The 225,851-nt window shown below is 70.9% G+C and carries 209 protein-coding genes, 2 tRNA genes and 5 pseudogenes (1 of these 216 running past the window's edge); 127 read left to right on the plus strand and 89 right to left on the minus strand.

The window, feature by feature from the left end; genetic code table 11:
* The 3 genes from ACWDZ7_RS18455 to ACWDZ7_RS18465 all read right to left on the minus strand — a co-directional run.
* On the minus strand, positions 1-1,070 hold a 1,070-nt coding region (locus tag ACWDZ7_RS18455; protein WP_451798120.1), incomplete at its 3' end, for a serine/threonine-protein kinase.
* A 79-nt stretch (positions 1,071-1,149) separates the two neighbouring features.
* Positions 1,150-1,632: a MarR family winged helix-turn-helix transcriptional regulator gene (locus ACWDZ7_RS18460; RefSeq protein WP_451798122.1), complete on the minus strand. Its 483-nt coding sequence runs from the start codon at positions 1,630-1,632 to the stop codon at positions 1,150-1,152.
* 14 nt (positions 1,633-1,646) lie between these two features.
* Positions 1,647-2,243: a DJ-1/PfpI family protein gene (locus ACWDZ7_RS18465; RefSeq protein ID WP_451798123.1), complete on the minus strand. Its 597-nt coding sequence runs from the start codon at positions 2,241-2,243 to the stop codon at positions 1,647-1,649.
* A 170-nt stretch (positions 2,244-2,413) separates the two neighbouring features.
* Between ACWDZ7_RS18465 and ACWDZ7_RS18470 the strand changes: the two genes are divergently transcribed.
* Together ACWDZ7_RS18470 and ACWDZ7_RS18475 are read left to right on the plus strand one after the other, a co-directional pair.
* A complete protein-coding gene (locus tag ACWDZ7_RS18470; RefSeq protein WP_451798124.1) occupies positions 2,414-3,100 on the plus strand; it encodes a DUF4956 domain-containing protein in 687 nt (228 codons plus the stop codon).
* Complete coding sequence (locus ACWDZ7_RS18475; RefSeq protein WP_451798125.1) at positions 3,097-3,903, plus strand: VTC domain-containing protein; 807 nt, start codon at positions 3,097-3,099, stop codon at positions 3,901-3,903. Before ACWDZ7_RS18470 ends, ACWDZ7_RS18475 begins: the two co-directional genes overlap by 4 nt.
* On the opposite strand, the gene ACWDZ7_RS18480 is transcribed toward ACWDZ7_RS18475, so the two are convergent.
* Positions 3,842-5,179, minus strand: a complete 1,338-nt coding sequence (locus ACWDZ7_RS18480) for a sensor histidine kinase (protein ID WP_451798127.1) — start codon at positions 5,177-5,179, stop codon at positions 3,842-3,844. The genes ACWDZ7_RS18475 and ACWDZ7_RS18480 overlap by 62 nt on opposite strands.
* Positions 5,179-5,868: a response regulator transcription factor gene (locus tag ACWDZ7_RS18485; protein WP_451798128.1), complete on the minus strand. Its 690-nt coding sequence runs from the start codon at positions 5,866-5,868 to the stop codon at positions 5,179-5,181. The genes ACWDZ7_RS18480 and ACWDZ7_RS18485 overlap by 1 nt, the downstream gene beginning before the upstream one ends.
* 94 nt (positions 5,869-5,962) lie before the next feature.
* On the opposite strand from ACWDZ7_RS18485, the gene ACWDZ7_RS18490 reads away from it, so the two are divergent.
* The 5 genes from ACWDZ7_RS18490 (at position 5,963) to ACWDZ7_RS18510 (ending at position 12,474) form a co-directional block, all read left to right on the plus strand.
* Entirely contained in the window at positions 5,963-6,571 is a 609-nt protein-coding gene (locus tag ACWDZ7_RS18490) for a hypothetical protein (RefSeq protein WP_451798130.1), read from the plus strand.
* Between the two features lie 158 nt (positions 6,572-6,729).
* Positions 6,730-8,088, plus strand: coding sequence for an aminotransferase class III-fold pyridoxal phosphate-dependent enzyme (locus tag ACWDZ7_RS18495; protein ID WP_451798132.1), 1,359 nt, complete (start codon positions 6,730-6,732; stop codon positions 8,086-8,088).
* 481 nt (positions 8,089-8,569) lie between these two features.
* On the plus strand, positions 8,570-9,268 hold the full coding sequence (locus tag ACWDZ7_RS18500) for a GntR family transcriptional regulator (RefSeq protein WP_451798133.1): 699 nt from the start codon (positions 8,570-8,572) through the stop codon (positions 9,266-9,268).
* On the plus strand, positions 9,265-11,724 hold the full coding sequence (locus tag ACWDZ7_RS18505; protein WP_451798135.1) for a dolichyl-phosphate beta-glucosyltransferase: 2,460 nt from the start codon (positions 9,265-9,267) through the stop codon (positions 11,722-11,724). Before ACWDZ7_RS18500 ends, ACWDZ7_RS18505 begins: the two co-directional genes overlap by 4 nt.
* A gap of 99 nt (positions 11,725-11,823) precedes the next feature.
* Positions 11,824-12,474: a hypothetical protein gene (locus tag ACWDZ7_RS18510; RefSeq protein WP_451518966.1), complete on the plus strand. Its 651-nt coding sequence runs from the start codon at positions 11,824-11,826 to the stop codon at positions 12,472-12,474.
* Between the two features lie 50 nt (positions 12,475-12,524).
* Here ACWDZ7_RS18510 and ACWDZ7_RS18515 read toward each other — a convergent pair whose 3' ends face one another.
* Positions 12,525-13,289 (minus strand): SLATT domain-containing protein, encoded by a 765-nt coding sequence (locus ACWDZ7_RS18515; RefSeq protein ID WP_451798136.1) that lies wholly within the window; start codon positions 13,287-13,289, stop codon positions 12,525-12,527.
* Between the two features lie 286 nt (positions 13,290-13,575).
* Here ACWDZ7_RS18515 and ACWDZ7_RS18520 point away from each other — a divergent pair, with 286 nt between their 5' ends.
* The 7 genes from ACWDZ7_RS18520 to ACWDZ7_RS18550 all read left to right on the plus strand — a co-directional run bounded on the left by ACWDZ7_RS18520 (position 13,576) and on the right by ACWDZ7_RS18550 (position 20,122).
* Entirely contained in the window at positions 13,576-13,917 is a 342-nt protein-coding gene (locus ACWDZ7_RS18520; protein ID WP_451798138.1) for a YbaB/EbfC family nucleoid-associated protein, read from the plus strand.
* A gap of 87 nt (positions 13,918-14,004) precedes the next feature.
* The gene (recR, locus tag ACWDZ7_RS18525) at positions 14,005-14,604 is read left to right on the plus strand and encodes a recombination mediator RecR (protein ID WP_125514107.1); all 600 of its coding nucleotides are present in this window, start codon (positions 14,005-14,007) and stop codon (positions 14,602-14,604) included.
* Positions 14,597-15,265 (plus strand): DUF5063 domain-containing protein, encoded by a 669-nt coding sequence (locus tag ACWDZ7_RS18530; RefSeq protein WP_451518963.1) that lies wholly within the window; start codon positions 14,597-14,599, stop codon positions 15,263-15,265. The genes recR and ACWDZ7_RS18530 overlap by 8 nt, the downstream gene beginning before the upstream one ends.
* Positions 15,266-15,496: 231 nt before the next feature.
* The gene (locus ACWDZ7_RS18535; RefSeq protein ID WP_451798139.1) at positions 15,497-16,777 is read left to right on the plus strand and encodes an aspartate kinase; all 1,281 of its coding nucleotides are present in this window, start codon (positions 15,497-15,499) and stop codon (positions 16,775-16,777) included.
* On the plus strand, positions 16,774-17,832 hold the full coding sequence (locus ACWDZ7_RS18540; RefSeq protein WP_451798141.1) for an aspartate-semialdehyde dehydrogenase: 1,059 nt from the start codon (positions 16,774-16,776) through the stop codon (positions 17,830-17,832). The genes ACWDZ7_RS18535 and ACWDZ7_RS18540 overlap by 4 nt, the downstream gene beginning before the upstream one ends.
* A gap of 362 nt (positions 17,833-18,194) precedes the next feature.
* The gene (locus ACWDZ7_RS18545; protein WP_451798142.1) at positions 18,195-18,863 is read left to right on the plus strand and encodes a SigE family RNA polymerase sigma factor; all 669 of its coding nucleotides are present in this window, start codon (positions 18,195-18,197) and stop codon (positions 18,861-18,863) included.
* 308 nt (positions 18,864-19,171) lie between these two features.
* Positions 19,172-20,122 carry a hypothetical protein gene (locus ACWDZ7_RS18550; protein WP_451798143.1) on the plus strand — a complete coding sequence of 317 codons (951 nt, stop codon included), beginning with the start codon at positions 19,172-19,174 and terminating at the stop codon, positions 20,120-20,122.
* Here ACWDZ7_RS18550 and ACWDZ7_RS18555 read toward each other — a convergent pair.
* Together ACWDZ7_RS18555 and ACWDZ7_RS18560 are read right to left on the minus strand one after the other, a co-directional pair.
* Positions 20,119-20,949 carry an SURF1 family protein gene (locus ACWDZ7_RS18555; RefSeq protein ID WP_451798144.1) on the minus strand — a complete coding sequence of 277 codons (831 nt, stop codon included), beginning with the start codon at positions 20,947-20,949 and terminating at the stop codon, positions 20,119-20,121. The two genes, ACWDZ7_RS18550 and ACWDZ7_RS18555, sit on opposite strands and share 4 nt — an antisense overlap.
* A gap of 249 nt (positions 20,950-21,198) precedes the next feature.
* On the minus strand, positions 21,199-23,043 hold the full coding sequence (locus tag ACWDZ7_RS18560; RefSeq protein ID WP_451798145.1) for a S9 family peptidase: 1,845 nt from the start codon (positions 23,041-23,043) through the stop codon (positions 21,199-21,201).
* 72 nt (positions 23,044-23,115) lie between these two features.
* On the opposite strand from ACWDZ7_RS18560, the gene ACWDZ7_RS18565 reads away from it, so the two are divergent.
* Positions 23,116-23,940: a class I SAM-dependent methyltransferase gene (locus ACWDZ7_RS18565; protein WP_451798147.1), complete on the plus strand. Its 825-nt coding sequence runs from the start codon at positions 23,116-23,118 to the stop codon at positions 23,938-23,940.
* Positions 23,941-23,959: 19 nt separating this feature from the next.
* Here ACWDZ7_RS18565 and ACWDZ7_RS18570 read toward each other — a convergent pair whose 3' ends face one another.
* The 4 genes from ACWDZ7_RS18570 to ACWDZ7_RS18585 form a co-directional block, all read right to left on the minus strand.
* Complete coding sequence (locus ACWDZ7_RS18570; RefSeq protein ID WP_451798148.1) at positions 23,960-24,493, minus strand: GNAT family N-acetyltransferase; 534 nt, start codon at positions 24,491-24,493, stop codon at positions 23,960-23,962.
* Positions 24,494-24,593: 100 nt separating this feature from the next.
* Entirely contained in the window at positions 24,594-25,145 is a 552-nt protein-coding gene (locus ACWDZ7_RS18575; protein ID WP_451798150.1) for a hypothetical protein, read from the minus strand.
* Positions 25,142-26,710, minus strand: coding sequence for an ATP-binding protein (locus ACWDZ7_RS18580; protein WP_451798151.1), 1,569 nt, complete (start codon positions 26,708-26,710; stop codon positions 25,142-25,144). The genes ACWDZ7_RS18575 and ACWDZ7_RS18580 overlap by 4 nt, the downstream gene beginning before the upstream one ends.
* Positions 26,707-27,417: a response regulator gene (locus ACWDZ7_RS18585; RefSeq protein ID WP_451798152.1), complete on the minus strand. Its 711-nt coding sequence runs from the start codon at positions 27,415-27,417 to the stop codon at positions 26,707-26,709. Before ACWDZ7_RS18585 ends, ACWDZ7_RS18580 begins: the two co-directional genes overlap by 4 nt.
* A gap of 295 nt (positions 27,418-27,712) precedes the next feature.
* On the opposite strand from ACWDZ7_RS18585, the gene ACWDZ7_RS18590 reads away from it, so the two are divergent.
* Both ACWDZ7_RS18590 and ACWDZ7_RS18595 read left to right on the plus strand, forming a co-directional pair.
* A complete protein-coding gene (locus tag ACWDZ7_RS18590) occupies positions 27,713-27,940 on the plus strand; it encodes a chaplin (RefSeq protein ID WP_451798442.1) in 228 nt (75 codons plus the stop codon).
* Positions 27,941-28,060: 120 nt separating this feature from the next.
* Complete coding sequence (locus ACWDZ7_RS18595) at positions 28,061-28,924, plus strand: chaplin (RefSeq protein ID WP_451798153.1); 864 nt, start codon at positions 28,061-28,063, stop codon at positions 28,922-28,924.
* 488 nt (positions 28,925-29,412) lie between these two features.
* Here ACWDZ7_RS18595 and ACWDZ7_RS18600 read toward each other — a convergent pair whose 3' ends face one another.
* Complete coding sequence (locus ACWDZ7_RS18600; protein ID WP_451798155.1) at positions 29,413-30,879, minus strand: carboxylate--amine ligase; 1,467 nt, start codon at positions 30,877-30,879, stop codon at positions 29,413-29,415.
* A gap of 107 nt (positions 30,880-30,986) precedes the next feature.
* On the opposite strand from ACWDZ7_RS18600, the gene ACWDZ7_RS18605 reads away from it, so the two are divergent.
* On the plus strand, positions 30,987-32,294 hold the full coding sequence (locus tag ACWDZ7_RS18605) for a glycoside hydrolase family 26 protein (RefSeq protein WP_451798156.1): 1,308 nt from the start codon (positions 30,987-30,989) through the stop codon (positions 32,292-32,294).
* 39 nt (positions 32,295-32,333) lie between these two features.
* Here ACWDZ7_RS18605 and ACWDZ7_RS18610 read toward each other — a convergent pair whose 3' ends face one another.
* The 8 genes from ACWDZ7_RS18610 to ACWDZ7_RS18645 are packed head-to-tail and all read right to left on the minus strand — an operon-like array spanning position 32,334 to position 41,904.
* The gene (locus tag ACWDZ7_RS18610; protein ID WP_451798158.1) at positions 32,334-33,491 is read right to left on the minus strand and encodes a GNAT family N-acetyltransferase; all 1,158 of its coding nucleotides are present in this window, start codon (positions 33,489-33,491) and stop codon (positions 32,334-32,336) included.
* On the minus strand, positions 33,488-34,231 hold the full coding sequence (locus tag ACWDZ7_RS18615) for a lipopolysaccharide biosynthesis protein (RefSeq protein ID WP_451798160.1): 744 nt from the start codon (positions 34,229-34,231) through the stop codon (positions 33,488-33,490). Before ACWDZ7_RS18615 ends, ACWDZ7_RS18610 begins: the two co-directional genes overlap by 4 nt.
* Entirely contained in the window at positions 34,228-35,373 is a 1,146-nt protein-coding gene (locus ACWDZ7_RS18620; RefSeq protein WP_451798161.1) for a glycosyltransferase, read from the minus strand. The genes ACWDZ7_RS18615 and ACWDZ7_RS18620 overlap by 4 nt, the downstream gene beginning before the upstream one ends.
* Positions 35,370-36,188: a polysaccharide deacetylase family protein gene (locus ACWDZ7_RS18625; RefSeq protein ID WP_451798163.1), complete on the minus strand. Its 819-nt coding sequence runs from the start codon at positions 36,186-36,188 to the stop codon at positions 35,370-35,372. The genes ACWDZ7_RS18620 and ACWDZ7_RS18625 overlap by 4 nt, the downstream gene beginning before the upstream one ends.
* Positions 36,178-37,851, minus strand: coding sequence for a murein biosynthesis integral membrane protein MurJ (gene murJ, locus ACWDZ7_RS18630; protein ID WP_451798165.1), 1,674 nt, complete (start codon positions 37,849-37,851; stop codon positions 36,178-36,180). Before murJ ends, ACWDZ7_RS18625 begins: the two co-directional genes overlap by 11 nt.
* Entirely contained in the window at positions 37,848-39,233 is a 1,386-nt protein-coding gene (locus tag ACWDZ7_RS18635) for an O-antigen ligase family protein (protein WP_451798167.1), read from the minus strand. Before ACWDZ7_RS18635 ends, murJ begins: the two co-directional genes overlap by 4 nt.
* Positions 39,234-39,238: 5 nt before the next feature.
* Complete coding sequence (locus ACWDZ7_RS18640; RefSeq protein WP_451798168.1) at positions 39,239-40,753, minus strand: exopolysaccharide biosynthesis polyprenyl glycosylphosphotransferase; 1,515 nt, start codon at positions 40,751-40,753, stop codon at positions 39,239-39,241.
* Complete coding sequence (locus ACWDZ7_RS18645; RefSeq protein WP_451798169.1) at positions 40,750-41,904, minus strand: glycosyltransferase; 1,155 nt, start codon at positions 41,902-41,904, stop codon at positions 40,750-40,752. The genes ACWDZ7_RS18640 and ACWDZ7_RS18645 overlap by 4 nt, the downstream gene beginning before the upstream one ends.
* Before the next feature lie 370 nt (positions 41,905-42,274).
* Between ACWDZ7_RS18645 and ACWDZ7_RS18650 the strand changes: the two genes are divergently transcribed.
* The 4 genes from ACWDZ7_RS18650 to ACWDZ7_RS18665 all read left to right on the plus strand — a co-directional run bounded on the left by ACWDZ7_RS18650 (position 42,275) and on the right by ACWDZ7_RS18665 (position 44,734).
* On the plus strand, positions 42,275-42,514 hold the full coding sequence (locus tag ACWDZ7_RS18650; protein ID WP_451798171.1) for a chaplin: 240 nt from the start codon (positions 42,275-42,277) through the stop codon (positions 42,512-42,514).
* A gap of 255 nt (positions 42,515-42,769) precedes the next feature.
* Positions 42,770-43,567, plus strand: coding sequence for a hypothetical protein (locus ACWDZ7_RS18655; RefSeq protein WP_451798173.1), 798 nt, complete (start codon positions 42,770-42,772; stop codon positions 43,565-43,567).
* 149 nt (positions 43,568-43,716) lie between these two features.
* Positions 43,717-43,992 (plus strand): hypothetical protein, encoded by a 276-nt coding sequence (locus ACWDZ7_RS18660; protein WP_451798174.1) that lies wholly within the window; start codon positions 43,717-43,719, stop codon positions 43,990-43,992.
* 112 nt (positions 43,993-44,104) lie between these two features.
* Entirely contained in the window at positions 44,105-44,734 is a 630-nt protein-coding gene (locus tag ACWDZ7_RS18665; RefSeq protein WP_451798176.1) for a vitamin K epoxide reductase family protein, read from the plus strand.
* Between the two features lie 67 nt (positions 44,735-44,801).
* On the opposite strand, the gene ACWDZ7_RS18670 is transcribed toward ACWDZ7_RS18665, so the two are convergent.
* The 3 genes from ACWDZ7_RS18670 to ACWDZ7_RS18680 all read right to left on the minus strand — a co-directional run bounded on the left by ACWDZ7_RS18670 (position 44,802) and on the right by ACWDZ7_RS18680 (position 46,102).
* Positions 44,802-45,080 (minus strand): chaplin, encoded by a 279-nt coding sequence (locus ACWDZ7_RS18670; RefSeq protein WP_451798178.1) that lies wholly within the window; start codon positions 45,078-45,080, stop codon positions 44,802-44,804.
* A gap of 91 nt (positions 45,081-45,171) precedes the next feature.
* On the minus strand, positions 45,172-45,807 hold the full coding sequence (locus tag ACWDZ7_RS18675) for a M23 family metallopeptidase (RefSeq protein WP_451798179.1): 636 nt from the start codon (positions 45,805-45,807) through the stop codon (positions 45,172-45,174).
* A gap of 109 nt (positions 45,808-45,916) precedes the next feature.
* The gene (locus tag ACWDZ7_RS18680) at positions 45,917-46,102 is read right to left on the minus strand and encodes a hypothetical protein (protein WP_451518937.1); all 186 of its coding nucleotides are present in this window, start codon (positions 46,100-46,102) and stop codon (positions 45,917-45,919) included.
* A gap of 191 nt (positions 46,103-46,293) precedes the next feature.
* Here ACWDZ7_RS18680 and ACWDZ7_RS18685 point away from each other — a divergent pair, with 191 nt between their 5' ends.
* Both ACWDZ7_RS18685 and ACWDZ7_RS18690 read left to right on the plus strand, forming a co-directional pair.
* Positions 46,294-47,508 carry an FAD-dependent monooxygenase gene (locus tag ACWDZ7_RS18685; protein WP_451798180.1) on the plus strand — a complete coding sequence of 405 codons (1,215 nt, stop codon included), beginning with the start codon at positions 46,294-46,296 and terminating at the stop codon, positions 47,506-47,508.
* 257 nt (positions 47,509-47,765) lie between these two features.
* The gene (locus ACWDZ7_RS18690) at positions 47,766-48,662 is read left to right on the plus strand and encodes a PRC and DUF2382 domain-containing protein (RefSeq protein ID WP_451798182.1); all 897 of its coding nucleotides are present in this window, start codon (positions 47,766-47,768) and stop codon (positions 48,660-48,662) included.
* A 155-nt stretch (positions 48,663-48,817) separates the two neighbouring features.
* On the opposite strand, the gene ACWDZ7_RS18695 is transcribed toward ACWDZ7_RS18690, so the two are convergent.
* From ACWDZ7_RS18695 to ACWDZ7_RS18760, 14 genes and pseudogenes are all read right to left on the minus strand, one after another.
* Positions 48,818-49,111, minus strand: coding sequence for a hypothetical protein (locus tag ACWDZ7_RS18695; RefSeq protein ID WP_451798183.1), 294 nt, complete (start codon positions 49,109-49,111; stop codon positions 48,818-48,820).
* Positions 49,112-49,192: 81 nt separating this feature from the next.
* Complete coding sequence (locus ACWDZ7_RS18700) at positions 49,193-49,642, minus strand: ATP-binding protein (RefSeq protein ID WP_451798184.1); 450 nt, start codon at positions 49,640-49,642, stop codon at positions 49,193-49,195.
* A 7-nt stretch (positions 49,643-49,649) separates the two neighbouring features.
* Complete coding sequence (locus tag ACWDZ7_RS18705) at positions 49,650-50,522, minus strand: MEDS domain-containing protein (RefSeq protein ID WP_451798186.1); 873 nt, start codon at positions 50,520-50,522, stop codon at positions 49,650-49,652.
* Positions 50,523-51,059: 537 nt separating this feature from the next.
* Positions 51,060-51,374: an SCO5918 family protein gene (locus ACWDZ7_RS18710; RefSeq protein ID WP_451798188.1), complete on the minus strand. Its 315-nt coding sequence runs from the start codon at positions 51,372-51,374 to the stop codon at positions 51,060-51,062.
* A 107-nt stretch (positions 51,375-51,481) separates the two neighbouring features.
* Positions 51,482-51,682: a CBS domain-containing protein gene (locus ACWDZ7_RS18715; RefSeq protein WP_451798443.1), complete on the minus strand. Its 201-nt coding sequence runs from the start codon at positions 51,680-51,682 to the stop codon at positions 51,482-51,484.
* 113 nt (positions 51,683-51,795) lie between these two features.
* On the minus strand, positions 51,796-53,259 hold the full coding sequence (locus ACWDZ7_RS18720) for a DEAD/DEAH box helicase (RefSeq protein ID WP_451798189.1): 1,464 nt from the start codon (positions 53,257-53,259) through the stop codon (positions 51,796-51,798).
* 373 nt (positions 53,260-53,632) lie between these two features.
* Positions 53,633-53,836 carry a cold-shock protein gene (locus ACWDZ7_RS18725; RefSeq protein ID WP_004986771.1) on the minus strand — a complete coding sequence of 68 codons (204 nt, stop codon included), beginning with the start codon at positions 53,834-53,836 and terminating at the stop codon, positions 53,633-53,635.
* Positions 53,837-54,126: 290 nt separating this feature from the next.
* A pseudogene (locus ACWDZ7_RS18730) lies at positions 54,127-54,788 on the minus strand (DUF2399 domain-containing protein).
* 269 nt (positions 54,789-55,057) lie between these two features.
* The gene (locus tag ACWDZ7_RS18735; protein WP_451798191.1) at positions 55,058-57,442 is read right to left on the minus strand and encodes a hypothetical protein; all 2,385 of its coding nucleotides are present in this window, start codon (positions 57,440-57,442) and stop codon (positions 55,058-55,060) included.
* Between the two features lie 969 nt (positions 57,443-58,411).
* Positions 58,412-58,750 (minus strand): hypothetical protein, encoded by a 339-nt coding sequence (locus ACWDZ7_RS18740; protein WP_451798193.1) that lies wholly within the window; start codon positions 58,748-58,750, stop codon positions 58,412-58,414.
* 785 nt (positions 58,751-59,535) lie between these two features.
* A pseudogene (locus tag ACWDZ7_RS18745) lies at positions 59,536-59,727 on the minus strand (YnfA family protein); the annotation flags it as partial.
* 98 nt (positions 59,728-59,825) lie between these two features.
* The gene (gene trxB / locus ACWDZ7_RS18750; protein WP_451798195.1) at positions 59,826-60,818 is read right to left on the minus strand and encodes a thioredoxin-disulfide reductase; all 993 of its coding nucleotides are present in this window, start codon (positions 60,816-60,818) and stop codon (positions 59,826-59,828) included.
* Positions 60,815-61,234 carry an arsenate reductase ArsC gene (locus tag ACWDZ7_RS18755; RefSeq protein WP_451798196.1) on the minus strand — a complete coding sequence of 140 codons (420 nt, stop codon included), beginning with the start codon at positions 61,232-61,234 and terminating at the stop codon, positions 60,815-60,817. Before ACWDZ7_RS18755 ends, trxB begins: the two co-directional genes overlap by 4 nt.
* 49 nt (positions 61,235-61,283) lie before the next feature.
* Positions 61,284-61,925 (minus strand): arsenate-mycothiol transferase ArsC, encoded by a 642-nt coding sequence (locus ACWDZ7_RS18760; protein WP_451798197.1) that lies wholly within the window; start codon positions 61,923-61,925, stop codon positions 61,284-61,286.
* Positions 61,926-61,999: 74 nt separating this feature from the next.
* Here ACWDZ7_RS18760 and ACWDZ7_RS18765 point away from each other — a divergent pair, with 74 nt between their 5' ends.
* From ACWDZ7_RS18765 to ACWDZ7_RS18780, 4 genes are all read left to right on the plus strand, one after another.
* Positions 62,000-62,308: an ArsR/SmtB family transcription factor gene (locus ACWDZ7_RS18765; RefSeq protein WP_451798199.1), complete on the plus strand. Its 309-nt coding sequence runs from the start codon at positions 62,000-62,002 to the stop codon at positions 62,306-62,308.
* The gene (gene arsB, locus ACWDZ7_RS18770; RefSeq protein WP_451798200.1) at positions 62,305-63,405 is read left to right on the plus strand and encodes an ACR3 family arsenite efflux transporter; all 1,101 of its coding nucleotides are present in this window, start codon (positions 62,305-62,307) and stop codon (positions 63,403-63,405) included. Before ACWDZ7_RS18765 ends, arsB begins: the two co-directional genes overlap by 4 nt.
* Positions 63,402-64,463, plus strand: coding sequence for an ArsO family NAD(P)H-dependent flavin-containing monooxygenase (locus tag ACWDZ7_RS18775; RefSeq protein WP_451798201.1), 1,062 nt, complete (start codon positions 63,402-63,404; stop codon positions 64,461-64,463). The genes arsB and ACWDZ7_RS18775 overlap by 4 nt, the downstream gene beginning before the upstream one ends.
* A 72-nt stretch (positions 64,464-64,535) precedes the next feature.
* The gene (locus tag ACWDZ7_RS18780; protein WP_451798203.1) at positions 64,536-65,360 is read left to right on the plus strand and encodes a sulfite exporter TauE/SafE family protein; all 825 of its coding nucleotides are present in this window, start codon (positions 64,536-64,538) and stop codon (positions 65,358-65,360) included.
* A gap of 29 nt (positions 65,361-65,389) precedes the next feature.
* On the opposite strand, the gene ACWDZ7_RS18785 is transcribed toward ACWDZ7_RS18780, so the two are convergent.
* Both ACWDZ7_RS18785 and ACWDZ7_RS18790 read right to left on the minus strand, forming a co-directional pair.
* Positions 65,390-65,758, minus strand: a complete 369-nt coding sequence (locus ACWDZ7_RS18785) for an ArsR/SmtB family transcription factor (protein ID WP_451798204.1) — start codon at positions 65,756-65,758, stop codon at positions 65,390-65,392.
* A 79-nt stretch (positions 65,759-65,837) separates the two neighbouring features.
* On the minus strand, positions 65,838-66,911 hold the full coding sequence (locus ACWDZ7_RS18790) for a flavin-containing monooxygenase (protein ID WP_451798205.1): 1,074 nt from the start codon (positions 66,909-66,911) through the stop codon (positions 65,838-65,840).
* Positions 66,912-67,018: 107 nt separating this feature from the next.
* On the opposite strand from ACWDZ7_RS18790, the gene ACWDZ7_RS18795 reads away from it, so the two are divergent.
* Complete coding sequence (locus tag ACWDZ7_RS18795) at positions 67,019-68,419, plus strand: NAD(P)-binding domain-containing protein (RefSeq protein ID WP_451798206.1); 1,401 nt, start codon at positions 67,019-67,021, stop codon at positions 68,417-68,419.
* Complete coding sequence (locus tag ACWDZ7_RS18800; RefSeq protein ID WP_451798208.1) at positions 68,416-69,648, plus strand: MFS transporter; 1,233 nt, start codon at positions 68,416-68,418, stop codon at positions 69,646-69,648. The genes ACWDZ7_RS18795 and ACWDZ7_RS18800 overlap by 4 nt, the downstream gene beginning before the upstream one ends.
* A gap of 13 nt (positions 69,649-69,661) precedes the next feature.
* On the opposite strand, the pseudogene ACWDZ7_RS18805 reads toward ACWDZ7_RS18800, so the two are convergent.
* Positions 69,662-70,018, minus strand: a pseudogene (locus ACWDZ7_RS18805) (serine hydrolase domain-containing protein); the annotation flags it as partial.
* On the opposite strand from ACWDZ7_RS18805, the pseudogene ACWDZ7_RS18810 reads away from it, so the two are divergent.
* Positions 70,018-71,025: pseudogene (locus tag ACWDZ7_RS18810) on the plus strand (LacI family DNA-binding transcriptional regulator); the annotation flags it as partial. The pseudogenes ACWDZ7_RS18805 and ACWDZ7_RS18810 sit on opposite strands and share 1 nt — an antisense overlap.
* A gap of 66 nt (positions 71,026-71,091) precedes the next feature.
* Here the strand turns inward: ACWDZ7_RS18810 and ACWDZ7_RS18815 are convergent.
* Both ACWDZ7_RS18815 and ACWDZ7_RS18820 read right to left on the minus strand, forming a co-directional pair.
* On the minus strand, positions 71,092-72,228 hold the full coding sequence (locus ACWDZ7_RS18815) for a hypothetical protein (RefSeq protein ID WP_451798209.1): 1,137 nt from the start codon (positions 72,226-72,228) through the stop codon (positions 71,092-71,094).
* Between the two features lies 1 nt (position 72,229).
* The gene (locus tag ACWDZ7_RS18820) at positions 72,230-72,733 is read right to left on the minus strand and encodes a DUF4365 domain-containing protein (protein ID WP_451798211.1); all 504 of its coding nucleotides are present in this window, start codon (positions 72,731-72,733) and stop codon (positions 72,230-72,232) included.
* Positions 72,734-73,449: 716 nt separating this feature from the next.
* On the opposite strand from ACWDZ7_RS18820, the gene ACWDZ7_RS18825 reads away from it, so the two are divergent.
* A complete protein-coding gene (locus tag ACWDZ7_RS18825; protein ID WP_451798213.1) occupies positions 73,450-73,902 on the plus strand; it encodes a GntR family transcriptional regulator in 453 nt (150 codons plus the stop codon).
* Positions 73,899-74,801 (plus strand): phosphotransferase enzyme family protein, encoded by a 903-nt coding sequence (locus tag ACWDZ7_RS18830; RefSeq protein ID WP_451798215.1) that lies wholly within the window; start codon positions 73,899-73,901, stop codon positions 74,799-74,801. The genes ACWDZ7_RS18825 and ACWDZ7_RS18830 overlap by 4 nt, the downstream gene beginning before the upstream one ends.
* Here the strand turns inward: ACWDZ7_RS18830 and ACWDZ7_RS18835 are convergent.
* Positions 74,798-76,012 carry a hypothetical protein gene (locus ACWDZ7_RS18835; protein WP_451798216.1) on the minus strand — a complete coding sequence of 405 codons (1,215 nt, stop codon included), beginning with the start codon at positions 76,010-76,012 and terminating at the stop codon, positions 74,798-74,800. The two genes, ACWDZ7_RS18830 and ACWDZ7_RS18835, sit on opposite strands and share 4 nt — an antisense overlap.
* 513 nt (positions 76,013-76,525) lie before the next feature.
* Here ACWDZ7_RS18835 and ACWDZ7_RS18840 point away from each other — a divergent pair.
* The 14 genes from ACWDZ7_RS18840 (at position 76,526) to ACWDZ7_RS18905 (ending at position 86,806) form a co-directional block, all read left to right on the plus strand.
* Positions 76,526-76,819 carry a hypothetical protein gene (locus ACWDZ7_RS18840; protein ID WP_451798218.1) on the plus strand — a complete coding sequence of 98 codons (294 nt, stop codon included), beginning with the start codon at positions 76,526-76,528 and terminating at the stop codon, positions 76,817-76,819.
* Positions 76,816-77,022 (plus strand): hypothetical protein, encoded by a 207-nt coding sequence (locus ACWDZ7_RS18845; protein WP_451798220.1) that lies wholly within the window; start codon positions 76,816-76,818, stop codon positions 77,020-77,022. The genes ACWDZ7_RS18840 and ACWDZ7_RS18845 overlap by 4 nt, the downstream gene beginning before the upstream one ends.
* Complete coding sequence (locus ACWDZ7_RS18850) at positions 77,019-77,999, plus strand: DUF2637 domain-containing protein (RefSeq protein WP_451798222.1); 981 nt, start codon at positions 77,019-77,021, stop codon at positions 77,997-77,999. The genes ACWDZ7_RS18845 and ACWDZ7_RS18850 overlap by 4 nt, the downstream gene beginning before the upstream one ends.
* Complete coding sequence (locus ACWDZ7_RS18855; protein ID WP_451798223.1) at positions 77,996-78,934, plus strand: hypothetical protein; 939 nt, start codon at positions 77,996-77,998, stop codon at positions 78,932-78,934. The genes ACWDZ7_RS18850 and ACWDZ7_RS18855 overlap by 4 nt, the downstream gene beginning before the upstream one ends.
* Entirely contained in the window at positions 78,931-79,263 is a 333-nt protein-coding gene (locus tag ACWDZ7_RS18860; protein ID WP_451798224.1) for a hypothetical protein, read from the plus strand. Before ACWDZ7_RS18855 ends, ACWDZ7_RS18860 begins: the two co-directional genes overlap by 4 nt.
* 75 nt (positions 79,264-79,338) lie before the next feature.
* Positions 79,339-81,567 carry an FtsK/SpoIIIE domain-containing protein gene (locus tag ACWDZ7_RS18865; RefSeq protein WP_451798226.1) on the plus strand — a complete coding sequence of 743 codons (2,229 nt, stop codon included), beginning with the start codon at positions 79,339-79,341 and terminating at the stop codon, positions 81,565-81,567.
* Positions 81,568-81,707: 140 nt separating this feature from the next.
* Complete coding sequence (locus ACWDZ7_RS18870; RefSeq protein ID WP_451798227.1) at positions 81,708-81,959, plus strand: hypothetical protein; 252 nt, start codon at positions 81,708-81,710, stop codon at positions 81,957-81,959.
* A 40-nt stretch (positions 81,960-81,999) separates the two neighbouring features.
* On the plus strand, positions 82,000-82,194 hold the full coding sequence (locus ACWDZ7_RS18875) for a hypothetical protein (RefSeq protein ID WP_451798229.1): 195 nt from the start codon (positions 82,000-82,002) through the stop codon (positions 82,192-82,194).
* Between the two features lie 10 nt (positions 82,195-82,204).
* A complete protein-coding gene (locus ACWDZ7_RS18880; RefSeq protein WP_451798231.1) occupies positions 82,205-82,813 on the plus strand; it encodes a hypothetical protein in 609 nt (202 codons plus the stop codon).
* 3 nt (positions 82,814-82,816) lie between these two features.
* Complete coding sequence (locus tag ACWDZ7_RS18885; RefSeq protein ID WP_451798232.1) at positions 82,817-83,272, plus strand: hypothetical protein; 456 nt, start codon at positions 82,817-82,819, stop codon at positions 83,270-83,272.
* Between the two features lie 90 nt (positions 83,273-83,362).
* Positions 83,363-84,262, plus strand: coding sequence for a bifunctional DNA primase/polymerase (locus ACWDZ7_RS18890; RefSeq protein WP_451798234.1), 900 nt, complete (start codon positions 83,363-83,365; stop codon positions 84,260-84,262).
* Entirely contained in the window at positions 84,259-85,425 is a 1,167-nt protein-coding gene (locus tag ACWDZ7_RS18895; RefSeq protein ID WP_451798236.1) for an AAA family ATPase, read from the plus strand. Before ACWDZ7_RS18890 ends, ACWDZ7_RS18895 begins: the two co-directional genes overlap by 4 nt.
* Entirely contained in the window at positions 85,422-85,640 is a 219-nt protein-coding gene (locus ACWDZ7_RS18900; RefSeq protein ID WP_451798237.1) for a helix-turn-helix domain-containing protein, read from the plus strand. The genes ACWDZ7_RS18895 and ACWDZ7_RS18900 overlap by 4 nt, the downstream gene beginning before the upstream one ends.
* A complete protein-coding gene (locus tag ACWDZ7_RS18905; protein ID WP_451798238.1) occupies positions 85,640-86,806 on the plus strand; it encodes a site-specific integrase in 1,167 nt (388 codons plus the stop codon). The genes ACWDZ7_RS18900 and ACWDZ7_RS18905 overlap by 1 nt, the downstream gene beginning before the upstream one ends.
* Before the next feature lie 77 nt (positions 86,807-86,883).
* Here ACWDZ7_RS18905 and ACWDZ7_RS18910 read toward each other — a convergent pair.
* From ACWDZ7_RS18910 to ACWDZ7_RS18920, 3 genes are all read right to left on the minus strand, one after another.
* Positions 86,884-86,957: transfer RNA gene (locus ACWDZ7_RS18910), tRNA-Pro, on the minus strand.
* Between the two features lie 51 nt (positions 86,958-87,008).
* On the minus strand, positions 87,009-87,704 hold the full coding sequence (locus ACWDZ7_RS18915) for a Pr6Pr family membrane protein (protein ID WP_451798240.1): 696 nt from the start codon (positions 87,702-87,704) through the stop codon (positions 87,009-87,011).
* A 356-nt stretch (positions 87,705-88,060) separates the two neighbouring features.
* Positions 88,061-89,020 carry a metallophosphoesterase gene (locus tag ACWDZ7_RS18920; protein WP_451798242.1) on the minus strand — a complete coding sequence of 320 codons (960 nt, stop codon included), beginning with the start codon at positions 89,018-89,020 and terminating at the stop codon, positions 88,061-88,063.
* A gap of 117 nt (positions 89,021-89,137) precedes the next feature.
* Between ACWDZ7_RS18920 and ACWDZ7_RS18925 the strand changes: the two genes are divergently transcribed.
* Positions 89,138-89,602 (plus strand): GatB/YqeY domain-containing protein, encoded by a 465-nt coding sequence (locus ACWDZ7_RS18925; protein ID WP_451798244.1) that lies wholly within the window; start codon positions 89,138-89,140, stop codon positions 89,600-89,602.
* A 144-nt stretch (positions 89,603-89,746) separates the two neighbouring features.
* Here ACWDZ7_RS18925 and ACWDZ7_RS18930 read toward each other — a convergent pair whose 3' ends face one another.
* Entirely contained in the window at positions 89,747-92,029 is a 2,283-nt protein-coding gene (locus ACWDZ7_RS18930; protein ID WP_451798245.1) for a transglycosylase domain-containing protein, read from the minus strand.
* A gap of 495 nt (positions 92,030-92,524) precedes the next feature.
* Between ACWDZ7_RS18930 and ACWDZ7_RS18935 the strand changes: the two genes are divergently transcribed.
* A complete protein-coding gene (locus ACWDZ7_RS18935; protein WP_030782081.1) occupies positions 92,525-92,869 on the plus strand; it encodes a WhiB family transcriptional regulator in 345 nt (114 codons plus the stop codon).
* A 138-nt stretch (positions 92,870-93,007) separates the two neighbouring features.
* Here the strand turns inward: ACWDZ7_RS18935 and ACWDZ7_RS18940 are convergent, their stop codons facing one another.
* Both ACWDZ7_RS18940 and ACWDZ7_RS18945 read right to left on the minus strand, forming a co-directional pair.
* The gene (locus tag ACWDZ7_RS18940) at positions 93,008-94,522 is read right to left on the minus strand and encodes an ArsA family ATPase (protein ID WP_451798247.1); all 1,515 of its coding nucleotides are present in this window, start codon (positions 94,520-94,522) and stop codon (positions 93,008-93,010) included.
* Complete coding sequence (locus ACWDZ7_RS18945; RefSeq protein WP_451798249.1) at positions 94,519-95,499, minus strand: ArsA-related P-loop ATPase; 981 nt, start codon at positions 95,497-95,499, stop codon at positions 94,519-94,521. The genes ACWDZ7_RS18940 and ACWDZ7_RS18945 overlap by 4 nt, the downstream gene beginning before the upstream one ends.
* A gap of 82 nt (positions 95,500-95,581) precedes the next feature.
* On the opposite strand from ACWDZ7_RS18945, the gene ACWDZ7_RS18950 reads away from it, so the two are divergent.
* The 4 genes from ACWDZ7_RS18950 to ACWDZ7_RS18965 all read left to right on the plus strand — a co-directional run bounded on the left by ACWDZ7_RS18950 (position 95,582) and on the right by ACWDZ7_RS18965 (position 98,186).
* The gene (locus tag ACWDZ7_RS18950; protein WP_003975360.1) at positions 95,582-95,743 is read left to right on the plus strand and encodes a DUF4177 domain-containing protein; all 162 of its coding nucleotides are present in this window, start codon (positions 95,582-95,584) and stop codon (positions 95,741-95,743) included.
* A complete protein-coding gene (locus ACWDZ7_RS18955) occupies positions 95,740-96,216 on the plus strand; it encodes a RidA family protein (RefSeq protein WP_451798251.1) in 477 nt (158 codons plus the stop codon). Before ACWDZ7_RS18950 ends, ACWDZ7_RS18955 begins: the two co-directional genes overlap by 4 nt.
* A 52-nt stretch (positions 96,217-96,268) precedes the next feature.
* The gene (locus tag ACWDZ7_RS18960) at positions 96,269-97,207 is read left to right on the plus strand and encodes an NUDIX hydrolase (protein ID WP_451798253.1); all 939 of its coding nucleotides are present in this window, start codon (positions 96,269-96,271) and stop codon (positions 97,205-97,207) included.
* A 148-nt stretch (positions 97,208-97,355) separates the two neighbouring features.
* On the plus strand, positions 97,356-98,186 hold the full coding sequence (locus tag ACWDZ7_RS18965; RefSeq protein ID WP_451798254.1) for an MBL fold metallo-hydrolase: 831 nt from the start codon (positions 97,356-97,358) through the stop codon (positions 98,184-98,186).
* A gap of 81 nt (positions 98,187-98,267) precedes the next feature.
* On the opposite strand, the gene ACWDZ7_RS18970 is transcribed toward ACWDZ7_RS18965, so the two are convergent.
* Complete coding sequence (locus ACWDZ7_RS18970; protein ID WP_016642758.1) at positions 98,268-98,942, minus strand: Crp/Fnr family transcriptional regulator; 675 nt, start codon at positions 98,940-98,942, stop codon at positions 98,268-98,270.
* Between the two features lie 349 nt (positions 98,943-99,291).
* Positions 99,292-99,948, minus strand: a complete 657-nt coding sequence (locus tag ACWDZ7_RS18975; RefSeq protein WP_451798255.1) for a hypothetical protein — start codon at positions 99,946-99,948, stop codon at positions 99,292-99,294.
* Between the two features lies 1 nt (position 99,949).
* On the opposite strand from ACWDZ7_RS18975, the gene nth reads away from it, so the two are divergent.
* The 3 genes from nth to ACWDZ7_RS18990 are packed head-to-tail and all read left to right on the plus strand — an operon-like array spanning position 99,950 to position 102,997.
* Positions 99,950-100,897, plus strand: a complete 948-nt coding sequence (nth, locus tag ACWDZ7_RS18980) for an endonuclease III (protein WP_451798256.1) — start codon at positions 99,950-99,952, stop codon at positions 100,895-100,897.
* Between the two features lie 59 nt (positions 100,898-100,956).
* Positions 100,957-101,742, plus strand: a complete 786-nt coding sequence (locus ACWDZ7_RS18985; protein WP_451798258.1) for an NUDIX hydrolase — start codon at positions 100,957-100,959, stop codon at positions 101,740-101,742.
* Positions 101,743-101,791: 49 nt separating this feature from the next.
* Positions 101,792-102,997 (plus strand): MarP family serine protease, encoded by a 1,206-nt coding sequence (locus tag ACWDZ7_RS18990; protein ID WP_451798259.1) that lies wholly within the window; start codon positions 101,792-101,794, stop codon positions 102,995-102,997.
* 51 nt (positions 102,998-103,048) lie between these two features.
* On the opposite strand, the gene ACWDZ7_RS18995 is transcribed toward ACWDZ7_RS18990, so the two are convergent.
* The 6 genes from ACWDZ7_RS18995 to ACWDZ7_RS19020 all read right to left on the minus strand — a co-directional run bounded on the left by ACWDZ7_RS18995 (position 103,049) and on the right by ACWDZ7_RS19020 (position 111,034).
* Positions 103,049-103,237, minus strand: a complete 189-nt coding sequence (locus ACWDZ7_RS18995) for a hypothetical protein (protein ID WP_451798261.1) — start codon at positions 103,235-103,237, stop codon at positions 103,049-103,051.
* Positions 103,238-103,358: 121 nt separating this feature from the next.
* Complete coding sequence (locus ACWDZ7_RS19000; RefSeq protein ID WP_451798263.1) at positions 103,359-104,384, minus strand: alpha/beta fold hydrolase; 1,026 nt, start codon at positions 104,382-104,384, stop codon at positions 103,359-103,361.
* A complete protein-coding gene (locus ACWDZ7_RS19005) occupies positions 104,381-104,878 on the minus strand; it encodes a phage holin family protein (RefSeq protein WP_451798264.1) in 498 nt (165 codons plus the stop codon). Before ACWDZ7_RS19005 ends, ACWDZ7_RS19000 begins: the two co-directional genes overlap by 4 nt.
* A 75-nt stretch (positions 104,879-104,953) precedes the next feature.
* Positions 104,954-106,354 (minus strand): Na+/H+ antiporter NhaA, encoded by a 1,401-nt coding sequence (gene nhaA, locus ACWDZ7_RS19010; protein ID WP_451798266.1) that lies wholly within the window; start codon positions 106,352-106,354, stop codon positions 104,954-104,956.
* 250 nt (positions 106,355-106,604) lie between these two features.
* Positions 106,605-108,563, minus strand: a complete 1,959-nt coding sequence (gene acs, locus ACWDZ7_RS19015; RefSeq protein ID WP_451798267.1) for an acetate--CoA ligase — start codon at positions 108,561-108,563, stop codon at positions 106,605-106,607.
* A gap of 128 nt (positions 108,564-108,691) precedes the next feature.
* Positions 108,692-111,034 (minus strand): bifunctional SulP family inorganic anion transporter/carbonic anhydrase, encoded by a 2,343-nt coding sequence (locus ACWDZ7_RS19020; protein ID WP_451798269.1) that lies wholly within the window; start codon positions 111,032-111,034, stop codon positions 108,692-108,694.
* Between the two features lie 309 nt (positions 111,035-111,343).
* Here ACWDZ7_RS19020 and ACWDZ7_RS19025 point away from each other — a divergent pair, with 309 nt between their 5' ends.
* On the plus strand, positions 111,344-112,627 hold the full coding sequence (locus tag ACWDZ7_RS19025) for a hypothetical protein (protein ID WP_451798270.1): 1,284 nt from the start codon (positions 111,344-111,346) through the stop codon (positions 112,625-112,627).
* A 68-nt stretch (positions 112,628-112,695) separates the two neighbouring features.
* Here ACWDZ7_RS19025 and ACWDZ7_RS19030 read toward each other — a convergent pair whose 3' ends face one another.
* Positions 112,696-113,676: an ATP-binding protein gene (locus ACWDZ7_RS19030; protein ID WP_451798272.1), complete on the minus strand. Its 981-nt coding sequence runs from the start codon at positions 113,674-113,676 to the stop codon at positions 112,696-112,698.
* Positions 113,677-113,777: 101 nt separating this feature from the next.
* On the opposite strand from ACWDZ7_RS19030, the gene ACWDZ7_RS19035 reads away from it, so the two are divergent.
* Entirely contained in the window at positions 113,778-114,593 is an 816-nt protein-coding gene (locus ACWDZ7_RS19035) for an oxidoreductase (RefSeq protein WP_451798274.1), read from the plus strand.
* Positions 114,594-115,026: 433 nt separating this feature from the next.
* On the opposite strand, the gene ACWDZ7_RS19040 is transcribed toward ACWDZ7_RS19035, so the two are convergent.
* Complete coding sequence (locus ACWDZ7_RS19040; RefSeq protein WP_451798275.1) at positions 115,027-115,851, minus strand: HAD family hydrolase; 825 nt, start codon at positions 115,849-115,851, stop codon at positions 115,027-115,029.
* 635 nt (positions 115,852-116,486) lie between these two features.
* Here ACWDZ7_RS19040 and ssd point away from each other — a divergent pair.
* From ssd to ACWDZ7_RS19075, 7 genes are all read left to right on the plus strand, one after another.
* Positions 116,487-117,617: a septum site-determining protein Ssd gene (gene ssd, locus ACWDZ7_RS19045; RefSeq protein WP_451798277.1), complete on the plus strand. Its 1,131-nt coding sequence runs from the start codon at positions 116,487-116,489 to the stop codon at positions 117,615-117,617.
* A complete protein-coding gene (locus ACWDZ7_RS19050) occupies positions 117,614-118,789 on the plus strand; it encodes a TadA family conjugal transfer-associated ATPase (RefSeq protein WP_451798278.1) in 1,176 nt (391 codons plus the stop codon). Before ssd ends, ACWDZ7_RS19050 begins: the two co-directional genes overlap by 4 nt.
* An 8-nt stretch (positions 118,790-118,797) precedes the next feature.
* Entirely contained in the window at positions 118,798-119,628 is an 831-nt protein-coding gene (locus ACWDZ7_RS19055; RefSeq protein ID WP_451798444.1) for a type II secretion system F family protein, read from the plus strand.
* A complete protein-coding gene (locus ACWDZ7_RS19060) occupies positions 119,625-120,410 on the plus strand; it encodes a type II secretion system F family protein (RefSeq protein ID WP_451798280.1) in 786 nt (261 codons plus the stop codon). The genes ACWDZ7_RS19055 and ACWDZ7_RS19060 overlap by 4 nt, the downstream gene beginning before the upstream one ends.
* A gap of 109 nt (positions 120,411-120,519) precedes the next feature.
* Positions 120,520-120,723 carry a DUF4244 domain-containing protein gene (locus ACWDZ7_RS19065; protein ID WP_451798282.1) on the plus strand — a complete coding sequence of 68 codons (204 nt, stop codon included), beginning with the start codon at positions 120,520-120,522 and terminating at the stop codon, positions 120,721-120,723.
* Positions 120,710-121,096 (plus strand): TadE family type IV pilus minor pilin, encoded by a 387-nt coding sequence (locus ACWDZ7_RS19070; protein ID WP_451798284.1) that lies wholly within the window; start codon positions 120,710-120,712, stop codon positions 121,094-121,096. The genes ACWDZ7_RS19065 and ACWDZ7_RS19070 overlap by 14 nt, the downstream gene beginning before the upstream one ends.
* Positions 121,093-121,452 (plus strand): Rv3654c family TadE-like protein, encoded by a 360-nt coding sequence (locus tag ACWDZ7_RS19075; RefSeq protein ID WP_451798285.1) that lies wholly within the window; start codon positions 121,093-121,095, stop codon positions 121,450-121,452. The genes ACWDZ7_RS19070 and ACWDZ7_RS19075 overlap by 4 nt, the downstream gene beginning before the upstream one ends.
* Before the next feature lie 27 nt (positions 121,453-121,479).
* On the opposite strand, the gene ACWDZ7_RS19080 is transcribed toward ACWDZ7_RS19075, so the two are convergent.
* Positions 121,480-123,957, minus strand: a complete 2,478-nt coding sequence (locus ACWDZ7_RS19080; protein WP_451798287.1) for a DEAD/DEAH box helicase — start codon at positions 123,955-123,957, stop codon at positions 121,480-121,482.
* Between the two features lie 80 nt (positions 123,958-124,037).
* Here ACWDZ7_RS19080 and bldG point away from each other — a divergent pair, with 80 nt between their 5' ends.
* The 11 genes from bldG to ACWDZ7_RS19135 all read left to right on the plus strand — a co-directional run bounded on the left by bldG (position 124,038) and on the right by ACWDZ7_RS19135 (position 140,448).
* On the plus strand, positions 124,038-124,379 hold the full coding sequence (bldG, locus tag ACWDZ7_RS19085; protein ID WP_003975386.1) for an anti-sigma factor antagonist BldG: 342 nt from the start codon (positions 124,038-124,040) through the stop codon (positions 124,377-124,379).
* 81 nt (positions 124,380-124,460) lie between these two features.
* Entirely contained in the window at positions 124,461-124,895 is a 435-nt protein-coding gene (locus tag ACWDZ7_RS19090; protein WP_451798288.1) for an ATP-binding protein, read from the plus strand.
* 324 nt (positions 124,896-125,219) lie between these two features.
* Complete coding sequence (locus ACWDZ7_RS19095; protein WP_451798289.1) at positions 125,220-127,622, plus strand: sodium-translocating pyrophosphatase; 2,403 nt, start codon at positions 125,220-125,222, stop codon at positions 127,620-127,622.
* 242 nt (positions 127,623-127,864) lie between these two features.
* Positions 127,865-128,452: a small secreted protein gene (locus ACWDZ7_RS19100; RefSeq protein ID WP_451798290.1), complete on the plus strand. Its 588-nt coding sequence runs from the start codon at positions 127,865-127,867 to the stop codon at positions 128,450-128,452.
* Between the two features lie 89 nt (positions 128,453-128,541).
* On the plus strand, positions 128,542-130,056 hold the full coding sequence (locus tag ACWDZ7_RS19105; protein ID WP_451798292.1) for a DUF7059 domain-containing protein: 1,515 nt from the start codon (positions 128,542-128,544) through the stop codon (positions 130,054-130,056).
* 201 nt (positions 130,057-130,257) lie between these two features.
* Positions 130,258-130,455, plus strand: coding sequence for a hypothetical protein (locus ACWDZ7_RS19110; RefSeq protein ID WP_451798294.1), 198 nt, complete (start codon positions 130,258-130,260; stop codon positions 130,453-130,455).
* 585 nt (positions 130,456-131,040) lie between these two features.
* Positions 131,041-133,866 carry a type I DNA topoisomerase gene (gene topA, locus ACWDZ7_RS19115; RefSeq protein ID WP_451798296.1) on the plus strand — a complete coding sequence of 942 codons (2,826 nt, stop codon included), beginning with the start codon at positions 131,041-131,043 and terminating at the stop codon, positions 133,864-133,866.
* Between the two features lie 118 nt (positions 133,867-133,984).
* The gene (gene tmk, locus ACWDZ7_RS19120; protein WP_451798298.1) at positions 133,985-137,176 is read left to right on the plus strand and encodes a dTMP kinase; all 3,192 of its coding nucleotides are present in this window, start codon (positions 133,985-133,987) and stop codon (positions 137,174-137,176) included.
* Positions 137,177-137,308: 132 nt separating this feature from the next.
* On the plus strand, positions 137,309-138,514 hold the full coding sequence (locus ACWDZ7_RS19125) for a DNA polymerase III subunit delta' (RefSeq protein ID WP_451798299.1): 1,206 nt from the start codon (positions 137,309-137,311) through the stop codon (positions 138,512-138,514).
* Positions 138,515-138,630: 116 nt separating this feature from the next.
* Entirely contained in the window at positions 138,631-140,232 is a 1,602-nt protein-coding gene (locus tag ACWDZ7_RS19130) for an alpha/beta hydrolase (protein WP_451798301.1), read from the plus strand.
* Between the two features lie 142 nt (positions 140,233-140,374).
* Positions 140,375-140,448 (plus strand) — tRNA-Thr (locus tag ACWDZ7_RS19135).
* A gap of 71 nt (positions 140,449-140,519) precedes the next feature.
* Here the strand turns inward: ACWDZ7_RS19135 and ACWDZ7_RS19140 are convergent.
* Both ACWDZ7_RS19140 and ACWDZ7_RS19145 read right to left on the minus strand, forming a co-directional pair.
* Positions 140,520-140,768: a ricin-type beta-trefoil lectin domain protein gene (locus ACWDZ7_RS19140; protein ID WP_451798303.1), complete on the minus strand. Its 249-nt coding sequence runs from the start codon at positions 140,766-140,768 to the stop codon at positions 140,520-140,522.
* Positions 140,765-142,402 carry a protein kinase domain-containing protein gene (locus ACWDZ7_RS19145; protein ID WP_451798304.1) on the minus strand — a complete coding sequence of 546 codons (1,638 nt, stop codon included), beginning with the start codon at positions 142,400-142,402 and terminating at the stop codon, positions 140,765-140,767. The genes ACWDZ7_RS19140 and ACWDZ7_RS19145 overlap by 4 nt, the downstream gene beginning before the upstream one ends.
* 179 nt (positions 142,403-142,581) lie before the next feature.
* On the opposite strand from ACWDZ7_RS19145, the gene ACWDZ7_RS19150 reads away from it, so the two are divergent.
* From ACWDZ7_RS19150 to ACWDZ7_RS19160, 3 genes are all read left to right on the plus strand, one after another.
* Positions 142,582-143,175 (plus strand): TetR/AcrR family transcriptional regulator, encoded by a 594-nt coding sequence (locus ACWDZ7_RS19150; protein ID WP_451798306.1) that lies wholly within the window; start codon positions 142,582-142,584, stop codon positions 143,173-143,175.
* Between the two features lie 89 nt (positions 143,176-143,264).
* Positions 143,265-143,882 (plus strand): cupin domain-containing protein, encoded by a 618-nt coding sequence (locus ACWDZ7_RS19155; protein ID WP_451798308.1) that lies wholly within the window; start codon positions 143,265-143,267, stop codon positions 143,880-143,882.
* 104 nt (positions 143,883-143,986) lie between these two features.
* Entirely contained in the window at positions 143,987-144,763 is a 777-nt protein-coding gene (locus ACWDZ7_RS19160) for an SDR family NAD(P)-dependent oxidoreductase (RefSeq protein ID WP_451798445.1), read from the plus strand.
* Between the two features lie 193 nt (positions 144,764-144,956).
* Here ACWDZ7_RS19160 and ACWDZ7_RS19165 read toward each other — a convergent pair whose 3' ends face one another.
* The gene (locus tag ACWDZ7_RS19165; RefSeq protein WP_451798310.1) at positions 144,957-145,790 is read right to left on the minus strand and encodes an alpha/beta fold hydrolase; all 834 of its coding nucleotides are present in this window, start codon (positions 145,788-145,790) and stop codon (positions 144,957-144,959) included.
* A 140-nt stretch (positions 145,791-145,930) separates the two neighbouring features.
* Between ACWDZ7_RS19165 and ACWDZ7_RS19170 the strand changes: the two are divergent.
* Together ACWDZ7_RS19170 and ACWDZ7_RS19175 are read left to right on the plus strand one after the other, a co-directional pair.
* Positions 145,931-146,188 (plus strand): annotated as a pseudogene (locus tag ACWDZ7_RS19170) (GntR family transcriptional regulator); the annotation flags it as partial.
* A gap of 171 nt (positions 146,189-146,359) precedes the next feature.
* Positions 146,360-147,895 (plus strand): aminotransferase-like domain-containing protein, encoded by a 1,536-nt coding sequence (locus ACWDZ7_RS19175; protein WP_451798447.1) that lies wholly within the window; start codon positions 146,360-146,362, stop codon positions 147,893-147,895.
* 24 nt (positions 147,896-147,919) lie between these two features.
* Here the strand turns inward: ACWDZ7_RS19175 and ACWDZ7_RS19180 are convergent, their stop codons facing one another.
* Positions 147,920-148,780 (minus strand): endonuclease/exonuclease/phosphatase family protein, encoded by an 861-nt coding sequence (locus tag ACWDZ7_RS19180; RefSeq protein WP_451798312.1) that lies wholly within the window; start codon positions 148,778-148,780, stop codon positions 147,920-147,922.
* 84 nt (positions 148,781-148,864) lie between these two features.
* A complete protein-coding gene (locus ACWDZ7_RS19185; protein WP_451798314.1) occupies positions 148,865-149,338 on the minus strand; it encodes a carboxymuconolactone decarboxylase family protein in 474 nt (157 codons plus the stop codon).
* A 249-nt stretch (positions 149,339-149,587) separates the two neighbouring features.
* On the opposite strand from ACWDZ7_RS19185, the gene sigJ reads away from it, so the two are divergent.
* Together sigJ and ACWDZ7_RS19195 are read left to right on the plus strand one after the other, a co-directional pair.
* Positions 149,588-150,562 carry an RNA polymerase sigma factor SigJ gene (gene sigJ / locus ACWDZ7_RS19190; RefSeq protein WP_451798316.1) on the plus strand — a complete coding sequence of 325 codons (975 nt, stop codon included), beginning with the start codon at positions 149,588-149,590 and terminating at the stop codon, positions 150,560-150,562.
* Between the two features lie 468 nt (positions 150,563-151,030).
* A complete protein-coding gene (locus ACWDZ7_RS19195) occupies positions 151,031-154,774 on the plus strand; it encodes a BTAD domain-containing putative transcriptional regulator (RefSeq protein ID WP_451798449.1) in 3,744 nt (1,247 codons plus the stop codon).
* A 58-nt stretch (positions 154,775-154,832) separates the two neighbouring features.
* Here the strand turns inward: ACWDZ7_RS19195 and ACWDZ7_RS19200 are convergent, their stop codons facing one another.
* From ACWDZ7_RS19200 to ACWDZ7_RS19210, 3 genes are all read right to left on the minus strand, one after another.
* The gene (locus ACWDZ7_RS19200) at positions 154,833-156,545 is read right to left on the minus strand and encodes a bifunctional 3'-5' exonuclease/DNA polymerase (RefSeq protein WP_451798318.1); all 1,713 of its coding nucleotides are present in this window, start codon (positions 156,543-156,545) and stop codon (positions 154,833-154,835) included.
* A 291-nt stretch (positions 156,546-156,836) separates the two neighbouring features.
* Entirely contained in the window at positions 156,837-159,062 is a 2,226-nt protein-coding gene (locus ACWDZ7_RS19205; protein ID WP_451798320.1) for an FtsX-like permease family protein, read from the minus strand.
* Entirely contained in the window at positions 159,059-159,862 is an 804-nt protein-coding gene (locus ACWDZ7_RS19210; RefSeq protein WP_451798322.1) for an ABC transporter ATP-binding protein, read from the minus strand. Before ACWDZ7_RS19210 ends, ACWDZ7_RS19205 begins: the two co-directional genes overlap by 4 nt.
* Before the next feature lie 420 nt (positions 159,863-160,282).
* Here ACWDZ7_RS19210 and ACWDZ7_RS19215 point away from each other — a divergent pair, with 420 nt between their 5' ends.
* On the plus strand, positions 160,283-161,440 hold the full coding sequence (locus tag ACWDZ7_RS19215; RefSeq protein WP_451798324.1) for a DUF2786 domain-containing protein: 1,158 nt from the start codon (positions 160,283-160,285) through the stop codon (positions 161,438-161,440).
* Positions 161,441-162,221: 781 nt separating this feature from the next.
* Positions 162,222-164,666: an FUSC family protein gene (locus ACWDZ7_RS19220; RefSeq protein ID WP_451798326.1), complete on the plus strand. Its 2,445-nt coding sequence runs from the start codon at positions 162,222-162,224 to the stop codon at positions 164,664-164,666.
* A 420-nt stretch (positions 164,667-165,086) separates the two neighbouring features.
* Here the strand turns inward: ACWDZ7_RS19220 and rpsN are convergent, their stop codons facing one another.
* Together rpsN and rpmB are read right to left on the minus strand one after the other, a co-directional pair.
* Positions 165,087-165,392, minus strand: coding sequence for a 30S ribosomal protein S14 (rpsN, locus tag ACWDZ7_RS19225; protein ID WP_451798328.1), 306 nt, complete (start codon positions 165,390-165,392; stop codon positions 165,087-165,089).
* Positions 165,393-165,395: 3 nt separating this feature from the next.
* Positions 165,396-165,632 (minus strand): 50S ribosomal protein L28, encoded by a 237-nt coding sequence (rpmB, locus tag ACWDZ7_RS19230; protein WP_451515301.1) that lies wholly within the window; start codon positions 165,630-165,632, stop codon positions 165,396-165,398.
* Between the two features lie 71 nt (positions 165,633-165,703).
* On the opposite strand from rpmB, the gene rpmG reads away from it, so the two are divergent.
* The 5 genes from rpmG (at position 165,704) to ACWDZ7_RS19255 (ending at position 168,023) form a co-directional block, all read left to right on the plus strand.
* Positions 165,704-165,868: a 50S ribosomal protein L33 gene (gene rpmG, locus ACWDZ7_RS19235; RefSeq protein WP_052836384.1), complete on the plus strand. Its 165-nt coding sequence runs from the start codon at positions 165,704-165,706 to the stop codon at positions 165,866-165,868.
* A 5-nt stretch (positions 165,869-165,873) separates the two neighbouring features.
* Entirely contained in the window at positions 165,874-166,119 is a 246-nt protein-coding gene (locus tag ACWDZ7_RS19240) for a type B 50S ribosomal protein L31 (protein ID WP_451798330.1), read from the plus strand.
* A complete protein-coding gene (locus ACWDZ7_RS19245; protein WP_451798332.1) occupies positions 166,119-167,288 on the plus strand; it encodes a CobW family GTP-binding protein in 1,170 nt (389 codons plus the stop codon). Before ACWDZ7_RS19240 ends, ACWDZ7_RS19245 begins: the two co-directional genes overlap by 1 nt.
* Before the next feature lie 2 nt (positions 167,289-167,290).
* Complete coding sequence (gene rpsR, locus ACWDZ7_RS19250; RefSeq protein WP_451798334.1) at positions 167,291-167,530, plus strand: 30S ribosomal protein S18; 240 nt, start codon at positions 167,291-167,293, stop codon at positions 167,528-167,530.
* A gap of 253 nt (positions 167,531-167,783) precedes the next feature.
* Positions 167,784-168,023 carry a DUF397 domain-containing protein gene (locus tag ACWDZ7_RS19255; RefSeq protein WP_223775964.1) on the plus strand — a complete coding sequence of 80 codons (240 nt, stop codon included), beginning with the start codon at positions 167,784-167,786 and terminating at the stop codon, positions 168,021-168,023.
* Positions 168,024-168,054: 31 nt separating this feature from the next.
* Here ACWDZ7_RS19255 and ACWDZ7_RS19260 read toward each other — a convergent pair whose 3' ends face one another.
* Positions 168,055-168,543, minus strand: a complete 489-nt coding sequence (locus ACWDZ7_RS19260; RefSeq protein ID WP_451798336.1) for an ATP-binding protein — start codon at positions 168,541-168,543, stop codon at positions 168,055-168,057.
* 314 nt (positions 168,544-168,857) lie between these two features.
* On the opposite strand from ACWDZ7_RS19260, the gene ACWDZ7_RS19265 reads away from it, so the two are divergent.
* The 8 genes from ACWDZ7_RS19265 to ACWDZ7_RS19300 all read left to right on the plus strand — a co-directional run bounded on the left by ACWDZ7_RS19265 (position 168,858) and on the right by ACWDZ7_RS19300 (position 176,285).
* Positions 168,858-169,721, plus strand: a complete 864-nt coding sequence (locus ACWDZ7_RS19265) for a helix-turn-helix domain-containing protein (RefSeq protein ID WP_451798338.1) — start codon at positions 168,858-168,860, stop codon at positions 169,719-169,721.
* Positions 169,722-169,826: 105 nt separating this feature from the next.
* Positions 169,827-171,284 (plus strand): aldehyde dehydrogenase family protein, encoded by a 1,458-nt coding sequence (locus tag ACWDZ7_RS19270; RefSeq protein WP_451798340.1) that lies wholly within the window; start codon positions 169,827-169,829, stop codon positions 171,282-171,284.
* 204 nt (positions 171,285-171,488) lie between these two features.
* Positions 171,489-172,040, plus strand: a complete 552-nt coding sequence (locus ACWDZ7_RS19275) for a DinB family protein (protein WP_451798341.1) — start codon at positions 171,489-171,491, stop codon at positions 172,038-172,040.
* Positions 172,041-172,071: 31 nt separating this feature from the next.
* Positions 172,072-172,713, plus strand: a complete 642-nt coding sequence (locus ACWDZ7_RS19280) for a PadR family transcriptional regulator (protein ID WP_451798343.1) — start codon at positions 172,072-172,074, stop codon at positions 172,711-172,713.
* Positions 172,714-172,862: 149 nt separating this feature from the next.
* On the plus strand, positions 172,863-173,804 hold the full coding sequence (locus ACWDZ7_RS19285; protein ID WP_451798345.1) for an ATP-binding cassette domain-containing protein: 942 nt from the start codon (positions 172,863-172,865) through the stop codon (positions 173,802-173,804).
* A complete protein-coding gene (locus tag ACWDZ7_RS19290; RefSeq protein ID WP_451798347.1) occupies positions 173,801-174,592 on the plus strand; it encodes an ABC transporter permease in 792 nt (263 codons plus the stop codon). The genes ACWDZ7_RS19285 and ACWDZ7_RS19290 overlap by 4 nt, the downstream gene beginning before the upstream one ends.
* A 98-nt stretch (positions 174,593-174,690) precedes the next feature.
* Positions 174,691-175,449: a MerR family transcriptional regulator gene (locus ACWDZ7_RS19295; RefSeq protein ID WP_451798349.1), complete on the plus strand. Its 759-nt coding sequence runs from the start codon at positions 174,691-174,693 to the stop codon at positions 175,447-175,449.
* A 146-nt stretch (positions 175,450-175,595) separates the two neighbouring features.
* Positions 175,596-176,285 (plus strand): DedA family protein, encoded by a 690-nt coding sequence (locus ACWDZ7_RS19300; protein ID WP_451798351.1) that lies wholly within the window; start codon positions 175,596-175,598, stop codon positions 176,283-176,285.
* Between the two features lie 100 nt (positions 176,286-176,385).
* Here ACWDZ7_RS19300 and ACWDZ7_RS19305 read toward each other — a convergent pair whose 3' ends face one another.
* Both ACWDZ7_RS19305 and ACWDZ7_RS19310 read right to left on the minus strand, forming a co-directional pair.
* Positions 176,386-178,062, minus strand: a complete 1,677-nt coding sequence (locus ACWDZ7_RS19305) for a threonine/serine ThrE exporter family protein (RefSeq protein WP_451798353.1) — start codon at positions 178,060-178,062, stop codon at positions 176,386-176,388.
* Between the two features lie 121 nt (positions 178,063-178,183).
* Complete coding sequence (locus ACWDZ7_RS19310; RefSeq protein ID WP_055549835.1) at positions 178,184-178,675, minus strand: inorganic diphosphatase; 492 nt, start codon at positions 178,673-178,675, stop codon at positions 178,184-178,186.
* A gap of 85 nt (positions 178,676-178,760) precedes the next feature.
* Between ACWDZ7_RS19310 and dacB the strand changes: the two genes are divergently transcribed.
* The 6 genes from dacB to folE all read left to right on the plus strand — a co-directional run bounded on the left by dacB (position 178,761) and on the right by folE (position 186,313).
* A complete protein-coding gene (dacB, locus tag ACWDZ7_RS19315; RefSeq protein ID WP_451798355.1) occupies positions 178,761-180,287 on the plus strand; it encodes a D-alanyl-D-alanine carboxypeptidase/D-alanyl-D-alanine endopeptidase in 1,527 nt (508 codons plus the stop codon).
* 78 nt (positions 180,288-180,365) lie between these two features.
* Entirely contained in the window at positions 180,366-181,487 is a 1,122-nt protein-coding gene (locus tag ACWDZ7_RS19320) for a zinc-dependent metalloprotease (RefSeq protein ID WP_451798357.1), read from the plus strand.
* A 238-nt stretch (positions 181,488-181,725) separates the two neighbouring features.
* Positions 181,726-182,772 (plus strand): tRNA lysidine(34) synthetase TilS, encoded by a 1,047-nt coding sequence (gene tilS / locus ACWDZ7_RS19325; RefSeq protein WP_451798358.1) that lies wholly within the window; start codon positions 181,726-181,728, stop codon positions 182,770-182,772.
* Between the two features lie 53 nt (positions 182,773-182,825).
* On the plus strand, positions 182,826-183,386 hold the full coding sequence (gene hpt / locus ACWDZ7_RS19330) for a hypoxanthine phosphoribosyltransferase (protein WP_055565725.1): 561 nt from the start codon (positions 182,826-182,828) through the stop codon (positions 183,384-183,386).
* Positions 183,387-183,567: 181 nt separating this feature from the next.
* A complete protein-coding gene (gene ftsH / locus ACWDZ7_RS19335; protein WP_451515284.1) occupies positions 183,568-185,598 on the plus strand; it encodes an ATP-dependent zinc metalloprotease FtsH in 2,031 nt (676 codons plus the stop codon).
* 109 nt (positions 185,599-185,707) lie between these two features.
* The gene (gene folE, locus ACWDZ7_RS19340; RefSeq protein WP_451515283.1) at positions 185,708-186,313 is read left to right on the plus strand and encodes a GTP cyclohydrolase I FolE; all 606 of its coding nucleotides are present in this window, start codon (positions 185,708-185,710) and stop codon (positions 186,311-186,313) included.
* A 90-nt stretch (positions 186,314-186,403) separates the two neighbouring features.
* Here folE and ACWDZ7_RS19345 read toward each other — a convergent pair whose 3' ends face one another.
* From ACWDZ7_RS19345 to ACWDZ7_RS19370, 6 genes are all read right to left on the minus strand, one after another.
* Positions 186,404-186,889 carry a DUF3180 domain-containing protein gene (locus ACWDZ7_RS19345; protein ID WP_451798451.1) on the minus strand — a complete coding sequence of 162 codons (486 nt, stop codon included), beginning with the start codon at positions 186,887-186,889 and terminating at the stop codon, positions 186,404-186,406.
* A 55-nt stretch (positions 186,890-186,944) separates the two neighbouring features.
* A complete protein-coding gene (gene folK, locus ACWDZ7_RS19350) occupies positions 186,945-187,556 on the minus strand; it encodes a 2-amino-4-hydroxy-6-hydroxymethyldihydropteridine diphosphokinase (protein WP_451798360.1) in 612 nt (203 codons plus the stop codon).
* On the minus strand, positions 187,553-187,912 hold the full coding sequence (gene folB / locus ACWDZ7_RS19355) for a dihydroneopterin aldolase (RefSeq protein WP_125514260.1): 360 nt from the start codon (positions 187,910-187,912) through the stop codon (positions 187,553-187,555). The genes folK and folB overlap by 4 nt, the downstream gene beginning before the upstream one ends.
* 143 nt (positions 187,913-188,055) lie before the next feature.
* Positions 188,056-188,571 carry a nuclear transport factor 2 family protein gene (locus ACWDZ7_RS19360; protein ID WP_451798362.1) on the minus strand — a complete coding sequence of 172 codons (516 nt, stop codon included), beginning with the start codon at positions 188,569-188,571 and terminating at the stop codon, positions 188,056-188,058.
* A complete protein-coding gene (gene folP / locus ACWDZ7_RS19365; protein ID WP_451798364.1) occupies positions 188,568-189,440 on the minus strand; it encodes a dihydropteroate synthase in 873 nt (290 codons plus the stop codon). Before folP ends, ACWDZ7_RS19360 begins: the two co-directional genes overlap by 4 nt.
* Positions 189,441-189,470: 30 nt before the next feature.
* Positions 189,471-191,291, minus strand: a complete 1,821-nt coding sequence (locus ACWDZ7_RS19370) for a phosphatidylglycerol lysyltransferase domain-containing protein (protein WP_451798366.1) — start codon at positions 191,289-191,291, stop codon at positions 189,471-189,473.
* Positions 191,292-191,609: 318 nt separating this feature from the next.
* On the opposite strand from ACWDZ7_RS19370, the gene ACWDZ7_RS19375 reads away from it, so the two are divergent.
* Entirely contained in the window at positions 191,610-192,731 is a 1,122-nt protein-coding gene (locus tag ACWDZ7_RS19375; RefSeq protein WP_451798367.1) for an alpha/beta hydrolase, read from the plus strand.
* A 27-nt stretch (positions 192,732-192,758) separates the two neighbouring features.
* Here the strand turns inward: ACWDZ7_RS19375 and ACWDZ7_RS19380 are convergent, their stop codons facing one another.
* A complete protein-coding gene (locus ACWDZ7_RS19380; RefSeq protein ID WP_451798369.1) occupies positions 192,759-193,916 on the minus strand; it encodes an ABC transporter ATP-binding protein in 1,158 nt (385 codons plus the stop codon).
* A 159-nt stretch (positions 193,917-194,075) separates the two neighbouring features.
* Here ACWDZ7_RS19380 and ACWDZ7_RS19385 point away from each other — a divergent pair, with 159 nt between their 5' ends.
* The 4 genes from ACWDZ7_RS19385 to ACWDZ7_RS19400 all read left to right on the plus strand — a co-directional run bounded on the left by ACWDZ7_RS19385 (position 194,076) and on the right by ACWDZ7_RS19400 (position 197,865).
* Positions 194,076-194,804, plus strand: a complete 729-nt coding sequence (locus ACWDZ7_RS19385) for an ABC transporter permease (RefSeq protein ID WP_451798370.1) — start codon at positions 194,076-194,078, stop codon at positions 194,802-194,804.
* Entirely contained in the window at positions 194,801-195,481 is a 681-nt protein-coding gene (locus ACWDZ7_RS19390) for an ABC transporter permease (RefSeq protein ID WP_451798371.1), read from the plus strand. The genes ACWDZ7_RS19385 and ACWDZ7_RS19390 overlap by 4 nt, the downstream gene beginning before the upstream one ends.
* 43 nt (positions 195,482-195,524) lie before the next feature.
* Entirely contained in the window at positions 195,525-196,502 is a 978-nt protein-coding gene (locus ACWDZ7_RS19395; protein ID WP_451798373.1) for an ABC transporter substrate-binding protein, read from the plus strand.
* 157 nt (positions 196,503-196,659) lie between these two features.
* Positions 196,660-197,865, plus strand: coding sequence for a hypothetical protein (locus ACWDZ7_RS19400; protein WP_451798375.1), 1,206 nt, complete (start codon positions 196,660-196,662; stop codon positions 197,863-197,865).
* An 86-nt stretch (positions 197,866-197,951) separates the two neighbouring features.
* On the opposite strand, the gene ACWDZ7_RS19405 is transcribed toward ACWDZ7_RS19400, so the two are convergent.
* Together ACWDZ7_RS19405 and ACWDZ7_RS19410 are read right to left on the minus strand one after the other, a co-directional pair.
* Positions 197,952-199,286, minus strand: coding sequence for a PH domain-containing protein (locus tag ACWDZ7_RS19405; RefSeq protein WP_451798376.1), 1,335 nt, complete (start codon positions 199,284-199,286; stop codon positions 197,952-197,954).
* Between the two features lie 14 nt (positions 199,287-199,300).
* Positions 199,301-199,831 carry a PH domain-containing protein gene (locus tag ACWDZ7_RS19410; RefSeq protein ID WP_451798377.1) on the minus strand — a complete coding sequence of 177 codons (531 nt, stop codon included), beginning with the start codon at positions 199,829-199,831 and terminating at the stop codon, positions 199,301-199,303.
* Positions 199,832-199,921: 90 nt separating this feature from the next.
* On the opposite strand from ACWDZ7_RS19410, the gene ACWDZ7_RS19415 reads away from it, so the two are divergent.
* Entirely contained in the window at positions 199,922-201,085 is a 1,164-nt protein-coding gene (locus ACWDZ7_RS19415; protein WP_451798379.1) for an NADH-quinone oxidoreductase subunit D, read from the plus strand.
* On the opposite strand, the gene ACWDZ7_RS19420 is transcribed toward ACWDZ7_RS19415, so the two are convergent.
* On the minus strand, positions 201,050-202,084 hold the full coding sequence (locus ACWDZ7_RS19420) for an SAM-dependent methyltransferase (RefSeq protein ID WP_451798381.1): 1,035 nt from the start codon (positions 202,082-202,084) through the stop codon (positions 201,050-201,052). The genes ACWDZ7_RS19415 and ACWDZ7_RS19420 overlap by 36 nt on opposite strands.
* A gap of 106 nt (positions 202,085-202,190) precedes the next feature.
* Between ACWDZ7_RS19420 and ACWDZ7_RS19425 the strand changes: the two genes are divergently transcribed.
* Both ACWDZ7_RS19425 and ACWDZ7_RS19430 read left to right on the plus strand, forming a co-directional pair.
* Positions 202,191-203,393, plus strand: coding sequence for a sensor histidine kinase (locus ACWDZ7_RS19425; protein ID WP_451798382.1), 1,203 nt, complete (start codon positions 202,191-202,193; stop codon positions 203,391-203,393).
* 66 nt (positions 203,394-203,459) lie between these two features.
* Positions 203,460-204,131 (plus strand): response regulator transcription factor, encoded by a 672-nt coding sequence (locus ACWDZ7_RS19430; RefSeq protein WP_451798384.1) that lies wholly within the window; start codon positions 203,460-203,462, stop codon positions 204,129-204,131.
* Between the two features lie 48 nt (positions 204,132-204,179).
* Here ACWDZ7_RS19430 and ACWDZ7_RS19435 read toward each other — a convergent pair whose 3' ends face one another.
* A complete protein-coding gene (locus ACWDZ7_RS19435; RefSeq protein ID WP_451798386.1) occupies positions 204,180-205,286 on the minus strand; it encodes a DUF5937 family protein in 1,107 nt (368 codons plus the stop codon).
* Between the two features lie 217 nt (positions 205,287-205,503).
* Here ACWDZ7_RS19435 and ACWDZ7_RS19440 point away from each other — a divergent pair, with 217 nt between their 5' ends.
* Positions 205,504-205,749 (plus strand): hypothetical protein, encoded by a 246-nt coding sequence (locus ACWDZ7_RS19440; protein ID WP_451798388.1) that lies wholly within the window; start codon positions 205,504-205,506, stop codon positions 205,747-205,749.
* On the opposite strand, the gene ACWDZ7_RS19445 is transcribed toward ACWDZ7_RS19440, so the two are convergent.
* Complete coding sequence (locus tag ACWDZ7_RS19445; protein WP_451798389.1) at positions 205,706-206,851, minus strand: threonine aldolase family protein; 1,146 nt, start codon at positions 206,849-206,851, stop codon at positions 205,706-205,708. The genes ACWDZ7_RS19440 and ACWDZ7_RS19445 overlap by 44 nt on opposite strands.
* Positions 206,852-206,997: 146 nt before the next feature.
* On the opposite strand from ACWDZ7_RS19445, the gene ACWDZ7_RS19450 reads away from it, so the two are divergent.
* The 10 genes from ACWDZ7_RS19450 to ACWDZ7_RS19495 all read left to right on the plus strand — a co-directional run bounded on the left by ACWDZ7_RS19450 (position 206,998) and on the right by ACWDZ7_RS19495 (position 215,244).
* Positions 206,998-207,945 (plus strand): Rossmann-like and DUF2520 domain-containing protein, encoded by a 948-nt coding sequence (locus tag ACWDZ7_RS19450; protein ID WP_451798391.1) that lies wholly within the window; start codon positions 206,998-207,000, stop codon positions 207,943-207,945.
* A complete protein-coding gene (gene panC / locus ACWDZ7_RS19455) occupies positions 207,942-208,949 on the plus strand; it encodes a pantoate--beta-alanine ligase (protein WP_451798392.1) in 1,008 nt (335 codons plus the stop codon). Before ACWDZ7_RS19450 ends, panC begins: the two co-directional genes overlap by 4 nt.
* Positions 208,946-210,661, plus strand: a complete 1,716-nt coding sequence (locus ACWDZ7_RS19460) for an L-aspartate oxidase (RefSeq protein WP_451798394.1) — start codon at positions 208,946-208,948, stop codon at positions 210,659-210,661. The genes panC and ACWDZ7_RS19460 overlap by 4 nt, the downstream gene beginning before the upstream one ends.
* A gap of 2 nt (positions 210,662-210,663) precedes the next feature.
* Complete coding sequence (gene nadC, locus ACWDZ7_RS19465) at positions 210,664-211,662, plus strand: carboxylating nicotinate-nucleotide diphosphorylase (RefSeq protein ID WP_451798395.1); 999 nt, start codon at positions 210,664-210,666, stop codon at positions 211,660-211,662.
* Positions 211,662-212,468 carry a type III pantothenate kinase gene (locus tag ACWDZ7_RS19470; protein ID WP_451798397.1) on the plus strand — a complete coding sequence of 269 codons (807 nt, stop codon included), beginning with the start codon at positions 211,662-211,664 and terminating at the stop codon, positions 212,466-212,468. Before nadC ends, ACWDZ7_RS19470 begins: the two co-directional genes overlap by 1 nt.
* A gap of 279 nt (positions 212,469-212,747) precedes the next feature.
* The gene (locus ACWDZ7_RS19475; RefSeq protein WP_451798452.1) at positions 212,748-213,368 is read left to right on the plus strand and encodes a hypothetical protein; all 621 of its coding nucleotides are present in this window, start codon (positions 212,748-212,750) and stop codon (positions 213,366-213,368) included.
* A 14-nt stretch (positions 213,369-213,382) separates the two neighbouring features.
* Positions 213,383-213,562 (plus strand): hypothetical protein, encoded by a 180-nt coding sequence (locus ACWDZ7_RS19480; protein WP_451798398.1) that lies wholly within the window; start codon positions 213,383-213,385, stop codon positions 213,560-213,562.
* 177 nt (positions 213,563-213,739) lie between these two features.
* Positions 213,740-214,126: a BlaI/MecI/CopY family transcriptional regulator gene (locus ACWDZ7_RS19485; RefSeq protein ID WP_451515393.1), complete on the plus strand. Its 387-nt coding sequence runs from the start codon at positions 213,740-213,742 to the stop codon at positions 214,124-214,126.
* A 9-nt stretch (positions 214,127-214,135) separates the two neighbouring features.
* The gene (locus tag ACWDZ7_RS19490) at positions 214,136-214,678 is read left to right on the plus strand and encodes an amino-acid N-acetyltransferase (RefSeq protein ID WP_451798399.1); all 543 of its coding nucleotides are present in this window, start codon (positions 214,136-214,138) and stop codon (positions 214,676-214,678) included.
* 227 nt (positions 214,679-214,905) lie between these two features.
* Entirely contained in the window at positions 214,906-215,244 is a 339-nt protein-coding gene (locus ACWDZ7_RS19495) for a histone-like nucleoid-structuring protein Lsr2 (RefSeq protein ID WP_451515256.1), read from the plus strand.
* Here the strand turns inward: ACWDZ7_RS19495 and ACWDZ7_RS19500 are convergent.
* Positions 215,223-215,813, minus strand: a complete 591-nt coding sequence (locus tag ACWDZ7_RS19500) for an SCO3374 family protein (protein ID WP_451798401.1) — start codon at positions 215,811-215,813, stop codon at positions 215,223-215,225. The two genes, ACWDZ7_RS19495 and ACWDZ7_RS19500, sit on opposite strands and share 22 nt — an antisense overlap.
* Positions 215,814-216,252: 439 nt before the next feature.
* Here ACWDZ7_RS19500 and ACWDZ7_RS19505 point away from each other — a divergent pair, with 439 nt between their 5' ends.
* Entirely contained in the window at positions 216,253-218,781 is a 2,529-nt protein-coding gene (locus tag ACWDZ7_RS19505) for an ATP-dependent Clp protease ATP-binding subunit (protein ID WP_451515254.1), read from the plus strand.
* 97 nt (positions 218,782-218,878) lie between these two features.
* Here the strand turns inward: ACWDZ7_RS19505 and ACWDZ7_RS19510 are convergent, their stop codons facing one another.
* On the minus strand, positions 218,879-221,935 hold the full coding sequence (locus tag ACWDZ7_RS19510) for an NACHT domain-containing protein (RefSeq protein WP_451798402.1): 3,057 nt from the start codon (positions 221,933-221,935) through the stop codon (positions 218,879-218,881).
* Positions 221,936-222,414: 479 nt separating this feature from the next.
* Between ACWDZ7_RS19510 and ACWDZ7_RS19515 the strand changes: the two genes are divergently transcribed.
* Positions 222,415-223,104 carry a M23 family metallopeptidase gene (locus ACWDZ7_RS19515; protein ID WP_451798403.1) on the plus strand — a complete coding sequence of 230 codons (690 nt, stop codon included), beginning with the start codon at positions 222,415-222,417 and terminating at the stop codon, positions 223,102-223,104.
* Positions 223,105-223,125: 21 nt separating this feature from the next.
* On the opposite strand, the gene ACWDZ7_RS19520 is transcribed toward ACWDZ7_RS19515, so the two are convergent.
* Positions 223,126-223,713, minus strand: coding sequence for a TetR/AcrR family transcriptional regulator (locus tag ACWDZ7_RS19520; RefSeq protein WP_451798405.1), 588 nt, complete (start codon positions 223,711-223,713; stop codon positions 223,126-223,128).
* Between the two features lie 152 nt (positions 223,714-223,865).
* Here ACWDZ7_RS19520 and ACWDZ7_RS19525 point away from each other — a divergent pair, with 152 nt between their 5' ends.
* Together ACWDZ7_RS19525 and ACWDZ7_RS19530 are read left to right on the plus strand one after the other, a co-directional pair.
* Positions 223,866-225,575, plus strand: a complete 1,710-nt coding sequence (locus ACWDZ7_RS19525; RefSeq protein WP_451798406.1) for an MDR family MFS transporter — start codon at positions 223,866-223,868, stop codon at positions 225,573-225,575.
* A 64-nt stretch (positions 225,576-225,639) separates the two neighbouring features.
* Positions 225,640-225,851: the 5' end (the start) of a VOC family protein gene (locus ACWDZ7_RS19530; protein WP_451798408.1), read on the plus strand. The gene runs 235 nt beyond the window's last position; 212 of the gene's 447 nt are visible here — the first part of the coding sequence; its start codon is at positions 225,640-225,642; its stop codon lies beyond the right edge, outside the window.

The raw sequence follows: 225,851 nt of genomic DNA on the forward strand, positions 1-225,851 counted from the left end.
TCCCCGCCGCCCCTCCGCTCTGAGCCCGCTGCTCCAGCGGCCCCAGCCCCCGCGGCCCCCGCAACACCAGCCCCCGCAGCCCCCGCCCCCGAGCCCCCAGCCCCAGCACCCGCCGCGGCATCGTCCCCCGAGCCACCCCCGGACTCATCCGGATCCTCCGCGTCCAGCAACTGCACGGCATGCCGCCCCAGCTGCGCGACCAGCGCCCCCGGCAGCCAGGGGTCAAGAGTGCGGCCCCCTTCGCTGAGGGTGTCCTGCGCGCCTGTCCGCTCCAGGACGTCGTCGAGGGTGGGCCGGGACGCCGGGTCCTTGCGCAGGCACAGGGCTATCAGTTCGGCGAGGTTCTCGGGGAGCCCTGTCAGGTCCGGCTCCTCCTGGGCGATGCGGAACATCAGGGCGTGCACCCCGCTGTTGGCCGTACCGAAGGGCAGCGCGCCCGACGCCGCGTACGCCAGGACGGAGCCGAGGCAGAACACGTCGCAGGCCGGCGTGATCCGGTCGCCGCGCACCTGCTCGGGCGCCATGAAGCCGGGCGAGCCGACGAGCGCGCCGGTGCGGGTCAGGCCGCCGTCGGTGACCGTCTCCAGGGCGCGGGCGATGCCGAAGTCGATGACGCGCGGGCCGTCGATCGTGACGAGCACGTTCGACGGCTTGAGGTCGCGGTGGACGATGCCCGCCGCGTGGATGTCCTTGAGGGCGTTGGCGAGCCCGGCGCCGAGGATGTGCACGGACCGCTCGGGCAGCGGCCCGTGGTCGCGCGAGACGACGCTCTGCAGCGAGGGCCCGGCCACATACCCCGTGGCGACCCACGGGATCGGCGCCTCGGTGTCCGCGTCCAGGACCGGCGCCGTCCACGCGCCGCCGACCCGCCGCGCGGCCTGCACCTCCTGCCGGAAGCGGTTCCTGAACTCGTCCTGTTCGGCGAGCTCCTGGCGGACCAGTTTGACCGCGACCGTGCGGCCCCTGCCGGACCGCGCGAGATACACCTGCCCCATGCCGCCCGCGCCGAGCCGCGCCAGCAGCCGATACGCGCCGATCCGCTGCGGATCTCCGGGCCCGAGCTTCTCCATCGCCGCACCGACCTCCCCCATTGGTGTGCAACAGGGTGAGGATAGTGCGGAGCTACGACAGCGGCAGCCACCCCGCCCTCTACGGTTCCGTAACGGGTTCCGTATCCGGTTCCGAGACCGCGTCGAGCACCTCGGACAGGCGTTCCAACACCCGTACCGTTTGCACGAATTCGTCCTCACCGAGCACCGCCGCCAGCCACCCGGCCAGCTCCGCGTGCCCCGGGCCGATCCTCGCCACGGCCGCCCTGCCCTCGTCCGTCGGCCGCAGCAGCTTGGCACGGCGGTGCGCCGGGTTCGGCACGTACTCGGCGAGGCCCTTGCCCACCAGCAGATCCGCCACGCGCTGCACGCTCTGCCGCGTGATCCCCATCGCGCGGGCGATCCCCGCCACCGGCAGGGGCTCGCGCAGCACGGCGCCGAGCACCTGCCACCAGGCGGCGGTAAGCCCGGCGGGGCGAGCCAACTCCTCGGAGCGTGCGAGTAGTTGGCCGTTCAGGCGGAATACAGCGAGGGCGGTGCGGCTGAGCAGCTCCTGCTGGGCGCGGCGCGCCGATTCCGTCATAGTCGTCTCCCCGTCTACGCGTTCAGCGTCTCGTACGCCGCCGGGTCCGAGTCGTGGAAGAGGCGGTACCACGCGTCGAGCTTCTCGCCCTCGAAGACATCACCGAGCCGCCCGAAGATCTCCCGTGCGAACGCGACCGGCTCGGTCGGGCCCGCCGTGATCAGGTCGCCGTCGGTGACCGCGTCCGCCTCGACGTACCGCTCACCGCCCTTGTAGCCGGCGGCCGCCAGATACATCGGCGCGGCGCTGGTGTGCGACCGGTCGTCGAGCAGCCCCTCGCGGGCGATCCCCGCCGTGGCCCCGCAGATCGCGCCGACGGGCACCCCGGCGTCGAGGAACGCGCGGGCCGTGCGGGCGAACGGCGCGAGGTCCTCGCTCGTGTCCCACAGGTCGGCTCCAGGCAGGATCAGCAACGAGCTGTTCTCGGGCCGCAGTTCGGCGAGTGTCAGGTCCGGCTGGACGCGCAGGCCGCCGATGGACGTGACGGGGGCGGCGGAGGCGGCGACCGTGCGGATGCCGTAGCCGACGCGGGCGAGCCACGCCGTGGTGTGGCCGGTCTCCCAGTCGGCGAAGGTGTCGTAGACGGCCAGGTGCACGGGCTTGCGGGACATGAGGGCCTCCGGGAGGTGAATGTCGTATCGCTGCGGCTCACTGCGCGTCGGGCCTGTGTGAGTATCCTGTCAAATGGACAGGGTGCTGTCAAAAAATCCGAGGGTAGGGAACCGCTTCGTTAACGTCCGGGAGGGGCGGCCTTAACCCGCCGCTCCCTAGCGTCCTGGTCATGGACAGCACACTGACCCTCAGCGCCCATCTGGGCCTCGACCTCGTCGCCGTCGCGCTGCTGACCTTCGGAGTCTTCTATCCGCGGCACCGCAGGCGCGAGCTGGTCCCGGCGTATCTCGCCCTGAACGTCGCCCTGTTCGCGGTCGTCGCCGGGCTCGGGACCGTCGGCGGCGACGGCGGGCTCGCGCTCGGCTTCGGGCTCTTCGGGGTGCTCTCGATCGTGCGGCTGCGCTCCGACGCGCTCCAGCACCAGGAAGTCGCGTACTACTTCATCACCCTGGTGCTCGGCCTGCTCTGCGGCCTTCCGGCGCTCAGCCTGCCGGTCGCCGCCGGGCTCTCGGGCGTGCTGCTCGTGGTCATGTACGGCGCCGACCACCCCCGCCTCTTCGCGTACGACCGGCGGGCCGTCATCACCCTGGACGCCGTGTTCCGCGAGGAGACCGCCCTGCGGGCGGAGCTGGCGCGGCGCCTCGGGGAGCCGCTCGGCTGGACCGTGCGGGAGGTCGACTACGTACGCGACCTCATGATTCTGGAAGTCCGCTTCCGGCAGCCGGAACCTTCGATACGGTCCGGGGAGTTCCTACGGAAGACGGCCCGACGCCCGCACCAGGAACCCGAGGGACAACGACGACGCACGACCCGGTCCCGCACGATCGCCCCCAGCCACCCGAAGGAGACCGTGTGAACCCCGCCGTACGCGCCATCGGCCGCGCCGCGCTCGCCGCGCACCCCATCACTCTCGACGAGGTGAACGCCCGCGCGGAGCTGCTCGCCCGCTACGACAACAGCTATCTCGTGCCCGTCGAGATCTTCGAGGACCTCGCGTCGCTGCTGACCGACCCCCGGCGGGCCGCCGGGCCCTTCCGGGCGCTCAGCATCGGCGGGAAGCGCTGGTTCCGCTACCACTCGACGTACTACGACACCCCTGAGCTGGGCACCTTCCACGACCACCGCCAGGGGCGGCGGCTGCGCTACCGCATTCGTGAGCGGGTCTACCAGGACAGCGGTGAGCGGCAGTTCGAGATCAAGCTGAAGAGCGGACGGGGCGAGACCGTCAAGCACCGGCAGCGGCTCGAAGGCGACGACCACGCCCTGGACGAGGCGCGGCGGGGATTCCTCGCCGGCGTGCTGAGGGGGTCGTACGGGATCGAGGCGCCGGAGTGCCTGACCGCCTCGCTCGTCACCGACTACCAGCGGGCCACGTTCGTCGCCGACGGGCAGCGCATCACCTGTGACGCGGGGCTGGTCGTGCGGGACACGGCGACGGGGCGGACGGCCGCCGCCGACAGCGGGCTCGTCCTCGTCGAGACCAAGACCAAGGGGCACCTGACCGACGCCGACCGGGTGCTGCACCGGTTCGGGGTGCGGGCCGCCGAGTTCACCAAGTACTGCGGGGGATACGCGGCGGTCCGGCCCGAGCTGGGGATCAACCGGTGGGCGCGGGCGGTGCGGACGGCGTTCCCTCGCGGGGTGCGGGCGGGAACGTGAGGGTGACGCGGGCGCCCTCCGGTGTGCTCGCCGTCTCGAAGCGGCCGCCGGCTTCCTCGGCGGTGCGGCGGGCGATGTCCAGGCCGAGGCCCGTCGAGCCCGCGCCGCTCGTGCCGCGGTCGGGTGCCGTGGTGTCGGGAAAGCCGGGGCCCTCGTCCGCGACGGTCAGCTCCGCCTCGTGGGCGGGGGTCTTGACGACCTCGATGGAGAACGCCGTGCCCTGAGGGGTGTGGTCCAGGACATTGCCGATCAACGCGTCCAGCGCGGCGGCGAGTTCGTCCTCCGGGACCGGGACCAGGACGGTGTGAGCGGGCGTCGTGGTGCTGGTAACGCGGTTCTGGTCCTCCGCCAACGGCTGCCAGAACGCGGCCCGTTCGCGCGCCACCGCCGCCAGGTCCGCGCGCGGCGCCTCACGCAGGGGGCGCCTCGCCTTGCGGATCACTTCGTCGACGCTGTGCTCCAGCGCGGTGACGTCCGCCGCGATCCGGACCGCCTCGTCCGGGTCCCGCAGGGTCTCCGCGTCCAGGCGCAGGGCGGCCACCGGGGTGCGCAGGCGGTGGGCCAGGTCGGCGGCGTTCTCCCGCTCGGCGGTGAGCAGTTCGTCGATGCGGGCGGCCAGGCGGTTCAGCTCGCCCGCGATCAGGCGGAGTTCGGGCGGGCCCTCCGGGGTCGCGCGGGCGGTCAGGTCACCGGCGGCCAGGCGGTCCGCCGTGCCTGCGAGGCGGCGAGTGGCACCGACAAGACGGGCGCCGAGGCGGTCGGCCAGGAGGAGACCGAGGAGTACGAGACCTACACCGATCCCGGCCAGGACGAGCCAGGAGGCGAGCGTACCCGCGTACAACTGGTTTTCGGCCAGGGTCACTTGGACCACCGCCGTGCCGCTCCTCGCGCCCTGCACGGGAACCAGGACCAGGCGGCCGCCGGACGCGGGCTCGTAGGTGAAGGCGCGGCCGGTGCGGGCCAGGCGGATCGGGGCGGTGGTGGCCGTCCCCCTCTGGACGGGCGGACCGATGACCGTGTTGTCCGCAAGGATCAGTGAAGTGGAGGGCAAGCCCTTGCCGTTGACGCTCTCCACCGTCTGCTCGGCGGTCTCCCGCTCGTCGGCGGTGGCCAGGGCGGGGCCCAGGGCGTGGGCCACCCACTGGGCCCGTGCGGTGGCCTCGGCCGTGGCGCGGTCGGCGGCGTGGGTGCGGGTCAGGAGCGTGAGGGGGACGAGCAGGGCGGTCAGTACGAGGGCGGTGGTCGCCGCCGTCAGGAGGAGCAGGCTGCGGCGCATCAGGCGGGCTCCTCCGGGGGCGTGAGCTTCACGCCCACCGTGCGGACCGTGTGGAGGTAGCGCGGGTGTTGGGCCGTCTCGCCCAGTTTGCGGCGGAGCCAGGAGAGGTGGACGTCCACCGTCTTGTCGGCGCCGCCCAGCGGCTGCTGCCAGACCTCGGCGAGGAGTTCGCGGCGCGATACGACCTGGCCGGGGCGGCGCGCGAGGAACGCGAGCAGGTCGAACTCGCGGGGCGTCAGATCGATGACCGTGCCGTCCAGGGTGACGTCGCGGGACGCCGGGTCGATGGAGAGACCGCCGACGCGCAGGGGTTCCTCGGTCCCGGTCACGCCCAGGCGGCGCAGGACCGCCTTGACGCGGGCGTCCAACTGCGCCGCCCCGAACGGCTTGACGATGTAGTCGTCCGCGCCGGCCTCGAGGACCGTGACCATCTCCGGCTCGTCGTCGCGGGCCGTCGCCACGATGACGGGCACGTCGCTGACCGCGCGCAGCATCCGCAGGACCTGCGCCCCGTCGACGTCCGGCAGGCCGAGGTCCAGGACGACCAGGTCGGGCCTGCTGGTGACGGCCGCGTCCAGGCCCGCCATGCCGCTCGGCGCGGTCGCCACCGCGTGGCCCTTGTCGCGCAGGGCCCGCACCAGCGCGCCGCGGAGCTGGGGGTCGTCCTCGACGACGAGAAGATGCGCCATACAACCACCGTAGTCAGGGGCGGGCGGGAGCTTCGACGGGGGCGTTGTCGGGGTCTTAACCGGGCGTTAGGAAACGATGCGGCACAGTGGCGGGATGAGGAAGTGGCGGAGCGCCGTCGGCACGGCGGCGTGGGTGGCCGTGGGTACGGCGGCGGGGGCGCTGGGCGCCTGGCAGCTGGCCGGTTCGGACAGCGGGGGCGACGCGGCGCACAGCCGGCCGCTGGATGAGGCGGCGGTACGGAAGGCGCTGGCCAAGGCGGCGGATTCGCCCGCCGCGGGGGCGGGGGGTTCCGCTTCGTCTCCGTCGGGTGGCGGGGCGGGGTCTACGGAGAAGCGTGGTGGCGGTGCCGCTTCTACGGAGAAGCCCGGTGGCGGTGCCGCTTCTACGGAGAAGCCCAGCGGGAAGCCGACCGGGGAGCCCACCGGGAAGGCGTCTCCGCCGTCCGCCGAGCGGTCCAGCGTGCGGTTCACCGGTGGGGCGGCGACCGTGGAGTGCCGTCCCGACGGCACCGTCTTCCTCGTCTCCTGGAGCCCCGCCGACGGGTTCCACATCGACGACGACGTGGAGCGGGGCCCCGCGGCCGTCGTACGCCTGGAGGCGGAGCCGGGCGACGACGACGAGCGGGACGACCTGCCGTACGAGATCCGGTGCACGGCGGACGGGCCGCGGGCGAAGGTCGTGGCGGACACGGACGACGACTGAGGCCGACCGGGGCTGGCGGGGCCGACGGGGTCGACCGAGACCGCCGAGGCCGATGAGGCTGCTCCCGGTGGTCATGCGACACAGTGTCGGGTTCCGCCACCGACGTCAGACAGGACGCCCATGTCGTGTCCACTCCGTGGACATTTACCCTCGGCCCCATGACCCCTCAGCCGAACCCGCAGGCCGGCGCCGCCGTGAAGGCCGCGGACCGCGCACACGTCTTCCACTCCTGGGCCGCACAGGAACTCATCGACCCACCGGCCGTCGCCGGTGCCGAAGGCTCGTACTTCTGGGACTACGACGGGAACCGCTACCTCGACTTCACCAGCGGCCTCGTCTACACCAACATCGGGTACCAGCACCCGAAGGTCGTCGCCGCGATCCAGGAGCAGGCGGCGACGATGACGACGTTCGCGCCCGCCTTCGCCATCGAGGCCCGCTCCGAGGCCGCACGCCTCATCGCCGAGCGGACCCCCGGCGACCTGGACAAGATCTTCTTCACCAACGGCGGCGCCGACGCCGTCGAGCACGCCGTCCGCATGGCCCGTCTGCACACGGGCCGCGCGAAGGTGCTCTCCGCGTACCGCTCGTACCACGGCGGCACCCAGCAGGCCATCAACATCACCGGTGACCCGCGCCGCTGGGCCTCCGACAGCGGCTCGGCGGGCGTCGTCCGCTTCTGGGCGCCGTTCCTGTACCGCTCGCGCTTCTACGCGGAGAACGAGCGGCAGGAGTGCGAGCGGGCCCTCCAGCACCTGGAGGACACCATCGTCTTCGAGGGCCCGCAGACGGTCGCCGCGATCATCCTGGAGACGATCCCCGGCACCGCGGGCATCATGACGCCGCCGCCGGGCTATCTCGCGGGCGTCCGCGAGATCTGCGACCGGTACGGCATCGTCTTCATCCTCGACGAGGTCATGGCGGGCTTCGGGCGGACCGGCAAGTGGTTCGCCGTGGACCACTTCGAGGGCGTCGTGCCGGACCTGCTGACCTTTGCCAAGGGCGTCAACTCCGGTTACGTGCCCCTGGGCGGCGTCGCCATATCCGGTGCCGTCGCCGAGACCTTCGCGCGGCGGCCCTACCCGGGCGGTCTCACGTACTCCGGGCACCCGCTGGCCTGCGCCGCGGCCGTCGCGACGATCCACGTCATGGAGGACGAGGGCGTCATCGACAACGCGGCCCGCCTCGGCGCCGAGCTGATCGGCCCGGGCCTCGCCGAGCTGGCCGAGCGGCATCCGAGCGTGGGCGAGGTGCGGGGCCTCGGCATGTTCTGGGCGCTGGAGCTGGTGAAGGACAGGGAGACGCGGGAGCCGCTGGTCCCCTACAACGCCACGGGCGAGGCGAACGCCCCGATGGCGGCGTTCGGCGCCGCCGCGAAGAAGCACGGCCTGTGGCCGTTCATCAACATGAACCGCACCCATGTGGTTCCGCCGTGCACCCTCACGGAGACGGAGGCGAAGGAGGGCCTCGCGGCGCTGGACGCGGCGCTCACAGAAGCGGACACCCACGTGGCCTAACGGCGCGGCGCCGGGCCCCTGGGCCTACCCCCGGCTCACACCCGGCCCCTCGGCTCCCCGGGCCGGACTCCCCACCCGCCCTTGTCCCCGCCCCTTGGTTCTCCAGCCGGAACTTCCCACCCACCCGCCCCCTGTCCCCGAGGACCGCCTCTGGGCGGTGGTCCTGGGCCTGGGCCGTGGCGGCTGGGGCAGGTGCGAGGGTCCCGCGTGGGTGGACCGGCCGGGGGCGGGGTGGGTTACCCGGGCGGGACTCCCCACCCACCCATGGCCCCCGCCCCTTCAACCCGGGGCAAACGAGTGGGTGGGTGGGAGACATCCGCCGCGCAGCGGCGGGCCAGGACCCCCCGAACAACCCCCGCGGGAAGAACCACCCCCGCCCCCCAGACCCCCCACCGCGTAGTCTGACCTCCCCGCGCTAGTAAGCGAGACCAGCAAGACGACCGCACCAGGCGACCACGCCAGACTCCGTGGGGGAACCCAGATGCCCGGCACCGACGGCCCCGCCGTCATCCGCAGCACTCTGCGCCAGCAGATCGCCGACGCCCTCCGCGACGAGGTCCTCGCGGGCCGGCTGGAGCCGGGCCAGGAGTTCACCGTCAAGGAGATCGCCGACCAGTACGGCGTCTCCGCGACCCCCGTCCGCGAGGCCCTGGTGAACCTGACGGCGCAGGGTCTCCTGGACGCCGACCAGCACCGCGGCTTCCGCGTGCACGAGCACACGCTGGCCGACTACCGCGGCATGCTGGAGGCCCGCAGCCTCATAGCCGACGGCATGTTCCGCGACCTCGCGGAGAACCCCGGGGCCCGCGACGACATGGCCGACGCGCTGACCTCCGTACGCCGCCGAGGCGAGGAGGCCGCCCGCGCGGCCTGCGCCGGTGACCTGAACGTCCTGATCGGCTACGACCTCCGGTTCTGGCGCGAGCTGAGCGCCCTCTTCGGCAACCCCTACCTCTCCGACTTCCTGCACCGCCTGCGCGTGAAGTCGTGGGTGTGCGCCGTCACCCATCTGCGCCGCTGGAGCGAGGGAGGCGGTGGCGACCTGCGCGGCGCGCTCTGGTCCGGGCACACCGAGCTGGTCGACGCCCTGGCGCGCCGCGATCCGACGGGCGCCCACGCGATCGTCGTGGAGTACAACGCCCACTCCCTGTCCCTCATAGAGCGCCTGGCCACCGCATGAGCGCAGACCTGACCGTCGTCGTCCCCGCGTACAACGAAGAACGCCGCCTCGGCCCCACCCTCGCCGCCATCCGCGAACACCTCGACTCGACGGACCAGGGCGCGTGGGAGCTGATCGTCGTGGACGACGGCTCCACCGACCGCACCGCGGAGATCGCCGCCGAAACGGCCGCCGACGACCCCCGCGTCCAGCTCGTCCGGAGCGACCGCAACCGCGGCAAGGGCCACGCCCTGCGCCTGGGCGTCCTGGCCTCCCGCGGCCGTCGCGTCCTGGTGACCGACGCCGACCTGGCCGCGCCCATAGAGGAGCTTGACCACCTCGACAAGGCGCTCGCCGACGGGCACACGGCCGCGATCGGCTCCCGGGCCCGCCCCGGCGCGACCATCGGCGCCCACCAGCACCGCCTGCGCGAGCTGCTCGGCCGGACCGGCAACTTCCTCATACGTTCGGTCGCCGTCCCCGGAGTCCGCGACACCCAGTGCGGCTTCAAGCTCTTCGACGGCGACCGCGCCCGTGAGGCCTTCGCCGCGTCCCGGCTGCGCGGCTGGGGCATAGACGTCGAGATACTCCAGTACTTCCGCCGGGCGGGCTGGCCGGTCGCCGAGGTGCCCGTGCGCTGGTCCCACCAGGAGGGCTCGAAGGTCAGGCCCCTGGACTACGTCAGGGTCCTCGCCGAACTGACCCTCCTCAAGGCCCGCGCGGTCCGCCGCACGATCCGCCGCGCCGACGTCCTCGTCGCCCTCCTCTTCCTGGCCCTGTCGGTCACCCTCTACGCGCAGCGCTGGACGTCCCCCGCCCACCGCTACATCCCCGACTCCATGCAGGACCAGAACCAGTGGGAGTGGTTCTTCGCGGTGACGGCGGAGAATGTCCGCCACTTCGACAACCCGCTCTTCACCACCCTCCAGAACTTCCCGGACGGCGTGAACCTCATGGCCAACACGGTCATGCTCGGCCTCTCCGTCCCGCTCGCCCCCGTGACCTGGCTCCTCGGCCCGGCGCTCGCCCTGAACGTGGCGATGACCGGCGGCCTGGCCGCCACCGCCGTCGCCTGGTACTGGCTGATCGTCGGGCGACTGGTCGCCCACCGGGGCGCCGCCGCCGTCGGCGCGGCGCTCGCCGCCTTCGCGCCCCCGATGATCAGCCACGCGAACGCCCACCCGAACTTCATCGTCCTGTTCATGATCCCGCTGATCATCGACAGGGCGCTGCGGCTGTGCGAGGGCACCCGGGTCGTACGCGACGGGGTCGTCCTCGGCCTCTTCACGACGTACCAGATCTTCCTGGGAGAGGAGCCGCTCCTGCTGGCGGCGCTCGGCATGCTGCTCTTCGCCCTCGCGTACGCGGTCGTACGCCGGGACGTGGCACGCGCGTCCTGGCGCCCGCTCGCCCGCGGCATCGGCATCGCCCTCGCGGTCACGCTCCCGCTGGTCGCCTACCCCCTCTACTGGCAGTTCTTCGGTGCCCAGAGCTACAAGAGCGTGCTGCACGGCGACAACGCGGGCAACAGCCCGCTCGCCTTCATCTCCTTCGCGGAGCGCTCGCTGGCGGGCGCCAAGGAGAGCGCCGACGCCCTCGCCCTGAACCCGACCGAGCAGAACGCCTTCTACGGCTGGCCGCTCACCGCGCTGGCCTTCGCGATCGTCGTACGACTGTGGGAGCGCGCGGTGGTCAAGGCGCTCGCCTGCACGGTGCTCGCGGCGGCGCTGCTCTCGCTCGGCCCGAAGTTCCGCATTCCGCTGACGGATGTCGTCCTGCCGGGTCCGTGGGCGATGATCCGCCACCGGCCGCTCTTCGAGTCCGTCATCGAGGGGCGTGTGGCGATGGTGTGCGCCCCGGCGCTCGGCATGCTCCTCGCGCTGGCCCTCGCCCGCCTGTCGGCGGCGGACCGGGGCGCCACCCGGTACGCGGGTCTGGCCGCCGTCGCCCTCGCCCTGCTGCCGATCGTGCCCGCGCCGCTCAAGGCCGTGGACCGGGTCGACGTACCGCCGTTCATCGCGCACGGCACCTGGCGCGCGTACCTGGGCGAGGACGAGACGCTCGTACCGATCCCCGTGCCCGACGCCGCCCATGCGGAGGCCCTGCACTGGCAGACCGTCGCCGGCCTGGGCTTCCGCCTCCCCGGCGGCTACTTCAACGGCCCCTGGGGCCCGGACCGCGTAGGCATCTACGGACCCGTGCCCCGCAACACCTCGAACCTGCTGCGCGACGTGAGCGAGTCGGGCCGCGTCCCGAAGATCAGCGCCGCCTGGCGACAGGCGGCCCGCGACGACCTGGCGTACTGGAAGGCGGGCGTCCTTGTGCTGCCCCCGCAGCCGCACGACGCCGCGCTGCGCACCACCGTGGACGCGCTCGTCGGGCGGCGGGCGCGGTGGGTGGACGGCGTGTGGGTATGGGACCTGTACGAACGCGGCGGCGACGGCCGGGACAACCGGGATGCGCACAAGGGCAGCTAGCGGACCCGGGGCGCGGTTACGCTGCCTGAACGCGAGGCAACGCACGGCTGCACAGCTACGAACGTCCCGTCCACCGACCCTGACCCGAGGAGTCTTCTTTTGGCCTGCGACCTGTGGCTGGTCCCGCTCGTCGATGTGTTGTGCCACAGCCCCGACAACCCCTTCGCGGAAGAGATCGCCGCCTACGACAAGGCGCTGCACGAGGCCGGGTTCCCGCCCGTCCCCGTCTTCTCGTACATGCCGGGCCTCTCCGGTGACGTCGCCCCGGTCGCGGGCTTCGACTACGACGCGCTGCACTTCCTGCGCCGCGCCTACCTCCTGCGGATCTGCGGCCTCGAAGTCACGCCGGTGGACGAACTGGGCGGGGACTACGAGCAGTTGCTGGAGATGTTCGACGCCACGGCCCAGCAGTCGCACCTGGTCTGGCACTACGACCACGCGGGTGCGTACGTCCCCGTGGACTTCCCGGCGCCGCTCTCCAACGACGAACTCCTCGCGGGCGGCGGCCCGCTGGGCTCCTCCCAGGCGCTTCTGCGGGAACTGGAGTTCGTCGCCCCGTCGATCGGCATAGATCCGTCGAACCCTCCCCAGGCCCCCCGGCCACCGGCGGCCCCGACGTCCCTGGAGGAACCGGCGGCCCCGGCCCCTCCGGACGAGAGCCCCTTCGCCAGGGAACGCCATGTCTGGCTGGGCCTCCACGCGGCGACGACACGCAGCCTCGCGCAAGGCTCGATGATCATCTACAGCTGAGGGAGACGAGCCCGCCCGAGGCATCAGAGCCCCGGCTCGGCTCCGGAGGTCTACCTCGGCTCCGGCGGCCGCTGCCGAGGCATGTTCGGCCGCGCCCCGGGCGGCAGCGGAGTCCGCCCGGGGGGAGCCGGAGCCTCCCGGGCGTGCCCGGGCACCATCGACTGCATGACCAGCGGCACGGGACCCGCCCGGAACTCCACCATCCAGTCCGACGTCTCCGCCCGCACCAGCTCCGTCACGTCCTCGGAGAACCTCCGCAGCACGCCGAGGCACCGCTCCGCCGCCTCCCCCGCGGTCCCCTCCGTGGGCCCGAGGACCTCCCGCACGCTCTCCGACGCCCAGTCGAACTGGAGCGCCTGCAGCCGCCGCTGCACGGCCTGCGCGGTCGCCACGTCCCGCATCCACCCGGACGTGAGCCCGAAGAACCGGTCGCATCCCACGCACGCCACCCCGGCGAGCAGCGAGACGAAGCCCCACGAGGCCACGGACTCCACGGCCCCGGCCAGATCGAGCAGCGGCAGCGCCCCCGCGCCCACGGCGCCCAGCGCGGCGCCCGCCCGCAGCAGCCGCGCCCCGCGCCGCTTCCAGCCGCGGTCGGTGAGATACCACTCGGCGGTGGTCAGCGCGCCCTGCTCCACCCACCGGTACAGCTCGTCGAGCCGCTCGGCGGGCTCGCCCCAGTCACCGAGCGGGAAGACCCGCCCGGTCAGGTCCCCCAGCCGCTGCCCGCCCGCACCGGCGGCCGCACCGGCACCCGCCCCCGCACCCTGCCCTTCGGGGGGCACCCCCTCGGGCTGCATCTCCGGCTGGCTCACCCGGCACTCCTCTACGAGATCCCTGACTGTTCCCGCTGTTCCCGCTGTTCCTGCTTCCTGCGGCGGCGCAACGTTCCGTGCCGATGCGGTGGCACAAGTCCTACCGCCCAATGGGTGGGCCCGAGCCCGGGTTCGCCGCTTTTCCGCCCGGAAGAGGTGCTTGATCAGGTATGGGAAGACGGTCCGCCTCACTCGAAAGAGTGCTGGGGCGTCGGCACCCCTGACCACGTAGGCTCGTTTCAGGCGGAAACCCCGCCACGTGGACCCGTAGGAAAGAGAGCTGATCGTGATCCCCGGTGGTGGCCAGCCCAACATGCAGCAGCTGCTCCAGCAGGCCCAGAAGATGCAGCAGGACCTCGCGACCGCGCAGGAGGAACTCGCGCGCACGGAGGTCGACGGCCAGGCGGGCGGCGGTCTCGTCAAGGCGACGGTCACGGGCTCCGGCGAGCTGCGCGGCCTGGTGATCGACCCGAAGGCCGTCGACCCCGAGGACACCGAGACGCTGGCGGACCTCGTGGTCGCGGCGGTCCAGGCGGCCAACGAGAACGCGCAGACGCTCCAGCAGCAGAAGCTCGGCCCGCTGGCCCAGGGCCTGGGCGGCGGAGGCATCCCGGGCCTTCCCTTCTAAGAAACCCCCCGGCCAACTACCGTACGTAGAGGGTCGGCAACCTTCTCAGGACCTCAGGGCCCCAGGATCTTCAGGAAAGGCGTTCCGTTGTACGAAGGCGTGGTTCAGGACCTCATCGACGAGTTGGGCAGGCTGCCCGGCGTCGGTCCCAAGAGCGCGCAGCGGATCGCCTTCCACATCCTCCAGACGGAGCCCACCGACGTGCGCCGCCTCGCGCACGCGCTCCTGGAGGTGAAGGACAAGGTCCGTTTCTGCGCCACCTGTGGGAACGTCGCGCAGGAGGAGCTCTGCAACATCTGCCGCGACCCGCGCCGCGACCTCTCGGTCATCTGCGTCGTCGAGGAGCCGAAGGACGTCGTGGCGATCGAGCGGACCCGCGAGTTCCGCGGGAAGTACCACGTCCTGGGCGGGGCGATCAGCCCGATCGAGGGCGTGGGCCCGGACGACCTGCGGATACGGGAACTCCTGGCGAGGCTCGCCGACGGCACGGTCACGGAACTGATCCTGGCGACCGACCCGAACCTGGAGGGCGAGGCCACGGCGACGTACCTCGCCCGCATGATCAAGCCCATGGGCCTGAAGGTCACCCGCCTGGCCAGCGGACTCCCTGTCGGGGGAGATCTGGAATACGCGGACGAGGTCACCCTGGGCCGCGCTTTCGAGGGGAGACGACTCCTAGATGTCTGACGCCACGCTGAACACCGCGATCGACAACCCGGACGACTTCGCGGTGCAGATCTCCGATCAGGTGGAGAGCTTCATCGTCTCGGTCAGGGAGGTCGCCAAGGGCGACGAGCCCGACTCGGCGGTCCCCTTCCTCCTCCTGGAGGTCTCCCAGCTCCTGCTGGCCGGCGGCCGTCTCGGCGCGCACGAGGACATCGTCCCCGAGGAGCGGTACGAACCGGACCTCGGCCCCGAGCAGGACGTGGACGACCTCCGCGAGCGCCTCGCGCTGCTCCTGGAGCCCATCGACGTCTACTCCGAGGTCTTCGACCCGTACGAGCCCCGCAAGGCCCCGGTGGCCGCCCGTATCTCGGACGACCTCGCGGACGTCGTCGCCGACCTCTCCCACGGCCTGGCGCACTACCGCGCGGGGCGCACGGTGGAGGCCCTGTGGTGGTGGCAGTTCTCGTACTTCTCGAACTGGGGCTCCACCGCGTCGGCCGCCCTGCGCGCGTTGCAGTCCCTGGTGGCCCACGTACGCCTGAACCAGCCCCTGGAAGACCTCGACGGCCTGGACACGGACGAGGATCTGGCCGAGGACGCGCTCGCCGAGGAGGCGGGCAGGGTGATGGCTGAGGAGATCGCGGGACCGCTGGGTCTGCACACGGTGAAGCCGTTGCAGTAGTACGGCGGTGCGGTAGTGCGGCTGTGACCCCTCCCACTTTCCGGAGTGCAGCGCTCCACAGCGGGCATGTGCCATGCCGAGCGGCCGGAACGTACGACCCGACAAGCGGGGACGTATGCCTGTGGTGATCACTCAGTGAGCGGGACATCTCACGATGTGGTATCCGCGCGGCGAATTTCGGTCGCTCGTTAAACTGAGCCGACCGCACAACGGATTGAGCGAGGAGCGCACGTGGGCCTTGTCGTGCAGAAGTACGGAGGCTCCTCCGTAGCCGATGCCGAGGGCATCAAGCGGGTCGCCAAGAGAATCGTCGACGCCAAGAAGAACGGCCATCAGGTCGTTGTCGTGGTGTCGGCGATGGGCGACACGACGGATGAGTTGATCGATCTTGCCGGGCAGGTGTCGCCGATCCCCGCCGGGCGGGAATTCGACATGCTGCTGACCGCTGGTGAGCGGATCTCCATGGCGCTGCTCGCCATGGCGATCAAAAACCTGGGGCACGAGGCCCAGTCGTTCACCGGCAGCCAGGCCGGCGTCATCACCGACTCCGTCCACAACAAGGCGCGGATCATCGATGTCACCCCCGGGCGGATCAGGACCTCGATCGACGAGGGCAACATCGCCATCGTCGCCGGGTTCCAGGGCGTGAGCCAGGAGGGCAAGAACATCACCACGCTGGGCCGCGGCGGGTCGGACACGACCGCCGTCGCCCTCGCCGCCGCCCTCGACGCCGAGGTGTGCGAGATCTACACGGACGTGGACGGTGTCTTCACCGCCGACCCGCGTGTGGTGAAGAAGGCGCGGAAGATCGACTGGATCTCGTTCGAGGACATGCTGGAGCTCGCCAGCTCCGGGTCCAAGGTGCTCCTCCACCGCTGTGTGGAGTACGCACGCCGTTACAACATCCCGATCCACGTGCGCTCGTCCTTCAGCGGGCTCCAGGGCACGTGGGTCAGCAACGAATCACACGCCGAGCAAGGAGCCCGCAAGGTGGAGCAGGCCATCATCTCCGGTGTCGCGCACGACACCTCCGAGGCCAAGGTCACGGTCGTCGGCGTGCCGGACAAGCCGGGCGAGGCCGCCTCGATCTTCCGCGCGATCGCGGACGCCGAGGTCAACATCGACATGGTCGTGCAGAACGTGTCGGCCGCCTCGACGGGCCTGACCGACATCTCCTTCACCCTTCCGAAGGACGAGGGCCGCAAGGCCATCGACGCCCTGGAGAAGACGCGGTCGGCCATCGGCTTCGACTCCCTGCGCTACGACGACCAGATCGCGAAGATCTCCCTCGTCGGCGCCGGTATGAAGACCAACCCCGGTGTCACGGCGACCTTCTTCGAGGCGCTCAGCGACGCGGGCGTCAACATCGAGCTGATCTCGACCTCCGAGATCCGCATCTCGGTCGTCACGCGCGCCGATGACGTGAACGAGGCCGTGCGCGCCGTGCACACCGCCTTCGGCCTGGACTCCGACACGGACGAGGCCGTGGTCTATGGAGGCACCGGCCGATGAGCCGAAAGCCGACGCTCGCGGTCGTCGGAGCGACCGGGGCCGTCGGCACGGTCATGCTCCAGATCCTGTCGCAGCACGCCGACATCTGGGGCGAGATCCGACTCGTCGCCTCACCGCGCTCGGCCGGCCGCAAGCTGGCCGTGCGCGGTGCGCAGGTCGAGGTCCTCGCCCTGTCCGAGGAGGTCTTCGACGGCGTCGACGTCGCCCTGTTCGACGTGCCCGACGAGGTGGCCGCGCGATGGGCGCCGCTCGCCGCGTCCAAGGGCGTCGTCGTGGTCGACAACTCCGCGGCCTTCCGGATGGACCCGGACGTGCCGCTCGTCGTGCCCGAGGTCAATCCGCACGCCGCGCGCGTGCGGCCGCGCGGCATCGTCGCCAACCCCAACTGCACGACGCTCTCCATGATCGTGGCGGTCGGCGCGCTGCACGCCGAGTTCGGGCTGCGCGAGCTGATCGTCTCCTCGTACCAGGCCGTGAGCGGCGCCGGACGGGACGGCGTGGAGACGCTGCGCCGCCAGCTGAAGCTCGTGGCGGGCTCCGAGCTGGGCACCAGCCCCGGGGACGTACGCCGGGCCGTCGGCGACGACACGGGGCCCTTCCCGGAGCCCGTGGCGCTGAACGTCGTGCCGTGGGCCGGGACGCTGCGGGACGACGGCTGGTCGTCGGAGGAGATGAAGGTCCGGGACGAGTCGCGGAAGATCCTCGGACTGCCGGGGCTGCGCGTCGCCGCCACCTGCGTGCGCGTGCCCGTCATCACGACGCACTCCCTGACCGTCCACGCCCGCTTCGAGGACGAGGTCACGGTCGACCGCGCGCGCGAGATCCTCGCCACCGCGCCCGGCGTCGTGCTGTTCGACAACCCGGCCGCGGGGGAGTTCCCCACCCCCGCCGACGTGGTCGGGACCGATCCGACCTGGGTGGGCCGGGTGCGGCGCGCGCTGGACGACCCGACCGCGCTGGAGCTCTTCGTGTGCGGGGACAACCTGCGCAAGGGCGCCGCGCTGAACACCGCGCAGATCGCGGAGCTGGTGGCCGGGGAGTTCACCGCCGGCTGACTCGCGCCGGGCCCGACCGATCGGTATGCCGTCACGAACTGATCGGTATGCCGCCCCAGCGCGGGGGCGCCTGTGGGATCTGTGTAAGTTCTGTGTCCAACTCGGTGGCCAGGGCGCTTCGAACTGGATCATCTGCGCGTTCGAAGATTCGCGTCCGATCACTGCAACCGGCGACGGGGCGGGGGGCGTCTTTAGCGGTCGCCCTCTGGGCGGCCTGAGCGCCGCGAAAAACGGGGCATAGGGGAAGAGCTGGTACGCATGGGGGCATTTGATGCATCGTCACGAGCGGTGCCCGCGCGACTCGCCGCAAACGCGATGCCGGACGCGTACAACCCTGACGGGGGGAAGCGTGTCCAACAGGCGTGGCAGAGGTACTCGACTTCACAGCGGTACAGGCGAGAGGCGCGGCAGCGCTGCGTCCCCCTCGTCGTACCCGCGCGGCCGGTGGCATGCCGGTGATCGCGCCCATGCCCGCGGCGCGGCCCGCCCGCATTCCGTCGCAGCGTGAAGGCGCTGACGACACCATGACCATGACCGCGGGCACCACAGTCGACCATCTCACCGAGACCTACCGCGCCCACTACCGGTCGCTGCTCGGCCTCGCCGCGCTGCTCCTGGACGACACGGCGTCCTGCGAGGACGTGGTGCAGGAGGCGTTCATCCGCGTCCACTCCGCGCGCAAGCGGGTGCGGGACCCCGAGAAGACGCTCGCCTATCTGCGCCAGACCGTGGTGAACCTCTCGCGGTCCGCCCTTCGGCGGCGCATCCTCGGCCTGAAGCTGCTCTCCAAGCCGATGCCGGACATGGCGAGCGCGGAAGAGGGCGCGTACGACCTGCTGGAGCGCGACGAGCTGATCAAGGCGATGCGCGGCCTCCAGCGGCGCCAGCGCGAGGTCCTCGTGCTGCGCTACTTCGCCGACATGACCGAGGCGCAGGTAGCCGAGACCCTGGGCATATCGCTCGGTTCGGTGAAGGCGTACGGCTCGCGCGGCATCGCGGCCCTGAGGGTCGCCATGGGGGCGCCGGCATGAATGAGCGCAAGCGTGACGAGCAGGGCGGATCTGAGCGGCATGGCGGGAACGGAAACGTGAATCACGACCCCGAGGATGGACCGGATCGTGATCGTGGCGAGGGAATCGGCGCGGAGGGGGCTGGCGCCGGGGGGGTTGGTGCCGAGGGCGTCGATGCCGAAGGTGTCGGTGAGGGGGTAGCCGAGGGGGGCGCTTCTGGCGGTCCTGGTTCCGGCGATTCGGGCTCCGGCGGTTCGGGCTCTGGCGGTCTGGATTCCGGCGGCGTCGGTTCGGGCGGTCCGGATTCCGGTGAGCTCGCGCTGCGGCGGATGATGCGGCAGGCCGTTCAGGAGATCGAGCCGAGCGAGCGCTCCCTCGAACACCTGCGGCAGGCGGTGCCCGCCCGCAGGGCCCGCAAGCGGCAGGCCGTCGTCGGACTCGCCGCCGCCGCGCTCTTCATCGGCACCGCCGTCCCCGCCCTGGTGCACGTCACCAACTCCGGTGGCGGCTCGGACGACCGGCCCTCGATCGCGGGCAACAGCCAGGAGTCACAGGGCGGCTCCAGCCAGGGCAAGGGCCCCGACGAGCGACAGAAGGACTCCGACAAGAAGCCCGGCAAGTCCAAAGAGAAGGACAAGAAGGACAAGAAGGGCAAGAGGGGCGGCAAGGGGAAGGGTGGCACGGGCGGTGGCGGTACGGGATCACCCGACCCCGGCGCCTCCGAAGCCGCCACCTCGCCCGTCTGCTCCGCCGCCCAGCTCGGCGCCACCGGCAGCGCGGGCGCGCCGGACGTGGACAACAAGGTGTACGGCAGCTTCCGCGTCACCAACGTCTCCGACAGCAGCTGCACGGTCGAGGCCGCGGGCGCGGTCGGCGTCACGGCGCAGGGCGCGGCCGACCCCGTGAAGGTCACCGTGGTGGACCACACTGCGGGCGACGCCGCGGGTGCCCTGCCCGACCCCTCACTGGAGGCGAGCCCGCTCGTCCTGCAGCCCGGCGCGGCGTACGAGGTGCGGTTCGCCTGGGTGCCGTCGGAAGCGTGTCCGACGGACGGCGGCGAGCCCACGCCGAACCCCACGCCCACCGACGGCGGCGGCACCACGGAGGGCGGAACGCCCGACGGCACGGAGCCCCAGCTGGAGCGGACGGACGGTGGAGTGGCCGACGGCAGCGTCGTGGTGTCCCTGACCGCGGAGGCGGGCGCGCCCTCGGCGGGGGCGACGGTCACCAACGCGTGCGCGGGGACGGTCTACCGCACGGGGATCCTGCCGGCGTCTTAGGCGCCGGCCCCGGCGTCTGTTCTGGCTTCAGCTCCGGCTTCGGCTTCGGGCAGCAGGCCGAGGCGGGCGTCGCGGGCGAACTCCGCCTCGCGGCGGAAGAGGCGGAACCACATGAAGACCACGAAGCCCGCGAAGACGAACCACTCACCGGTGTAGCCGAGGTTCTGGAACGCCTTCAGGTCCAGGCCGGTGTTGCCCGGCGCGGTCGCCGGGACCGCCTTCATCCCGGAGTCGCCCTTGTCGAGGGTGACCCAGGCGTCGTACACGTCGTCGCGTACGAGATTGACGAGCGAGGCCGAGCTGATCGCGCCCAGCTGGCCCTGGGGGAGGCCGCCGGCGGCGCTGACCCCGTTGGAGCCGGGGCTCTCGGAGGCCTGTAGGGCGCCCGTGACCGTGACCTCGCCCGTGGGGGCGGCCGGGGCCTTCGCGGTGCTCGCGTCGCCGGGGAGCCAGCCGCGGACCACGGGCAGTGACTTGCCGGTGTCGGTGCGCAGCAGAGTCAGTACGTAGAAGCCGCGCTTCTCGTCCAACTCCCTGTCCGGGACAAGGAGTTGCTTGCCGTACCGGCCGGTGGCCGTGGTCTGCTCGCCCGAGGTCTCCTGGTCGACGGGCAGCAGCGAAGCGAGGGGCTTGGCCTTGGCCTGGCGGCCGTGGGCGCCGTGCTCCTCGGCCTGTTCCCTGGCCTGTTCCTTGGCGGACTCGTGGTCCTGTACGCGGTCCTCGAAGCGGCTGAGCTGCCAGGAGCCCATGAAGATGCAGAAGGGGATGGCCAGCGCGACGAAGACGTTGATCCCCCACCATCGGGGCGTCAGCAGAAACCGGTACACACCTCCACGGTACGGGGCCCCTGCGGGGTGCTGAGCCGTGGGGTGCCGCGAGCCCCCGTCGCTCCGCGACGGTCCACCCCCCTTCGCGCACCCCCCCGTCGCGCCGCGACGGTTCTTCCGCCCACCCGCCCTACCTCGCCCCTTCGACGCGGGGCAAACGGGTGGGTGGGTGAGAAAGATTCCGCCGCGAAGCGGCGGTCTGGGCCGCTCCAGAAGCCGCCCGCAGAGCCCGCCGGCAGGGCAACCCGCTCAAGCCCCGCCCCCGGGGAGATGCCGGGCCGCGAAGTCCAGCTCCAGGGCCACCTGCTTGATGCGCTCGTCCACGACGAGTGACCCATGGCCCGCGTCATAGCGGTAGACCTCGTGCGCCGCGCCCCGCGCGGCCAGTCGGTCCACGTAGTTGTCGACCTGGCGGATCGGGCAGCGCGGGTCGTTGACGCCTGCCGAGATGTAGACGGGAGCCTTGACCTGGTCGACGTACGTGAGGGGGGACGACGCGGTGAAGCGGTCTGGGACCTCCTCCGGCGTGCCGCCCAGCAGCGTGCGGTCCAGTGCCTTGAGGGCTTCCATCTCGTCGTGGTACGCCGTCACGTAGTCCGCGACGGGCACCGCCGCCAGGCCCACCGCCCAGGAGTCCGGCTGCGTGCCGAGGCCGAGGAGGGTGAGGTAGCCGCCCCAGGAGCCGCCCGCGAGGACCAGGCGGGCGGGGTCGGCGAGGCCCGATGTGACCGCCCATTCACGGACCGCCGCGATGTCCTCCAGTTCGATGAGGCCCACGCGGTGCTTGAGGGCGTCCGTCCACTCTCGGCCGTACCCGGTGGAGCCCCGGTAGTTGACCCGGACCACCGCGTACCCGTGGTCGACCCAGGCCGCCGGGCCCGCCGCGAAGGAGTCGCTGTCGTGCCAGGCGGGCCCGCCGTGCACCTCGAAGACGGTGGGAAGCGGCCCCCAGGCGCCCGCGGGCTTCTGCACGAGGGCGTGGATGCGGCCGCCCGGCCCGTCCACCCACACGTCCTGGACCGGGACGGACTTCGGCGCCTTCATGCCGGGCGGGTCCAGGACCACGCCGCCCGAGGTGGAGCGCACCACCGGCGGCTCGGCCGCCGACGACCACATGAACTCCACGGTGCCGTCGGGGCGGGCCGTGGCCCCCGACACAGATCCCGCGGGCGTCTCGATGCGGACCAGCTCCCGCGAGGCGAGGTCGTAGCGGAACAGCTCGCCCCGCGCCTCGAAGCCGTGCGCGATCAGCAGCGCGGAGCCGTCCGGATACCACTCGGCGCTCACGTCACCCGGCAGGCCGAGCGCGAGGTCGCTCTCCTCGCCGGACGCGACGTCCCACACCATCGGCTCCCAGCGGCCGCGCCGCTGGTGGGCGACGAGCAGACGCGTGTCCCCGTCGATCGGTGCGAAGCCGAGAACCTCAAGGCCCAGCTCGACCGTGCCGCCCTTGGTGTCGTCCAGCTCGGCGACCGTCGAGCCGTCGGGCCTGATCACGCGGAGCGCGGAGTGCATCGCGTCGCCCTGCTCCGTGTGCTCGACGGCGATCAGCGTGCCGTCGTGGGAGAGGTCGCCGACGCCCGCGGACTCCCGGTGGCGGTACACCTCCACCGGGTCGGAGGCATCGGGACGTACGACATGGATCGTCGAGCCGTCCTCGTCCGTGGAGCGGCCGACGACCACCGTCCCGCCGTCCCTGCCGAGCGCGAGCCCCGCCGGGTAGGAGCCCTCCAGGCCCGGCACCGCGGGCTCGTCCTCGCCCCCGGCGAAGGGCTGGCGTATCCATACGCCGAACTCGTCGCCGTCCTTGTCGTTGAACCACCAGATCCACTCGCCGTCGGGCGTCAGCACACCGTCCGTCGTGCCGTTCGGCCGGTCGGTGACCTGGCGCTGGGTGCCTGTCGTCCTGTCCCATGCGTACAGCTCGTACGTCCCCGTCGCGTTCGACACGAACAGGGAGCGCTGCGGCGCGTCCTCCGCCCAGTCCGGCAGCGACACCCGTGGTGCCCTGAACCGCTTCTCCCAGTCCGGCATCTCCGGCATCCCCGGCATGGACTTCGACCCCGTGGCCTTCTCGGCACCCGTCTCGCTCATGCCCCCCATAGTGCCCGCCGCCGCCGACAATCCGCTGGCGAGGGTCCCCACCCTGTGGATAACTTCTCGACCATGTACTCACCGACCCCCGCCGACTGGCGCGAGACCAACAGAAAGCGCTGGGACGAGCGCGTCCCGATCCACCTCGCCAGCGACTTCTACGACGTCGCCTCCTTCCGCGCGGGCAAGGACGCCCTGCGCGACTTCGAGCGCGCGGAAGTGGGCGACGTACGCGGAAAGTCTCTGCTGCACCTCCAGTGCCACGTCGGCATGGACACGCTCTCCTGGGCCCGGCACGGCGCCGCCCGCGTGGTCGGCCTCGACTTCTCCGAGCGCGCCGTCGAGGCGGCCCGAGAGCTCGCGGCCGAGCTGGGCCTCGCCCCGGAGCGGGCCGCCTTCGTGGCCGCCGACGTGTACGACGCGGCTCAGGCGGTGCCCGACACCGCGTACGACATCGTCTACACCGGAGTGGGCGCGCTCTGCTGGCTGCCCGACATCCAGCGCTGGGCCGAGACCGCCGCCTCGCTCGTGGCGCCCGGCGGTTTTCTCTACGTCGCCGAGTTCCATCCCCTCACCGACATCCTGGACGACGCCACGGGCAGCCGCCTGGAGCACGACTACTTCGCGCGCGACGCGTGGGTCGAGGAGGACTCCGGTGGATACGTGGACACCACCACGCCCACCGTCCACAACCGCTCCGTCGAGTGGCAGCACCCCATCGGCGAGGTCGTCTCCGCGCTCGCCGCGGCGGGCCTGCGCATCGACTTCCTGCGCGAGCACGACATGACCCTCTTCCCGCGCTTCGGCGCGCTGGAGGTCCGCGACGGCGCCTACCGCTTCCCTGCGGACCGCCCCCGCGTCCCGCTCATGTACTCCCTGAAGGCGACCAAGGTCTGACGGCTGTCCGCGGAGACGCTCAGGGCAGTGGTGAAGGTGGGCGCAGCCACCCCTCCCGGCCCGGGTCGAACTCGCCCAGCTTCGCCCAGTCCCAGGCCCGCAGCACGTCCCGCCCCTGATCGTCGTCCCGTTTGATGACGGCGACGACGACATCGGCGATGTGCCGGGTGAGGAGCAGCGTCCGCAGTCGGGTGGCGACGCCTGTCCTGCGGTGGGCGGGCACCACCATCAGCTCGCTCAGCAGGAACACCCGCCCCGAAACGGTCTGCTCCTCGATCCCGGCCGGCAGGATGCCGCGAAACCCCTCCCACCACTCACCGGTGGGCGCGGCGCGGTAGCCGTAGAGGCAGCCGGCCAGGCCCCCCGAGTCGGCGACGACCATGTCGAAGTCGGGCTGCTGGACGTCGTGTTCGAAGCGCCGCAGAAAGCCCTGCCGGTCGCGGTACTCGTCGCCGGCCATGCCCTGATAGGCCTCTACGTAGAGGTTGGCGACGGATTCCCGCTGCTGCTCCGCCTGCCAACGGCTCAGCCGCCGCAAGAACACCTCTGCCATGCACGCCTCCCACCCCGCCCCCACTGGGGACGACTCCCCCTGCATTCCGGACTCCGCATCGTGACAGTACGGAACGCCCAGCGGAACGGGGCGTCAAGGATCAGCGCGCGGGATAGGCGTTGCCCGTCCCGTCGCAGCGCAGATCCCACGTCCCCTTGCCCTTGCTCTCGCCGTCGAGGTCCGGTTCGTGCACGCGTACGAGGACGTCGGCCGGCGTCTTGCCGCCGGGGATCGCGTCGGCGTTGGCGGCCGTGCACGCCAACTGGCTCACCGCGGTGTGGTCCAACTGGGCGATGACCACGGGAAGGTGGAGATCGACGGCGCCCCGCGCGGGCAGCGCGGTCACCCGGCCGCGCAGCTCCTCCGGGACCAGACTGGCGAGCCCGCGCTCCCGCTCCGCGTCGGTCGGCCCCGCGAGGAGCAGGTCGACGGCCTGCTGCGGTCCGACCGGGGTGCCGGACCTGCGGGACACGAACTGCATGCCCCATGGGCCGAGGAAGTCCAGTCTGGCGTCGTACGCGCGCGTGCCGGGCCGCACCGCGCCGGTCGCCGCCGCGCCCGCCGGGACGGGGCCGGTCGCGGACACCCCACAGCCGCTGACCGCGAGCACCAGGGTGAGCAGGGCGGACAGGGAGAGCAGCAGCCTCTTCACGCGTCCTCCGTAGAGCGCTCCGCAGAGCACTCCGTGTCGATCTCTGTGTCGATCTCTGTGGGTAGCTCTGTGGCCTGCCGCAGCGGCACGCGCAGGGTGAACACGGCGCCCGTGCCGGACGGCGAGTCGGCGGCGGCGAGCGTGCCGTGATGCAGGCGTACGTTCTCCATGGCGATCGCGAGTCCGAGGCCGCTGCCCTCGGAGCGGGTGCGGGCCGCGTCGGCCTTGTAGAAGCGGTCGAAGACCTGGGGCAGGACATCGGCGGGGATGCCGGGGCCGCGGTCGGCGACCTCGACGACGAGGGTGCCCCCATCGTCGTACGCCCGTACGAGCACCGGTTCGCCACCGTGCCGCAGCGCGTTGCCGACGAGGTTGGCGACGATCACGTCGAAGCGGCGTGGGTCGAGCGACGCCCGCAGCGCGTCAGGGAGTTCGGTGGTGACGCGGTCCTGCCAGCCACGCAGCTGGAGCGTCTTGTGGACGGCCTCCGCGACATCGAGGCCGTCGAGATGGAGGGCGGCGGCGCCCGCGTCGAAGCGGGAGATCTCCATCAGGTCCTCGACCATGCGGGCGAGTTTGCGTGTCTCGCCGCTGATGAGGCGCACCGCGTCGGCCGTCTCCGGGGGCAGCTGTCCGGAGTCCGCGTCCTCGTCGAGGACTTCGGTGACGGCGGTCATCGCGGCCAGCGGTGTACGTAGTTCATGGGAGACGTCGGCGGCGAAGCGGCGTGCGTTCGCCTCCATGCGGCGCAGTTCGGCGTCGTCCTTCTCCAGGGCGCCCGCCATGGTGTTGAACGTACGGCTCAGATCGGCGAGTTCGTCGTGCCCGGTGACATCGAGGCGAGTGTCGAGGGCGCCGGAGGAGAGCCGTTCGGCGGCCGTACGCAGTTGGCGCACCGGTCGCAGGACTCGGCGGGCGGCGAAGAGCGCGGGCACGACGGCGAGGGCGAGCGCGGGAACGGCCCCCGCCTGCGCCGCGGTGACGAGCGCCGAGATGTCGGCCTTCTCGTCCTTGAGGGAGAAGGTGACGTAGACGGTGAGCCCGGAGGCCGTACCGCGCTCCTGGCCACTCCGCTCGTCGCTGAAGTCCAGGGGCAGGCCGATGGTCAGCCACGGCTCGCCACCCCGGTCCAGACGCTGATGGACGGCGGCGTTCCGCTCGCGTACGGCCTCGCGCAGCTCCCCGGGGACCCGCGGCGGCTCGTCGCCCTTGGCGGTCACCGGCGGCCCGTCCTTGTACGCGGCCGCGGCCCGCCAGCCGCGGGAGCCGCCCGCACGGTCGAGCTGCAGGGCGAGGTCGCGGAGGTTGCGCGAGGTGGGCGGGAAGGGCACGTCCGGCGCGAGCGAGTCGAGCTGCGCGCGCAGGTCGTGCACGGCGGAGTCCTGGGTGCGGTCCAGGATGGCGTCGCGGGCCTGGCGGAAGGTGAGGGCCGCGGTGATGAGGGCGCTGATCGCGGAGACGACGAGGAAGGCGACGAGCAGCCGGGTGCGCAGTCCGCCGCGCGGCCGCAGGGCTTTCGCGACAGGCCGCAGGGCTTTCGCGACACGCCGCGGGCCCGCTCTCACAGCGGCCCGAACCGGTAGCCGAAGCCCCGCACCGTCTGGACGTACACAGGATGGCGCGGGTCGTCCTCGACCTTGCCGCGCAACCGCATCACGCACGCGTCGACCAGCCGCGCGTCACCGTAGAAGCTGTGCTCCCAGACCTGTTCGAGGAGCTGCTGGCGGCTGAAGACCTGCCCGGGGGCCGCGCAGAGGAACAGCAGGAGTTTCAGCTCGCTCGGTGCGAGAACGAGTTCGCGGTCTTCCTTGAAGACGCGCAACGCCACCCGGTCGACGGTGAGCGCCCCGTGGGCCTCGGTCCGAGCGGCCTCGGTGATCTCGGCGCCGCCCCCTTCAGAGGCCTCGCGCGGTACGACGCGCCGCAGCACCGCCCGCATCCGCGCTTCGAGCACCTCGCCGCTCGCGGGCTTGACCACGTAGTCGTCGGCGCCCGCCTCCAGACCTACGACCATGTCGACGTCGTCGCCGCGCGCGGAGAGGATGATGATCGGGACCTGCCGGGTCTCCCGGATGCGACGGCACACCTCAAGACCGCTCATCCCGGGCAGCATCAGGTCGAGCAGCACGAGGTCGGGCCGGAAGCGCTCCATGGCGAAGAGCCCGGACTCGCCGCTGCCGGCGGCCTCGATCTCGTGCCCGCGCCGCCGCAGCGCCAGGGTCACGCCCTTCTGCACGGCCGGGTCGTCCTCGATGAGCAGTACGCGAGTCACGTACGAGAGGCTACGTCTGCTTTGTGATGAATCGATGACCGTCGGCCCGAAGATCATTCCCAGTTCCGGATACGCGCGGAAGATATTCCGCCATGACGGCTCCGTTTCGTTGCCGACAACTCCCGTCCTACTCGCATTCGAGTGAACTTCCCCGGGAGGCCAATGCCTTGGTTTCCTCCTCTCCCGTCACTCGTTGAGCAGGGCTCAGGTCACGGTGCGGGAACAGGAACTCCCCGCTCGGCCGCGGCCGCGGCCGTCGTTCAGGCGTGGCACGAAGAAGGGAAAAGCTGTGAAGCTGAAGAAGAGCGCGACCCTCGTCACCGGTGCTGTCATGGTCCTGGGCATGGGCTCTCCGGCGTTCGCGGACGCCGGGGCGAAAGGCGCGTCCGTCGGCTCCGAGGGCGTCGCCTCCGGCAACGTCGTCCAGGTTCCCGTCCACGTTCCGGTAAACGTCTGCGGCAACACCGTGAACGTCGTCGCTCTCCTGAACCCGGCGGCCGGCAACAAGTGCGTCAACGCCTGATGTAGGACCCGGCTGTTCCGGCGTCTTCGCCGGCCCGGCAGCCTTCCGGCTGTGGGGGCCGGTTCCCATCGCATCGCACAGAGAAAGACCAGTAGATTGCGACAGGTCCTAAGCAAAGGAATGCTCTCCGCCGCGGCCGCCACGAGCATCCTGTCCCTGTCCAGTGTCTCCGCGTTCGCCACTTCCGAGGCGAATGGGCAGACCCAGGACTCGTCCGGCATCCTGTCGGGCAACACCGTGCAAGCGCCGGTGGAAGTACCGGTCAACGTCTGCGGCAACTCGGTGAACGCCGTCGGAGCCGCCAACCCGGCGGCCGACAACAGCTGCGGCAACTCCTCCGCACCCGCCGAGCACCACCCCGGCCCCTCGCACCGGCCGTCGGGTCCGGCGGCGACGGAGCGAGCCGAACACCGCACCACCGGTACCACCCGCACCAGCGGTGCCAGTGCGCACGGTGAAGCGGTCCGCTCGTCAGGGGCGCTGTCCGGCAACAACGTGATGGCCCCCGTCAAGGTCCCGGTCAACGTCTGCGGCAACCACGTGGGCGTCGTGTCCATCGCCTCGGGCGCCATGGGCGGCGACTGCGTCAATGGGGACCAGCGGTACGCCGATACCCCGCCGGGCCACGCCACCAAGCCGGGCCCGGGCCCCGGGCCCCGGCCGCGGCCCCGGACCGAGTCCGGCCCCCATGCCGCCCACGAGGTGTCGACGTCCAAGGCGTCCAAGGCGTCCAAGGCGTCCGCGGATTCCAAGGCGTCCGAGGCGTTCAAGGCGTCCAAGGCGTCCAAGACGCCCGAGCCGCCGAAGCACGAGCCGCAGACGACCCGGTCCGACGACCCGGTCGGCGAGGCCGCTCCCGGGGCGCAGTTGGCCGCCACGGGCATGGACGCGGCGCTGCTGGGAGCGGCGGCCGGGAGCGCCGGGCTGCTGCTCGGCGGCGCGATCCTCTACCGCCGGAGGTTCGCCACGTCGCCCCGCCGCTAGGTCGTCCCGCCGCCCCGCCGCCAGGCCGGCCTGTCACGAGGCCGGCCCGACGCCGGCGGCACATCCCCGCGAGCACCATCAGTCGAGCCCCGCTGCCTGCCAGGCAGCGGGGCTCGACATGGCAGACGCCGGCAGGGAAGTCTGGACGCGAGCGCTTCCCTGCCGACGCGCGAGGTGGGGCGGCCGGCCCGTTGGGGGTGTCGCTCGCCCACGGCATGGATGCCGACGGCTGGAAGGGAGGCGACCCGGCCTGTCCCGTGCAGCACCTCCAGTGCACCACCTGACGGCTCGCGCGGAACGTGACCTTCACCCGTTCGCCCGCCGCGTCACTCAGAAGAGCGGCCGGGGATTGGTGGCCCGGCTTCGGTGGACCATCGCATACACGGAAGCCGGGCCCGGTGCCGTCTCCGCGTCACCTGAGGCGAGCGTAGGGGCCGAGGGCCGCGGGCAGGCGTGCCACGCCTCGCGGGGGCCGCGGTTCCACCCGATCAGCGCGGTCGTACGTCGGTGACGGCTCGCTCCCTGGACGCCTGGCCGGGGACCACGGCGGGGGTGCGCTCCTGCGGCCGACTGCTGAAGCTGAAGGGGAAGGCCATCAGGACCTTCCGGGCCCGCCGTCTGAGGGTGAAGGCCATCAGGACCTTCCGCGCCCGCCGCCCGAGGGTGAAGGCCATCAGGGCCCGCCGCGCCCGGCGCCTGAAGGCGAAGACCGCCAGGGCCCTCCGCGCCCGGCGGGCCATGCCGTCCCACAGCCGCCGCGTCACACGGCGGAGCCACAGGCGGCGCAGGGCCGCCCCGGGGCCGGGGTCGTCGCCCGCGTGCCAGGCGAACTCGACGGGCGGTGAGGGATCGCGCCGACCGGGGCGGGGCAGCAGGCGCAGCGCGGTCAGCGGGGCGTAGTTCTCCACGACGAAGGTGCGTCCCTCAAGGGGGTGCGGGGCGGGGACGGGCCGGTACGTGAGGTCCAGGTGCAGCGCGCGCACCACGTCCGTGCCCGCGCCGTCGGCGAAGAGGCGGAACTGGGCCCCCGGGCGCGGGTTGAAGTCGATGAGGTGGAAGTCGCCGGTCACGGCGTCCCTGCGGAAGTCCAGGTCGAAGATTCCCCGGTAGTCGAGGGACGCGATCAACCGCTCGGTCACGGACCACAGTTCGGGGTTCGCGGTCCATTCGCCGCTCACCGTCAGGCCTGCCGAGCGCGGCCAGGAGCGGTGCTTGACGCCCGTACCGCCGCCGCGTACGACGCCGTCCTGGCCGACGCAGCCGTGGGCGAACCAGTCCGCGTCCCGGGCGCCCGGCACGAAGGCCTGCAGCAGCAGCCGGCTGCCGGCCTCGGTACGGCGCTCGAAGAGGGCCGCCGCCTCGTGCGGGGAGCCGATCAGGATGGTGCTGCGCAGCCCCGCGCCGTGCGGGAGCAGCCAGGGGCGGCTCCACTTCGCCACGACGGGGACGCCGAGCCGGGCCACGGCGCTGACGGCGTCGGCGGCGGAATCCGGCGTCAGCGTCACCGGGTGCGCCACGCCCGCCCGCGCGCAGACCTGCGCCAGGGCGGCCTTGTCCGCGACGCGCTCGGCCGTGCCGCCCGTGGAGCGGGGCAGCAGGAAACGGTCGCGCAGCCGCGTGTGCAGGGCGCTGACCGCGAGGGCGCCGGCGTCGTCCAGGGGGATCAGCACGGCCGGCGCCGCGAGGTGGCGCGTGACGCGGTGCAGCGCGGCGGCCACCTCGTCGAGCGGCGCCCCGGGGGCGGGCGGCGGGTACAGCCGGTGCAGATGCCGGGAGTGTCTGACGGGGCTGCCGTGGTCGTCCGCCACCAGGTGCACCTGCACCCCCGCGCGCCCCAGGGAGCGCACGGCGCCCAGCGTCCCGTGGTGGAAGGGATTGCGGTCGGTCCTCAAAAGAACCGCGGGAATTCGTGTGTCCAGAGGAGGCAAGGTCGCCCTCACTGCTCGATCGTCCATATGGGCGATGTGACGGATCGCGGGATTAGAAACTCGATTGGCGCAATAGAAATAAATATGACGAGGTGTCAGTGGGCGGCGGCGGAAGAAGAGGAAGAGGAGCGGTTATGGATTCGGGTGCATGGCGTCGGCGGCACGGAAAACGTCTCTCCTTCGTCGGTTTCGGTGTCGGGGTCGTTTCGGCGGTGGCTCTCGCCGCAGTGCCGGGGTATGCGACGGGGATCGTGCGCGACGGTGAACCGCCGGGGGGCACTCCGCAGGCACCTGGTGCTCCTGCGGCTTCCCCGGCCCCTGCGGCACCCGCGGCTTCCGTGGTCCCCGTGCCTCCCGTGGCCCCGCTGGCCTCGGTCGGCCCGGTCGCGCCCGCGGACCCGGCGGCTCCCGTCTCCGCCCCGGAGAAGGCGCCCGCCTTTGGCGCGTATCTCGACTACGGCCCTCGCGGGGTGCGGCGCATCAGCGAGCTGAGCGAGTGGCTGGGCGGGGCCGAGCTCCGGGTCGGGCACACCTACCTCCCCGGCGACCTGTGGAGCAATATCGAGGGCGCCCCCGGCTTCCTGGCGGACTGGGCGCAGTGGCGCAAGGAGAAGGCCGACAGGCTCTTCGTCCTCAATGTGCCGATGCTCGAACGGAACGAGGAGGGGGTCGATGACGGCGACGTCGCGGGCATGCTGCGGCGGGGCGCCGCCGGTGACTTCGACCGGCACTTCCGCGTGCTCGCCGAACGCCTGGTCGACCTGGGCGTGCCCGACACGGTGGTCGTGCTGGGCTGGGAGATGAACGGCACGACCTACACCCATCGCTGTGGCCCGGACCCGGAGTCCTGGAAGAGGTACTGGAGCAGGATCGTCACCACGATGCGTTCGGTGGCCGGACAGAAGTTTCAGTTCGACTTCACGCCCAGCAGAGGGCGCGACGCCATTCCCTGGACTCGGTGCTATCCAGGTGACGATGTCGTCGACATCATCGGCATGGACTCGTACGACCAGCCGCGCGGAATGTCATTCGACGAGCAGGTCGCGGAGCCGTACGGGCTCCAAAAGCACGTCGGTTTCGCGGCTGCGCACAAGAAACCCATTTCTTATCCCGAATGGGGTCTGTTCCGCAACGGCGACAACGAAGAATACATGCGCGGCATGCTGAAATGGATGGACGAGAAGAAGCCGCTGTACAACACGGTCACCGACTACTGCCCGCACGGTGTCTGGCAGTGCAAGGAGAATCCCGAGTCGTCCGAGGTCTACCGCGATCTGCTCTCCGGGCGCGGCGGCGACACCCCGGCCGTGCCGACCGAACCGGTGAAGCCGCCCCGGCCGGTGGACCCGCCCGACTGCACGCCGCTGCACCTCGGCGACTGGATCGAGAGCTGGCTCGGCGAGGAGCCGTGCCTGCCGTTCGACTGGTGGCAGGACGAGTGACACCCCTGAACCCACCGCACGCCGCGGTGGCGCGGCCCCTCACGACGGGGCCCCGCCACCGCGGCCCGCCTCCCGCTCCTCACGGCGTGCCTCCCGCTCCCGCAGCCGCTCCTTCGCCCACCGCCGGGCCGACGCGTCCCAGACCGCCGCGGACAGCAGGGGGGCCGTGCGCCCGCGCGCCAGCAGGAAGCGCTGGTTGGTGACCGGCTCGGGGCGCCAGTGGTGCTTGTACGGCTCGTTGCCGCGCAGCAGGCTCAGCGCGCGCCGCTGTTCGCCGCCCGTGTGGCGGGTGCACGCGTCCAGGAGCATCGTGGCCACGTCCACCTTGCGCTCCCGCAGCCGGGGATGGGCGCCGTACAGATAGCCGCCGGCCAGCGTGCCCGACAGGAGCGTCAGGTCGGCGGCCAGCACCTCGCCGTCGAGGCGGAACTCGGTCACCACCGCCTCGCCGGCCGCGACCATCGGCCGCATCGAGCGCAGCAGGTGTTCGCGGAAGCGAGGCCGCAGATGCTCCGAGGTCACCTTGCGGCCGCTCCACTGCAACTGGTGCAGGCGCAGCAGGGTCCGCAGCGAGGCCTCCACCTCGTCGGCGGGCACGATGCGGCTCTCCACCCCCAGCTTCGACAGCTTGCGCATCTTGGCCCGGGTGCGCTGGGCCCGCGGCGTCGGCAGGCGCTGGAGCAGCTCCTCCATGGGCAGTGCGGGCAGCTCCAGGCAGGGCGAGTCGGGCAGCGCCCGCTTCGGTCCGGGCCACCGTTCGTGGACGTCCTCCACGCAGGCGCCCGGCCGGACCTCCCCGAAGTCGATCAGCGCGGTCGCGGCCAGCTCGGAGAGCCCCGCCACCAGTGCCTCGGTCCCGGCCCGGCGCGCGGCGCCGTCCACCAGTACGTCCGTGAAGTCGGAGATCGCGCCGCCGAGCGGCTTCAGCGCCGGAAGCGGACGGCGCACCCGCATCAGCGGGGCCGCGGCGATCAGCCGGTCGCCCTCGCGGACCAGGAGCACCCGCAACCGCCCGCGCCGCCCGTAGGACCGCCACCAGGAGGAGAGCCACGCGTGGCTCTGGAAGGGCGTCGCCGACTCGCAGGACCGGTACAGCCGCCCCCACGGCCCGGCGAGCGCCTCGAACTCGCCCTCGTCCACGCACAGCCGGGTGCTCAGGCAGGTGTTCACGAGGCCCATGCCCGTCGCCGTGCTCATGGCGCGCTCCGGACCATGGCGGACGCGGGACCCGGGACCGACGCCCCGGCGGCCGCCTCCGTACGCCCCCGGGGACGTACCAGGAGGGCGAGCCCGCCGAGCAGCCCACCGGCGCACCCGCCGACCAGGGACGTCACCCCGGCGGAGAGCGAGGACGGGGCGGAGGGCTCCAGCGCCCGGGAGAACTGCAGCAGTTTGACCTGGGTGCTGCCCTTGGAGTGGTTGGCGCTCGTGGCGAGCGAGCGGGCCACCGCGTCGGCGGTGACGGCGGCGGACGCGGGCTTCTCCGCCGACGCCGAGACCGCGATCATCGGCGCGTCGGGGGAGGTGGCCACCTTGACGCTGTCCCGCAGCTCCGTGGCCGACACGCCCGCCGCCACCTGCGCGTCGCCCAGCACGGCCAGCTGCGTCGCCACCCGGCCGTACGCCTGGGCGAACCCGAGCGCCGTGGCGGGATCCGACTTCCCCTGCGGTACGGCGACGACGTAACTCGTGGCGGTGTACTGCTCCGTCTGCACCGCGCCGTACCCGGCGCCGGTCAGAAGACCGAGGGCCGCGCAGGCGGGCAGGGGCCACCAGCGGGGCAGCGGCGTGAGGCGGGCGCGCAGGGCGGTGGCACGCCGCGCGAGGCCGGCGCGCACGGTGGCGGCACGCCGCGCGAGGCCGGCGCGCAGGGCGGCGGCACGCGAGCACTCGTTCGTGGAGTCAGTGGAGTCCGTGGAGTCCGTGGAGTCGCTCATCGAGGTTTCACCTCCAGGGTCGAGCCGGGGGCGACCGACGCGTAGACGCGCATCAGCCGTCCGGCGCTGCGGGTGATGCTGTAGTGCCGCACCGCTGCCGGTGCCGGGCGGCGCGGGGGGACGGCGCCGCGCAGGCCGTGGAGGGACCGCGCGAAGGAGTCCGGATCGCTCGGGCAGTACGAGGCGTTCGCCCGCCCGTCGGCCGGGAGGTCGTCGACGGCGGGGCAGGACGCGTAGAGCACGGGAAGCCCGCAGGCCAGGCCCTCCACGAGCGCGAGCCCGAAGGCCTCCTCGGGGGAGGGGGAGGCGAGGGCGTCCATGGCGGACAGGAGCGAGGGCAGGCCCGGGACGCCGTCGGCGCCGCCGCTCTCCTCGTGGGCGGCCTCACCGGCGAACCGCACCCGCCCGGCCAGGCCGAGCCGGTGGGCCAGCCGCCGCAGCTCCGGCTCCTCGGGACCGGCGCCGACCAGCAGGACGGCGATGTCCTCGGGGAGTCGAGCGGCCGCGTGCAGGAGTACGTCGAAACGCTTGCCGCCGGCCAGCCGGCCCACGCCGCCGACGACGAACGACGAGTCGGGCAGCTCCAGCCGCCGCCGGGTCCTGGCGCGGGCGGCCGGGTCGTACCGGAAGCGCTCCACGTCGATGCCGTTCGGCACCACCCGGATGCGCTGCCGGGGCACCCCCCACCGGGACAGCCGCCGCTGGACGGCGGGGGAGACGGCGACCGTCATCCGCCCCAGCCGCTCCCCGGCGAGGTACAGCGCGCGGACCCCGGCGGTCAGCGGTCTGCCCTCCATCTGCGAGTCGCCCAGGGAGTGTTCCGTGGCCACCACCGCGCGCACCCCCGCCATGCGGGCCGCGATACGCCCGTACAGGCAGGCCCGGTAGAGGTGGGTGTGGACGGCGTCGTACCGGCCCGCCTTGATGATCCGGGCCAGCCGGGGCAGCGCCGCGACATCGCGGTTGCCGGACATGCCGAGGTCGGCCACGCGCGTACCGTCGGCGACGATGCCCCGGGCCACGGTGCCCGCGTGGGTCAGCGTGACCACGTCGCAGTGGGCGGGCAAGTGGCGCAGCAGCAGGCGTAGTTGCAGCTCGGCGCCGCCCACGCCGAGGCCGGTGATGATGTGCAGGACCCTCATTCGGTCACCGCCGAGCGGTCCAGGACGCGGCGCCTGAGCCGGTTCGTCCACAGCTTCAGCCGCAGGCGCGGGGCCGTGTCGTTCTGGCCGATGTGCACCCGGGGCAGCGCGAAGGGTCCGCAGAGGGGGCCGGGGGCGATCGCGCAGGCGTAGCGGTATCCGGCCTCCCGTACGGCGGACATCACCCGCTCGTCGACGTGGCCGTAGGGGTGGCAGAAGCCCTGCGCCTCGACGCCGGTGAGGTCGGTCAGCGCCGCCCGGCTGCCGCTGACCTCGCGGCGCAGCAGCCGGTCGTCGGCCGTGGTCAGGTCGACGTGGGTCAGTCCGTGCGAGGCGATCTCCATGCCGCACTTGGCGGCGCGGCGGATGCCGTCGGCGTCCAGGAGCGGCTTGCGGGGGCCCAGCGGGTCCCAGGCGTTGTCGCCGTCGAGGCGGCCCGGCAGGACGAACACGGTGGCGGTGCAGTCGTGGCGCCGCAGCAGCGGGATCGCCTCGTCGACGAAGTCGCGGTAGCCGTCGTCGAAGGTGAGCCCCACCAGGTTCCGCTCCTGGCCGCGCGCGCACGCGTCCAGGAGGTGCCGCATCGACACGCCGCGCAGGCCCTGGCTCCGCAGCCACCGCAGCTGGGCGTCGAGGCGGTCGGGGGACACGGTGACGCGGTACGGGTCGTCGAAGGGGTCCGCGACGGAGTGGTACATCGCGATCCAGGCGGGGACTCCGGGCGCCTTGGGCCGCAGGAAGGGCTCGTCGGCGGTGGGGAGGGAGGAGGGGGAGGAGGGGGCGGAGGGGCCGGACGGGGTGAGGTCAACGGACATGACGCAGCTTTCCTGTGACGGAGCGGAGGGCGGACGGCCAGGGCTGCGCGCCCAGAAGCAGGCCGAGCAGTACGAAGGAGACGGTGACCACCGCGCAGCCCGCCAGGGCGGCGAGGGCGGGCTGTCCCACCCGCCCCGCGCACAGGGCGCCGAGCACCGTCGCGCCCCCGGCGGCGAGCGTCAGGCGGCCCAGCTGCCCGGCGACCTTCCGCGTCCTGATGGGCACGGTGCGCGGGCCCGTCCCGCGCAGCAGGAGCAGCGCGGTGACGCAGATGCCGGTGGCGTTCGCGGCGGCGAGGCCGTGGACGCCCCAGGTGCCGACGCTCAGGAAACCGATCCCCCCGGTCATGACGATGCCGATGGACATCGCGAAGAACGGGATCCAGGTGGTCCTGGCGACGGAGAAGTGGGCGCGGGCGAGCGCGCCGACCAGCGTGTGGCCCAGCAGGCCCAGCGCGTAGACGCGCATCACGGACGCGGTGGTGGCGCTGTCCCGGGCGGTGAAGGCGCCGCGCTGGAAGAGGAGTTCGATGAGCGCGGGCGCGGTGGCGACGACCGCGGCCGCGCCGAGCAGCACCATGCAGCCCGCGAGGACGAGGTCGCGTTCGACGCGGTCGCGGGCCCGCTCCGTCTCGCCGTCGGCCAGCGCGCGGGCGACCACGGGGAAGGTGACGGTGCACAGCATGAGGGAGAGCACCATCGGCATCTGCGCGACCTTCTGCGCGTAGTTCAGATGCGAGATGGCCCCGGCGGGCAGCGACGAGGCCAGGAACCGTTCGATGAGGACCTGCGACTGACGGCAGAGCGCGAACAGCAGGACCGTCCAGATGATCGCCGTTTGCAGCGTCCTGTCCGGCGCCGGGCCCTTGACGGCCGGAGCGACGCCCGGCCCGCGCCGCAGCCCCCGCCGCAGCTCCCGCCAGAGGGAAGGCGCCTGGACGGCCACCATGAGCGCGCCGCCCACCGCCACACCCGCCGCGGCGGCCCGCACACCCCAGGGCGCCGCCAGCACGAACAGGGCGGCGATGATGGCCGCGTTGTAGGCGACGTACACCGTGGCCGGGGCGACGAACCGCTGGTGTGCTCGCAGCGCCGCGCTGCAGTAGCCGGTGAGGCCGAAGGTGAAGGCGCAGGTGGCCGTCAGCCGCGTGCAGTCCACCGCCCGCCGCGGATCGGGCAGGCCCGGCGCGAGCAGCGCCACCACGTAGGGCGCCGCCGCCATGAGCACCAGCGCGGCGGCGGCGAACCACAGCGACATGCGCGGCAGCGAAGCCCGTACGAGGTCGCGTACGGGGTCGCGTACGGGGTCGCGTACGGAGTCGGTGGCGTGACCGTCCGCGCGGCGGGCCAGCGCGAGGCTGAACGCCGGTACGAGGAAGAAGGCCAGGCCGTCCTCGATGAGCAGCGTCGCGGCCAGCTCGGGGAGCGTCCACGCCACCAGGAAGGCGTCGGTGTCGGTACCGGCACCGAAGAAGTGCGCCAGCGCCTGGTCCCGTACGAGCCCGAGCAGCGAACCGGCCACCGACAGGGCGGCCGTGACCAGCGCGGCCTTGGCGAGGAAGGAGCTGCCGGTCTTCTCGGGCGGCGCTCCCGCGCGCGGGTCGCAGGGCGGTGCGGCGACAGGTGCGGTCCCCGCGGCCACCGCAGGTGGCACCGTCGTCATCGCGCGCCCGCCTCTTCCGCTTCCGCTTCCACGGGAGCGCGCGAGCCGACCGCCCACCACGCCGCGACGCCGAGGGCGACCGCCGTCAGCACGGTCGAGGGCCCGCCGATGTCCGCGTACACGAAGTCGGTCAACTGCCAGATCAGCAGCCCGCAGGCGAGCAGCGCACAGTCCAGCTCGGGACCGCCAGGACCGCCAGAACCGTCCGAACCGCCTCCCTGCCGCGCACACCGGCGCTTCCACCGCAGCAGCCCGCACACCAGCAGCGCCGCCCATCCCCCGGCCAGCGTGGCGAGACCGAGCAGCCCCTGTTCGCTGAGGACGAGCAGGTACATGTTGTGCGGCGACAGCAGCGGCTGGCGGATGAAGCCGGTGCCCGCCCCCGCGGTGTCGCTGCCGGAGGACAGGGCCAGCGAGGCGTGGGTGTCGCGGTGTTCGGGGAAGCCCTTCAGGCCCACGCCGGTCACCGGCCGCCCGCGCCACATGTCCGCCGAGGCCGCCCACATCGTGTACCGGTCGATGACCGACTGGTCGGGGGCGTCCGTGACCTGGGTGATGCTGCTGAGCCGCTCCTGGAGCACCGCCGAGCCCACGCCGAGCCCCGCGACGAGCACCACGGCCGCCGCCGCCCCGGCCACCAGGACCTTCCCCGCGCGACGCGCCCCCGCGAGCAGCAGTACGCCGAGGCACGCCGCCGCCGTGGCGATCCACGCCCCGCGGCTGAACGACAGGGCGAGCGGCACGGTCAGCAGGGCCGCGCACACCGTGGCGGCCGTGCGCTGGCGCGGCGCGTGCGGGCGGAAGGCCAGCGCCAGGGCGCAGATGAGTCCGTACGACACGACGGTGGCCATCCCCATGACGTCCGTGGAACCGAACGTCCCCACGGCGCGGATGTCCTCGCCCATGTACGAGGCCCCGGTGCCGGTCAGGTTCTGCTGTACGCCGATGGCGCCCTGCCACAGCGCCAGCGCCACGAACGTCCAGGCGACGACGCGGAAGTGGCGTACGTCCCGCACCAGGATCAGCACGGCCGCGGGCACCAGCACGAAGATCTGCAGATAGCGCGCGGCGCCCGCGACACCGGTCGCCGAGGACGACGCGCCGAACGCGGCCACGGTGATGCCGACGACCGGAAGCCCGAGGAGCACCGCGGCGGTCCTGCTCAGCGGGCGCCGCCCGGTCCGCGCCAGATGGACGACGCAGTAGCCGACGACCAGGGCGGAGACCGCGTCGGCGACCGTGCCGGTTCCGGTCCCGCCCCCGGTGCCTGACGCCTCGTCACCGGCCGGCACCGGCAGGGCCAGCAGCGCGACCAGCAGCACGACCGGCAGGACCGGACCGCAGCGCCTCAGCTCGCGCAGGACGACATCGCGTGGGGGCACGGCGCTCAGCTCCCCGTACGGCGTACGAGACAGCCGAGCGTGCGCAGCAGGATGCACATGTCCTGCCAGAAGGACCAGCTGTCGATGTAGGCGTTGTCGAAGCGGCACCGGTCCTCGATGGACGTGTCCCCGCGCAGGCCGTGGATCTGGGCGAGCCCGGTGATGCCGGTCGGCATCCGGTGCCGCCGCGCGTAGTCCGGGTAGGCCTGGCTGAACTGCGCGACGAAGAAGGGGCGTTCGGGCCGGGGGCCGACCAGGCTCATGTCACCGCGCAGGACGTTCCACAGCTGCGGCAGCTCGTCCAGCGAGGTGCTCCGCAGGAAGCGGCAGAACGCGTTCATCCGCCGCTCGTCGGAGACGGTCCACCGCGTCGCCGCCTCCTGCGGGTCGGCGGGCCGGTGGGTACGGAACTTCAGCAGCGTGAACAGCCGCCCGTCCTTGCCGACCCGCTCCTGACGGAAGATCACACCGGGCCCTTCCACGGCCCGCAGCACCAGCGCGCAGGTCAGCAGCACCGGAGCGGCCACCAGCAGCGACGCCCCGGCCACCGTGATGTCCAGCAGCCGCTTGCCCACGCTCGTCCGGCGCCGCCCGGCGAACACGAGGGGGCGGCAGGAGAACCCGGCCACGTACTGCCGGGCCCCGTCCGGCGCCGGGGCCAGCTCCGCGTGGCGCGGTTCGATCTCCCACAGGTCGCAGCCCAGGCCGCTCAGCGCCGGCAGCCGGCCTGCGAGCCCGGGGCCGGTGCCGGGGAGCAGGAGCACGGCGCGTACGTCGTTCTGGATCACCGCCCGGTGTAGCTCGTCCTCCGTGCCGAGCACCGGCAGCTCGTGTCCGGAACCGACGGGCTCTTCCGCGGTCGGCTCCGTCCCGCCGTTCCCTTCCCCGGGCTGTTGCTCGGTGTCGCTCACCACGCCCACGGGCCGCATGCCGCAGCGCGTGCGCCGCAGCAGGGCCGCGGCGACGGCACGTGCCTCGTCGGATGGGCCGAGGACCAGGACCGGCCGGGGCCTGCGCAGGGCGTACGCCCGCCGGTGCCAGTGCACCAGGGCGCGCCCGCCGACGCCGAGCAGACACTGGGCCGCGCCCACGGTGACCAGGGCGGACAGGGGGAGCGGCGGCACCGGGACGGGGAGGGCAGGGGCGAGGACGGCGGTGAGGGACCAGCCGAGCGCGACACGCGCGCCGAGCGAAGGCACCTCGTCGAGGGTGGCGGGCAGGGCGGTGAACTCGTACAGCCGCCCCTGGGTGTTGAGGGCGAGGACGACGGCGAGCAGCAGGGGCGCCAGTACGGCGTACCGCCGCGGCTCGTCGAGCAGGAGCAGGGGGAGCAGCGCGGCGGCGGAGTCGACGGCCACCAGCGCGGCGACCGAGCGCCGCCGGCGGGACGGGCGCCGCGTGCGTGCCTCTGCGGGCGGACCCTTCGCTCCCCGGGGGGCGACGACGAAGGTGCCGGGCGAGGCGTGGGTGTCCTGCCGTGACGGACCTGACGAGGAGGCAACGGTTCTTTCCGCACTCACGGGATGGTGCACTCCCTGTACTCGGTGGGCGCCGCGCCAAGAAGCTCGCGGTACACCACGTCGATGGCGTCCGCGGCGCGCCGCGCGTCGTGGTGGTCCAGGACATGCCGGCGGCCCCGCCGGCCGAGCGCGTCGCGCAGCTCCCCGTCCCGCAGCAGGGCGACGAGGGCCCGGGCCAGCGCGGAGGGGTCCTCCGGTGGTACGAGGGCGTGCGCGCGGCAGCCCGACGGCAGGCTCTCCCGCGCGCCGTCCACGTCGGTGACGACAACGGGCCGGGCGCAGGCCATGGCCTCCAGCGGGGCCAGCGCCATGCCCTCCCACCGCGAGGGCAGCACCACGACGTCGGCAGCCCGGTACCAGTCGGCGGCGTCCCGCGCCGCCCCGGCGAAGGTCACGGACGCGTCCGCCCCCTCGCGCAGCCGGGCGGCGTCCGGCCCGTCCCCGACCAGCACCAGACGGGCGCCGGGCACCCGCGCGGTGACCGAGGACCAGGCGCGCAGCAGGACGTCCTGCCCCTTCTGCCGGCAGAGCCTGCCCACGCAGACCACGAGGGGGGCGCGGGCGAAGGAGCCGGGCAGCAGCCGGTTGCGTGCGGTCTCCGGGGGGCCCGGCACGAAGTGATCGACGTCCACGCCGTTGGGGATCACCGAGTAGGACCCGGCGATGCCCGCGCGGCGGCCGGTGACCCACTCGGCCTCGCTGACGCAGACGATGCGGGTCGTCCAGCGGGCGGCGCGGCGCTCCCAGAGCCGGGCCAGGAGCGCGGTGGCCCCGCCGACCGCCTCGAAGGACCAGGCGTGCGGCTGGAAGACGGTCGGGATCCGTCCGCGCAGCGCGATCCGCGCGGCGAGCCCGGCCTTGGCGCTGTGGGCGTGGACGAGCGTGGGCCGTACGGACGCGATGACGCGGTTCAGTTCCCTCGCCTCGGCGCGCAGCCGGGGCCCGGGAGAGCGCGACGCGGCCCAGGGGTGGTGCCGGACACCGGGCGGCAGCCGGGCCAGGACGCCCTCGTCCGGGCAGGCCACGTGGACGTCCATCCCCGCCGCCGCCTGAGCGGCGGCGAGGCCGGTGACGACTCGCGCCACACCGCCGTCCACGGGCCGGCTGACGTGCAGGATCCGTGGGCGAGAGGGTGCTGACGGCAGAGGCATGCGCAACTCCCTGTCTTCTCGCCGCCGGGCGGTGAAGAACTCTGAACCACGACCAAGTCGGTCATTCGCACTGAATGCATGAATGTTGAGTCTTTGAATGCTGAGTCTTTTGTCTGAAATGTCTCTTAAGGCAGCGTCACTGTAGCCGCTGAGAGCGGCGGCTCCGACGACCCCGGCGCGTGTGTCTCCGCCGTCCGTACGCCGATCCGTACGCCGATCCGTACGCCGTCGCGGAAACGAGGTCGCGGAAACGAAGTCGGCCGTACGTCACTCGTCCGAGGGCGCAACTCGTCGAGCAGGTCAGCAGTTGATCCCCATATACGGCCGCACTGGTCCGTACGAGTCACCCTCACGCAAGGAGCAACACCCCATGTCGCTTAGCACCAAAGCCTTCGCTCTGTCCGCCGTCGCCGTCGCCGCCGTGATCGTTCCCGCGGGCATCGCCGTGGCCGACAGCGGCGCACACGGCGCCGCCGCCAACTCCCCCGGCGTGCTCTCCGGCAACGCCGTGCAGGTGCCGGTCCACGTCCCCGTGAACGTCTGCGGCAACACCGTCGACGTCGTCGGCGTGCTGAACCCCACGTTCGGCAACGTGTGCGTCAACGACTGACACGTCGTCCGACCGAACGGCCGTCCCCGCGCAGGCGGGGGCGGCCGTTCCGTGTTCCGTCCGAGTTCCGTGGTGGTGCCCCGAATGGGGGTCGCCCGGCAGGGGGTCGACTGCCCGTCACATCCCCTCCCACCTGCGCGGACGCGACCCGGCCCCGGAGAGGCGCACTGCGTGGCGGAGCCGCTCGGTTGCGAGCGGCCTCCAGCGCTCTCACGGTGATCACAAGATCTGACGCATCACCGAAAGGGACCACCTATGCGTGCTCTGCCCGTACGGCGCATCGCGACCACCGCCCTGTGCGCGACGCTGCTTGCCGGCATGGCCGGCACCGCCGTCGCCGTCCACGACGACGGACCCGGCGACGAGACCCGGACCGCGCCCCGCGCGCTCGCCCCCGCACCGGAGGCGCTGCTCGGCCAGACCAAGCAGCTCCACGATGTCGGCCGGGTCGTCACGCCGGTCACGGACATGCTCACCGCGGCGCTCGAGGCCAAGGGCAACAAGCTCTCCCCCGAGGACGTCCGGAGACACCGCGACGCGGTGAAGAAGGCGATCCAGGCGGCCGCCGCCAAGCCCAAGGCGCCCCAGGTCCCGGCGGCCAAGCCCCAGACACCCAAGGACCCGGCGGCCAGACCTCAGGCACCCAAGGACCCGGCGGCGAAACTCCAGGACCCCAACACCTCGGCGAACATCCCCCAAGCCCAGAACCCGCAAGCCGCCAACCCGCAAGCACAGAACCCGCAAGCCACCAATCCCCAAGCACAGAACCCGCAAGCCCAGAACCCCCAAGCACCCGACGCCCTGGCACCCAAGCCCCAGGCGTCCGGCGTCCCGGCACCCAACGCCGCGGCCGAGTCCAAGGCCGCGGCCGAGTCCAAGGCGCGAGCCCTGGCCGAACTGCAGAAGTCGGCCGACGCCCTGCTCGCACCGGCCGGCGCGGGCGACGCGGCGGCCGTGCGGGCGCAGGCCCCCAAGGTCCTCACCAGCCTGGTCGACGTGGTCACGGCCGGTCTGCAGGGTCTGCCGAGGTCTCCCGCGGCCCCGGGCCAGTAGCGGCCGGCCGGGGTTGGGGGAAGTCGGGGCTCAGGGGTTTCCGTTTCCGTACCGGCCTGTGCTCGTTAGCTCCGGTGAAGTGAGACGACAGGCAGAACGATGCCTGAAACGGTGCCCCATAGGCGACAAGAGTTGCCAGAGAAAGGAACATGATGAAGGCCCTGAAGGCTGCCGCTGTCCTTGCCGGTTCGATCGCCGTCGCCGGTTCCGCCGCGCCCGCATTCGCCAACTCCGCCGTTCCCGCCAATCTGACCGGCGCGGTCGAGACGCTCGCCGGTGACTCCGTGCCCAACACGAAGTCGTTCAGCGCCCAGACACCCGTCACTGAGGAAGACGCCGTCAGGACGGTCACGGGCGCCACGCAGAAGCTGAACCCGGCCGGCGGCCCCAGCCAGCTTCTCGGTGGACTTCCCCTCGCCAAGTAGGGCGCGTGTCCGCGGTCGCGCCGACACCGGCCTGGGGAAGACCAGTTCGAGCTGGGCCACATGAGTGACAGCGCGGCCGGACCCGCTCTTCGGCGTCTATACGGTTCCCGTCATGACCTCCACTGAACTGCCCCGCCAGGTAAGGCCGAGGGTCGCCGCCGACAGGCCGGACGAGGTCGGCCGAGGGTTCGGCCTGCTTCTGATGATCGCCGGAGCGGCGGGTCTGCTGGCGGCATGGGTCATCACCCTCGACAAGAACAAGCTGCTCGAAAACCCCGACTACACACCCGGGTGCAGCCTCAACCCGGTCGTGGCGTGCGGCAACATCATGAAGAGCGAGCAGGCATCGGCATTCGGGTTCCCCAATCCGATGCTCGGCCTTGTCGCCTACGCCGTCGTCGTCTGTGTCGGGGTGAGCCTCCTGAGCGGAGCCCGATTCCCGCGCTGGTACTGGCTGACCTTCAACGGGGGCACGCTTTTCGGAGTCGCGTTCTGCACCTGGCTGCAGGTCCAGTCCCTCTACCGCGTCAATTCGCTCTGCCTGTGGTGCTGTCTGGCCTGGGCCGCCACCATTGTCGTGTTCTGGTACGTCACCTCACACAATGTGCGCCGCGGATTCCTGTCGGCACCCAAAGGGGTACGTGTCTTCCTGAGCGATTTCCCGTGGGCTCTTCCCGTACTGCACATGGGCGTCATCGGCATGCTCATCCTGACGCGCTGGTGGGACTTCTGGACCGGCTGAGAGCCGAGCCGTTGCCACCGCGAAGCCCCCGGCGGGAACGCTCGCCGGGGGCTTCGGTCTGCGGGCTTCAGTGGCCGTGGCCGTGGCCGGAGTGGCCCCCGTGGCCGTCGGTGTTCACGCACTTGTTGCCGAAGGCGGGGTTCAGAGCACCGATGACGTCGATGGTGTTCCCGCAGACGTTCACGGGGACGTGGAGCGGGGCCTGGACCACATTGCCCGCGATGACCCCGGGGGAGTCGACGGCTTTACCCTGCGCACCGGCATCCGCCATGGCCGCGCTGCCACCGGCGAGCACGACAGCGCCGGTGCCCAGGGTGACAGCGGCGGCCTTCGCGATGCGAGACATCAGTTCTCCTTCTGGTCGGGAAGCACGGCTGCTGTGCACAGCCGCTCGCTCCTAACGACCGCTGTCATGGTGAAGTCACGGAGAGAGGTGCCTAGCGGAGCCTCGCCCCCCGCCTGGCCAGGTAGCGCACCGGATCGATGTCCGAGCCGTAGCCGCGGCGGGCCCGTATCTCCAGGTGGAGGTGGGGGCCGGTGGCTCGCCCCGTCGCGCCGCTGCTCCCGATGCGGGCGCCGGTACGGACCCGCTCCCCCCGGCGGACCAGGATGCGGGAGAGATGGGCGAAGACGGCGTAGTGGCCGTCCGGCATCCGCACCGTCACCGCCTTGCCGTACGCCCCCGCCCAGCGAGCCAGTACGACGACACCGGCCCCCACGGCGTACACGGGCGTCCCCCGTGGCACCGCGAGGTCGATGCCCGTGTGGTGCCCGGCGAGCCAGTCACCGCGTATCCCGTAGCGCGCGGAGACCCGGAAGCTGCGGCGCAGCGGCAGGGTGTAGCGGCGGCCGGCCGGCAGCTCCGGGGTGAGCCCCCGGAGCTCCCAGGGCGGGATCTCGGTCTCCGCCTCGGCCAGGGCCGCCTCGAACTCGGCGTCGTACCCGCCTCCCACACAGACGTCGTCCGTTCGCGCGGTGGCACGGTGTGCGGTCAGCGGGACCGCTCCGACGGCCAGGATTCCGGCGGCGACACGCAGGGCGTGACGCCGCGTGGGAGGCGCTGTTCGCGCCATCTCTATGTCGTAACCATCCATGCTCCACAGCTCACTAGCGGTGGGCCCGGCACGCATCCCGTGGCGTCCGTGACTACGCCAGGCGGATCAATCACGGCATGGGGCGCCGTCACATGAAGGACATGCCGCCGCCCACGACGCAGGACTTGCCGTACTTCCAGTCGCACTCGACCGGGCCGACGACGGTGTCGACGCGAACGGCCGGGCCCGTGGGCGCGGCGGCGGTGGGGACGAACACCAGCAGCGGCACCAATACCACCGCCAGCGCCAGAAGCAGCCTGAGGTGAACCGACACGTCCGTTCTCCTCGTCATCGTCGTATCCCGAGACCCTCTGATCCTGCGCAGATGTCACTCATGATCGCTATTCCGTCACCAAGGGTGACGGAAGGGGCGGCTCCTCCGAGTGGGGGAGACGGGGCGCCGGGGCCGCGACACAGCGCCGCCCTTCGGCCGTGAGGCGGCGGGCGGCGCATACGTTGGGCGGCGTGAAGATCGATTGCGTCGGTGGGGGGCCCGCCTCCCTGTACCTGGCCATCCTCGCCAAACTCCGGGAGCCGGCTCACGAGGTCACCGTCCACGAGAGACACGCGGCCGGCGCCAGCCACGGCTGGGGCGTCACGTACTGGCCCGACCTCCTGGAGGAGCTCCGCGCCCAGGATCCCGTGTCCGCGCGCGCCATCGCGGAGCAGTCCGTGTGCTGGCGCGGCGGCTTCGCGTACGTGGGGAGGAGGACCACGGCCCACGACGGCGACGTGGGCCACGCCATCGGACGCCACCGCCTGCGGACGATCCTCGTCGACCGCGCCCAGGAGCTGGGTGTACGCCTGGAGTTCGGCACCGGGATCGGCGGCTGCGCGGACCTGCCCGACGCGGACCTCGTCGTCGCGGGTGACGGCGCCCACAGCAGGCTCCGTACGGAGAGCGCCGCCCACTTCGGTACACGCGTGACCACCGGCGCCAACCGCTTCATCTGGCTCGGCACGACCCGGGTCTTCACCGCGTTCACCTTCGCCTTCGTCCAGACCGAGCACGGCTGGATCTGGTGCTACGCCTACGGGTACAGCTCCGGGCACAGCACCTGCGTGGTGGAGTGCTCCGCGGCCACCTGGGCCGGCCTCGGCCTCGACCGGCTCGGCCACGGCGACGCCCTGCGCCTGCTGGAGAAGCTCTTCGCCGAGATGCTCGACGGCCATGAGCTGCTCGGCCGCGGTGACATCGAGGGCCACGCCCAGTGGCAGGCCTTCCCGACGGTCACCAACGAGTCCTGGTCCCACGGCAACCTCACCCTCATCGGCGACGCCGCCCACACCACGCACTACTCGATCGGGGCCGGCACCAGCCTCGCGCTCCGGGACGCCGTGTGCCTGGCCCGCGCGGTGGCTTCCGCCACCCCGCCGGAGCTGCCCGCCGCGCTCGCGCGCTACGAGCGGGAACGCAAGCAGGCCCTGCTCTCGACGCAGAGCGCGGCCCGGCACAGCGCCCAGTGGTACGAGAACCTGCCCCGGTACATCGGCCTTGAGCCGCGGCAGATGTTCGCGCTGCTCGGCCAGCGTCATTCGCCGCTGCTTCCCTATGTGCCGCCCCAGCTCTACTACCACCTGGACCAGACGGTCGGCCGGCTCCCCTCCCTGCGCCGGCTCAAGCAGAGCCTCGGCCCGCGTCTGGCACGTGCCTTGCAGAGCCGGCGGCCCCGGTCCTGAGGCAGGTCGGGGTGGCGGTGGCGGACCAGTGCGCTTTCCATCCATTCACCCGAATGGCCCAATCCGCCGGGTGGTGGATGCGGCCGGTCCGATCGCCGACGGCCCCGGAATGGCGTAGTCCCGCAGGCCGCTTCCCGCGCACCGGGTGACTCTCCGCCTTGCGCGGCGGACGACGGCGGCGCGCGATGGACATGAGGCGTGCGTCGTCCCGTGCGGATTGGTTCTGCCCGTCGCATGCTCCAAGGGAGTGATCACCCATGACGCAGGGCGAGGCCTTCACCAACCCCGACGCGCTCAAGGGCCTGACAGCCTACGACCGGACCGGTGAGAAGATCGGCAGTATCGAACGGGTCTACCTCGACGACCGCAGCGGCCGTCCCGAGTGGGTGACCGTCAAGACCGGCCTCTTCGGCATGAAGGAGAGCTTCGTACCGCTGGCGGGGGCCCGCCTGCGCGGCGACGACCTGCACGTCACGGCCACCAAGGAGGCCGTGAAGGAGGCCCCGCGTGTGGACGCCGACCAGCACCTCGACCCCGGCCAGGAGCACGAGCTCTACGCCCACTACGGGCTGACCCGTCCCGGCGCGGCGGCGACCGGAACCGGCATGGGCACGGCGCGCACCGGCATGGGCACGGCCGACGCCCCCGGGCCCCCGCTCGCCGGGGCGGGAGCGGGCCATGGCCGTCACGCCGGCCAGCGGGAGTACGCCACGCGCGCGGCGGCGGGCGACAAGACCAAGGAGCAGGAGCTGGTGCGGTCCGAGGAGCGGCTGCGGGTCGGCACCCAGGAGGAAGAGGTCGGACATGCCCGGCTGCGCAAGGTGGTCGTGACCGAGGACGTCACGACGTCGATCCCCGTCTCCCACGAGGAGGTCCGCGTCATACGTGAGCCGATCGGCGAGGGCGACCGGGTGCGCGGCACCACCATCGGCGAGGCCGAGACGGAGGTGACCCTGCACTCCGAGAAGCCCGTGGTGAGCAAGGAGACCGTGCCCGTCGAACGCGTGCGCCTGGAGACGGAGAAGGTCACCGAGACCCAGGAGGTCTCCGGCACCGTCCGCAAGGAGCAGATCGAGTTCGACGACGCCAAGGGTGAGCGCGGCGGCATGATGGGCGAGGGCTGGCGCGACCGGAAGCGGGGTCCGGGGCACTGAGGCCTCCGGAGGCTCTGGGTCCCTGGATCCCTGGATCCCTGGATCCCTGGATCTCTGGAGCGATCCTGAGGGGAGCACTCACACGAGTGTTCCCCTCTGCTCTGTGTCCGCGTCGGCGCGCCCGGCCCGCCAATCCCCATGCCGGCCGGACTGACTCAGCCGAGCGCGGCGGCCAGGACCCCCGACACCACGGCGGTGGCGGTCGCGGTGGACAGCAGCATGACTCGCCCGCGCCTGCGTCTGCGCCACACCCCGGCCCACAGACGCCACCCGGCGACGGAATCGTTTCTCCTCACGGCACGTACGTGCGCGGACAGCTCGGCGAGGCCGTCAGCAGGACCGTCCGCAAGACCATCGGCCTGCCTCAACCGCACGCACCACTCGCAGTGGTCGAGGCCGGAGTCGAGGTCTCCCGGCCAGGGCATCGCGTCGTCGTCAGAAACCGCCATGCCGAGTCCAACGACGCACAGCCGGGCGCCGGAACGTCCGGGTCAGTTTTCCGTACGGATTTTCACCCGCCCGCGGCCGCCCTACTGGGTGGCGTGAGGGCGGGGGCACCACCGCATGGAGAAGGCGACGGTGGCGCCGGTGGGGTCGGCGCTGATGGTGAGGTCGTCGGTGACCAGGCGTGTCAGCCAGAGGCCCTGGCCGTGGCCCGCGCCGTTGATACCGGGGGCGAGTTCGGGGATGACGTCGGCGGTGAAGCCGGGCCCGCCGTCGCTGATCCGGCACCGCAGTTCGTGACAGGCCGCGCGGGCCAGCGTCAGCACGCCCTGGCCGCCGCCGTGCTGGACCGCGTTGCTGGCCACGGCGTCCATCGCCACCACGAAGTCGCCACGCCGCTGCTGGGGCAGCCCGACCAGGGCGGCATGCCCCTCGACCAGCGCTCTCAGATAGGGAACGTCCTTGGCTGTGAACGGAGTTCGCAGGAGGATCTCCTCGGCCCCCTCTGCTTGACCACCGCGTGTATCGAAGGTCATGGCCCTTTCACCTGGAGATGTCGATGGCCGAGGGGGACGCGCCGAGGTGTCGCAGCGTTTCAGCGCAGCGCTTGGCGCAGCGGACCCGTACCGGCCTGTGCGGCGTCGCGAGGCCCATCGTCCGTACGAGTTCCCTCGCACACTCCACGCCGAGGAACACCACCCCGTCGAGGTCGATGGTCAGTCCGGTCTGTGCGTCCGGTGAGCGGACGGCGTCGGTCAACGCCCGCGTCAACTGCTCGCGTGTGGCCAGGTCTGCTTCCCCGACCAGCCGGAGCGTCCGGCCCGCCAGCCTGGTCCGCAGGCGTCCGAGCGCGGGCAGGAGGTTTTGCGGATGAGCCCGGCACATGGCCTCCAGGACCTCTTGCGGAAAGCGGTCACGGTCGTAGGCGCAGATCTCGCTGTAGAGCCCGGAGGTGAACAGGTGCTCCGCCTGGCGTTCGCGGGCCATCATCACGTCGAGATCGGCTTCGAGGTCGGCGACCCATCCCATGTCGATGTAGGTCCGCAGGCCGGTGAAGCCGTGCGCCCGCGCCGACTCGGTCTCTTCCACGATCCGCCGCCACTGCTGCGCCGCGGTGAACGTGCGGTCGGGAAGGATGAGTTGGCGCATGCTGTTCATTTCGAGGCGCCCGCTGCCGTACCCCTGTTCCAGCAGTACTCCGGGCGCGTCCCTGAGGCGCCGCAGCACGTCCGAGGCGTTCAGGTGCGGAGAGGGAAAGACGATGACCTTCTCCCCGCGGGCCACGCCGTTCCACACGAAGGCCGACAGTACGTCCCACCCCTGCAGATGGTCGTCGTAGCAGAGAAAGGCATGGTCGCCGGCGCTCATCTGCTGCACGGGCAGCGTCCCGGGATGTTTCAGATCCGAAGCGAGCATCGCCTTCCGCTCCCTGATAAGGCTGCCTGCTGTAGGGAGAAAGGTACTGCCTGTGAGGGAGTGCTACGGCCCATTCGGCCTCACGTCACGTGGAACGCGTGGAGGGGGCCCTGGTGCCGTACGGCACCAGGGCCCCGAAAGGAACACTGCGTACTACTTACTGCGTACTGCACTGCTGGTACTGCGAACTGCTTCTGGCGGCCCCTGATCACCGCGGGCCACCCGGTCCGGTGGTCAGCCCCGTCGCCGTCCTGCGACAACCATGGCTTCGAAGCTCCACCACCGCACCGTCGTACGTGCACTGCTGCCCGGCAGTTCGTGTCTGCCGGGCCCTGCTCGATCTCGGCTACAACAGAAACCATAGCTACGTGAGTGCCCAATGTCTACTGTCGTGAGTACAGATTTCCGCGTGCTCATCGATGAGGTATTCGCCGGCGTCGGCCTATGGATACCGCGGCACGCAGTGAGGGCCCGACCGGCGCGTGCCGGTCGGGCCCTCACTGTGGTTCTGGTGTCGGCTCGCGGCCGCCCCGTCGGTCAGACGGTCATGGGTGCGCCCAGCATGGCGGAAGCTCGCTGGAACGGGCTGACGGTGAGTGCGGGCGCGGGCGCGGCCACGGGGAGGGCGCGGCAGGTGAAGCCGAGCTGGGCCATGGCCCGGAGGACTTCGCCGGAGCTGAAGTCGCGGCGGTCCTGGCGGGTGATGACCTGGCCGACCTGCTTGACGGGGTAGTGGCGGCGCCCGATGATCACGGACTCTCCCGTGACCGGCTCGGGCTTGACGCCCTTCATCGTTTCCAGCACGCCGCTCTTGGTCAGGTCGAACGGGAAACGAGCGATGACACAGCGCATGACACCTCACAGGGAGAAGGGGGGAAGCGGAGAGAGGGGGGGAGGGGAGGGGGAGAGAGGGGAGACGGAGGGAGACGGCGCGGGGCGGCCGACCGCGATGAGCTGATTCAGCAGCGCGCGAGGGCGAAGCGCTCGCTGCCGTCGCTGATGTCACGCAGGCGGATCCGGTCCGTGTAGCCCGGGCTGTCACGGATGGCGGTGAGCCGACCCCGCGTGACCAGCCCGGTGCGCTTGCCGTCCTCATCGCAGACGATCAGGTGTCCGACGCGGGCGCCGGCCATGACGGACAGGGCCACCTCGACGGTCATGTCGTCCCAGACCCGCGGTCCGACTTGCTCCGGGAGTTGCGTCTGTACCGGCGTCAAAGGTGCCTCCTGCAGAGAATGAGTCAGCTTCCTGATCAAGACACGAAGGTTGGGTCTCAAGCCGCCGTGTTGACAGGGGACTGCTGTACGGACGCGCGCCGTGCCGCCGAGGCGGGGCGGCGACGGCCGCGTGAGGCGGTGCCGCGCTTGGGGCGTTCGGAGACCGGCGCGGTGATGACGACCGGGATACCGGAGGGAGCCTGGGCGCCGGTGATGCGGTGCAGGTCCGCCTCACCGGAGCGGACCTGGGTGATCTGCGGGCGGATTCCGGCGTCCGACATGAGGCGGACCATGCTGCGGCGCTGATTCGGCGTGACGAGGGTGACGACGCTGCCGGACTCGCCCGCGCGGGCGGTGCGGCCGCCGCGGTGGAGGTAGTCCTTGTGGTCGGTCGGCGGGTCGACGTTGACGACGAGGTCGAGGTTGTCGACGTGGATGCCGCGGGCGGCGACGTTCGTGGCGACGAGCACGGTGACATGCCCGGTCTTGAACTGCGTCAGGGTGCGGGTGCGCTGGGGCTGCGACTTCCCGCCGTGCAGCGCCGCGGCCCGCACGCCGCTGTTGAGCAGGTCCTGGGTGAGCCGGTCGACGGCGTGCTTGGTGTCCAGGAACATGATCACGCGGCCGTCGCGGGCGGCGATCTCAGTGGTGGCCGTGTGCTTGTCGGCGCCGTGGACGTGCAGGACGTGGTGCTCCATCGTCGTGACCGCACCGGCCGACGGATCGACCGAGTGGACGACGGGGTCCGTCAGGTAGCGGCGCACCAGCAGGTCGACGTTGCGGTCCAGGGTGGCGGAGAACAGCATCCGCTGCCCTTCCGGACGTACCTGGTCGAGGAGCGCGGTGACCTGCGGCATGAACCCCATGTCCGCCATCTGGTCGGCTTCGTCCAGGACGGTGATGCCGACCTGGTTCAGTCGGCAGTCGCCGCGGTCGATGAGGTCCTTGAGCCGGCCCGGGGTCGCGACGACGATCTCCGCCCCGTTGCGCAGCGCGCTGGCCTGCCTGCCGATCGACATTCCGCCCACGACCGTGGCCAGGCGCAGCTTGACGGAACGGGCGTACGGAGTGAGCGCGTCGGTCACCTGCTGCGCGAGCTCGCGGGTGGGTACGAGGATCAGCCCGAGCGGCTGGCGGGCCTCGGCGCGCTGCCCGGCTGTCCGGGCGAGCAGGGCGAGGCCGAAGGCGAGGGTCTTGCCGGAGCCGGTGCGCCCGCGGCCCAGGACGTCCCGGCCGGCGAGGGAGTTCGGCAGCGTCGCGCCCTGGATCGGGAAGGGGACGGCCACACCCTGCCTGCCGAGTTCGGCCAGCAGCGGCGCGGGCATGTCGAGCTCGGCGAAGTCCTCCACGGCGGGAAGGGCGGGAGTGGTCGACTTGGGGAGCGCGAACTCACCCTGCGGAGCGGAGGGCCGACGGCCGTAGCCGCCGGAACGGCGCGGGGCCGCTGAGGCGCCGCCGTTACGGGTGGGGGGGAAGCGGTCGTTCGTGCGGGTGCGGTCGTTCGTGCGTGTGCGGTTCATGCGGAACCTTCCTTGATGCGGCGCATATCAAGGAATTCCCGCAGCGATGAGCAGCGCAGAGAATTACAAGAATGGACCGTTGGCAAAACCGAAAGCGAATCCGGCCGACGAGGAAAACCTATGCGGCGTAGTCGCTGAGATGAATGACGCGATGCGGACACGGAAATTGAATCCGGAGCGGCGTCGACTGCGGGGAGGTCATGAAGCGGGGATATTATGCGTACCCCTGCATGGGCATGAGCATCCGCGTACGGTGGGGCTGGGACTGCGGATTTCTCCGCGTCGTCCGCAGGTGAAATCACTGCGGGAAATGCATGCAGCTGGGGCCCGCACCCCGAAGGATGCGGGCCCCAGCTGCAAGTGCGCGTATGCGTCAGGCGGGAACGATGTTCTCGGCCGTCGGGCCCTTCTGGCCCTGCGCGATGTCGAAGGACACCTTCTGGCCTTCGAGCAGCTCGCGGAAGCCCTGGGCGGCGATGTTCGAGTAGTGGGCGAACACGTCAGCGCCGCCACCGTCCTGCTCGATGAAGCCGAAGCCCTTTTCCGCGTTGAACCACTTCACGGTACCAGTAGCCATGTCAATCTCCTTTGGGGCAGTACATCGGGATCCGCACTGTGCGGACACCGTGTCGCCGCGATGATGACCCCGCCGGAAATGACCGGTAATACAAAAGTGTTCCCGTCGCAGTATGCGACCAGGAGCACTTGAAGTTTCGGGAACCACAACTGCAACTGAGACGACAGTAGCACGTCACGGCAGCCCGCGTACGTTAAATAATTTCCACCCCTCTCTCACTCTGCCCGCTGTGCCAAAAACCCTTACTGCTTGGCTCCTTAAACTCTCACTTCGCGAGCGCAGACATTGATTCACCGGTGGGCGCGATGGCCGCGGTCGGCTCCCGGATGGCTCCTGGAGTCCAGGTCGTCCACCAGAACGTCGAGAGTGGCCTCCTCACGGAGTGCGACGCCGAGGGCGGTCATGGCAGGGGTGAGATCCGGGTCCCAGTCCGCGCTGACCGGCTGGCCGTCGAGCGCCAGTTGTGGGATGCCCTCAGCCTGGCTGTGAGCGGCCAAGTGCTCGTCGCCAACGCGATCCCTGGCCAGTCGAAGTCGCCGTGGTAGGTGAAGCGACAGCCTGTGGCGGCGAGGGCGTCGCGAAGCGTGAAGACCGCCGTGGCGGCGCTGCCGGACGTGCACACGAGGGGCCGGACGCAGGCCGCGTCCGCCGCGGCTTCCACCACGCGCGGATTCTCACAGATGTGGATGAGCGTCCCGGTGGGCAGTTGCAGCCGAAGGTCATGCAGGTCGCATGGTGTGACGTGGGCTTCGGCGCGATGCTCGGCCCGCTCTCGCAGGGCGCGCTCCCGCCAGCCCTCGCCGTCGGGTCGCAGCCCGTACGTCAGCACCGTGCTGGAGACCTCGTCCGGAGTGACGGACACCAGCCGCCACAGAGCGCGTCGACCAGCCGCGTCGTCGGGAAACTCGGCGCCATGGGCGAGGGCGCGGTCCGCAGATGGGCGGCGTAACAGGCGTGAGGTGGATGGCGATCGTCCTACCCTCTATGGTCACCTCGGTGCAAGCCGTAGCGATCACTCTGTCAAAGCCCGCGGCGCACAGCGCACTCGAAGGAGGGACGCCACTCGCTGGCAGCAACCCGGGGAGCGGTATCTCGGAGTCGGCGCTCCGGTGGCTCCCAAACGGCGCCTACAGCAAATTAGGACCGGTGTGATCTCTCAGCGCCGGTCCTAAGCTGGTATTTCACTGTTGGGTGGGGGGTTGAACAACGACCTCTTACCGGTCAGTCCATTACCGTCTCTTGGGATTCATTGGAATCCGGGTCGTCCCCCTCTGGCGCATGGTTCTCCACCGTCCTGCGCCGCAGGTTCTCCACGTCAGTCAGGATGCCGACCAGCAGTTTGTGTAGGTCGTCCAGCTGGTCCACCGGGACGATCGGGGTGTGGTCCCCGACTTCCGGCTCCAGGGCGTGCAGATGGTCGAGGGCGTCCCGGGCGCCCTGCACCCCGAGGTGGAGGGCCTTGCGGTGTGCGGCGGCGCGCTGGCTGGGAGGTGGCGGAGCGTCTTCGGCGCGGGGAGTCGGGACGGGGACGGTGGGCAGAGCATCCTCGGCCCCCTGAGCAGCGCCGTCCTGGAACAGCGCCGTCACCGGGTCCGTGGTGACGGGCACCTCGCCGGAAGAGGCACTGGTGGAGACGCCACCGTCTACCAGCACCGTCTCACCGTTCGCCGAGGGCGCCGCCGGAATCTGCACCGGCGCCGGACCGGTGACCGTCGACGGGGGTACGGCCTGTGCCGCGCGCTCCGGGGCCGAGGCCGCGACGACATCCCACTCGTACAGTGGCATCGGCACGCCATTGGCGTCACGGGCGATGCGGTCTGGGGCATTGAGATCGACTTTGAAGTACACGTACGGCGGCTCGGCGGACGTGGCCGACTCCCTGCCGGTCAGGCTCTGCTTGGGCACGGAGTTCTGTGGGAGGTCGTCACCGCGGAACGTGTTAGCGGCCAGCGCGAGAGTCCACAGGCCGAGTTCGTTCGTCGGCCGTGAGAGTCCCTCGATGACCTTGTTCACGTCCGACCGGAAAGGGACACCGCCCTTCTCCTTCTTGGCCCCCAGCGATGAGCCGACGTTCCTGGTCAGCAGCTTGTCGGCGATCAAGGCGACACCGCCGGCCACAGCCAGGGTGCGGCGGGCGTCGTCGTCGCCGTTCATCGCCGGTGCGATCAGCGCGGTGAAGTCGTCAGTGGGCTGTGGAGTCCAGCCCTGGGTGACGTCGTTCGACAGCACACCACCGTTGTTCCACGCGTTTCGAGCCTGCTTGGTGACGAGCTTCTTCTTCGCACGCCAGGGCAGGTCGATGATCGGACCGAGCAGCTCGCCGAACCCCTTCATACTCATGCGCTGGCCGCCCTTGATGGCCTTGGCTTGGTCCTTGAGAAGCTCCAGGAGATCCGGCTGTGTCAGGGCGCTGACCAGGTAGACGGCACGCCACAGCGCGGTCCCGGGTGGTGCCGGATCGCCCCCGAACACCTGCGGAAGCTCGGCCACGGGAATGCGGCCGACGGCAAGGCCGTACACCGACTGGAGATCAGCCGTGTTCCAGCGCGGGTCGCCCTGCTGGATGATCCGCTTCAGGGCCCGGGTGATGACCTCGACGTTCTGGGCCGCCGCGTCCCACTGCTTGAACTCGACGTGTACCGAGGCCAGTACTGAGCGAATGGCGTCATCAAAGATGTCCTCGGGAGACAGCACTCGGCCCTCGTGTCCCTCGACCCCGACGGCGATCTGCGCCGGAACGACGTAGGACTGGGCGATCTGAGCGGCCCGAAGCCCGGGCGTCGTCCCCTTCATCTCATCGTGGAACTCTTGCCGAAGTTCCTGCCGCCACCGAGTTCGGCTGGCGGCCAGCCGCTCCCCGAGATCGGGCCCTCCGGCCGTCCCTGCCGCGGAAGCGCTGCCGAGCAGTGCGTCGGTAGCCAGGGTGGCCACCTCGGCGGGGTCGGCACCGTGCCCGGCTAGTACCGCCCAGGCGCTGGCGAGTCGGGTGATGCCGTCACGGACGACTAGAACGTGGATCGGCTCCGCGCCGTCCTCGAAGGTGATCTCGACGGGGTGGGTGATCAAGTTGCGGGTGACGGAGCGCGTGAGGATGGAAGTGGCGTAGCTGTTGAGCGACAGCGTCGCGTGGATGGTCTGCCACACGTGGTTCCGCAGGTGGGTGGGATTCTCGTAGCGGTACTGCACGATCGCACCGGGACGGCCCTCATGGGTGATCCCGTGCACCTGCGGGTCGGGTACCTCCGAGACCTCCATGCCGGTACGAGGCTGGGGACCGGGAAACAGCTCGCTGAGCAGGACACGGGTGACAAGCGACAGCAGCGTCGCCCCTTCGACGTTCTCGACCATCAGGAGGTCCGTGGGCTCATCCTGCGTCGGGCGAAGCTGAACTGCCAAGGCTTCGGGCCAAGTTGTCGCACGAGCTATGGCTCCCCACGCAGTGTCCGGCAGCCAGGTGCTCGGATTGGCCCGGCCCGCTGCGGTCACCGCCGCGACATGGCTGTCCGTTGAGTCGGCAGGGAGGTGGGGCGAGATGTTGGTTACCCGGATCGTGTCCGTCCCCCAGGGGACGTCGATGGAAAGGGCAGCGGGTTTGTCGGTGGTCATGGGCGCAGATCTCCAATGTGTGGTCCGAAGTGGCCTGGCGGTCATCACGAAGGGCGGCGAGCCGCACTGAACTCGCCGCCCAGGTCGTTATGCCAAGAGTTCTCCCGCGATATCCTCATTTGCCCAGGGCAACTCTGGGGGGAGCCAGGTCGGCCTGCAGCTCATATGTGGGTAGCACCGGTGTTGATAAGCGGCGTAGGCCCCGAGCTTTGCGGGTGTCAGGAACAACTCCACCTCGGTCGCACGACAGGGAAGAGCCCTCAAGGCGGATGATTCCGGAGACAGGGGTTCAAGATCCGGGCCGTCCGCCGTGAGGCGGTACCAGGCAATCCCCCGGCTGGTGTGGATGAGGGCCAGCCCCGAGGGTCGTCCGGCGAGTCGAGTGCACGACCAGTCGAGCACCTCCTGATCGGCCTGCCCGGAGTGTCGTTTGGGCATATGGGCGATGAGCGGCTTGGGGAACTCGGCCAGTGCCTCGGTGAATTGTCTGGCGTACTGGCGACCCAGTGCCTGCGCAGCTTTGGGGCTGGTGGCCCTCACGCGGAGACCACATTCCCCCTTGACGAGTCTGCTTGGATGTGGTATGAGCCCTGCTGTAGGGATGCGGAGGTGGTCGCCGAGAAGAGCATTCCATCTATGTCGGTACCTGGGAATCTCTGCTCCTGTCAGTTCAAGCACACATATGGTCCGAAGCGGCAGCCGTCCGGAGGTGCCGACGATGAAGACGGGTTCCTCGCGAGGCGCGCGTATCTCTTCAGCGTTACTCATCTGCAACTCCTGGACGTGCCGGTGCCCTGTAGACAGGTGACGATGCGTCACCAGCGTGACGAGCGAGACCCGTGGAACCACCGTACGGACGAGCCGTGGGCGCACGCAGTCGTTTTTAGCCCGGAGCCCACGCTGGATGCGGTAGATGCGCTCACTGATGTACGCGGCATGCAGGAATCAGGCGTGTCGCTTCTACGCAACTCAGCTCAAGTTGCTCTTGGCTCGCGGGTAGTTGTCGAACACCTGGGGAAGAGGGCTCATCCCGAGCTTGTCCAGATGCGCCAGGGCGGCGGCGACGTCGGCAACTTCGCCGAGGATGCTGTCGCGTTGAATGACCCACGCGAACTCGCTCTCGGATGTCGGCAGCGTCCGCGGCAGGGTGGAGAGCCCGATCCTCTCGAACTCTTCGCTGATCTGTGTGCACAACTCAGAGCTGAGCCGGGCTCGTTCCGGCGCAGCATGCTTCTTGATGAAGTGCATGGACAAGCGCTTGATGCCGTGGTCGACCTCGACCGCGTGCTTGATAATTGTGAAGTCCATAACTCAGTAGCTTACTGAGTTAATAAGGAAGTTGAGAAGGAAAAGCCAGGATCTGCCTCACTGGAGGAGCTGATCTGGCCAACCGCTCGTGACTAGCGGCGGTGCGGGCGTGGCTAACCTGGACAGGGCTACTCCGGCCGCCACTAGGGTGTGGCCGCTGATGACACCGATCGTCTCGGTGGAACTCTGAGAGTGTGCGAGGGGGCGCGTCAGCAGCCACATATCCAGGGCGTACCGGGCGGTGGCGCTCTCAGGAGAGGTGAGGTGGCTCGGGAGCCTCGCTGGCTGTTCCGAGCGGCCGAGGGGCGGGCTGATTTGACGTGGCGTCACCCCCTAGGGGACGCCGCTCCCGTCGCCCACGACCCGCCATCCGTGCGTCGTCGGTCGTACGCCCCGGAAGTGGCACGGCCCCCACAACCACTCAGGGGCCCGACCCGCTAAGCGGATCAGGCCCCTGACCTGGTACTTCACTGTCGGGGTGGCGGGATTTGAACCCACGACTTCTTCGTCCCGAAATGAGGTTCGACCATGATCCAGACCTGCGCCTCCTGTAAAAATACAGGTCAGAGCATTGTTCTGAGGTGGTGCGGAAGGCGTTCCGGGTCGCGGGGCTCACCAGCTCACGCCGTGCAGTGACGGTCATTGTCTGAAGATAGGAGCAGACTCTGGTGTCCGTCTCGGTCTTTTCACAGCGAAACGTCTGTCTCAAACAAGATGTCGTCGCCCAGCCGAACTCTCCGCAACTGGCTGGCTTCTAGCGCCCGGTATCCGCACGCTTCGGCTGATCAGTTGCCGCGAGGCGCGTACATGATGGCTGCCATCGCGGCGCGGCAGACCAGTGCGCCGATGACGTCGAAGCGGTCAGGGCGGTAGCCGTCGGCGATCATGCCCCAGGCGATGGACCCTGCGACGAAAATGCCGCCATAGGCCGCGAGGATCCGGCCGAAGTCGTCGTCGCTCTGGAAGGTGGCGACCACAGTCCGCTGCCTACGTCGCGTACTAGCTCGTGATCCATCACCTGGCACAGCGGCGCGGCCCGTCCGAAGCCAGGGGGGGGGCCGCGCCGCAGCACCGTTCAGACAAGGGCCGCGGCAGGTTCCGGTGCGGCGTCTTCCGACTTCTGGGCGGCCAGGTACCGCTCGGCGTCCAGGGCAGCGGCTGCTCCGGTGCCGGCGGCGGTGATGGCCTGCCGGTAGGTGTGGTCGACGACGTCTCCGGCGGCGAAGACGCCGGGCAGGCTCGTGCGTGTCGATGGTGCGGCGGCCGAGATGTAGCCCTCGGCGTCGAGGTCGAGCTGTCCGGTGAACAGTTCGGTGCGCGGGTCGTGGCCGATCGCGATGAACAGCCCGGTCACGTCCAGCTCGCGCTGGGTGCCGGTGATGATGTCGCGCAGCACGACCCCGGCGAGCATGCCGTTCGTCTCCTTGATCTCGGCGATCTCGCTGTCGAAGGCGAAGGAAATCTTGTCGTCGGCGAAGGCCCGGTTCTGCATGACCTTGGAGGCGCGCAGGGTGGAGCGGCGGTGGACGACGGTCACGGACTTGGCGAAGCGGGTGAGGAAGGTGGCCTCCTCCATGGCGGTGTCGCCGCCGCCGACCACGACGATGTCGCGGCCCTTGAAGAAGAACCCGTCACAGGTCGCGCACCAGGACACCCCGCGGCCCGACAGCTCCTCTTCCTTCGGCAGGCCGAGCTTGCGGTAGCCGGAGCCGGTCGCGATGATCACCGTTCGTGCGCGGTGGACGGCGCCGGCGGAGTCGGTCAGTAGTTTCACCGGGCCGGTGAGGTCGACCTCGACGATGTCGTCGTCGATCATCTCGGCGCCGAACTTCTCGGCCTGGGCCCGCATGGTCTCCATCAGCACGGGCCCGTCGACGCCCTCGGGGAAGCCGGGGAAGTCCTCGACTTCGGTCGTGGTGGTGAGTGAGCCGCCGACGAAGATGGAGCTGCCGAACAGCAGCGGGCGCAGCTGGGCGCGGGCGGTGTAGAGGGCGGCGGTGTATCCGGCGGGGCCGGAGCCGATGATGACGACCTCGCGCACGTCGTCGGAGTGCGTCACGCTACTCATGCCTCCTGCTGGGCGTCGATCTCGGCGATGAGGGCCTCGATGCGGGTCTTGATCTCGTCGCGGATGGGCCGTACGGACTCAACGCCCTTGCCCGCGGGGTCTTCCAGGGCCCAGTCGAGGTACTTCTTGCCGGGGAAGATCGGGCAGGCATCTCCGCAGCCCATGGTGATGACGTAGTCGGAAGCCTGGACGGCCTCGGTAGTCAGCACCTTGGGCTTGGCGGCGGAGATGTCGATGCCGACTTCCTTCATGGCCTCGACTGCGGCCGGATTGACCTGGTCGCCGGGGATCGATCCGGCGGAGCGGACCTCGACACGGTCGCCCGCGAGGTGGGAGAGGAATCCGGCGGCCATCTGCGAGCGCCCGGCGTTGTGGACACAGACGAACAGCACGGAGGCGAGCGGAGCGGAGGACATGCGTTCTTCCTTCACGAAGAGGGTCAACAGCTGGTGAGGGATGCGGGGTTCAGCTGCCCGGCAGGGTGGCGAGCAGGTCGGTGATGTGTGCGTCGATGGCGTCGCGTATCTGCCGGACGGCGGCGATCGGGGCGCCGTCGGGATCTGGGACGGGCCAGTCGAGGTAGCGGCGGCCGGGCACTACGGGGCAGGCATCTCCGCAGCCCATGGTGATCACGATGTCGGCGGCCTGGACCGCTTCGTCGGTCAGCGGCTTCGGGTACGCCTCGGCGAGGTCGACGTCCGCCTCGATCAGGACCTGGGCGACGCCGCGCTCCACCTCACCGGCGGGCTGGGTGCCCGCCGAGGACACCACCACGTGGCCGCCCGCACGGTGGGCGAGCAGAGCGGCGGCCATCTGCGAGCGTCCGGCGTTGTGGCTGCACACGAACAGCACCCGCGGCAGCCCGCTGCCCGGGGCCTCCGCGACGTGCGCGAGGGCTTCCAGCCGCTCGCCGGCGAGCCGTTCGGCCAGCACCACCATGTGGGTGCGCACACAGGCGGTGGCGGCCAGGCGCCGGTAGGAGTCGGTGATCAGGACCTGCACGGTCTCTACGGCGAAGCGGCCAGCATGCCGGGTGGCGAGCCGGGCGGCCCCTGCAGCCAGGCGCTCATCAGGCAGAACGGGCGGAGGCGAGGGAGAGGCGGACATGAAAGACCCCTTCGACCGGCCTATAGGTCAGTACGGGCTGGTATCAGCTCCGGGTGATGTGAGAGTATCAGTCCATGATGACGTCAGTCGACACTGAACTGATCCGGGTGCTGGCCGACCCGCTCAGGTTGCAGATCGTGACCCTGCTCGCCCGCGAGACGCTGTGCACCACTCACCTGGTGGAGGAGACCGGTGCCCGCCAGACCAACCTCTCCAACCATCTGAGAGTGCTGCGCGAGGCAGGGGTCGTGGAGACCGAGCCGTGCGGGCGCTTCACCTATTACAAGCTGCGCCCGGACGTCATCGCCCAGCTCGCCGGCCAGTTCACCGAGCTGGCCGAGAGCGCCCGCAACGCCGCCGACAACAAGAGGGCCTGCCCGTGACCCGCACCGAACCACCCGCGACGACGACGGATGACTCCTCGGTCGTCCAGAAGTTGTCCACCCTGGACCGCTTTCTCGCCGTCTGGATCCTGCTCGCCATGGCCCTCGGGCTCGGCCTCGGACGTCTGATCCCCGGCCTGAACGACGCCCTGGCCAAGGTGGAGATCGGCGGCATCTCCCTGCCGATCGCCGTCGGCCTGCTGATCATGATGTATCCGGTGCTGGCCAAGGTCCGTTACGACAAGCTCGACGCGGTCACCGGCGACAAGAAGCTGATGGTTTCGTCGCTGGTCATCAACTGGATCCTCGGCCCCGCGGTGATGTTCGCTCTCGCCTGGATCTTCCTGCCGGACCTGCCGGAGTACCGCACCGGCCTGATCATCGTCGGCCTCGCCCGCTGCATCGCCATGGTCATCATCTGGAACGACCTCGCCTGCGGCGACCGCGAGGCAGCCGCCGTCCTGGTCGCCCTGAACTCGGTCTTCCAGGTCATCGCCTTCGGCCTGCTGGGCTGGCTCTACCTCGACCTGCTGCCTGGCTGGCTGGGCCTGGGCGAGGGTGAGCACCTGGACATCTCCATGTGGAAGATCGCGTTGAACGTGGTCATCTTCCTGGGCGTCCCGCTCCTGGCTGGCTTCCTGACCCGCCGGATCGGTGAGAAGAAGCTGGGTCGCGAGCGTTACGAGTCCAAGTTCCTTCCGAAGATCGGGCCTTGGGCGCTGTACGGACTGCTGTTCACGATCGTCATCCTCTTCGCCCTGCAGGGGAAGACGATCACCTCGCAGCCGCTGGACGTCGTCCGGATCGCGCTGCCGCTGCTGGTCTACTTCGCGATCATGTTCTTCGGCACGTTCCTGCTGGGCAAGGCCATCGGCCTCGCCTACGACCGCACCGCGACCCTGGCCTTCACCGCGGCGGGCAACAACTTCGAGCTGGCCATCGCCGTCGCCATCGCCACCTTCGGCGTCACCTCCGGACAGGCACTCTCGGGCGTGGTCGGCCCGCTCATCGAAGTGCCGGTCCTGATCGCGCTCGTGTACGTCGCGCTCGCCTGGCGCAAGAAGTTCGACGCCCACGCGGTGACGACGGCCCCGTGACGCACATCGTGGATGTGGTGGTGATCGGAGGTGGCCAGGCAGGGCTCGCCGCCGGTTACCACCTTCGCCGCCAGGGCGTGGACTTCGTCATCCTCGATGCCCAGTCCACGCCAGGCGGCGCCTGGCAGCACGCCTGGGACTCGCTCCACCTGTTCTCCCCGGCAGCATTTTCGTCGCTGCCGGGGCGGCCGATGCCAGTGCAGGTGGGCGAGGTCTACCCAGGCGCCCGACACGTGGTGGAGTACCTCGCCGCGTACGAGCAGCGGTACCACCTGCCCGTCGTGCGGCCGGTGCGGGTGCGCGGCATGCACCGGGACGGTGCCTTCCTGCGGGTCGAGTCCGACAGTGGTACGTGGCGAGCCCAGGCCGTGATCTCCGCGACGGGCACGTGGTGGCGGCCGTTCTTGCCCGCCGTCCCGGGCCGCGCGGACTTCGCCGGGCGCCAGCTGCACACAGTCGAGTACCGCTCCCCGGCCGACTTCCCCGGACAGCGCGTGGTGGTGGTCGGCGGCGGCAATTCCGGTGCTCAGATCGCTGCCGACCTCGCGTACGACACCGAGCTGACCTGGGTTACCCAGCGTCCGCCCTGCTTCCTGCCCGATGACATCGACGGCCGCGCCCTGTTCGACGCGGCCACGGCCCGGCGCCGCGCGTTGGATGCGGGCACGACCGACACCGGCGGGGTCGCCTCCCTCGGCGACATCGTCGCCGTCCCGCCCGTGCGCGAAGCGCGGGATGCGGGGCTGCTCAAGGCGTCGCCCATGTTCGCCCGCCTGGAACGCGACGGCGTCGTCTGGGCCGACGGCACCCGCGCCGTGGTGGACGCGGTCATTTGGTGCACCGGCTTCCGGCCCGCCCTCTCTCACCTTGGGCCACTCCAACTCCGGGGCGCCCGTGGGTATATCGCCACTGATGGCACGCGCGCGGTCGGTGAGCCGCGCCTGCACCTGCTCGGCTACGGCGACTGGACCGGCCCCGCCTCCGCCACCCTGATAGGGGTGGGCCGGCCCGCGCGGGAAGCGGCGCGGGAGGTCGCGGCGATGTGCGCACGGAACTGACGTGACGGCCGGGCACGGTTTGTGGCTTGCTCCAGTACCGGGCGGCGGGGTGATCGTTGAAGACTGCCGGACATGACCTCGCCCCTGGCCGCCGACCCGCCCCACTCTGCGAGCAGGACGCACTCCATGCCCTTGGTGTTCGGTGCGGGAGCGGGCATCGGTGTGCTCGGCGGGATGATCGGTTTGGGCGGCGCGGAGTTCCGCCTGCCGCTGCTGATCGGCCTGTTCGGGTTCGCGGCGCTCTCCGCGGTGATCCTGAACAAGGCGATGAGCCTCGTTGTGGTCCTGGTCGCGCTGCCCGCGCGCCTGGCCGCGGTGCCCGCTTCGGAGGTGGCAGGGCACTGGCCCGTCGCGGTCAACCTGCTGGCCGGGAGTCTGCTGGGTGCGTGGGCTGGTGCGACCTGGGCGGTACGGATGCGCGGCTCCACCCTGTACAAGGTGCTGGCGGCGCTCATGGTGCTCATGGCCGTGGCCCTGCTGGCCACGCACATCTCCACCGTGGGGGCGCTTGCACTGCCGCTGTGGGCGCAGGTGCCCTGCGGTGTCGTGGCAGGTTTCGGCATCGGGGTGGTCGCCGCGATCATGGGCGTGGCCGGTGGCGAGCTGCTGATCCCGACGATCGTGCTGCTCTTCGCAGTGAACATCAAGACGGCCGGGAGCCTGTCGCTGCTGGTGTCGCTGCCGACCATGCTGGTCGCCTTCGCCCGCTACAGCCGTGACGGCGGTTTCGCGGTGCTGGGCACCAACCTCCGCTTCACCTCGGTCATGGCCGCGGGCTCGGTCGCCGGTGCACTGCTGGGTGGCCTGCTGCTCGGCGTGTTCTCCGACCTGGTGCTCATCCCCGCGCTCGCCCTGATCCTGCTCGTGTCCGCGGTCAAGCTCGCCCGCCACGACTGAGCCGCGACGCACCCCCTGACCGTCGGCGCTCAGGCTGCGGCTGGGGTGGTGGTGAGCAGCTTGCCCATCGCGGCCAGCACGGACGCCTCCACCCGGTAGTACACCCAGGTACCGCGTCGCTCGGAGGCCAGCAGCCCGGCCTCCTTGAGCTTTTTCAGATGGTGGGAGACGGTCGGCTGGGAGACGCCGACATCGGAGATGTCGCACACGCACGCCTCCCCGCCCTCGTGCGAGGCGACCGCCGAGAACAGCCGCAGCCGCACCGGGTCGCCGAGCGCCTTGAACATCTTCGCGGTCCGCTCCGCCTCCTCGGCGGTGAACGGCCGCTCGGTCAGCGGCGGGCAGCACGGCGCCACGGCCTCCGGCTCCAGCAGTGGCAGCACCTTCGTATTCGACATACGTCTATGTTTACACATGTCGAATCAGAGAGCGAGGGGCGGCGCCGTGCGCTCGCGGGCCGCCCCTGGTCGGTCGGGGTTACAGGCCGGCGGCGGCCGGGGCCTTGCGGACGTGGGCGGCCAGCGGGTCGATCACGTACTCGGCGTCCCGGCCGACGCCGCGCAGCGTGTTGGAGGCGAAGGACCGCTGGAACTCCAGGCCGAGATAGACCAGCCCAGGATGGGTGACGGAGATGCCCCCTGCGTGCAGCGGCGCACCCTGCTCGTCGAGCGCGCCGAGCTTGGTCAGGTAGTCGATGTGGGGCCTGTACCCGGTGGCGAGCAGCACCACGTCGGCCTTCTCCCGGCTCCCGTCCTGCCATATGACCGCGTCGCCGTCCAGGGCGGTGAACATCGGCCGCCGCTGAAGACTTCCGGACTCCAGGGCGTCCTGGTAGTGGCCGATGTCGAGGACGAGGGTGCCGCCGACGTAGTGGATCAGCCAGTGTGGCGGCAGGTGGTCGAAGCCGGTGGCCGTCAGCCAGTGGGTCAGGTCCTTGCCGTCGCGGATCTGCGGCAGGAAGCGGACGGGGGTGCGGGTGGCCAGGGTCACCGTGGCCACCTTGGCCAGCTCGTAGCCGACCTGGACGGCGGAGTTGCCGCCGCCCACCACCACGACACGCTTGCCCGCATACGGCTCGGGGCTGCGGTAGTCGGCGACGTGCAGCACCTCGCCGCTGAAGCCCTCTTGGCCGGGCAGCTCGGGCAGCAGCGGGTTGCCGAAGGCGCCGCTCGCCGCGACGACCCCGGCCGCACCCAGGCGGCGGCCGTCGGCGGTATGCAGGATGAAGCCGGCGCCATCGCTCTCCACGCTCTCGACGCGGGCGCGGGTGCGAATCTCCGCGTCCAGTCGGTCCGCGTAGCGGGTGAGGTAGTCCACGACCTCATCGCGGTGCGGATAGCGGTCCCCGTCCCCGCCGAACGCCAGGCCCGGCAGGGAGCTGAATCCCGCGGGCGAGAACAGCGTGAGGCTGTCGTAGTAGCCAGGCCACGACCCGTCCGGCCGCCCGGACGCCTCCAGCACCACCGGCACCAGCCCTCGCTCGCGCAGGACGTGGGCGGCGGCCAGCCCGGACTGCCCACCCCCGATGACCGCGACATCGACGTACTCCATGAACCCAACCCCTTGTTTCGATGAATGCCTATGTTGACCCTTATCGAATCAGGTGGCATCCTGGCGGCGCAAGCCATCGACAGACGTCGAAACAAAAAGGAGTCGCCGTGAACGCGCCCACCACCGAGCTGCCCGTCGTGGTCGTCGGGGCCGGCCCCATCGGCCTGGCCGCCACCGCCCACCTCGTCGAGCACGGCCTTGAGCCCCTGGTCCTGGAGGCCGGAGCGTCCGCGGGCGCCGCGGTGCGCGAGTGGGCGCACGTGCGGCTGTTCTCCACCTGGGGCGAGGTCACCGACCCGGCCGCCGAGAAGCTGCTGGCCCCCACCGGCTGGACCCGGCCCGACGCGAGCACCTACCCCTCCGGCGGCGACTGGGCCGAGCAGTACCTGCAGCCCCTCGCCGACGTCCTGGGCGAACGGCTCCGCTTCGGCGCCACCGTCACCGGCGTCTCCCGCACCGGCCGCGACCGTGTCGTCGACGCCGACCGCGAAGCCCAGCCGTTCGTCGTGCACTTCACCACCGCCGACGGCCGTGAGGAGCGCGTCTTCGCCCGCGCGGTCATCGACGCCTCCGGCACCTGGGCCACCCCGAGCCCGGCCGGCGGCAGCGGACTTGCCGCCCTGGGCGAGAAGGCGGCAGGCGAGCGCATCACCTACCGCGTCCCCGACCTCAAGGACCCTGTGGTCCGTGCCCGGTACGCGGGCAAGCGCACCGCCGTTATCGGCTCCGGCGCCTCCGCCTTCACCGCCCTCGCCTACCTCGCCGACCTGGCGCAGGCCGACGACGGGACCGGTAGCCACGCCGTGTGGATCCTGCGCCGCGGCATCTCCGGCTCCACCTTCGGCGGCGGCGAAGCCGACCAGCTCCCCGCCCGCGGGGCGCTGGGCCTGGCGGCCAAGGCCGCCGTCGACAACGGATACGCCGACGCCGTCACCGGCTTCCGCACCGAGACCATCGAACGCGACACCGACGGCCGCCTGCTGCTGATCGGTGAGGACGGCCGCCGCCTCGACGCGGTCGACGAGGTCATCGTCCTCACCGGCTTCCGCCCCGACCTCACCTTCCTGAACGAGCTGCGCCTGGGCCTGGATGAGCGACTCCAGGCCCCCGTCGAGCTCGCCCCCCTGATCGACCCCAACCAGCACTCCTGCGGCACCGTCTACCCCCACGGCCACCACGAACTTTCCCACCCCGAACAGGGCATCTACCTGGTCGGCATGAAGTCCTACGGCCGCGCCCCCACCTTCCTGGCCATGACCGGCTACGAGCAGGTCCGCTCCGTCACCGCAGCCATCGCAGGCGACCTCGAATCCGCCGACCGCGTCGAACTCACCCTCCCCGAGACCGGAGTGTGCGGCGGCGCCGGACTCTTCGACACCCCGGCCACCGACCAACCCGACGATGGCGGCTGCTGCGCCCCGGCACCCGAGCTCGTCCAGGTCGGCGTCGGCGCACCGGCCGCAGCCAGTGCCGAGGAGACGCCGGCGGGCGGCTGCTGCGGCTCGTGACCAGCCTCAACACCCCTGAGCGCGGGGTCGCGACCGGAACAGGGGACCGGTCGCGGCCCCGCGCCGCGCTGGCGGCGCTGTGCGCCACGCAGATCACCAGCTGGGGCGTCGTCTTCTACGCCTTCCCCGTACTGAACCCGCAGATCACCGCCGCCACCGGCTGGCCCACCGGGGCGACCACGGCGGCCTTCTCCGCCGCCCTGCTCGTCTCCGCGCTCGCCGGGATACACGTGGGCCGGATCCTCGACCACCGCGGCCCACGCGCCGTGATGACAGCCGGATCGGTCCTCGCCGTACTGAGCATCCTCATCGTGGCCACCGCCCCCAACCTGCCCGTCCTCATCGCCGGTTGGCTGCTCGCCGGACTCGCCATGGCCGCCACCTTCTACCAGCCCGCCTTCGCCGCCCTCACCCGCTGGTGGGCCCCCGACCACGTCCGCGCCCTCACCATCGTCACCCTCGCGGGCGGCCTCGCCTCCACCATCTTCGCCCCCGTCACCGCAGCACTCGCCGACCACATGTCGTGGCGGGCGACCTACGCCGTCCTCGCCCTGATCCTCGCCGCAGTGACCATCCCCGCCCACGCCCTCGCTCTGAACGCACCATGGCCAAAGGCACCACCCGCCCCCGACCGCATCACCGGCGACGCCGACCAGGCGGTCCGGAGCCGGTCGTTCTGGATGCTGGCCGCCGCCCTGACGCTGTCCGCTTTCAGCGTCTCCGCCGCCGTCATCGCCCTCGTACCCCTCCTGCTCGAACGCGGCTTCACCACCACCGAAGCAGCCTGGGCCCTCGGCCTCGGCGGCGCCGGACAAACCCTCGGCCGCACCCTGTACGCCGCCCTCGCCCGCCGCACCACACCCACGGCCCGCACCGCCGCGCTCATCTCACTCGGGGCAATCACCACGGCCTCACTCGCCCTCTTCCCCGGCCCCTACCCCCTGCTGGTCACCCTGTCGGTCGCCGCAGGGATGGTCCGCGGCAACCTCACCCTCCTCCAAGCCACCGCCATCACCGACCGCTGGGGCACCACCCACTACGGCCGCCTCTCCGGCATGCTCGCAGCCCCCACAACCGCCGCCTCGGCGCTCGCCCCCTTCGCTGGCGCCGCCCTGGCTGCTCCGCTCGGCGGATACCCCCGCCTCTTCGGACTTCTCGCACTCACCGCCGGACTGGCGGCCCTCGTCGCACTCGGGAGCATGCCGCGCTTCGCGCGCCGTGCGGGATGAGTCCAGTGGCCGCTCAGCCGCCGTTTGAGTCGAAGGACAGCTCACGGAAGGTGTTGCGGATATCCGTCAAGGGCTGGCGGTCGCGGGTGTAGTAGAGCTTGTTGGTCAGAAGCACTGCCCAACGTTGCTGACGAGGCGAGACCCACATGCCGGTGCCGGTGAAGCCGTAGTGGACCCAGATGTCATCCATGAGGGCGCTGCCGGGCGCGGGGTGCCAGAACAGGCCCCGTACGGGCTCCAGCTCGCCGGTCTGGATAGTCAGCGATTCGGTGGCCCAGTCGCCACCGAACCCTGCCCGGCCGGGTGCCGTGGTCGTGTCGAGCATGTAGCGCAGGAAGGCAACGAGGTCGTCCAGGACTGTGAACACGCCGGTCCCGCGACCGCGGCCCGGAGAAGGTCGTCACCGACGCGCTCGGCATCCTGCTCACCGCCGAGCGGGCGGCTCTGCTCTCCGGTCGCGACGACGAGTTCGTCGCCACGGTCCTCAAGGGCTACACCGGTAAACGCTGGAGCGAAATCGTCGGCCTGGAAACGGAGTTCGTCCGGCCCAATGCCTTCCGGGTCGAGTGGCAGCTGTACGAGCTGGATACCGGCGAGCTGGTGCGCTGCCCGCCCAAGGACGACAGTTATCGCGACATCGACTCGCCGGCTGGCTGTCGGCCCTGGTCTTCAACCACATCGCCCGCTCGAAGCCGACACCCTGCCCCTGCCACGGCAGGACGTACGTCTTCCGAGGGCAGGGCGCTGCACGCACCGGCGGCCACCGGCGCGAAGCTCGTCGATGTCGCCCGCCGTGCCGAAGTCTCCACGGGCACGGTTTCGAACGTCCGCGACCACCCCGACCGTGCACGCGTGGACACCCGCGTACGTGTCGAACTCGCCATCGCGGAGCACGGGTTCGCACGCGGAGGCGTCATGTCAGAGCACGCTGCTCACTGGCGCCGCAACGGCTTCGCGCCCTGGCTGTTCACCCCGGCGGTCTCCGGTCGGTACCCGAAGAAGGCACCCCAGGAGGCCCGGCCGGTGCCGATCCTCGGCGAGCCGTGGCCCGGCATCCCGGCCCGAGGCCGAGGCGCTGCCGCGCGGGCGGACGCCTGCTGGCTCCCGATCGCGAAGGGCCTCACGCCGCACGGCCTCCGCCACACCCACCGGACGATGATGGAGGACCTCGGCACCGAGAAGGTCCTCATGGACGAGCGCATGGGCCACATCGACGGCTCGGTCTCTGCTCGCTATGCGCACGTCACTCCAGGCATGCGCAGGCGCCTTACGGTCGGCCTTACCGAACGGTGGGAGGCGGCGCTCGATGCGCGTCGGGTCATGTGCTCGACCTCGCCAGTGCGTGTTCTCGATCGCCTGCTGAGGTCGAGGGGATAGAGCGGCTAGGAAGTCGCGAGAGGCGGGACTGTCGTTGGAACAGTCCCGCCTCGTCGTTTTGAGCTGCTAGTCGTCTGCTCCCAGCGATGGGTCAGGTCCGAAGCCGGAGACCTTCATGCGGGCGAGCCCGCCGGGTGGACTGGTCAGCATGCCGCTCACTCGGACGGGGATTCCGGCATCGTGGCAGTGCACGGCTGTGTGATAGTCGCTGTCAGCGAGGTCCATCCATACCGTGCGGCTGCGGCGTTGAATGAGCGTTTGGACCCCGACGCGCCCGGTGTCGTCATCGGGGTGGCGACTGAGGTCTGTGACCACGCCGTAGATCAAGTGCTCCCGCGTGTAGACCTTGGTCTTGAGTTGTTCGGACACCAGGTCGACGATCTCGATCGCTTCGCGGTTGAACTCAACGCGCGCTGGCGTACCTGGCGGTGGTGCAGCTACGCGGGACCAGTTGAATGCCACGTCGAGCGCACTGACGGACTCGGTGTTCACGACTTTGGCGAGGGCCTGACACAGTTCGTAGGAGACCCCCTCGCCGATGGAGTCATTGATCTCGCTGGGCGTGGGTTCGTGGTCAGCGCCTGCCATGTCTTCAAGTACGCCTAGTGCGCGAGACATCGTGGCAGTCACCCGGCGGTCGAAGAGAGTCTCCTCGACCTGGACGTCGATGTGATCCTGACGGGGTGAGTAGACGTCCTCGGGGGAGCGTGCCTGGCTGATGATGGGCACGATGTAGGAGCCGCGACGAGTCTGGCCCAGGCGAACCTCTCGCGCCTGATCACGCGCCCGAGTCGGGAAGTTCCGGAAGTGCCCTTGGCGCCGGATCGTTGCCGCGGCTGAGGCCACCCGAAGTCGTTTGGCGGAGACGAATAGTTCGTACCCGGACTCCAGCGGGATCGATCCGTCGCTCATTGATGGGTGGGAGGCCCGGAGGTCAGTGACGTCGTTGTAGACCGTGGCGATGGCGTCGTGGACTGTCTGGACGTCTTCGAACTCGACCCTTGCCAGGTCCTGGGTGAGGATCCGAGCCCTCTTGGCGAAGTCTGGTGCGCCGGGCTTCATCGGGACCAGGACGACTTCGTCCGCCGGCCCTGGAAGGCTCCACAGTTCGGCTACATCCCCGCCCGATACCGGGGCCCATCCGGTGACCTTGAGGTAGCTGCGAATCTCTTCGGGGCCAAAGTCTGGGGTGATGTCCGCCATGTCAGCTCAACCCCAGACCAGCGCTGTTGGTCATGCGACGCGCAGCATCGAACATGGTCCCCATGGCCTTCACGGTGAGCTCCTGGTGCTCAGGAAGGTGGATTGCGGTGGTGGAGCCACCAGGGGCGTGTCCCATCCCGTAGAGAGAGGACCAGTAGCCGTGGCAAGCAAGCACTATCGAATCCGGCTGGTGGACGACCCAGCGGCCGATGTCGGGCGGAACTATGAGCAGTGCAAGGTGACCAGGCGCTGAGCGCTCTGGGTCACGTAACTTGTCGTAGGTCTCAACGTCCAGGTCGAAGCTGTAGCCGCTTCTGATAGTGCGCGGGCTCTGTGTGCACTTGAGCTGGATATCGACCATGAGGCCGCGGGAACGGAGTGTGACGTCGACCCCGTCCTTGTCCACGCTCCAGTCGCAGATGGTGTACCCGCCTTGCGTTGCTAAGGCATGCACGTAAGCGCGACTGACTTGTTCCTTCTGCCAGCTTGTTGCCTCAGCAGCCATGCTTACCCCCCGGTAGCGTGATCGCGAGGATAAGTGGGATCTGCAAGTGAGGGAATACCGCGTACGCGGGCCATCTTCCGGCGCCCCTGTTGCGGGCACCTTGGTTACCGATTGGCGAACGCACAGGTTCAGCGGCGTGAGGGCTGATGTGCGCTGGGTGCGAGATGCAGGACCGTCTGGGAGACCCCAACCAAGATCTTCTCCCAGTTTTCTCCCAAACGATCACCGGAGACGCAGCAAGGGCCTGACCCTCAGAGAGGATCAGGCCCTTGACCTGGTATTTCAGCTGTCGGGGTGGCGGGATTTGAACCCACGACCTCTTCGTCCCGAAGCAATTCGATCACTCGTTCCGGGGCTGGTCGGTATCCCGGTGACCTGCGGATACGGTCCCTGAACGTCCGTGGTTGTTCGCGTCAGTACGTCGTCGTTGTAGCTCAGTTAGACACTCAGCCGGAGCGCAGAGATCTGAAGGGAAGACGCCTCCGGCGCCTGCGACCTACCAGGGTCGGCTTCGCCGACGGGCTGCAACATCCGAGGGTGTTGCAGCCGTCTGTGACCGGACACCCCGGACACCGGAACTTTGGGCTGTCCGGCCTGTTTGTGCAGGTGAGAGAGCTAACCGGACAGCCGGACAGGTGGGACACTATGTGTTCGACCGCCGGGGTAGTGGGACGCTGGTAGGGGAAGCCCGTCACGTAACTGGAAGGGGAGGCCACGTGCCGCAGGGCAGTCCAAGAGGTACGTACTTGGAGGTCTCTGATTCTCTGCGCCGGAAGATCAAGGATGGTGAGATCACCGAGGGTCTGAAGTCTCAAGCAGAGCTCATGAGCGCCTACGGCGTGAGCCGCAGCACCATCGAGCGTGCCCTCAACGTGCTCAAGAGTGAGGGACTGATCGAATCCGTACAGGGGGCCGGTTGGTACGTGACGGGGAGCGGTGACCGGCGCCCGTTGGTCGAGAAGGTGACCGACCTCTTGCGGGCCAAGGGGGTCAAGGTCGGGGACCACTTCCCCACCGAGAAGGAACTGTGCAGACGGTTTGGCGCATCGCGGACCGCTGTCCGTTCTGCCATTGCACAGATGGAAGGCCAAGGGCTCATCGGCAAGGGGGCGACCCGGGGGCGGGAAGTCCGCGCTCTGCCCGGCGGACAGGGGGAACAGACGGCATGACGACGAGTGAACGCACCGTGTTCGACGCGGATGCGGCAGAGGGCATCCTGCGACGGGCCTGCGCCCTCGCCGATGTGGACCCAGACGGCATCAAGATGCTTCGGTTCGGGGACCACGCCGTGTTCCGTATCGACGGGGGCCGGATCGTCTCACGTGTGGGGCGTAGTCCCGACCGGCTGCCGTCGGTGCGCAGGGAGGTAGCCGTAGCCGGATGGCTCGCGACCGAGGGGTACCCGGCGGCGCGACTCGTCACAGAGGCCGAACAGCCCGTCGTCGTCAACGGTCACCCTGTGACCTTCTGGGAAGGGCTCGCCGACGGCGACACGTACGCCAGTACGCGCGAGATGGGCGAACTACTGCGGCGGCTCCACGAATTGGTGGCGCCGCCCTTCTCTCTGCCTTCGCTTCAGCCGTTCGACAAGGTCGCACAGCGTTTGGAGCGTGCCGTCATCCCGGCTAGAACCCGCGGGTATCTGGTCTCTCTGGCAGAGGAGTTGGCGAGCGACTACGACGGTCTACGGTTCGCTCTTCCGGCGGGGCCGCTTCACGGAGACTTCAACATCGGCAACGTCCTGCGAGACGCTGCCGGACGCCCAAAGGTCATCGACCTGGACGGCTTCGTCACGGGCCCGCGCGAGTGGGACCTCATGCAGACGGCGATGTACTACGACAGCTTCGGGTGGCACACAGAGGCCGAGTACGTGGACTTCGCCGACGGGTACGGCTTCGACGTTCGGCAGTGGTCCGGGTACGGCGTGCTCCGCGGCGTCCGCGAACTGCTCATGGTCACGTGGCTCTCGCAGAACGCCGGCACAAATTCGCGTGCTGCCGAGGAAGTGGAGAAGCGCGTAGAGACCCTGCGTTCAGGTGGCTCGCGCCGCGACTGGGCACCGTTCTAGGACTCCGGCCCGACCTGTTGCCAGAGGCGGAAGCCGCGGGCCTCTTCCGTGAAATCGCGGAACTCCGCGGCCCGCTTCATGGCGTCCGTGACGCGCCCCTGGAACTCTCGTACGTACTGCACGCAGCGCGCCGACTTCAGCCCTTCGCCGAGTTGCAGAGCGCTCAGCGCTATCTCGAAGCCCCGGCTGGCCTCGCCTTGGTTGATGTACGCCTCTGCCTGCACCATGGTCGCGAAGAAGTCGCTGCGATTGTTCAGGCCGTCGCCGAAGATGGAGCCCGCACCCCGCTCTGTGGCCTGTACAGAGCGCCCCAGGTCGCGGAAGCAGTGCCCGAACTCGGCTGCCAACTCCACTTCGTCGAAGTACGCGATGTACGCCGGATCGCTGTCCGGGGTGCGCAGGCTGAGCTGACGTTCCGCCTCGGTCAGGGCGAGGTCGCATCCGCGTTCGTCGCCCAAGCGAGCCAAGGCCCGTGCCTCCATCGCGCGGAACTGTGCGGCCATCGTCGGCGTGAGGCTCGCGGCCGGGCCCGTGAGCGCAGCGCGGGCCAGAGTCGCAGCCTCGCGGTAGCGCCCGACGAAGGTGGCCTGATGGCTCATCGCGGAGAGAACGCTCCCGCCGAGTAGCCGGTCACCGGCTGCCTGCGTCATGCGCAGGGCCTGAATGAAGTAGCGCTGGGCTATGCCGTGCAAGCCGCTGTCGTACGACATCCAACCGGCGAGCAAGAGTGCTTCGGCCACTGCCGAGTGGAGTTGTTTGCCCACGGTGTCGGAGTACTTGCCGTCGAGCATGGGGCGTACGTCCGTGTGCAGATACTGAATCAGCGCGCGTCGCGCGTGGCCCCCGCCGAACTTGCCGTCGAGCATGCTGAACGCGTCGGCAGTTGAGCGCACCATGTCGACGTCTACGACCCCGACGGACCGGTTGCCCGACCGCGTGAGTTCGCCGTCCGGCGGAGAGACGAGCCAGCGCACGGACGCTTCGTTCCACGCGGCTGAGTCCGGCAGCGCCCGAACCAGCGGCTCGGCTTCGGCGAGATCGGCACGCCAGAGGTCGGCCACGGTAGCGGTGACCGACTCGGGACGATCCGCGAAGTCGAGGCCCAAGCCAGGCTGTATGGCGGTGACTGCCGCGTCGCCCATCCCGATGTCATCGATCGTGAGTTGGCGCCCCAGCTTGCGGCCGATGGCATCGGCGATGAAGCGCGGCATGTCACCGCGCGGGATGGAGCCCTTGAGCCACCTGCTGACGTAGGTGTGATCACAGGTGATGTCCGCACCGGAGCGGGCCGCAGCGACGACCACCGCACGGGCGAGCGACTTGTGTGAGAAGCCGCCCTCATCCATGAGGGCGGCCAGTCTGGCGTTCCGGTCTGCCATGGATCCCCCAGAAACGGCCGAAGTCCCAGCTTGACTCATCGTCACTCTACGCAGGTCAGGCCAGGTGTGCAGAGGGTTCGCACGTCGGAGTGCACGAGTGCACCCCCAAGTGCACGCTCCCGAAGTCCCTTCCCCTTGGCGATGGTTGAGTCACCGCCGCGGGACAGGGGCGGTTCCGAGATCGAAAAGCCGGAGCGCTTGACGACGCGGAATCAATCTGTCAGCGTGAGTGGTAGGTAATACACACCACGCTTTCAGAGGTGGTGATGCTGCGGCGCCGGGACTCCCCAGCAAGGTCGCCCGACGCCGTGGTTCTCCCTGTTCCTTCGACTCAGGAGAACGTCTATGCGCACGTACATTGGCCGCCAAAAGGCCGTATCCGCTGAGGACTTCGTGGAACTGGCCCTCGGTACCCCGGTTGAGCTGTGGCTCGGGGTTGAGGGGGAGAGCGAGATGGAGCGCGCGGCGCGTCTCGATGCGGCCCGCGACATCCTCGCCGAGAATCCCGGCATGCCGGACGACGCGATCCGCATCGCCGCCGAGGCGATCGAGGTGCACGCGCCGGAGCTGTTCAACGTCGTCCCGCTCGCCCGGCCGGCGGCCCGGCGCCGCAGCGCCCGTAAGGGGGTAGCGGCATGACCGCGAACCCCACCAACTCGGTTTCCCCGAGCGGCCTTCCGCTCCTGTTCATCACGGTCGGCGCGCTGGCGCTGATCCTGGGTACGACGTTCCAGGCCGTGAACGGCACGCAGGTGTGGCGCTGGGTCATCGTGGCTGGCGCCGCCAGCCAGTTCGCAGGTTGGGTGCTGTACGGCCGGCGGATGCGGGGTGGTCGGCGATGACCACCACCGAGACGAAGCCGCAGGTTCCGCCGTTGTCCCGCCCGGAGCTGTGGTTGTTGGGTGCGGTCGCCGTACTCGCGGCCGGAGTGGGCGGGCTCGGCCTGGCATCTTCCTTCGAGGCCGTGTCCGAGGCCGGGGCCCGCTGGGGGTTCGCGTCCCCGTGGATGCTCCCGGTCGGTATCGACACCGCGATCCCGGTGTTCACCGCCGCGTTCCTGCTGCTGATCCGCACGGACATGCCGCTCGGCTGGGTGCGGTTCGTGCCCTGGGCGTTGACCGGGGTGACGTGCTGGCTGAACGTCGCGGCCGGACACTCGCTGTCCGCCAAGCTGGCGCACGGCACGATGCCGCTGCTGTGGGTGGTCCTCTCCGAGGTCGCCGCCCACGTCTACGCCTCCCGAATCGGCGCCGTGACCGGGCGACGGATGGAGAAGATCCGCCGCTCGCGCTGGCTCCTTGCGCCTCTGTCCACGTTCGCACTTTGGCGGCGGATGACGCTGTGGGAGGTCACCTCCTACTCCGAGGCTCTGGGCCGGGAGCGGGAACGGCAGTTGGCCCGCGCGGGCCTGCGCGAGCAACACGGCAGGCGGTGGCGCTCCAAGACCCCGCGCCCCGAGCGAGTGCTCCTCAAGCTCGGGGAACTGGCCCCGGCCGGTGAGGAGCTTCCGCCTCCGCCAGCCGAGGAGAAGCCCGCCGGGGCGAAGGACCCGACCCCCAAGGCGCCGCGGAAGCGCGCTCCCAAGGGCAAGGCGACCAAGGCGCCTAGGACCCCGGCGGAACTGCTCACCGAGGCCCGGAAGGCCACCGCCGAGTGGGCGGATGACGCGGTCAACGCCGAGGCGATCCGCACCACGCTGCACTGCTCGGCCGCCAACTCCCGCGTTCTGCGTGACCTGCTGCTGAGCGAGCGCGCCGAGAGCCGGACGCTGCACTCGGTGTCCGGCGCCGAGGGGACGCCCGGGGAGGTGGCGGCATGACAGCGCCACGTCTTCGCGTGCTCTCGCTGGGGGCAGGCGTGCAGTCCACTGCGCTGCTGTTGCTCGCAGCCGAGGGGCGGTTGCCGAAGTGGGATGCGGCGATCTTCGCTGACACCGGCTGGGAGCCCGAGCGCGTCTATGCCCACCTGGACCGGTTGGAGCGCGAGGTTGCCCGGCCTGCGGGTATCCCGGTCTATCGGGTGCGGGTGTCGGCCACGGACGGGCCGACCAGGATCAGCGGCGACCTTCGATCGGACTCTCTTGATCCGAGCTCGTGGGTGCGGATGCCGGTGTTCGTCGCGACCCAGACGGGGGAGCGGGCAGCCCCGGTACGGCGCCAGTGCACGGAGGAGTACAAGGTCCGTCCGATCAAGGCGCTTGTGCGGGAGCTGCTCGGCTACCCGCACCCACAGTCGGTACCGGCCGGGGTGGTGGCCGATCAGGCGATCGGGATCAGTCGGGATGAGTTCGAGCGCGCCAAGGACGCTCAGGTGCGCTACCTGCACAACATCTTCCCGCTGCTCGAACTCGACGGCGCCGCGGACGGTCGGGAGGGATGGACCCGCACGGACTGCGTGCGCTACCTGCGCTCGCACGGCTGGGGAGAGACCCCGAAATCCGCGTGCATCGGCTGCCCGTTCCACGGCAACCGGGCCTGGCGCGAGCTGCGCGACGACTACCCGACCGAGTGGGCCGATGCCGTCGACTTCGACCGCCAGCTCCGGGAAATCCCGCACCGCGGCATCAAGGCCAAGCCCTACCTGCACCGCAGCCTTCTGCCGCTCGATCAAGCCCCCATCGATCAGGTCACGCGCTCCGAGTGGGCCGATCGCCAAGGCGACCTCTTCGACGAGGCCGCCGATGCGGAAGTCGAGGACGGCGCCGCGCTGGGCTGCTCCCCGTGGTCGTGCCGCGGAGAGGAGACAGTGGCATGAGTGCACCGATCGTGGCCGCGGCCCTGTTCAACACGGTGATGGAGTCCGCCGGCCGCCGCTGCCAGTGTGCGGGCGAGTGCGGCAACCTTCACGCCAAGGGCAAGGGGCGCTGCCCGCACGAGCACGACGGCTACACCAGCAAGCACGGCCGCCGGGTCCGCCTCATCGCGGCCTCCGCCGACCCGCTCGCGTCCGCCGTCGCCGCGGCCGGGCTCTCGGCCAAGCAGTTGCGGGCCTGGTGCCCGGACTGCCTCACCGCCGCCGCCCGCGCGGCCAAGCGGCAACTCCCCACCACTTCTACGGATCAGTGCGGCCTGTTCGACCTGTAGTCGACGGGGCCCGGTCTCAACCGACCAAAGCAGCGGCCGGGCCCCGCCACCCTCCATCCCTGGAAGGAAGTCTCAGTGAATCACCCCGACGACAACGAGCTGTTCAAGCGGCTCGAAGCCGAGATGACTACCGACCCCAAGGGCGACGTGGTCGACCTGGACAAGGCCCGCACCGCGCGTGCCGAGTCGGCCGACCCGAAGCCGACCGAGTCGGGCGACTCCCGCCCCGACGCGTCGGCCGACCCGGACGCCACGGAGTCGGGCGACGGCGCGCCGACTCTGGTCGACCGCCGCACCCCGACCGAGTCGGGCCCCGGACTCATCGACCGACTGCGCAACTCCAAGCGCCTGGATGTGATCCCGGCATGGGCGAAGTCGGCCGCAGAGTTCAAGGAAGCGATGGGCTGGCTGGCCGGACACACCGGCCACACCCTCGCCTTCCACGCGATCCGCGTCCCGTTCCTCTACCTGCCCAAGCTCGTATGGCGCTCCCCGAAGGGCCTGCTCAACACCCTCGGTCGGGTCGGCCGCTGGGCCGTGGACGCCGAGGGCGACCCGCTGCGGCAGGCCGAGGCCCGGCGCGAGAACACCGAGCTGTACCTCAAGCTGTCCAAGCAGCGCGACCGCCGCGTCCGCCTGCGCATGGTCCTGGCCATCGTCGGCGCCGTGTTCGCGCTGGCCACCACGTTGTTCCTGCTGTTCGGCGCCGCCCCGCTGACCCAGTTCATCGCGTCCGTGCTGGCGGTGCTCGGGTTCGGGCTCGCGGGGGCGCCGGCCGATGCGCCGCTCGCCACCCGCGCGGTGGTGAAGACCGAGGTGCAGAAGCTGACCGGCGACATCGTGGTCAAGGCCATGGCGTCCATCGGCATCGGCCAGATCGCGAGTGCGGTCGCCAAGGGCGGTGACGGCATCAAGTTCGTCTCCCCGATCACCCGCGAGGGACCGGGATGGCGCGCCGACATCGACCTCCCCCTTGGCGTCACGGTCGCCGACGTCGCCGACCGGCGCGGCCGACTCGCCTCCGGCCTGAGGCGTCCCCTCGGGTGCGTGTGGCCCGACGCCGACCCCGACGAGCACGAGGGACGGCTCATTCTCTGGGTCGGGGACCGGGACCTGTCCAAGACCGGCATCGTGAAGTGGCAGCTCGCGAACGCCCGTCGGCATGACATCTTCAAGCGGATCCCGTTCGGAATCGACCCTCGCGGCCGGGCTCAGTCGGTGCCGATGATTCAGCACAACGTGCTGGTCGGGTCACTGCCCGGCCAGGGCAAGACCTCCTCCGTGCGAGTGCTGGCCTGCGGCGCCGCCCTGGATCCGACCGTGGAACTGTGGCTGCACGAGAACAAGGGCACCGGCGACCTGGACGAGCTTGAATGCGTCTCCCACCGGTTCGTGTCCGGCATCGACGACGACTCCATCAAGTACTCCGCAGACTCCCTCAAGTTGCTGCGCGAGGAAGTCATGCGCCGCGCCGCCGTTCTCAAGAAGCTGCCGCGCGACCTGTGCCCGGACAAGCGCATCACCCGCCAGATCGCCGACAAGCGCTCACTGAAGCTGTGGCCGCTGCTCGCCGTCTTCGACGAATGCCAGAACCTGTTCGCCCACTCCAAGTACGGCAAACAGGCCGGTGAGGACGCCGAGTTCATCATCAAGCTCGGGCGTGCCCTCGGTGTCATGCTCGTGCTGGCCACGCAGCGGCCGGACAAGGAGAGCCTGCCGACCGGGATCAGCGGCAATGTCTCCATCCGCTTCGCCCTCAAGGTTGCGGGCCAGGTCGAGAACGACATGATCCTTGGCACGTCCGCGTACAAGAACGGCGTGCGCGCCACCTCCTTCCGCCCGGAGATCGACGCAGGTAACGGCTACCTCGCCGGGGCCACCGCGCTGCCGGTCGTGGTGCGTACCGCCTACATGGACGACAACGCCACCCACGCCATCGCCCAGCGCGCGCACGCGCTGCGCAAGGCCGAGGGGACGCTGTCCGGGCACGCGCTCGGGGAGGACACCGGGGCGGCGGCCGGGCCGTCGTACGACCTGCTCGCCGACGTCGCCGCGGTCGTGCCCGTGGCCGAGGAGCGGGTGTGGAACGAGCGGATCGCCGCCCGTCTCGCCGAACTGCGGCCCGAGGTCTACGGCGGGTGGAAGGGCGAGAACGTCACCTCCGCGCTCAAGCCGCACGGCATCACCACCCGCGGCGTGGCCGGGACGACCGACGAGGGAGAGCGCACCACCCGGCGCGGCATCGTCCGCGCCGACCTCACCACCGCGATCGCGGAGCGTGACGGAAACCGGGGCGCGGCCTGACCCCGGAGCGCTGCTACCGGTAGCGGGATCACCTGCTACCGGTAGCACCCCCGCTAGCACCCCACACAGCACCCCACGTGCGTGCTAGCGGATAGCACCCCACCTGCGGAAACCCCGAGAACACCGAGAAAGAGGCTCTGATGCCCCTCACGCTCGCTGCTATCGCCTGCCTGCTCGCCATCACCCTGTGTTACATCGCGGTGTGTGCGGGCAGTCCGTTCGGGACCTGCCGCAAGTGCCGCGGCTTCGGCCACAAGGTCACCGTCAACCGCAAGGGGCAGGCCAAGCGGGGCAAGCAGTGCCGCCGCTGCCGGGGCTACGGCAAGCGGATACGCGTCGGCCGATGGATCTTCAACCGCACCCAGCGGATCTACCGCGAAGGCACCCGCTGACCTCGGCACCGTCCCTCAACTCCCCGAAAGGAGCGCTCACATGGCCGTGACCGTCTCCATGGTCGCCCTGTTCGGCCTGGTCCTGTTCTTCCTGCTGCGCGGCAAGTCCCTCGGCTACGGCGCCGCGTTCATCGCCGTGATGTTCGGGTTCTTCCTCGCCTCCACCGGCGCCGCCGGACCGATCAACTCCCTGACCGGCGACGTCATCGCCTCCGTCCGCTCCATCGACTTCTAGGAGCAGATCCGTGAACGAACAGATCATTGCCCGGCACTGGCTCGCCCTCATCGCGCCCAAGGCCGCGCCTGTGCTCGCCACGTCCACCGTGCTGATCCTGGCCCGTATCTGGAACGCCAACGGTGCCGAACACTCCGTCGGCAACGCCGTCCTGATGACGGCTCTGTCGCTCGCGGCCGGGGCTGCCGGCGTCTTCGCCTCCATCGGCTTCGCCGGTGACCGCGTCATCGCCGGGACCGCGTTCGCCGCCTCTGGCGGGCTCGCCTTCACCGGCATCGCCGGATACGCCGACGGCCTTTCCCTGCCGCTGCTGCTGTGGGTGCTGGCCACGGTCACGGCCTACGGGCTCGCGGCCCGCTACTGGCGCACCGACCGCCGTGAGCGCGTCGCCTACGAGCGACACACGAGTGGGCGGCGCGAGGAGTACGCCCACTTCGAACGTGTGGAAGCGCTCAGGGCCGGAGCGCAGATCGAGGTGGCCCGCTCCGGCGCCGCCTACGCCGAACAGCTCGCCACCGCCCTGCTCACCCGCGCCGCCCTGCCCGGCTACGACCCCCAGGCGCTCGCCAACGCGGGACTGCCCCAACTCACCACCGCCGACATCGTCAAGGAGCACTGACCCATGTTCGAGATCCGCATCATCTGTGACCCGGCCGACACCGGCCGCGTCTCGGAGGCCCTCGCGGCGGCGTTCACCGTCGGCCCGGTCCGCCAGCACCCCACCCGCGACAAGCAGTACACCCGGCTGTACGTCACAGCGGAACACCGCGCCCCGTGGCCCACCGCCGAAGAGGCGTACGCGCTCGCTCCGAGCATCGTCGGCGAGATCACGTGGACCGCCGACCAAGCCGCCGACAAGCCGTTCGGCACCCGGCTGCCGCGTGACTTCTGGCTCCGCAAGGCCGCCGTTCTGGACCGCATCGCCCTTCAGGAGGCGGCTTACAGGAGCGGCGCGGGCGCGGCCGATGTGGCGACCGAAGCCGCCGAGCGACTCATGGACCTGGACGACGCGGCCGTGATCTGCGACCCGCGCCACTATGTCCGTCAGCAGTACTCCCACTGGGCCAAGAACCAGTAGCAACGCCGCGGCGGCGGGACTCCCCAGCAAGGTCGCCCGCCGCCGCGGTTCTCCCTGCCCATCCGTAGACAGAACAGGAGAACCCCCAGCATGCCTCACCTGGACGGCTCCGCCCAGCTCGCCGCAGCGCTTGACGCAGCGGCGCGACGCTGGCACGTCTTCCCCCTCCGATTTGGCGACAAGCGCCCCGCCATCCCTGAGTGGGAGGACCGGGCCACCACCGACCCGGACCGCATCACCCGGTGCTGGACGCACGCCCCCTACAACGTCGGCATCGCTACCGGCCCCTCCGGCCTGGTCGTCATCGACCTGGACAGGCCCAAGCACCCCGACGACACGCCGCCGGCCGATTGGGCCGAGTACGGCGTCACCGACGGCGCCGACGTGCTCGCCGTACTCTGTGAGCGTCACGGCCAGCCGTTCCCCGCCGATACGTACACGGTGCGCACCTGGAGCGGCGGCACCCATCTGTACTTCACCGCACCCGAGGGCGAACGCCTGCGCAACACCGCAGGGGGCAGCGCCCGCGGGCTGGGCTGGAAGGTCGACACCCGCGCCGTGGGCGGGCTCGTGGTCGGCGCGGGCAGCACTTTCGACGGACGCCCTTACGAGGTCACCCACAACGGCACCGCGGCGCCCCTGCCGGTCTGGCTCGCCGAACTGCTGCGCCCCGCTCCGCTGCCCCCACAGCAGCCGGTCACGGTCGCGCTCGCCGGTCGCGACCGGCGAGGCAAGTTCCTGAACGCCGCGGTCAATGGCGAGTTGGCCCGTGTCACCAACTCCGGCGAAGACCAGCACAACACCGCGCTCTACATCGCCTCCGTCGCCCTCGGACAGCTCGTTGCCGGGGGAGAGCTGAGCGAAGCCGCTGTGACCGGCTGGCTCTTGCCCGCCGCGCTTCAAGTCGGCCAGGGCGAGCGTGAGGCACTGCGCACCATCGCCTCTGGGCTCAGGGCCGGAGCACGGCGCCCCAGGAAGGTCGCAGCATGAGTGCCAACCCCATCCCGCCCCTGCACCTGTACTCCGTGCCCAGCGACACAGAGACACCCCCGGTGGCGCCGCCGAAGCGGGAGCGTCCGCGGACCGCGTGGACGGCCGATCAGCTCATGGCCGCGGACTTCCCCGAGCCGAAGTGGGCCGTGCCCGGCATCCTCGCCGAAGGTGTCAGCCTGCTCGCCGGACCGCCGAAGGTCGGCAAATCCTGGCTCTCTTTGGGGCTTGCGCTCGCGGTTGCGGCCGGGGGCCAGGCGTTCGACTCCGTACCGGTCCAAGGCGGACCCGTGCTCTACCTCGCCCTTGAAGACACCCCGCGCCGACTTCAGACCCGGATGGGCAAGCTGTTGGGCGGACAGCCCGCGCCCGCTGGGCTCACCCTGGTCACCGAATGCCCGCCCTTCCCCCAGGGCGGAACCGAGGCCATCGCACAGTGGCTGGACCGCAACCCTGACGCTCGCATGGTCGTCATCGACGTCTTCGCCAAGATGCGCGGACAGGCCCCACAAGGGGTGTCGGCGTACGACGCGGACTATGTCTCCGTCGGCTACGCGAAGCGGCTCGCCGATCACTACGGCATTGCCGTGGTTCTGGTCCACCACGTCCGCAAGGCAGGCTCCGACGACTTCCTCACTGAGGTCTCCGGGACCAACGGCATCGCGGGAGCGGCAGACGCCACCCTCGTACTGAAACGAGCGCGCGGGCAGGCAGACGGCATCCTGCACGTCACCGGCCGGGACGTGGACGAAGCCGAGTACGCCCTCAGCTTCCAAGCCGCCTCCGGCGCCTGGCACTTGCTGGGCGGCCCCGTCTCCGACCACACCGTCGGCGACACCCGAGCCGCGATCCTGCGCTACGTCCGAGCCCACCCCGGCTCGAAGCCCAAGGACATGGCGAGCGAGCTGTCACACGTCGACATCGACACGATCCGCCGGACGTGCTCCCGCATGGCCGAGGCGGGACAGCTCACCAAGGACGGCAGCGGCCGGTACTACCCGGACACCGAGACCCGGACACAGGGCGCGCCGGAGGTGTCCGAGCTGTCCGACTGTCCGGTTACCCCACCTGACCAGCACGAACGGGCCGGACAGTCGGAAATGGAGCTGTCCGGGCTGTCCGGCTCCGACACCACGGCGCCCGACCTGAGGAGGAACCCGTGACCCTCGCCATGCCTGAGCGGGACGTGTCCGCCGAACCCCTTCTCTACCGGGTGAAGGACGCCATGCGCGTCCTGAACATGAGCCGGACCGTCATCTACGACCTGATCCGCGCTGGCCGTCTCCGCACCGTCAAGGAAGGCCGTACGCGGCTCATCCCAGCATCCGCAATCACTGACTACGTCGCGCTCCTTGAGCGCGAGGCAGGGGGACAGTAGTGGCCAAGCGTCGCAGTAGGGGAGACGGCGGTCTCTACTGGAACGAGAGCCGACAGCGCTGGATCGCGGCTGCCAGTCTCGGCTATGACCCGAGTGGCAAGCGGATCATGAAGCGTGCGAGTGGCAAGACCAAGACCGAGGCGAAGAACAAGCTGAAGGAGGTTCTTCGCGACCATGAGGACGGTCTCGCCATCGCGCCCACCGGCTACACGGTGGAGAACGCAGTGAACGACTGGCTGATGTACGGCTTGGCCGGTCGGGACAAGGGGACGCTGGACGCGTGCACCATCCTGAGCCGGAGGCACGTGATCCCTTCCCTGGGGGCTCGCAAGCTCCGTGATCTGAGCGCGGAAGATGTGGACAAGTGGCTTGCCGCCAAGGCCAAGACGCTCAGCACCCGCACTTTGCAGGGCATCCACTCGTGCCTGAATCGTGCGGTGAAGCGCGCCATGGCGCGGGACAAGGTGAAGCGCAACGTAGTCGAGTTGTGCTCCATCCCGAAGGGGCAGCCGGGACGACCGTCCAAGGCCCTGACACTCGCCCAAGCCGAGGCGGTCCTCAAAGCCGCCGCGGACACGTCCATGCACGCGTACGTCGTGCTGGCGCTGCTCACGGGCGCCCGTACCGAGGAACTGCGGGCGCTCACCTGGGACCACGTCTTTCTCAAGGGCGAGCCGGACGCGAGTCCGCCCATCCCGCCGTACATCGCGGTGTGGCGGTCGGTCCGTGCCGGAGGGGACACGAAGACGCGGAAGTCCCGGCGCACGCTCGCCCTTCCTGCCCGGTGCGTGGAAGTGCTCTGGCAGCACTGGGAGGACCAGGGATGGGACCGGCTCGCCGCGGGCGACAAGTGGGAGGAACACGGGCTGGTGTTCTCGTCAGCCGTCGGTAAGGAACTCGACTCCACGAACGTCCGGCGAGCCTTCCGGCAGGCCATCACCAAGGCAGAGGGGGTGAACGCGAAGGAGTGGACGCCGCGGGAGCTGCGGCACAGCTTCGTCTCACTGCTGTCGGACAGCGGGGTGCCGCTCGAAGAGATCTCGCGGTTGGTCGGGCACTCCGGGACGGCCGTCACTGAGGAGGTCTACCGGAAGCAGATCCGCCCCGTGATCCAGACGGGAGCGGTCGCCATGGATGGCATCTTCAAGGCCGATCCCAAACCGTAGACACTCAGTTAGACACTCAGCACGAATCAGGGCCGGTTTCCCCTGAGGAAAACCGGCCCTGACCTGCTGTTTCTCTGTCGGGGTGGCGGGATTTGAACCCACGACCTCTTCGTCCCGAACGAAGCGCGCTGCCAAGCTGCGCTACACCCCGATGTCGTTGTTCCAGTGGCCCCGCATTGCTGCAGGCCCGTGGCGACATCGATTACTTTAGCGGACTGGCGGCCTGAGACGAAATCCGGTTTTCGGGGCCCCGGGGCTGGGGGCGGATGTGGTCCACGGTGACGGTCAGCAGGGCCAGTGCGTAGAAGGCCAGGCCGAAGATGGTCGCGTTGCCGAGGACGCCGGTGTAGCCGTGGGTGGTGACGTCCAGGAACGGGTACGGGTAGCGGGCCGTCGAGCCCGGGGGCAGCAGGGCGCCACGGGTCAGGGCGAAGACCAGGTAGGTCAGGGGGTAGAGCAGCCACCCGGCCGCGTAGCGGGGGCGCAGGCAGCCCGGCCTGGTGAGCAGCAGCCAGTCGAGGGCCATGCCGAGCGGCGTCACGGTGTGCAGGAGCTGGTTCGAGAGGGCGTGCCAGTGCGGCGATGCCGGCGCCGGTCCCTCCGTCATAGAGAAGCCGCTTGAGCCGTTCGCCAGGACCAGGTGGTGGACGAGGCCCGTGATCGCGATGAGGAAGAGCGTGGCGCCGGTCAGCCATGGCGGGAGCGGGCGGCGGCCTCGCCACGCCCGCCATGCGGAGAGGCCGAGGACCACCGCCACCAGCAGATTGCTCTGGACGGTGAAGTAGCTGAGGACGCGTTGGGGGCTGCCGGTGACCAGGTCGATCACGATTCCGGTCACTGCGACGAGGGCGATCAGCGCGCGCAGGGCGGCCACGAGGGGACGGCGTACGGGTGGCACGACCGCCTCCGCGGGAACACCCGAGGCGCTTGAGCTGCTGGGGCTGTCTGAGGTCCCGGGGCTGCCTGAGGTGCGTGAGGCGCTTGAGGCGCTTGAGGTGCCTGCGCTGCCCGAGGGGGGTGGAGCGATCATCCATCCACGGTAGGGGCATAGGCGTCGGGGGCGTCGGGGGCGTCGTGGCGGTTCTTAGGGCCCCGGCCTCCCGGCCCCCCCGGGCCTCGGGAGCCTCCCGGCCCCGCCGGCCGGGGTGCGGGAGCCAGGCGGCCCCCGCCTCCCGGCCCCGGCCCCGGGAGCCAGGCGGCCCCCGCACCCCGGCCCCGGCCCCGGCCCCGGGGAGCCAAGCGGCCCCAACAGCTTCAGGCCCCGCGCCCCACCCCCGCCCCGGCCCCCACCCCCCGCGACGTCAGCGTAAGCAAGGTCGCCTCCGGCGGGCACGCGAACCGCATCGGCGTGTAGCGGTTCGCCCCGCATCCCGCCGACACGTGCATGAACGACGTCCGCCCCTCCGCCGTATGCGTGGAGAGCCCCTTCACGCGGTCCGTGTCGAGGTCGCAGTTGGTGACCAGGGCCCCGTAGAAGGGAATGCAGAGCTGCCCGCCGTGGGTGTGGCCGGCGAGGATCAGCGGGTAGCCGTCCGCCGCGAACGCGTCCAGGCAGCGCAGGTACGGAGCGTGCACGATGGCCATCGAGAAGTCGGCCCCGGAGTCGGGACCGCCCGCCACGCGCGCGTACCGGTCCCGTTTGATGTGCGGGTCGTCCAGGCCGGTGAGGCCGATCTCGTAGCCGTCGATCTTCAGTGAGCCGCGGGTGTTCGTGAGGTTGACCCAGCCCGCATCGTCGAAGGCGTCGCGCAGACCCTCCCAGGGGTTGTGGATGACGCCGACGGCGGGTGCGTTGCCGTTCAGACCGTGCTTGCCCTGGGCTTTTTCGAACAGATAGCGGGCGGGATTGCGCGGCTTCGGTCCGTAGTAGTCGTTCGAGCCGAAGACGTACGCCCCGGGGAACCGCATCAGCGGGCCGAGCGCGTCCAGCGTCTCCGGTACGCCCTCGGGGTCGGAGAGGTTGTCGCCCGTGTTGATCACGAAGTCGGGGCGCAGGCCCGCGAGCGAGCGCAGCCACCGCTGCTTCTTGCGCTGCCCGGACACCATGTGGATGTCGGAGACCTGGAGGACCCGCAAGGGGCGCATCCCCGACGGCAGTACGGGCACCGTGACCCGCCTCAACCGGAAGGAACGGGCCTCGAAGCCCACCGAGTAGGCGAGACCGGCCGCAGCCGTCGCCGTGATGCCCAGGGGTACTGCGTATCGCGCGCGCATCCTCCCATCGTGTCAGACGCCGCCCGGCCCGAATCCGGAGGGCGCCCGGCGGCAACCGGCCCGCGCCCCAGGGAAATCGGCGGGCAGGAAACCGCCCGCACCTGCCACAATCAACCCATGACCACGCTCAAGTCGAAGCTGCAGGAAGACCTCACCGCCGCGATCCGGGGGCGCGACGAGCTGCGCTCCTCGACGCTCCGGCTGACCCTCACCGCCGTCACGAAGGAGGAGGTCGCGGGCGTCCAGGCGCGCGAGCTCTCCGACGACGACGTCCAGAAGGTGATCGCCCGCGAGGCGAAGAAGCGCCGTGAGGCCGCCGACGCGTTCGGACAGGCGGGGCGCACCGAGCAGGCGGAGCGGGAGAAGGCGGAGGGCGAGGTTCTCGCCGAGTACCTCCCGAAGCAGCTCTCCGACGACGAGCTCCAGGCGATCGTCGCCGAGGCCGTCGCGGAGGCCAGGGCCGCCGGCGCCGAGGGCCCGCGAGCCATGGGCCAGGTCATGAAGATCGTCAACCCGAAGGTGGCGGGCCTCGCCGAGGGCGGCCGCGTCGCCGCCACGGTCAAGAAGCTCCTCGCGGGCTGATCCGGCCCAGCCGCCCCCGCGTACACATGCGTAAATGCGTATAAGTACGTATACATATGCGCGTACGAAGGTGAGGGCGCCCCCTGCTCCAGGGGGCGCCCTCACCTTCGTACGCAAGCGGTACGTACGCGGGTAAAACCCGTACTACCGGCGCCAGCCTCCGCCGATCCCGCCCCCATTGCCATGACCGCCGCCGTTCCCGGCGCCGCCGAGCACGTCCGGCGGGATGGTGATGTCCGGCCACGGGTTGCCGCCGCCACCGCCACCGGCGCCTCCGCCCCCATCACCCGGCTTGCCGTCGTCGTGGCCCCCGCCCCCGTTCCCGCCGCCGTTCCTGTTCTTGTCCTTGTTCTTGTCGTGGCCCTTGTCCCCACCGGGGAGCTGTACGGAGTTGAAGTCCGGCGCCGGCTTGCCCGTCAGGGCGCCGCTCATCGCGTCGCGCCAGATCGGGCCCGGCACCTCGCCACCGAAGACCTTGTCGTACGGGACGCCGCCGATGGTGATGTCGACCATCTGCCGCTTGTGCTGCGGGTCGCCGACCCAGACCGCGCCCGACATGTTCGGGGTGTAGCCCACGAACCAGGCCGCGTAGCGGAAGTCGGTCGTACCCGTCTTGCCCGCGCTCGGTCGCGAGCCCAGACCGGCCTGCTGGCCCGTGCCGTCCTCGACCACGCCCTTCAGGAGGGTGTTCATCGTGTCCGCGGTCTTCTCCGACATCGCGCGCGAGCACGTCGACTTCGGCACCGGCAGCGACTTGCCGCCGAGCGTGGTGATCGACTCGATGGCGATCGGCGAGCAGTACGTGCCGCGCGAGGCGAAGGACGCGTACGCGCTCGCCATCGTCAGCGGCGACATCTCCTGGGTGCCCAGCGCGATCGAGGGCGCCTGGGCCATCTCCTTGCCGTCGGCCCGCTCGACGCCCATCTTGTCGGCCATCTTCGTCACCGGGCAGATGCCGATGTCACCGATGAGCTGCACGTAGTAGGTGTTGACCGACTTGGCGGTCGCTTCCTTCATGCCGTACGGGCCGACCTCGGTCTCGTTCTCGTTGGTGAGCTTCTCGTTGTTGGCGTTCACCCAGTTCTTGCCGTCACAGGCCGAGACCCGCGCCGGATACGGCATCTCGTACGGGGACGAATACCTCTGCCCGGCGGACTTGCCGCCCTCCAGGGCCGCCGCCGCGACGATCGGCTTGAACGTCGAACCCGGCTGGTAGCCCGCGCCGCCTCCCATGGAGTCGTCCACGGAGAGGTTGATCGTGGTCTCGTTCTTCTGGAAGCCGTAGGGCCGCGACTGGCCCATGCCGAGGATCTTGCCCGTGCCCGGCTCGACGATGGTGGCGGCGGTCGCCACGTCGTCGGTCTTGTTCACGTGGTCCTTGATGGACGCCTGCACCGAGTCCTGCGTCTGCGGGTCGAGCGTCGTACGGATCCTCAGGCCGCCGCGGTTCCAGACCTTGGCCCGCTCTTCCTTCGTCTTGCCGAAGACCGGGTCGTTGAGGAACACCTCGCGTACGTAGTCGCAGAAGAAGCCGGCGCCGCTGACCGCGGTGATGCAGCCGTTCTTGGGGCGGCTGACCTTCAGGCCGAGGTCCGTCCGCTTCGCCTTGGCGGCCTCCTGCTGCGAGATGTCGTGGGTGTCGGCCATGCGCTGCAGCACGACGTTGCGCCGCTGGGTGGCCTCCGCCGCGTCGTTGACCGGGTCGTACCGGCTGGGCGACTGCACGATGCCGGCGAGGAGCGCGGCCTCCTGGAGCTGCAGGTCCTTGGCCGGCTTGGAGAAGTAGCGCTGGGACGCGGCCTCGATGCCGTACGCCTGCTGACCGAAGTAGGTGATGTTCAGGTAGTTGTTGAGGATGCGCTTCTTGCCGAGCTTGTCCTCGACCTGAATCGCGTACTTCAGCTCGCGGATCTTGCGGCCGAGCGTCTGCTGCGTGGCCTCGGCGACCTTCGTCGGGTCGTCGCCCGCCTCCTCGACGAAGACGTTCTTCACGTACTGCTGTGTGAGCGTCGAGGCGCCCTGGGATACGCCGCCGCTCTGCGCGTTCTGGTTGAGGGCGCGCAGGATGCCCTTGAGGTCGACCGCGCCGTGCTCGTAGAAGCGGGCGTCCTCGATCGCGACGATCGCCTTCTGCATGTACGGCGAGATGTCCTTGAGGGGCACCACCGTGCGGTCGCGCGAGTAGACGGAGGCGATCTGGCCACCCTTGCTGTCCAGGATGCTGGTGCGCTGACTGAGCGGCGGCTGCTTCAAGTTGGAGGGGATCTCGTCGAACCCCTCTACGGAACCCTTGGCCGCGAGACCCAGCGCTCCGGCCGCGGGCAGGGCGATCCCGGCCAGCACCGCACCCGCCAGCACGCTGACACCTAGGAACTTCGCAGCCTGCTGAATTGGTGACAGACCACCGCCGGAGCGCTTCTTTCCCATGAGGGCAGCCTAATCCGTAGTCAACGGCGTTCCGAGGGAGTGGGTGTTCCTCGGGATGTTCGAGTGCCGGATCGTGACATCCGAGGTCGGTGGTCCGTGACATCCCGGGTCGGTGGACCACTCTGCGTCAAATCGCCGGACAGGGGCCGATGCCTTGGCCTAAGCTGCTCTCAACTGTCACAGCAGTACGGTGCGGCAGCAAGCCCTCCGCCGCTTCCGGATCCGATGGATTTATGTCCGTATACGCCCTATGTGGCGTCAGGCATCCGTTGTGACTCAACTGAAACGTCCCGGTTTGCCGGGTTCCTCACGCATGTCGCCAGCTCACTCCGTCGGGTGATCTGCCGCTTACGCATAGTCCGTTCGGGCCATCCAAGATTGGGCCCGAAGGGGGTGTTGCGCTGTGCCCACCTTCCGTAACGTCCTCAACTGGCGGCGGTGAATATGCCGCTGCCGCCGTGGGGGAGCCTCGATTCGGGAGAGGACGGCGCCGGTATGGGCTGGGTAACCGACTGGAGTGCGCAGGCGGCCTGCCGCACTACCGATCCAGATGAACTGTTCGTTCAAGGAGCAGCGCAGAACAGGGCCAAGGCGGTGTGCACCGGATGCCCGGTGCGGACCGAGTGCCTGGCCGACGCGCTCGACAACCGCGTCGAGTTCGGCGTGTGGGGTGGCATGACGGAGCGTGAGCGCCGCGCACTGCTGCGCAGGCGTCCCACCGTCACCTCATGGCGCAGGCTCCTGGAGACAGCGCGCTCCGAGTACGAGCGCGGCGCGGGCCTGCTGCCCGTGGACTTGGAGGACGAGGAGACGTACGAGAGCTACGCGGCGGTCGGCTAGCGCCGTTGGTGGGCTAGCGCCATCGGTGGGTCAGGTTCGGCACGGTCAGCGCTCGGCACGGTCAGCGTTCCGTACCGGGTCAGCGTTTCGGCTGGCTCTGTCCGGTCGGCCCGGCGCGGGGTCCGGCATGCCCGCCGTTCAGCCCGCCAGCCGCTCCCCAATGGCACGGAGCCCCGTCAGGTCGTGCACATCGCCCGGCAGCGCGGCCACTTCTGCCACCGCCACCTCGGGGTGGAGCGCGGTGAAGCGGTCACGCGTGCGCTGCTCACGCGCGAGCAACTGCATGCGCTCGGCGTGCAGCCGCAGCAGCCCCGCCGTCAACCGCTCGACGGACGGGTCGGCCGAGGGGCCAGTCGAGCCGGTCGATGGATCAGCAGGTGATGCGACAGGTGATCCAGCAGGTGATCCAACAGAGATTTGAGCCGAGGTTTCAGCAGGGGCCGAGGTTTCAGCAGGGACGTCAGCAGAGATGTCAGCAGGGACTTCAGCCGTGGGTTCGTCGCGACTCTCAGACGTCGCCGGATTATCGGAGGAGTTACGACCTCCAATCTTCCCGTCCTCCTGATCCACAATGCCGCTCTCATCAAGATTTTCCGCGGCGGCAAGCGCCCGCTCGGCCGAAAGCTGAGCGGCACCGCTGCCGTGCACACGGTTCAGCACCAGACCGGCCAGCGGCATGTCGTCGGCGGCCAGGCGCTCCACGAAGTACGCGGCCTCCCGCAGCGCGTCCCGCTCCGGCGAGGCCACCACGAGGAACGCCGTGCCGGGCGCCTGCAACAGCCGGTACGTGGCGTCCGCCCGCGTACGGAACCCGCCGAACATGGTGTCCATCGCCGCCACGAACGTCTGTACGTCGCGCAGCAGCGGCCCGCCGAGCAGCTTGCCCAGCGCCCCCGTCATCATCGACATCCCGACGTTCAGGAACTTCATCCCGGCCCGGCCGCCCACCTTCGCCGGCGCCATGAGCAGCCGGATCAACTTCCCGTCCAGGAAGGAGCCGAGGCGTTTGGGGGCGTCCAGAAAGTCCAGCGCCGAGCGCGAGGGCGGCGTATCGACGACGATCAGGTCCCACTCGTCGCGGGAGCGCAGCTGGCCCAGCTTCTCCATCGCCATGTACTCCTGCGTGCCCGCGAAGCCCGCCGAGAGCGACTGGTAGAAGGGGTTGCCGAGGATCGCGGCGGCCCGCTCCTTGTCCGCGTGCGCCTCGACGATCTCGTCGAAGGTGCGCTTCATGTCGAGCATCATGGCGTGCAGTTCGCCTTCGCCGGTGCCTGCGCCGTCGATGTCCTTGACCCGCCGCGGCACGTTGTCGAGCCGGTCGATGCCCATGGACTGGGCGAGCCTGCGCGCCGGGTCGATGGTCAGTACGACGACCTTGCGGCCCCGCTCGGCCGCGCGCAGGCCGATGGCGGCCGCCGTGGTCGTCTTGCCGACACCTCCGGAGCCGCAGCACACCACGATGCGGGTCTTCGGGTCGTCGATCAGGGCGTCGACGTCAAGAGTGTGGGTGGGGCCCAGCGCGCGGGCGGGGTCCAGGGGCCGTGTCGAGTCCGAGGTCTGTGCCGGGTCAGAGGTCCGCGTCGAGTCCGAGGTCTGTGCCGAGTCGGAGGAGGGCCGTGTCGAGGCAGAGGGCCGTGCCGGTTCCGGGGTCATGCGATCCCTTGCTTCCGCAGTGCCGTGGCGAGCTCGTAGAGGCCCGCGAGGTCCATCCCGCCCGCCAGCAGCGGGAGTTCGTGGAGGGGCTGACCGAACTCCGTGAGGACGGCCCGCTGGTCGCGCTCCAGGGCGTACCGCTCCGCGTACTCCGCGGCCTGCTCCAGGAGTGGGTCGACCAGCCGCTCGGCGTTCCCGCCCCGCCGGGCGCCGCCGAGGCCCGCGGCGGACAGCGACTTGGCGATGGCCGTACGAGGAGCCTGCTCCAGGCCCAGCTCCAGCTCGGCCTCGTCCAGCAGTGCCGTACGCACCATGTTGACGATGACACGCCCCACGGGCAGCCGCGCGGCCCGCAGCTCGGCGATGCCGTCCGCGGTCTCCTGGACGGGCATCTCCTCAAGGAGGGTCACCAAGTGCACGGCTGTCTCCGGCGACTTGAGGACCCGCATGACGGCCTGCGCCTGGTTGTGTATGGGCCCGATCTTCGCCAGCCCCGCGACCTCGTCGTTGACGTTCAGGAAGCGGGTGATGCGCCCGGTCGGCGGGGCGTCCATCACGACGCAGTCGTACGCGTACCGCCCGCTCTTGTCCTTCCGGCGCACCGCCTCGCAGGCCTTGCCGGTCAGCAGTACGTCCCGGAGCCCCGGCGCGACGGTGGTGGCGAAGTCGATGGCGCCGAGCTTCTTCAGGGCCCGGCCGGCTCCCCCCAGTTTGTAGAACATCTGGAGGTAGTCGAGCAGCGCCAGCTCGGGGTCGATGGCGAGGGCGTACACCTCCCCGCCCCCGGGAGCGACGGCGATCTTCCGCTCCTCATAAGGCAGCGCCTCCGTCTCGAAGAGCTGCGCGATGCCCTGTCTGCCCTCGACCTCCACGAGGAGGGTGCGCTTGCCCTCCGTCGCGAGGGCGAGCGCGAGGGCGGCGGCCACCGTGGTCTTGCCGGTACCGCCCTTGCCACTGACGACCTGGAGCCTGCTCACACTCGTGAGCCTAACCAGTCGCCGCCCGGGCTACGCAGGAGCCCACCGTGAGCATCCCCTCACACCGACTACAGTCGGCCACATGACCAAGTGGGAATACGCAACCGTGCCTCTGCTCGTCCATGCCACGAAGCAGATTCTGGACACCTGGGGCGAGGACGGCTGGGAGCTGGTCCAGGTCGTGCCCGGGCCGAACAACCCCGAGCAGCTGGTGGCCTATCTGAAGCGCGAGAAGCAGGCATGAGCGGGGCTGGGGCCGTCGAGGCCCGCCTCGCCGAGCTCGGCCTGACCCTGCCCGCGGTCGTGCCGCCGCTGGCCTCGTACCAGCCGGCCGTCCAGTCCGGTGTGTACGTCTACACCGCGGGGCAGCTCCCGATGGTGGAGGGCAAGCTCGCCGTGACCGGCAAGGTCGGCGCCGAGGTCACCCCTGAGGAGGCCAAGGAACTGGCTCGTATCTGCGCGCTGAACGCACTGGCCGCGGTGAAGTCGGTCGCCGGTGATCTCGATCGCATCGCGCGTGTCGTGAAGGTCGTCGGGTTCGTGGCCTCCGCGCAGGACTTCACGGGCCAGCCCGGTGTGATCAATGGCGCGAGCGAGCTGCTGGGCGAGGTACTCGGCGAAAAGGGCGTGCACGCGCGCAGTGCCGTGGGCGTGGCCGTGCTTCCGCTGGACGCGCCGGTCGAGGTCGAGTTCCAGGTGGAGCTGACCTCTCCGTAGGGCCTGATTGTTGCCTCTCGAACATCAGCTCACTTGGGGATAGCCTCCGCCCATGGCAAATGGGCAGTGGTACCCCCCGGAGTGGCCCGACCGCATCCGCGCCCTCGCGAGCGGTGAGCTGACTCCGGCCACCCCGCGCCGCGCCGCCACCGTCATGCTGCTCAGGGACGGGCGGGGCGGGCCGGACGGGGCCGGGAACGGCGCGGGCGGCGAGAACGGCGCGCACGGCGAGAACGGCGCGAAGGGTGCGCCTGAAGTACACATGCTGCGCAGACGCGCCTCCATGGCCTTCGCCGGAGGCGCGTACGCGTATCCGGGCGGGGGCGTCGATCCGCGCGACGACGACCGCCTGGTGCGCTGGGCGGGGCCCACGCGCGCGTCCTGGGCCGCCCGGCTGGGCGTCGACGACGAGGCCTCGGCGCAGGCGATCGTCTGTGCGGCGGTCCGGGAGACGTACGAGGAGGCGGGCGTGCTGCTCGCCGGGCCCTCCCCGGAGACCGTCGTCGGCGACACCACGGGGGAGGACTGGGAGGCGGACCGCGAAGCCCTGGTGGCCCGCGATCTGTCCTTCGCGGACTTCCTGGACCGCAGGGGACTGTTCCTGCGCAGCGACCTTCTCGCGGCCTGGGCGCGGTGGATCACTCCGGAGTTCGAGCCCAAGCGCTACGACACGTTCTTCTTCGTGGCGGCGCTTCCGGAGGGGCAGCGTACGCGCAATGCCTCTACGGAGGCGGACCGTACCGTCTGGATCCGCCCGGCGGAGGCGGCTGCCCGCTACGACGAGGGGGAGCTGCTGATGATGCCGCCGACGATCGCGACGCTGCGGGCGCTGAGCGCCTACGTGTCGCCTTCCGCGGCGCTTGCCGCGGCCGCGGTGCAGGACATGGCTCCGGTGCTCGCGCGGGCGCGGCTGGAGGGCGGGGAGCTGGTGCTGTCCTGGCCGGGCCACGGGGAGTTCACCAAGCGGATCGCTTCCGGCGGGGCGAGGTGACTCCGGGCCCGGGGCCCAGCGGTCCTCTGGAGCGCCTCTCCGGCAAGGAACTCGCCGACCCGCCCGCCCGCTGCCCCGCAGTGATCCCTGGCCCCACCGACTGGACCCTGGACCAGAACCCCCAGCCCCCGACGGGAGTCACCCCCGCATGACAGATGCCGCCGCCCTCCCGGGCCAACCCCGTGGCGGAGTCCTCAGCGGGCCCGCCACCGACCGTGCGGTCAACGTTCTCGCGCCCAACCCCTCCGCCATGACGCTGGACGGCACCAACACCTGGATCGTGTCGGAGCCGGACTCCCCCCTGGCGGTGGTCATCGACCCTGGCCCGCTCGACGACGCGCATCTGAGCCGCGTGATCGAGGCGGCCGAGAAGATGGGCAAGCGCGTGGCGCTGACCCTCCTGACGCACGGCCACCCCGACCACGCGGAGGGCGCTTCCCGCTTCGCCGAGCTGACCCGGACCCACGTACGCGCCCTCGACCCCGCCCTGCGTCTGGGCGACGAGGGCCTCGGGGCCGGTGACGTGATCACCACGGGCGGACTGGAGATGCGCGTGGTCGCCACCCCCGGGCACACCGCGGACTCGCTCTGCTTCCATCTCCCCGCCGACCGCGCGGTCCTGACGGGCGACACGATCCTCGGCCGCGGTACGACGGTCGTGGCGCACCCTGACGGCCGCCTGGGCGACTATCTCGACTCCCTGCGCCGTCTCCGTTCCCTGGCGGTCGACGACGGCGTCCACACGGTCCTGCCGGGCCACGGGCCGGTCCTCGAAGACGCCCAGGGAGCCGTCGAGTTCTACCTCGCGCACCGGGCCAACCGGCTGGCCCAGGTCGAGACGGCCGTGGAGAACGGCCACGTCGGGGCCGCGGCCGTCGTCGCACACGTGTACGCGGACGTGGACCGCTCCCTGTGGCCGGCCGCGGAACTCTCGGTCCGGGCGCAGCTGGAGTACCTGGGGGAACACGGCCTGATCTGACCGAGCGCCGGTCGCACGCGCACATACGTTGATGGGCCCCGCCTCCGAAGAGGCGGGGCCCATCAACGTACAGACACAGCGTCAGCGCGACCGCTTGGCGAGCCGCTCCACGTCCAGAAGGATCACCGCACGCGCCTCCAGGCGCAGCCACCCGCGCCCGGCGAAGTCCGCAAGCGCCTTGTTGACCGTCTCGCGGGAGGCGCCGACCAGCTGGGCGAGCTCCTCCTGCGTGAGGTCGTGCACGACGTGGATGCCCTCCTCGGACTGCACGCCGAAGCGGCGTGACAGATCGAGCAGCGCGCGGGCCACTCGGCCCGGCACGTCGGAGAAGACCAGGTCGGACATCTGGTCGTTGGTCTTGCGAAGGCGCCGGGCGACGGCACGCAGCAGTGCGGCGGCCACCTCGGGCCGGGCGTTCAGCCACGGCTGGAGGTCGCCGTGGCCGAGGCCGAGCAGCTTCACCTCGGTGAGGGCGGAGGCCGTGGCCGTCCGCGGACCCGGGTCGAAGAGCGACAGCTCACCGATCAGCTCACCGGGGCCGAGCACCGCCAGCATGTTCTCCCGGCCGTCGGGCGAGGTGCGGTGGAGCTTCACCTTGCCCTCGGTGACCACGTACAGGCGGTCTCCGGGGTCGCCCTCATGGAAAAGCGCATCCCCGCGCGCGAGCGTCACCTCACTCATGGAGGCGCGGAGCTCCGCGGCCTGCTCGTCATCGAGCGCCGCGAAGAGCGGGGCGCGCCGCAGAACGTCGTCCACGAGTTCTCTCCTTGTCGACCTGCATCAGGGGACCGTGTTCCCCAGTTTGCCGGACGGTCCAAACAGTGTGATCAGTCACAAGTCTGCCGCACCGGCGTGGCGTGCTGTGCGGGAGGGGGCCAATTGGGGGCCGATCCATGAGGCCAAGGACGGATGTCAGTGTCGGGCTCTAGGCTGGCCGGGTGTCCAAAAAGCCGGTGAACGCACAGGCGGAGGGGGCTGAGCAGGTGGCCGCGCCCCCCGATTCCGCTGTGGGCGAACAGGCGTCCGGGGTGTCGGACAACCCGGCAAATCGGACAGCCGTGGCGGGTCCGGCGGGTACGTCGCCGCTGAAGCGGACAGCTGCCGGTCATCTCGCCGCCCCCCGCACCGGCCGGCCCCGCGAGGCAATCGCCCTCCCCAGGAAGGCCCCCTCAGTGAAGAAGCCAACACCCTCCACGAAGCCGGCGCCTCCCACGAAGCCCACACCCACCGCGAAGGCGCCCGCCACCAAAAACCCTGGACCCGGCCCCAAGCAGGCCGCGCCCACCAGGAAGAAGGCGTCGCCCGCCGAGAGCCTCGCGCCCAGGGCGAAGAGCGCTGCGCCCACGGCCGAGGAGCAGGTGCCCGGCGCGAGCACTGCGCCCACGGCGAAGAGGGCTGCGCCCGCCGCCAAGGAGCAGGTGCCCGCCGCGAGCACTGCGCCCACGGCGGAGAACGCTGCGCCCGCGACGAAGAACGCCGCGCCCGCCAGCAAGAAGCAGGCACCCGCCGCAAGCCCCGCGCCCACGGCGAAGAACGCCGTATCCACGGCCAAGAAGCAGGCACCCGCAGCAAGCATTACGCCCACGAAGAAGAGGGCCGCGCCCGCCGCCAAGACGCCGGCGCCCGCCGCGAGCCCCGCACCCGCCGCCAAGAAATCCGCCCCCGCCGCAAAGAAGCGAACACTCGCTGTGAAAAAAGCCGAGCCCACCGCAGAGAACACCGAGCCCACTACGGAGAACGCAGCGGCCGCTACAGAAGCCACAGTGCCCGCCCCCAAGCCCCCCGTCGCCGCTCCCAAGACCTCCACCCCCACCGCGAGGAAGACCGGCCCCGCCGCGAAGAAGCCCAAGCAGTCCAAGCAGTCCAAGCAGTCCAAGCAGTCCAAGCAGCCCAAGCAGCCCAAGCAGCCCAAGGCCCCCGCGGCCAAACCCCCGTCCACCCCTCCGGAGGAGTCCCGCACCGCACTGGTCCGCCGTGCCCGGCGGATCAACCGTGAGCTCGCCGAGGTGTACTCGTACGCCCACCCCGAGCTGGACTTCGAGAACCCCTTCGAGCTCCTGGTCGCCACGGTTCTCTCCGCGCAGACCACCGACCTGCGCGTGAACCAGACGACGCCCCGCCTGTTCGCCAAGTACCCCACCCCGGAGGACCTGGCCGCAGCCGTGCCCGAGGAGGTCGAGGAGCTGATCAGGCCGACCGGGTTCTTCCGCGCCAAGACGAAGTCGATCATGGGTTTGGCGAAGGCCCTGACGGACGACTTCGGAGGCGAGGTGCCGGGACGCCTCGATGACTTGGTCAAGCTGCCCGGCGTAGGCCGCAAGACCGCGTTCGTCGTGCTGGGCAACGCCTTCGGCGTCCCCGGCATCACCGTCGACACCCACTTCGGGCGGCTCGTCCGCCGCTGGAGGTGGACCGAGGAGACGGACCCGGAGAAGGTCGAGACTGCCGTCGCCTCGCTCTTCCCGAAGAGCGAGTGGACGATGCTCTCGCACCGCGTGATCTTCCACGGCCGCCGCATCTGCCACTCCCGCAAGCCCGCCTGCGGCGCCTGCCCGATCGCCCCGCTCTGTCCGTCGTACGGAGAGGGCGAGACCGATCCGGAGAAGGCGAAGAAGCTCCTGAAGTACGAGATGGGCGGCTTCCCGGGCCAGCGCCTCAAGCCCCCGGCCGATTACCCCGGAAAGCCCGCGCCTCCGTTGGCCGCGGGGTGAATGGGGAACAAGGCGGAACGAACCCAGGGGCAAAGAGCGTTGTCCAGAGACGGACGGGGGTGCCGATGACGCACGCGAGCGACACGACAAGCACGAGCGACACGAGCAGCACGATCAACGCGGCTGACAGCCGTAACCAAGTACAGGCAACGGCAAAGGCACCGGCGCAAGCCCAGGCACACGCCCTCCTCAGCACCGACGGCCTCCCCTCCTGGCTGACCCCCGTGGCCCGCGCCGCCAAGACCATCCAGCCGCTCCAGCTGAGCCGCTTCCTCCCCCCGGAGGACGGCGCCGGACGCCAGTCCGCGGTGCTCGTCCTCTTCGGAGAGGGCGAGCGAGGCCCCGAGCTGCTCCTGATGGAGCGCGCCGGTTCCCTCCGTTCCCACGCGGGGCAGCCGTCCTTCCCGGGCGGGTCCCTGGACCCCGAGGACGGTGATCCGCAGACGGACGGGCCCTTGCGCGCCGCTCTGCGCGAGGCGGAGGAGGAGACCGGCCTCGACCCCCGAGGCGTCCAGCCCTTCGCCGTGCTGCCGCGCCTCTTCATCCCGGTGAGCGACTTCGTCGTGACGCCCGTGCTCGGCTGGTGGCGCACCCCGACCCCCGTCGGAGCCGTCGATCCGAACGAGACCGCCCGCGTCTTCACGGTCCCCGTGGCCGATCTCACGGATCCGGCGAACCGGGCGACGGCGGTCCACCCCAGCGGCCACCACGGCCCGGCGTTCCTCGTCGAGTCCGCTCTGGTCTGGGGTTTCACCGCCGGGGTGATCGATAGAATTCTGCACTTCGCGGGCTGGGAGCGGCCCTGGGACCGCGGTAAGCAGGTCCCACTCGACTGGCGCGCATGACAAAGTTGCGGGGACGTGGGGACCGCGATGCGAGGCGAGGATTGAATCGGTGAACGTGCTGGACGTCCTGTTGCTGCTCGCCGCGGTGTGGTTCGCGATCGTGGGCTATCGCCAGGGCTTCGTGGTCGGCATCCTCTCGGTGACCGGGTTCCTCGGCGGCGGCCTCGTCGCCGTCTACCTGCTGCCGATCATCTGGGACGCCATGACGGACGACGACGCGGCCGCGGTGAGTACGACCGCGGCGGTGGTCGCCGTCGTCATCGTGATCGTCTGCGCCTCGATCGGCCAGGCCTTCACCACCCACCTCGGCAACAAGCTGCGCAGACACATCACCTGGCAGCCCGCCCGCGCCCTGGACGCGACGGGCGGCGCCCTGGTGAACGTGGTGGCGATGCTCCTCGTCGCCTGGCTGATCGGCTCCGCCCTCGCGGGCACGACACTGCCGACGCTCGGCAAGGAAGTACGCAACTCCAAGGTGCTGCTCGGCGTCTCGCGCGCGCTGCCCGGCCAGGCCGACACGTGGTTCGCGGACTTCTCCTCGGTCCTCGCGCAGAACGGCTTCCCGCAGGTCTTCAGCCCGTTCTCGAACGAGCCCATCACGGAGGTCAAGCCCCCTGACCCCAAGCTCGCCAAGAGCAAGGTCGCCACGACCGCCAAGCGGTCCATCGTTAAGGTCCGCGGCGAGGCCCGCGGTTGCGGCAAGGTCCTGGAGGGCACCGGCTTCGTCTTCGCCGACCGCCGCGTGATGACGAACGCGCACGTGGTCGGCGGCGTGGACGAGCCGACGGTCCAGATAGGCGACCAGAACCAGACGTACGACGCGAAGGTCGTCCTCTACGACTGGAAGCGGGACATCGCCGTACTGGACGTGCCCACGCTGAAGGCGCCCCCGCTGCGGTTCACGTCCAAGGACGCGTCCAGCGGCGCCGACGCCATCGTCGCGGGCTTCCCCGAGGACGGGCCGTACGACGTCCGTCCCGCGCGCGTGCGCGGCCGCATCACGGCCGACGGCCCGGACATCTACCACCGCGGCACTGTGCGCCGGGACGTCTACTCGCTCTACGCGACCGTCCGCCAGGGCAACTCCGGCGGTCCGCTGCTCACGCACGACGGCAAGGTCTACGGCGTGGTCTTCGCCAAGTCCCTCGACGACCCGGACACCGGTTACGCACTGACGGTGGACGAGGTGCGCGAGGACATCGAGCGGGGCCGCACCGCCAACCAAGAGGTCGACAGCCAGGGCTGCGCGCTCTAGAGCGACGAGCGGGCACCCGGGCGGGCGCCGAGCGGGAGGGAGCCGGGTGGGTCAGTGGCGTGTGTGGCGGAGCCGTGCGGAGACCCAGCGGGCCCTCCGGCGGAGGATGCGGGGAATGCCCATGCCTTGAGGGGGGCCGTGATGGCCCGGATCCTGCGGCCCGCCCCTCTCATGGCTGTTCAGCGCTGCGGCCGAGCGGCGATTGCGTGCTACGTCACTGTAGTCGTGCGTCCAGCCCATACCCCGACGTGTGCCCGTGCCTCATGGTCGGTAATCGCGCACAGGCCCCCCAATTGGCCTATGCGGGGGGCAATTGGCGTTCGTAGGACAGGTGTTCGCATGTTGCTGGGTTCGCCCGGACTCAGCGGTCCGGCTCTGGGTCCTTCAGCCAGTTCACCAGCTCCGTGGAGAACGCTACCGGGTCCTCCTCGTGCGGGAAGTGCCCGAGCCCGTCGAACAGCCGCCAGCGGTAAGGGGCTTCGACGTACTCACCGGACCCGGCCGCGCTCCTCGTACGCATCACGGGATCGAGTGACCCGTGCAGATGCAGCGTCGGCACCCGCACCGGCCGCTTCATGCGGCGGTTGAACTGGATGCCGTCGGGCCGTGCCATCGACCGCACCATCCAGCGGTACGGCTCGATCGCGCAGTGCGCCGTCGAGGGGATGCACATGGCCCTCCGGTACGCCTCCACCGCCTCGTCCTCCGGCAGCCGGGGCCCCGACCAGTCCCGTACCAGACGGCCCACCAGGGCGCCGTCGTCGGCGACCAGTTGGCGCTCGGGCAGCCACGGCCGCTGGAAACCCCAGACGTAGGAGCCCGCGGTGGTCTGCTTCCTGTCGGACAGCATCGCCGAGCGCCAGCGCCTGGGGTGCGGCATCGAGGAGACGGCGAGGCGGCGCACCAGCTTGGGCCGCATCACGGCCGCCGTCCACGCCAGATATCCGCCCAGGTCGTGCCCGACGAGCGCGGCGTCCGGCTCGCCGAGCGAACGCACGACGCCGGTGATGTCGAGCGCGAGGTTCGCCGGGTCGTAGCCGCGCGGCGTGCGGTCGCTGCCGCCCACGCCCCGCAGGTCCATCGCGACGGCCCGGAACCCCGCGTCGGCGAGCGCCACCAGCTGATGCCGCCACGTCCACCAGAACTGCGGGAAGCCGTGCAGGAGGAGGACCAGCGGCCCGTCCCCCATCTCGGCGATGTGGAAGCGCGCCCCATTGGCGGCCACGTCCCGGTGGGTCCAGGGGCCCTCGATGCGTACGGCCGAGGCCGGTTGCGCCGAATGTGCGGTGGCACCCAGCGTGGGGCCGAGCTGAGCAGGGCCGTGCTGAGCAGGGCCGTGCTGCGCGGCGCCGGTGGGGGCGTGGTCCTGATGGGCGGGGTCCGTCATGAGGACGAGCGTGCCACAGTGGCTCCCGTCTCACCGACTCGGACGTCGAGAGCACCCGCGGGGCTCACGGCACGGGGATGCGGCTTGACGTTCCCCAGTACGGCAGCCGTCTCCTTGGCCGAGGCGGCCACCTTCTGGGGGCCCTTGCCCTTCTTGGCCTTCTTGGCGAAGACGACACCGACCAGCGCGAGCACCCCGGCCACCAGCACATTGGCGGCGAAGGACAGCAGGAAGCAGACGGCGAGGTTCCAGCCGCTCCAGGTCCGGATGCCGTACGCCAGTGCGAAGCTCAGCATCGGCAGCGAGAAGATGAGGACCGCTCCGGCCGCGGCGAACGCACCGCCGCCGATCGCACCGCGCTTGACGTCCTGGCGCAGCTGGGCCTTGGCCAGGGCGATCTCGTCGTGCACCAGCGCGGACATCTCACCGGTCGCCGTGGCGACCAGCTGCCCGAGGCTGCGTTCGGCGCCGACATGACCGTCGGGTGAGCTCATCGCGTTCTCCCCTTTTTCTCTTCTGATCTCTTCTGAGAGATGTCTGCTCAGACTTCTGAGATATGTCTGCTCAGATCATGCCGGACCGTTGTCATCCTCGCGTTCCCCACCCGGCACTTCGGCAAGCCTTCGATGCTCGGCCGCCTTCTTCTCGTAGATGGCGGCCATACGGAGGTGGTACCCCGGGTCGTCCATCTCGTAGATGTCGGGTACGCCGCTGAGGTCGTCGTCGCGCTCCTCTTCCTCCCAGAGCTTGCGGTACTTCGCGTTCCGCATCTTCAGGAGGATTCCGGAGAGCACGGCCGCGATGAGTGAGCCCGTCAGGACGGCGGCCTTGATCTCGTCGGTGAGCAGCGGGTCCTCGGTGAAGGCGAGTTCGCCGATCAGCAGCGAGACGGTGAAGCCGATGCCGGCGAGCGAGGCGACCGCGAACACGTCGGGCCAGGCCAGGTCGTCGTTGAGTTCCGCCTTGGTGAAGCGCGCCGCCAGCCAGGTGCCGCCGAAGATGCCGACCGCCTTGCCGACCACGAGACCGAGCACCACACCGAGTGTCTCCGGCTTGGTGAATACGTCGCCGAGCGCGCCGCCCGAGATGGAGACACCGGCGCTGAACAGGGCGAACAGCGGCACGGCCAAGCCGGCGGAGAAGGGGCGTACGAGGTGTTCGATGTGCTCGCCGGGGGAGTGCCGCTCGCTGTCGTCCTCCTTGTGGCAGCGCAGCATCAGTCCCATGGCGACGCCTGCGACGGTGGCGTGGATGCCGCTGTTGTACATCAGCCCCCAGATGGCGAGGGCCAGCGGGACGTAGATGTACCAGCCGCGCACCCGCTTTCTGAGCAGCAGCCAGAAGACGGCGAGGCCGAGGACGGCGCCGCCGAGCGCGGCGAAGTTCAGGTCGCTGGTGAAGAAGACCGCGATGATCAGGATGGCGAAGAGGTCGTCGACGACGGCGAGCGTGAGCAGGAAGGCGCGCAGTGCGGACGGCAGCGAGGTGCCGATGACCGCGAGGACCGCGAGCGCGAAGGCGATGTCGGTGGCGGTCGGCACGGCCCAGCCGTCCATCGAGCCGCCGCCGACGGTGTTGGTCAGGACGTAGACGAGCGCGGGCGCGGCCATGCCGCAGAGCGCGGCGACGACGGGCAGCGCGGCGGCCCTGGGGTCGCGCAGGTCACCCGCGACCAGTTCGCGCTTGAGTTCGATGCCCGCCACGAAGAAGAAGACGGCGAGCAGCCCGTCGGCCGCCCAGTGCTGGAGGGAGAGGTCGAGCCCGAGCGAGGCGGGCCCGAGGTGGAAGCCGCGTACCGACTCGTATGAGCCGCCGGCCGTGTTCGCCCAGATCAGCGCGGTGACGGCGGCGACGAGCAGCAGGACTCCGCCGACCGTCTCGGCGCGCAGCGCGTCGGCCACGAAGTTGCGTTCGGGCAGGGACAGACGGCCGAGGACCTTGCGGCTGGTGGGGGGGACGGGCGCGGTCACGTGGGTCGACCTCCGGTCGGGTGGGCAGGGCAGAGCACATGCCGACCAGACTTCCCGGCGCACCTAGGTACTTCTCTTCACTTCTTCGCTTCTCGTTCGCGTGAATTCCTGTCGCGACGTTGACGCGATTTTTAGCTTACCTAACGTACGGCCGGACGCATCCGGTGATCTTCACTCTAGGCACAGAGAGGGCACCCGGCGCGCTGCCGGGTGCCCTCCTCGCGTACGTCCGTCAATCCGCGGGCGCGCCTCAGTCCTCGCTGGACGCGGCCGGGAGCCGCGACTGGATCAGCTCCATCACGGAGGAGTCCGTGAGCGTGGTGACGTCACCCAGCTCGCGGTTCTCCGCGACGTCCCGCAGGAGGCGCCGCATGATCTTCCCCGAACGCGTCTTCGGCAGCTCCGCCACCGGAAGGATCCGCTTCGGCTTGGCGATCGGTCCGAGCGTGGTGCCCACGTGGTTGCGCAGGTCGGCGACCAGGCCCTCGTCCTCGGCGTTCGCCGTGCCCCGCAGGATCACGAAGGCGACGATGGCCTGCCCGGTCGTCTCGTCCGCCGCGCCCACGACCGCCGCCTCGGCGACCGACGGGTGCGAGACGAGCGCGGACTCGACCTCGGTGGTGGAGATGTTGTGCCCGGACACGAGCATCACGTCGTCCACGCGGCCGAGGAGCCAGATGTCGCCGTCGTCGTCCTTCTTGGCGCCGTCACCGGCGAAGTAGCGGCCCTCGAAGCGCGACCAGTACGTGTCGATGAACCGCTGGTCGTCGCCCCAGATGGTGCGCAGCATCGACGGCCACGGCTCGGTCAGGACGAGGTAGCCACCGCCGCCGTTCGGCACCTCGTTCGCCTCGTCGTCGACGACGGTGGCGCAGATGCCCGGCAGCGCGCGCTGGGCGCTTCCCGGCTTGGTCTCCGTCACGCCCGGCAGCGGAGAGATCATCATCGCGCCGGTCTCGGTCTGCCACCAGGTGTCCACGATGGGGCACTTGTCGGCGCCGATGTTCTTGCGGTACCACATCCACGCCTCGGGGTTGATCGGCTCGCCGACCGAACCGAGCACCCGCAGGCTGCTGAGGTCGAACTTCGCGGGGATGTCGTCGCCCCACTTCATGAACGTACGAATCGCCGTCGGCGCGGTGTAGAGGATCGTGACCCCGTACTTCTGGACGATCTCCCAGAAGCGGCCCTGGTGGGGGGTGTCGGGGGTGCCCTCGTACATCACCTGCGTCGCGCCGTTCGCCAGCGGGCCGTACGTGATGTACGAGTGGCCGGTGACCCAGCCGACGTCGGCCGTGCACCAGTAGACGTCGGTCTCCGGCTTGAGGTCGAAGACGGCGTGGTGGGTGTAGGCCGTCTGGGTGAGATAGCCGCCGGAGGTGTGCAGGATGCCCTTCGGCTTACCCGTGGTGCCCGAGGTGTAGAGGATGAAGAGCGGGTGCTCCGCGTCGAAGGCCTCAGGCGTGTGCTCGGCGGACTGGCGCCCCGTGATCTCGTGCCACCACACGTCGCGGCCCTCGGTCCACGCCACGTCCTGCTTGGTGCGCTGGACGACGAGGACCTTCTGGACCCCGTCGACCCGTCCCACTGCCTCGTCCACGGCGGGCTTGAGCGCGGAGGGCTTGCCCCGGCGGTAGCCGCCGTCGGCGGTGATGACGACCTTGGCGTCGGCGTCCTCGATGCGGGCGGCGATGGCGTCCGCGGAGAAGCCGCCGAAGACGACCGAGTGCGTGGCGCCGATGCGGGCGCAGGCGAGCATCGCGACGACCGCCTCGGGGATCATCGGCAGATAGACCGCGACGCGGTCGCCCTTCTGGACCCCCAGCTCGGTCAGCGCGTTCGCCGCCCGGCCGACCTCCTCCTTGAGCTCGGCGTAGGTGATGGCCCGGCTGTCGCCGGGCTCACCCTCGAAGTGGATCGCGACACGCTCGCCGTTGCCCGCCTCGACGTGGCGGTCGACGCAGTTGTACGCGACGTTGAGCTTCCCGTCGGCGAACCACTTGGCGAACGGCGGGTTCGACCAGTCGAGCGTCTCGGTCGGTTCCGTGGTCCAGGTCAGCCGGCGGGCCTGCTCGGCCCAGAAGCCGAGCCGGTCAGCCTTGGCCTGTTCGTACGCCTCCGCGGTGACGTTGGCGGAGGCCGCCAGCTCCGCCGGCGGCGCGAAGCGACGCTCCTCCTTCAAGAGGTTGGCCAGGCTTTCATTGCTCACGACATCTCCCTTGCGCTGCTTTGCCGGGGGCGACCGTTGTGTCCGAAGCCACAGCTCATCAGACACAACCCGTGGTGACAAGGGTCTGCCGAAAATTGGTTTAGACCTTTACCTGTTGGGTGCCCCCTTCACATCCCGGGCCGCTCGACCTTGACCAGCGCTGTGGGCGCCACCTGGTCGAAGACGTCGTCGGGAAGATGCTCGGCTCCGCTGCCCTCCGTCAGCAGATAGGCCTGCGCCTCTCCGACATGGAAGTACATGCCGTGCAGTTCGAGCTCGCCTTCGGCCAAGCGGCGCGCCACCGCGTCGTGCGCCTTCAAGTGCTCCAACTGCTGGACCACATTGGTGAGGCAGAGCTGCTCGACCGCATCGGCGGGTGCCCCGCCGGAGAGCCGCGCCCACGCTCTGTCCTGCGCGCCCATCCGCTCCAGGCTCGGCAGGCCATGCCGCAGCCAGCGCCGCAACGGCGTCTGGGCGCCACCGGGTGGCGTGTTGAGCAACGCCTGCATCGCGCCGCACCCGGAGTGCCCGCAGACGGTGATGGACCGCACCTTGAGCGTCTCGACCGCGTACTCGATCGCCGCCGCCACCGAGTCGTCCCCGCTCTCGTCGCCCGGCATCGGCACCAGATTGCCCACGTTGCGTACGACGAAGAGGTCACCGGGACCGCTGGACGTGATCATCGATGTGACGACCCGGGAGTCCGCGCACGTCAGGAACAGCTGCGCCGGCTGCTGTCCCTCGCGCGCGAGCCTGGCCAGCTCGCCCCGCACATGAGGCGCCGTGTTCCGCTGGAACGCGCTGATACCGCTGGCCAGTTGGCGGCCGCTGGGCCGACCCGACTCCTGCTCCTCCTGCGGCCGGTCGCAGTGGTGATTGCGCCAGGGCGCCCACGGTCGGCAGCAGGAGTGCGAAGCGCTCGCGGGCTCGGCGATGCGCGTACCGGCGCGCCCGGTGATCTCGACGCGTCCGCCGTGCGCGGTGTGCTCGTCCTGCCAGCACTGCAACGTCTCGTACGCCGCGTGGTCCATGAAGGAGCCGTCCAGCTCCACGACGACGTCCTCCCCGTGCGGCACGAGATGCAGCGTCCTGCTCAGCCGCGGCACGGCGAGGAACGTCAACTGGCCGCGGGCGCGCACATGGTGGACGCCGTCCTTCGCCTCGTGTGTGATCCGGGTGCGGGCGAGGCGGTGCAGCGCGACGGCGACGGCGACGGCGACGCCGAGCGCGACACCTTCGAGGACGCCGAGGAAGACCACGCCGAGGGTGGTCACGGCGTAGACCACGATCTCGCGGTGGCGGGTGATCGTACGGATGTGGTTCAGGCTGACCATCTGGATGCCGACGGCCATGACGAGGGCGGCGAGGGCCGCGAGGGGGATCAACTCCAGGGCGGGGACCAGGAGCAGCGCGGCCACTACTACCCAAACGCCGTGCAGCATCGTCGAGTTCCGGCTGACGGCGCCCGCGCGCACATTGGCCACGGTGCGCACGGCGACGCCGGCGACGGGCAGGCCGCCGAGCGCACCGGAGACGATGTTGGCGCTGCCCTGGCCGAGCAGCTCGCGGTTGAGGTCGGAGCGGCGCACGCCCGCGTGCAGCTCGGGCTGCTTGGAGACGAGCTTGTCGACGGCCACGGCGCCGAGCAGCGATTGCACGCTGCACACCAGCGTGATGGTGAGTACGGCGGCGACGAGCCCGAGCGCGGGCCCCTCGGGGAGCCCGACCAGCGCATGACTGCGCCAGGAGGGCAGGTCGACTCTGTCGAGCCGCAGACCGGCGGCCGAGGCCACGCCCGTCGCGAGAGCCACCGAGACGAGGGCGGCGGGCATGGCGCGGGCCAAGTGCCCGGCGCGCCCGGGGATCCGTGGCCAGAGCAGCAGGATGGCGAGGGTGAGCAGGCTGGTCGAGAGGGCGGCCGGATGCAGGTCGGCCAGCTGGGCGGGCAGTGCCCGGAGATTGTCGAGCACGACGCTCTGCGGAGTGCCGCCGAGCACGATGTGCAGCTGGGCGACGGCGATGGTGACGCCGATGCCGGCCAGCATTCCGTGCACCACGGCGGGGCTGACGGCCAGCGCGCTGCGGGCCACTCGCAGGCAGCCAAGGCCGAGTTGGGCGAGGCCCGCGAGGACGGTGATGGCGCAGGTGGTGCGCCAGCCGTACCGCTGGATGAGGTCAGCGGTGACGACGGTGAGCCCGGCGGCGGGACCGCTGACCTGAAGCGGTGATCCGCCGAGCCGACCGGCGACGATGCCGCCGACGGCGGCGGCGACCAGGCCCGCCTGGAGTGGGGCTCCGGTGGCGAGGGCGATGCCGAGGGACAGCGGCAGGGCGATCAGGAAGACGGCGATCGACGCGGAGAGGTCGGCGCCGGCGATGCGGAACCTCTTGCGGGGCGGCGGGGCGTGGGGCTCGTTGGCGCCCGGGGTGGGGGTCGAGTCGGTGGGGCGAGTGGGGACGCAGGCAGTCATTTTCCCGTCTCCTCCGGGGCAGCGCGGTCGCGGGACAAGGGGTCCTTCGGAAGGCATCCGAAGGGCGGGTCGCGGCCGTGGGACACGGCGTGCAGCGGCGGGATCTCTCAACTCTCAGTAAACGAACAGTAATGCAGAGTAAAGGCTTCCGGTGGACTAAAGGGGCAAATGGGGCAATCAATCACTCGGACGGATGAATAAAAACTTTTATCGGCTTGTCGGAACGGAGCATTCCGACACCCGTGCGAAGTTGCTGACCGATCTCTGACCGATCTGTCCCGACTTGCACGGAAAGAAGGTGGGCGGAAGATGGCCGCCACCCGGAGAATCACCGCGAGCCTCACCGCCCTCGCGGCCTGTGCCGCAGGGCTGGCCGGCTGTGCGTACGGCGACACCGGCGCGGGCGCCGGAACCAAGGAAGGCGCCCACGGCGCGAAGAAGGCGACCGGTGCCCTGGCGCCCAAGAGCCCGGTTCGCATGATCGGGGACGGCTCCACGGCGTTCACCGGCAAGCAGCCGAACCTACCGAGACCCGCCCGTCTGAAGCCCGGCCAGAAACCACCGCAGTTCGTGGTCTTCTCCTGGGACGGCGCCGGCGAGGACGGCCAGAAGCTGTTCTCCCACTTCCGCAAGGTCGCCAAGCGGAACGACGCCACCATGACGTACTTCCTCAGCGGCGTGTACATGCTCCCCAAGGGGAAGCGCAGGCTCTACAACCCGCCGCAGCACGCGGTCGGCAGCTCGGACATCGGCTTCAACGACCGCAAGGGCATCAAGAGCACCGTGGAGCAGCTCCGCGGCGCCTGGCTCGAGGGCAATGAGATCGGCACCCATTTCAACGGCCACTTCTGCGGCAAGGGCCGCGGGGTCGGCGAGTGGTCCGTCGGCGACTGGATGAGCGAGATCAACCAGGCCAAGTCCTTCGTGAAGGCCTGGAAGACGAACGCGGGCTTGAAGAAGGCGCAGCCCCTGCCCTTTGACTACGACAAGGAGCTGATCGGCGCCCGCACCCCCTGCCTGGAAGGGCAGAAGAACTTCATGCGAGCGGCACGGAAGATGGGCTTCCGCTACGACACCAGCGGCGTCAACGACCAGGTCTGGCCCAAGAAGAAGAACGGCCTCTGGGACCTGTCGATGCAGCTCGTCCCGGTCCCGGGCCGCGGGTTCGAGACGCTCACCATGGACTACAACTTCATGATCAACCAGTCCGGTTCGACCTCGAACGGCGACCCTTCCATGCATGAGTACTGGGGCGACCAGATGCGGGACGGGCTGCTCCGGGGCTTCAAGCGCGCGTACAAGGGCAACCGTGCGCCGCTGATCATCGGCAACCACTTCGAGTCGTGGAACGGCGGCACGTACATGCGTGCCATCGAGGAGACGATCGAGGCGGTCTGCACCAAGCGCGAGGTGCGCTGCGTCTCCTTCCGGCAGCTCGCCGACTGGCTCGACGCGCAGGACCCGAAGGTGCTGGCGAAGCTGAGCAAGCTTCGGGTCGGCAAGGCGCCGAAGAAGGGCTGGGCGGAGTACCTGTCCGCCCAGCCCGCACCGGCCCCGAAGGGCGTCCCGGGAGCTCCGGCGGTCAAGCCGTAGCTCTACGGCCCTGTTCAGGCAGGGATGACCGGTCAGGCAGGGGTGACCGATGAGGCAGGAATGACCAGTCAGGCGGGAGTGACCATCTGCTCGCGCAGAACGAAGTCGGGGTCGACCTGGGCAGCCAGGTCGGTCCCCGTCCGTTCGTTGCCCCAGCTCTGCGCGTTCTTCAGGTGGAAATGGACCATCTGGCGGGTGTAGCGCTCCCAGTCGCGTCGCTCGTACGAGGCATCGACGGCGGACTGAAGTGCTTGCAGGGAGCGGTGGTTGTCCTCTTCGAGCTGCTCGAAGCGGGGCGGGTGGCCCTTCTCCATGGCGCGCACCCAGTCCGAGTGCCCGACGGTCACCAGGAGGTCGTCGCCGACCTGCTCGCGCAGAAAGTCGATGTCGTCCTGGCCCTGCACCTTGTTGCCGACGACCTTGAGGTCGACGCCGAAGTCGCGTGCGTACTCCTTGTACTGGCGATAGACGGAGACCCCCTTTCTCGTCGGCTCGGCCACCAGGAATGTCATGTCGAAGCGCGTGAACATGCCGGAGGCGAAGGAGTCCGAGCCCGCGGTCATGTCCACGACCGCGTACTCATCGCGGCCGTCGACCAGGTGGTTCAGGCACAGCTCCACCGCTCCCGTCTTGGAGTGGTAGCAGGCGACACCGAGGTCGGCTTCGGTGAACGGCCCTGTGACCATCAAACGGACGGTGGTGTCGTCGAGTTCCAGCGGCCGGGCGCACGCGTCGTACACGGGATTGTCCTCGCGCACCCGCAACAGCCGCGAGCCCTCGCCCGGGGGCGTTGTCTTGATCATCGTGTCGGCGGAGGGGATGCGCGGGTTGGAGCCGCGCAGATAGTCCTTGATCAGGGGCAGATGCGCGCCCAGGGCGGGCAGCCGCGTGGCGTCCGTCTCGTCGAGGCCGAGGGCGGGACCCAGGTGCTGGTTGATGTCGGCGTCCACCGCGATGACGGGAGCGCCGGTGGCGGCGAGGTGGCGGATGAAGAGCGAGGACAGCGTGGTCTTGCCGCTGCCGCCCTTCCCCACGAAAGCGATTTTCATGACCACGAAGCGTAGTGGGTCCATTACTCGGGATCCCTGTTGTGCGTGAAGAAGACCACTCCTTCGTGGGGCGGGCGCCTGGAGTACGTAATGTCGTACTCATGAGTACGACACCCGATCCGATCGCGGCCCTGGGGGCGCTCCCCGGCGTGGCCGACTCCGTGGACTCCGTGCGCAAGGCCGTCGACCGGGTCTACGGGCACCGGATCATGCGGCGCCGCAGCAACGAGATCACCTCCGAGGCGGCCCTGCGTGGCGCCCGTGGTTCCGCCGCGCTCTCCGGGGCGGAGTGGGCTCTGGAAGAGGTGCGCCGGCGCAGCGACTTCAGCGGCGACGGTGAGGAGCGCACGGTCGGCGGGGCCCTTCGGCTGACCGCCGAGGCGGGGCAACTCCTGTCCATCTGGCGGCAGTCGCCGCTGCGGGTCCTGGCGCGGCTGCACCTGGTCGCCGCAGCGGACTCCGCCGAGGCCGCGGGGCGGCCGCGCCTGGCGGGCGAGGCCGTCGAGGAGCCGCTGATCGAGTTGCCCCTGCCGGACGCGGACGAGGTGGCGGGGCGCCTGGAGGGGCTGTCGCAGCTGATCATCGCGGGCAGTTCGGCGCCGGCCCTGGTGATGGCGGCCGTGGTCCACGGCGAACTCCTCAGCCTGCGGCCCTTCGGCTCGTACAACGGCCTGGTGGCGCGGGCCGCCGAGCGCATCGTCCTGGTGGGCAGCGGCCTCGACCCGAAGTCGGTCTGCCCGGCGGAGGCGGGCCACGCGGAGCTGGGCCGGGCGGCCTACGTGGCGGCGCTCGACGGCTACGCGTCCGGCACGCCGGACGGTATGGCGGCCTGGATCGCCCACTGCGGCAGGGCTGTCGAGCTGGGCGTCAGGGAGTCGACCGCGGTCTGCGAGGCGCTGCAGCGCGGAGCGGCGTAGGGCGGGCGGCGCGGGTCCCGAACGGTCCCGGACAGGGTTGCGGCGGTACGGAGATCCGTACCGCCGCTGGCATGTCCACCGGGTTACCAAGCGTCCTCGATATGTTGCCCATCAGGTCGGGAACTTAGCCCGTCACCTGGTGCGGCTGGCCCGTAATCGACGGGTCGACGTCGCGTGGGTGCTCGATGTCCATGCTTCGGTCCGTGGGGCCGTGATTGCGTTTGAAGGTAATCCTCTCGGATGTCCTTGGTCTCGCGGGCCGTTGACTCCTTTGTACTCCAGTACTGGGGCGAGCGGAAGTCCTGGACGTACTTCTTTACTTTTGGGTTCAAATAGGCGTGAATCGGGCGGGCGGTTTCCGGCTGTGATTCCGCCGAGGGTCGGCCAGGGAGCGACTGGGGGGTGGCCGGGGGTGGCGGGGGAGCGGCCGGGGTCAGCTCGCGGTCGCGCGGCGGCGGCTGGCGAACCAGACGAGGCCCGCGGTGGCCGCGGCCGCGCCCACCGCGGCCGCCGCGACGAGCGCGGGCCTGGGCGGAGCCGGCAGGCGCTGCTTGAGCCGCACAGGGCGGTGGAAGTCGAGGATCGGCCACCCGCGCGTGAGGGCCTCCTTGCGGAGCGCGCGGTCGGGGTTGACGGCGGAGGGGTGCCCGACGGACTGGAGCATCGGCAGGTCGGTCACCGAGTCGCTGTAGGCGTAGCAGCGGTCGAGGTCGTATCCCTCGGAGTGGGCCAGCTCCTTGATCGCCTCCGCTTTGGTGGGGCCGTACGCGTAGTACTCCACCTCGCCCGTGAAGCAGCCGTCGTCGCCGACCACCATGCGGGTGGCCACCACTCGGTCCGCGCCGAGAAGCTCCCCGATCGGCTCGACGACCTCGGCACCGGAGGTGGACACGATGACGACGTCGCGGCCCGCGGTGTGGTGCTCCTCGATGAGGGACGCCGCCTCGTCGTAGATGATCGGGTCGATCAGGTCGTGCAGGGTCTCGGCGACGATCTCCTTCACCTGCCGCACGTTCCAGCCGCGGCAGAGCGCGGACAGGTACTCGCGCATCCGCTCCATCTGGTCATGGTCGGCGCCGCCCGCGAGGAAGACGAACTGCGCGTACGCGGTGCGCAGCACAGCCCTGCGGTTGATCAGGCCGCCTTGGTAGAACGACTTGCTGAACGTGAGCGTGCTCGACTTCGCAATGACCGTCTTGTCCAGGTCAAAGAAGGCCGCGGTGCGAGGCAAGGAGTGGTTTTCCACGAGCCCGAGCATAGGCGCCCACCATTCGGCGTAAGCTGAGGCGCGTGGGTTTGCCTGAGAAGGCTCTCGGGTACACCATGGAAGTCACGGATCGTTCGCGACCGTGCTAACCCGGTCTGGCTCCTCCCCCCCCCCCCGAGTCGGACCGTGGGGACGACCCCCGCTCTCCCCCCCGGCGGGGGTCGTCGCATGTCCGGATGGGTTTTTGAGCCCTCCGTCGATCATCTTCCGGCCTTCCGGACCCTCTCTTCACCGTCCTGGTGTTCTTGAGGTCTGCCCAAGATTGGTTACTGTGTGTAGTCATATCGCTGCTCTGTGGAAGCCGTTGGGAAGCCATGGGGAAGTCATCCGGAAGTCATCCGGAAGTCATCGGGAAGTCGTGGGGAAGGTGCCGGGAAGCCCGGCGCGAAGGTGGCGTGAAGCCGTCGAGAAGCTGACGGTGAGCTGACGGGATGTCACCGGTTCGGGTGACGCGAATATTCACAGCCATCGCCTTGTCCACAGTTATTGACCAAGATCCACACGATTTCCGGGATCGCTGCACGCTGATTCCGCTCGTTCCGCTCGCGAAGTTCATGGCCGGATTGCTTTGCCCGGTTCTTCGCTCATGCGGAGCGCGGCATTCACAGGTGCTTGCGTGAAGGGGGATGGAGATCGTGGGTGGAGTGATTTCGCAGGACAGGGGCGCGCCGCCGGACGGACGGCAGGGCGGACCGCTGATCCTCACGGAGGACGTGGAGCTCCTCGATGACCTGCTGCGGCTGTGCGCCGCGGCGGGGGCGCGCCCCGAGGTGCACCACGGCGGATCCGAGCGCGGAGAGGCCTGGGACTCGGCCCCGCTCGTCCTGGTCGGGGACGACGCGGCGGACCGGGTGCGCGGGGCCGCGCGACGGCGCGGGGTCGTGCTGGTCGGGCGGGATCAGGACGATTCCGGGGTCTGGCGGCGGGCCGTGGAGATCGGCGCCGACCATGTGCTGCTTCTGCCCGACGGCGAGCAGTGGCTGGTGGACCGCATCGCCGACGTGGCCGAGGGCGTGGGGCGGCCCGCGCTCACCGTCGGGGTGATCGGCGGACGAGGCGGAGCCGGGGCCTCCACCCTGGCCTGCGCCCTCGCGGTCACGGCGGCCCGCGGTGGGCGGCGCACGATGCTTGTCGACGCGGACCCGCTGGGCGGTGGCCTGGACGTCCTCCTCGGGGGCGAGACGGCCGACGGACTCCGCTGGCCTGCCTTCGCCGCGTCGCGGGGCAGGGTCGGCGGGGGAGCGCTGGAGGAGTCGCTGCCGCGGCTGCACGCTCTGCGGGTCCTGAGCTGGGACCGGGGCGATGCGGTGGCGGTGGCTCCGGAAGCCGTGCGGGCGGTGGTCTCCGCGGCCCGCAGGCGCGGTGGCGTGGTCGTCGTGGACCTGCCGCGCCGGGTGGACGAGACGGTCGCGGAGGCGCTGGCGCAGGTGGACCTGGGGCTCCTGGTGGTGCCGCCGGAACTGCGCGCGGTGGCGGGGGCGCGGCGCGTGGCGTCGGCGGCGGGTCTGGTGCTGCGGGACCTGCGGGTGGTGATCCCCGCAGGCCCGGGACCGCGGGGTCCCGGCACGCTCGGCCCGCAGGAGGTCGCGGGGCTGCTCGGGCTTCCGCTGGCCGGTGAAGTGCCTTGGGAAGCGGGGCTGCCGGCGGCGCAGGTGGCAGGGGTGCCGCCCGGCGGCGCCGCGCGCGGTCCGCTGGCGCGGTTCTGCACCGCCTTCTGGGGCCGGGTGCCGGCCGACGCCCTGGGAGGCGCCGTATGAGCGCGGTGGTCGGGGCGCGGATGCTGGACGGGGTGCGCCAGTGGCTCGCGGAGAGCGGCACGGAGCCGACTCCGGCACGGGTCGCCGAGGCGCTGCGGGCACAGGGCAAGGTCCTTGGGGACACCGAAGTGCTCGGCGCCGCCGAGCAGTTGCGCTCGGAGCTGGTCGGCGCGGGGCCTTTGGAGCCGTTGCTCGCGGACGCCTCGGTGACTGACGTACTGGTCTGCGCGCCCGACCGGGTGTGGGTGGACCGGGGTGGCGGACTTGAGCTCACAGGGGTCACGTTCCGGGACGCGGCCGCGGTGCGGCGCCTCGCGCAGCGCCTCGCGGCCGTGGCGGGGCGGCGCCTGGACGACGCCAGGCCCTGGGTGGACGCGCGCCTCCCGGACGGCACCCGGCTGCACGCCGTGCTGCCGCCGGTCGCCGTGGGGTCCACCTGCCTCTCGCTGCGGGTCGTGCGGCCCCGGGCCTTCACCCTCGCGGAGCTGGTCGACGCGGGGACGGTGCCTCCCGGAGGCGACAGGGTGCTGCGGGCGCTGCTCGACGCCCGCCTGTCCTTCCTGATCAGCGGGGGCACGGGCAGCGGCAAGACGACCTTGCTGAGTGCGCTGCTGGGCCTGGTCGGCCCCAAGGAGCGGATCGTGCTGGCCGAGGACTCCGCGGAGCTGAGGCCCGAGCACCCCCACGTGGTGCGCCTGGAGTCCCGCCCCGCGAACCAGGAGGGGGCCGGCCTCGTCGGCCTGGACGACCTGGTGCGCCAGGCGCTGCGGATGCGGCCCGACCGGCTCGTCGTCGGCGAGGTGCGGGGCGCCGAGGTGATCCACCTGCTGGCCGCGCTGAACACGGGACATGAGGGCGGCTGCGGCACGGTGCACGCCAACGCCGCGGGAGACGTGCCCGCCCGCCTGGAGGCCCTGGGCACGGCCGCTGGGCTCGACCGGGCCGCCCTGCACAGCCAACTGGCGGCCGCCCTGTCAGTGGTGATCCATCTCGTACGGGACCGGGCGGGCCGCCGCCGCATCGCCGAGGTGCACGTGCTGGAGCGTGCCGCATCGGGCCTGGTGGTGACGGTGCCCGCGCTGAGGTGGGGCGCGGAGGCCTTCACCGAGGGGCCCGGCTGGGAGCGGCTGAAGACCCTGCTGGCGGCCGGGGGCCGGGGTGGTCCGCTGTGAGTACGACGATGTGGGCGGCGGCCGTGTGCGCCGGGAGCGCGGCCTGGCTGACGGACGGTCGAGACCGCACGGCTCGGCGGGTCCGGTCGGTGCTCGGGACCGGTGCGCCCGAGAAGGCGGACGGCTGGTCCTGGTGGCGGGCTGTCGCCGCCGGGCGCGGTCGGGTGCGGCACGAGTGGTGGTGCCTGGTGGCCGGAGCGGTGCTGGCGCTCCTTGGGGAGTCTCCGCTGCCGCTGATCGCGGGCGCGGCCGGAGTGCCGTTGGCGGGACGCGTGCGGCGGGCCCGGGACGCGCGCCGGGAGCGGGAGCGGCGCGGCGACGCGGTGATCGCGTTGTGCGGGGCGCTCGCGGGCGAGGTGCGGGCGGGGCGGCAGCCGAGGGACGCGCTGCGGTCGGCCCTTGATGATTCCGGTGGGGTGGCTTCTGGTGCGGTGCTGGCGGCGGCGCGGTTCGGCGGGGACGTGCCGGGGGCGCTGGGCGATGCGTCGCGGGAGCCGGGCGCGGAGGGGTTACTGGGGCTCGCGGCGTGCTGGCGGGTGGCGGTGGATCGCGGCGCGGGGCTCGCGGCGGGACTTGAGCGGCTGGAGGGCGCGCTGCGCTCCGAGCGCGATCAACGAGCGGATCTGCGAGCCCAGTTGGCCGGCGCGAGATCGACCGCCGTGATGCTCGCGGGGCTGCCGGTACTGGGGCTGCTGATGGGCGGCGCACTGGGGGCGGAGCCTCTGCGGGTGCTGCTGCACACAGGGCCGGGGCTCGGCTGCCTGGCGGTGGGCGGGGTGCTTGAGGGCGTCGGGGTGTGGTGGGCGCTGCGGATCGTACGAGGAGCGGAGGGGCGATGAGTTCTGTCCACAGGCTGGGGGTGGCCGTGTGGGGAGTCGCGGCGGTGCTCTGGTTGGCGCTGACGGTGCTGGCCGCCCGGCGGGAGAGGGCGGTGCGGCGGCGGGCCGGGGCGGTGCTGGGCGAGGAGAGACCGGCCGCGCGGCGCGGAGAGCGGTGGCCGGGCCTGCGGGCCGGGACGCGCGCCTGCCTCCTGGTGGCCGGGACGGCGAGTGCGGCCTACGCGTTGGTGGGCGGAGCCCCGGGGCTCGTGGCGGGAGCGGCTGTCGGCTACGGCACATGGCGCTGGCGGCGGGACCACGCACCGCCTGGGGCACAGGATGGAATCAGTGACGCGACGGAGGGTGCCCGCCAACTTCCCTTGGCAGCCGACCTCTTGGCGGCCTGCGTTGCCGCAGGGGCGAGCCCGGTATCGGCCGCGCGAGCCGTCGGGGAGTCGCTGCGGGGCCCGGTCGGTGAGCGGCTCGCGCGAGGAGCGGCGGAAGTACGGCTGGGCGGCGAACCAGTCGACGCGTGGCGCCAGTTGGCGGCGGTACCGGGAGCTGCCCCACTGGCTCGGCTCCTGGAGCGCGCCGGCGAGTCAGGAGCGCCCGCCGCGGAGCCGGTGGCCCGCCTCGCCGCGGACGTCCGGGCGGTGCGGGCGCGGGCGTCAACGGCCAGGGCGCGAAGGGCGGCAGTGCTGATGACGGCACCTGTGGGCCTGTGCTTCCTCCCGTCGTTCGTCGCGTTCGGGGTGCTGCCGGTGGTCATGGGCCTCGCGGAGGGCCTGTTGAGGACGGCCTGAACACCTGAGTACCTGAACGCCTGAATACCCAACGCCTGAACGCAGACGCGCCTTCTCCGAGGCCAACAGGCCCGAGGCGACTTACGCAACAACATTCATGGGGGTCGAGATGTGTGTACGCAACTACACGCGGGCGCTGCTTCGGCGGGCTCGCGGGGCGGACGAGGACGCGGGGATGGTCACGTCCGAGTACGCGATGGGGCTGATCGCGGCGGTGGGCTTCGCCGGACTGCTCTACAAGGTGGTGACGAGCGGCCAGGTCAGGGCGGCTCTGCAGGCGGTAGTGGAGAAGGCACTCCATGCGCCGTTCTGACCACGGACCGAGGACGCGCGGGAGAGACCGGGGATTCGTGACGGCGGAGGCGGCCGTGGTCCTGCCGACGCTGGTCCTGTTCACCATGGCGCTGATCTGGACGCTGCTCGCCGTGTGCGCGCAGATCCAGTGCGTGGACGCGGCACGGGCGGGGGCTCGCGCTGCGGCGCGGCAGGACCCGGCGGCGGTGGCCGTGGCGGCGGCGCGGCAGGCGGCGCCACGCGGGGCGCGGGTGGGCGTGCGGCGCGACGGTGACCTGGTGCGGGTCGAGGTGGTCGCGGACTCGCCGGGCCCGGGAGCGCTGGGTCTCGGTCTGCGGCTGCGGGCGGAGGCGGTGGCGTTGGCGGAAGAGACGGTGGGGGTGGGCTCATGAGGGGCCGGGTGTGGCGCGGCGCGGGCCGCGATCGAGGGGCAGCCACGGTGTGGGTGACGGTGGTGATGGCGGTGCTCTGCGTGGTCTCCGGTGCCGTGCTGGTGATGGGGCAGGTCGTCGTGGCCCGGCATCGGGCGGGTGGCGCGGCGGATCTCGCGGCGCTGGCGGCGGCGGATCGTTGGGCGGCCGGTGCCTCGGCGGCCTGCGCGGGGGCCGGCCGGGTGGCCCAGGCGCAGGGGGTGCGGCTCCTGCGCTGCGCTGTGCGGGGCGATGTCTCCGAGGTCACGGTCTCGGCCTCCGTCGGCGCCTTCTCCGCGCGGGTCCGGTCGCGGGCGGGCCCCGGGGTTCCTCCGTGACCAAGCCTTGCCCCACGGACCTGTGCCCTATCCGGCCTCTCCGTCCCCGGCCCTGCCCCCACCCGCATCCCGAAGCAACACAGAAAGCAACCGCACAGCCCCCCGCTTGTGCAACGGCTCGTTGCCGTTGCCGCACTTGGGGGACTGGATGCACGAAGGGCAGCCCGCCTCGCACTCGCAGGACGCGATCGCCTGCCGCGTGGCAGTCAGCCACTCCCGAGCCGTGTGGAAGGCCCGCTCGGCGAACCCGGCCCCGCCTGGATGACCGTCGTACACGAACACCGTGGGAAGGAGCGTGTCCGGATGCAGCGGCACGGAGACGCCGCCGATGTCCCAGCGATCGCACGTGGCGAACAGCGGCAGCATGCCGATGGAGGCGTGCTCGGCGGCGTGCAGGGCGCCGCCGAGGATCTCGGGATGGACGCGGGCGGCGTCCAGCTGATCCTCGGTGACCGTCCACCAGACGGCGCGCGTACGCAGCGTACGAGGAGGGAGTTCCAGCTTGGTCTCGCCGAGGACCTCGCCCGTGATGATCTTTCTGCGCAGGAAGGAGACGACCTGATTGGTGACTTCGACGGAGCCGTAGCAGAGGCGCCCCTCGCCCCAGGGCACCTCGACGTCCGTCTCCAGGATGGAGATCGAGGTGGTGTCGCGCGCGGTCGTGGAGTACGGCGGCACGGCCTCCTCGACCAGGGCCACCGAGTCCTCCAGGTCGAGGTGGCGCACGAGATACGTACGGCCCTGGTGGAGGTGGACCGCGCCCTCGTGCACGGTGGTGTGCGCGGCGGACGCGTCGACGGTGCCGAGCAGCCGTCCCGTGCCCTCCTCGACGATCTGGACGGGTTTGCCGCCCTCGCCGCGGATGTCGGTGAGGTCGGCGGCCCGCTCCCGGCGGGTCCAGTGCCAGGCCCTCGTCCGGCGGCGCAGCAGCTTCGCGGCCTCCAGCTGCGGGAGCAGTTCCTCGGCTGCCGGGCCGAAGAGCGCCAAGTCGTCGTCGACCAAGGGAAGTTCCGAGGCGGCGGCGCACAGGTGGGGGGCGAGGACGTACGGGTTGTCGGGGTCGAGGACGGTGGACTCGACGGGCTGCTGGAACAGCGCTTCGGGGTGGTGGACGAGATACGTGTCCAGCGGGTCGTCCCGGGCGACCAGCACGGCCAGGGCGCCTTGGCCGGAGCGTCCGGCCCGCCCCGCCTGCTGCCAGAGCGAGGCTCGCGTACCGGGGTAGCCCGCGATGATGACGGCGTCCAGGCCCGAGACGTCCACGCCGAGTTCGAGGGCGGTGGTGGCGGCGAGGCCGAGGAGTTCGCCGGAGTGCAGGGCGCGTTCCAGGGCACGGCGCTCTTCGGGGAGGTAGCCACCGCGGTAGGCGGCGACGCGGCGGGCGAGGGAGCGGTCGACCTCGCTGAGGCGTTCCTGGGCGATCACGGAGATCAGCTCGGCGCCGCGCCGGGAGCGTACGAAGGCGACCGAGCGGACGCCCTGGACGGTCAGGTCGGTGAGGAGGTCCGCGGTCTCGGCGGTGGCGGTGCGGCGGACGGGGGCGCCCTTCTCGCCGTGCAGTTCGGTGAGCGGGGGCTCCCACAGGGCGAAGACGAGTTCACCGCGGGGCGAGGCGTCGTCGGCGACCTCCTTCACGGGCAGCCCGATGAGGCGCTCCGCGGAGACGGCCGGGTCGGCGGAGGTGGCGGAGGCCAGCAGGAAGACGGGATCGGAGCCGTAGCGGGCGCAGAGGCGGCGCAGACGGCGCAGGACCTGGGCGACGTGGGAGCCGAAGACGCCGCGGTAGGTGTGGCACTCGTCGATGACGACGTAGCGCAGGGCCCGCAGGAAGGCGGACCAGCGGGGGTGGGAGGGGAGGATGCCGCGGTGCAGCATGTCGGGGTTGGTCAGCACGTAGTTGGCGTACTGACGCACCCATTCGCGTTCTTCCACGGGAGTGTCGCCGTCGTACACGGCGGGGCGTACGGCGTTCCCGAGAGGCTCCGCGAGTGCGCGGACGGCGCGGCGCTGGTCGGCCGCGAGGGCCTTGGTGGGGGCCAGGTACAGGGCGGTGGCGCCGCGCCCGTTGGGTGCCTCGGAGCCGTCGAGGAGGGCGGAGAGGACGGGCGTGAGGTAGGCCAGGGACTTGCCGGACGCGGTGCCGGTGGCGACGACCACGGATTCGCCGTCCAGCGCGTGCTCGGCCGCCCGTGCCTGGTGGGCCCAGGGGTGCTCGATGCCCGCCGCCCGAACGGCGGATATGACCTCCGGACGGATGCGGTCGGGCCAGACTGCATACCGAGCCGCACGTGGGGGCAAGTGCTCCGTATGAGTGACGCGCGATGCACGGCTCGGCCCAGCGGTGAGTCGGTCCAGGACCGCCCGTGGGGACGTCTGTGCCGGGGCGCCCGCAGAGGGTCCTCCGGGAGGAGAAATTTTGGCCATCGGCATCGAGTGTGTCACTGGCGGGATGGACAATGGTCCCAAGGCGTCGTGCACGCCCGCCGGTAAGTGATTGAATGCCATCGCGGCTGGCGATCCGTCCTGGGGGCTCTGCCGAGGTGTCCCGAGGGATGACCGCTCGATAGCAAGGTGCTGGAGGATCCGTGGACCTGTCCCTGTCGACCCGTACCGTCGGCGATCGTACGGTCGTCGAGGTCGGTGGCGAAATCGATGTTTATACCGCGCCCAAGCTGCGCGAACAGTTGGTCGAGTTGGTGAACGACGGCAGTTTCCACCTGGTCGTCGACATGGAGGGCGTGGACTTCCTCGACTCCACCGGACTCGGCGTGCTGGTCGGCGGCCTGAAGCGGGTGCGTGCCCATGAGGGCTCGCTGCGCCTGGTCTGCAACCAGGAGCGCATTCTCAAAATCTTCCGCATCACCGGCCTGACCAAGGTGTTCCCCATCCACACCTCGGTCGAGGAAGCAGTCGCCGCCACCGACTGAGGCCGGGGGTGGCAGTACAGCAGGGGACCGGGCCTGCGGCTCGGTCCCCTGACAGCACGCGCGTACGTCCGAGGGGGATGCATGGCCACCGTTGAACTCCGCTTCAGCGCGCTGCCCGAGCACGTCAGGACCGCCCGCCTCGTGGCGGCCGCGGTCGCGCGCAGGGCCGGGGTGGACGAGGCCGTTCTCGACGAGGTCAGGCTCGCGGTAGGTGAGGCCTGCACGCGCGCCGTCGGGCTCCACCAGAGCAATGGCGTCACGGCGCCGGTGCTGGTCTCGCTGATCGAGGACGAGAAGCAGTTCTCCATCGAGGTCGGCGACGAGGCACCCCGTTCGGCGCCCGGTGACCGGGCGCCCGGCGGGCGGTCCGACGGGGGCGACGAGCTGGAGGGCGAGGACGAGATGGGTCTCGCCGTCATCAGCGGTCTCGTGGACGACGTCGAGGTCACCGCCGGCGCATCCGGCGGGCTGATCCGCATGAGCTGGCCGACGACCCCCGCGCCGCTCCTGCCCTGAGCCCCGCGCCGCTCCTGCCCTGAGCCCCGGCTTCCTCGCGCTGCCCTCGCCCTGCCCCCCCCACGCCCTGACAGGCCCTGTCACCACCACGGTGAACAGGGCCTTTTTCTTATTCTGATCATCTAATTCCCTTGATCGAGTTTGCGCCCGATCTCTCGTCAACGGTTTTGGGGCATTACCGCTTTCGGGGCCAATCCATGGCCGCGATCATTTGCTGAGAAGCGATCTCCGGTCAATTGCGTTAGTGGCGCTCTGTTTTGATCAGGTTCCGCTCCCTACAATCCGTCCACATCTTGAGCTCAGCCCAAGCGCCAAGGAGGACGAATGGCGGGGCTTTCTACCCCTCATCAGTTTGACCACCCCTCAACCTTCGCAGCCGCAGTCCTGACCGACGACAATCGTCTGATCGTGATGGTCATCGCGGCCGTCGCGCTCGCGGCGCTCGTCGTCGCCGGGGTCCTGGTGCGCCAGGTCCTCGCGGCCGGCGAGGGCACCGACAGCATGAAGAAGATCGCGAAGGCGATCCAGGAGGGCGCGAATGCCTATCTGGGCCGGCAGCTGCGCACGCTCGGTGTATTCGCCGTCGTCGTGTTCTTCCTGCTCATGCTGCTGCCCGCGGACGACTGGAATCAGCGCGCCGGACGATCGATCTTCTTCTTGATCGGAGCGGCGTTCTCGGCCACCACCGGCTATATCGGTATGTGGCTCGCCGTGCGCAGCAATGTGCGCGTGGCGGCCGCCGCCCGGGAGGCCACCCCGGCGGAAGGCGAGCCGGAAAAGGATCTCACCGCCGTCTCGCACAAGGCCATGAAGATCGCTTTCCGCACGGGCGGCGTCGTCGGCATGTTCACGGTGGGGCTCGGTCTTCTGGGCGCCTCCTGTGTCGTGCTCGTCTACGCGGCCGACGCTCCGAAGGTGCTCGAAGGTTTCGGGCTCGGAGCCGCGCTGATCGCGATGTTCATGCGTGTCGGCGGCGGCATCTTCACCAAGGCCGCCGACGTCGGCGCCGACCTGGTCGGCAAGGTCGAGCAGGGCATTCCGGAGGACGATCCGCGCAATGCCGCGACCATCGCCGACAACGTGGGCGACAACGTCGGCGACTGCGCAGGTATGGCCGCCGACCTCTTCGAGTCGTACGCCGTCACGCTCGTCGCCGCGCTGATCCTCGGCAAGGTGGCGTTCGGCGACTCAGGGCTCGCCTTCCCGCTGATCGTCCCGGCCATCGGCGTCGTGACGGCCATGATCGGCATCTTCGCGGTGGCACCGCGGCGCGCCGACCGCAGCGGCATGAGCGCCATCAACCGCGGCTTCTTCATCTCCGCCGTCATCTCGCTGGCACTCGTGGCCGCCGCCGTCTACGCCTATCTCCCGTCCTCGTACGCCAAGCTCGACGGCGTCACGGACGCGACGATCGCGGGCCACGACGGCGATCCGCGGGTCCTCGCGCTCATCGCCGTGGCCATCGGCATCGTGCTGGCCGCCCTGATCCAGCAGCTCACCGGCTACTTCACCGAGACCACCCGGCGTCCTGTGAAGGACATCGGCAAGACCTCGCTGACCGGCCCGGCCACCGTCGTCCTCGCCGGCATCTCGATCGGTCTCGAATCGGCCGTCTACACCGCGCTGCTCATCGGGCTCGGCGTGTACGGGGCGTTCCTGCTCGGCGGTACGTCGATCATGCTCGCCCTCTTCGCGGTCGCCCTGGCCGGTACGGGGCTGCTGACCACCGTCGGCGTCATCGTCGCCATGGACACCTTCGGTCCCGTCTCCGACAACGCGCAGGGCATCGCCGAGATGTCCGGTGACGTCGAGGGCGCGGGCGCGCAGGTCCTCACCGACCTGGACGCAGTCGGCAACACCACCAAGGCCATCACCAAGGGCATCGCCATCGCGACCGCGGTCCTCGCGGCGTCGGCGCTCTTCGGGTCGTACCGCGACGCCATCGCGACCGCGGCCAAGGACGTCGGCGAGAAACTCGGCGACGGCGCTCCGATGAACCTGGTCATGGACATCTCGCAGCCCAACAACCTGGTGGGCCTGATCCTCGGCGCCGCGGTCGTCTTCCTCTTCTCGGGGCTCGCGATCAACGCGGTGTCGCGGTCGGCCGGGGCCGTGGTCTACGAGGTGCGGCGACAGTTCCGCGAGCACCCCGGGATCATGGACTACAGCGAGGAACCGGAGTACGGGCGCGTCGTCGACATCTGCACCAAGGACGCGCTGCGTGAGCTGGCCACACCGGGTCTGCTCGCCGTGCTCACGCCCATCGCGGTCGGCTTCTCGCTCGGCGTGGGCGCGCTCGGCTCGTTCCTCGCCGGGGCGATCGGTACGGGCACGTTGATGGCGGTCTTCCTCGCCAACTCGGGCGGCGCCTGGGACAACGCCAAGAAGCTCGTCGAGGACGGCCATCACGGCGGCAAGGGCAGCGAGGCCCACGCCGCGGTCGTCATCGGCGACACCGTGGGCGACCCGTTCAAGGACACCGCGGGCCCGGCGATCAACCCCCTGCTGAAGGTGATGAACCTGGTGGCGCTGCTCATCGCGCCCGCCGTCATCAAGTTCAGCTACGGGGACGACGCCAGCGTCGGCATGCGGGTCCTCATCGCGGCGCTCTCCATCGCGGTCATCATCGGCGCGGTCTACGTCTCCAAGCGGCGGGGCATCGCCGTCGGGGACGAGGGCAACGCCGGGGTGACGGCCAAGTCGGCCGACCCGGCGGTCGTTTCCTGACTCCGGTCCGGGTCGCGTCCAACACGCGGGCGGACGGCGCTTGTTGATGCGCCGTCCGCCCGTCGGCGTGTGGGCGCACCGCCCATCGTCACCGGGGCCCCGGGCGGGTCGTGAGCCCGTCGTGAGCCTTCTCTCCCGCTCCCCGCCATCTGCTTGGTGCAAATGGCTGCAATAGCGGTTGTATCGGGCCCACGACATGCGATTGTCGCTCGTTTGGCGTGTAAGTTCCGGGGCCGAGAGCCATGGAAGGGACCAATCCGGTGAACAAGAAGCTTGCAGCCGCACTGTCCGGCGGTGCGGTACTGGTACTCGCGATGACAGGGTGCAGCAGCGACGACGGCAACAAGGAGCTGGACGACTGGGCCAAGAAGGTCTGTGACTCCGTCCAGCCGCAGTCGAAGAAGATCGCGGACGCCAACGCCGCGATCCAGAAGGAGACCTCCGACAACAGCTCGCCGTCCGACGTCCAGAAGACCGACTCCAAGGCGTTCCAGGACATGTCGGACGCCTACAAGGCGATGGGCTCCTCCGTGAAGAGCGCGGGCGCGCCGCCGGTCGACGACGGGAAGAAGAAGACGGACGACGCCGTCAAGGAGCTCAACGCCATCTCCAAGTCGTACGAGGGCTTGAAGAAGCAGGTCGACGACCTGGACACCAAGAACCAGGCGGACTTCGCCGACGGCCTCAAGAACGTCGCGGGCGAGCTGGACAAGCTGAGCAAGAGCGGCAACGAGGCGCTGGACAAGTTGCAGGAGGGGGAGGTGGGCAAGGCGATGGGCAAGCAGGACAGCTGCAAGAGCGCGTCCACCACGCCGTCCGCCAAGAACTGACCCCCTCTGGCCGTACGTTCTTCCCCACGCCCTCGGCACCCATGGTGGCGCCGGGGGCGTCGGTGTTGCCCTCGGGCCACAATGGGGGTGTGAGTAATGCCAGCCTCCCCCTGCCCTCGTCCGACCGCGCCGACGTAGCCGCCTCCTTGCGGGAGGCCCTGCTCGCCGCCGACTTCACCGCCGACGGGCTGCTCGAGCTGCTCGGGGCGCCCGCGTACGCCGCGCTCGCGCGCAGCGAGACCGTGCCCGCGCTGCGTGCCACGCGCGGGGAAGGCGGCCTCGAAGCCCTCGTACGCCTCTTTCTGCTCCAGGAAACCGTGCCCCACGCGCGCGTGGCGGACGTGCTGCCCCTCGACGCTCTCCTGGAGAGCGGTTGGCTGATCGAGCGGGACGGTGCGCTGCGGGCGGCCGTGGATGTGCGGCCCTATGGCGGGCCGAGCGGCGAGGACTGGTTCATCGTCTCCGACCTGGGCTGCGCGGTCGGCGGTGCCGGAGGCATCGGCAGCCATGACGAAGGCGTCGTCCTCGGGGTCGGCGGCGCGTCCACGACGCTCGCCGGGATCACCGTGCGGACACCGGTCGACAGCGCCCTCGACCTCGGCACCGGTTCCGGCATCCAGGCGCTGCACGCCGCGCAGCACGCCACGCGCGTGACGGCGACCGACCTCAACCCCCGGGCATTGGAGTTCACCCGGCTCACGCTGGCGCTCTCCGGCGCCCCGGCGGCGGACCTGCGCGAGGGCTCGCTCTTCGAGCCGGTGGGCGACGAGACGTACGACCTGGTCGTGTCGAACCCGCCCTTCGTGATCTCACCGGGGGCCCGGCTCACCTATCGGGACGGCGGGATGGGCGGGGACGATCTGTGCCGCTCGCTCGTTCAGGAGGCGGGGGAGCGGTTGAACGAAGGGGGGTACGCGCACTTCCTGGCCAACTGGCAGCACGTGGACGGCGAGGAGTGGCAGGACCGGCTGCGGTCCTGGGTGCCGCGCGGCTGTGACGCCTGGATCGTGCAGCGCGAAGTGCAAGACATCACGCAGTACGCCGAGCTGTGGCTGCGGGACGCGGGGGACCACCGCCAGGACCCCGCGCGGTACGCGGATCGGTACGAGGCGTGGCTGGACGAGTTCGAGGCGCGCGGGACGCGGGCCGTCGGTTTCGGGTGGATCACGCTGCGCAAGACCGGGGCCGCCGAGCCGAGCATCACCGTCGAGGAGTGGCCGCACCCCGTCGAGCAGCCGCTCGGCGAGACCGTGCGCGAGTTCTTCGACCGGCAGGAGTACCTGCGTACGCACGACGACGCGGCGCTGCTCGCCGCGCACTTCAAGCTCGCCGACGAGGTCGTGCAGGAGCAGGTCGGGCTGCCGGGCGCCGAGGACCCGGAGCACGTCGTGCTGCGCCAGCACCGGGGGATGCGGCGGGCCACCAAGGTGGACACGGTGGGCGCCGGGTTCGCGGGGGTGTGCGACGGGTCGCTGAGCGCCGGGCGGATCCTGGACGCCATCGCCCAACTGGTCGGCGAGGACCCGGTGTTGCTGCGGGACCGGACGCCCGCGCAGATCAGGCTCCTGGTGGCGCAGGGCTTCCTGCTGCCGGTCCAGGCTTAGGGCGGTCGGTGCCACCCCTGCCCTGGGTGGGGAAATCAGCCAACATCCCGTACACGTCCGGCAATTCGGGTGGAAGGGCGAGCGAGCGGGCCGTCCGCCGTTCACCCGGATTTCGCGCTCTCGATTCCCGGACGTGTCAGCCTCCAGGCCAAGGCCGCTGACAAAGCGCCGGACGAAGAGCTGGACGGGGAGGCAAGGGCCATGGAGAGCGGACCAGCGATCTTCGCCGGGACGGTGTTCACGCTGTTCGGCGCTGGACTGCTGCTGTGGACCGGTGCGCGGGTCGCACACCGCGAGCCCGTCGCCCAGGGTGTGAGCCCTGTCGCATCGGCGACGCTCGCCGCGCTCTCCGGTTCCGGCGCGCTGCTTCTCGGCGTGTGGTGTTTCACTCGTCTGTGAAGCCGCTGTGAAGCCGCTATGAGGCTGCTGTGAAGCCGCTGCGCGGCCGTGGCGGACCGCCTCCTTCGGGTGGGGTGGAGCGTCGTATTTCGGCAGGGGTGGGGCGCTACGTCCCGGCAGGGACGGAGTGGCGGGCTCCGCGGGCAGACGGCCGTACTCCGGTGGGCTGCCAGGCCGTATTCCGGTGGCGCGCGGGGTCGTATCGGGGTAGCGGGCAAGGGCGTACTCCGGTGCGGCGGAGGGCCTCGCTCCAGTGCGGTGCACCGAGTGGCGGAGGTCTCGCTCCAGAGCGGTGGAAGGGCCTGCTCCGGTGATCGCGCCGGTGCGGCGGGGCCGAGGCCCCGGCCGGGCGCCGAAACGGCAGGTCGCCACTCCGGGCGGCAGGAATGGCGGTAGTCGGGTTACCGTTCGAGTGGCCGTTGCGGGCTTTTCCCGTTTGACACGGGGGCGGGATGTACCGTCACACTCCGCAGCGACAGCGCAACGCAAGCCATGCGAGCACTGCCACCGCACTGTCACGAGCACCGCGACCACGTGGTGCCACCGCGCACTGCCACCGAGCGTCGACCGGAGAGAAGAGCGAAGTTGTCCCCGACCAGCGAGACCGCACAGGGCGGCCGCCGACTCGTCATCGTCGAGTCGCCTGCCAAGGCGAAGACGATCAAGAGCTACCTCGGCCCCGGCTACGTAGTCGAGGCCAGCGTCGGGCACATCCGCGACCTCCCCAACGGTGCCGCGGAGGTGCCCGAGAAGTACACCGGTGAGGTGCGCCGCCTGGGTGTGGACGTCGAGCACGACTTCCAGCCGATCTATGTCGTCAACGCCGACAAGAAGGCCCAGGTCAAGAAGCTCAAGGACCTCCTGAAGGACTCCGACGAGCTCTTCCTCGCCACCGATGAGGACCGCGAGGGCGAAGCCATCGCGTGGCACCTCCTGGAGGTCCTGAAGCCCAAGGTCCCCGTCCACCGGATGGTCTTCCACGAGATCACCAAGGACGCGATCCGCGCCGCCGTCGCCAACCCGCGCGAGCTCAACAAGCGCATGGTCGACGCCCAGGAGACCCGCCGCATCCTCGACCGCCTCTACGGTTACGAGGTCTCGCCGGTCCTGTGGAAGAAGGTCATGCCGCGCCTGTCGGCGGGCCGCGTCCAGTCCGTGGCCACCCGCCTCGTCGTCGAGCGGGAGCGCGAGCGCATCGCCTTCCGCTCCGCCGAGTACTGGGACCTGACCGGCACCTTCGGCACCGGCCGCGCCGGTGACGCCTCCGACCCGTCGCAGCTGGTCGCCCGCCTCACCGCGGTCGACGGCAAGCGCATCGCGCAGGGCCGCGACTTCAACTCCGTCGGGCAGCTCAAGTCCGACACCCTGCACCTGGACGAGACGAACGCCCGCGCGCTGGCCGCCGCCCTCCAGGACACGGACTTCTCCGTACGATCCGTCGAGTCCAAGCCCTACCGCCGCTCGCCGTACGCCCCCTTCCGTACGACGACGCTGCAGCAGGAGGCCTCGCGCAAGCTGGGCTTCGGCGCGAAGGCCACCATGCAGGTGGCCCAGAAGCTGTACGAGAACGGCTTCATCACGTACATGCGTACGGACTCCACGACCCTGTCCGACACGGCGGTCGCCGCGGCCCGCGCGCAGGTCACCCAGCTCTACGGTGGCAACTACCTGCCGGACAAGCCGCGCACGTACGCCGGGAAGGTCAAGAACGCGCAGGAGGCGCACGAGGCGATCCGCCCCTCGGGTGATCGTTTCCGCACGCCCGCCGAGACCGGCCTGACCGGCGACCAGTTCCGGCTCTACGAGCTGATCTGGAAGCGGACCGTCGCCTCTCAGATGAAGGACGCGACGGGCAACTCCGTCACGGTCAAGATCGGTGGCCGCGCCTCCGACGGCCGCGACGCCGAGTTCAGCGCGTCCGGCAAGACCATCACCTTCCACGGCTTCCTCAAGGCGTACGTCGAGGGCGCCGACGACCCGGACGCAGAGCTGGACGACCGCGAGCGCAGGCTCCCGCAGGTCGGCGAGGGCGACGCGCTCACCGCCGACGAGATGTCGGTCGACGGCCACGCCACCAAGCCGCCGGCCCGCTACACCGAGGCCTCGCTGGTCAAGGAGCTGGAAGAGCGCGAGATCGGCCGCCCGTCGACGTACGCGTCGATCCTCGGGACCATCCTGGACCGCGGGTACGTCTTCAAGAAGGGGACGGCGCTCGTCCCCTCGTTCCTGTCGTTCGCCGTCGTCAATCTCCTGGAGAAGCACTTCGGGCGGCTCGTCGACTACGACTTCACCGCCAGGATGGAGGACGACCTCGACCGCATCGCGCGCGGCGAGGCACAGGCCGTGCCGTGGCTGCGGCGCTTCTACTTCGGTGAGGGCGGCGAGGGCTCCGGCGGCGCCGCCGACGCGGGCAACGGCGACGGTGACCACCTCGGCGGCCTCAAGGAACTCGTCACCGACCTCGGCGCGATCGACGCCCGCGAGGTGTCGTCGTTCCCCGTCGGGGACGGGATCATGCTGCGAGTGGGCCGCTACGGCCCCTACATCGAGCGTGGTGAGCGCGACTCCGAGGAACACCAGCGCGCCGACGTGCCCGAGGACATGGCGCCGGACGAGCTGACCGTCGAGTACGCGGAGGAGCTGCTCGCCAAGCCGAGCGGCGACTTCGAGCTGGGCGCGGACCCGGAGACCGGCCGCCAGATCATCGCCAGGGACGGGCGTTACGGCCCGTACGTCACCGAGGTGCTCCCCGAGGGCACCCCGAAGACCGGCAAGAACGCGGTCAAGCCGCGCACGGCCTCCCTCTTCAAGTCCATGACGCTCGACACGGTCACCCTTCAGGACGCCCTGAAGCTGATGTCGCTGCCGCGCGTGGTCGGCACCGACGCCGAGGGCGTCGAGATCACCGCGCAGAACGGCCGGTACGGCCCGTATCTGAAGAAGGGCACGGACTCGCGGTCGATCGACAGCGAGGAGCAGCTCTTCACCATCACGCTGGACGAGGCCCTGGAGATCTACTCCCAGCCGAAGCAGCGGGGCCGCGCCGCGGCGAAGCCCCCGCTGAAGGAGCTCGGCGAGGACCCGGTCAGCAAGAAGCCCGTCGTGGTCAAGGACGGCCGCTTCGGGGCGTACGTGACCGACGGCGAGACCAACGCGACGCTGCGGGCGGCGGACTCGGTCGAGGACATCACTCCGGAGCGCGGCTACGAGCTGCTCGCGGAGAAGCGGGCGAAGGGGCCGGCCAAGAAGACGGCCAAGAAGGCACCTGCCAAGAAGGCGCCCGCCAAGAAGACCGCTGCCAAGAAGACCGCGGCCAAGAAGACGACCGCGGCCAAGAAGACCACTGCCGCGAAGAAGACCACTGCCAAGAAGGCGGCGGCTTCGAGTAAGGCCGCTTCTTCGGAGGACTGACGTTTCCCACTGCCGGGCGCCTCGTCGACGGGTGCCCGGCAGTGGTGTGCCCGTCGGTAGGCGGTCGTTTGTTCGGGTGGGCCGACGGGGAAGCAGCGCATCCAGATAGGCTGGACGGATGACGCGTGCCGAGCAGCCAACGGCCGGAATCCCGGCCCCCGACGACGCCCTGGTCGCAGATTCCCGAGAGCGTGCGGTCCGCGCTCTGCTGCGCGTACCCCAGCTGAAGCGGTTGTGGAGCGCACAGCTCGTCGGCAGTGTCGGCGACGCGCTCGCCCTGCTCGTCCTGGTGATCCTCGCGCTCCAGTCGGCCATAGCGGAAGGCGCCTTCGGAGGCGGCTACCGCGGCGCGGCCTTCGCCGTCACCGCCGTCTTCGGAGCACGCGTCCTCGCGACGCTGCTCTTCGGAGCGGTGCTTCTCGGACCGCTCACCTCCCTCACGTCACCGGGGGGCCCGCTCGACCGGCGCTGGACCATGGTCGGCGCCGACGGCGTGCGCGCCGCGCTGCTGATCGTCGCCCCGCTGTGGATCGACTGGACCCCGGACAACGCCCTCGCGGTGATCCTGGTGACCGCCTTCGTGGTCGGTGTCGCCGAACGGTTCTGGACGGTCGCCCGGGAGAGCGGCGCGCCCGCGCTGCTGCCCGCGCCGCCCCCCGAGGGCGCGACGGTGCGGCCGCTGCCGGACCACATGGACGCGCTGCGGCGCCTGTCGCTGCGTACGGGTTTCGTGGCGCTGCCCGTCGCGGCCGCCGCGCTCGTCGCCATCACGCTCATCGGCAACCTCCTGGGCGCCGGGCTCGACTGGTTCCAGCTGCACCAGGCGGGGCTCGCCTCGTTCCTCGCGGCCGGGCTCTTCGCCGGATCGCTCTCCATCGTCTACTTCCTGCGGCTTCCCGGTACGCAGACGCCACGCGCGCGTAGCCCGCTCGAAGGGCTGCGCAGGCCGCGTACCGGCACCGGCACCGACAAGGGGCGCACGGGCGCGATCCCGCTGCTCGTCGTCGCCAGTGCCGCCGTCGCCACGGCCGTCGCCGCGGCCGTCGCCGTCGCCGTGCTGCACGCCAAGGACCTGGGCGGCGGGCCCGTCGCGTACGGCCTGATCGTCCTCGCCCTGACCGGCGGCACCGTCGTCGGCATCCGTACCGCGTCGTCCCTGCTGCCCTCGCTGTCGCGCCGCCGGCTGCTCGCGCTCGCGATCGCCCTCACCGGTGTCGCGCTGCTCGTCGCGGGCCTCGTGCCGGACGTGACGACCGTGCTGCTGCTCCTGGCCCTCGCCGGTGTCAGCGCGGGCGTCGCCGCGAACACCGGGCACGCGCTGCTCGACCAGGAGGTCGAGGAGTACCGCAGGGCCCGCACCACCGAGCACCTCCAGGCCGTCGCCCGCCTGAGCATCGCGCTCGGCGCGCTGGTGGCCCCCGTGGTCGCCGCCGCGATCGGGCCGCACCGCATGGTCAACGGCAAGTTCGTCTTCGACCACGGCGGCGCCGCCTTCACACTGATGCTGGTCGGCGCGCTGCTGCTGCCGGTGGCCGCACTGGTCCTCGCCAAGGCCGACGACCGGCAGGGCGTGCCGCTGCGGCACGACCTGCGGGACGCCCTGCGCGGCGGCGACGACCCGGTGCAGGCGCCCTGCGCCACCGGCTTCTTCATCGCCCTGGAGGGCGGCGACGGCGCCGGCAAGTCCACCCAGGCCGAGGCGCTCGCCGAGTGGATCCGCGCCAAGGGGCACGAGGTCGTCGTCACGCGCGAGCCGGGCGCCACGCCCGTCGGCAAGCGGCTGCGGTCGATCCTCCTCGATGTCTCCTCGGCCGGTCTCTCGCACCGTGCGGAGGCGCTGCTGTACGCCGCCGACCGCGCGGAGCACGTCGACACGGTCGTACGGCCCGCCCTGGAGCGCGGCGCCATCGTCGTCTCCGACCGGTACATCGACTCGTCCGTCGCCTACCAGGGCGCCGGGCGCGACCTGTCGCCGACCGAGGTCGCCCGCATCAACCGCTGGGCGACCGGTGGCCTCGTACCGAACCTGACGTGTCTGCTCGATGTGTCGCCCGAGGCGGCCCGCGAGCGGTTCACGGAGGCGCCCGACCGACTTGAGTCGGAGCCGGCCGAGTTCCACGCGCGCGTGCGGTCCGGTTTCCTCACGCTCGCCGCCGCCGACCCGGGCCGGTACCTCGTCGTCGACGCCTCCCAGGAGCCGGAGGCGGTCACGACCGTGATCCGGCACCGGCTCGACGTGGTGCTTCCGCTCTCCGAGGCCGAGGTGAAGGCCCAGGAGGAGGCCCGTAGGGCCGCCGAGGAGGAGGCGCGGCGCAAGGCCGAGGAAGAGGCCGCGCGCAAGGCCGAGGAAGAGCGCCTCGAACGTGAGCGCCAGGAGCAGCTCGCCAAGCTCCGCGCCGAGGAGGAGGAGCGCAAGCGGCGCGAGCTGGAGGAGGCCCAGCGCCGGGAGGCCGAGCGGCAGGCCGAGGAGGCCCGTAAGCGTGCCGAGGAGGCGCGCCGCAAGGCCGAGGAGGAGAAGGCCAGGCTGCTCGCCGAGGAGAAGGTCAGGGCGGCCGAGGAGGAGCGGCGCCGCCGGGAGGCCGAGGAAGAGGCGCGGCTGCGGGCCGAGGCGGAGGAGCGGCGGCTCGAGAAGCAGCGGAAGGCGGAGGAGGCGTTGCTCCGGGCGGAGGAGGCTCGGCGGATGGCTGCGGCGTCCGCGGCGGCGGCTGCGGCGGCGGCCGCTGAGGGGGCTTCGGGGCCGTCGGCTCCGGCCAAGCCGTCTGGTTCGTCTGGTCCGTCTGGATCGCCCTCTGGCCCCTCTGGCCCCTCTGGCCCCTCTGGTCCCTCCGGTTCCTCTGGTCGGCCTGCGCCGTCCGTGCCGGACAACGAGACGACCGTGCCCACGCCGGTGGTGGCGCCGCCTTCCGGGGCGGCCGACGAGACCGCTGTACTGCCGCCGGTACGGCCCGACGGGCCGGGACCGGAGGACACCGAGGTGCTGCGGCAGCCGCCGGTTCCGGGTGCCGCGGACGAGACGGCGGTACTGCCGGCCGTACGCGAGGACAAGGTGCCGCCGGGGTACTTCAGGGACGAGCGTCCGTCGGCTCCCGAGGGGGGCAACGAACGTACCCGCGAGCTGCCCCAGATCGACGAGCAGGGCGCGCCTCGGCGGTCCCGGCCCGACTGGGCCGAGGAGACGCCGCTGGACGACCTGCCGACGCTGGCGGACGAACTGCTCGGCTCGCACGAGGACGACGTCGATGGAGCTGACGGTGCTGACGGTGCTGACGGCCAGGGTGGGCGAGGGCGCCGGGGCGGCCGCCGACGTTGATGGCGGAGGCGGGCGGCGCCGGTTGTGCTCTCGTTGTCAGTGCCGTGTTCCACAATGGGCAGTCCGGCAAGAGCAGTGCGCAGCGTAAGGCGGTGACCCCATGAGCGTGTGGGACGACGTGGCGGTGACGCCGTGAGCGTGTGGGACGACCTGGTCGGACAGGAGCGGGTGAGCGAGCAGCTGAGCGCCGCCGCTCGGGACGCCGACGCGCTGGTGACCGCGGTCGCCGCCGACACTCCCGTGCCGGAGTCGTCGAAGATGACGCACGCCTGGCTGTTCACGGGCCCGCCCGGCTCCGGCCGGTCCACCGCCGCGCGGGCCTTCGCCGCCGCCCTGCAGTGCACCAGTCCGGACCGTGCGCTCGGCGGGGTGCCCGGCTGCGGGTTCTGCGACGGCTGTCACACGAGCCTCATCGGTACGCACGCCGACGTGGAAGTGGTCCGCACGGACCTGCTGTCCATCGGCGTGAAGGAGACCCGCGAGCTGGTCCGCCGGGCGCAGCTCTCGCCCGCGGTCGGACGCTGGCAGGTCATCGTCCTTGAGGACGCCGACCGCCTTACGGAGGGCGCGGGGAACGTCCTGCTGAAGGCCGTGGAGGAGCCCGCCCCCCGCACCGTGTGGCTGCTCTGCGCGCCCTCCGTGGAGGACGTGCTGCCGACGATCCGTTCCCGCTGTCGGCACCTGACACTGCGTACGCCTCCTGTGGAGGCCGTCGCCGACGTGCTCGTACGAAGGGACGGCATCGAGCCGGACGTCGCGGCGGCGGCGGCGCGCGCGACGCAGGGCCACATCGGCCGCGCCCGCCGGCTCGCCACGGACCCACGCGCGCGTGAGCGCAGGGCCGCCGTCCTGAAGCTGCCGCTGCGCGTGCAGGAGATCGGCGGCTGTCTGAAGGCGGCGCAGGAGCTGATCGACACGGCGTCCGACGACGCGAAGCAGGTCGCCGAGGACGTCGACACCAAGGAGACCGAGGAGATGAAGGCGGCGCTCGGCGGTGGGCAGGGTGGCCGGATGCCGCGCGGCACGGCGGGTGTGATGAAGGAACTGGAGGACAGACAGAAGCGCCGCAAGACCCGTACGCAGCGCGACAGCCTCGACCTCGCGCTCATCGACCTGACCGGGCTCTACCGCGATGTTCTCGCCCTCCAGCTGGGCTCCCGCGTGGCCATCGCCAACACCGAGGTGCAGGACATGCTGGAGCGCATGGCGCTGGGCACGTCGCCCGAGGCCACGCTGCGCCGCATCGAGGCCATCGGCGCGTGCCGCACGGCCCTTGATCGCAACGTGGCGCCACTGTTGGCGGTGGAGGCGATGACGGTGGCGCTGAGGGCTGGCTGACGAGGCGTTGACAAGACGTTGACGAAGCGTTGATGAGGCGTTGACGAGGTCACCCGTACGAGTACGAGATGGACACTGTGTGTGATGGATCGTGCGCGGAGAGTTAGTCTCGCGGGATGGACATCAGCCGTCACCACCGCCGCAGCGGCAGCCGAAGCCGTAGCCGCGGTCGCAGTCGCCGCCTTTCCTTCCGTACGTGCGGCACGCTGCTCGTGACCGCAGGGCTGCTCGCCTCCGGGTGCTCGTCGCGGAGTTCGACGGCGGACGCCTCCCTGGCCGCGCTCACCAGTTCGATGTCCGCGGAGCTCACCTCGTACTACGGTCAGAAGCTGAGCTGGCGCGAGTGCGGTGTCGCGGGCTTCGAGTGCGCCTCGATGAATGTCCCGCTCGACTACGGGAGGCCCACGGCGGGCGACATCAAGCTGGCGGTGGCCCGCAAGCAGTCCACCAAGAGAAGCGGACGGCTCGGTTCGCTCCTGGTCAACCCGGGCGGGCCCGGCGGCTCGGCGATCGGCTACCTCCAGTCGTACGCGGCGCTCGGCTACCCCGAGAAGGTCCGCGCCCACTACGACATGGTCGCCGTCGACCCACGCGGCGTGGCCCGCAGCGAGCCGGTCACCTGCCTCGACGGCAAGGACATGGACGCGTACACGCAGACCGACGTGACACCCGACGACCAGCGCGAGACCGATGAGCTGGGCACCTCGTTCGAAAAGTTCGCGCAGGGCTGCGAGAAGCGGTCGGCGACCGTCCTGCCGCACGTGTCCACCGTCGAGGCGGCGCGCGACATGGACGTCCTGCGGGCGGCGCTGGGCGACGACAAGCTGTCGTACGTCGGCGCTTCGTACGGGACGTTCCTCGGTGCGACGTACGCCGGTCTCTTTCCGCAGCGCGTGGGGCGCCTCGTCCTGGACGGCGCGATGGACCCCTCTCTGCCCGCGCGCCGCATGAACCGCGACCAGACCGCGGGCTTCGAGACGGCGTTCCAGTCGTTCGCGAGGAACTGCGTGGCGCTCGGCACGGAGTGCCCGCTCGGCCCGGGGAGCCCCGCCGACGCGGGCAAGCGTCTGAAGGCCTTCTTCGACGAGCTGGACCGCGCGCCCCTGCCGGCCGGTGACAGCTCGGGCCGCAGGCTCGGCGAGGCCCTCGCGACGACCGGCGTGATCGCCGCGATGTACGACGAGGGCGCCTGGCCCCAGCTGCGCGAGGCGCTCACCTCGGCGATCAGGGACAAGGACGGCTCGGCCCTGCTGGCCCTCTCGGACAGCTACTACGAGCGGGACGGCGACGGCACGTACGGGAACCTCATGTTCGCCAACGCCGCCGTGAACTGCCTCGACCTGCCGCCGGCCTTCACCTCGTCGGCCCAGGTCAAGAAGGCGCTGCCGGACTTCGAGAAGGCCTCCCCGGTCTTCGGCGAGGGCCTGGCCTGGTCCTCGCTGAACTGCGCGTACTGGCCGGTCAAGGCCACCGGAAAGCCACACCGCATCGCGGCGAAGGGAGCGGCCCCCATCGTGGTCGCTGGCACGACCCGCGACCCCGCCACCCCCTACCGCTGGGCGCGGGCCCTGGCCTCCCAGCTCTCGTCCGGCCGCCTGCTCACATACGACGGCGACGGCCACACGGCGTACGGCAGGGGCAGCGCGTGCGTCGACTCGACGATCAACGCGTACCTCTTGGAAGGCAAGGCGCCGGCGGACGGAAAGCGCTGTTCGTAGGCGTGGGGTAGGTGCACGGTAGGCGCGCGGTAGGTGTTCGTAGGGGATGGGGGCTCGCTCCCAGAGGGGTGTGCGGAGCACCCCCGGAAACTGTGTAGACTTGGCCGCGTTGCTGATCGCACGATGGTGGTGCGGATGGCGCGCCGCCTTAGCTCAGATGGCCAGAGCAACGCACTCGTAATGCGTAGGTCTCGGGTTCGAATCCCGAAGGCGGCTCTGTGGAAGCCCCAGGACTCACTCGCCGTGACCTGGGGCTTTTGCTTGTGGTGGGTCGGTCGGTGGCGTGTTCACCTGGCCCACTGCTGGGAGGCCTTGCCTGATTGGCAGGTGGATGCGGCTACGCCGCCGCCGTAGGCCAGGTCCAGGCAGCCGCCGTTCGAGGTGCTCTTCAGGGTGCCGTTCGAGCCCCAGCGCCAGAGGCGGGCGGTGCCCTGGGTGCAGTCGCCCACGAAGACGGCCTGGCCGAGCATGTTGGCTACCAGGCAGGAGCCGGACTCTTTGTTGACGACCTTGAAGCTGTTGTTTTCCGCGCTCACGGTCTTCCACGAGGCGCTGGGGTCGCCCACGCGCCGTCGTCCGCGGAGCCGTACACCTGGGTCAGGCACGAGCCGTTGTCTGCGTTCTTGAGGCGGAACGGGCCTGCGGGGGTGGGGTTGGTGGGGGAGTCGTCGTTGTCATCCCCGTTGTTGCCTGTGTTGGTGTCGCCGTCGTTGTTGTTGGAGGAGCCGGAGTCCGAGTCCGGTGTGTCTCCGTCGGGCTTGTTGTCGTTGTCGCCGGGCGGGTTCTTGGGGTCGGCGGGGGTGTCTTTGTCGTTCGCCGCGGCGTCCTTTCCCTTGTTTGGTGATGAGTCGTTCTTGTCGTTCGGGTTCTTTCGCTTCTTTTTTGGTTTGTCCGATGCGGGTGTCGCTGACGCGTTTTCGTCCGGTGACATTGAGGGGGCCATCGGTGCGGCGGCCGACACGGAAGGGGTTGAGCCTGCCGCGCGATCGGGGTCTGTGATGTACGGGAGGTTCTGGAGGGCCAGTGTGGTGCCGGTGGCGATGACTACGACCGGGACCACCGCCATCAGGACGCGGGTGCGGCGGGTGCGGCCGGTGCGGTGGGGGCGGCGGGGCTCGGGTGGGTTGGGTGTGGTGGCGGTCAGCTTCGTTTTGGGTTTGTTCTGTCCGGGGTCCGGTGTGTTCTTTGTCGGCGTCGCCGCTACGGGGGGATGCTGCGGCTTCGCGGCGAACGCGGCGCGGCCCGCCAGGCGGTCCGTGATGTGGGGTGGCCAGCTGGGTGGGGCCGTGGGGCCGTGTTCCGTCGCCAGGTCCAGCAGTTCGGGGGCGGTCGGGCGGCCCTCGGGGTCCTTGTCCAGGCAGGACGTGATGACCTCGGCCAGGCGCGGGTCGAGCGTGCGCAGCGGGCTCAGGTCGGGGAAGTCGTGGACGATGCGGTAGAGGGGGCTGCCTTCGGCGCTGTCCTTGAACGGCCAGCGCCCGCTCGCCCCGTACGCGATCAGCAGGCCCAGCGTGAACACGTCGGAGGCGCTGGACAACCGCCGTTTCCCCGAGGCCTGTTCGGGTGACATGTACGCGGGCGTGCCGACGATCAGGCCGGTCTGGGTGAGCTGGCTCTGTTCGGCGGCGCGGGCGATGCCGAAGTCGATGAGGGTGACGCCGTCGAGGGTCAGCATGACGTTCGACGGTTTGAGGTCCCGGTGCACCATGTCGAGGGCGTGGACCGACTTCAGGCCGTCGGCCACTCCCCGCAGGAGCCGCCAGAGGGCATCGGCCGGTAACGGCCCGCCGTGCGGTTCGATGGCCTCCGCCAGCGTGATCCCGGGTATGTACGCGGTGGCGAACCAGGGCGGCTCGGCGGTGCGGTCGCTCGCGAGCAGCGGTGCGGTGGCCTCGGCCGGCAGGCGCGCGAGGTTGTCCATCTCCTGCCCGAAGCGGCGCAGGAACCCCTCGTCCTCGGCGACGACGGACGCCAGCATCTGTTTGACGGCGGCGTACCGCCCGTCCACGACGCCGAGGTACACCCGCCCCATGCCGCCCGCCCCGATGCGGCCCACGAGGGGGATCGTCCCGATCCACCGCGGGTCCCGCTCGCGCAGTGGCTCGGCGCCGCTGCCCGTGAGGTCGAACGCGTCCTGCCCGCCTGCCCCGTCCACCGTCTCCCCGTTCACCGGCCTCCCGGCCGGACCTGTGCCGCTCCCGTGCGCACCCCCGTCCGCACGGACGGACACCGGCCCCGGCCGGGGCCGGTGTCCAGTGTGGACCATCGGTCCTTGCAGGTGGTAGATCTTTCTAGAAAAGCGTTCTAGAAATGTTGGGTTCCGCTAAGGGGTCTACGCTGGTGGGCACCATGAGCCCCAAGCAACAGCGCGGCGCGGAAACCGCCGAGCGCCTCCTGGATGCCGCCCTCCAGGTGTATGCCGAGTCGGGGGAGCAGGGCGTCACCGTCAGCGCCCTCACCAAGGCCAGCGGTGTCAGCCTCGGCAGCCTCTATCACCACTTCGGCAGCGTCGACGGCCTCATGAGCGCGCTGTTGCTGCGCTGGCTCGGGCGCCTTCTCGGGGAGCTTGCCGGGGGCGTGGAGCGTTCCCGTACGGCTCGTGGTGGGGTGCGCGCGCTCGTACGTACGTATCTGGCGTTCATTCAGGAGCATCCGGACGCCTCCCGGCTCCTGCACTCCTCCTACGCCGACCGGGTCGGCATGGCGCAGGCGCGGCAGCTCCGCGACGCGCAGGAGGCCAGGCTGTCGCCGATGACCGACTGGGTGCGCCGGCACGCCGAGTCCGGGGAGATCGCCCCCTTGGCCGTGCCCATGGTCGAGGCGCTGGTCATGGGGCCGATCGTCGCGACCGCGCGCCGCTGGCTCTCCGGCATGGACGATGCCGACCTCGATCAGGCGGCGCGTGTCCTGCCGGAGAGGATCTGGCGGTCGATCAGTCCTTGAGCGGTCGCGATCACTCCTTGAGTGGTCGGTCACGTCTTGGGGGCTTGGTGCGCGGTTATGGCGTGCTCCGGGCGGGGAGCGTTTTGACCATGGTTGAAACGGTCGAAGTGGTCGAGACAGCTGAGGAAGTGGCCGCACGGCACGGGCTGGAGCCCCTGCCGGTGGAGGGCGGACTGTTCCGGCGGACCTGGGCGGGCCCGCCGGACGCCGACGGCCGGCCGGCGGGCTCGGCGATCGTCGTGCTGCTGACCGACGCCCCCGGGGACTTCTCCGCCCTGCACCGGCTGCCCATCGACGAGGTCTGGCACTTCTACGAGGGCGACCCCCTGGAACTGCTGCTCCTCGCTCCCGACGGCACGGACCGCCTCGCTGTGCTGGGGCGCGGCGGGAGTGTCCAGCTCGTCGTCCCTGCGGGGACGTGGATGGGGGCGCGGGTCGCAGCGGGTGGCGGAGAGGGGGATGGGGAGCGACGGTACGGGCGGCAGCGCGGGCGGCGGTATGGGTGGCGGTATGGGTGGTCGTTGTTCGGGACGACTATGGCACCCGGTTTTCTGGCCCGGGATTACGAGGGCGGGGAGCCGGACGAGTTGGCCGCGCGGTATCCCCGGCGGGCGGAACTCATCCGGGAGCTGTGCAGGGCAGGGGAGCCGGTGCGGATGCGGGAGGAGGGTGGGGCGGATGTGCGAGGAGGTGGGGCGGGTGCGTGAGGAGGGAGAGGTGGACGTACGAGGAGGTGGGGCGGGTGCGTGAGGAGGTGGGGCGGGTGCCGGTGCGTGAGGGGGTGGGGCGGGTGCGGGTGCGTGAGGAGTTGCTGCGGGATCATTCGTTGCCCCAGTTGCCTGGCCGTGTCGCCTTGGTGACCGGTGCGAGCGGCGGTGTCGGTGCCGGGATCGCCCGGCGGTTCGCGCAGGCCGGGGCGGCGGTCGTCGTGCACTTTCGGCGTGGTGAGGCGCGGGCCCGGGAGCTGGTGGAGCGGATCGAGGGAGCGGGCGGGGAGGCGACCGCGCTGTCGGCTGATCTGACCCGCGAGGAGGAGTGCCACCGCCTCGTCGAGGCCGCGTACGCCTGGAAGGGGCGCCTGGACGCGCTGGTCAACAACGCCGGGGTCCAGCCCCTGCAGAGTCTCGCGGACATGACGGCCGCGGACTGGCGGCAACTCTCCGAGGCGAACGTGACGAGCGCGTTCTGCTGCACGCAGGCCGCGGCGGGCCTCATGGCCCGGCAGGATGGCGGCGGCACGGTCACGCAGATCGCGTCCATCGAGGGCACGCGCCCCGCCCCCGGCCACGCGCACTACAGCGCCTCGAAGGCCGCCCTGATCATGTTCGCCCGCTCGGCCGCCCTGGAGTACGGGCCGCGCGGCATCCGCGTCAACAGCGTCTCCCCCGGCCTCGTCGATCGGCCTGGGCTCGCCGAGGAGTGGCCGGACGGCGTGGAGAGGTGGGGCCGGGCGGCGCCGCTCGGGCGGCTCGGGCGGCCGGAGGACATCGGCAGCGCGTGCGTGTTCCTCGCCTCGGACGCGGCGTCCTGGATCACTGGGGTGGATTTGGTGGTGGATGGTGGGGTGGGGGTGCGGCCTGGTTGGTAGGTGGTCTGGTTGGGGGTTGGTGGTTGGTGGTCGGTTGTGGGTGCCGGTGCCGGTGCCGGTGCCGGTGCCGTTTCGGTTTTGGGTTCGGGGCGGCTGCGGCTCCGGGGGCATCGGTGGTCAGGCAGTCAACGGGCCGGCTTGGCAGGTGGCTTGCCCTCTAGTGTCCGGGCTCCGGCGTCCCTCGGCCATGTGATCAGAGGCGGGTCCCAGGGAGGCGGTCCAGCCAGGCTCGGGCCGCCGTGTTGAACTCGGCGGGGCGCTCCAGGTTCGGCAGGTGCGCGGACGACTCGATGACGCACAGCGTGGAGTCCGGGAGGGCGGCGTGCATGGCCTCCGCGTCCGCGACCGGGGTGTACGTGTCGTCGCGGCCCACGACGACGAGGGACGGTATGGCGGCGCGGGTCAACAGGTCTCGGTAGTCGGGGCGTTCGGCCCGCCCGCGCAGGGCCGCGGCGGCTGCCTCGGGCGGGGCGGCGAGCATCATGCGGTGGACGTACGCGGACGCCTCCCTGTTGTACGGGGCCACCATTTTGTCCCGCACCTCGTTCGCGTACCCCTTCATGCCCTCGGTGAGGAGTCGGTCCGCCATGGCGTTGCGGCCGACCTTGCCCTCCGGGGTCTCGGCGGCGGGGAACGTGTCCGCGAGAAGCAGGCCCGTGATGCGCCCGGGGAACAGGCGGTAGCACTCCATCACGATCTGCCCGCCCATGGAGAGGCCGCCGAGCGCGAACTCCCTTACGTCCAAGTGGTCCAGGAGTGCGGCGAGGTCCTCGGCGAACGTGGCGAAGTCCGTGGTGCCGGGGACGACGGACGACGCGCCGTAGCCGCGTAGATCGGGCGTGATGACGCGGTGGGTCGCGGCGAACGCCTCGCGCTGTGGGGTCCACATGGAGCGGTCGAAGGGGTGGCCGTGGAGGAGGACGAGAGCGGGGCTGGCGGCGGGTGTTGCGGTGCGTTCGGCTGGGGGGTGGGCCTCGGCCGTGTCGTCGTAGCCGATGGTGATGCCGTTGAGCTGTGCGGTTGCCATGGGGGGAGGCTAGGCCGGGGCAACTGCCCGGTGCAATAAGCTCTTTGCTCTCGGTGCAATGTGTGGGCGGCGGGGCGTGGGCGCGGGTTGAGTGGACAGTTGCGTAGGGGCGGACGGTTGCGAGGGGGCGGCGGGGCGTGGTGCGGCGGAGCGACAGCGACTATCGGAGGCTGGCCGATGAGGTGGCCCGGGAGATCGAGGCGGGGACGCTGCGGGGCGGGGAGCGGCTGCCGACGCAGCGGGCCTTCGCCCGGCGGCGGGGGATCGCCAACTCCACGGCCATCCGGGTCTACGGAGAGCTGGCTCGGCGGGGCCTGGTCGTCGGCGAGGTGGGGCGCGGCACCTTCGTCAGGGCGGCGCCGCCGCATCCGGGCGGGGCGGCGTTGACGGAGGGGGCCGCGCTGCGGGGGGTTGGAGGCGGGCGGGGGCTGCCTGTGGAGGGGCGTGCGCTGTCTGTGGAGGGGCGTGCGCTGCCTTTGGATGGTCGTGGGCTGTCTGTGGAGGAGCGTGAGTCGTCTGTGGTTGTCCCTGTGGCGCCCGGCGGCCTCGGCGTGCCCGACCGGCTCGGCGTGCCCGACCGGCTCGGAGGGCTCGGAGGGCTCGATGGTCCCGGCGTCTCCGGTGGCCTCGGCGTCTCCGGCGCCCCGGGCCGACTCGACGTCTCCGGCGTCTCCGGCGTCTCCGGCCGCCTGGGCCGACTCGACGTCTCCGGCGGCCTCGGCGGCCCGGACGGTCCTGGCGGTCCCGGCGGCCCCGGCCGACTCGACAGTCCCGGCGGCCCCGGCCGACTCGACAGTCCCGGCGGCCCCGGCGGCCCCGGCGGCCCCGACAGTCCCGGCAGCCCCGGCAGACTCGGCGGTCCCGGCCGACTCGGCGGCGAGCCGCTCCCGGTCAACCTGGAGCTGAACTACCCCGTGGTTGAAGGTCAGTCGGCCCTCATGGCGAGGGTCCTCGGACCGCTCTCGCGGGCCGACGTGCTGCTGGAGGCCACCCGGGCCGCCGCGCCGGACGGGACCGCCGAGGCGCGGGAGGCCGTCGCCTCGGTGCTGGCCCGCAGCGGGTGGCGGCCGGAGCCGGAACGGGTGCTCTTCGCCGGGAACGGCCGGCAGGCCATCGCCGCCGCCCTCTCCTCGCTCGTCCGCCCGGGTGGCCGCGTCGGCGTCGAGGAAGTCACGTACCCCCTGGTCAGAGCCATCGCCGAACAGCTCGGCATACGGCTCGTACCGATCGCCATGGACGAGCAGGGCATGCTGCCCGACGCGCTGGCCGACGCCCACCGTCGCGCCTCCCTCGGCGCCGTCTACGTACAGCCGACTCTGCAGAATCCACTGTCGGTCACGGCCGGGGTGGAGCGGCGGGCGGAACTGGCCGATGTGCTTGGGCGGTTGGGCTGCATGGCCGTCGAGGACGGCACGTGGGGGTTCCTCGCGGACGACGCGCCCGCGCCGCTCGCCGCCCTGCTGCCCGAGCGGGTCGTCTTCATCGACAGCCTCTCCAAGCGGCTCGCCCCGGGGCTGACCCTCGGCATGCTCGCCGTACCGCCCGCCCACCGGGACGCCCTCGCGCGCAGCCTGCGGTCCGGGGCCTGGACCGCGGGGGCCTTCAGTCTGGAGGCGGCCGTGCGGTGGGTCGGTGACGGGACCGTGGAGACGTTGGTCACCGCCAAGCGGGCCGACGCGGGGGTGCGGCACGGGATCGTTCGGGAGCTGCGGGAGCGGCTGACGGCGGCGGGGGTCAAGGGGCGTATCCGTACCGATCCCCGCTCCTATTACTGCTGGTGGGAGCTGCCTCCGCCGTGGCGCGCCGAGACCTTCGTCGCCGCGGCGGCCGCGCACGGCATCGCCGTCACGCCGGGCCCGGCCTTCGCCGTCGGCGGCGGTAGCGGTGGCGGTCGCGGCGGCAGCCTTGGCGTTGGCGTTGGCGTCGGTGTCGGCGGGTACGGCGCGGCGGACGCGGTGCGGGTCGGGCTCGCGTCACCGCCGACGGACGTACTCGCGAGGGCGCTGGACACGCTCGCCGCGGTTGTGGCGGAGGGACCGCCGTCGTCCGCCTGCTACCCGGACGTGAGCGGCCCCGCCTCCAGATCCGCTCCTATCCGGATGTGAGCGGTCCAGCCTCCAGCTCTGCTCCTATCCGGATGTGAGCAGCCCCACCTCCAGGTCGGCGACCACACCGTAATGGTCGCTTGCCCATACGCCGTCGACGGGCTTGTCGAAGGCGAGTCCGGCGCCGCGCACGCGGGCGAAGGCGTTCGGGTGGGCGTGCGGTGAGCCCACGAAGATGTAGTCGATCCGGCGGTGGTGGCCGGGCTGGCGGACCAGGCGCTCGATGTCCTCGGTCGCGTGGGGGTTGTCGGCGGTCCAGGTGTGTCCGGGGCCGGAGCCCGCGATCTCCCACGCGTCGTGGTAGTGCGTGCCGCGCCCTGAGAGCGATTGCCTGCCGGTCAGGTACCGGATGCCGGCCGAATCGGGCTCCGCGTTGAAATCACCGGCCATGATCGTGGGCAGGGCGGTGCGGTGGCGGGCGTCCAGGTCGGTCAGGGCGAGGACTTGACGTTCCCGTTGCGCTTCGGCGTCGAGGCGGAAGGAGGTGGTGGGTGCGATGAGCAGCACGTCTTCACGGGCGCTCGGATCGTTGGCCAGGGGCGCCACCGGAACCAGCGCCGCCAGCGTGAGCCACGGGACGTCGGGTGCGTCCGTCCCGCGTTGATCGAGGACTTCTACGATGCGATGCGGCTGCCGCGTCGCGATGGCGGTGCCGCCGTAGCGATCCGCGTGTGGTGGTGCTGTCGCGGTCGTCTGCGACTGGTGCGTGCCGTGCAGCCCGGTTCCGTCGAGCAGCTCCGGCAGTTGGTGCGGCAAGACCTCCTGAAGGGCGACGAGATCCGGTTCGAGACGCCGCAGCTCGGCGTTGATCAGCGCCGTCCGTGCGGTGGCGTCACCGCGGTTGTTCCATATGTTCAGCGTCACGACGCGCAGATTCGTCGCCATCAGGTTCCTCTTTTCACAGGTCTTTCAAAGGTGGTGTCGCCCGGGGGCAGCCGAATGGGGCGGCGGCAGCCGGTCCGACCAGGGTCAGCCGAACTGGCCGGGCCGGTAGTCGCCCGCGGGCTGCTGGGTGATGACGTTCATCCGGTTCAGGGCGTTGATGAGGGCGATGAGCGACACCAACGCGGCGAGCTCCTCCTCGTCGTAGTGCTTGGCCGCGTCCGCCCATGCCTCGTCGGTGACGCCGCCTGCCGCGTCGGCGATGCGGGTGGCCTGCTCGGCGAGCTCCAGGGCGGCCCGCTCGGCCGCGGTGTACACCGTGGCCTCCCGCCAGACCGCGACCAGGTTGATCCGGACCGAGGTCTCCCCGGCCTGCGCGGCGTGCTTGGTGTGCATGTCGACGCAGAAACCGCAGCCGTTGATCTGACTGACGCGGAGCAGCACCAGCTCCCGCGTCGTGGCGGACAGCGGCGAGTCCAGGATCACCTTGCTCGCTGAGACGAGGTGTTTCACGGCCTTGACCGCGATCGGGTTGGCGTGGATGTCGAGACGGGCTTCCATCGTGAACTCCTCTGTGTGCGCGGTGGTTGCGCAGCGTTGCGCTGCGGCTTCGCTGTGGTTGCGCTGTGGTCGCGCCGCAGTCGTGCTGCGGGTGTGTCGCGTTCGGGTGGGTCCCAGCAGTACGACGAGACAGCCCGCCGGAATGTGAGGCGGGCTGCCTCGTCACATTCCGCGAGGCCGTCTCGTCGTACTGGTGAGTGACGACGGCAGACGACGCGGCCAGACGCGGCCCAGGGGAGCGGCGACACCATGAGGACCCAGTCCCAGCCAGAGGACGACCGGCTCGACCCGAGCCTGCGCGCGATCACGAGCGAGCGGCGTCAGCTGATCAATCTCGCGTACCGGCTCCTTGGCTCCCTCGCCGACGCGGAGGACGTCGTGCAGGAGACGTACGCCCGCTGGTACGCCATGTCCCGAGAGCAGCGGGAGGCCATCGAGTCACCCGGCGGCTGGCTGACGAAGGTCGCCAGCCGAGTCTGCCTCGACCTGCTCGGCTCGGCGCGGGCCCGGCGGGAGAGTTACGTGGGCGAATGGATCCCGGAGCCGCTCCCCGACCACACGGAGTGGCTCAGCGGGCGAGGGGGCGGCGGGACGGCGGACCCGGCAGACCGGGTCACTCTCGACGAGTCGGTCCACATGGCGTTCCTCGTCGTGCTCGAATCGATGACCCCGGCCGAGCGCGTCGCGTTCATCCTTCACGACGTCTTCCGTTACTCCTTCGCCGAGGTGGCGGAGATCGTCGGCCGTACGCAAGGGGCGTGCCGACAGCTGGCGTCCTCGGCCCGCCGTCGCGTACGCGCGTCGTCGCGCGCTTCCGTGGCTACGACTTCGGAGGCCCGGCGCGCCGGCCTGGTGAGGGAGTTCAAGCGGGCGTGGGAAGCGAAGGACATCGACGCCCTCATCGGCCTCCTCGACCCCGACGCCATGGGGCTCTCCGACGGAGGGGGCCTGGTCAGTGCCGCGCCGCCCATGGGAGGCAGCGAGCAGATCGCACGCTTCCTGATCGCCGTCACCAGCGGGGCGCCCGACCTGACGATCCTGGAACGGACGGTCAATGGGGAGCCCGGTCTGGTGGTCCAGCAAGGCGGCGTCACCATGTCGGTGATGGCGTTCGACATCGTCGGGGACCGGATCACGAGGTTCTGGGCGGTACGGAATCCGGAGAAGCTTCAGCCTTGGGTGGGGGTCACCGGGGCAGGGAGTGAGGTGGCTGTGGCGCGCTGAGGCAGTCGACTGCAGCAGTCGATGCGGCCAGTCGATGCGGCCAGGCGATGCGGACAGTCGACCGCGGCCAGGCGGAGCCTGAGCGAAGTCCGGGCAGGACAAGAGCCCCGGTCGGTCACCTCCGCCGACCGAGGCTCTCTCTGCCCCCGGACCCGACCGCGGCGGCGACACTCCCCCGAGCTACGCGCATTGCGCGAGTACCGGCGGGCCAGATCCGATGTAGTGATCACATCAGGCGCCGCCAACAGATCGCTAACATATGGCCAACGGTCGGCTGATAAGCGACGGTCGGTACGGGGAGATGGCGTGAGCGAGCGGTGCGAGCTGCGGTCTGGGCCGGGATCGGAACCGGAACCGGGGGCGGAACCGGAACCGGAACCGAGGCCGGGGTCTGGACTTGGCCTTGGGCCTGGGCCTGGGCCTGGGCCTGGGCTTGGTCTGCGGTTCGGGCTGCTCGGGGCGCCGGCGCTGTACGACGGTACGGACGGCGAGCCGCGTCCTGTGCGCGGCGCCAAAGGGCGCGCCCTGCTGGCCGCGCTCCTCCTGGAACCGGACAAGGCCGTCTCGCTCGACGCCCTCAAGGACGCGCTGTGGGGCGACTCCCCGCCCGCGTCCGCGCAGGCCTCCCTCCAGAACCACGTGACGCGGCTGCGGCGCCTCCTCGACGACCCGGAGCGGCTGCACGCGGTGCCGCCGGGGTACCGGTTGCGGGTCCGCGAGGGTGAGTTGGACGTCCGTGTCTTCGAACGCCGGGTGGCCAGGGCGCGGGCGGCGCACGCCGAGCGGGACTGGGCCCGGGTCGTCGACTCCGCGTCGGACGCGCTCGCGCTGTGGCGCGGGCGGCCCCTCGGCGGCCTTCCGGAGCCGCTGGCGGGCCACTCGCTCGTACCGCGCCTGGAAGAGGCTCGGCTGCTCGTCCTGGAATGGCGGTACGACGCCGAACTGGAACTCGGCACCGACCTCGCCGCGCTCGCCCCAGCACTGGCGGCACTGGTCGCCGAACACCCCCTCCGCGAGGCCTTCCACCGCCAGCTGATGCTCGTCCTCCACCGCACGGACCGCCAGGCAGAGGCCCTGGCCACCCACCGCGAACTGCGCCGCAGGCTGATCGAGGAACTGGGCGTGGAGCCGGGGGCGGCGGTACGGGAGGCGCATCAGGAGGTGCTGCGGGGGCGGTTCGCGGGGGCGGGGGTGTCTCTGGATGTGGGGGGCCGTGGAGCCGCTGGTGCGTACGGTGCCGTGGGGGGCACCGGAGGCTCGGGTGCGGCTGAAGCTGTGGGGGTTACCGGAGGCTCGGGTGCGCCCGGCGCCGTAGGGGTAACTGAAAGCTCGGGTGCGCCTGCAGTCGTGCGGGAGCCACTCGGCGTGGAGAAGCGCGAAGGCGCGGGCGCGTCCGGAGTTGCGGGCGCGTCCGGAGTTGCGGGGCAGCCCGATGCGGCGTTGAAGCGCGAGGCTGCGGGGCAATCTGAAACGGGGGAGAAGCGCGAGGCCGCGGGGCGGCCCGATGGTGTGGGGCAGTACGAAGCTGCCAGGCCCGAAGCCCCGTACGAGCCCAACGTCTCGCGCGAGCCCGAAGCCACGGACGAGGCCGGTGCCAGGGACGAGCCCGGTGCCACGGACGACTCCGAAGCCGCGGACGAGCCGAGTGCCACGGACGACTCCGAAGCCGTCAACGAGTCAGGTGCAACGGACGAGCCCGAAGGCAAAGGCACGGACGAGCCGGGTGCTTCGGACGCCTTCGAACCCGTCGAAGAGCCGGGTACTTCGGACGCCTTCGAACCCGTCGAAGAGCCGGGTACCTCGGACGCCTTCGAACCCGTCGAGGAAAGCGAAGCCGTCAAGGAAAGCGAACCCCCCGCACCCGCACGCCTCGGCAAGCCCGCTCCACCGCCCGCCCAACTGCCGCCCGACCCCGCCCATTTCACCGGCCGGGAAGAGACCGTCCGCGCCCTGCGGGGCGCGCTCGACGCGGGGGCGCGTGTCGCTGTCGTCTCCGGGATGGCCGGCGTCGGCAAGAGCGCCCTCGCCGCGCATGTGGCGCACGGGCTGCGGGAGGAGTTTCCGGACGGGCAGCTCTACGTCAATCTGCACGGCGCGACGCCCGGCATGACCCCGCTCACCCCCGGCCAGGCCCTCACCTCGCTCCTGCGCGACCTCAGCGCCGAGCCGTGCCCCAACCCGGAGAGCCACGAAGACCCCGCCTCGGCCGCCGCCTTGCTCCGCTCCCTGCTCGCGCCCACCCGCATGCTCATGGTCCTGGACGACGCCGCGACCGCCGCGCAGGTGCGCCCCCTGCTGCCCGCCGGCCCCGGCTGCGCGGTCATCGTCACCAGTCGGTCCCCGCTGACCACCCTCGACGGCGCGGCCCGTTTCCCACTGGAGCCCCTCTCGGACGGGGACAGCGCCGCGCTCCTGCGTGCCGTCTCGGGACGCGACGGGCTCGACGCCGGGCACCCCCTGGTCGAACTTGCGGGCCGCCTCCCGCTGGCCCTGCGCATCGTCGCCGCCCGCCTCGCCGCGCGCCGCGCCCTCACGCCGGACGCCCTCGCCGAACTCCTCACGGTCAGCGGCGGCCGCCTGCACCACCTGGAGTACGACGATCTGAGCGTGCGCCGCTCCCTCGCCGTCGCCCTCGACGCCCTGCGCACCTCGGAACGCCGGGCCGACCGCGACGCCGCCCTCGCCCTCGCCCGGATCGGCGCGCTCGACCTCCCTACGTACGGAGTCCCGCTCCTCGCCCACCTGTTGGACGTCGACGAACTGCGCGCCGGCGCGGCCCTCGACCGCCTGGTCGACGTCGCCCTCCTCGACGAAACGGCCTACGGTCGCTACGCCCCGCACGACCTCGTACGCGACTTCGCCCGCGAGACGGCAGCCGCCCTCGCCGCGGACCCCGGCCAGGGCATGGACGTCGCAGAAGAGGCCATGTTCTGGTACGCGGAGTCCGCCCGCCGCACCTTGCAGGCGATCCTGCCGGAGGGCCTCGACAAGGCGGACCGCCTGCGCGGCGTGGCCTCCCGCCTGGCACGCCACGGGCAACGCGTGGACAGCGCTCCGGGCGCGCAGGGCACCTCGGTTACGCAGGGCACCCCGGTCGTGCAGGGCACCCCGGTCACACAGGGCACCCCAGTTACGCAGAGCACCTCCGGTACGCAGAGCACCCCAGTTACGCAGGACGCTCCCGCCCCACCCAACACCTCAGGCACACCGAACACCCCCACCCCTCCCCTCACCCTGGAAGCCGCCTTCGCCTGGGGCGACACCGAGCTCGCGAATGTCCTCGCCCTCGCTCTCGCCCTCACCTCCGCCGAGCGATCCACCGGCACCCGCCCCTCCGACCTGCTCCCCGTACTGGTCCGCTGCCTCTTCCCCTACCTCCAACGCCGCGGCCGTCTCCCGGAGGCGGCCGTACTCGGCGCCCTCGCCCTGGACGCCGCCCGCCGCGAAGGCGACAGCGCCGCCGAGGCCCAAGCCCTCACCGACCTCGCCGGCATGCACTTCATGTCCGGCCGGAGCAACGAGTCGCTCGCGCTCAACGACCAGGCCCTCGCGCTCTGGCGCGGCCTCGGCATCGTGTCCTGCGTGCGCCGCGGCCTCAACAACCGCGGTCTCCTCCTCGAAGGCCTCGGCCGTCACGCCGAGTCCGCCGAAGCCCTCCATCAGAGCCTGGCGCTCGCCAAGGAACTCGCCGACCCGCTCAGCGAGGCCATCACCCTCAGCCACCTCGGCAACCTCTACGAACACACGGACGCCCGCGCCGCCATCGACCACCACGAACGCAGCCTCGCGATCGGCGAGGCCATCGGTCACGCCGTCGTCCGCCAGTCCGCCCACTGCAACATCGGCTACGCCCACCTCACCCTCGGCGAACCCGCCGCCGCCCTCGCGCACTTCGAGGAGAGTCTGCGCATCCACGGCGAGTACGAGGACTGGCACGGCGAGTCCCAGGCCCGCCTCGGCCTGGTCCGTGCCCTGCGCGGTCTGACCCGCGCCCGGGACGCGACGCGCGAGTGCGCCGCACTCCTCGACCGCGCCGAACACCGCGGCGATGCCCACATGACAGGCCTGGCCCGCCACCAGCGGGGGCTTCTCCTCCGGGAGGAGGGGCGCGACGAAGAGGCGTACGAGCAATGGAGGCGGGCGCTGAAGGCCCTGGACGGTACCGACAGCAAGGTGGCCGACGAACTGAGGGCCTTGCTTACGGCTGGCTGAGCCCCTTGCCCCCTGCCGTCTGCCTGCTGCTTCCTGCCTCCTGCCTCCTGCCTCCCGTCTACTTCGCGTCGGCGTAACGCTCCACGACGGCGATCGTGAACGGAAAGCGGACCGGCGTCTCCCCGAAGGCGATCCGGCCGGCCAGGTCCCCCGCCGCGCGCACCGCGAGAGCGACGGCCTCCGCCTCCTCGGCAGGGCAGTGCACGATGACCTCGTCGTGCTGGAAGAAGACCAGCTCGGCCCGCATCCCGCCCTCGGACATCGTCCGCCGCAGAGCGGCCAGCATCAGCAGCGCCCAGTCCGCCGCGCTGCCCTGCACCACGAAGTTGCGCGTGAACCGGCCGCGGGCCCGGGCGTTGCTGGAGGCGTACCCAGGAGTGAACTCCCCTTCGGGGGACGGGCGCGGTCCGTCGGACGCCGCAGGCTCCTCCTGGGGAATGCCCGCCTCGTCGTCCTCCCCGGCTCCGGCGGCCGGCGGGCTCGTCCGTCCCAGCCAGGTCCGTACGAGCCGTCCCTCCTCGCCCGCCTTCGCCGCGTCGTCGACGTACGCGACGGCCAGCGGGAAGCGGCGCCGCAGCGCGGCCAGGTTCTTCAGGCCGTCGCCCGACGTCTGCCCGTACACGGCGCCGAGCAGCGCGATCTTCGCGTGGTCGCGGTCGCCGGAGAACGCGCGGTCCGACAGCCGGGTGTAGAGGTCCTCCCCGCTCCCGGCCACCTCCATCAGGCCCCGGTCCCGGGAGATCGCGGCGAGGACCCTCGGCTCCATCTGGTCGGCGTCGGCCACGACGAGCCGCCAGCCCGGGTCGGCGACCACGGCCCTGCGGATCACCTTCGGGATCTGCAGCGCCCCGCCCCCATTGGTCGTCCAGCGGCCGCTGACCGAACCGCCGGGCGTGTACTCGGCCCGGAAGCGTCCGTCGCGGACCCAGTCCTGAAGCCAGCTCCAGCCGTGCGCGGTCCAGATGCGGTACAGCTTCTTGTACTCGATGAGGGGCCGCACCGCCGGGTGGTCGATCTCCTCCAGCTCCCAGCGCCGCGTCGACTTCACCTTGACGCCGGCCTGAGCGAAGGCCTTCACCACGTCGGCGGCCAGATCCGGGCGGACGCGGCGGCCGAACGCGGCGGACACCTCGTCGGCCAGCTCGGCGAGGCGGCGGGGCTCACCGCCGCCCGCGTACCGCTCACCGAGCAGTTCGGTCAGGACCTCGCGGTGGACGTCTGCGCGCCAGGGCAGACCCGAGGCGTTCATCTCGGCGGCCACCAGCATGCCCGCCGACTCGGAGGCCGTGAGCAGGCGCATGCGGCCGGGGTGGGCGGTGGCGTCGTGTCTTCGCTGCTGCTCGGCGTAGACCTCGACGAGCTCTTCCAGCGTGACGGGGGCGCCGCCGGGGCGGGGCTCGAAGAGAGAGTCCTGCGAGCCGGGCTCGGCGGCGCGGGGCGGGGGATCGGGAGGTACGGGAGCGTTGCGGAGCCGGGCCAGGGCGGCGGCCGCGGAGCGGGGCTCTCCGAGGCGGCCCTCGTGACCGAGGAGGAGCAACTCGGCGGCCTCGACGTCGTAACACCGCTCCACGCGGACGCCGGCGGCGAGCAGGCGCGGGTACAGGGCGGGGGTGGACCGCCACACCCACCGCCCTACGTCGCCCCGCTTCCGTACGGCCTCGGCGAGGTCCGGCTCCCGCACGACGCCGCCCGCGGGCAGCGCGTCGCCCCCGAGGGGGACGAGCTCTGCCCCGCCCCCCTCAACTGCGGCGATGGCCCAGCGGTCGGTCATATCGCGAGTGTTGCACCCGCCACTGACATCGGGCGGGACGCCTTGGACGGGGTCAGGGTTGGGACGCCATGGGTGGCGCCACGGGCGGGACGCCTTGGGTGGGGCCACGGCCGGGACGCCTTGGGTGGGGCCGGGGGAGGGGCACCTTGGACGGGGCCAGGGCCGGGACGCCTTGGGTGGGGTCAGGGCCGGGACGCCATGGGTGGCACCACGCCCGGGGCTCCTTGGACGGGGCCACGCCACGGACGAGCACCGGGCGCGGACCGTACCCGAGGCGACCCGTCGGCAGCCTCACGTCCGCCGCGCTCCGGCCGTCGCCGCCCCCGTCGCCACCACCGCGCAAACCGCTACAACCAATCCGACGACATCCCAGGGCACCGCCATCCCCGTCGGCACCGACAGCCGCGCGAGCCCCGCGGACAGGCCCCCGAGGTTGACCGCCGTCACTGCGAGGCCCAGGAGGGCGCCCGCCGCCACCGCCACCAGGGCCTCCCCGGTGACCACCATCCGTACCTGCCGCCCCGTGGCCCCCGCCAGCCGCAGGGACCGCAGCTCCGTGCCCCGCACGGACGCGGCCATCAGCAGCGTGCTCGCCAGGGAGATGCTCGTATAGACGAGGGAGATGCCGAGCAGCATCAGCAGACCGAGCCGCGTCTGCGACTTGGTCCGAGGGTGCGTCGCGGACAGCCACTCCTCGGCTGTCCGCACCTCGCCCCCGCTCACGGCAGCCAGCACGGCAGCGGCACTGTCCGGATCGGCCCCCGCCTTCAAGCGCACGTCGATCCGGTCCACAGGCACCTGGGAACCAACGTCCCCGACCGAGGCGTTGGGAGAAGTGACGTACGCGCCGTTGTCCCCGCTCCCCTGGGCCAGTACCGCCACGATCCGCAGCCGTGCCCGCCGCCCGTCGCCCAGCCAGACGTCGACGTGTTCGCCGACCCGATGCTTCTCCCACTCCTCGTTGACGATGATCGACCGATCGTCCAGGTCGCGTACGTCACCCGCGACCACCGGCAGCCGCGAAGTCGCCGCCAGCGCCGCGGGGTCACGCACGGCACGCGCGTCGGACCGTACGAGCGCGCTGCCCTCCTCACGTACGAAGACAGCGGTGGAGGCGGAGGCGGAGACGGCCGCGGCCCCCGGAATCCTTCGATTCTGCGGGGCACCCAAGTCGGCTCCGGTAACGACCAAGTGGGCGGTCGTACGCTCACGCGCCTCCGCCGCCTTCGCCTCGCTCACGGTCTGCGCCGAGCCGAGCAGGCTGCCCGCGAGGGCGACGGTGACCAGGACGGGGGCCGCGACGGCGGCGGTGCGGCGTACGGAGGCGGTGGAGTTCTCGCGTACGAGGAGACCGATGGCGCCGGGCAGCCGGAAGGCGCGGACGACGGGCCGTACGAGCAGCGGTGCGAGCGCGGCGGCCGCGGTGATCAGGATCATCGGCTGGACCGTGTACGTCTTGCGCTTCATCAGCGAGGACGGGTCCGTGACCAGGGTCCAGGCGAGCAGCCCGACGCCGCAGGCGAGCAGCGCCGCCCCCACGATCCGCCGGCTCCACGGCATGACGCCGCTGTCCACGGACGCGTCGCGCAACGCCTCGGCCGGGGTGACGCGCCCGGCCCGCCGGGACGCGGCCCAGGCGCCCGCGAAGGCGACGAAGAGGCCGGTCCAGAAGGCGAGTTGGAAGGGCCATGTGAGCCAGGCGCCTATCGCATGCGCGACGGTGGAGGCTTCCGATGTGTGTGGTGTGTGTGATGCCTGTAGCGCCTGTGATGCCTCCGCCCCCGGGATCGCGAACCATCGCGGCGCGATCCCCGCCTCCACCAGCGCCTCGCCGAGCAACGGCCCGCCCCACGCCCCGAGCACGCACCCGACGGCGGACGCCGCGACGCCCACCGCGAGCGCCTCGCCGAGCAGTTGTCTGCGCACCTGGCCGGGCGTCGCGCCCGCCATCCGCAGCAGCCCGAACTCCCGCCGCCGCAGCGCCACGACGAAGGCGAACGTCGACGCGGTGACGAACACCGACACGAAGGCGGCCACCCCGCCCGCCGTGCCGAGGAAGGAGTTGACGGCCACCAGCGCCTCGGCGTCGCGCTCCGTGCCGGGGTCGGCCTGGCGGCGGTCGCCGCCGGTGAGGACGCGGGCCCGGCCGTCGACCACGTCGCGCACCTGCCGCGCCGGGGCATCGACGCCGACCGCGTCCCGCTTGTCGCCGTCCAGCCGTACGGGACCGAGCCGCCGAAGGTCGCGCAGCAGTTCGGTATCCACAGGGTGTGGATGAGCGAGCGGCTTCGATACGTGTGCGGTATCCGGTCCGCGCTCGACCGGCACCGTCAGCCGGTCCTGCCCCATGACGACGACGGGCGACTCCGCGAACCGCACGGGCGGACGGTCCGGCGCGGTGAGGCTCGCGTCCAGCCCGAGCCCCATCGCGGCGGTGAGCCCGACGCCGAGGGCGACGGCCACGAAGGCACCGAGCAGACTGCTCCAGCGGGCGCGGAGAGAGGCGAGGAAGATCATCGGGTGGCCGCCTCGTCCGAGTCGGTGCCGGCCGTGGCGACCGTGGTGCCTCGGCGTCGCGCCGTGGTGATCGTGGTGCTCTCCAGTATCGCCATACGTTCAGCCACCGCACCGGCACTCGGCGCCCGCAGCTCGCTCGCCACCCTGCCGTCGACGAGGAAAACCACGCGGTCCGCGTACGAGGCGGCCACCGGGTCGTGCGTGACCATCACGGTCGTCTGCCCTTCCTGGTCCACCAACCCCCGCAGCAGCGCGAGGACCTGTCGGCTGGTTCCCGTGTCGAGCGCCCCGGTCGGCTCGTCGCCGAAGAGGACTGCGGGGCGGCTGACCAGCGCCCGCGCGAGGGCGACGCGCTGCTGCTGGCCGCCCGAGAGCTCGCCGGGCCGATGTCTGGCCCGGTCGGCCAGGCCCACCCGGCCGAGGGCGTCACGGATCTCCGTACGAGAAGGGCGGCGGCCCGCGAGACGCAGCGGGAGCGCGACGTTCTGGGAGGCGCTCAGTGAGGGGATGAGGTTGAAGGCCTGGAAGACGAAACCGATCCGCTCCCTGCGCAACAGCGTGAGCCGGCGCTCGTTCAGCCCCGTCAATTCGGTGCCGCCCACTTCGACTGTTCCCGACGTCGGCCTGTCCAGGCCTGCGGCGCACTGCAGAAGCGTGGACTTCCCGGAGCCGGAGGGGCCCATGACCGCGACGAAGGTCGCGGCGCTCACTTTCAGGTCTACGCCGTCGAGGGCGGCGACGTTGCCGTGGAGGCGGTGGAGGGCGGTGAGGCGTACGGCGGTTTTGGGCGTCTCGGTCATGTGTACAGCCAAGCGGGGGGCGCTTGCGCGGGCACGACCACTGAGGGGTGTCGTGGGGTATGGCTAGCCCTACCTTTTCCGGCGGGGCTTGGCTGGTGAGGCGTCCCTCACTGGCCTGGCGCGGCCTGCCCCGCCCACTTCGCGGCGGATATCTCCCACCCACCCACTCGTTCACCCCGCATCGAGGCGTGGAGGTGGGGCGGGCGTTTACCCCGGGCGGAGGGTGTCGGGCCGGGGTGGGGTGTGACCCCGCGTGGAGGTGTGTGGCTCCACCGCGCGGCACTCACCGCACGGCACCCACTGCACGGCACCCACTGCACGGCACTCACCGCGCGGCACCCACTGCACGGCACCCATGCCACCTCACCCATGCCACCTCACCCACCCCACCTCACCCACCCCACCTCATACCCTGTCCCCATGGATTCGGTGATCGACAAAGCGTTCGCGGCGGCGTTGTACGGCGACGACCACGAGGGCCTGGACACCGGAGCCTCCCTCCTGGCGGCCGCCCCCGAGGCGGACGCGGAGTTGCGTCGGCGCGGCGAGGAGTACCTGCGTAGGGCCTGGCGGCACGGCTGGCAGCCCGCGGATGTCGTACGGCTGGTCCGCCGTGACCTGGGCGAGCCGCACGTACGCCTGACCGCCGCCCTGATCCGAGCCGAAACCAGCGGCTACGCCCACCTGCCGCCCCGCTGGCCGGCCCAGCTGGCCGACCTCGACCCCACCGCAGAACAGGCCGGCGACCGCTTCGGTGACCGCTTCTCGGAAGCCACCACCCACCTGGAGCTCTACCGCCTGCTCCTGCGCCTGCCCCCGATCGAACCGGTCGGCCCACCGCCCGGCGAATCCGTGCCGGGCCCGGTCGAGGGCGAACCCCGCACGCTCACCCGCATCCGCGCCCTGCTCGCCAAGGCGGAGGCGACCGGCTTCCCCGAGGAGGCGGAGGCACTCACCGCGAAGGCGCAGGAGCTGATGGCGCGGTACTCGCTCGACGAGGCGCTGCTCGCCGCCCGTACGCACGCGAAGGACGTCCCCGGGGCGTGCCGCGTCGGCGTGGACGCTCCGTACGAGACGGCGAAGGCGATCCTGCTCGACTCCGTCGCCACCGCGAACCACTGCCGCGCGGTGTGGAACGAGGCGTACGGCTTCTCGACCGTCGTCGGCTTCGAACCCGACCTGGCGGCCGTCGAACTGCTCTACACCTCCCTGCTCGTCCAGGGCACGGCGGCGATGACGAAGGCGGAGGCGGGGCAGCGCGCGGCGGGCCGCAAGCGTACGAAGACGTTCCGGCAGACGTTCCTGCTGGCGTACGCGCACCGCATCGGCGCCCGCCTGGCGGAGGCGGGGGAGCACGCGGTCACGGAGGCGGCGGCGGAGGACGGCTCAGAGGCCTCGCTCCTCCCCGTACTCGCGGCACGCGACGTCTCGGTGACCGACCGCGCCGAGCGGATGTTCCCGGAGACGACCACGACCCGCGTGCGCGGGGCGACGGACGGCGAGGGCTGGACCCACGGCACGGCAGCGGCCGACCGGGCCCACGTCGCGCCTCGGAACCGGGGTCCCGCGCTGCCCTGACGTACGCGTCATGGGCTCACGAGTGAGCGAGTCAACGCCAGCGGCCAGCCGAGCACACGTGGTCCCTGACGGCGGGGTTCGCCGCGACCCTGCTCATCGGCGTGGCCGCCCGCCCCCACCCACGGCGGCCCTCAACACCCCGTGATACCCGCCGCTTCGCGGCGGATGTCCCCCACCCACGCACCCGTTTACCCGGCGACGAACATGGCGACGCAGGAGCAGGGGCAGCCCGCCCCACCGGCCCGCAGCCGCCGGCGAGACCGGAGGGGACGTGGCGGTATGTCCGCCCGGAGCACAGTGATGCAGCATAGGGCGCCGAAGCGGACAGGCGCCCGCGCCAAGATAGCGAGGACGGACATACCGCCGCGGCCCCGCCCCCACCTCCAACGGAAGGCGCCCGGCAGAAACCAACGCGCCACGAAAGCCGCATCCACCGGAGGCCAACGCCGCGCTCACCCCCGGCGTAAGCCGCATCCCCCGGAGGCCAACGCCCCGCCCCCCGGCGTAAGCCGCATCCACCGGAGGCCAACACCCCGCCCCCGGCGTAAGCCGCATCCCCCGGAGGCCAACGCCCCGCCCCCCCGGCGTAAGCCGCAGCCACCGCAAGCCAACACCCCGCCCTGCCCCGGCCGAAACGCACAGCCGCCGGAAAGGACGCCCACCCCCCGACGGAAGACACACAGCCACCGGGGAAACGCCCCCCGCCCCACCCCCGGCAGGAACGGCACATCCGGCCCACACCACCCCCCAACTCACCCCATATGCCCCGTATCATCACAGAGTGACCTGGCTCCGAGCGCTGAAAGAGACAGCCCGCTCAGGCCTGACTGTCGAGCGCAAACGCCTCGAACCCCTGGTAGCCGCCCGCGGCGCCGCAGGCCTGGCCATCATCATCGGCCTCAGCCTCACCCTCTTCGGCCCAGCAGTAGCCGCGAGCTCCGCCTTCGGCGCCTTCCAGGCAGCCATCGCCACGTTCCAACGCAGCTGGCGCCCCCGCCCGGAACTCGCCCTGGCCTCCGGCACGAGCCTCGCCGTCTCCACCTTCCTCGGCTACCTCACCGGCTCCCACCTCCTCCTCTTCCTGGCCCTCCTCTGCCTCTGGACCTTCCTGGCAGGCCTGAGCTGGGCCGCGGGCCCGACCGTCGGCATCATCGCCTCGTCGAACGTGGCGATCATGCTGGTGACGGTCACCATCCCGGGTTCGGTCGCCGCCGCCGCGGGCCACGCGGCCATGATGGTCGTCGGGGGCTGCGTCCAGGCGGCGCTGGTGATCCTCTTCCCGGTACGCAGATGGGGCGCCCACCGGGACGCCCTGGCCGACGCCCTGGCCGCCGAGGCGGACTACGCCCGCAGGCTCCGGCACGACCCCGTGGCCCCCTTCGACCCCGAGCCCCTGATGGCGGCCCGCGACGCGGCGACGATCACCGCGCGCCAGGCCCGCAGCCGCCCCGCGGAACTGCACGGCTCGCGAGGACTGGCCGAACGCATCCGCCCGGTCCTCGCTTCCCTGGCGGACCCGGCGGTGGGCGTCCCGCCGGAGGGCAGAGAACGTGACCGGGTGCGCGAGCTACTCGCCGCGGCGGGCGCGGTCCTGGACGCGGCGGCCCGCGCCATCCGCCACGGAGAGCCGGTGAAGGTCCCCCCGGCGGCCCTGGCCGCGCTCAAGACCCCGGACACGGGAGCGATCCTGACGGGCCCGGCATACCGAGCGGCAACACGCCTCGGCGCGCTTCTGAGGGACGTACTGGAAACAGCAGGCGGCACACAAAACCCCCCACCGCCCGCACACCCCACCACCCACCCGACCAGCGAACCCACCCCCGCCCCCGAAGCCCAGCCCGTCACTCAGCCGGACGGCGAATCCACCACCCAACCCGACGGCCGTCCCGCCCCCCGGCCCCCCGGCAAATCCGCCACCCCGCCCGATGGCGAATCCATCACCCAACCCGGCGGCGAATCCGCCACCCCGCCCGACGGCGAATCCGCCGCCCAACCCGACAGCCGATCCGCCACCCCGCCCATCACCCACCCCGACGCTCACCCCGCCCCCCAACGAGCGACCGAACCCCTCACCCAATCCGACACCCAACCGATCTCCCTGCTCCGCCCCACGCTCCCCGCCCTCGTCCCCACGGCCCTGCGCGCCATGCGGGCGGCCCTGCGGCATGAGTCCCCGGTCGCCCGTCACGCGATCCGCGTCACCGCGGTGGCCGCCGCGGGCTACCTCCTGGGGGCCTGGCTGCCCTTCGGCCACGGATACTGGGCGCCCATGGCCGCGGTCATGGTGATGCGCCCGGACTTCTCCCAGACGTACTCCCGCGCCGTGGCCCGCTTCGGCGGCACCCTCGTCGGCGTCGCGCTCGCCACGGGACTGGTGCAGTTGATCCACCCGCGCATGGGCCTGTCCGCCGCGCTGGCCGTGCTCTGCGCAGGGATGATGTACCTACTGATGCGCACCGGCCAGGTGGCGGCGCAGGCCTGCGTGGCGGCGTACGTCGTGTTCCTGCTCGGCATGGGCGGCCAGCAGTGGACGCAGACCGTCCCGGAACGAGTACTCCTGACGCTGCTCGGCGGCATCCTGGCGATGATCGCGTACGCGGTGTACCCGGCCTGGGAGACCCCGCGCCTGCGCACCCGCCTCGCGGACTGGCTGGTCGCGGACGGCCGTTACGCCGCCGCGGTCGTCGACCACTACGCACATCCGGCGGGCAAGGCCTGCCCCGACGTCCGTGAGGCGCTGCTCGCGGCGCGCGACGCGCGGGTCGCCTGGCAGGAGGCGACGGCCCGCGCCAAGAACGAGCCGGTGCGCCACCGAGGACTGTCCCGCGCCGCGGCCGCCGACGCGGAGGAGGCCCTCGCCCAGCTGGGCCGCGTGGCGATGCTGATGGAGGCGCATCTGCCGGAGCGCGACGTGACGCCCGTCCCGGCGGCGGCCCGCCTGGCCGAGGCGCTGCGCAAGTCGACGGAGCAGGGCGCGAAGGCGGTGCGCGAACGCCGCGTCCCTCAGTGGGACGCGGTCCGCAAGGCCCTGGAGGAGTGGGACGGCGAGGGCGTCCCCGACCGCGTCGTACGCAAGGGAGCGGGCCTGCTCCTGACCACCCTGGAAGAACTCTCGGACGCCCTGAACACATCCCCGCCCCCCATGCTCCTGGACGGCTCACAAACCCCCAACGGCAGCCACGCCGACGGCCGCCACCCCGACCCCCCACCACCCTCACCCCGCTGACCCACCCCCGAGCCAGGAGGGGGGCCACGGGACGCTTCCGAGCCAGGAGGGGGACGGGATGCCCCGAGCCAGGAGGGGGACGGGACGCCCCGAGCCAGGAGGGGGCCACAGGACATCCCGAGCCAGGAGGGGGACAGACAGGCCCCCCGAGCCAAGAGGGCGGATAGGGGCGGGAGCCAGGGGACGGGCGACGGGCGACGGGCGACGGACACGGCCTTACCCCGCCGAAGGCGCCGACGCCCCCGCCAGAGGCGCCACTCCCCTCCGAAGGCGTCACTCCCCGCCGAAGGCGTCAACACCCCCGCCAGAGGCGTCACCCCCCCCCGCCGAAGGCGTCAACACCCCCGCCAGAGGCGTCACCGCCCTCCGAAGGCGTCACCCCCCGAAAACATCACACCCCCGCCAAAACCCCGCCCCCACCTACCAGGACGACTTCCGCACCCCAGGCAGAAACCCCGCATGCGCCAGCTCACGCAACTTCACCCTCGACAGGCCGAACGCCCCCACATACCCGCGCGGACGCCCATCGACACTGTCTCGATTCCGCACCCGCGTGGCACTCGCGTCACGCGGCTGACGTGCCAACTCCCGCTGCGCGGAGGCCCGTTCGGCATCCCCCGTGCCCGGCCCGCGGATGATCTCCTTCAGCTCGGCCCGCCGCACGGCGTACCGCGCGACGATCTCGCGGCGCTTCTCGTTCTTCGCGATCTTGCTCTTCTTCGCCATCGGTCAGACCTTCCCGCCCCGCGCGCGGACCCTCGCGACGGCCGCTTCGACCCCGATGGAGTCCACGGTCCTGATGCCCTTCGTGCTGAGCCGCAGCCGGACGTACCGTCCCTCGCTCGGCAGCCAGTACCGCTTGCTCTGGATGTTGGGGTCGAAGCGGCGGGAGGTCCGCCGGTGGGAGTGGGAGATGTGGTTGCCGAAGCCGGGCTTCGCGCCGGTCAGCTGGCAGTGGGCGGACAAGGTGACGCACCTCTCGGTCGATGGAGGGCCCCCGCTATTGAAAACGGGAGTCGTTTTCATATACTACCCACATGGCCCGCAACGAACTACGCCCCGTCATCAAGCTCCGCTCCACGGCGGGAACCGGCTACACCTACGTGACCCGCAAGAACCGCCGAAACGACCCCGACCGCCTCACGCTGCGCAAGTACGACCCGATGGCCGGACGCCACGTCGACTTCCGAGAGGAGCGCTGACCGCCATGCGCAAGGACATCCACCCCCCGTACGCCCCCGTCGTCTTCCGCGACAAGGCCGCCGGCTTCGCCTTCCTCACCCGATCGACCGCGAGCAGCGAGAAGACGGTCGAGTGGGAGGACGGGCGTACGTACCCGGTCATCGACGTCGAGGTCTCGTCCGCGAGCCACCCCTTCTACACGGGAACGGCACGCGTCATGGACACCGCGGGCCGCGTCGAGCGCTTCGAGCGCCGCTTCGGTAAGCGCTGATGGACCACCGGCACGGCGGGCACACCGCCCGCCCGATGGACACCGTGATCGTCGGCGGCCTCCACGCGGACGCCCGCAGGGCGGCCGTCGACCACCTCCTCGCCACCGTGCCCGGCAGCGTCGCCCTCCACCACGATCTGTCGACCGCCGCCGAGCGGGGCACCGTCGTACGCACCGTGCGCGACACCACCGGTGTGCTCTCCACGGGCGAGACGCCCCTCGTCAACGACTGCGCGTGCTGCGCGCTCCGCGACGACCTCGTGCCCGAGCTGCGACGGCTCGCGGACGCGGGCCTGACCGGGCTCGCGGTCGTCGAGCTGTGGGACTCCGTCGAGCCCAAGGCCATGGCCGAGGTGATCGCCGCGCACGGCGGCGAGGGCATCAGGCTCAGCGGCGTGGTCACGGCGGTCGACCCCGCCCTGCTCCTGCCCTGCCTCGGCAACGGCGACGACCTCATGGAGGCCGGCCTCGCCGCGGCCCCCACCGACCAGCGCACCGTCGCCGACACCTGGGCGCGCCAGCTGGAGTACGCCCCCGTGCTCGCCGTCGTGGACTCCGCCGAGGCCGACGACGAGGACCGCGCGCTGCTCGCCCAGCTCCACCCGACCGCCCGCCAGGTCCTGATCGGCGGCGGCGATCTGGCCGGCGCCGCGCTCAGCGGCTTCGACGTCGAGGCGGCCGCCGCGGCCCAGCATCCGGCCTGCGCGCTGCTCCCGGCCGAGGCCGACGCGAGCGGTGTCTCCACCTTCGTATGGCACCGGGAGCGGCCGTTCCACCCGGAGCGGCTCTACGAGGCGCTGGAGGATCTGACGTGCGCGGCCGCCCGCAGCCGGGGGCGGTTCTGGCTGGCCGACCACCCGGACACGCTGCTCGGCTGGGACGCGGCGGGCGGCGCGCTCTGCGTCGAGAGCGCCGGTCCCTGGCTCGCCTCGCTGCCGGACGCCGCGTGGGAGATGGTCCCGCCGGTGCGCCGCGCGGCCGCCGCCCTCGACTGGCACCCCGAGCACGGCGACTGCTGCAACCACCTGGTGTTCACCTCGCCCGGCCTGGACCGCGACGGCCTCGAACGGCTCTTGGAGTCCTGCCTGCTGACCGACGAGGAGTACGCGGCCGGGCGCGACGCCTGGAAACACCTGCCCCCCGCCTTCGACACCCTTCTGGAGGTCTGACCTTGTCCCCCCGCAAGTCCGCCGCCCGCCCGCAGAAGCCGCGCCCCAACCCCCTGGACCAGCTCGGAATCACGTACGTCGACTACAAGGACACGGACCTGCTCCGGAAGTTCATCTCGGACCGCGGCAAGATCCGCAGCCGTCGGGTCACGCGCGTGACGGCTCAGCAGCAGCGGCAGATCGCCGCCGCGATCAAGAACGCCCGCGAAATGGCGCTCCTGCCGTACGGCACCCCGCGCTGATCCGAAGCCGCCCCTGTCTCCCGCTCCCTCCCCGTCACACCGCGCCCGCTGTTTTCCGTCTCCGGACGGAACACATCCGGCGCGGTGTGCGTCTGTTTTAGGGCATGGCGGACCGTGAGAGCTGTAATCAAGACGCCACCGCGCGTGCACGTGCATATGCCCATGCATCGGCATGTGAACACAGCTATGATCCGGGACAGTTGACCACTGCATCTAGAGCCACTAAAGGCACTGCACCACCGGGGAGCGATCTGTGCACCACGCGTTTAACGGCATGGCGGCCACGGAGCTTCACGGGGTGGTCTGGCAGAAGAGCAGGCACAGCAACTCGCAGGGCTCGTGCGTGGAGTTCGCGAAACTGCCGGGCGGCGACGTCGCCGTACGCAATTCGCGTTTCCCGGACGGCCCGGCGCTCGTCTACACGCGCGCCGAGATAGAGGCGATGCTGCTGGGGATGAAGGACGGGGAGTTCGACCACCTGATAGGCGGCTAGGCGCGCGGGCGCCTCAGCCTCGGCTGCGCTCTCAGCCCAGCTGGAACAGCGCCCAGACCACCTTGCCGCGCAGCGTCCCGGCGAGCGGGTGCCAGCCCCAGCCGTCGCTGAATGAATCCACCAGGAACAGACCGCGGCCCGACTCCGCGGAGAAGTCGTCGTCGGCTTCCCGCGTCACCGGGCTGTCGTCGCTGGGGTCGCGCACCGCGCACACCAGACGGGACGCCCAGCGCATCAGATGGAGCCGCACGGGCGGGTCCGGGTGCTCGCGCGGGGTGTCGGCGGGCAGTGCGTGCCGCAGGGCGTTGGTGACGAGTTCGGAGACGACCAGCGCTATGTCGTCGAAGCGCTCTTCCAGATCCCACTGCCCGAGCGTCTTGCGGGTGAACTGCCGTGCGCTGCCCACCGCTTCGTAGCGGGCGGGGAGGGCGACGGAGGCCGCGCTGGAGACCGCCGAGGGGTCGAGCGGGGGAAGGCCCTGCCGCAACGGCTCGAGCATGGTCGATCCATTCGTCCCCATGCGAGGCACTCCCCGGTTTCGCGGTACGTAGCGATGGAGCGGTGGCGCGGTCGGTCGCCGATGGTGCGGGTGGTACACGGTCGGTACAGCAGTGGCGCGCGGACCATGGTTCCGAATGCGCACAGCAGATGCAAGGGCAGATGCACGTGCACGCGCCGGACTTGGTGCCTCCCGTGCCACTTCTTGCCCATTTCTTCCCATGACTTCTTGTGAAGAGCTTTCGGACGCTTTCCCTTTCTGTAACCGGACGTGTACGGCCCGAAGCGTTTAATGGCAGACTGCTGGCTTCCAGTCGATGGGGAGGATTGAGCGAAGTGACCGCAGGGGAGTCGAGCGGCTCGGTGGTACGGCGCATCCTGCTGGGCTCGCAGCTGAGGCGCCTGAGGGAATCGCGAGGCATCACCCGCGAAGCGGCCGGCTACTCGATCCGCGCCTCCGAGTCGAAGATCAGCCGCATGGAGTTGGGACGGGTGAGCTTCAAGTCCAGGGATGTAGAGGACCTTCTGACGCTGTACGGCGTCACGGACGAAGCCGAGCGCGGCGCACTGCTCTCGCTCGCCAAGGAGGCCAACCTCACGGGCTGGTGGCACAGTTACTCCGACGTCCTGCCGGGCTGGTTCCAGACCTACATCGGCCTGGAGGGCGCGGCCTCACTCATCCGCGTCTATGAAGTGCAGTTCGTCAACGGCCTGTTGCAGACCGAGGCGTACGCGCACGCGGTCGTCACGCGCGGCATGAAGGGCGCGAGCGGGGCCGAGATCGACCGCCGCGTCGCACTGCGCCTGGAGCGCCAGAAACTCCTCGCCTCCGAACACGCGCCCCGCTTCCACTGCGTACTCGACGAGGCGGCGCTCCGACGCCCGTACGGCGACCGGGAAGTGATGAGGGGTCAGATCCAGCACCTCATCGACATCTCCGAGCGGCCCAACGTCACGCTCCAGGTGATGCCGTTCAGCTTCGGCGGCCACGCGGGCGAGAGCGGTGCCTTCACCATGCTGAGCTTCCCGGAGTCCGATCTCTCCGACGTCGTGTACGTGGAGCAGCTCACCGGCGCGCTCTATCTCGACAAGGCGGAGGAGATCGCCCAGTACGAGCGGGTGGCGGCGCAGCTGCACAAGGACAGCCCCGATCCAGCGGACAGCCGCGACCTTCTGCGCGGACTGCTTCAACTCACCTGAAACATAAGTACTATGACGTGAAATCAGGTGCTGGCGCACGTCCGTCTCCGTTGGCCGCTGCTCGCCGCCTGTTTCCGTCTGCTGCCGCGGCAAGGGGTCCGTCTCATGTCCTTCTTCACTGACCTGGCTCTCCAGTACATCGACGGGGAGTGGAGGACCGGCTCGGGCTCCTGGGACATCATCGACTTCAATCCGTACAACGGCGAGAAGCTGGCGTCCATCACCGTCGCCACGGCCGACGAGGTCGACCAGGCCTACCGCGCCGCCGAGCGCGCGCAGCGCGAGTGGGCCGACACGAACCCGTACGCCAGGCGCGGCGTCTTCGAGCGCGCCCTGCGCATCATCGAGGACCGCGAGGAAGAGATCACCGAGGCGATCATCGCCGAGCTGGGTGGCACCCGGCTCAAGGCGGCCTTCGAGATCCACCTCACCAAGGAGTTCCTGCGCGAGTCCGTCCACCTCGCGCTGCGGGCCGAAGGGCGCATCCTGCCGTCGCCGGACGACGGCAAGGAGAACCGCCTGTACCGCGTCCCGGTGGGCGTGGTCGGCGTCATCAGCCCCTTCAACTTCCCGTTCCTGCTGTCGATCAAGTCCGTCGCCCCGGCCCTCGCCCTGGGCAACGCGGTCGTACTCAAGCCCCACCAGAACGCGCCGGTGCTCGGCGGCAGCCTCGTGGCCAAGGTGTTCGAGGACGCGGGACTGCCGGGCGGACTGCTCAACGTCGTCATCACGGACATAGCCGAGATAGGCGACGCCCTGCTCGAACACCCGGTGCCGAGCATCATCTCCTTCACCGGCTCGGACCGGGTGGGCCGCCATGTCGCCACGGTCTGCGCCTCGAACTTCAAGCGCTCGATCCTGGAGCTGGGCGGCAACAGCGCGCTGATCGTCCTGGACGACGCCGACATCGACTACGCCGTGGACGCGGCGGTCTTCAGCCGCTTCGTGCACCAGGGCCAGGTCTGCATGGCAGCCAACCGCATCCTCGTGGACCGGGCCGTGGAGGCGGAGTTCACCGAGAAGTTCGTCGCCAAGGTCGCCTCGCTCAAGGTCGGCGACCCGGCCGAGCCCGGCACGCACATCGGCCCGCTCATCAACTCCTCGCAGGCGGACGCCGTCACGGCCGTCGTCGAGCAGGCCGTCGCCGCGGGCGCCACGGCCCTTCTGCACGGCCGCACCGAGGGCAATGTCGTCGCCCCCTCCATCCTGACGGGACTGCCCGCCGACTCCCCGGTCCTCGGCCAGGAGATCTTCGGCCCGGTCGCCCTGCTCATCCCCTTCGACGGCGAGGACGAGGCGGTACGGATCGCCGACGACAGCCCGTACGGCCTGAGCGGCGCCGTGCACACGGGCGACATCGAGCGCGGTGTGCGGATCGCCAAGCGCGTCAGGACCGGCATGATCCACGTCAACGACGGGACGGTGCACGACGAGGCGATCGTGCCGTTCGGCGGCGAGAAGAACTCGGGCGTGGGCCGGCTGAACGGCGAGTCGACGGTGGACGCCTTCACCACGCAGAAGTGGATCTCGGTGCAGCACGGGCGGACCCGCTTCCCGTTCTGATCGCCTTCTCTCCTCTCTCACCCACGGACTCACCCACGGACTCACCCACGGACTCACCCACGGACTCACCCACGGACTCACCCACGGACTCACCCACGGACCCTTGCGGACAGAACCTAACCGCAAGGGTCCGCAGCTTGTGAGGTGTCGGGAGGGAAGCCGAAGCACGGCGGACCCCGACTCCCCTCGGGAAAGGCGGACATCATGGTCACCCACGTCAGCTCGGAAGCGCGCGGCGACGAGCGCGGCGCCCTCATCGCCTTCGTGGAGGCCCAGCGCGGCGGCCTGCGCCGCTCGGTGCTCGGGCTCACCGACGAGCAGGCCGCTCAGCGGCCCAGCGCCGGCGAGCTGTCCCTCTCCGGCCTCGTGAAGCACGTCGCCGAGACGGAGCTGAACTGGCTGCGCATGGCCCAGCGGAAGCCGAACGAGAAGCAGCGCACCCAGGAGACCTGGGGCGACAGCTTCCGTCTCGTGGAAGGCGAGACGCTCGCCGAGACCCTGGACTTCTGGGACCTGGTCGCCCGCGAGACCGAGGAGTTCATCCGCGAGGTGCCGAGCCTGGACGACACCTTCCCGCTGCCCGAGGCGCCGTGGTTCCCGAAGGAAGGCGCGGTGTCGATGCGCTGGCTGATGCTGCACCTCGTCGAGGAGATCGCGCGGCACGCGGGCCACGCCGACATCCTCCGCGAGTCCCTGGACGGCAGGACGGCCTTCGAGCTGGTGGCGCTGGAGCAGGGATACCCTAGTCAAAGTTGATGACTGGGGGGCGAGCGGAAGGGCGCGGTACATGTCAGCGATCCGGCTACTGGTTCTCGGGGCCGTGCGCCAGCACGGCCGCGCCCACGGCTATCAGGTCCGCAACGACCTGGAGTACTGGGGCGCCCACGAGTGGTCCAACGCCAAGCCGGGCTCGATCTACCACGCCCTGAAACAACTGGCCAAGCAGGGGCTTCTGCTGGCCCATGAGATCGCGCCCTCCACGGTCGGCGGCCCGCCGCGCACCGAGTACGAGATCACGGAGAAGGGCACCGAGGAGTATCTGACGCTGCTCCGCGGGGCCCTCGTCGAGTACGGCCAGAAGCCGGACATGCTCACGGCCGCCCTCGGCTTCATCGTCGACCTGCCGCGCGACGAGGCGGTCGCTCTGCTGGAGGAGCGGGTCGGCCGGATGGAGGCGTGGCGGAAGTCGGTCACGGAGTACTACACGCCGGAGGACGGCCCCGAACAGCTCGGGCACATCGGCGAGGTCATGAATCTCTGGGTGCACCAGGCCGACGGTGACGCGCAGTGGACGCGCGGCCTGATCGAGCGGATCGAGGGCGGCGCGTACACCTTCGCCGGTGAGGGCGAGCCGTTCGTCGCGGTGCTAGCGGAGGGCGAGGAGAACCCGTACGCGACGGGCGAGCCGCACGCGGGGGACCGCGGCTGAGCGGGTCCGGCGGCTAATCAAGTTTGACGAATGGCCCCGACTGGGTTAGCTTCCTCTTTCTAGTCAAGTTTGACTACATGATCGATGAGGACCCGATGAGGCCCTGGTGAGCATCGATGAGGCCTGAAGTGAAGGACGAGGGGAGTCGGATGGCGGACGCGATTGTCGTCGAAGGCGTACGGAAGAGGTTCGGGGAGAAGGTCGCGCTCGACGGCCTCGACCTGAGGGTCGGCCGCGGCACCGTGCACGGCGTGCTCGGGCCCAACGGAGCGGGCAAGAGCACGGCGGTGCGGGTGCTGGCCACCCTGCTCCGCGCCGACGAGGGGCGCGCGGAGGTCGCGGGGCACGACGTGCGGCGCAGCCCCGACGAGGTGCGCGGGCGCATCGGGCTGCTCGGCCAGCACGCGGCGGTCGACGAGGAGCTGAGCGGCCGCCAGAACCTGGACATGTTCGGCCGGCTCCACCACTTGGGTGCGCGCCACGCGCGCGTGCGGGCCGACGAGCTCCTGGAGCGGTTCGGCCTCGCGGAGACCGGCCGCAAGGCGGTCAAGCGCTACAGCGGCGGCATGCGGCGGCGACTGGACCTCGCCGCCTCGCTCATCACGGAGCCCGAGGTGCTGTTCCTGGACGAGCCCACCACGGGCCTCGACCCCCGGGGCCGCGCCGAGGTGTGGGAGTCGGTGCGCTCGCTGGTCGGCGGCGGCGCGACCGTACTGCTGACCACGCAGTACCTGGAGGAGGCGGATCAGCTGGCCGACCGCGTCTCGGTGATCGACGGCGGCCGCGTCATCGCGGAGGGCACCCCGGACGAGCTGAAGGCGAAGCTGGGCGGCGACCGGATCGACGTGGTGGTGCGGGACGCGGCCGACCTCGCCCGCGCCGCCGAGCTGCTGCCCGGCGCCGCCACCGTGGATGCCGACCGGCGGCTGGCGTCCGCGCCGGTCACCGACCGGATGGAGGCTCTCACGGGCGTCGTACGGGCCCTGGACGGCGCGGGGATCGAAGCGGAGGACGTGGCGCTGCGCAGGCCCACGCTGGACGAGGTGTTCCTGAGTCTGACCGGACGCCCGAAGGAGGCCGAGGTCGTATGAGTACGTCGTTGAGCTGGGCCGTCACGGACTCCTGGACCATGACGCGGCGCGAACTGGCGCACTGGGCGCGGCAGCCGGTGCAGGTCCTGGTGGGCCTGGTCTTCCCGGTGATGCTGTTGCTGATGTTCACCTATCTCATCGGCGGCGGGGAGGGCATCGCGGGCGAGTACGCGGAGTTCCTGGTGCCCGGCATGTTCGCGCTGACGATGGCCTTCGGCCTGGACGCGACGATGGTCGCCGTCACCCAGGACCTGAACAAGGGCGTGATCGACCGCTTCCGCTCCATGCCGATGGCCAACGGCGCGGTCCTGGTGGGGCGCTCGGCCGCCGACATGCTTCAGTCCTTCGTCTCGCTGCTGGTCATGATGGCGGTGGGGCTGGCGATCGGCTGGCGCTGGCACGGCTCGTTCGCGGCCGTCCTGGCGGCCGTCGGGCTGCTGCTCATGCTGCGGTTCGCGATGCTGTGGCTCGGCATCCACCTGGCGATGGTCGCGGGCAGGCCGGAGCTGGTGGCGGCCGTGCAGATCCTGGTCTGGCCGGTCGGCTTCCTCTCCAACGCCTTCACGGTCCCGCAGAACATGCCGGGCTGGCTGGGCGCCCTGGTCGAGTGGAACCCGATGTCCGCGACCGCCACCGCCGTGCGCGACCTCTTCGGCAACGACCCCGGGGTGGCCGGCACATCCTGGGCGGCCGAACAGGCGGGGCTCCTGGCGGTGCTGTGGCCCGTGGTAATGGTGGGAGTGTTCCTGCCGCTGGCGGTACGGAGATTCACGGCGCTCAGCAAGTAGTGCGAGCAGCGGGCGGTTCCCGCGCGGTGCTCGGCTTGCACCTCACGCGACGTGAGGACGCAGGCTGAGCCGCGTACCGAGAAGGAAGGGCGGAAGCCGTGAGCTACTCCGTGGGACAGGTCGCCGGTTTCGCCGGGGTGACGGTGCGCACACTGCACCACTACGACGAGATCGGCCTGCTCGTGCCCAGCGAGCGCAGCCACGCGGGTCACCGGCGCTACAGCGACGCCGACCTGGACCGGCTGCAGCAGATCCTCTTCTACCGAGAGCTCGGCTTCCCCCTCGACGAGGTGGCGGCCCTCCTGGACGACCCGGATGCGGACCCGCGCGCGCACCTGCGCCGCCGGCACGAGCTGCTGACAGCCCGGATCGCCAGGCTCCAGGAGATGGCCGCCGCCGTCGAGACCGCCATGGAGGCGAAGAAGATGGGCATCAACCTCACGCCCGAGGAGAAGTTCGAGGCCTTCGGGGACTTCGACCCCGACCAGTACACGGAGGAGGTCGAGCGGCGCTGGGGCGACACCGAGGCGTACCGGGAGTCGCAGCGCAGGTCCGCGTCGTACACCAAGGACGACTGGAAGCGGATCAACGACGAGTTCGCGGCGGTCCACGCCCACCTGGGCGACCTGCTCGCCCAGGGGCTCGCGGCCGACTCCCAGGAGGCGATGGACGGCGCCGAGGAGCACCGCCGCTTCATCTCCCGGCACCACTACGAGTGCTCTCACGAGCTGCACACGTGCCTCGGGGAGATGTACGTGGGTGACGAGCGGTTCACCGCCTTCTACGAGGCCATCAGGCCCGGACTGGCGGCGTACATGAGGGACGCGATCGTGGCGAACGCGGCGCGCAACAGCTGATCGGTAAGGGGCGCTATCCTAGAAGGCGCCCCTTACCGCATGCCTAGTTGGACGGTGGAACCTGGCCGGGCCGCCCGGCGTTGATAACTTTGGGCGGCTGCACCCGCCGCCGCACCGCCCCCCCTCACCCTCAGGAGCCCGGAACCGTGACGACGCTTGCGCTCGGACCAAGCTGGCTGGATCCGGATTACCTGCTCAACCAGTTCGGCCTCTGGGGCCTGCTGGTGATCGTCTTCGCCGAGTCGGGCCTGCTCATCGGCTTCTTCCTGCCGGGTGACTCGCTGCTGTTCACCACGGGCCTGCTGATCACCACGCACAAGCTGGACACCCCGCTGTGGCTGGCCTGCGTGCTGATCTGCCTCGCCGCGATCCTCGGCGACCAGGCGGGCTATCTCTTCGGCAAGAAGGTCGGCCCGTCGCTGTTCAACCGCCCGGACTCCAAGCTCTTCAAACAGGAGAATGTGGTCAAGGCCCACGAGTTCTTCGAGAAGTACGGCCCCAAGTCCCTGGTCCTGGCCCGCTTCGTGCCGATTGTCCGTACGTTCACGCCGATCATCGCCGGTGTCTCCGGCATGCGGTACCGCTCGTTCATCACGTTCAACATCATCGGCGGCGTCCTGTGGGGCGCGGGCGTCACGCTGCTCGGCGCCTGGCTCGGCAACATCGAGTTCGTGCACAAGAACATCGAGGCGATCCTCATCCTGATCGTCCTCATCTCGGTGGTCCCGATCGCCATCGAGTTCCTGCGGGCGCGCGGCAAGTCCAAGAAGGCGGCGGCCGCGGGCGGCGCCCAGGGCACGCCCCCGGCCCAGCGCGGCAGGCACGCGAAGCGGTAGGTGTGAAGATGAGCCCGTCCGGCGTTTGAGGACTGGGCGGCCGGGGGCGGAGCCCCCGAAGCGCCCGCGCAAAGGTGCGGCCGCTGTTGGCCCGCCGGGGTCAGAATCCCCTGGTCCGCTTCGCCGCACGGCGATTCGCCGCGGTGGCCGCTCCCGGCAGCTTCAGGAAGAGCCGGGAGACCTCGCTCCCCAGGTTCACGCCGATCGCGATGGCCAGGGCCGTGGCGACGGCCGTGGTGAGCGAGTTGATGCCGGTGTTCAGGTCGTTCTGCGCGAGGGCCAGCAGGCCGAAGTACGTCGCGCTACCGGGCAGCAGCGGCCCGATCGCCGCCGTCACGTACGGCAGTGAGGACGCGAACCGGTAGCGCGAGAAGAGCTGCCCGAACAGGCCCACCAGACCGGCCGCGACGGCCGTCGCCGCGACGGGCGACAGCTCGAGGGGCGTATGCGCGAGGGCGCCGAACATCACCCAGGCGATGCCGCCGTTGAGCGTCACGATCAGGACGGTGTGACGTTCCTGCTGGAGCAGGATCGCGAAGGCGAGACTCAGCGCCATCGACGCCAGGATCTGGATGACCGGGCGCGACGACGACACCCCGAACTGCGTCTCCGGCGTCAGGTTCGTCGCGTCCAGCATCACGCCGAACGACAGCACGAGCAGCACGCCGCAGACGATGCCCACGATCAGGTACATGACCTCCAGGAGGCGCGCGGCCGCGGTGATGTAGTAGCCGGTCAGCCCGTCCTGCACACCAGCGACCAGCGCCCGCCCCGGGATCAGCGCGAAGAGCCCACCGGTGATGACCGCGGACGCCATCGTCGCCTCGGTGTGCGCGAAGCTCAGCGCGACACCCATCGCGGCGGGCGGCATCGCGGCCCCCACGAACTGGTAGAACTCCGGCAGCCCGCGCCCCGCGCAGAGCCAGGCGAGCCGGTCGCCGAGCATCGCGCCGACAGCGGCCACCACGAAGACCAGCGCGCCACCGCCCACCAGGACGGACGCGGCGCCCGCCAGCAGCCCACTGGCGGCCGTGAGGGCCCATCCCGGGTAGGGGTGACGGTTGCGCCGGATGCCCGCGAGGCGGCGGTAGGCCTCCTCCAGGGAGACCTCGGTGTCCGGGTCGCTGATGTCGTCCACCAGGTGGAAGACCGCCGCGAGCCGCGTGTAGTCGGTGCCCCGGCGGCGTACCGTGCGCGAGGCCGTGACGGGGTCCTCCACCAGCGAGGGCTGGTGGGAGATCGACAGGAGCGTGAACGTCACGTTCGGCTCGCAGCGGTCGAGGCCGTAGGAGCGGCAGACGGCGAACATCGCCGCCTCGACGTCCTCGGCGCCCTCACCGCCGGCGAGCAGCAGCTCCCCGATACGCAGCGTCAGGTCGAGCACGCGCGGCACGGCGGGCCCGCTGTCGTCCTCCTGCTTCTGCGCGGGTTCCGGAGCGGGCCGCTCGGTGACCGGCATCCGCAGCATCGTGCGCATCTGGTCCTGCCAGGGCGCTTCCTTGGTGAGCTTCACCAGGGGGATGCCCTGCGCGGGCGTGAAGGCCTGCGGGGCGTTGCGGGCGCTGTAGGTGGCCGGCGGCGTGAACGCCGACTTCTCGGTCTCCTGTGTCGTCGTGGGCGGCGGGGTCGCGAAACCGGTGGGGACGGCGAACTCGGAGGTGGTCTGTGACTCGTCCTCGGGCGCCGCCGGCTGCGACGACACCCCGGTGGGCTGCACGAACGCGCTGCGGGCGTCGTCCGACTGAGGCTTTCGGTCCTCGGCCTCATGCTCGGCCACTGATGCCCTCACTTCTCATACGACTCGTACGCACCCTCCGTATGGCCAGTATGGGCACAGATACACGAACGGGCCGCGCGGTCCGGAAGCCGGATCGCGCGGCCCGTTCGAGGCCGGAGGCTCAGTGGCCGCCCTGCGCCTCAGCACGCTTGTACGACTTCTCGATCTCGGCCTCGGCGTCCGCGCGGCCGACCCAGTCGGCGCCCTCGACGGACTTGCCGGGCTCCAGGTCCTTGTAGACCTCGAAGAAGTGCTGGATCTCCAGGCGGTCGAACTCCGAGACATGGTGGATGTCACGCAGGTGCTCCACACGCGGGTCCGAGGCCGGGACGCAGAGCAGCTTGTCGTCGCCGCCCGCCTCGTCGGTCATCCGGAACATGCCGATCGCGCGGCACTTGATGAGGCATCCCGGGAAGGTCGGCTCGTCCAGGATGACCAGGGCGTCCAGCGGGTCACCGTCCTCGCCGAGGGTGTTCTCGACGAAGCCGTAGTCCGCGGGGTAGCTGGTCGAAGTGAAGAGGCGACGGTCCAGCCGGATCCGGCCGGTCTCGTGGTCCACCTCGTACTTGTTCCGCGAACCCTTCGGAATCTCGATGGTGACGTCGAACTCCACGGGTGGCTCCTCCATGATCAGCACATACTTCGGGTGATTAAGTGTCCCTCACGCAGATGTGTGATCGCGAAAGGGGCTGGTCGTCGTGCCGGAGCTCAAGCCGTGGCAGCGGCCTCGGCAGCTTTTGAGACAGCTGCCCAAGCCTTCCGCCATCAAGCTCCCCCGGGTCTCGGGGAAGCTCACGACCTGGCAGCTCACGGCGGGTGCCGCCACCCTCGGCCTGGTGATTTCGGCCGGGGCGGTGGCCGCGGCCGGCCCTTGGGACTCCTCCGGCCAGCGTACGGCCGAGCGGGACCGGGCAGCCTCCCAGGAGGCCGGGGGTGGCGCAGATCACGGCGGTGGTACGTCCGGACGGGGCCCCGAGGCCGCTCCGAGCGCCCCTTCGGTGCTCGCCGGGCTCGGCGCGCCCGCGGGGACGGCGCCCAGGCCGACGGACCGCGCCCTCGCGGACGTACTCGATCCGCTCCTGAAGGATCCGTCGCTCGGCCCCGAGCGCTCCGCCGTCGTCCTCGACGCGGCCTCCGGGAAGCGGGTCTACGGCAAGGGGGCGCGGGACGGTCTGACGCCCGCGTCGACCATCAAGATCGCCACGGCGGTCGCGGCGCTGTCGGCCGCGGGCCCCGACCACCGGATCGCCACCAAGGCGGTCATCGAGCCGGACTCCAAGGACGTCGTCCTGGTCGGCGGCGGCGACCCCACGCTGACCGCCCGCAAGAGCGGCCGGTACACCGACACCGCCGCGAGCCTGCGCACGCTGGCCGAGGACACCGCCCGCGCCCTGAAGTCCCGCGACATCCACAAGGTGACGCTCTCCTACGACGCCTCGCTGTACTCCGGGCCGCCGCAGCACCCCATCGGACCCAACGAGAACATCACCCCCGTCAGCGCCCTGATGGCCGACGAGGGCCGCCTCGACGACTCCTCCAGCGGTCCCGCCCCGCGCTCGGGCGACCCGGCGGGCGACGCGGCGAATAAATTCGCGGGCTTCCTGAAGAAGCACGGCATCACGACGAAGGCCGCCCCCGGCCCCTCCCATGCCTCCCTCCGCGCCGAATCCCTCGCCAAGGTCGAGTCGCCGCCCCTGTCCGCGCTGGTCGAACGGATGCTGACCCACAGCGACAACGACATCGCCGAGGCCCTGGCCCGCCAGACGGCTGTCGCCGCGAAGGAACCGGCCAGCTTCGACGGCGCCGACCGCGCGGTCCAAGCTCAGCTCGGCAAGCTCAAGCTCCCTCTCAGGGGTGCCAAGTTCGCCGACGGCAGCGGCCTGGACCGCACCGACAGGATCTCCGCCGAACTGCTCGCCGCGCTCCTGGACCGCGCCGCGGACCCCGCCCGCCCCGAACTGCGCTCCGCGGTGACGGGCCTGCCCGTGGCGGGCTTCACCGGCACGCTGGTCGACCGCTACCCCAAGGACTCCCCGGGCACCGGCGTCGTACGCGCCAAGACGGGCACCCTGACCGGCGTGAACACCCTCGCGGGCACAGTCGTCGACGCGGATGGCCGCCTCCTCCTCTTCGCTTTCATGACCACCGGCACAAAGGACCCCCAGTCGGCCCAGAAGGCCCTGGACCACATGGCCTCGACCCTCGCGAACTGCGGGTGCCGCTAGGTCCCCTAGGGGCAGCCCCGGGGCAACCTGGGGGGTCAACACCCTCCGCCGGAGGGGGTGAGCACGTACCGTTGACGCATGACGAGCATCGGTGGTGCCGAGATGGTCGACTGGAATCTCGCGGTGGCGACCGCGACCCGGCTCGTGCGGCCGGGGCCGGAGGTGAGCCGGGACGAGGCGCGGGCCATCGTCGCCGAGCTCCGCCGGCATGCCAAGTCCTCGGAGGAGCACGTCCGTTCCTTCACGGGCATGGGCACGGAGGACACCCACGACACCCCCGTCCTCGTCGTGGACAGAGCGGGCTGGATCAGGGCGAACGTCGCGGGCTTCCGGCAGATCCTCAAGCCCCTCCTGGAGAAGATGCAGGACAAGCGCGGCGGCGGCCCCGGCGGAGCCGTCCTCGGCGCGGTCGGCGGCAAGGTGACGGGCGTCGAGCTGGGCATGCTCCTGTCGTTCCTGGCCTCCCGCGTCCTCGGCCAGTACGAGACCTTCGCCCCTGCCACCCGCGACCTCCCCGCGGGGGAGAACGGCGGCGGCAGGCTCCTCCTGGTCGCCCCGAACATCGTGCACGTCGAGCGCGAACTGGACGTGGACCCCCACGACTTCAGGCTCTGGGTCTGCCTCCACGAGGAGACGCACCGCACCCAGTTCACCGCCGTGCCCTGGCTGCGCGACCACCTCGAAGGCGAGATCCAGTCGTTCCTCGGCGAGACCGAGGTCGACCCCATGACGGTCCTGGAGCGCGTCAGGGAGGCCGCCCAGTCGTTCGCGGGCGGCCGCCCCGAAGCCGAGGAGGAGGACGGCGGACGCTCCATCGTCGAGCTGGTGCAGACCCCCGCCCAGCGGGAGATCCTCGCCCGCCTCACGGCCGTGATGTCCCTCCTGGAGGGCCACGCGGACTTCGTCATGGACGGCGTCGGCCCCGGCGTCGTGCCCTCCGTCGCCGAGATCCGGGAGAAGTTCAAGGAGCGCAGGGCCCGCGGCGCCGGCCGTCTCGACCAGGCGCTGCGCAAGCTCCTCGGCCTCGACGCGAAATTGCGCCAATATCGGGACGGCGAGCGCTTCGTGCGGGCGGTCGTCGAGGAGGTCGGGATGGACGGCTTCAACCGCGTCTGGACTTCGCCGAACACGCTGCCCACCAAGGCGGAGATCGCCAAACCGGCGGACTGGGTCGCGAGGGTGCACCGTAAGGGAGACTGAGGGACCGGATGCGGCCGATGGCAGGAGAACGCCCCCGCAATCACCCGTCCGAGGGACCGTAGGCGATGGGTAGGCGTGCAATGCTCGGGGAACGGCTCGGTTCTGTCACCATCGACACACTCTGAGTGACCGACCGCTCGGGTTTCCGGGGTCTGGGCGACCAGACCCGGTCTCCGGAGTGGGTCCTGAGTGATTGGTCCGAGGCTCACCCCCCCGAACTTCATGAAGGGAACCGGACATGGGTCCCCATCCTGCGGTCGCGGCGATACGCCTGGCGGTCCGCCGCGTACTCCACGACGTACTGACCGACGTACAGCGCAGCTCCGACAACGACCCCCCGCACCCCCCACGCCCCGCACACGAGCAGGCCCCGCAGCCGCTCGTGCTCGTCGCCTGCTCCGGCGGCGCCGACTCCATGGCGCTGGCCTCCGCCCTCGCCTTCGAAGCACCCAAGCTCGGCATCCGCGCCGGCGGCGTCACCGTCGACCACGGCCTGCAGTCCGGCTCCGACCTGCGCGCCGCCGAGGTGGTCGTGCGCCTCGCCGCCCTCGGCCTCGAACCGGTCGAGTCCGTCGCCGTGCGCGTGGGCCGCGACGGAGGCCCCGAGGCCGCCGCCCGCGACGCCCGCTACGCCGCCCTGGACGCCGCCGCCGAGCGGCACTCCGCGGCGGCGGTCCTGCTCGGTCACACGCGCGACGACCAGGCGGAGACGGTCCTGCTCGGTCTCGCCCGCGGCTCCGGGATCCGCTCCCTGTCCGGGATGGCCGCGACCTCGGGGGTCGCGGGCCGTTACCGCCGCCCCTTCCTGCACATCGACCGCCAGACCGCCCGCAAGGCGTGCATGGTCCAGTCGCTGCCCGTCTGGGACGACCCGCACAACGCCGATCCGGCGTACACACGGTCCCGGCTGCGCCACGAAGGCCTGCCCGCCCTCGAGAAAGCGCTCGGAAAGGGCGTCGTCGAAGCGCTCGCCCGCACGGCCCGGCTCTCCCGCGACGACGCCGACGCCCTCGACACGTGGGCCGCCCAGGCCGAGGCGTCCGTACGCGACGCGGCGGGCCTCCTGGAGTGCGCCAAGCTCTACGCCCTGCCGCCCGCCGTGCGGCGCCGGATCGTGCGCAGGGCCGCCATCGAGGCCGGGGCGCCCGCCGGTTCCCTCTTCGCCCGGCACATCGAAGAGGTCGACCGTCTGATCACCGGCTGGCGTGGTCAGGGAGCGATCAATCTCCCGGGCAAAGTCGTGGCTCAGCGCCAGGGTGGCAGACTGGTGATCCGGCAAGGCTGACGAGAGGCCCGTGCTCATCGCGGGCCGGTCGGCCGGTGGGACGACCGAAAGTGATGCGGGTGGACGCGAAAGACATGGGCACCGACCTCAAGTCGGTGCTCATCACCAAGGAAGAGATCGACGCGAAGCTGGCCGAGCTGGCCGCGAAGGTCGACGCGGAGTACGCGGGCAAGGACCTGCTGATCGTCGGTGTCCTCAAGGGCGCCGTGATGGTCATGGCGGACCTGGCGCGTGCGCTGTCCACCCCCGTCACGATGGACTGGATGGCGGTGTCGTCGTACGGCGCGGGCACCCAGTCGTCCGGCGTCGTGCGGATCCTCAAGGACCTGGACACCGACATCAAGGGCAAGCACGTCCTGATCGTCGAGGACATCATCGACTCCGGTCTGACGCTGTCCTGGCTGCTGTCCAACCTCGGCTCGCGCGAGCCCGCCTCCCTGGAGGTGTGCACGCTGCTGCGCAAGCCCGAGGCGGCGAAGGTCGCCATCGACGTGAAGTGGATCGGTTTCGACATCCCCAACGAGTTCGTCGTGGGCTACGGCCTGGACTTCGCGGAGAAGTACCGCAACCTCCCCTTCGTCGGCACGCTGGCTCCGCACGTCTACGGCGGCTGACGCCCGGGACTGAGTGCGGCGGCGGGGAACCCTCACCCGTTTCCCGCCGTTGGACCATGCGAAGGCGGGTTTGCCAGCCGTCCCGTGCGGCTTCGGGTCACAATGCTGGGGTACCGTCCGAAGAACAGTCTTTATCAAACTCACTATGGCAGGAGGGACGGGGCGTCATCGCTCCGTATGGATGGACGTGAAGCGATACTTCCGTGGGCCAGTCATGTGGATCGTGCTGGCCGTCCTTGCCGTGGTCGTGTTGATGCAGGTCGTCGGCTCGTCCGGTGGCTACAAGACGGTTGACACCGGTCAGGTCGTTCAGGCGATCAACGACAACAAGGTCGAGTCGGCCAAGCTCACCACCGGTGACGAGCAGATCATCAAGGTCGAACTCAAGGACGGCCAGAAGGTCAAGGACAGCAGCAAGATCCAGGCGAGCTACATCGGCGACCAGGGCGTCGACCTCGCCAAGTCTCTGCAGGCCAAGTACGAGGACAAGCAGATCAAGGACGGTTACACCGTCTCCCCGTCGAAGCAGAACCCCTTCGTCGGCATCCTGCTCTCCCTCCTCCCCTTCGTCCTCATCGTCGTCGTCTTCCTGTTCCTGATGAATCAGATGCAGGGCGGCGGCTCCCGGGTCATGAACTTCGGGAAGTCCAAGGCCAAGCTGATCACCAAGGACACCCCGAAGACGACCTTCTCCGATGTGGCGGGTTCGGACGAAGCCGTCGAGGAGCTCCACGAGATCAAGGAGTTCCTCCAGGAGCCGGCGAAGTTCCAGGCCGTCGGCGCCAAGATCCCCAAGGGCGTGCTCCTCTACGGCCCGCCCGGTACGGGCAAGACGCTCCTCGCGCGCGCCGTCGCCGGTGAGGCCGGGGTCCCGTTCTACTCGATCTCGGGTTCCGACTTCGTCGAGATGTTCGTCGGTGTCGGTGCCTCCCGTGTGCGCGACCTCTTCGAGCAGGCCAAGGCGAACGCCCCGGCGATCGTCTTCGTCGACGAGATCGACGCCGTCGGCCGTCACCGCGGCGCAGGCCTCGGCGGTGGCCACGACGAGCGCGAGCAGACGCTGAACCAGCTGCTCGTCGAGATGGACGGCTTCGACGTGAAGGGCGGCGTCATCCTGATCGCCGCCACGAACCGGCCCGACATCCTCGACCCGGCGCTGCTGCGCCCCGGCCGCTTCGACCGGCAGATCGCCGTCGACCGCCCGGACATGCAGGGCCGTCTGGAGATCCTCAAGGTCCACCAGAAGGGCAAGCCGGTCGCCCCGGACGTCGACCTCGGCGCGGTGGCCCGTCGCACGCCCGGCTTCACGGGCGCCGACCTGTCGAACGTGCTGAACGAAGCGGCGCTCCTGACGGCGCGCGGCGACAAGAAGCTGATCGACAACCACGCCCTGGACGAGGCGATCGACCGCGTGGTGGCGGGTCCGCAGAAGCGGACCCGGATCATGTCCGACAAGGAAAAGAAGATCACCGCGTACCACGAGGGCGGACACGCCCTGGTCGCGGCGGCCTCCCCGAACTCGGACCCGGTCCACAAGATCACCATCCTGTCCCGCGGCAGGGCCCTGGGTTACACCATGGTCCTGCCCGAAGAGGACAAGTACTCCACCACGCGCAACGAGATGCTCGACCAGCTCGCGTACATGCTGGGCGGGCGCGCGGCCGAGGAGCTCGTCTTCCACGACCCGACGACGGGCGCGGCGAACGACATCGAGAAGGCCACGGCCACCGCACGCGCGATGGTCACGCAGTACGGCATGACCGAGCGTCTCGGCGCGATCAAGTTCGGCGGGGACAACACCGAGCCGTTCCTCGGGCGCGAGATGGGCCACCAGCGGGACTACTCGGAAGAGGTCGCCGCGCTGGTCGACGAAGAGGTCAAGAAGCTCATCGAGACCGCGCACAACGAAGCGTGGGAGATCCTCGTCGAGAACCGCGACATCCTCGACAACCTGGTTCTCCAGCTTCTGGAGAAGGAGACCCTCAACAAGGAGCAGATCGCCGAGGTCTTCGCCGGGATCGTGAAGCGTCCGGCCCGCCCGGCGTGGACCGGCTCCTCGCGGCGTACGCCCTCGACCCGCCCGCCGGTGCTCTCCCCCAAGGAGCTGTCGCTGACGAACGGTGCGAACGGCGCCAGCCCGGCGGTGACGTCGGGCAGCACGAGCACGGAGAAGTCCCTCGAGGTGGCCCCGGAGGACCGCCCCGAGAGCTGACCCGCGCGCCTCAGCAGGCCCGGAATGAATGCCGCGCCCCCCAGGTTTTAGCCTGGGGGGCGCGGCATCTTCGTACGCCCGCGTGGCACGCACAGGAACGAGGCACAACATGACCGACCCGGTGACGCTGGACGGCGAGCACTCGATCGGCGAGTTCGACGAGAAGCGGGCCGAGAACGCCGTGCGCGAGCTCCTGATCGCCGTGGGCGAGGACCCCGACCGCGAGGGTCTCCTGGAGACCCCGGCGCGGGTGGCGCGGGCGTACCGGGAGATATTCTCCGGGCTGCGGCAGAGGGCGGAGGACGTGCTGACGACGACGTTCGACCTGGGGCACGACGAGATGATCTTGGTGAAGGACATCGAGGTCATGAGTTCGTGCGAACACCACTTGGTCCCGTTCGTCGGCGTCGCCCACGTCGGGTACATCCCGTCCACGGACGGCAAGATCACCGGTCTGTCGAAGCTGGCGAGGCTCGTGGACGTCTACGCGCGCCGGCCGCAGGTCCAGGAGCGGCTGACCACGCAGATCGCGGAGTCCTTGATGGAGATACTGGAGCCGCGCGGTGTGATCGTGGTCGTCGAGTGCGAGCACATGTGCATGACGATGCGCGGGGTGCGCAAGCCCGGCGCCAAGACGATCACCTCCGCGGTCCGCGGACAGCTGCGCGATCCCGCGACGCGCAATGAGGCGATGAGCCTGATCATGGCCCGCTGACGGCTCGCTGACTCTGCTCGGCGCCGCCCCGGGGCCTCGCTCGGGCGGTCCCGGCGCCACGGGGCAGGCGAAAAACCCTGCGAACCCGGCCTAGGCCGCCGAGGCCGCCGGGCCGTCCTCGTCGTCGTCCTCGGGGAGCTTGCAGACCCGCTCGAGGAACAGCGCCGCCGCTATCACGGCGATGCCCATCAGGACCGAGAGGCCGGCGTAGACCGCCTGGTCGCGGCGGGGCGGGACGTCGAGGAACTCCAGCAGGAACGCGCCCGCACCGCCGTACATCCCCGCGACGAGCGCCACGACCAAGGCGCTGGCCTGGCCGAAGACGACGGCGCGGGCGGCCATCATCGGCTCGACGCCCTTCGCGCCGGGGCGGCGCTCACGCTGGGCCCGCAGGCGCGCGCGCAGCGAGAGCGCCGTCGACAGGAGCACCACGGCGATCACCGCGAGCACGATGGGCGCGGCCAGCGGGACCCGGGGCAGCGTGCCGACGGAGTCCCACAGCCGGGCGCCCGACCAGGACAGCACTCCGGCCACGACGAAGAGGCCGGCCAGTGTCCTGATGCGCAGTTGCTTCACGGTGACCTTCACAGCCTTCGTCGTCGTGCGTACCGGATCTTGTAGACCCTAACGACTACTCGGGCAGCCGGAGTTCCAGGTCGGCGCGTGCCGCGACGCCGTCGTCGGTGATGTCGGCGAGCAGCTTGGCCACGGGGCCGTGGCCGGCCAGCTGGGCCTCGGGCTCGACGTCGTGCCAGGGGGCGAGGACGAAGGCGCGTTCGTGCGCGCGCGGGTGGGGCAGCGTGAGCGCCGGGTCGTCGGAGACCACGTCGGCGTACGTCACGATGTCCACGTCGATCGTGCGCGGGCCCCAGCGCTCGTCGCGGACGCGGTGGAAGGCCTCCTCGACGGCGTGGGCGCGCTCCAGGAGCGAGGAGGGCGGCAGGGTCGTCTTCACCACGACGACGGCGTTGAAGTACGAGGGCTGGGTGCCGGGGTCGACGCCCCACGGCTCCGTCTCGTACACCGGTGAGACCGCCTTGACCCTCAGGCCGGGCGTGTCCTCCAGGGCGTCGATGGCGCCCTGGAGGGTCTCCAGGCGGTTGCCGAGGTTGCTGCCGAGGGAGATCACGGCACGCTTGGGGTTGGACAGAGTGGTGTCCGCGGCGTCCACCTGCTCGACCACGGAGTTCGGCACCGGCTGGACGGTCGGGTCGCTCTGACCCGCTTTGAAGGGCGCAGTCATACTCGGCTCCGGGTGATGGTGACGGTCACATCGTCGAAGGGCACGGTGATCGGGGCGTCAGGCTTGTGCACGCACACCTCGACCTCCAGGACTCCTTCGTGCTTCAGACACGTCTGGGCGATGCGCTCGGCGAGGGTCTCGATGAGATCGACCGGCTCGCCCTCGACGGCGGCCACGACCTCCTCGGCCACGATGCCGTAGTGCACGGTCTTCGCCAGGTCGTCGTCGGCCGCGGCCGCTCGCGTGTCCAGGCCGAGAACCAGGTCCACGATGAAGGTCTGGCCCTCTTCGCGCTCCCGCGGATAGACACCGTGGTGCCCGCGGGCCTTGAGGCCGCGCAGCGCGACACGATCCACGCGAATCACTCCTGCAATCGTCGGTATCGGCAGGCCTGCGCCGAGTGCGGTCGGCACACCAGCCTCGATCGAATCTACCTGCGAGCACTGACAGTGCTCGCCCGCGGGGCCCGTGGGAACGGCCACACGCTTGCCCCTACCCACTAGGAAGGGGTCTCGTCGCTCTCGTCGTCGTCGGTTTCGGCCAGGACGGGCGACGCGTGGTGCGACCACAGTTTCCAGCCGTCGGGTGTGCGGCGGAACACATTGGTGGCCACCACGAGCTGGCCCACGAGCGGGCCGAGCTCGCCGCCGCCCTCCGGGGGAGGGCCGCCGCTGAGGATGTTCTCGGTGCACGTCACCAGCGCGGTGTCACCGGCCACGCCGACCTTCAGGTCGGTCAGGAAGAACTGGATGTACTCGGTGTTCGCCATGATCAGCGCGTACGACCTGAGGACCTCACCGCGGCCGGTGAGGACCGGCCAGCCGGGGTGGACGCAGGAGACCGCGTCCCCGTCGTCGGTGCTCTCGCCGGCGCTGTCGTCGTCCGTGGCGGTGTCGGCCCCGGAGTCCAGCCACAGCTGGGAGACCTGGTCGAAGTCGCCGCGCTCCAGCGCTTCGTAGAAGGCGGTGTTGGCGAGCTCGACCTGCTCGACGTCGGTACGGGCGGCCCCGGTCACCGGTGGCCGTCCGCGGCGTCCGTCACGGCCTGGGCGACGCGCACGGCGTCCGCGGTGGCCCGCACCTCGTGCACGCGGACCGCCCAGGCGCCCTGGTGGGCGGCGATGGCCGAGACGGCGGCGGTGGCGCCGTCGCGCTCGCGGGCCGGCGGCGGGGCGCCCTCGGGGCCCGCGAGGACCCGGCCGAGGAACCGCTTGCGGGAGGCGGCGACCAGGACCGGGTGGCCCAGCTCGCGCAGCCGGTCCAGGCGGGCCAGGAGCGCGAGGTCGTGCTCGGCCTCCTTGGAGAAGCCGAGGCCGGGGTCGACGACGATGCGCTCGGGGGCGATGCCGCCCTCGATGGCGGCCCGCACGCGCGCGTGGAGCTCGGCGACGACTTCGGAGACCACGTCCTCGTACACGGGCTTGGCGTGGATGTCGGTGAGGAAGCCCCGCCAGTGCATCACGACGAAGGGGGCACCGGCGGCGGCGACCGCGGGGACCATGCGCGGGTCGGCGAGGCCGCCGCTGACGTCGTTGACGAGGACGGCGCCCGCGGCGAGCGCCCGCTCGGCGACGGTGGCGCGCATGGTGTCCACGGAGACCGTGACGCCCTCGGAGGTCAGGCCGCGCACCACGGGGACGACGCGCTTGAGCTCCTCGTCCTCGTCCACGCGCGTGGCGCCCGGGCGGGTGGACTCGCCGCCGACGTCGACCAGGTCGGCGCCCTGGGCGACGAGGTCGACGCCGTGCTTGACGGCGGCCGTGGTGTCGAACCAGCGGCCGCCGTCGGAGAAGGAGTCGGGCGTCACGTTCACGACGCCCATGACCGCACAGCGGTCCCACTCCGGCAGCCCCTGGACCGATCCGCGCCCGCGCAACGTACTCATGCCTCCAGCCTAGGCCCGTGGGCCGAGCGATTACGCCGCCTGGACCTCGCGCTCGGCGGCCCGGTGCGGGCAGGGGCGGCGCTGCGGGGTGCCCCTGCGCAGGTAGCGGGGCAGCGCGAGGGTCACGAAGCCCTCGGCCTGCATGGCGGCGAAGCCGATGCGGGGCAGGTCCTTGCTGGAGCGGTAGACGACGAAGCGGGGCTCCCAGCGGGGGCGGAACTTCGCGTTGAACTTGTACAGGGACTCGATCTGGAACCAGCGGGAGAGGAAGACGAGCAGGCCCCGCCAGGCGCGCAGGACCGGGCCCGCGCCGATCTTCTCGCCACGCGCGAGGGCCGCGCGGAACATGGCGAAGTTGAGGGACACGCGCGCGATGCCGAGCCTCGGGGCGGCCTGGAGCGCGGCCACGATGAGCAGTTCGTTCATGCCGGGGTCGGCCGAACGGTCGCGGCGCATGAGGTCCAGGGAGACGCCGTCCTTGCCCCACGGGACGAAGTGGAGGACGGCCTTCAGGTCGCCGTAGGGGCCCGGCTCCTCGTCCGCCTTGTGGGCGGTGGCGATCAGACAGTCGCCGTCGTTCGGGTCGCCGATGCGGCCGAGCGCCATGGAGAAGCCGCGTTCGGTGTCGGTGCCGCGCCAGTCGTCGGCGGCGCGCTGGATCTTGGCGAGCTCCTGCTCGCCGAGGTCACGGATGCGCCGTACGCGCGTCTCGTAGCCATTGCGCTCGATCCGCTTGACCATCTGACGTACGTTGCGCATCGCACGCCCGGACAGGGAGAAATCCGCGACGTCCACCACCGCCTCGTCACCCAGTTCGAGGGCGTCGAGTCCGGTCTCGCGGGTCCAGACCTCGCCGCCCGTCTCGGAGCAGCCCATGACGGCGGGCGTCCAGGAGTGGGCCTTCGCCTCGTCCATGAAGCGCTCGATGGCGCCGGGCCAGGCCTCGACGTCGCCGATCGGGTCGCCGCTGGCGAGCATCACTCCGGAGACGACGCGGTAGGTGACGGCGGCCTTGCCGCTGGGGGAGAAGACGACGGCCTTGTCGCGGCGGAGCGCGAAGTGGCCGAGCGAGTCGCGGGCGCCGTGCTTGTCGAGCAGGGCGCGCAGCTTCGTCTCGTCGTCCTCGGTGAGGCGCGCGGCCGGGTGCTCCGGGCGGAAGGCGAGGTAGATGGTGGTGAGAGCGGTGAGCATGCCGAGGGCGCCGAGGGAGAAGCCGACGGTCCAGGACGTGCTGCCGTAGTAGCCGACCGGGCCCTCGAAGCCGAAGAGTCCGTAGAGGACGTGCTCCAGGCGCTCCGTGATGCTGGGGTCCCCGATGACCCTGCCGGGGTGGACGCTGACGATCACCAGGCCCAGCAGGATCGATCCGGCACCCAGCAGGACGAAGTTGGCCAGGGCGCGCCAGCGGCTGCGCGGGTCGGGCAGGGCCGTGAACTCGTTGCGATGACGCAGCAGCAGCGCGAGCAGCGCCAGCGAGATCAGGATGCCGATCACGGAGTGGCGGAATGTGAACTGCGCCACAGCGCCCGCGGGAAGCAGCACCACGGCGGCCCGCCAGGCCCGCCGCTTGTGGCGCCGCAGACCGTGCGCGAGCAGGAGCAGCAGAATGCCGGAACTGAGCGCCAGCGCGGCGGCGAAGGGCCCGAGCGCGCCGGGGAGGACCTCGGCGATGGCGTGCATGCGGCTGTGCCGGAAGCGGGGGAAGACACCCGCCGCGACATTCAGCAGACCTACGAGCATGCAGGCTCTGGCGACGAGGGTCGGCACGGCCTCTGGGCGCGGGCCGCGCAGTATCCGGTGGAGGCGGCCGTCGCGGTGGCGGTCGTCACCGCCCGGAACCCCACCCGACATTTCCCCATCTATCCTGACAGACATCGCATCCCGTAGTTCTGCGAGAGAGCTTGAATCCGGTACCAAAACGGCATCCGGCACTATTGCGCCCTCTAGGACGGTCCTTCAGGGAAACGGGTTCATTCCCGACCGGAAACCGCTGAAAAGCTGGGGCAAGGCCTTCGGCACGTGCCGGCAGGGCCTCGGCCCGGTCCGGTCGCGCCGCACAGGCCCGGGACAATGGTAGTAGACGCCGAGGCACACCCGGCGCATCGGTAAGAGACGCCACGGCGAACCCGGGGCAGCAACGGCAGTAGAAAGCGCAGGCAGGAACACCCCATGGGTCTCACGAGCAACAAGGTCCTCGCCCTTGCGGTCTTGCTGGCCGTACTGCTCTTCTTCGGCACCATCTGGCTCTGGCCACGGCTCGCCCGCCGCACATGGAAGGCCGTCACGGGCCGCGTCGGGCTGCTGCTCGCCACCCAGGTCGCGGTCTTCGCGGCGGTGGGCCTCGCGGCCAACCAGGCCTTCGGCTTCTACGCCACGTGGGCCGACCTCTTCGGCCAGGAGACGAGCCCGGGGATCGTGGTGGACCACGATCCGGCCAAAGGAGGATCAGGGCCCGTAAAGGTCGTCGACACCAAGACCGTGAACGTGCCCGGTGGCGGCCGGCCCGCCACCGGAGGCCAGATCCAGAAGATCGAGGTCGGTGGCAAGGAGTCGAGAATAGGCAGTCCCGCCTATGTCTACCTGCCGCCCGAGTACTTCCAGCCGCTGTACAAGAACCGCACGTTCCCCGCGGCCGTGGTCCTCACCGGCTACCCCGGCACCGCCGAGGCGCTCATCAAAGGGCTGCACTATCCCCAGACCGCCCACAAGCTGGCCGGCGAAGGCAAGATGCAGCCGATGATCCTGGTCATGATGCGGCCGACCGTGGCTCCGCCGCGCGACACGGAGTGCGTGGACATCCCCGACGGCCCGCAGACCGAGACGTTCTTCGCCAAGGACCTGCCCGGCGCGCTTTCGCAGCACTACAGGGTGGGCACCAAGGCGCAGAACTGGGGCGTCATCGGCGACTCCACGGGCGGCTACTGCGCCCTGAAGTTCGCCATGCACCACCCCGACAAGTACGGCGCGGCGGCGGGCCTTTCGGCGTACTACAAGGCGCCCATCGACGTCACCACCGGTGACCTCTTCCACGGCGACAAGGAGCTGGAGCGCCGAGCCGACCTGATGTGGTACCTCGACCACATGCCGGCGCCCAAGACGTCCCTCCTGGTGACCAGCAGCAAGAAAGGCGAGGACAACTACCAGGACACCCTGAGGTTCATCGACAAGGTGAAGGCGCCCACGCGCGTGTCGTCCATCACGCTCGAAAGCGGCGGCCACAACTTCAACACGTGGCGCAGGGAGATCCCCGCCACACTGCAGTGGATGAGCGGGCGGCTGAACGGCAACTGACCCCCGGTCACCGCCGATGGCGGCGGCTCAGCCGGTGCTTGTCGCCGCGACCGTCTCCAGCTCGACCTCCGCCCGCGCGATGTCCCGCGCGTCCGCCGCCGTCGAGCGGCGCAGCGCCTCGTGCAGCCGGGCCGGTGTGAGCACGCCCAGGAAGCGGCCCTCGCTGTCCTTGTCGATGACCGCGATCCAGCCCGCGTCGTGCTGGAGCATCGTCGCGAACGCCTGCTTCAGGCTCGCGCCCACGGGCAGCCAGGCCTCCATGCGGCGGGCGTGTTCGCGGACCGTGCCACCGCCCACGCGCGCGTGCTCGGCGGAGAGCCAGCCGTGCAGGTTGTTGTCGCCGTCCAGGACGACGGCCCAGCGGGCGTCGAGTTCCCTGGGCAGCGTGTCGTCGAGGTGCACCACGGGCGGCTGTTCCAGGTCGCCCTCCTCGATCGGTGTCACCGAGAGCCGCTTCAGGCCGCGGTCCGCGCCGACGAAGTCGGCCACGTACGCGTTCGCGGGCGCGCCGAGGACCGTCGAAGGGGTGTCGAACTGCTCGATGCGGCCCTCGCCGTAGACGGCGATGCGGTCGCCGAGGCGGACCGCCTCCTCGATGTCGTGCGTGACGAAGAGCACGGTCTTGCGCACGGACTGCTGGAGGCGCAGGAACTCGTTCTGGAGGTGCTCGCGCACCACGGGGTCGACCGCGCCGAACGGCTCGTCCATCAAGAGCACCGGCGGATCGGCCGCCAGGGCGCGGGCCACGCCGACGCGCTGACGCTGGCCGCCGGAGAGCTGCTCGGGGTAGCGGCCACCGAAGACGGCGGGGTCGAGGCCGACCAGGTCGAGGAGTTCGGCCGCGCGCTCGCGGGCCTTCCCGCGCTTGACGCCGAGCAGGTGCGGGACGGTCGCCGTGTTCTCCAGGACCGTCTTGTGCGGAAAGAGGCCGACCTGCTGGATGACGTAGCCGATGCGGCGCCTCAACTGCACGGGGTCGATGGCGGATATGTCGTCGCCGTCGACGAATATCCGGCCCTCGCTGGGCTCGATGAGCCGGTTCACCATCTTCATCGTGGTCGTCTTGCCGCAGCCCGACGGGCCGACGAGCGTGACCAGTTCACCCTCGGCGACCTCGAAGGACAGATCGTCGACGGCCGTGGTGCCGTCCGCGTAGCGCTTGGTGACGTGCTCGAACCGGATCATGTTTCCCCATTGTGGCGGGCGGCGGCGGGCTGTGCGTGACGGACGTGTTGCGGCCGTACAACGACTCTCGGCGATTGTCAGTGCCGCGCGTTAGGGTCGCCAGACACGGGGGGACGTGTGTGCGGCATACGTCCGGGGATTCGGGGGAGGTGCGGGCGCGTGGCCGAGCGGAACTGTCTGGTGACGAACGACTGGATCTGCGGGGAGTATCTCCGCACCCGCAGCCAGGAGCTGACCGACGCCACCCTTCAGCACATCGGGATCACGCTCGCCTCGGTGACCATCGGCCTCGCCGTGTCCCTGCCGCTGGCGCTTCTCGCGCGGCGGTGGCGCTTCCTCTCGGGGCCGATCCTCGGGGTGACGACCGTGCTGTACTCGGTCCCCTCGCTCGCGATGTTCTCGCTGCTCCTGCCGTTCTTCGGACTCTCGGTCTCGCTGGTCGTCACGGGCCTGGTGCTGTACTCCCTCACGGTCCTCGTGCGGAACATCCTGGCCGGGCTCCAAGCCGTCCCCGAAGAGGCGCGGGACGCCGCCAAGGGGATGGGGTACGGGCCGCTGAGGCTGCTGTGGGAGGTGGAACTGCCGCTCGCGCTGCCCGCGTTGCTGGCCGGCGTCCGCATCACCACGGTATCCACAGTCGCGCTCACGACGGTCGGTGCCATCGTGGACTACGGCGGCCTCGGCACACTGATCCTCGACGGCCTCGACACGACCTTCAAGGCCCAGGTGCTCACGGCGTCCGTGCTCTGCGTAGTCCTCGCCGTCGTCGCCGACCTGCTGCTGCTCGGCCTCCAGCGGTGGCTTACGCCCTGGACGAGGGTCCACCGAATACGGACGAGCCGTGCCGCGCGCAAGGCGGCCGTGGCCAAGGTGGCTGAACCCGCGTGAACGCGATCACGGGTGCGTACGACTGGCTGACCACGGGCGCCAACTGGCAGGGGGAGAAGGGGGTGTGGCACCGCCTCGCCGAGCATCTGTACTTCAGCGGGGTCTGCCTCGCCGTCGCCTGTCTGATCGCGCTGCCCCTCGCGCTCTACCTCGGCCACATCGGCAAGGGCGGCGCGCTCGCGGTCAACATCTCCAACGTCGGGCGCGCGGTTCCCACGCTTGCTCTGCTGATCCTGCTCACGCTCACCCCGCTGGGCGAGCACGGCGACGCCCCGACGCTGATCGCGCTGGTCCTCTTCGCCGTGCCGCCGCTGCTGACCAACGCCTATCTCGGGATGCGCGAGGTGGACCGGGCGGTGGTGGAGGCCGCGCGCGGGATGGGCATGAGCGGCGGCCAACTGTTCGTACGGGTCGAGCTGCCGCTCGCGTATCCGCTGGTCATGACCGGTGTCCGGTCCGCCGGGGTGCAGGTCGTCGCGACGGCCACGCTTGCCGCGATGACGGGTGAGGGCGGGCTCGGCCGGATCATCACCGCCGGGTTCAATCTCCAGAACACGCCGCAAGTGGTCGCGGGCGCCTTCTTGGTGGCGCTGCTCGCGCTCCTTGTGGAGGGGGTCCTGGTGGTGGCGGGGCGCGTCTTCGATCCGATGCGGCGGTCGGGCGGCGCGGCCCGATGAGCCCTGTCCTCTCTCCCTTCCCTTTCGAAATGGTGGTTCACCGATGAAGAGCACAACGCGTCGCGCGCGACGGATGGCAGGGGCGGCCGCGGCCGTCGTGGCGCTGACCGCGGGGCTCGCCGCGTGCGGCGGGGACAGCCTGGAGGACGAGGGCAAGGGGTCGGACAAGGTGGGCGGTGACAAGAAGGGCTCACTCGTGGTGGGTTCGGCGCGGTTCACCGAGCAGAAGGTCCTCGCCGAGCTCTACGTGGGCGTTCTTGAGGAAGCGGGATATGACGCGCAGGTCAAGACCGTGCAGAACCGCGAGATCTACAAGCCCGAACTGAAGAACGGCTCGATCGACATCGCGCCCGAATACGCCGCGACGCTCGCGGAATTCCTCAACCTGGAGAAGAACGGCCCGAAGGCCGAAGCCGTCGCCTCCAGCGATCTCGACGCCACGGTGAGCGCCCTGGAGAAGCTCGCGAAGCCGCAGGGCCTGAAGGCGCTCCCCGCGGGCGAGGCGGTCGACCAGAACGCGTTCGCGGTCTCCAAGGAATACGCCGAGAAGCACAAGCTGAAGACGCTCTCGGATCTCGGCCGGTCGGGCGAGAAGGTCAGGATCGCGGCGGGTGACGAATGCGAGTCCCGGCCGTTCTGCGCGCCCGGTCTGAAGAAGAAGTACGGGATCGACGTCGCCGGAATCGACCCCAAGGGCGTCGGCACCACGCAGTCCAAGCAGGCCGTCAAGAACGGCACGGACCAGCTGGTGCTGACCACGACGACCGACGCGACGCTGAAGAACTATGACCTCGTGATCCTGGAGGACGACAAGAAGCTGCAGAACGCGGACAACATCCTCCCTGTGGTCAACGCCGAGGAAGCGGGCGACAAGGAGATAGCCGCCACCCTCGCGAAGCTGACCAAGACACTCACGACGGAGGACCTCATCGAACTCAACCGGAAGGTCGACGAGGAGCGTCAGAAGGAAGCCGATGTCGCGAAGGAGTATCTGGAGTCGAAGGGCCTGATCGGAAGTTGATCAAGAAGCCGTCAGGCGTTTCGAGGGCAGAAGCGGAAGTTGACCGCTGAAGCAAAGCGAAGGGTGAGGCGGGAAGTTGTGGCGAGTTACGGTCGCGGCACCTGCTTTTTGGCGGGGCGAGCACCAGACTTCGTCTACGCGCGGTAAGTTTCTGGCCATGCCACGTGGACGTCACCGCCATTCCCCACCCCTGCACAGGCTGCTTCCTCCCTCGACGGTCGCAGGCGTCTCCGTTCTCTGCGCCGGCGGCGCCTGGATGTTCGCGGAACCGGTCCTGCTCCGCGGGCTCGTCGCGGCCGCGGCCGCCGCTGCCGTCGTGGGCTCGGTCGTCATGCGCCGCTGGGACACGGCGGCCGGCCGACGCGTCGCCGAACTCACGCGCGCGCGAGCGAGCGACGAGTGGCGTCACGAGGAGCGGATAGCGGAGGCCGAGTCCGACCTCGAGGAGTCCCGCGAGCTGCGGGGCAAGCTGGAGACCAAGCTGCGCGCCAAGCGCGCCGAGCTGGCCGCGCTGCGCAACGAACACGCGGCGCTGCTGCGGCGGTACGCCACCGCGGAGACCGAGCGGGCCAGCGCCCTTGAGGGGCGGCGGCTGCTCGCCATCGAGACGACTGCGTCGGTGCGGGAGCTGTCGGCGTCCGGTGAGGGGGCTGACGCGGGGTCTGGCGCGGCGGCGTCCGGCTCGGGGGCCTCGGATCTGGTTCCTGCGGTGCGGGCGGGGGCGCCGGTGCAGGCGTCGGTACCGGCATCGGCGTCGGTACCGGCGTCGCGTACGGAGGGTGCGGCTGCGGGTTCTGGTCCTGCTTCCGGTCCCGCTGCGGGTTCTGGTCCCGCTTCGGGTCCTGGCCGTGCTTCGGATCCTGCTTCGGGTTCTGCTTCGGGTTCTGCCAAGCCGTCCGGGCAGTCCACGCGGCCGGGCGCGAGCCCGACGCCGTCGCTCTACCTGCGGGCCAACGCGGCGCTCGACCGCCTGGCCCCGGAGGCGGCGCCGGAGGCGCGGCCCGAGGCGGAGGACGAGTCGCGGGGGAAGGCCGGGGCGGCCGACGGATTCGGCGGGCACGAGCGCGCGGTCGCCGTCGCGCCGCCCGTACAGGCGCGACGCGTGGCGCCCCAGGGCGACTTCGACTTCTTCGGTACGAAGAGTGCGGCCCCCGCCGCACTGGAGTCCGTGCAGAACGAGGACCTCGCCGACGTGGTGGGCGAGGAGGCCCTCGCCGTCCACAAGGCGGAGGCCGAGGCCGAGTTCAAGGACGCGCCCGAGAGGGACGCGGCGCGGGGCGTGGGCCAGGTCATCGACCTGACGGCGCATGACGAGACCGAGCAGATCGACGTGGCGGGGCTGCGGACGGCCCTGCGGGCCTGAGGCGGAGCGGGGCGCGGCTGTCCGTGCTCCCGGCGGGGCCCGGCTCCCGGCGAGCCCGGCCCGGCCCCGCCCCGCGTCTCAACGGGTCACGCCATCCAGCGGTCCGGGCGCGCCTCTTTGCGGCCCGTGCGGGAGCGGTCCGCCTGGGACTGGAGGAGTTCGGCCGCCTCTGCGGAGGGGCGCAGCCGGGCCGTCACGGTCTTGTTGGCGCCCGTGTCCACCCGTACGTCCGCCACGCCCTTGTACCGCTCCCACGGCCCCTGCGAGAGCCGCACGCTCTGCACCTTGGCGTGCGGCACCAGTGAGACGCGGCGCTTGAGCAGGCCGTGCCGCGCCGCGAACACCGTGTCGGTGACCGCGAGGCCGTAGCCCTTCCACCAGAACGGCACGCACCACGCCGCGCGCGCGGGAGGCCTGGAGAGCTCGGCGGGCTCCGGCACGCGCGCTCCCGGCAGCACCCGCCCGATCACCGCCTCGGCGTGCTCCCGCGGCGCCACCGGCACCAGCACGCTGTTGGACGAGCCCGCCACGTCCAGCTCCACCCGCACCCAGCCGTACCGCCGCCACAGCAGGGGCTGCACGATGTGCACGGTCTGCACGCGTCCCGGCGGCACCGTCTCGTGTGCCTTGTCGAGCAGTCCGTGGTCGATGCGCAGGCCGTCCGGGGACTCGCCGACCGTCCAGTCGTACTCCTTGATGAAGCGCCCGCCGCTGCTCGCGAACGCGCCGCCCAGCATGGGCAGACCGGTGGCGAGGACCGTCCACACGTTGTGCGTGGCGAACCACAGGAACGTCGGTACGACGACCGCGGCGATGAGCATCGCCCAGGGGGCGCCGGTCAGCACCAGGGAGAGGGCCAGCATGCGCGGCTGTACGTGCAGGAGGCCGCGGACCGGTGCCTCGCCGACTTCCCGTGCCTCCGAGGGGGCGAAACCGGCCGCTCGCGCGAGGAGTTCGGCCCGCAGTCCGGCGGCGTCGCGCTCGCCGAGGTAGGCGAGCTCGTCCTTCTTCTCCGCCCCGACGACGTCCAGCTTCAGCTTGGCGACCCCCGCGATGCGGGCGAGCAGTGGCCGCGTGACGTCGACGGCCTGGATCCGGTCGAGCCGGATGTGGGCGGTGCGCCGGAAGAACAGTCCGGTGCGGATGCGCAGTTCGGTGTCGGTGACCGCGAAGTGGGTGAACCACCAGCTCAGGAAGCCGTATGCGGCGCCACCGAGGACCACGGCGGCGCTGCCCAGAAGCAGGGTGGTCGCGGTCAGCTCGGACAGCCGCTGTTGCGTTCCGTTCGGGTCGTGGACGGCCCAGCCCACCAGAACGGCGAACGGCGCCCAGGCGCGGCGCAGCGGCGTCACGGGATGCAGGCGCCGCTCGGTCACCACGGGACCGGACTCGCCTGTGATGGCCTCCTGTACGTCGCCCACAGCCCCGCCCCCGCTCACAGCCCCGCCGATCGGGCCTGGCCGAGTTCCGTGAGGCGGTCGCGCAGTCGCTCGGCCTCTTCGGGGAGCAGGCCCGGGACGCGTGCGTCGGTGGCCGCCGCGGCCGTGTGCAGTTGGACGCTCGCCAGACCGAAGTGCCGTTCCACGGGGCCCGATGTCACCTCGACGAGCTGCATCCGGCCGTACGGCACGACGGTCTCCTCGCGCCACAGCACGCCTCGGCTGATGAGCAGGTCGTCGTCGCGCTCGGCGTACCGCCACGAGCGCCAGTTGCGCCCCAGCATCGGCCAGCCCCACGCCACGAAGGCGAGCGGCAGCAGTGCGAAGGCCGCCCAGGCCGGGCCCGCGAACAGGCCGAGCAGCACGCCGACGGCCGTCGCGAGCGGCACCAGCCAGACCACCAGCAGCAGCCGCCGCATCTTCAGCAGGCCTCGTGGCAGCCCCGTCCACACCGGCTCCGTCGAAACCGACTCCGTCCGTGCCCCCGCCGACCCCGCGGTCCCTGCCGTCCCCGTCCCCGTTTCCATGCCCCCAGCGTACGTACGACCTCCGACAACCGCGTACGCCCGACAGCGACAGCCGCGTACGCGAGCGAGCGCGTACGAGACACTGTCCGCATGAGTCCCACGACGGAGACCACCACGCAGACCACGCTCGGCATCGGCGGCGCGGCCGAGAGCACCGACATGGTGCTCAACATCGGCCCCCAGCACCCGTCCACGCACGGCGTGCTCCGCCTGCGCCTCGTCCTGGACGGCGAGCGCATCCAGCACGCGGAGCCGGTCATCGGCTATATGCACCGCGGCGCGGAGAAGCTCTTCGAGGCGCGTGACTACCGGCAGATCGTGATGCTGGCCAACCGCCACGACTGGCTGTCGGCGTTCTCGAACGAACTCGGTGTGGTGCTGGCGGTCGAGCGGATGCTCGGCATGGAGGTCCCCGAGCGCGCGGTGTGGACGCGCACCCTGCTCGCCGAGCTGAACCGCGTGCTGAACCACCTGATGTTCCTGGGGTCGTACCCCCTCGAACTGGGCGGCATCACCCCGGTGTTCCACGCGTTCCGCGAGCGCGAGGAGATCCAGAACGTGATGGAGGAGATCTCCGGCGGCCGCATGCACTACATGTTCAACCGCGTGGGCGGCCTCAAGGAGGACCTGCCCGCCGGATGGACCTCCCGCGCGCGGGCGGCCGTCGCGTCGGTCCGATCGCGCATGGACGTGTACGACCGTCTGGTGCTCGGCAACGAGATCTTCCGGGGCCGCACACGCGGCGTCGGTGTGCTCTCGCCCGAGGCGGTGCACGCCTACGGAGTGAGCGGTCCCATCGCCCGCGCCTCCGGGGTCGACTTCGACCTGCGCCGCGACGAGCCCTACCTCGCGTACGCCGAGCTCCAGGACACCCTGAAGGTCGTCACCCGCCAGGAAGGTGACTGCCTGGCCCGCTTCGAGTGCCTCCTGGAGCAGACCCACAACGCCCTCGACCTCGCCGACGCCTGCCTGGACCGGTTCGCCGAACTCCCGCAGGGACCGATCAACCAACGCCTCCCGAAGGTCCTCAAGGCCCCCGAGGGCCACACGTACGCGTGGACCGAGAACCCCCTCGGCATCAACGGCTACTACCTGGTCTCCAAGGGCGAGAAGACCCCGTACCGCCTGAAGCTGCGCTCCGCCTCGTACAACAACATCCAGGCGCTGGCCGAGCTGCTCCCGGGGCAGCTCGTCGCGGACATGGTGGCGATCCTCGGGTCACTCTTCTTCGTGGTCGGCGACATCGACAAGTAGCTCGGTGGTCCGAGGGACGCCGACGGGCTGGAGCAGCCAGCCGAAGTCCCCGAGCCCGCCGGGCGCCGTCAGCTCGGCGGCCTGTCCCGCGCGCGTGAGGGCGCGTACGTAAGCCGCCGGGTCCTGGGAGGCCAGGGTCAGCGGCGGGCGGGCGCCGCTGACCCCGAGCGCGCCGAGCGCCGCCCGCTGGGTGAGCAGCGCGGCCCCTTGCAGCGCGCAGGCGTCCAGCGCCACATGTGCGGTGATGTCACAGCTGCCGTCCGGCACGGGAGCCGTCTCGCGGCCCGCCCTGAAGCCCGTGAGCGTCCCGAAGGGCGGGCGGCTCCGCCGGTCGTGCGCGTAGTCGACGGCGACCGCGAGGCCGCGCGTCAGCGTCGCCACGGCCGCCGCCCACGCCTCGTCCCGGGGACGGCCGATCTCGGCCCGCAGTCCGGGGTCGGCCTCCAGCGGCCACCAGCGCTCCAGCCACGTGGCGTCCGGTCCTTCGACGGGGCCGCCCAATGATTCGGTGCCGTCGTCGCGTACGAGCACGCGACGCGCTGTTCCGTCGGTGGCCACTTCGGCGATGTCCACAGGGACGTTGTCCAGCCACTCGTTGGCGAAGAGCAGGCCCGTCACGGCGGCGGGCGGTGCGGCCCGCCACGTGATGCGCGGGTCGAGGCCCGCAGGGCGCTCGGCGCGCTCCACCGCGTACGCACGCACGCGTGCCGCCACGTCGGCGGGGAGCGCGGCGAGGACGCCCACCGTCAGTTCGCCACGGCCCGCGCCCATGTCCACGAAGGCCAGCTCTTCCGGGTGGTCGAGCACGTCGTCCACACGGCACAGGAGGCGGGCCACCGCGGCCGCGTAGAGGGGCGAGGCGTGCACGGAGGTGCGGAAGTGTCCGGCGGGGCCCTCGGGGCGGCGGTAGAAGCCATCAGGGCCGTACAGGGCGGCCTCCGCCGCCTCGCGCCAGCCGCGCGCCGCGCCGGTCCCGCGCTCATCCTTGTCGTTCGTCACAGCCCGCAGGCTAAGTGGGCCTCCACCTTGGGGAGTACACGCGCTCGATACGGATCGCACCTCCGGTTGACCCCGGGGCGCCGCGGGGCTGCCTACGCTGGGTTACGTGCAGCGCCTCTATGACTTCCTCCGCAGACACCCGACATGGGTCGACGGCTTCTGGGCCTTCGTCCTCCTCGGGATCTCCGGGCTCGGTCTGGTGTCCATGTCCGACGTGAACGGCCACGATCCGACCCTGCTGGCGGTCCCGGCCGTCATCGGGCTCTGCCTGGTGGTCGCGCTGCGGCGGAAGGCGACCGAGCAGATGCTGGTCCTGGCCGCGGTCATCGGCGTCTGCCAGCTCGTCGTCGACGTGGAGACGATGCCGGCCAACTTCGCCATGCTGGTGATCATCTACACCGCGGCGGCCGACGGGGCGAAGTGGGCCTCACGGTTCGCGCTGGTGGGAGGCTTGTGCGCGGCTCCGCTCTCGACGATGCGCTGGCCCGCGGAGAACGTCTCCGTCGTCGGCAGCGTCTTCTTCACGATCTTCCAGATCGTCCCCTTCGCGCTCGCCTGGGTCCTCGGCGACTCCATCCGCACCCGCCGCGCCTATCTGGCCCAGCTGGAGGAGCGCGCCGACCGTCTGGAGAAGGAGCGCGAGGCACAGTCGAAGGTCGCGGTGGCGGCCGAGCGGGCCCGCATCGCGCGGGAGCTGCACGACGTCGTCGCGCACAACGTCTCCGTGATGGTGGTCCAGGCCGACGGCGCCGCGTACGTCCTGGACGCCGCGCCCGACCAGGCCAAGAAGGCCCTGGAGACCATCTCGGGCACCGGCCGCCAGGCCCTCGCCGAGATGCGCCGCCTGCTCGGCGTGCTGCGCACCGGGGAGCCCGAGGAGGGCTCCGAGTACGTCCCGCAGCCCGACGTCGAGCAGCTCGACGAGCTGATCGAACAGGTGCGCACGTCGGGCCTGCCCGTCGACTACAAGGTCGAGGGCACCCCGCGCCCCCTGCCCAGCGGCGTGGAGCTCACCGCGTACCGCATCGTGCAGGAGGCGCTCACGAACACGCGCAAGCACGGCGGCGAGAACGCCGGGGCGAGCGTGCGCCTGGTCTACTTCGACGACGGCCTGGGGCTGCTCGTCGAGGACGACGGCAAGGGCGCCCCGCACGAGCTGTACGAGGACGGCGGCGCCGACGGCCGCGGGCACGGCCTGATCGGCATGCGCGAGCGCGTCGGCATGGTCGGCGGCACCCTGGACGCGGGGCCGCGCCCCGGCGGCGGCTTCCGGATCAGTGCGCTGCTGCCGCTCAAACCGGCACACTGAACTCGATCATGCATGTCCGTCGATGACATCTGTCACCGGCCCCGCTGTTCCGAAGGGACTCCCTTGATGTCGATCCGCGTGATGCTCGTCGACGACCAGGTGCTGCTGCGCACCGGGTTCCGGATGGTGCTCGCCGCGCAGCCGGACATGGAGGTAGTCGCGGAGGCGGGCGACGGCGTGGAGGCCCTGGAGGTGCTGCGCGCCACCAAGGTCGACGTGGTGCTGATGGACGTACGCATGCCGAAACTGGACGGCGTCGAGACGACCCGGCGCATCTGCCAGGACGCGAACCCGCCGAAGGTGCTGATCCTGACCACCTTCGACCTCGACGAGTACGCCTTCTCGGGGCTGAAGGCGGGCGCCTCCGGCTTCATGCTCAAGGACGTGCCCCCGGGGGAGCTGCTCGCCGCGATCCGCGCCGTGCACAGCGGCGACGCGGTGGTCGCGCCGTCCACCACGCGGCGCCTGCTGGACCGCTTCGCGCCGATGCTGCCGAACGCGGGCGGACAGCCGCAGCACAAGGAGCTGGAGCGCCTCACCAGCCGCGAGCGCGAGGTCATGGTGCTCGTCGCGCAGGGCCTGTCGAACGGCGAGATCGCGGCGCGGCTCGTGCTCTCGGAGGCCACCGTGAAGACGCATGTGGGCCGCATCCTGACCAAGCTGAACCTGCGGGACCGGGTGCAGGTCGTGGTCCTCGCGTACGAGACGGGGCTCGTGCGGGCCGGGGGCGGTTCCTAGCCAGGCCGTGCCCGCGGAGTCCCGGCGCACGCCGTCGTGTCCGGCCGGCTAGCGCAGCACCCCCTCGATGAAGTCGCTGCCCAGCCGTGACACCACGCTGATGTCCAGCTGGTGCTGCACATAGCGCCCGCGGCGGCGCGTGGTGATCAGGTCGGCCTTCTTCAGGACGCTCAGGTGCCGGGATATCTCCGGTGCCGTCATGCCGTGCGCGTCGGCCAGCTCGCTGGTGGTGTACGACCCGCGCGCGAGGTGGCGGCACAGGCGCATCCGCACCGGGTGGGCGAGCGCGGACATGCGGCGGGTCAGCTGCTCCACGGTGGGCGGCGCGGTGAGGCCGGGCGCGCTGATCGGGTACGTGATGGAGGCCTGCCAGCCCTTGCGGTGCAGCACCATGACGTGCGGCCAGCCGAGGCTGGTGGGGACGAGCACCAGGCCTCCCGAGCCGGTGGCCGTACGCCCCTCGGTGATCTTGTCGACGGTGATGAGGCTGCCGCTCTCGTCCAGGGACACCGCTCCGGAGGTCGCCTTCAGGGCCTCCGCGAGGCCCTTGCGGCGCAGCAGCTCGGTCTTGTGCCGGGCGTCGGCGGCGAGCTGATGGCTCAGCCGGGCCCAGGTGTCGGCGAAGAACGCCTCGTCGCAGTCCTCCAGGAGCTTGCGCAGCCACGCGCGCACGACCGGCGGGTCGTCCAGGAGCCGCTTGGTGAACAGCACCTGCTGTGGGCCGCGGGCGGCGGCCAGGTCCAGCGCGCGCCGCTGCACGGCGGGGTCGGCCAGGAGATTGCGGTCCGGCTCCGCGTAAGTCGACTGGCAGGTGAACTCCAGGGCGGCGTCCACGAACTGCTCGTCGGTCAGCTTGTCCAGCTGGTCGAGCTCCTCGGCGAGCGTGGCCGCCGGGAGCGTGCTCAGCCCGGCGATGCCGGCGAACGGCGCGAACACGTCCGAGAACGTCGACCGCCACAGGAAGTCGGCCTCGCACATACGGTCCGCCAGGCACGGGTCCAGGCGCGTGGAGACGGCCGTCACCCAGCCCTGGAGTCCCGGATGGTGGCCCGGCTCCGACAGCGCGTGCAGCGCCATGCCTAGCTCGGCCAGGGGCGAGGGAACCACATGGATCCGCTCGCGGGGCAGCCCGCTGATGTCGATGCTCACGCTCATGGCCCCATGGTGCACCGCCCCACCGACAGCGCCGCCGTCGATTGACGAGCGCCGTCAATCGACGCGACGTGGACGGGTCGGCGGGAGCAGTCTGTGGTCATCGCCGGAGCCGCCGAAGCCTCCGGGAATCCTCCCTTTCGACATCCGCGCCGCACGCCGGGTACCCACGACCGTGTGATGCCCGTTAAGTACCATTTATCCCGAGAGGCGATACGTCATGAGCGTCACCCAGCAGTACCTGCTCGACACCTACCGCGCCGCCCAGCACGGCGAGCCGAGGCCGCCCGCGCCCGGCCACCACGACTGGCAGGCCGCCCGCGAGGTCCGCGACTACGGCCGCTTCCGGGCCGTCATGGAGGAACGCCCCGCCCGCGGCAGGCTCCGCGCCGCCCTGGCCCGCCTCGCGCGTGGCGGCCGCCTCAGCGGGGGATCCGTCGCACGAACTCCGCGACCGCTTCCTTGACGTCGTCGGCCGTCCACTCCAGGCCCTCCTCGGTCACGGTGACCTCCGTGACCGAGAGGCCGGGCGGCCCGTCCGCGAACCACCGGCCGAACAGGAAGGTCTTCGCCTCCTCGGCCTGCCCGAGAGCGGCCTCCTCCAGCACATCGGACGCGTACGGCAGCCAGACCTGGAACTGATGGGTGTGCGGCCGCTCCGGATGCACGCGCGACCACGGCACCCCGGCGGCCGTGAACCCCTCGCGCAGCGCCTCGGCCACCACGCGCGCGTGGCCGACGTAATCCGGCAGCCGCGGCAGGACGCGCTTGAGGCCCAGCAGGGCGGAGACAGCGGTCGGGAACTGCTGGAACAGCTGCCCCCCGTACCGGTGGCGCCACACCCGCGCCTCTTCGACGAGCGTGCGCGGCCCGGCCAGCGCGGCGCCGCTCAGCCCTTCGAGGGACTTGTAGAACGACACGTACACGGTGTCCGCGAGGCCCGCGATCTCCGCGAGGGGACGGCCGAAGTGCGGCGTGCACTCCCACAGCCGGGCCCCATCGACGTGTACGACCGCGTCCCGTTCGCGCGCCGCCTCCACGACCGCCTCGAGCTCCTCCCACGTCGGCAGGACGAAACCGGCGTCCCGGAGCGGCAGTTCGAGCATCAGCGTCCCGAAGGGCTCGGGAAAGTCCCGCACCTCGTCGGCCGTGGGCAGCCGCGTCTCGTCCGTCGGGTGCACCGTGCGCAGCCCGCTGACCGTGGGGAAAGCGCCTCCTTCGTGGAGTTCGGGGTGCGCCTTGGGATGCAGCGCCACGGTCGCGTTCCCGGTGCGGCCCGCCCAGCAGCGCAGGGCGATCTGCTGGGCCATCGTGCCGGTCGGGAAGAAGACGGCCGCTTCCTTGCCCAGCAGACGCGCGACCTCCTCCTCCAGCGTGGCGACGACGCCGTCTCCATAGACGTCCGTGGCGTCGCCCTCGTCGACGACCTCGGGAGCGGCCGCCGCGAGCGCCGAGAAGCGTGCGGTGAGCGGGATGTGGAGGGGCGAGCGGTGCAGGGTGCGGGCGGCGCCATGGGCCGCCGCCGAGCGCCGGGCGCGGATGTCCTGTTCCGTGTCGTTCGCAGTCATCCTCCGAGGATGACCCGCCCGCCGCCGCCGGTCATATGAATAACCACAGCCTGTGGACAGCGGAAGACGCGGCACCGGGCAATCGCGTTAGCATGACGAGAAATCGTCCGGTACCCCGAGCGGACTGGAACGGAAGGCGTCATCGCGTGAACGCATCGCATCAGCCGGACCCGCGGGAGCGCCCCGCGAGGCTCACGGTGGGAGTCGTGGGAGCGGGCCGCGTCGGCCCCGCGCTCGCCGCGTCGCTGCAGCTCGCCGGGCACCGCCCGGTGGCCGCCTCCGGAGTGTCCGACGCCTCCGTGCGCCGGGCCGCCGCCATGCTGCCCGACGTGCCCCTCGTCCCTCCCGCCGAGGTTCTCGAACGCGCCGACCTGGTGCTCCTGACCGTGCCCGACGACGCCCTGCCGGGCCTCGTCGAAGGCCTCGCGGAGACGGGCGCGGTGCGTCCGGGCCAGCTCCTCGTGCACACCTCCGGGCGGTACGGCACCCGTGTCCTGGAACCCGCGCTGCGGGCCGGCGCCCTGCCGCTCGCGCTGCACCCGGCCATGACGTTCACCGGCACCCCTGTCGACGTACAGCGCCTGGCCGGCTGCTCCTTCGGCGTGACCGCCCCCGAGGAGCTGCGGCTCGCCGCGGAGGCGCTGGTCATCGAGATGGGCGGCGAACCCGAGTGGATCGCCGAGGAGAACCGCCCGCTGTACCACGCGGCGCTCGCCCTCGGCGCGAACCACCTCGTCACGCTGGTGGCCGAATCCATGGAGCTGCTGCGCGGCGCGGGCGTGGAGGCCCCCGACCGGATGCTCGGCCCGCTGCTCGGCGCCGCCCTCGACAACGCGCTCCGGTCGGGCGACGCCGCCCTCACCGGCCCCGTCGCGCGCGGCGACGCGGGCACGGTCGCCGCGCACGTCGCGGAGTTGCGCAAGCACGCCCCGCAGACCGTCGCCGGCTACCTCGCGATGGCCCGCGCCACCGCCGACCGCGCCCTCGCCCACGGGCTGCTCAAGCCGGAGCTCGCCGAAGACCTCCTCGGTGTCCTGGCCAACGGCACGGGCGGGACCAACGGCGCGAGCGGAACCGAAGGGGGAAACCGATGACCACCACCCTCCTGCACACCGCCGAAGCCCTGCGCACACGCGCGCGTGAAGGCCGCCGAGCCGTCGTCATGACCATGGGCGCCCTGCACGACGGGCACGCCTCGCTGATCCGTGCCGCCCGCCGCGTCGCGGGCCCCGAAGGCGAGGTGGTCGTCACGGTCTTCGTGAACCCCCTGCAGTTCGGGGCGGGCGAGGACCTGGACCGATACCCCCGCACACTCGACGCCGACATGAAGATCGCCGAGCAGGCCGGCGCGGACACCGTGTTCGCACCCGGCGTGGACGAGGTCTATCCCGGCGGCGAGCCCCAGGTCCGGGTGAGCGCCGGCCCCATGGGCACCGTCCTCGAGGGGGCCACGCGCCCCGGGCACTTCGACGGCATGCTCACCGTCGTCGCCAAGCTGCTGCACCTCACCCGGCCCGACGTGGCGCTGTTCGGGCAGAAGGACGCCCAGCAGCTCGCCCTGATCCGCCGCATGACACGCGACCTGAACTTCGACGTGGAGATCGTCGGCGTCCCCACCGTGCGCGAGGACGACGGCCTGGCCCTCTCCAGCCGCAACCGCTACCTCTCGCCCGAAGAGCGGCGCACCGCCCTCTGCCTCTCCCAGGCCCTCTTCGCGGGCCGCGACCGGCATGCCGCGCAGGAGGCGCTGCGCGCGCGTGCCGCCAGCGCACCCGCCACGCTCGCGCGTGCCGACGCCCTCAACGCGATCGGCGAGTCCCGCGCGGCGGCCGACGTCCACGCCGTGGCCCAGTCCGCGGCGCCCTCGGCACCCGGCGGCCCCGCCGCCGCCGTCGTCGCGGCGGCCCGGCAGGTCCTCGACGAGGCCGCGCGCCTGCGTCCCCCGCTGGAGCTGGACTACGTGACGCTGGTGGACCCGGCCGACTTCACCGAGGTGCGCCCCGGCCACACCGGAGACGCCGTCCTCGCCGTGGCCGCCAAGGTCGGCTCGACACGGCTGATCGACAACATCCCGCTGACTTTCGGAGCCGCCGTATGAGTGCCACCGGAATACGGCTGCACGCCCCCGCCCCCGGCTGGTCGCTGGACGCCGACATCGTGGTCGTCGGCTCCGGAGTGGCAGGCCTGACCACGGCACTGCGCTGCTCGTCCGCCGGCCTGAAGACGGTCGTGGTGACCAAGGCCCGCCTGGACGACGGCTCCACACGCTGGGCTCAGGGCGGCATCGCCGCGGCGCTCGGCGAGGGCGACACCCCCGAACAGCACCAGGACGACACGCTCGTGGCGGGCGCCGGCCTGTGCGACGAGGGGGCCGTGCGCACCCTCGTCACCGAGGGCCCCGACGCCGTGCGCCGCCTCATCGAGACCGGCGCCCACTTCGACACCGGGCCCGAAGGCGCCATCGAGCTGGCCCGCGAGGGCGGCCACCACCGCCGCCGCATCGCGCACGCGGGCGGCGACGCGACCGGCGCGGAGATCTCCCGCGCCCTCGTCGAGGCGGTCCGCGCGCGCGGCATACCGACCGTCGAGAACGCCCTGGTCCTCGACCTCCTGACGGACGCCGACGGCCGCACCGCCGGTGTCTCCCTGCACGTCATGGGGGAGGGCCAGCACGACGGCGTGGGCGCCGTCCACGCACCCGCGGTGGTCCTCGCCACCGGCGGCATGGGCCAGGTCTTCTCGGCGACCACCAACCCGTCCGTGTCCACGGGCGACGGCGTCGCGCTCGCCCTGCGCGCGGGCGCCGAGGTCTCCGACCTCGAATTCGTGCAGTTCCACCCCACCGTGCTCTTCCTCGGCGCGGACGCCGAGGGCCAGCAGCCGCTGGTCTCCGAGGCGGTGCGCGGCGAGGGCGCGCACCTCGTGGACGCCGACGGCGTGCGCTTCATGGCCGGACAGCACGAACTGGCCGAGCTCGCGCCCCGCGACATCGTCGCCAAGGGCATCACGCGCCGCATGCAGGAGCGCGGCACCGAGCACATGTACCTCGACGCCAGGCACTTCGGCGCCGACATGTGGGAGCACCGCTTCCCGACGATCCTCGCCGCCTGCCGCGCCCACGGCATCGACCCGGTCACCGAGCCCATCCCCGTCGCGCCGGCCGCGCACTACGCCTCCGGGGGCGTCCGCACGGACCTGCACGGCCGCACCACCGTCCCGGGCCTGTACGCCTGCGGCGAGGTCGCCTGCACCGGCGTGCACGGCGCCAACCGCCTCGCCTCCAACTCGCTCCTCGAAGGCCTCGTCTACGCCGAGCGCATCGCCGCCGACATCGTGGCACGGCACGCGGAGAACGCCCTCCACGCGCGCGTGCCGCAGCCCGCCGCGCAGCCGGAGACACCGACCCACCCCCTGCTGCCCCCCGAGGCCCGCTACGCCATCCAGCGCATCATGACCGAGGGCGCCGGAGTGCTCCGCTCCGCCGAGTCCCTCACGGAAGCGGCGGCCCGCCTGGCCCGCATCCACGCCGAGGCGGCGGGCGCGCTCGCCGAGGACGGCAAGACTGCCGAGCCCGGCGTCGACACCTGGGAGACCACTAACCTCCTGTGCGTCGCCCGCGTCCTGGTGGCCGCCGCACAGCGCCGCGAGGAGACCCGCGGCTGCCACTGGCGCGAGGACCACGCGGACCGCGACGACGCGGCCTGGCGGCGCCACATCGTCGTACGCCTGAATCCGGACAGGACCCTGGCGGCACACACGACACAGACCCCAGACTTCCCACCGACCCGTCCCAGCCCCCAGGAGCAGTGACCGTGAGCACCCCCGACGACCTCCCCCTCGCCGCCCCCGCAGCCGCAGGCGGTGGCTGCGGTGACGCCTGCGGCTGCGGTGGGGACGACGCGTTCGACCCCCTGGAGTGCGGTCTCGACCCCGCGCTCGCGCGCCTCCTGACCGAGGCGGGCCTCGACCCCCTCCAGATCGAGGACATCGCCCACATGGCCATCGAGGAGGACCTGGCGGGCGGCGTGGACGTCACCACGGTCGCCACCATCCCCGAGGACGCCGTCGCCACCGCCGACTTCACCGCCCGCGAGGCGGGCACGGTCGCGGGGCTTCGCGTGGCCGAAGCCGTCGTCTCCGTGGTGTGCGAGGAGGAGTTCGAGGTCGAGCGGCACGTCGAGGACGGCGACCGCGTCGAGGCGGGCGACACGCTGCTGAGCGTCACCACCCGCACCCGCGACCTGCTCACCGCCGAGCGCAGCGCCCTGAACATCCTGTGCCGCCTCTCCGGCATCGCGACCGCCACGCGCGCGTGGGCGGACGTTCTCGACGGTACGAAGGCCAAGGTCCGCGACACCCGCAAGACGACGCCCGGGTACCGCGCCCTGGAGAAGTACGCGGTGCGCATGGGCGGCGGCGTGAACCACCGCATGTCGCTCTCCGACGCGGCCCTGGTCAAGGACAACCACGTGGTCGCCGCGGGAGGCGTGGCGCAGGCGTTCAAGGCCGTACGCGAGCAGTTCCCGGACGTACCGATCGAGGTCGAGGTCGACACGCTCCACCAGCTGCGCGAGGTCGTGGACGCGGGCGCCGACCTGATCCTCCTGGACAACTTCACGCCCGGCGAGACCGAGGAGGCCGTCACCCTCGTGGCCGGCCGCGCGTTCCTGGAATCCTCGGGCCGCCTCACCCTGGAGAACGCCCGCGCGTACGCCGTGACAGGCGTCGACTACCTCGCGGTCGGCGCCCTGACCCACTCCTCCCCGATCCTGGACATCGGCCTCGACCTGCGGGAAGCGGTGCGGGACTGATGCTGCTGACGATCGACGTAGGAAACACCCACACGGTCCTCGGCCTCTTCGACGGCGAGGACATCGTCGAGCACTGGCGCATCTCCACGGACGCCCGCCGCACGGCGGACGAGCTGGCCGTGCTGCTCAACGGACTGATGGGAATGCATCCCCTCCTCGGCGAGGAGCTGGGCGACGGCATCGACGGCATCGCCATCTGCTCGACGGTCCCCTCGGTCCTGCACGAGCTGCGCGAGGTCACGCGCCGCTACTACGGAGACGTCCCCGCCGTCCTGGTCGAGCCCGGCATCAAGACCGGCGTCCCGATCCTCATGGACAACCCCAAGGAGGTCGGCGCCGACCGCATCATCAACGCGGTCGCGGCGGTCGAGCTCTACGGAGGGCCCGCGATCGTCGTCGACTTCGGCACCGCCACGACCTTCGACGCGGTCTCCGCGCGCGGGGAGTACGCGGGTGGCGTCATCGCCCCTGGCATCGAGATCTCCGTGGAGGCCCTCGGCGTACGGGGCGCCCAGCTGCGCAAGATCGAGCTGGCACGCCCGCGGAGTGTCATCGGCAAGAACACCGTCGAGGCGATGCAGGCGGGCATCCTGTACGGCTTCGCGGGGCAGGTCGACGGCGTCGTGAACCGGATGGCGCGTGAGCTGGTGGGCGCGGGCGGGGACCCCGACGACGTGACGGTGATCGCGACGGGTGGGCTCGCGCCGATGGTCCTCGGCGAGGCGTCGGTCATCGACGAGCATGAGCCGTGGCTCACGCTGATCGGGCTCCGCCTGGTGTACGAGCGGAACATCTCCCGGGCCTGAGGTGACTGGCCCTGGGTGCAGGGGGAGTGTGGGGGCGAGTGGTTCCTACGTTGCCGCCTCCATCGCGGCGAGACGGGCGGGTGGGTGAGAGACATCCGCCGCGAAGCGGCGGGCCAGGCCACCGGCCAAGCCGAAACGCCCCGCGGCCGCCGGCGCACCCGAGGGAAGACAAGGCGCCCCCGCCAGAAGACGCGCCCGCACACACTGGCGTTAAGCCGATTTTGTCCGTTTGGCGCGTATCGTCAGCCCATGCCCACGCCATACGGATCCCGCGGCGGCATGGCCTTCAGTGCGGAGGAGCTGCGTGTGCTCCGCCGCGCTCTGGCGCTTGCCCTGCACCCCAGCCCCGCCCGTGACGAGGACGTCCAGGACTGTCTCCGCCTCGCCGAATCGGTGGACGAGGCCGCACGGGAAGGCGCCAGGCTCCGCGCCTTCCTGATGGCCGACCTCGCCCGCTACCGGGCCGCCCTGCCCGGCACCGCCTCCGGTTACCTCGCCCTCCTCGACGACGTACTCGGCACCGGGTACCAGCCAGGCCCGGACGACCTCGCCGCCCTGCGCGCCCTGCGCGGCAACCCTGTCGCGGCAGGACTGCTCGACCGCTGCCGCGTCCTCGCCGAGCGCGACGTACGAGCCCGTCTCGCCGGCCGCGCCATCCCGGCACCGGCCCGCCGCCCGGCCCACCCGGTCCCCCCGCCCCGCCCGGTCCGCCCCAACGTTCCCGCCTCACGCACCCGCCTGCTCGCCCTGCCGGGCGGGCTCGGCGCCGCCGAACAGGAACCGCCGCGCCCGGTCCCCACCCCGGCCGAGGTCTTCCCTCCCAAACGCCGCCCCACGCCCCCCACGCCCCCCACACCGCCGACACCCGCGGGCCCGCCGCATCAGCTCGTCGCGGGCTAGCTACTCTGGGGGGCATGGACTACGTTTCCGCGCTCGTGCCCCCCGTAGTGATGGCCGTGTTCTTCGGCGGTCTCATCGTGACGATCGTGAAGACCCAGGGCGGTGCCAACAAGGCCAAGGAGGACGCGGCCGTGGATGCCGCGATCAGCCGCGCCGAAGCGGTCCGCCAGAGCCCCGAGACCGGCGGCGCCTGAGCCCCGACGCAGGTCAGCGGCTGTATTCATCGGCTGTACCTGCCCGCGAAGCACCCGCGCGCAGCAGGGCGTACGACTCACGGACCCGTCGAGTCGTACGCCCTTTTTGCTGTGCAACGTCCGTAATGTCGCGTAATTAGTGACGTCTCCCACTATTGTTCAGCTGTGCCTCGTCCATTGGGAGAACTCGAAGACTCCGTCATGACACGGGTGTGGAAGTGGAACCGCCCCGTGACCGTTCGAGAAGTCCTGGAAGACCTTCAGCAGGAACGGTCCATCGCGTACACGACCGTGATGACCGTTTTGGACAATCTCCATCAGAAGGGCTGGGTGCGTCGCGAAGCGGAAGGGCGCGCCTATCGATATGAGGCGGTCTCCACTCGTGCCGCCTACGCTGCCGCACTGATGAACGAAGCCTGGTCGCGGAGCGACAACCCCGCCGCCGCTCTCGTCGCCTTCTTCGGCATGATGTCGGCGGAACAGCGCGAAGCCCTGAGCGACGCCATGCGTATCGTCCAAGGCCCGGAGAACCCCGGCTCCGCGGAGCGCGGCGCAGAGCGATAGCGTCCGCTCATGGCAGCAGAGGTCCCCGAACTCAGCGAACTCAGCGCAAAAGCGGTCTCCGTCCGCAGGGCGCGAACCTCCGATGTACCGGCCGTGCGCCGGCTCCTCGACTCGTACGTCCGCGAGCGCATCCTCCTGGACAAAGCGACGGTGACGCTTTACGAGGACATCCAGGAGTTCTGGGTGGCGGAACGGGACGACAACGCCGAGTTGGTGGGCTGCGGGGCCCTGCACGTGATGTGGGAAGACCTCGCGGAAGTCCGCACCCTCGCGGTGAATCCGGAGGTCAAGGGGGCCGGCGTGGGGCATCAGCTGCTCGGGAAGTTGCTGCAGACCGCCGGGTGGCTCGGTGTGCGCAAGGTTTTCTGTCTCACCTTCGAAGTCCACTTCTTCGCGAAGCACGGCTTCGTGGAGATCGGCGAGACTCCGGTCGACGGAGATGTCTACAGCGAGCTGCTGCGTTCCTATGACGAGGGCGTCGCGGAGTTCCTCGGCCTCGAACGAGTGAAACCGAACACCTTGGGCAACAGCCGGATGCTTCTGCATCTGTGATCGCCTCTGTGGTATTCCGGGCCGCCCACCCGCCCCGGTGGCCTATGTCCGAAACGCGCACGTTTCCAGGCTTCTCGGGGCCCCGGGTCTCTCCCAGGGGTTTGTGTTTTTCCCGCAAAAGCGGTTTGCTTTCCGACGTACTGCAGTACTGCATATAACAGGGGCCGGTGAATCGGCGGCGTACGCCGTGCGGGCCGGCCTCCAAGTTATCGATGAAAGGAAATCCAGTGGCACAGAAGGTTCAGGTCCTTCTTGTCGATGACCTCGACGGTGGCGAGGCGGACGAGACCGTGACGTTTGCGTTGGACGGCAAGTCCTACGAGATCGACCTCACCACGGCCAACGCGGACAAGCTCCGTGGCGCCCTGGAGGACTTCGTCAAGGCCGGTCGGCGTACCGGCGGCCGTGGTTCGAGCGGCCGCGGCAAGGCGCGCTCGGCGGCGGCGAGCGGTGGTCAGGACACCGCCGCGATCCGCGCCTGGGCGAAGGAGAACGGCTTCGAGGTCAACGACCGCGGCCGTGTCCCCGCGTCGATCCGTGAGGCCTACGAGAAGGCCAACGGCTGACGGCTGCGACGGCGCAGCCGGACCCGGTGGCAGTGAGTCGCCGCCGTGTCCACCAGCCGTACGAGATCGGAGCCCACGGCGGGGTCGCTGTGGTGCGCGGTCCCGCCTCCCCCCACGGAGGGCAGGGACACCAGCGCCGGCAGCGTCGGCTCCACCTCGCACCCGGGCTCCGGGGGGCGCAGCCAGACGGCGGCCACCCGGGAGCCGGACCACCCCGGAGGCGTGGGGGCGTCGATCCGCCCGCCCACCCCGACGGCGGTGAGACCGAGGGGGATGTCCCCCCACTCCAGCCAGTCGAGCAACCCCGGCAGCTCATCCGCGCTACCCGCGCTCACCAGCAGCCGCATCGTTTCCCCGCGCAGCGCCACCGGCGCCTTCGGTCCCAGGTGGCGCAGTGCCGCGAAGCCCGCCTCCGCGGGTAGTTCGAGGACGTCGAAGCGCAGCCCCGTCACCAGGCGCACCGGACCGGGCTCGGGTGCGGTCGCCCAGCCGAGCTCGTTCTCGTACCACTGCCGCACCGGGTCGCTCTGCTCGACCGGCGTGCGGGGCTGAGGAACTGTGGGAGCCATGTCCCAGCAACAGCTGGAAGGCCGCCGGAGTTACGCAGAGTCGCGGCACGTGTGCGTACGGTGTGCGGCGAGGGGGCGTAGGGAAGCGTTCGGCGGCGCAAGGGTGTTCGCCCGTAGCGGAGGGAACCGGCGTGCGCCGCATGGAGTGTCAGTCCTTACGGGTAAGACATCCCTAGTGGGGAGGGGCGACACGCGGTTTCCGGCGTCTCACGTTCGCCATCGGCGTACTGATGGTGGGGGTAACTGCCTGGCCTGCGGGAACATCGTCTCGCACCATCGGGTTGGAGCAATTGTCGGCGTTCTCGGTCTGGAGATCCCCAGAGATGGGGCCGGGTGTCGGCAGTTGGAATGAGCGGTCCCCGCTTGCGGGACTAAGCTGCGGAAGGACAGGGAGGGGACCGACCCCTTACTGCCTGACCGCTCTGAGGAGCGATTAACGATGTTCGAGAGGTTCACCGACCGCGCGCGGCGGGTTGTCGTCCTGGCTCAGGAAGAAGCCCGGATGCTCAACCACAACTACATCGGCACCGAGCACATCCTCCTGGGCTTGATCCATGAGGGCGAGGGTGTCGCCGCTAAGGCCCTGGAGAGCCTCGGGATTTCGCTCGAGGCGGTCCGCCAGCAGGTGGAGGAGATCATCGGGCAGGGCCAGCAGGCTCCGTCCGGGCACATCCCCTTCACCCCCCGTGCCAAGAAGGTCCTGGAGCTGTCGCTCCGCGAGGCCCTTCAGCTGGGCCACAACTACATCGGCACGGAGCACATCCTGCTCGGCCTGATCCGCGAGGGCGAGGGCGTCGCCGCCCAGGTCCTGGTCAAGCTGGGCGCCGATCTCAACCGGGTGCGGCAGCAGGTCATCCAGCTGCTCTCCGGTTACCAGGGCAAGGAGACCGCCACCGCCGGCGGTCCTGCCGAGGGCACGCCCTCCACGTCCCTGGTGCTCGACCAGTTCGGCCGGAATCTGACGCAGGCGGCTCGCGAGTCCAAGCTCGACCCGGTCATCGGGCGCGAGAAGGAGATCGAGCGGGTCATGCAGGTGCTGTCCCGCCGCACGAAGAACAACCCGGTCCTGATCGGTGAGCCCGGTGTCGGCAAGACCGCCGTCGTCGAGGGCCTCGCGCAGGCCATCGTCAAGGGCGAGGTGCCCGAGACCCTCAAGGACAAGCACCTCTACACCCTCGACCTCGGTGCGCTGGTCGCCGGTTCCCGCTACCGCGGTGACTTCGAGGAGCGCCTGAAGAAGGTGCTCAAGGAGATCCGCACCCGCGGCGACATCATCCTGTTCATCGACGAGCTGCACACGCTGGTCGGTGCGGGTGCCGCCGAGGGCGCCATCGACGCCGCGAGCATCCTCAAGCCGATGCTGGCCCGCGGTGAGCTGCAGACCATCGGTGCCACGACGCTCGACGAGTACCGCAAGCACCTGGAGAAGGACGCGGCCCTCGAGCGCCGCTTCCAGCCCATCCAGGTCGCGGAGCCGTCGCTGCCGCACACCATCGAGATCCTCAAGGGCCTGCGCGACCGGTACGAGGCGCACCACCGTGTCTCGATCACCGACGAGGCGCTGGTCCAGGCCGCCACCCTGGCCGACCGGTACATCTCGGACCGCTTCCTGCCGGACAAGGCGATCGACCTGATCGACGAGGCCGGTTCCCGGATGCGCATCCGCCGGATGACCGCGCCGCCGGACCTCCGCGAGTTCGACGAGAAGATCGCCGGTGTCCGCCGGGACAAGGAGTCCGCGATCGACTCGCAGGACTTCGAGAAGGCCGCCTCCCTGCGCGACAAGGAGAAGCAGCTCCTGGCCGCCAAGGCCAAGCGGGAGAAGGAGTGGAAGGCCGGCGACATGGACGTCGTCGCCGAGGTCGACGGCGAGCTGATCGCCGAGGTCCTCGCGACCGCCACCGGCATCCCGGTCTTCAAGCTGACCGAGGAGGAGTCGAGCCGCCTGCTGCGCATGGAGGACGAGCTCCACAAGCGCGTGATCGGCCAGAAGGACGCCGTCAAGGCGCTCTCGAAGGCGATCCGGCGTACGCGTGCGGGTCTGAAGGACCCGAAGCGTCCCGGTGGTTCGTTCATCTTCGCCGGTCCGTCCGGTGTCGGTAAGACCGAGCTGTCCAAGGCGCTCGCCGAATTCCTCTTCGGTGACGAGGACGCGCTGATCTCCCTCGACATGTCGGAGTTCAGCGAGAAGCACACGGTCTCGCGTCTCTTCGGTTCGCCCCCCGGTTACGTGGGTTACGAAGAGGGCGGTCAGCTGACCGAGAAGGTCCGCCGCAAGCCGTTCTCCGTCGTCCTTTTCGACGAGGTCGAGAAGGCCCACCCGGACATCTTCAACTCGCTCCTGCAGATCCTGGAGGACGGTCGTCTGACCGACTCCCAGGGCCGTGTCGTGGACTTCAAGAACACGGTCATCATCATGACGACCAACCTTGGAACCCGTGACATCTCGAAGGGCTTCAACCTCGGCTTCGCGGCCCAGGGCGACACGAAGTCCAACTACGAGCGGATGAAGAACAAGGTCAGCGACGAGCTGAAGCAGCACTTCCGCCCGGAGTTCCTGAACCGCGTGGACGACGTGGTCGTCTTCCCGCAGCTCAGCCGGGGTGACATCCTCCAGATCGTCGACCTGATGATCACCAAGGTGGACGAGCGTCTCAAGGACCGGGACATGGGCCTCGAGCTTTCCCAGTCCGCGAAGGAACTGCTCGCGAAGAAGGGTTACGACCCGGTGCTCGGCGCGCGTCCGCTGCGGCGCACGATCCAGCGCGAGGTCGAGGACACCCTCTCCGAGAAGATCCTCTTCGGCGAGCTGCGTCCCGGCCACATCGTGGTCGTCGACACGGAGGGCGAGGGCGAGACCGCCACGTTCACCTTCCGCGGCGAGGAGAAGGCGGCGCTGCCCGACGTGCCGCCGATCGAGTCGGCCGCCGGTGGCGGCGCGGGCCCGAACCTGAGCAAGGAGGCGTAGCCTCCGGGCACGTCTGCCTCAGGGCACGCTTGAAGGGGCTGCCCCGGACCGTTCCGTACGGTTCCGGGGCAGCCCCTTTTCCGTATGCCGGGGGCGCTCAGAGTGTGGGCGGGCCGTAGGTCCGGACGTCGATGTGCGCGGGCAGGGAGGAGACGTCCGGCAGCCGCCTTGCCCCGGTCGTTCCCGTGCCGGTGGGGGCCTCCACGTAGAGGCGCTGGAGCCCCGGCATGAGGGTGGCCAGACGGGCCATCGCGGCGTCACCGTGGCCGTCGAGGGAGAGGTGGAAGTCCGTGAGGCCGGGCAGGCGCAGCTCCCCGGGCGTGTGCCGGAGGCTGTGGGAGCCGCACTGCAGCCGGGTGAGCCGGGGCAGGCGCGCGAGCGTCTCCCAGTCCTCGGCCGTGTCCGGGCCATCGCCCCGGAAGGCCACGTGCTCCAGCAGTGGCCAGCTGGGCAGCAGTTCCAGGTCCCGTACAGAGGAGCGGGATCCCGCGAGAACGAGGAAACGCAGTGGGGCCTCGGTGGGGATCAGCGTCAGGCTCCAGGGCTCGCCGACCTCGGAGACGCTGTAGAGACTCAGCCCGTCCAGGCTGTGCAGCGCGGCCAGTCCCTCGGCTGTGAGGTGGGCCGGGGAGTAGGACAACAGCAGAAAGGTGGGCTCGCAGGCGGCCAGGAAGCGGGAAGCGACACCGGGGGAGACACCGACCCTGATGTCGAGCCGCTTCGGGTACAGCCCCAGCCGCTCCAGCTCCACGATCTGTTCGTCGTTGCGGAGGGTGAAGTTGACACCGGTCTCGTCGAGGTGGGCGATGACCTGTTCCGCGTACGCGCGGCAGTCGTAGCGGTGCCAGCCCCACAGCAACTGGCTGCGGACCATGAGGCCGGGGTGCCGCGCGAAGCGGGCCTGGAACGGGATCGCCGCCTCGGACCGTACGTGGGTCGCGGTGATCGTCACCAAGCGGGCCTCTTCGTCGCTCAGGCCGTCCGGGCCCGGCAAGAGGTCGAGCACCATGGGGCCGACCTTCGCGAGCGCGCGGGCGTCCTCGGTGTCGCGCGGCGGGATGAGCCCGGCCGTCCGGCGCCGCACCTCCTCCCGTACCTCGGGGGTCAGTTCCGCCGCGTGTTCCAGGCAGGCCGCGGCGAGGAGGTGGATCCGCTTCCGGGAGCGTTCGTCAGGGTGGCCGTCTCCGTAGGCCAGCAACTCGCGCAGCAGCTCGGCGCGTTCGCGGGGGCGGGCCTGGGCCACCGCCATGCGGATGACGTCCTCCCACTGGTCGTCCGCCGCGTGCCGGGCGAGGACGCCGAAGTCGCCCTCGTCGACCGCCGCGCGAGCGCCGAGGAAGTCCTGGAAGGTGCGGTGGACGAAGTCGACGGTGTCCGGGCCCGGCTCGCGCAGGAGGCCGCTGCGGTGCAGGAAATGGGTGTAGACGGCCGTCGCGTCGCCGAGCGCGGCCAGCTCGGGCACGGCCGGCAGCGCGTCCGCGATGATCGACTCCGCGCGTGAACGGTCAAGGACCGTGCGGCCGTTGCGGATCAGCCAGTACGCGAGGCGTTGCAGCAGCTGGAGCTGCGGTTCCTCGCGCAGTTCCGGTACGGACATATGGCGTTCGCGGTCCCTGCGGACCAGGAGCATGGCGAGGGCGGCGATGTAGAGGTCCTTGCGGCCCAGCGGCAGGAAGCCCCGGCGGTCCCGGTGCAGGGCGCAGATCAGGCCGCACATCAGCGGGTTGGTGGCCAGGCGGCCCAGGTCCGGTTTCGACCTCACCGCCGCCAGGAGCTGACTCTCGTACGAGGTGAGGGCGGCGTCCTCGTCGGCCGCGCCCGTGGCCGCCGCCGCGTGCCAGCGCTCGATGAACGCGGTCACCTCCTTCTCGCCCATCGAGGAGAGCGTCAGCTCCGCGAAGCCCTCCCCGGCCAGCCAGTCGGCGCGTACCGCCGAGGGGCGCGAGGTCACCAGCCAGCGGTTGCCGGGGTAGGTGTCGATGAGGTCCATGAGCCACGCGCGCGTGACGGCGCGTTCGGCGTCCGGGATCTCGTCGATGCCGTCGACCAGGATCAGGGCGCGGCCCGCCGACAGGACGCGCGCCTCCCAGCCGGCGGGCTGTGTGCCGGTGAGCGGGCAGCCGACGGCGGCGAGGAAGCCGGCGGGGGCGGGCAGCCGCTCGCCGTGGCGGGTGAGGGCGCGCAGGGGCAGGACGTAGGGGACGCGGTCGTGGAGGTACGCCATGGGGCCGTCGCCGGGCTCCTGGCGGGAGGCGCTGACCGCGAGCCACTGCACGAGCGTCGTCTTGCCGGAGCCGGCCTCGCCGCGCAGCAGGACGCGGTCGTGGGCGGCGAGGATCTGGTCGGCGGGGAGCGGGGGCGCGTGCTCGATCAGGTCGTCCGCCTCCATCTCTTCCGCGTGGTACTCCGCGCCCGCCGGACAGCGGGCCGTCATCACGCGCTCTGGGGCCGCAGCCTCCAGCGACATGTACGCGGCGTCCAGCGGCCACTTGCCCGGGGAGCCGGTCAGGTCGATCCCGAAGATCGTCAGCTTCCCGTGCTTCTTCGCCACGTACGCGAGGTAGCGCTCCTCGAAGGCCGCGTCCTGTGCCCCGGGGAGCGGACTGCGGGCGATCAGCTCGTCGACCTTGGCGATCAGCTCGTCCTGGGCACGGCTCTGCGCGACCAGCGTCGCCGCCACGAAGGTGGAGCGCTGGGTGAAGAAGTGCAGGATGTGCAGGCAGGCCCATTCGGTGACCGCGTCGAGGTAGAGAGAGGCGTCGGCGGAGAGCCAGGCGGTGGCGGCCGCTGCTCTGTGGAGGAGCAAGCGGGCCAGTTTCCGGTGGCCGAGGCGGACCGCCTGCACGTCGTCCATGTCGAGGTCGCCGAGGGCGAGGAGCACGCAGGACAGGGCTTCGGTGACCGCGCCGCCCTCGTCCGGCGGGAAGGGGCGCTCACCGGGCGAGGCCAGGGAGCGCGCCACCAGCCGCTCGGCGAGGCGGCGTACGTCGGCCTCGGTCAGGACCCGCTTCTCGCCCCGGAAGGAGACGAGCCCGGACACCCGCACGGGCCGCTCCACCAGGCCGGCCCCCGGCCCCTCCCGTACGAACAGTTTCTTGATCAGCGGGGCTATGACGCTCGATGCGAGGCGGGTGCCCATGACCGCGGGATCCATGGGCGTGAGCGTAGTGGGCGTCACATCGGCGGTGGGGTGGATCTTCGGGTCCGGTGACATGGCGCACAGGGGTTTTGCCCGGTACTAGGCGGAATAGTGGACGGGGGTGGAGGGCGGTCCGGGACCTTCGGCCCGCAACCTCCGGGACCTTTGCCGCGTCGGGCGGTCCGGAGCGGGGGCCCGGCGGGAACCGGGGGCGCCGGGCGGTCCAACGTGCGGTTAAACCCTCGGGGCGGGAAGAGTCCCACCGAAATGGTGCAGGGCAATTGTCCGGATTTGGTGGTGTCAAGGGGGTGAAATCATGACGCCCCGCTACGGCTTTCGGTAGTAGATGGGGGGTTTGGCAGGGATCGGAGCGCGGGTTACCAAGGGATGACCGACCCGGCGAAGCGTGCACTGCGGGACTTCTCCCGCTCACGGCCCGCCGGGTCTCCTCACGCCCCCCTCGGTTTCAGTCGTCAAACTGCGAAGGACGTCCCATGTCGAAGCGCACCAAGTCCCACCATCCCCGCCCGTCCATGTTCCGTATGCGTGTGGCCGTCGTCGCCGCGGGCCTCGGGGCGTCGGCGGTTCTCGGGGCCGGGGTCTCGGTCGCCGCGGACAGCGCCAAGAGCGGCGGTGCCCTGCCCGGCATCGCCGTGAACTCCGTTCAGGCCCAGGCCGCCGCCCAGGCCAAGGCCGCCGAGAAGGCGCAGCAGGACGCCGCCAAGAAGGCCGCCGGCATCAAGAAGGCCGCTGCCGCGAAGGCCGCATCCTGGGTCCACCCGGTCGAGCGCTACACGCTCTCCGCGACCTTCGGTCTCGGCGGCAGCATGTGGTCCCACAAGCACTCCGGCCAGGACTTCGCCGTCCCGGTCGGCACCCCGGTCGCCGCCGTGCACGGCGGTACGGTCGTCAAGGCCGGCCCCAACGGCGCCGGTGACGGGCCCGCCTACGGCAACGCCGTGGTGATCAAGCACAGCGACGGCACGTACTCGCAGTACGCGCACCTCTCGCAGGTCGACGTCCGCGTGGGGCAGGCCGTCACCACCGGTCAGCGCGTCGCCCTCTCCGGCAACACCGGCAACTCCAGCGGTCCGCACCTGCACTTCGAGATCCGTACGACCCCGAACTACGGCTCGGCCGTCGACCCCGTCGCCTTCCTGCGCACGGTGGGCGTCACGGTCTGACCCAGGCGAGGGGCGCCGGGCTCAGTCGCCCGAGTGTGCCTGCGTGACCAGATCGATGGCGACTTCGAGGATGGCCTTCCGCTTCTCCTCGGGGTCGCCTTCGACGTCCTTCAGCACGAACATCCCGCCGTGCATCGTGAACAGCGCGCTGAAGCACCGCACCTGGTCGGTCATCGGCGCGTCCGGGTCCTTCAGGATCTCGTAGAGCCGGAACATGCGGTCCTTGAAGCTCTCGCCCGTCTTCAGGTCGCGCATCGTGGCCTGGTTCTCCTGCATGAAGCGGAAGAGCGGCGCCGCGTCGATCAGGATCTCGCTGTAGCGGCGCAGGACCTCCTGCCTGACGTCCAGGGGCAGCGGCTGCGGCTGCTCGTGACCCCATGCGATCAGATCGTCGATGGGCCTGGTGAGGTCGTCGAAGATGCTGTCCAGGATGTCTTCCTTGGTCTTGAAGTGGTAGTACAGCGCCGCCTTCGTGACCTCCAGGCTCTCCGCGATCTCGCGCAGTGACGTCTTCTCGTACCCCTGCTCGGCGAAGAGTTCGAGGGCTACGTCCTGGATGCGCTGGCGGGTGTTTCCGCGGCGCTGCTGCTTGCCTGTGCCCGTGCCCATCGGGGACTCCTCGACTCCGCTAACTTACTTGACGCCCGGCTAGTTGGGGGTCTACCTTCCTTCAGTGTAGTCAACTAGCCGGTCGGCAAGTAAGGCGTCGGCGAGTCGGGGGCGCGCACACGGGCGCCCTGGGAGCGCGGGGAGTGGGGACCATGGCTGACAAGACCACGGCGGGAGCCGGACCGGAGCAGGGCGGAAGCGGGCCAAAGGCCGAGGGCGAGACCAAGGCCGAGGCCCAGGCCCAGGCCAAGGGCCAGGCCAAGGCCGAGCCGCGGCAGCGCAGCGTGCGCGTCGTGCTGATGGCCCTGATGATCACGATGCTGCTCGCGATGCTCGACAACATGATCGTGGGCCCCGCGATGCCGACGATCGTCGGGGACCTCGGCGGCATGGAGCACCTGTCGTGGGTCGTGACCGGCTACACCCTGGCCACCGCCGCCTCGACCCCCATCTGGGGCAAGCTCGGCGACATGTACGGGCGTAAAGGCACGTTCCTCACCGCCATAGTGATCTTCCTCGCCGGCTCCGTGCTGAGCGGCATGGCGCAGGACATGGGGCAGCTCATCGGCTTCCGCGCGATCCAGGGGCTCGGCGCGGGTGGCCTGATGGTCGGCGTCATGGCGATCATCGGCGACCTGGTGCCGCCGCGGGACCGCGGCAAGTACATGGGCATGATGACCGGCGTCATGGCGGTCGCGATGATCGGCGGCCCGCTGGTCGGCGGCACCATCACCGACCACCTCGGCTGGCGCTGGGCGTTCTACATCAACCTGCCGCTGGGCGCCGTGGCGCTCGCCATGGTGACCGCCGTCCTGCACCTGCCCAAGAAGAAGGCCGAGGGACGGATCGACTACCTCGGCGCGGCCCTGCTCACCGTGGGCATCAGCGCGCTCGTGCTCGTCACCACCTGGGGCGGCACGGAGTACGCCTGGAGCTCGGCCGTGATCATGGAGCTGGTCGCGATCGGCGTCGTCTCGCTCATCGGCTTCCTCCTCGTACAGAAGAAGGCCACCGAGCCGATCATGCCGCTGCACATCTTCCGCAGCCGCAACTTCTCGCTGATGTCCGTCATCGGCTTCATCACCGGCTTCGTGATGTTCGGCGCGATGCTCTTCCTGCCGCTCTACCAGCAGGCGGTACAGGGCGCGTCGGCGACCAACTCCGGGCTGCTGCTGCTCCCGATGCTGCTCTCCATGATGGCCGTCTCGATGTTCGCGGGCCGGTACACCACGGCCACCGGCAAGTACAAGGCATTCCCGATCGTCGGCACCGTACTGATGGTCGTCGGCTTCATGCTGCTGGCGCAGATGGACACCGGGACCTCGCGGCTCACCTCGGCGCTCTACATGGCGGTGCTCGGCGCCGGCATGGGCTTCCTGATGCAGATCACCATGCTGGTCGCGCAGAACAGCGTCGAGATGAAGGACATGGGCGTCGCCTCGTCCTCGGCCACGCTCTTCCGTACGCTCGGCTCCTCCTTCGGCGTCGCGATCATGGGCGCCCTCTTCAACCACCGAGTCCAGGACGTGATGGCCGAGCGCGCCGGCGAACTGGGCGGCAAGGTCACCGAGAAGTCGGCGCAGCTCGACGCGGACAGCCTGGCGAAGCTGCCGGAGCAGGTGAGCGACGCGTACAAGTTCGCGGTCGCCTCCGGCACCCACTCGGCGTTCCTGCTCGGCGCTGCCGTCGGCGTCGTCGCGCTGCTCGCCTCGCTCTTCGTGAAGGAGGTCCCGCTGCGCGGCTCGGGCCCCGCCGACAAGGAGCCCGCGGCCGGGGAGCCGGTCGCCGACGACCCGGTCGGTGAGGACCCGGGCGCCAAGGAGTCGGCCGCCAAGGAGTCGGTCGCGGGCGCCACGGCCTGATCGTGCCTACGGTGTTCAGGTGGGGTGGAACACCGCCCGGCGCACCCTCCCGCTTGGAGCAGCCATGATCAAGGGACTCGCCATCGCCACAGTCTGGGTCCTGGACCAGGACCGGGCCAAGGCGTTCTACACCGAGAAGCTCGGCCTCGAAGTACGTACGGACATGACGATGGGCGACGGCGGCATGCGCTGGCTCACGGTCGGCGCCAAGGACCAGCCGGACGTGGAGCTGACGCTGATGGTGCCGGGCGCGCCCGCGTTGGACCCCGAGTCGGC

The organism is Streptomyces sp. NPDC003032, assembly GCF_053591415.1.

Bases quoted from the DNA above. Each gene is read 5' to 3' on its own strand.
- ACWDZ7_RS18460 (WP_451798122.1), bottom strand. From the start codon at position 1,632: ATGACGGAATCGGCGCGCCGCGCCCAGCAGGAGCTGCTCAGCCGCACC.
- ACWDZ7_RS18465 (WP_451798123.1), bottom strand. From the start codon at position 2,243: ATGTCCCGCAAGCCCGTGCACCTGGCCGTCTACGACACCTTCGCCGAC.
- ACWDZ7_RS18470 (WP_451798124.1), top strand. From the start codon at position 2,414: ATGGACAGCACACTGACCCTCAGCGCCCATCTGGGCCTCGACCTCGTC.
- ACWDZ7_RS18480 (WP_451798127.1), bottom strand. From the start codon at position 5,179: ATGCGCCGCAGCCTGCTCCTCCTGACGGCGGCGACCACCGCCCTCGTA.
- ACWDZ7_RS18485 (WP_451798128.1), bottom strand. From the start codon at position 5,868: ATGGCGCATCTTCTCGTCGTCGAGGACGACCCCCAGCTCCGCGGCGCG.
- ACWDZ7_RS18490 (WP_451798130.1), top strand. From the start codon at position 5,963: ATGAGGAAGTGGCGGAGCGCCGTCGGCACGGCGGCGTGGGTGGCCGTG.
- ACWDZ7_RS18495 (WP_451798132.1), top strand. From the start codon at position 6,730: ATGACCCCTCAGCCGAACCCGCAGGCCGGCGCCGCCGTGAAGGCCGCG.
- ACWDZ7_RS18500 (WP_451798133.1), top strand. From the start codon at position 8,570: ATGCCCGGCACCGACGGCCCCGCCGTCATCCGCAGCACTCTGCGCCAG.
- ACWDZ7_RS18505 (WP_451798135.1), top strand. From the start codon at position 9,265: ATGAGCGCAGACCTGACCGTCGTCGTCCCCGCGTACAACGAAGAACGC.
- ACWDZ7_RS18530 (WP_451518963.1), top strand. From the start codon at position 14,597: ATGTCTGACGCCACGCTGAACACCGCGATCGACAACCCGGACGACTTC.
- ACWDZ7_RS18540 (WP_451798141.1), top strand. From the start codon at position 16,774: ATGAGCCGAAAGCCGACGCTCGCGGTCGTCGGAGCGACCGGGGCCGTC.
- ACWDZ7_RS18550 (WP_451798143.1), top strand. From the start codon at position 19,172: ATGATGCGGCAGGCCGTTCAGGAGATCGAGCCGAGCGAGCGCTCCCTC.
- ACWDZ7_RS18560 (WP_451798145.1), bottom strand. From the start codon at position 23,043: ATGAGCGAGACGGGTGCCGAGAAGGCCACGGGGTCGAAGTCCATGCCG.
- ACWDZ7_RS18565 (WP_451798147.1), top strand. From the start codon at position 23,116: ATGTACTCACCGACCCCCGCCGACTGGCGCGAGACCAACAGAAAGCGC.
- ACWDZ7_RS18570 (WP_451798148.1), bottom strand. From the start codon at position 24,493: ATGGCAGAGGTGTTCTTGCGGCGGCTGAGCCGTTGGCAGGCGGAGCAG.
- ACWDZ7_RS18595 (WP_451798153.1), top strand. From the start codon at position 28,061: ATGCTCTCCGCCGCGGCCGCCACGAGCATCCTGTCCCTGTCCAGTGTC.
- ACWDZ7_RS18600 (WP_451798155.1), bottom strand. From the start codon at position 30,879: ATGGACGATCGAGCAGTGAGGGCGACCTTGCCTCCTCTGGACACACGA.
- ACWDZ7_RS18605 (WP_451798156.1), top strand. From the start codon at position 30,987: ATGGATTCGGGTGCATGGCGTCGGCGGCACGGAAAACGTCTCTCCTTC.
- ACWDZ7_RS18610 (WP_451798158.1), bottom strand. From the start codon at position 33,491: ATGAGCACGGCGACGGGCATGGGCCTCGTGAACACCTGCCTGAGCACC.
- ACWDZ7_RS18615 (WP_451798160.1), bottom strand. From the start codon at position 34,231: ATGAGCGACTCCACGGACTCCACGGACTCCACTGACTCCACGAACGAG.
- ACWDZ7_RS18620 (WP_451798161.1), bottom strand. From the start codon at position 35,373: ATGAGGGTCCTGCACATCATCACCGGCCTCGGCGTGGGCGGCGCCGAG.
- ACWDZ7_RS18625 (WP_451798163.1), bottom strand. From the start codon at position 36,188: ATGTCCGTTGACCTCACCCCGTCCGGCCCCTCCGCCCCCTCCTCCCCC.
- murJ (WP_451798165.1), bottom strand. From the start codon at position 37,851: ATGACGACGGTGCCACCTGCGGTGGCCGCGGGGACCGCACCTGTCGCC.
- ACWDZ7_RS18645 (WP_451798169.1), bottom strand. From the start codon at position 41,904: ATGCCTCTGCCGTCAGCACCCTCTCGCCCACGGATCCTGCACGTCAGC.
- ACWDZ7_RS18650 (WP_451798171.1), top strand. From the start codon at position 42,275: ATGTCGCTTAGCACCAAAGCCTTCGCTCTGTCCGCCGTCGCCGTCGCC.
- ACWDZ7_RS18655 (WP_451798173.1), top strand. From the start codon at position 42,770: ATGCGTGCTCTGCCCGTACGGCGCATCGCGACCACCGCCCTGTGCGCG.
- ACWDZ7_RS18660 (WP_451798174.1), top strand. From the start codon at position 43,717: ATGATGAAGGCCCTGAAGGCTGCCGCTGTCCTTGCCGGTTCGATCGCC.
- ACWDZ7_RS18665 (WP_451798176.1), top strand. From the start codon at position 44,105: ATGACCTCCACTGAACTGCCCCGCCAGGTAAGGCCGAGGGTCGCCGCC.
- ACWDZ7_RS18670 (WP_451798178.1), bottom strand. From the start codon at position 45,080: ATGTCTCGCATCGCGAAGGCCGCCGCTGTCACCCTGGGCACCGGCGCT.
- ACWDZ7_RS18675 (WP_451798179.1), bottom strand. From the start codon at position 45,807: ATGGCGCGAACAGCGCCTCCCACGCGGCGTCACGCCCTGCGTGTCGCC.
- ACWDZ7_RS18690 (WP_451798182.1), top strand. From the start codon at position 47,766: ATGACGCAGGGCGAGGCCTTCACCAACCCCGACGCGCTCAAGGGCCTG.
- ACWDZ7_RS18695 (WP_451798183.1), bottom strand. From the start codon at position 49,111: ATGGCGGTTTCTGACGACGACGCGATGCCCTGGCCGGGAGACCTCGAC.
- ACWDZ7_RS18700 (WP_451798184.1), bottom strand. From the start codon at position 49,642: ATGACCTTCGATACACGCGGTGGTCAAGCAGAGGGGGCCGAGGAGATC.
- ACWDZ7_RS18705 (WP_451798186.1), bottom strand. From the start codon at position 50,522: ATGCTCGCTTCGGATCTGAAACATCCCGGGACGCTGCCCGTGCAGCAG.
- ACWDZ7_RS18710 (WP_451798188.1), bottom strand. From the start codon at position 51,374: ATGCGCTGTGTCATCGCTCGTTTCCCGTTCGACCTGACCAAGAGCGGC.
- ACWDZ7_RS18715 (WP_451798443.1), bottom strand. From the start codon at position 51,682: ATGACCGTCGAGGTGGCCCTGTCCGTCATGGCCGGCGCCCGCGTCGGA.
- ACWDZ7_RS18720 (WP_451798189.1), bottom strand. From the start codon at position 53,259: ATGAACCGCACACGCACGAACGACCGCACCCGCACGAACGACCGCTTC.
- ACWDZ7_RS18725 (WP_004986771.1), bottom strand. From the start codon at position 53,836: ATGGCTACTGGTACCGTGAAGTGGTTCAACGCGGAAAAGGGCTTCGGC.
- ACWDZ7_RS18735 (WP_451798191.1), bottom strand. From the start codon at position 57,442: ATGACCACCGACAAACCCGCTGCCCTTTCCATCGACGTCCCCTGGGGG.
- ACWDZ7_RS18740 (WP_451798193.1), bottom strand. From the start codon at position 58,750: ATGGACTTCACAATTATCAAGCACGCGGTCGAGGTCGACCACGGCATC.
- trxB (WP_451798195.1), bottom strand. From the start codon at position 60,818: ATGAGTAGCGTGACGCACTCCGACGACGTGCGCGAGGTCGTCATCATC.
- ACWDZ7_RS18755 (WP_451798196.1), bottom strand. From the start codon at position 61,234: ATGTCCTCCGCTCCGCTCGCCTCCGTGCTGTTCGTCTGTGTCCACAAC.
- ACWDZ7_RS18760 (WP_451798197.1), bottom strand. From the start codon at position 61,925: ATGTCCGCCTCTCCCTCGCCTCCGCCCGTTCTGCCTGATGAGCGCCTG.
- ACWDZ7_RS18765 (WP_451798199.1), top strand. From the start codon at position 62,000: ATGATGACGTCAGTCGACACTGAACTGATCCGGGTGCTGGCCGACCCG.
- ACWDZ7_RS18780 (WP_451798203.1), top strand. From the start codon at position 64,536: ATGACCTCGCCCCTGGCCGCCGACCCGCCCCACTCTGCGAGCAGGACG.
- ACWDZ7_RS18785 (WP_451798204.1), bottom strand. From the start codon at position 65,758: ATGTCGAATACGAAGGTGCTGCCACTGCTGGAGCCGGAGGCCGTGGCG.
- ACWDZ7_RS18790 (WP_451798205.1), bottom strand. From the start codon at position 66,911: ATGGAGTACGTCGATGTCGCGGTCATCGGGGGTGGGCAGTCCGGGCTG.
- ACWDZ7_RS18815 (WP_451798209.1), bottom strand. From the start codon at position 72,228: ATGGCGGACATCACCCCAGACTTTGGCCCCGAAGAGATTCGCAGCTAC.
- ACWDZ7_RS18820 (WP_451798211.1), bottom strand. From the start codon at position 72,733: ATGGCTGCTGAGGCAACAAGCTGGCAGAAGGAACAAGTCAGTCGCGCT.
- ACWDZ7_RS18830 (WP_451798215.1), top strand. From the start codon at position 73,899: ATGACGACGAGTGAACGCACCGTGTTCGACGCGGATGCGGCAGAGGGC.
- ACWDZ7_RS18835 (WP_451798216.1), bottom strand. From the start codon at position 76,012: ATGCCGCGCTTCATCGCCGATGCCATCGGCCGCAAGCTGGGGCGCCAA.
- ACWDZ7_RS18840 (WP_451798218.1), top strand. From the start codon at position 76,526: ATGCGCACGTACATTGGCCGCCAAAAGGCCGTATCCGCTGAGGACTTC.
- ACWDZ7_RS18845 (WP_451798220.1), top strand. From the start codon at position 76,816: ATGACCGCGAACCCCACCAACTCGGTTTCCCCGAGCGGCCTTCCGCTC.
- ACWDZ7_RS18850 (WP_451798222.1), top strand. From the start codon at position 77,019: ATGACCACCACCGAGACGAAGCCGCAGGTTCCGCCGTTGTCCCGCCCG.
- ACWDZ7_RS18855 (WP_451798223.1), top strand. From the start codon at position 77,996: ATGACAGCGCCACGTCTTCGCGTGCTCTCGCTGGGGGCAGGCGTGCAG.
- ACWDZ7_RS18860 (WP_451798224.1), top strand. From the start codon at position 78,931: ATGAGTGCACCGATCGTGGCCGCGGCCCTGTTCAACACGGTGATGGAG.
- ACWDZ7_RS18870 (WP_451798227.1), top strand. From the start codon at position 81,708: ATGCCCCTCACGCTCGCTGCTATCGCCTGCCTGCTCGCCATCACCCTG.
- ACWDZ7_RS18875 (WP_451798229.1), top strand. From the start codon at position 82,000: ATGGCCGTGACCGTCTCCATGGTCGCCCTGTTCGGCCTGGTCCTGTTC.
- ACWDZ7_RS18885 (WP_451798232.1), top strand. From the start codon at position 82,817: ATGTTCGAGATCCGCATCATCTGTGACCCGGCCGACACCGGCCGCGTC.
- ACWDZ7_RS18890 (WP_451798234.1), top strand. From the start codon at position 83,363: ATGCCTCACCTGGACGGCTCCGCCCAGCTCGCCGCAGCGCTTGACGCA.
- ACWDZ7_RS18895 (WP_451798236.1), top strand. From the start codon at position 84,259: ATGAGTGCCAACCCCATCCCGCCCCTGCACCTGTACTCCGTGCCCAGC.
- ACWDZ7_RS18920 (WP_451798242.1), bottom strand. From the start codon at position 89,020: ATGCGCGCGCGATACGCAGTACCCCTGGGCATCACGGCGACGGCTGCG.
- ACWDZ7_RS18925 (WP_451798244.1), top strand. From the start codon at position 89,138: ATGACCACGCTCAAGTCGAAGCTGCAGGAAGACCTCACCGCCGCGATC.
- ACWDZ7_RS18930 (WP_451798245.1), bottom strand. From the start codon at position 92,029: ATGGGAAAGAAGCGCTCCGGCGGTGGTCTGTCACCAATTCAGCAGGCT.
- ACWDZ7_RS18935 (WP_030782081.1), top strand. From the start codon at position 92,525: ATGGGCTGGGTAACCGACTGGAGTGCGCAGGCGGCCTGCCGCACTACC.
- ACWDZ7_RS18940 (WP_451798247.1), bottom strand. From the start codon at position 94,522: ATGACCCCGGAACCGGCACGGCCCTCTGCCTCGACACGGCCCTCCTCC.
- ACWDZ7_RS18950 (WP_003975360.1), top strand. From the start codon at position 95,582: ATGACCAAGTGGGAATACGCAACCGTGCCTCTGCTCGTCCATGCCACG.
- ACWDZ7_RS18955 (WP_451798251.1), top strand. From the start codon at position 95,740: ATGAGCGGGGCTGGGGCCGTCGAGGCCCGCCTCGCCGAGCTCGGCCTG.
- ACWDZ7_RS18960 (WP_451798253.1), top strand. From the start codon at position 96,269: ATGGCAAATGGGCAGTGGTACCCCCCGGAGTGGCCCGACCGCATCCGC.
- ACWDZ7_RS18965 (WP_451798254.1), top strand. From the start codon at position 97,356: ATGACAGATGCCGCCGCCCTCCCGGGCCAACCCCGTGGCGGAGTCCTC.
- ACWDZ7_RS18995 (WP_451798261.1), bottom strand. From the start codon at position 103,237: ATGGGCTGGACGCACGACTACAGTGACGTAGCACGCAATCGCCGCTCG.
- ACWDZ7_RS19000 (WP_451798263.1), bottom strand. From the start codon at position 104,384: ATGACGGACCCCGCCCATCAGGACCACGCCCCCACCGGCGCCGCGCAG.
- ACWDZ7_RS19005 (WP_451798264.1), bottom strand. From the start codon at position 104,878: ATGAGCTCACCCGACGGTCATGTCGGCGCCGAACGCAGCCTCGGGCAG.
- ACWDZ7_RS19020 (WP_451798269.1), bottom strand. From the start codon at position 111,034: ATGACTGCCTGCGTCCCCACTCGCCCCACCGACTCGACCCCCACCCCG.
- ACWDZ7_RS19025 (WP_451798270.1), top strand. From the start codon at position 111,344: ATGGCCGCCACCCGGAGAATCACCGCGAGCCTCACCGCCCTCGCGGCC.
- ACWDZ7_RS19030 (WP_451798272.1), bottom strand. From the start codon at position 113,676: ATGAAAATCGCTTTCGTGGGGAAGGGCGGCAGCGGCAAGACCACGCTG.
- ACWDZ7_RS19035 (WP_451798274.1), top strand. From the start codon at position 113,778: ATGAGTACGACACCCGATCCGATCGCGGCCCTGGGGGCGCTCCCCGGC.
- ACWDZ7_RS19040 (WP_451798275.1), bottom strand. From the start codon at position 115,851: ATGCTCGGGCTCGTGGAAAACCACTCCTTGCCTCGCACCGCGGCCTTC.
- ssd (WP_451798277.1), top strand. From the start codon at position 116,487: ATGGAGATCGTGGGTGGAGTGATTTCGCAGGACAGGGGCGCGCCGCCG.
- ACWDZ7_RS19050 (WP_451798278.1), top strand. From the start codon at position 117,614: ATGAGCGCGGTGGTCGGGGCGCGGATGCTGGACGGGGTGCGCCAGTGG.
- ACWDZ7_RS19055 (WP_451798444.1), top strand. From the start codon at position 118,798: ATGTGGGCGGCGGCCGTGTGCGCCGGGAGCGCGGCCTGGCTGACGGAC.
- ACWDZ7_RS19060 (WP_451798280.1), top strand. From the start codon at position 119,625: ATGAGTTCTGTCCACAGGCTGGGGGTGGCCGTGTGGGGAGTCGCGGCG.
- ACWDZ7_RS19065 (WP_451798282.1), top strand. From the start codon at position 120,520: ATGTGTGTACGCAACTACACGCGGGCGCTGCTTCGGCGGGCTCGCGGG.
- ACWDZ7_RS19070 (WP_451798284.1), top strand. From the start codon at position 120,710: ATGCGCCGTTCTGACCACGGACCGAGGACGCGCGGGAGAGACCGGGGA.
- ACWDZ7_RS19075 (WP_451798285.1), top strand. From the start codon at position 121,093: ATGAGGGGCCGGGTGTGGCGCGGCGCGGGCCGCGATCGAGGGGCAGCC.
- ACWDZ7_RS19080 (WP_451798287.1), bottom strand. From the start codon at position 123,957: ATGGCATTCAATCACTTACCGGCGGGCGTGCACGACGCCTTGGGACCA.
- ACWDZ7_RS19090 (WP_451798288.1), top strand. From the start codon at position 124,461: ATGGCCACCGTTGAACTCCGCTTCAGCGCGCTGCCCGAGCACGTCAGG.
- ACWDZ7_RS19095 (WP_451798289.1), top strand. From the start codon at position 125,220: ATGGCGGGGCTTTCTACCCCTCATCAGTTTGACCACCCCTCAACCTTC.
- ACWDZ7_RS19100 (WP_451798290.1), top strand. From the start codon at position 127,865: ATGGAAGGGACCAATCCGGTGAACAAGAAGCTTGCAGCCGCACTGTCC.
- ACWDZ7_RS19110 (WP_451798294.1), top strand. From the start codon at position 130,258: ATGGAGAGCGGACCAGCGATCTTCGCCGGGACGGTGTTCACGCTGTTC.
- tmk (WP_451798298.1), top strand. From the start codon at position 133,985: ATGACGCGTGCCGAGCAGCCAACGGCCGGAATCCCGGCCCCCGACGAC.
- ACWDZ7_RS19130 (WP_451798301.1), top strand. From the start codon at position 138,631: ATGGACATCAGCCGTCACCACCGCCGCAGCGGCAGCCGAAGCCGTAGC.
- ACWDZ7_RS19150 (WP_451798306.1), top strand. From the start codon at position 142,582: ATGAGCCCCAAGCAACAGCGCGGCGCGGAAACCGCCGAGCGCCTCCTG.
- ACWDZ7_RS19155 (WP_451798308.1), top strand. From the start codon at position 143,265: ATGGTTGAAACGGTCGAAGTGGTCGAGACAGCTGAGGAAGTGGCCGCA.
- ACWDZ7_RS19165 (WP_451798310.1), bottom strand. From the start codon at position 145,790: ATGGCAACCGCACAGCTCAACGGCATCACCATCGGCTACGACGACACG.
- ACWDZ7_RS19180 (WP_451798312.1), bottom strand. From the start codon at position 148,780: ATGGCGACGAATCTGCGCGTCGTGACGCTGAACATATGGAACAACCGC.
- ACWDZ7_RS19185 (WP_451798314.1), bottom strand. From the start codon at position 149,338: ATGGAAGCCCGTCTCGACATCCACGCCAACCCGATCGCGGTCAAGGCC.
- sigJ (WP_451798316.1), top strand. From the start codon at position 149,588: ATGAGGACCCAGTCCCAGCCAGAGGACGACCGGCTCGACCCGAGCCTG.
- ACWDZ7_RS19200 (WP_451798318.1), bottom strand. From the start codon at position 156,545: ATGACCGACCGCTGGGCCATCGCCGCAGTTGAGGGGGGCGGGGCAGAG.
- ACWDZ7_RS19205 (WP_451798320.1), bottom strand. From the start codon at position 159,062: ATGATCTTCCTCGCCTCTCTCCGCGCCCGCTGGAGCAGTCTGCTCGGT.
- ACWDZ7_RS19210 (WP_451798322.1), bottom strand. From the start codon at position 159,862: ATGACCGAGACGCCCAAAACCGCCGTACGCCTCACCGCCCTCCACCGC.
- ACWDZ7_RS19215 (WP_451798324.1), top strand. From the start codon at position 160,283: ATGGATTCGGTGATCGACAAAGCGTTCGCGGCGGCGTTGTACGGCGAC.
- rpsN (WP_451798328.1), bottom strand. From the start codon at position 165,392: ATGGCGAAGAAGAGCAAGATCGCGAAGAACGAGAAGCGCCGCGAGATC.
- rpmG (WP_052836384.1), top strand. From the start codon at position 165,704: ATGGCCCGCAACGAACTACGCCCCGTCATCAAGCTCCGCTCCACGGCG.
- ACWDZ7_RS19240 (WP_451798330.1), top strand. From the start codon at position 165,874: ATGCGCAAGGACATCCACCCCCCGTACGCCCCCGTCGTCTTCCGCGAC.
- ACWDZ7_RS19245 (WP_451798332.1), top strand. From the start codon at position 166,119: ATGGACCACCGGCACGGCGGGCACACCGCCCGCCCGATGGACACCGTG.
- ACWDZ7_RS19260 (WP_451798336.1), bottom strand. From the start codon at position 168,543: ATGGGGACGAATGGATCGACCATGCTCGAGCCGTTGCGGCAGGGCCTT.
- ACWDZ7_RS19270 (WP_451798340.1), top strand. From the start codon at position 169,827: ATGTCCTTCTTCACTGACCTGGCTCTCCAGTACATCGACGGGGAGTGG.
- ACWDZ7_RS19275 (WP_451798341.1), top strand. From the start codon at position 171,489: ATGGTCACCCACGTCAGCTCGGAAGCGCGCGGCGACGAGCGCGGCGCC.
- ACWDZ7_RS19280 (WP_451798343.1), top strand. From the start codon at position 172,072: ATGTCAGCGATCCGGCTACTGGTTCTCGGGGCCGTGCGCCAGCACGGC.
- ACWDZ7_RS19285 (WP_451798345.1), top strand. From the start codon at position 172,863: ATGGCGGACGCGATTGTCGTCGAAGGCGTACGGAAGAGGTTCGGGGAG.
- ACWDZ7_RS19290 (WP_451798347.1), top strand. From the start codon at position 173,801: ATGAGTACGTCGTTGAGCTGGGCCGTCACGGACTCCTGGACCATGACG.
- ACWDZ7_RS19320 (WP_451798357.1), top strand. From the start codon at position 180,366: ATGACGAGCATCGGTGGTGCCGAGATGGTCGACTGGAATCTCGCGGTG.
- tilS (WP_451798358.1), top strand. From the start codon at position 181,726: ATGGGTCCCCATCCTGCGGTCGCGGCGATACGCCTGGCGGTCCGCCGC.
- hpt (WP_055565725.1), top strand. From the start codon at position 182,826: ATGCGGGTGGACGCGAAAGACATGGGCACCGACCTCAAGTCGGTGCTC.
- ftsH (WP_451515284.1), top strand. From the start codon at position 183,568: ATGGACGTGAAGCGATACTTCCGTGGGCCAGTCATGTGGATCGTGCTG.
- folE (WP_451515283.1), top strand. From the start codon at position 185,708: ATGACCGACCCGGTGACGCTGGACGGCGAGCACTCGATCGGCGAGTTC.
- folK (WP_451798360.1), bottom strand. From the start codon at position 187,556: ATGACTGCGCCCTTCAAAGCGGGTCAGAGCGACCCGACCGTCCAGCCG.
- folP (WP_451798364.1), bottom strand. From the start codon at position 189,440: ATGAGTACGTTGCGCGGGCGCGGATCGGTCCAGGGGCTGCCGGAGTGG.
- ACWDZ7_RS19370 (WP_451798366.1), bottom strand. From the start codon at position 191,291: ATGTCGGGTGGGGTTCCGGGCGGTGACGACCGCCACCGCGACGGCCGC.
- ACWDZ7_RS19375 (WP_451798367.1), top strand. From the start codon at position 191,610: ATGGGTCTCACGAGCAACAAGGTCCTCGCCCTTGCGGTCTTGCTGGCC.
- ACWDZ7_RS19380 (WP_451798369.1), bottom strand. From the start codon at position 193,916: ATGATCCGGTTCGAGCACGTCACCAAGCGCTACGCGGACGGCACCACG.
- ACWDZ7_RS19395 (WP_451798373.1), top strand. From the start codon at position 195,525: ATGAAGAGCACAACGCGTCGCGCGCGACGGATGGCAGGGGCGGCCGCG.
- ACWDZ7_RS19400 (WP_451798375.1), top strand. From the start codon at position 196,660: ATGCCACGTGGACGTCACCGCCATTCCCCACCCCTGCACAGGCTGCTT.
- ACWDZ7_RS19410 (WP_451798377.1), bottom strand. From the start codon at position 199,831: ATGGAAACGGGGACGGGGACGGCAGGGACCGCGGGGTCGGCGGGGGCA.
- ACWDZ7_RS19415 (WP_451798379.1), top strand. From the start codon at position 199,922: ATGAGTCCCACGACGGAGACCACCACGCAGACCACGCTCGGCATCGGC.
- ACWDZ7_RS19430 (WP_451798384.1), top strand. From the start codon at position 203,460: ATGTCGATCCGCGTGATGCTCGTCGACGACCAGGTGCTGCTGCGCACC.
- ACWDZ7_RS19435 (WP_451798386.1), bottom strand. From the start codon at position 205,286: ATGAGCGTGAGCATCGACATCAGCGGGCTGCCCCGCGAGCGGATCCAT.
- ACWDZ7_RS19440 (WP_451798388.1), top strand. From the start codon at position 205,504: ATGAGCGTCACCCAGCAGTACCTGCTCGACACCTACCGCGCCGCCCAG.
- ACWDZ7_RS19445 (WP_451798389.1), bottom strand. From the start codon at position 206,851: ATGACTGCGAACGACACGGAACAGGACATCCGCGCCCGGCGCTCGGCG.
- panC (WP_451798392.1), top strand. From the start codon at position 207,942: ATGACCACCACCCTCCTGCACACCGCCGAAGCCCTGCGCACACGCGCG.
- ACWDZ7_RS19460 (WP_451798394.1), top strand. From the start codon at position 208,946: ATGAGTGCCACCGGAATACGGCTGCACGCCCCCGCCCCCGGCTGGTCG.
- ACWDZ7_RS19470 (WP_451798397.1), top strand. From the start codon at position 211,662: ATGCTGCTGACGATCGACGTAGGAAACACCCACACGGTCCTCGGCCTC.
- ACWDZ7_RS19475 (WP_451798452.1), top strand. From the start codon at position 212,748: ATGGCCTTCAGTGCGGAGGAGCTGCGTGTGCTCCGCCGCGCTCTGGCG.
- ACWDZ7_RS19480 (WP_451798398.1), top strand. From the start codon at position 213,383: ATGGACTACGTTTCCGCGCTCGTGCCCCCCGTAGTGATGGCCGTGTTC.
- ACWDZ7_RS19490 (WP_451798399.1), top strand. From the start codon at position 214,136: ATGGCAGCAGAGGTCCCCGAACTCAGCGAACTCAGCGCAAAAGCGGTC.
- ACWDZ7_RS19500 (WP_451798401.1), bottom strand. From the start codon at position 215,813: ATGGCTCCCACAGTTCCTCAGCCCCGCACGCCGGTCGAGCAGAGCGAC.
- ACWDZ7_RS19505 (WP_451515254.1), top strand. From the start codon at position 216,253: ATGTTCGAGAGGTTCACCGACCGCGCGCGGCGGGTTGTCGTCCTGGCT.
- ACWDZ7_RS19510 (WP_451798402.1), bottom strand. From the start codon at position 221,935: ATGGATCCCGCGGTCATGGGCACCCGCCTCGCATCGAGCGTCATAGCC.
- ACWDZ7_RS19515 (WP_451798403.1), top strand. From the start codon at position 222,415: ATGTCGAAGCGCACCAAGTCCCACCATCCCCGCCCGTCCATGTTCCGT.
- ACWDZ7_RS19520 (WP_451798405.1), bottom strand. From the start codon at position 223,713: ATGGGCACGGGCACAGGCAAGCAGCAGCGCCGCGGAAACACCCGCCAG.
- ACWDZ7_RS19525 (WP_451798406.1), top strand. From the start codon at position 223,866: ATGGCTGACAAGACCACGGCGGGAGCCGGACCGGAGCAGGGCGGAAGC.